The organism is Streptomyces sp. NBC_01012, assembly GCF_045162755.1.
In the GTDB taxonomy this organism is placed as follows: Bacteria; Actinomycetota; Actinomycetes; order Streptomycetales; family Streptomycetaceae; genus Streptomyces.
Window position 1 is genome coordinate 7,368,841 of record NZ_CP108688.1, and the last position, 230,686, is coordinate 7,599,526.

Here is a 230,686-nt window from a genome sequence, read left to right on the forward strand (position 1 = left end):
TCTCGGCCGACGGCAAGCGCCTCGCGCTCGACGACGCCAAGGCGCTGCGGGTCCTGGAGTACCTGGCCCGGCTGATCGAGGACGGGCTGATGGTGCGCCGCGTCGACTACGCGGGATCCATCGGCGTCTTCAACGGAGGCAAGACCGCCTTCCACCTCAACGGCGAATGGGAGATCTCCACCTTCAGGGCCACCGGGCTCCCGTTCTCCATGGCCCGCATACCCGCGCTCTTCGGGACCGCGGCCACCCAGGCCGACTGCCACGCCTTCGTCCTGCCGCACCGCAGCGACCGCGGGGGCGCCCCGAACGAGGCGGCCCACACCCTCGTCGCCTGGATGCTCAAACACTCGGTGGCCTGGGCCGAGGGCGGCCATGTGCCCGCCTATCTGCCGGTGCTCGACGACCCGGCCTACCTCGCCCTGAAACCGCAGTCCGAATACCGCACCGTGATCGACGACGTGGCGCTCGACGAGCCCGCGTGGTTCGCGGGCTCCGCCTCCCGGCTGTGGATCGAGCTCGGCGCCGTGTTCTCCGGGGTCCTCACCGGCTCCCGGAGCCCGCGCAACGCCGTGACCGAGGCCAGGGCCCGGCTGCGGGAACTCCTCGACACCCGCAACCCCCTCCCGGGAGCCGCGACATGACCTCCACCACCGCGGCGCCGCCGCCCTCCGTGGCGAAGCCCGACCGGGGTGCGGCCGGGCGTCCCTCCCGGACCGTGCGCAGGAAGTGGACCGAACACGGCCTGGTGTTCATCGCCCCCTTCCTCCTCGTGTACGCGGGATTCCTGGTCTGGCCGCTGATATCCGGCCTTGGCACGAGCCTCACCAGCGAGAACATCACCGGCACCGGAGGCGAGTTCACCGGCCTCGACAACTACGCCGAGGCGGTACGCGACCCCGCCGTCTGGTCCTCGCTGTGGAACACCGTCTGGTTCACGGTCCTGTCCACCGTCCCGCTCGTCGTGGTCGGCCTCGTACTGGCGCTGCTCGCCCACCAGCTGCGGGTGGTGCAGTGGCTGTGGCGGCTCAGCTGGTTCGCGCCCTTCCTGCTGCCGTCCGGGGTCGTCTGCCTGCTGTTCATGAACATGATCCTGCCGTCCGGCTTCGGCCTCGCCGATCAGCTGCTCGCCACCGTCGGGCTGACGCCGGAGATCGGCTGGCTGACCGACGAGCGGTACGCCATGCTCAGCATCGTGGCGACCACCGTCTGGTGGACGGTCGGCTTCAACTTCCTGCTCTACCTCGCGGCTCTCCAGGCCATCCCCGCGCATCTGTACGAGGCCGCCGAACTCGACGGCGCCGGCGCGGGCAAGCGGCTCCTGCACATCACCCTGCCGATGCTCCGCCGCACCACAGGACTGGTCGTGGTCCTCCAGGTGCTGGCCTCGCTGAAGATCTTCGACCAGGTGTACATCATGACCGGCGGCGGCCCCGACGACTCCACCCGGCCGATTCTCCAGTACGTCTACCAGCAGGGCTTCACGGGCTACCGCATCGGCTACGCCTCGGCCGTCTCGTACATCTTCTTCGCCCTGATCCTGACCGTCTCCCTGGTGCAGCCGCTGCTGTCCCGGCGCCGAGCTGAGGAGGCCGCGAAGTGAGCGGTTCCGCCACCGTCACCACCAGCCCCGCCGCACCGCCCGAGCGGGCCGCGGACACCGGGGGCCGTCGGCCGCGCTGGACGCGCGGCAGGATCGTCCTGCTCGTCGTCGCCCTGCTCCTCACCGCGGCCTGGCTCCTGCCGCTCGCCTGGGCGGTCGCCACCTCCCTGAAGCCGGAGGGCGACACCACGAGGACACCGCTCTCCTGGATCGGCTCACGCGTCACCTTCGAGGCGTACAGCAAGGTCTGGGAGTCGGGCGACCTGATGGTCTGGCTCATGAACTCGGCGTACATCTCCGTGATGACCACCCTGCTGACCGTCGTGACGTGCGCGATGGCCGCGTACGGATTCACCCGCACCGACTTCCGTGGCCGGCGGCTGCTCTACGGTCTGGTGCTCGCCGGGATCATGGTGCCCCCGCAGGTGCTCATCGCGCCCCTGTTCCGCGAGATGGTCCAGCTCGGCCTGGTCGACACCTACTGGGGCGTGATCCTGCCCCAGGTCGCCGTGCCCGCCATGGTGTTCATCCTGGTGAAGTTCTTCGAAGGCGTACCACGGGAACTGGAGGAGGCGGCCTTCGTCGACGGCGCCGGCCGCTGGAGGGTGTTCTGGACGATCGTCATACCGCTGTCCAGGCCCGTGCTGGCGGCCGTGGCGATCTTCACCTTCATCTCGACGTGGAACAACTTCCTGTGGCCGTTCCTCGTGACCACCGACCCGGGCGGTATGACCCTGCCCGTCGGCCTCGTCAGCGTCCAGTCGACCTTCGGGGTGCGGTACGCCCAGATCATGGCCTCGCTCGTGATCGCCGGCACACCGCTCCTGATCGTCTTCGCGTTCTTCCAGCGACAGATCGTGCGCGGCATCGCGCACACCGGTCTCGCCGGCCAGTAGCGGCCACGGCACACCTGACGGCCCGTACGGACGGCGCGACCGCCCGTACGGGCCGTCAGGCGATCTCCGCGCCCCGCGCGAGCAGCAGCGCCACATCCGCCGCCGCCACCGCGACCGTCCCCGCGAGCGCCGCCTTGCGCCAGGTCCTGAGCCGCCGTGGACCGGCGCAGGCCGTGGCGGCTGCCACGGCGCAGAGAGCGACCCCGGAGAGGACCGCGACTCCCCGTCCACCCGGGGACCCCGTGGGCCCCAGCACCAGCACCGCGGTGGCCGCCACCAACGGGAAGGGCAGCAGCAGCCTGGTGCGGGCGGGCCCCAGCCGCTGGGGCAGCCCGCGCACCCCCGCCCGCAGATCCTCCTCGATGTCCGCCACCACGTCGCCCAGATGGGCGGCGACGCCCAGCAGCGCACCCGCGGCCACCGCCCACCACGCGGGCCAGGGACCACCCGGCAGGCTCAGGGCGACCAGGCAGGGGAGGCACCCGAAGCCGATCACGTACGGCAGCCAGGACACCACGGTCTCCTTCAGCCTCAGGTTGTACGCCCACGCCGCCGCGACCCCCGTCAGATGCGCCGCACCCGCGGCGGCACCGCACGCGAGCGACAGCACCGCGCACAGGGCGAGCGCGGTGAACGCCGCGCCCCACACCGTGCGCAGGCCCACCGCCCCCCGGGTCAGGGGCTTTCCCCTACGCCCGGCCCTGGTGTCACGGCGGGCGTCGAAGGCGTCGTTGCACCAGCCGACGGAGAGCTGACCGGTGAACACGGCCGCGCCGATCAGCGCCCAACGGCCGGCCCCCGTACCCGAGCTGACAGCCAGTGAGGTCACGAGCACGGTCACCGCCACGACCGGACCCGGATGGCAGGACAGCGCGAGCCCCGCCGCCGCGCGGCACTGTCGCGCGGTGGGGGCGTACGCCGGCCGGTCCGTGGTGTCCACGAGGTGATCGTAGGGACATCCGGGGTGCGGGAACACAGAAGCCGCGTGTCGTATCTGCGGTGATTCACCACGCTCTGTGGGCAGGATGGGGAGCATGACCTTTCCGAAGCGGTGGCCAGGGTGACCCGGATCGCGGCCGTACACGGAGTCCTGCCACCCCACCGTCACACCCAGGGCGACGTCACCGACATGGTGGCGCGCACCTGCCTGCCGGCCGGGGCCGACCGTCGTGTGCTGGACCGGATCCACGCGAACGCGGGCGTGCGCACCCGGAACACGGTGCTGCCCCTGGAGCGCTACGGCGAACTGGACGGCTTCGGCGCGGCGAACGACGTGTTCATCGACTCGGCCGTCGGCCTCGGCGCCGAAGCCGTCCGCGGCGCCCTGCGCAAGGCCGGGCTGCGCCCCGAGGACGTGGACCTGCTGATGTTCACCTCGGTCACCGGCATCGCCGCCCCCTCCGTCGACGCGCGGCTGGTCGGGCGTCTCGGCCTGCGCCCCGACGTGAAACGGCTCCCGGTCTTCGGGCTCGGCTGCGTCGCCGGAGCCGCCGGGCTGGCGCGGCTCCACGACTACCTGCTCGGCAGGCCGGGACAGGTGGCCGTGCTGCTCTCCGTGGAGCTCTGCTCCCTGACCTTCCAGCGCGACGACGACAGCGCCGCCAACCTGGTCGCCACCGCCCTGTTCGGCGACGGCGCGGCGGCCGCCGTACTCGTCGGCGGCGACCACCCCGCACCGCCGGACGGGCCCGAGGTGGTGGACACCCGCAGCCGGCTCTACCCGGACACCGGACATGTCATGGGCTGGGACATCGGAAGCTCCGGCTTCGCCGTGGTCCTCGACCCGGCCGTCCCCGACGTCGTACGCCGGTACCTCGCCGAGGACGTCGCAGGCTTCCTGGCAGAACACGGGCTGAAACCCAAGGACATCGCCCGCTGGGTGAGCCACCCCGGAGGCCCCAAGGTCCTGGAAGCCGTCAGCGATGTCCTGTCCCTGCCCGAAGGAGCCCTGGACGTCACCTGGCGCTCGCTCGCCGAGGTCGGCAACCTGTCCTCGTCCTCGGTCCTGCACGTCCTGCGGGACACGCTGGAGCAGCCGAAGCCCGAGCCGGGAACCCCCGGTCTGCTGCTGGCCATGGGACCGGGCTTCTGCTGCGAACTCGTGCTGCTGCGCTGGTAGTCCGGAGGAACACATGATCTGGTACACGGCCCTCGTGCTCGCCGTCGCCGCCGAGCGACTGGCCGAACTCGTCCTGGCGCTGCGCAACGCCCGCTGGAGCCTCGCCCGGGGCGGCACCGAGGCCGGCCGCGGGCACTACCCGGTGATGGTGGCCCTGCACACCGGGCTGCTCGTCGCGTGTCTCGCCGAGGTGTGGCTGGCCGGCCGCCCCTTCGTGCCACGGTCCGGCTGGGCCATGGTGGCGGTGGTGGCCGCCGCACAAGGACTGCGCTGGTGGTGCGTCCACACCCTGGGGCACCGCTGGAACACCCGGGTCATCATCGTACCCGGACTGCCCCCGGTGACCGGCGGGCCCTACCGCTGGCTGCGCCACCCGAACTACGTCGCGGTCGCCGCCGAAGGCGCCGCCCTGCCGCTGGTCCACGGCGCCTGGGTGACCGCCGTGCTGTTCACCGTGTTCAACGCGGCGCTCATGACCGTACGCATCCCGTGCGAGGACAGCGCCCTGGCCCGCATCGCGGGAGCGGACGCACGCACGTGATCGACATCCTGGTGGCGGGCGGCGGACCGGCCGGCCTGGCGGCGGCGATCCGGGCCGCCTCGGCCGGCCTGGAGGCCGTCGTGGTCGAGCCACGCCCCACACCCGTGGACAAGGCCTGCGGCGAGGGCATCATGCCCAGCGGAGTGGCCGCCCTGCGCGCCCTGGGCGTCACCCCCGCGGGCCGCGAGCTCCGGGGGATCCGGTACATCGAAGGCTCCCGGCACGCGGAGGCCGCCTTCCGGGGCGCCCCCGGGCTCGGCGTACGGCGCACCGAACTGCACACCGCCCTGCACCGGCGTGCCCAGGAGCTCGGGGTGCGCGTCGTGACGGGCCGGGTCACACAGGTGCGCCAGGGGCCGGACAGCGTCACGGCGGCGGGTCTCACGGCGCGCTGGCTGATCGCGGCCGACGGCCTGCACTCACCGCTGCGCCGCGCGCTCGGCCTGGAGCACCCCGGCTCGGCACCCCGCAGATACGGGCTGCGCCGGCACTACGCCACCGCCCCCTGGACGGACCTGGTGGAGGTCCACTGGTCGCGCCACGGCGAGGCGTACGTGACCCCGGTGGGGGAGTGCCTGGTGGGTGTCGCCGTGCTCAGCCGCCACCGTCGCCCCCACGAGCGGCACCTCGCCGCGTTCCCCGAGCTGGCCGACAGGCTCACCGGCCAGGAGGCCGGTCCCGTACGCGGTGCGGGCCCGCTGCGCCGGCGCGCGAGCGCACCGAGGACCGGCCGGGTCCTGCTGGCCGGTGACGCGGCGGGTTACGTCGACGCGCTCACCGGCGAGGGCATCGCCCTGGCGGCGGCGACCGCTTCGGCGGCGGTCGACTGCCTCGCCGCGGGACGGCCCGAGGCCTACCCCGCGCAGTGGGCCCGGCTGACACGACGCCACCGGCTGCTCACCGCAGCCCTGCTCGGTGCCGCCGGCCGCCCCTGGTCCGCCGGGCTGATCGTGCCCGCGGCGCAGCGGCTGCCCGCACTGTTCGGCGCCGCGGTGCACGCCCTCCAGTAGCGGCCTGACGCGACCGGCTTGCCCTCTGCCATCCTGTCCGGATGCCGCCCTCACCGCCTGCGCCGCAGCCCGTCACCCCGGACCCGCCGCACCCGGGGATGAAACCGCTGATGACACAGTCCTGGCTCGACCTGGCGTTCCTGCACTGGGCGGCCGACCCCGGGGACGTGGCACCGCTGCTGCCCGCCGGGACCGAGCCGGACACCCTGGACGGGGTCACCTACGTCGGGCTCGTCGCCTTCCGGATGCACCGTGTCGGATGGCTCCGCCTCCCCGGCATCCCGTACCTGGGCACCTTCCCCGAGACCAATGTCCGGCTGTACTCACGGGACGCGCACGGCAGACGCGGGGTGGTCTTCCGCTCCCTCGACGCCTCCAGGCTGATCCCCGTGGCCGTCGCCCGGGCCGCCTTCCAGCTGCCGTACACGTGGTCCCGCATGGAGATCCGGCATGAGGCGGACACCGTCACCTACACCAGCAGACGGCGCGTCCCCGGCCCCCGCGGCGCCCACAGCCGGATCGTGCTCCGCCCCGGCGCGCGGATCGGGGCGCCCAGCGAGCTCGAACACTTCCTGACCGCGCGGTGGGGCCTGCACAGCACCTTGCACGGCCGCCCGATGTTCCTGCCGAACGCCCACCCCCGCTGGCCCCTGCACCGCGCGGAGCTCGTCGAGTGGGAGGAGAGCCTGGTGACGGCTGCGGGGCTGCCGGCCCCTGTCGGGGAGCCGCTGAGCGTGCTGTACTCACCGGGCGTCCCCGTGCGCTTCGGCCGCCCCGCCCGCGCGGCGGGGGAGCGGGAATCCGTGTAGAAAGGGGGACATGGCCGGACGCTACGGCCGCCCGCGTGCGTTTCTCCGCATGAGAACCCTCGCTGGTCAGGTCTTTCTCCTGCAAGTGGCGATCGTGGTGTTGCTCGTCGCTGCTGCGGTGGCCGCGCTCGTGCTCCAGTCCCGTGCCGACAGCGAACGCGAAGCCCGCAACCGCTCGGTCGCCGTGGCCGAGGCCTTCGCGAACGCCCCCGGCACGGAAGCCGCGCTGCAGAGCCCCGACCCCACCGCCCTGCTCCAGCCCAGGGCCGAGGCGGCGCGCAAGCGCTCCGGGGTCGACTTCATCGTCGTCATGAACCTGAAGGCCATCCGCTACACCCACCCGCTGCCCGACAGGATCGGCAAGAAGTTCGTCGGGACCGTGGGCCCTGCCCTGGCCGGCGGTACCGTCACCGAGAAGATCGAGGGCACCATCGGCCCGCTCGTCCAGGCGGTGGTGCCCGTCAAGGCCGCGAACGGCCAGGTCGTGGGCCTGGTGTCGGCAGGCATCACCATCAAGAACGTCAGCGGGGTCACCGAGGGCCAGTTCCCGCTGCTGTTCGGCTCGGCCGCCGGCATCCTGCTGCTCACCATGGGAGGCACCGCCCTCGTCACCCGGCGTCTGAAACGCCAGACCCACGGTCTCGGCCCGACCGAGATGACCCGGATGTACGAACACCACGACGCGGTGCTGCACGCCGTCCGGGAGGGCGTGGTCATCGTCGGCGGCGACGGACGGCTGCTGCTGGCCAACGACGAGGCACGACGGCTCCTGGGCCTTCCCCAGGACATCGAGGGCAGACCGGTCGACGAGCTCGGGCTCGACACCGACACCACCGGGCTGCTGGCCTCGGGGCGCAGCGCGACCGACGAGGTGCACTCCGTGGGCGACCGCCTGCTGGCCGTCAGCCAGCGCGCCACGGACCGGCACGGCGGACCGCCCGGCAGCGTGACGACCCTGCGGGACACCACGGAGCTGCAGACGCTCATGGGCAGGGCCGCCATCGCGCGCGGCAGGCTGAAGCTCCTCTACGACGCGGGCACCGAGATCGGCACCGCCCTGGACGTCGTACGCACGTGCGAGGAACTGTCCGCATTCGCCACGGCGCGGTTCGCCGACTACGCCACGGTGGACCTGGTCGAGGCCGTGCTCCGCGGTGAGGAGCCGACGGCCGTCCGCGCCACCACCGACGGCCTGCGCCGCTCGGCCTTCAGCGGTCCCCACGACGACACGGGCCTCTACCCGCTGGGCTCGGTGATCCGCTTCCTGCCGAACACCGACATCGGTGCGGGCCTGCTCAGGGGGGAGTCCGTCCTCGACAGCGACCTGGCCAGGCGCGGCGGATGGCTGCAGCAGAACCCGGAACGCGCCGAACGCATCGTGGAGAGCGGATTCCACTCGCTGATGGCCGTCCCGCTGCGGGCCAGGGGCGTGATTCTCGGCGCTGCCCTGTTCTGGCGAGCAGGGACCCCCGAGCCATTCGAGGACGAGGACCTCTCCGTCGCGGAGGAACTCGTCGCCCGGGCCGCGGTGAGCATCGACAACGCGCGCCGGTACTCCCGCGAGCACAACGTGGCCGTCACCCTGCAACGCAGCCTGCTGCCGCAGGGGCTCCCCGAGCAGAGCGCCATGGAGGCCGCCTACCGCTACCTCCCCGCACAGGCGGGGTTCGGCGGGCTCGGCGGTGTCGGCGGCGACTGGTTCGACATCATCCCGCTGCCCGGCGCCCGGGTCGCCCTCGTGGTCGGTGACGTGGTCGGGCACGGGCTCCACGCCGCCGCCACCATGGGCCGGCTCCGCACGGCCGTCCACAACTTCTCCACCCTGGACCTGCCCCCCGACGAGCTGCTGTGGCACCTGGACGAGCTCGTCGCCCGCATCGACCAGGACGAGTCCGCCGAGTCCGCCGAGGGCTCGGAGGGCTCGGAGGGCGGCGGTGTCACCGGCGCCACCTGCCTCTACGCGATCTACGACCCGGCGTCCGGGCGCTGCACCATGGCGCGGGCCGGCCACCTCCAGCCGGTGATCGTCAGCCCCGACGGCGACGCCGTGTTCGCGGACGTGCCGGGCGGCCCGCCCCTGGGACTCGGCGGCATGCCCTTCGAGACGCTCGTCGTGGAGCTCGAGCAGGAGAGCAGGCTGGTGCTCTACACGGACGGGCTCGTCGAGGACCGGCACCGCGACATCGACGTAGGACTCGAACTGCTGCGCGAAACCCTGACCGGCCACCCCGACCGGACACCGGAGGAGACCTGCGAGGCCGTCCTGCACCGTATGGTGCCCGCCAGGGCCAGGGACGACATCGCGCTGCTCATCGGGCGCACCCGGCGTCTCGCCCCCGAGAACGTCGCCGAATGGGATGTGCCGTCCGACCCCTCGGCGGTCGCCCGGGTCCGCTCCGAGGTGTCCCGCAAGCTCAACGAGTGGACCCTGATCGAGGAGGCGTTCACGACCGAGCTGATCCTCAGCGAACTGGTCACCAATTCCATCCGCTACGCCAGCGGCCCCATCCGCGTACGGCTGATCCGTGACAGGACGCTGATCTGCGAGGTGTCCGACCGCAGCAGCACCTCACCCCATCTGCGCCAGGCGGCCAGCATGGACGAGGGAGGCAGAGGACTGTTCCTCGTCGCCCAGATGGCCGAACGCTGGGGCACCCGCTACACCGACGACGGCGGCAAGGTCATCTGGACGGAACAACCGCTGCCCGGCCATGACCTCGTCTGAGCGCCCCGTCCGCCCCGTGACGGGCGGGCACCGGACATGAGCTCCGAACCCACGCCGCTGCTCGTCCTCGACCTGACCGGGACGTTCGCCTTCGGGCTGAACGGCGCCCTGACCGCGGTACGCGCCGCGCGGCTGGACGTGGTCGGCGTCGTCGTGCTCGGCATGACCACCGCGCTGGGCGGCGGTTTCATCCGCGACATCCTCATCGACTCGCTCCCTCCCGCGACCCTGCGCGACTGGCGCTACTACACGCTGGCCGCCGCCGGCGGGCTGATCGCCTTCGCTCTCAGCCGGCACCTGCGCCGGATCGGGACGGCGATCGTCGTACTCGACGCGGTCGGGCTGAGTACCTTCGCCGTGACCGGTGCGAGCAAGGCACTGGACTCCGGTCTCGGCGTCGCCCCCTCGGTCCTGCTGGGGGTGGTCACCGCGGTGGGAGGCGGCACGATCCGCGACGTACTCGTCGGCCGGATCCCCTCGGTGCTCCGCAGCGGCCTGTACGCCATTCCCGCCCTCGTGGCTGCCGCGATGACCGTGGCGGCGGTCGAGTGGGGCTTCTACGGTCTGCCCGCGGCGCTGGGAGCGGCGACGGCCTGTTTCCTGATCCGCGTGTTCGGCCTGCGGTACGACCTCAACGCACCGGAACCACCTGAAACCCGAGGTGGGAGCGGGGAGCCGCACCCACGCAAGGAGCCATCATGACCGAACCCGCCCGGACCGTCCTGGCCGGCCTTACCGACGTACGCCCCGATCTGGAGGAGTTCTACAAGGACCTCCACCGAAACCCCGAACTCGGCCTGCGGGAGCACCGCACCGCGAAGAAGGCCGCGGACGCCCTGCGCGCCTGCGGCTACGACGTCACCGAAGGCATCGGCGGCACCGGCGTGATCGGCGTCCTGACGAACGGCGACGGTCCGGTCGTCATGGCCCGGGCCGACATGGACGCCCTCCCCGTGAAGGAGGACACCGGCCTCCCGTACGCCTCCGGCGCGACGGCGACCGACGGGAACGGCAGCGAACAGCCGGTCATGCACGCCTGCGGCCACGATGTGCACGTGACCTGTCTGATCGGCTGTGCACAGCTGATGGCACAGAAACGCGATGTCTGGCGGGGCACCTTCGTCGCGCTCCTCCAACCGTCGGAGGAGAACGGCGACGGCGCCAGGGCCATGATCGACGACGGCCTCACCGGGAAGGCGCCGCGGCCCGACGTGGTGCTCGCCCAGCATGTCCTGCCCTACCCGGCCGGATACGTCGGCACCCGCCCCGGGGCGTTCCTGTCGGCCGCGGACAGCCTTCGTGTCACCGTCCACGGACGAGGGGCGCACGGCTCCATGCCCCAGGCCGCGATCGATCCCGTGGTGATGTCCGCCATGATCGTCGTACGGCTGCAGGGCATCGTCGCCCGGGAACTGGCCGCCACCACCCCCGCCGTGGTGACGGTGGGCAGCATCCACGCGGGCAGCGGCCCCAACGTCATCCCCGACCGTGCCGTCATCGAGCTCAACGTCCGCACCTACGACGACGTCACCCGCGGACAGGTCCTGGCGGCGATCGAGCGGATCGTCAGAGCCGAGTGCGAGGCGTCCGGTGCGCCCCGTGAGCCCGAATTCGAGCGGACGACCTCCTTCCCGCCGACCGTCAACGACGAGGAGCCGACCCGGCGCGTGGCGGACGCCTTCAACGCCTACTTCGGCGACGACGCCCACACCGTCGAACTGCAGACCGCCAGTGAGGACCTGAGCGAGATCCCCCAGGCGTTCGGGGTGCCGTTCACGTACTGGGCGATCGGCGGGATCGACCCCGAGCGCTACGCCGAAGCCGCCAGGAAGGGGACCGTCGCCCAGGACATCCCCGTCAACCACAGCGCTTCCTTCGCTCCTGTCGTCCAGCCGACGCTGGACACCGGGGTCAGCGCAGTGACGGTGGCCGCACTCGCCTGGCTCGGCAGCTGAGCCGCCGACGCGTGTGCGAAGGCCGGGCGGTTCCGGCCAGGCCCGCGGGGCCGTCCTACGGGACGCGGGCCACCGCGACGTACATCCCGCTCGGTTCCTGCTCGGGGGCGGCCGAGCCGCGGAACCACCGTGGTGCCGTCACGACACCCGGATCCACGAGTTCGAGGCCGTCGAAGAAGCGGCCGAACTCGTCACGGGTGCGCAGCGCCAGCCGGATGCCGCCCTTCCCGTACTCCTCGGTCCCCTGCTCGCCCCGCTCCGGATTCACGTCCGACGCGCCCTGGGACAGTGCCACGAAGCTGCCGGGCGCCAGTGTGCCGGCCAGGGCGCGCACGATGGCGTCCGGGTCCTCTTCGTCGGGCAGGAAGTGCAGCAGCCCCAACAGCGACAGGGCGACGGGCCGGTCGAAGTCCAGGACCCGGCGTGCGGCATCGACGATCGTGCCCGGCTCGCGCACATCGGCGTGGACGTAGTCGGTGACCCCCTCCGGGCTGCTGACCAGCAGGGCCTCGGCGTGCCGCAGGACGATCGGATCGTTGTCGCAGTAGACGATGCGCGACGCCGGGCGTATCTCCTGCGCGATCTGGTGGAGGTTCGGAGCCGTCGGGATGCCCGTACCGATGTCCAGGAACTGCTCCACGCCCTCGCCCGCCAGCCACGCCGTCGCCCGGTGCATGAACGCGCGCTGCTGCAACGCCCCGGTCCGCGCCTCGGCCGGCAGGTGCTCGGCCACCGCCTGGTCCACCGGGTAGTTGTCCTTGCCGCCCAGGAGCGCGTCGTAGACCCGGGCCGGGTGGGGCCTGCTGGTGTCGATCGGCGGCTGGGGTATCCCGGTACTCATCCCGAACTCCGTTGCAGATGGGGCGAACTGAAGCGTTCCCGCCGGCGCAGTCTGCCACAGCCCTTCCGCCGTGCCGGGCGGACACCGGCGCCTCGTCGCGCCCGCACCGGGCGGTGCCTTGACCGCGATACGGTCGTGAAACGGGCGATGAGGTGTCCATAACGGACCGTGCCTTCCGTGTTACGACAGCCGAAAGGCGCTCCGACCAGTGCGGGAAGCCCCGGTGAAACGGGCATGAACGGGCACAGGCAGTGGCGCGAAGAAGCTGGCCGAACACCCGCCACTGCTTGTACAACCTATGCCAGGGCCCGAACGGACACCGGGCCTGACGCATTCGCACCTAGCGCAGGGATGGGATCGTGGGCACCGAGGAACGCCGACGAGGAATTCTCGAGACGGCCCGACGGGATGGCTCGGTCGACGTGAACCGGCTGGCCGAACAGTTCGAGGTGGCCAAGGAGACCATCCGGCGCGATCTGCACACCCTGGAGGAACACGGACTCGTACGGCGCACGCACGGTGGTGCGTACCCGGTCGAGAGCGCGGGGTTCGAGACCACCCTCGCGATGCGCACCACGCACCACGTACCGCAGAAGTCACGGATCGCGGCGGCTGCCGCCGATCTGCTCGGCGACGCCGAGACGGTGTTCGTCGACGAGGGTTTCACTCCCCAGCTCATCGCCGAAGCCCTGCCCCGTGACCGGCCGTTGACGGTGGTCACCGCGTCCCTGGCGGTGGCCACGGTCCTCGCGGACGCGGAGAAGGTCGCCGTGCTCCTGCTCGGCGGACGTCTGCGCGGCAGCACGATGGCGACCGTCGACCACTGGGCCACCCGGATGCTCGCCGACTTCGTCATCGATCTGGCGTACATCGGTGCGAACGGCATCTCCCGCCAGTACGGGCTGACCACCCCGGACCCGGCGGTCGGCGAGGTCAAGGCGCAGGCCATGCGCAGCTCCCGCCGCCGCGTCTTCGCCGGTGTCCACTCGAAGTTCGGAGCGGTGAGTTTCTGCCGCTTCGCCGGCGTCGGCGACTTCGAAGCCGTCGTCACCGACACCGGGCTGCCCTCCGCGGAAGCCCAGCGTTACTCCCTGCTCGGCCCGAACGTCATCCGCGTCTGACACGACGGCGAACCGCCCCCGCCGCCCCCGCACCCCCCTTACCCCACCCCTTCGTCCCCCGTCCCCCGTCCCCGATTTCTCCCCCGTCCCGTCACCCGCCGCCTTCGACGAGGAGGCCCGGCGGGCCGCCCCGCCATGCCCGGAACCGTCAGGAGAGGCCGGGGGAGCGCGGGCACCCGATATCCACGAGCCGCTACGACCGATCAGGAGAATTTATGCCCCACCAGCAACGACGCCGTGGGATCCGCGTGCGTGCGGTCGCGGGCACGGCAGTGATGACCTTCCTCGCCGCCGGATGCGCCGGAGCTGGCGGCACCGCGTTCGGAGGGGGTGACGCACTGAACGTACTCATGGTGAACAACCCGCAGATGCTGGAGCTGCAGAAGCTCACCGCCGAGCACTTCACCAAGGAGACGGGCATCAAGGTCCGCTTCACCGTGCTCCCCGAGAACGATGTCCGCGACAAGATCAGCCAGGACTTCTCCAACCAGGCAGGGCAGTACGACGTCGGCACCATCAGCAACTTCGAGGTGCCCTTCTTCGCGAAGAACGACTGGCTGCACGCGCTGGACTCCTACGCCGCCGAGGACACCGACTTCGACCAGGACGACATCCTCGAACCCCTGACGGAGTCGCTCACCGCCGACGGCAAGCTCTACGCCGAACCCTTCTACGGCGAGTCGTCCTTCCTCATGTACCGCAAGGACGTCTTCGAGGCCAAGGGCCTGACGATGCCCGAGCACCCCACCTGGCAGCAGGTGGCAGGACTCGCGGCGAAGGCGGACGGAGCCGAGTCCGGGATGAAGGGCATCTGCCTGCGCGGTCTGCCCGGCTGGGGCGAACTCGTCGCGCCGCTCACCACCGTCGTCAACACCATGGGCGGCACCTGGTTCACCGAGGACTGGAAACCCCAGCTCACCTCGCCCGAGTTCAAGAAGGCGACCCGCTTCTACGTCGACCTCGTGCGCAAGCACGGCGAGCGCGGCGCCTCCCAGTCCGGGTACGCCGAGTGCCTCAACAACATGACGCAGGGCAAGACGGCCATGTGGTACGACGCCACCGCGGGCGCCGGCTCGCTGGAGGCGGCCGGCTCCCCGGTGAAGGGGAAGATCGGCTACGTTCCCGCGCCGGTGGAGAAGACCAAGAGCTCGGGCTGGCTCTACACCTGGGCCTGGGGCATCCAGAAGGCCTCCAAGAAGTCCGACGACGCGTGGAAGTTCGTCTCCTGGGCCTCCAGCAAGGAGTACGAGTCACTCGTCGGCGAGACCAGCAGCTGGTCCGACGCGCCCGCCGGCAAGCGGGCCTCCACCTACGAGAACCCCGAATACCGCAAGGCGGCAGGCGCCTTCGCCGACGTCACCGAACAGGCCATCTCCGGGGCCGACCCGAAGAACCCGGGCACCCAGGCACGCCCCGTGCCGGGCATCCAGTTCGTCGGTATCCCCGAGTTCACCGATCTCGGCACCAGGGTCGCGCAGGAGATCAGCGCGGCCATCGCCGGCCGCCAGTCCGTCGACAAGGCACTGGCCACCTCCCAGAAGCTGGCTGAACAGGTCGCCAAGGAGTACCGATGACCACCACACTCGGCACCACACCCCAGTCACCACCGCGGCCGACCGCCCCCGACCGCGACAGCAAGAGCCGCCGGCGGGCCTGGGCGACCAGAGCGCCGCTCCTGCCCGCCCTGATCTTCCTGGTCGTCGTCACCCAGCTGCCGTTCGTGGCGACCCTGGTGATCTCCCTCTTCGACTGGAACTCCCTCAGCCCGGACAAACGCGCCTTCAACGGCCTCGGCAACTACGCGTCCGTCTTCACCGACGCAGGGCTCCGCGACTCGGTCATCACCACGATCCTGTTGACCGTGGGTGTCGTGCTGGCCACCGTCGTCATCGGACTGGCACTCGCGCTGCTCCTGGACCGTACGTTCTTCGGCCGGGGCGTGGTCCGTACGCTGCTCATCACGCCGTTCCTGATCGTGCCGGTCTCCGCGGCCCTTCTGTGGAAGCACGCGCTCTACAACCCGGAGTACGGGCTCTTCAACGGCGCGCTCAGCTGGATAGGCGACCTCTTCGGCGATACGAACCCCAGCCAGCCGGACTGGATCGCGGACATGCCACTGCTCGCCGTCATCGCCGCACTGGTCTGGCAGTGGACCCCGTTCATGATGCTCATCCTGCTCGCCGGGCTCCAGAGCAGGCCGGCGGAGATCATCGAGGCGGCGCGCCTGGACGGTGCGAGCGCCTGGCAGACCTTCCGCTTCCTGACCCTGCCGCATCTGCGCAGGTACCTCGAACTCGGCATCCTGCTCGGCGCCGTCTACATCGTGCAGAACTTCGACGCGGTGTTCACGATCACCGCCGGCGGCCTCGACACCGCCAACCTCCCGTACACGATCTACCAGACCTTCTACCAGGCCCACGAATACGGACTGGCGTCCGCCGCGGGAGTCGTGGTGGTGATCGGCACGATCATCATCGCCACCTTCGCGCTGCGGACCGTCTCGTCCCTCTTCAGTGAGGAGGCGAACCGCGCATGACCACCACCACCGCACCCGCCCCGTCCGCGCGACGCCTCCTGCGACGGGCCCGACGCCGCTCCACCGCACTGGGCCTGCTGGCCTGGGCGGCGGGACTCGCGTTCTGCCTGCCCGCGCTGTGGATGCTGCTGACCTCGCTGCACGCGGAGTCCGACGCCGCGACCAACCCGCCCTCCCTCTTCGCGCCGCTCACCCTCGACGGCTACCGCGCCTTCTTCGGCGCCGACACCGGCGTCACCCCGTGGCCGCCCCTGCTCAACTCGCTGGGCGCGTCCTTCTTCTCCACGGTCCTGGTGCTCCTGCTGGCGCTCCCGGCGGCCTACGCCCTCTCCATCAGGCGCGTGCGCAAGTGGACGGACGTGATGTTCTTCTTCCTGTCCACGAAGATGCTGCCCGTCGTCGCCGGGCTCCTCCCGGTCTACCTGTTCGCCAAGAACGCCGGGATGCTCGACAACATCTGGCTCCTGGTCATCCTCTACACCTCGATGAACCTGCCGATCGCGGTCTGGATGATGCAGTCCTTCCTCGCGGACGTGCCGGTCTCGGTCATCGAGGCCGCCCAGGTCGACGGCGCGCGACTGCCGACCGTCCTGTCCAGGGTGGTCGCCCCGATGGCCGCGCCCGGCATCGCGGCCACCGCGCTGATCTGCTTCATCTTCAGCTGGAACGAACTGCTCTTCGCACGGGTGCTCACCGGCGTCGTCGCCCAGACCGCACCCGTCTTCCTCACCGGATTCGTCACCAGCCAGGGCCTCTTCCTGGCCCAGCTGTGTGCCGCGTCCGTCGTCGTGTCCCTGCCGGTGCTCGCCGCCGGCTACGCCGCCCAGGACAAACTCGTCCAGGGCCTGTCTCTCGGAGCAGTGAAATAATGCGGGCAGCGATCGTCGAAGCACCCGGGAAGATCTCCGTCACCACCGTCCCGGACCCCACGCCCGGACCCCGCGAGGTCGTCGTCTCCGTCGCCTCGTGCGGACTGTGCGGCACCGATCTGCACATCCTCCAGGGCGAGTTCGCGCCCTCCCTGCCGCTCGTACCCGGGCATGAGTTCGCCGGTGAGATCGTGGGCATCGGGCGCGACGTCACGGAGCTGGCCGTCGGCGACCGCGTCGCCGTCGACCCCTCCCTGCACTGCCACGAGTGCCGCTACTGCCGCATCGGACGCGGCAACCTCTGCGAACGCTGGGCCGCCATCGGCGTCACCGTCTCCGGCGGGGCCGCCGAGTACGCCGTGGCCCCCGTCGCCAACTGTGTCCGGCTGCCCGAGCACATCGACGTGAAGGACGCGGCCCTGATCGAGCCGCTGTCCTGCGCGGTCCGTGGATACGACGTGATGAGCAGCACCCTCGGCGCCGAGGTGCTGATCTACGGCTCGGGGACCATGGGCCTGATGATGCTGGAGCTCGCCAAGCGCACCGGGGCGGCGTCCGTGGACGTCCTGGACATCAACCCCGACCGCCTCGCCACCGCGAGCCTTCTCGGCTGCTCCCGGTCGGCGGCCGGCGCCGAGGAGCTGGAGCGTCCGGCGGGCTGGGACATCGTCATCGACGCCACCGGCAACGCGGGCGCCATCCAGGACGGCCTGGGACGCGTCGCGAAGGGCGGGACCTTCCTCCAGTTCGGGGTGGCCGACTACGCGACGACGGCGGTCATCGAGCCGTACCGCATCTACAACCAGGAGATCACCATCACCGGTTCGATGGCGGTCCTGCACAGCTACGAGCGCGCGGCGGCCCTCTTCGCCGCCGGGGTGCTCGACCCGGCGGTCTTCATCAGCGACCGGCTGCCGCTCGACCAGTACTCCCAGGCCATCGACCGCTTCAAGGCGGGCATCGGCCGCAAGATCGTGGTCGAACCGTGACGGGCGGGCCGGGCGCCGTCCTCGTGCTCGGTGAGGCCCTCGTCGACCTCGTGCCGGTGGCCGGGGACGGCGGCGTACGGGCCGCCCAGTTCGGCGGGGCCCCGGCCAACGTCGCCGTGGGCCTCGCCACGCTCGGCACCCCGGTGTCCTTCGCCGGCGGGCTCGGCGGCGACGGCTTCGCCCGCACCATCGAGGAGCGGCTGCGGGCCGCCGGGGTCACCACCACGCTGTGCGCGCGCTCCGGCCTGCCCACCGCGCTGGCGGTCGCCGAGCCGGGGGAGGGAGGCACGGACTACCACTTCCACCTCCAGGACACCGCGACGTTCGAGCTGCCCGACCTGTCCGCGCGGGCCGGCGCATTCGGCGCGGTGTACGTGGGCGGGCTCGCGGCCGTCGTGGAGCCCGCGGCATCCGCGGTGCGGGCGACCGCCGCCGCGGCGGCCGAGCACTCCCTCCTCTTCGTCGACCCCAACGTCCGCCGGGACCGCACCCTGGGCGCGGACGACGGCGCGGCGGCGCTGCGCGAGCTGTGCCGGCTCGCGCAGGTCGTGAAGGCCAGCGACGAGGACCTGGAGCGCCTGTGGCCGGGAGCGGGCCCGGAGGAGACCTGCCGGAGCCTGGCGGCCGGAGGACGGCTGGTGATCCTCACCCGGGGCGCCAGGGGCAGCACGGCGTACACCGCCACCGCGCCGCCCGTGTCCGTCGCCGCCACACCCGTCGATGTCGTCAACACGATCGGCGCGGGCGACGCGTTCGCGGCCGGCCTGCTGAGCCGGATGGGCGCGCACGGCGCCTTCACGGCCGAGCCGGAGCCCGCCGAGGTGCGGGACATGCTGGCCTACGCCGCGGAGACAGCGGCTTCGGTGTGCGCGAAGGCGGGCACGGAGCCCTCGGCCCCGGCCGGTGTCCGAGAAGGGCGGCGAGCGCCGGCACTCTGAATCCCGCCGGTCACAGCCAGCCGAGATGTCCGTCATACGGAACGCGCCCCGTGCCGAATGCGCCCGGGGCGCGCCCGTGAGGCATCCTCTGCTGGTCGGGCAGAACGGGCCCGTGGCGGTGAGTGGCCTTTCCGCCGCGGTCTGTGACGGAGAAGGATTCGGAACCAGATGGCAGACAACTCGGACCTCCTGGCCTTCGTGCGGGCACGCCTCGCCGAGGAGGAGAGCACCGCGAGGGAAGCGGGCGGCGACGGCTGGCGGACGCCTGCCGAGGCGCCCGGCGAGGTGCACGACCGCACGAGCGGGATCGCGTTCGTCGTGCGCTCGCGCGGCTACGACCGCCACATCGCCTTCCAGGACCCGGCGCGCACCCTGCGCCGCATCGAGACCACCAGGGTCCTGCTGGACGAGTACGAGGAGATCTCGGTCCTGGACAGCGACCGCCCGGCTCAGGACTTCACCTCGGGCCGGGCCGTCGGCCTGGGATTCGTCGTCCGGCAGATGGCCGCCGAACACGCCGGGCACCCCGACTACCGGGTGAAGTGGCTGCCCAGGTTCTCCCACTGGGGCCCGCCCGAGCCCCCGGAGTGAGTACCCGGATCGCCGGCGTCTGAGTACGCGGACCGATCCCGGCCCGTCGCGCCGCTGGTCGAATGGGGACCATGGTCACCGAAGCGCCGACGCGCCCCCGCATCCAGAACCTCACCAGCGCCGGCGCGGCGCTGGCCGTGACCCTGCTCCCACTGGCCGCGGGCGTCCTGCTGGCCAGGACGATGGCGCTGGATCCCATGGCGCCGGTGAGCGCGCTGGTCACCGGCGGAGGTCAGCGCGTCCGGATCGCGCCCTCGCGCTGGATCCTGAAGGCTCGAACGCGCGAGCTTCTTTCCCGTCGGTAGGAGAACCCCTGTCCGGGTAAGCGCTGTCGCCGCTGTTACACGGGTCCGGGGCGCCCACGGCAGGCGCGGCAAGGGGATCGGGGCCCGCCGGGCGCTGTCCCGTGTGACAGAGATGTCCGTGTTTCGTCACGTGGACCAGGGCGCCTTCCGGCCGACCCGGAAGCCGGACAAAGTGTGCGTTCCCGGCATGACGCCGGGATCGGAAAGACGCCCGGCTCCCTTCCGGGCCCGCATGATGAGGGGTTTCCATGTCCCGTTCCGCACGACGGATCACCGCCACCGTTCTCGCCTCGGGTGCCCTGCTCGCCGCAGCAGCCCTGCCGGCCACGGCCGATGGCCGGGACCACGGTCACAACCGGCCGGCGCCGCGCCCGGCGGTCGTCCTGGGCAAGATCCAGCACGCGAGCCCCGGCCGTGCCAACGGCTCCAACCGGAGCCTGAACGCCGAGTGGGTCACCGTCACCAACACCGGCCGCCACGCCGTCAACCTCCGGGGCTGGACGCTCACCGACGAGAGCCGCCGCTCGTACACCTTCGACCTGCGGCTGGCCGGCCGCTCCTCCGTCCGTGTCCACACCGGCTCCGGCCGTGACACCCGGCACGACGTCTACCAGAACCGTCGCGCCCACGTGTGGGACAGCAGGGACACCGCCACCCTCCGCGACAACCGCGGACGCAAGGTCGACTCCGAGTCCTGGGGCCGGCACCGCGCCGGCGGTCACCGCGGCAACCGCTGAGGACACCGGCAGGGGGAAGCGGCGTTCTCCCTGACCGGAACGGCGTACCACGGCTCACGCCGTGGTACGCCGTACGCGTGCGACGCGCGGCCCGTGCGGGGCGGGGGCCGTGCATCGGGAGGTGCCGGTTGATGTCAGGATGGACTCATGACCATCAAGGCGTTTTTCGACATCACCATCGACGACAAGCCCGCTGGGCGGATTGTGTTCAACCTCTTCGACGACGTGACCCCCAAGACCGCGGAGAACTTCCGCGCGCTCGCCACCGGCGAGAAGGGCTTCGGCTACGCGGGCTCGCCGTTCCACCGCGTCATCCCGGAATTCATGCTCCAGGGCGGTGACTTCACCCGGGGCAACGGCACCGGCGGCAAGAGCATCTACGGCGAGAAGTTCGCGGACGAGAACTTCACGCTGAAGCACGACAAGCCGGGTCTGCTCTCGATGGCCAACGCGGGCCCGAACACCAACGGTTCGCAGTTCTTCATCACGACCGTCGTCACCCCGTGGCTGGACGGCAAGCACGTCGTCTTCGGTGAGGTCGCCGACGAGCCGAGCATGGAGCTCGTCCGCAAGATCGAGTCGCTCGGTTCCTCGACCGGCACGACCAAGGCGAAGATCGCCGTCTCCGAGTCCGGCGTTCTCTGAGCCGTGCGACGGGGCTCCCGGCCGGTTCGTCCTGGCCGGGGGCCCCGCGCCGCATCGGCCCCGTTCCGGGGGCGGACCCGGCGGCGGACAGCCGGAAGGCGTCCCGGGCGGGGGAGTGCGAGGGTGAAGGCCCCGCAGCGTGCGGGACACGGACGGAAGGACCGCAGGGTGCGCATCGATCTCGCCGGCAGGACGGCTGTCGTGACCGGCTCCTCGCAGGGCATCGGGCTCGCCATCGCCACCGGACTGGCCGGCGCCGGAGCGCGTGTCGTGCTGACCGGACGAGGCCGGGCCCGGCTCGACGACGCGGCGGACGTACTGCGCCGCACCGAGCCGGACGCCGACGTCCTCACGGTCACCTGTGACCTCGCCACGGAGCAGGGGGCAGCGGAGCTCGGCGCCGCGGTGCCCGACGCGGACATCCTCGTCAACAACCTCGGCATCTTCGGCTCCAGGCCGCCGCTGGAGATCACCGACGAGGAGTGGCGCACCTACTTCGACACCAACGTCCTCAGTGCGGCGCGCCTGATCCGCCGCTATCTGCCCGGCATGACCGAGCGGGGGTGGGGGCGCGTACAGAACATCGCGAGCGACTCCGCGATCGTCATCCCCGCCGAGATGATCCACTACGGCATGTCGAAGACCGCCCTGCTCGCCGTCTCCCGCGGCTTCGCCAAGGAGGCCGCCGGTACCGGGGTGACCGTGAACTCGGTGATCGCCGGGCCCACACACACCGGCGGGGTCGAGGACTTCGTACGCGAGCTCGTGGGTGATCTTCCGTGGGACGAGGCCCAGCGCGAGTTCATGCGCCTGCACCGTCCGCAGTCCCTGATCCAGCGGCTGATCGAGCCCGAGGAGATCGCGAACCTCGTCGTCTACCTCAGCTCGCCGCAGGCGTCGGCCACCACGGGTGCGGCCATGCGGGTGGACGGCGGGTACGTCGACTCGATCGTGCCCTGAGCGCCGGGGCTGGCATGATCAGGGGCATGAACGAGCGCATCATCGCCGCGTGTGACGGGGCATCGAAGGGAAATCCGGGACCTGCGGCCTGGGCATGGGTCGTGGCCGACGACCAGGGGAACCCCCTGCGCTGGGAAGCGGGCCCGCTGGGCACCGCCACCAACAACGTCGCCGAGCTCACCGCCCTGCTGGAGCTGCTGAGGTCGACCGATCCGGGCGTGCCCGTCGAGGTGCGCATGGACTCGCAGTACGCGATGAACGCGGTGACCAAGTGGCTGCCGGGGTGGAAGCGCAACGGCTGGAAGACATCGGCGGGCAAGCCGGTCGCCAACCGGGAGCTGGTGGTCGGCATCGACGAGCTGCTGAGCAGCCGCGCTGTGACGTTCCGCTATGTGCCCGCCCACCAGGTGGACGGAGATCCGCTCAACGCGCTGGCCGACCAGGCCGCGAGTGAGGTGGCCGTCTCGCAGCAGGCCGCCGGGACGGCGTACGGCGCGACCGGCCTGCCCGTCCCCGCTCCCGCCCGCTCGACGAAGGGCCGGACGGCAGGCGCCGTGAAGAGTGGGGCCGCGGGAGGCTCCGCCGGCAAGGCGCGTTCCGGTGGCACGATCCGGGCGAAGTTCGCGGGCCGGTGCCACTGCGGGAAGCCGTACGCGGCCAAGGACATGATCGCCAAGAATCCCAACGGCTGGGGACACCCGGAGTGCCGGACGGCGCTCGTCTGAGTCACCGCCGCTCGCGGTCCCGTCCCGGGGTCGTCAGATATCGGCCCAGACGAGCCGGCCGGACACGCTGGTGCGCGTACCCCAGCGGGTCGCGAGCGTGTCCACCAGCATCAGACCCCGTCCGTCCTCGGCCACCGACGCCAGGCTGAAGCCGTCGTCCATGCCGTCCGGTCCGTCGAGGGTCACAGGTCCGGGGCCCTCCGTGCCGTGCAGTTCCTCGGGCGGGGCGTCGGACGGCTGCTCGGCCCGTGGGCCGGGCAGCTCGGGTATGTGCCGCCGGCCGCGGTTCCAGACGCAGATCCGGATCCTTCCGGGCGTGCGCAGCAGACGGCACCGGATGCGCCGGCCCGCGGTGTGCTCCACCGCGTTCGTGACCAGCTCGGTCATGACCAGAGCCGCCGCCTCGACGCGCTCGTCCGGTTCTCCCCAGCCCCGCATGGCTTGCTGTACACGGTGCCTGGCCACGGGCACGCCCCGGGGGAGACGGGGGATCCACCAGCTCTGTGCGCTCCGCCCGCCCGATGCCTCCAGGGTCGGACGCGCGCACGTGACTATTTCCGACATGTACGTACTCTCCGTGCAAAGTGCATACTTTGCAAGAGGCAGAATGTCAGGATGGTTCCGAATCGGCGTCGATACCGCTCAGAACCACCACGGTTTCGGGCCCGAAAGAGAGGCAAATCGATGAGGCCCCGGTCCGGCCCCACCGTCGAGCACCGTGTGCTCGCGGCACGCCTGCGGAAGCTGCGGCAGCACGCGGGCGTCAGCCTCCAGGCGGCAGCCGTGGCGCTGGGTGCGCATCCGGCCACGGTCCGGCGCATCGAGCGCGCCGAGACCGGACTCGACGCCCATCAGGTCCGCGTCCTCCTGGAGTGCTACGCGGTGTCCGAAGCGGAGGCCGAGCCGATCATGGCGGGCATCGCCGCCGCGAACCTGCCGGGCTGGTGGCACGCCTGGCGGGATGTGCTGGAGCCCTGGCAGCAGGAGGTCATCGGCATCGAGTCCTCCGCCGCACTCGTCCGCACCTGGCACCCCGCTCTGGTCCCCGAGCTGCTGCGCACCCCGGCGTACGAGGCGGCCCTGCGCCGGAGCCTCGACCCCGATCCGCCGTCGCCGGGCGCCAGGCACCTGGAACTGCTGGCGGAGCGGCAGCGCCGCATCGAGGCCCGTGGAGCCGCCCTCTGGGCCCTGATGCCGGCCGCCGCGCTCCACACCACCGTCGGCGGCCCGGCCGTGATGGCGGAGCAGCGGGCGGCGCTCGACGAGGCCGCTCAGCGCCGGCACCTCACGGTGCAGGTGATGCCCCTCGACTACCCGCCGCATCCCATGACCGGGGTCCCGGCGCTGCATCTGCTGCGCGTACCCGCCCCGGAGATCGGCGACCGCGCGGTGCTGGAGAACGCGGGGGCCCGGGTGGACATCATCGACGACCCCGCCGCGGTGATGGACTACCGCATCCGGCTGGACAGCGCGTGCGCGGCGGCGCCGCACCCGGGGGCGTCGCTGCCGGGATCACCCCTGCCGGGGGCCGGCCGGCCCGCCGGAAACCCCTGAAGGCCGGCCCGCGTGGTTTCGAACGCCGGATGACGGTCACGCGCACAGTGCGCGACCCGGAACCATGAAGAGGAGTGAGAGACGTGGACGACTGGCGTACGCACGCGGCATGCCGCGAGGAGGACCCCGACCTGTTCTTCCCCATCGGCAGCGGCGGCCCCGCGCTTCTACAGACACAGGAGGCCAAGGCCGTCTGTGGGGCCTGCCCCGTACAGGAGCGGTGCCTGGCATGGGCGCTGGAGAAGGGCCAGGTCGCGGGCGTCTGGGGAGGAACGGACGAGGACGAACGCCGTGCGCTGAGGCGCCGTCGCGCCCGGCAGCACGCCAGGAGCCACGGGTGAGGCCTCCGCACTCCCGACGCCCCGCCAGGAGACGATGAGCCATGGACATCTCGGTCTGGCTCCTCATCGGCGTGTGCGCGCTCCTGCTCATGGCGGGTGCGGCGGCCGTCCTGCTGGTGCGCGTGATCCGGGCCAGGAGGCTCCTGGTCGACGCGGGCATCCCCCTGCACAACAAGGCGCTCGTATGGGCCTCGGTGATCTACACCGTGTCGCCCGTCGACCTCCTGCCCGACCCGGTCTACCTCGACGACATCGGCTTCCTGCTGATCGCCCTGCGCTCGCTGCACTCCGCGGCGCACGCGGTGGGCGCGGGCCGCGGCAAGCACGCCGTGACACAGGCGGAACCAGGCGGCAACCTTTCGGCGTCCGGGAGCAACTGAGGGGGCGTAAGCCGTCCCCTGCCGAAGGTGCCTCTCGTGGAGCCTCTGCTTCCCCACTCCGATTCCCGCCCCCGCCGCAGACGTCGTATCACCCGAACCCGGGCGCTGACCGGCGCTCTCCTGGCCGGGCTGCTCGCCGCCGGCGGGCTCGTCGCACTCGGCCCCTCCTCGCAGGCCGCCACCGCCCGGCAGGCCGAGGCGCTGGACCGCGGCGTCGTGAGCGTGCACACCGACGGCGGGAACTTCGTCAGCTGGCGCTGGCTGGGCACCGACCCCGACGACGTGTCGTTCAACGTCTACCGGGCGGGCACCAAGGTCAACGACGCGCCGGTCACGGACTCGACGAACTACTTCCACCCCGACGCGCCCGACTCCGCCGACTACACGGTCCGCGCGGTCGTCGACGGCGTGGAGCAGAGCGACTCCGTGCACGCGATCCAGTTCCGCGGCGGATACAAGGACGTGCCCATCAGCCCGCCCGCGGGTGGGACGACGCCCGACGGGGTCGCCTACACCTACGAGGCCAACGACGCGTCCGTCGGCGACCTGGACGGCGACGGCGCCCTCGACTTCGTACTGAAGTGGCAGCCCACCAACGCCAAGGACAACTCCCAGTCCGGCTACACCGGCAACACGATCATCGACGGGATCCGTCTCGACGGCACCCGGCTCTGGCGGATCGACCTCGGGCGCAACATCCGCTCCGGCGCGCACTACACCCAGTTCCAGGTGTACGACTACGACGGTGACGGCCGGGCCGAGGTGGCGATGAAGACCGCCGACGGCAGCGTCGACGGCGCGGGACAGGTGATCGGCAGCTCGTCCGCCGACTACCGCAACTCCTCCGGATACGTCCTGTCGGGCCCGGAGTTCCTGACCATGTTCAACGGGAACACCGGCGCGGCGATGGGCACCGTCGACTACGTCCCGGCACGCGGCACGGTCTCCTCATGGGGCGACTCCTACGGCAACCGTGTCGACCGCTTCCTCGCCGGCACGGCCTATCTGGACGGCAGCAGGCCGTCCCTGATCATGGCGCGCGGCTACTACACGCGCAGTGTCATCGCGGCCTGGGACTGGCGGGACGGAGCCTTCACCAGGCGCTGGACCTTCGACACCGACAGCTCGACCAACTCCGGCAAGGGATACGACGGTCAGGGCAACCACCAGCTGTCCGTCGCCGACGCGGACGGTGACGGCAAGGACGAGATCATCTACGGCGCGATGGCCGTGGACGACGACGGCCGTGGACTGTGGACGACGAAGAACGGCCACGGCGACGCCATGCACGTGGGGGACCTCGATCCGTCGAGGCCAGGACTTGAGGAGTTCAAGGTCGACGAGGACAGCTCGAAGCCGTCCTCCTGGATGGCGGACGCCGCCACCGGCCAGATCCTCTGGTCCACGTCGGCCAACGGCGACAACGGACGCGGTGTGTCCGGTGACATCTGGTCGGGAAGCCCGGGCGCCGAGTCCTGGTCGTCCGCCGTCTCCGGTCTGCGGGGCCCGAACGGCGACACCGTCAGCAGCCACAAGCCGTCCAGCACCAACTTCCTCGCGTGGTGGGACGGCGACACGACCCGGGAGCTGCTCGACGACACCCATATCGACAAGTACGGCCCATCGTCCGACACCCGTCTGCTGACCGGATCATCCGTCCACTCCAACAACGGCACCAAGGCCACGCCCGCGCTCTCCGGCGACCTCTTCGGCGACTGGCGCGAGGAAGTCGTCTGGCCGACCACGAACAACACGGCGCTGCGGATCTACTCCACGCCGTACGAGACGGACACCAGGATCACCACACTGCTCCACGACACCATGTACCGGACAGCGCTGGCCTGGCAGAACACCGCCTACAACCAGCCGCCGCATCCCAGTTTCGCCATCGGCGACGGGATGGCGACCGCGCCCCGGCCCAGCATCACGACGCCGTAGCGCGCACACGCCGAAGGGCTGCCGCACCCCCGGGGGCGCGGCAGCCCCGGCCGCCTACTCGCCCGTCCCGGGATCACGCCCGGTGAGGCAGTAGACCCCGCCCGCCGGGTCCCGCATCACGGTCCAGCCGTCGCCGTCGCGCACGAACCGCGCACCGTACCGCTCGTGTCGTGCCCGGCCGGCCGCCAGATCCGAGCAGGCCAGATCCAGATGGCCCGAGGCGGCGCGGGGCTCCGTCAGCCGCTGGAGGAGCAGATGGACGGGCGCATCGACAGCCGATTCCGGGGGCGGGCGGAGCGTACGGAATTCGGGGTGCACGCCGGGGCGGGAGTCCCAGCCCGTCAACGCCGTCCAGAAGGCGACCTCGGCCTCGAACGCGGCCGGTGACACATCGAGGCAGAGCTGGTCGAGACGGCTCCGGGTCCCGTCGGCGTCGACGAGGACGGGCGGCCGCCTCCGGCTGCCGCGCCAGGGCACCACACAGAAGGGCTGGCCGCCGGGGGAGCGCAGGACGGCCAGTCCGGGGCGTCCGGCCTCCTCATCGGCTCCCAGCAGACGGGCCCGTGCGGTGAAGGCGCCGATGTCCTCGACGGCGAGATCGGGATGGGCTCCGCCCGCTCCGCCCACCGCCTGGACCACCAGGCAGGCATCGGCCTCCTCCGGGACCAGGGTGGTGAATTCGCCCCGCTCGCCCCACGGGGCGGAGGCGTGGGTTCCGGTGACCGCACTCCAGAAGGCGGCGGCGCGGCCGGCGGCCGGCGCGGGGCGGTCGACGAAGGCGTGGGTCCAGCGGATCATTTCGCTCCTCTGCTGCCGGCCGGTCCCGTCGGCAGGCGGTCACCATCATCCCAGCGACTCGGTTCCCGAACCGCGTTCACCGGTAGTTCACCGGTCGGATCGGTCCGCGGCATTCCCAGGCACGCCGTGGGGATCTACGCTCGGGCCGAATCGATCAACGATGCGGCGTCGCACTCCGAACGGCGTTGACAACGTTGTCCAACTCTGTCGGAGGTTTCCGAGAACATGCCCTCCAGACTGTCCCCGGCCCGGCGCCTCGCCGCACGGGCCGCCGCGATCGTCATCACCGGCGCGCTCGCCGGCGCCGTCATGCCGCCGGCCGCCCAGGCCGAGGCGCTCGTCACCCGGCCCACCGCCTATGTGGACCCGATGATCGGCACGTCGAACGGCGGCAACACCTACCCCGGCGCGGTCCGTCCGTACGGGATGATGGCCTGGTCGCCGACCAGCACCAAGGGCGACCAGACGAGCACCGGGGCTGCCAACGGTTACGAGCACGGGGTGACCCGGATGCGCGGCCTGAGCCTCACCCATGTCAACGGAGCCGGGTGCGACCCCGGCGCCGCCGGTGATGTCCCGATCATGCCGATCGTCGGCGACATCACCTCGTCGCCGTCCGCCGACACGAAGGACGCCGTCTACGCGTCCGACTTCTCGCACGACGACGAGCGCGCCGTGGCCGGCCGTTACACCGTCGGCCTCGAGTCCGGCGCCACCGCGGACCTGGCCGTGAGCGAGCGCGCGGGCGTCGCGGACTTCAGCTTCCCGGCGGACAAGCCCGCCAATCTGCTCTTCCGGGTGTCCAACTCCCTGAACGGCAGCGAGGACGCCGAGATCAACATCGACACCGCGCACCGCAAGGTGACCGGGTCGGTGCTCACCGGCGCCTTCTGCGGTCGCCGCGCCAACGGCGGCACCAACAACCGCAAGAGCTACTACCGGCTCTACTTCACCGCCTCCTTCGACCGCGCCTTCTCCTCCACCGGCACCTGGCGGGACGACACCCTCGCGCCGGGCGCGACCACCGGAAGCGGCGGCGAGGGGTACGCCACGGGGGACGACCGCGCGGGCCGGGGTTCCGGCGGCTGGGTCGGCTTCGACACCTCGGCCGACGACGACGTCCGTATGCGGATCGGGATCTCCTACGTCAGCCAGGAGGGCGCCGAGGCCAATCTCCGCGAGGAGATCTCCCCGAGGGACAGCGTCGACGACATCGCACGGGCCGGATCCGCGGCCTGGGACCGCGAGCTGTCCTCCGCGCGCGTCGGCGGCGGCAGCGAGGCGCAGCGCACCTCGTTCTACACCGCGCTGTACCACTCGCTGATGCAGCCGAACCTGATCAGCGACACCGACGGCCGCTACCCCGGCATGGACGGGAAGCCGCACCGCGTGACGCGCGGTCAGAAGGCGCAGTACAGCAACTTCTCCGGCTGGGACCAGTACCGCGCCCAGATCCAGCTGCTCGCTCTCCTCAAACCGAAGATCGCGGGCGACTTCGCCCAGTCGCTCTACAACTTCTCCGAGCAGAACGACGGCGTCTGGGACCGCTGGGTGCACGTCAACGGCGCCACTCATGTGATGACGGGCGACCCGACGGCCGCCACCCTCGCCACGTTCTACGCGATGGGCGTACGCAACTTCGACTACGAGGGCGCCTTCGAGTCCCTGGCCCGCCAGGCCACGGTGCCCCACGAGGACGGTCTCTCCGACGCCGGATGCCCCGGCCAGTGCACCGGCCAGCGGCCCAACCTGGCCCAGTACCTGGACTCCCACTACGCCGCCCAGGACGTCTGCCACTGCTGGGGCGGTGCCGCCGAGACCCTGGAGGACGCGGTCGCCGACGCCGCTCTCGGCCGATGGGCCCGGCTGCTCGGACGTGACGAGGAGGCCAAGTCCTTCGAGGAGCGCGGCCTGTGGTGGCGCAACGTCTACAATCCCGAGGCCACGGACGGCGCCGGCACCACCGGCTACATCCAGGCCCGCAACCTCGACGGTTCCTGGGTGACCCCCTTCAGCCCGGGCAGCGACACGGGCTTCGCGCAGGGGACCAGCGCCACGTACACCTGGATGGTCCCGCAGGACGTGCAGGGCCTGGCCGAGGCCATGGGCGGCAGGGACGTGGCGGCGGAGCGGCTGGACGGCTTCTTCCACAAGGAGGACGGCTCATGGTCGGTCAAGGGCGGCGACTCGCTGCGCTACGACCCGACCAACGAGCCAGGCATCCACGCCCCGTGGCTCTACAACGCCCTGGGGCAGCCGTGGAAGACGCAGGAGACCGTGCGTGAGATCGTGAACACGGTCTACGGGACCGGTCCCGCCGGTCTGCCCGGCAACGACGACCTGGGCACGATGTCGGCCTGGTACGTCTTCTCGGCGCTCGGCCTCTATCCGCAGACGCCGGGCAGCGCCACCATGCTGCTCGGGGCGCCGCTGTTCCCGGCCGCGGTGCTCGACCGGCCGCAGGGCGGGGACATCCGGATCAGCGCCCCGCAGGCGGACGCGACACATCCGTACATCGACGGCGTCAAGGTCGACGGGCGCACGAGTGACAGGTCGTGGACCGATGCCCGACTGGTCACCCGCGGAGGGTCGTTGACCTACCGGCTCGCCGACGAGCCGAACACCTCCTGGGCCACGGGGCCTGCGGGTCTTCCGCAGTAGTACACCGACAGGCCCTGTTCCGGAGCCCGGTGGGCGGCGCGACGCCGCTCGCCGGGCTCCGTGCGTCCGGCGAACGCCGTCGGGAGGGGTCTCGTTTTTCTATCGTTGAAAATTCTGTGTGCACGACCGTTGTCAGGTGTTTGAGGCTGTGGCTCAATGTTCGACTATGTGCAGTGCTTCGCGGTCCGGAGCACTTCGGCTTCTTCGACGAGGACGACGCCTTGATACGACAACTTGCCCGCCCCCGCACCCTCTTGAGAACGCTCGCCTGTACGGCGGCGCTGCTGCTGCCCGTCGGGGCCACCATGGTCCCGGCCGCCGCCTCCGCTCCCGCCGAAGGAGCCGCCTCCGCTTCGGCGTCCGTGAAGGAGGACCCGTCCACCGAGGTGCACGGCCTCAAGGGCGAGTACTTCGCCATGTCCGAGCCCGGCGCCCGTGACTTCGCCGAGCTCGGTGCGACCGCCCTCGACCCGGACATCAACTTCCCCAACCTGACCGGTGCGTTCGAGTCGGCCACCGGCCACGCCGAGAACGCCACCGCCCGCTGGACGGGACAGATCGAGGCCCCGGCGGACGGCGACTACACCTTCGCCGCCATCGGGGACAACGGCTTCCGGCTCTTCATCGACGACAAGGCGGTCATCGACCACTGGGAGCCGGACTGGGACAACGAGCAGACCAGCGCTCCGGTCGCCCTGAAGGCCGGTGAACAGCACACGTTCCGGCTGGAGATGTTCCAGGACGAGGGCGGGGCGAACATGTTCCTGCGCTGGTCGTCCGCGGAGCTCGACCGGCAGCTCGTGCCCGAGTCCGCCTTCACCCCGCCCGCCGACTTCGAGATCTACCCGGTCGGACTGGCCGTCGCCGATGACGGCCTGAAGCTGCGTGCGGCCTTCGACAACGAGGTCAGCGGCATCGAGGGCATCAAGGACCACCTCGCCATCGAGGCGGACACCACTCCGATGCCCGTGAAGGCGGCGGCCGTGGTGCCCGGTGACCCCAAGGCGCTGGACATCACCCTGGACGCGCCCGTCCAGAAGGACCAGCAGGTCAAGTTCGTGTACGACGGTGAGGGCGGCCTGCGGGCCGGCGAGGAGGCCGTCCCCGAGATCAGCCGCAGGGCGCAGAACCTCTCCACGCACCGGCTGACCACCCCCTGGGGCGACAAGGTCGACTCCAGGAACCCGCTGCCCGAGTACCCCCGCCCGCAGCAGGTGCGCGACGACTGGAAGAACCTCAACGGCCAGTGGGAGTTCGCGGGAGCGGCCGCCGGTGAGAAGCCGGTCTTCGGCAAGAAGCTCGACGAGCACATCACCGTGCCGTACCCCGTCGAGTCGCAGCTGTCCGGGCTCGAGCGCCACGAAGACCACATGTTCTACCGCAAGCTCGTCACCGTGCCCAAGAGCTGGTCGGTCGGCAAGCGGAGCCACGACGACCGTCTGAAGCTCAACTTCGGCGCCGTCGACTACCAGGCGCGGGTCTGGGTCAACGGCAAGCAGGTCGCCGAGCACACCGGCGGCTACACCGCCTTCAGCGCCGACATCACGGACGCGGTCAAGGGCAGCGGCCCCCAGGAGATCGTGGTCGCGGTCACCGACACCACGGGAGCCGACCAGCCCACCGGCAAGCAGTCCGCCAACCCGAGCGGCATCTTCTACACCGCGTCCTCCGGCATCTGGCAGACCGTCTGGATGGAGCCCGTCGCTCCGGCCGCCGTCGACTCCCTGACGACCACGCCGGACATCGACAAGGGCCGGCTGGCCCTGACGGTCAACTCCGAGGACGCCTCGAAGTCCGCCCGTGTCACCGCGGTCGCCCGTGACAAGAAGGGCAAGGTCGTCGGCCGGGTCACCGGCGCCGCCAACCGCGAGCTGAGTGTCCCGGTCTCCAAGCAGCACCTGTGGACCCCGGACGACCCCTACCTGTACGACCTGGAGGTCACCCTCAAGGACGGCCGCTCCAAGGACAGCGTGGACAGCTACTTCGGTATGCGTTCCCTGGAGGTCGCCGAGGTCGGCGGCTACCAGAAGCTGGTGCTCAACGGAAAGCCGTTCTTCTCCCTCGCCCAGCTCGACCAGGGCTTCTACCCCGACGGCCTGAACACGGCGCCCAGCGACGACGCCCTGGTCTTCGACCTGAAGGCGCAGAAGGACCTGGGCTTCAACTCGGTCCGCAAGCACATCAAGGTCGAGCCCGCGCGCTGGTACTACCACGCCGACCAGCTGGGTCTGCTGGTGTGGCAGGACTTCGTCTCCGGCAACCTCACCGGCGAGAAGGGCCACAAGGCCTTCCTCGATCAGGGGGCCGAGATGATGGAGCAGCTGCACAACTACCCGTCGATCGGCGCCTGGATCGTCTTCAACGAGGGCTGGGGCGAGTGGGACCGTACCGAGACCGGGAAGATCGCGGAGCAGGTCAAGGCCGCGGACCCCTCCCGGGTCGTCAACGCCCACAGCGGTGTCAACTGCTGCGACTCCAAGGGTGACTCGGGCAAGGGCGAGATCATCGACCACCATGACTACAACAACACCGACCCGGCATCCCCGGACGAGACCCGGGCCGCGATGGACGGTGAGCACGGCGGCTTCACCCTGCGGATGCCCGGGAACATGTGGCCCGGTGCGCCGGCCGCGATCTACAGCGGTGTCGCCGACAAGGACGCCCTGACCGCCAAGTACGTCGAGAACACCCGGACGTACTACCTGGACGCGGCCCGCGAGGAGCTCTCCGGCTCCATCTACACCCAGGTGACCGACCTGGAGAACGAGCTCAACGGTCTCTGGACGTACGACCGCCGGGAGATCAAGGTCGATCCCGCCAAGGTGCGGGCGATCAACGAGGAGGTCATCGCCGCCGGCGCGTCCGCGGGCCGGTAGGAGGCAGAACCCCGCAGACCGCTCCCGGCAGTGCGCGCACGCGCCGCACTGCCGGGAGCACCGGCGTCATGGGCCACGGCGACAGGCGGCCGTACGGCAGAACCGGAGCATGTCACCTCGGGGGGAGCGCCGCCCCGGTGCTCTCACGGGCCATCAGGCGGTGCGGGACCACGATCCGTCGGGCAGGCAGTGTGTCGAGACGGCCGAGGACGCGCTCGGTCAGGCACTGCACCGCGCGTTCGGCGATCTGCTCACGGTCCGGGGCGATCGTGCTGAGCGACGGGGTGGCGAACCGGCCGTCCTCGATGTCGTCGAACCCGATCACGGCCACGTCCTCCGGTACCCGGACACCCTGTTCGGCAGCCACGCGCAGGGCGCCGAGGGCCAGTTCGTCGCTGAAGCAGAAGACCGCGTCGACGAAGCCGGGCACCCTCAGCAGTTCACGCATGGCGCGTGCTCCCTCGGTCCGGTGCAGATCGGCCACCTCGACCTCGGCCGCCGGATCAAGGTCCGCTTCACGCAGCGCCTGCCGGAAGCCCTCGGTGCGCAGCTCCGCCGTACCGTGCCCGAGGCCCGGCTGGAGGCCGACAGCGGCGACGCGCCGACGGCCCCGCGAGACCAGATGGCGCGTGGCGTCGCGCGCCGCTCCCACATTGTCCAGGGCCACATGGTCGATGGCCCCGTCCGGCTCCAGCTCACCCAGGACGACGAGCGGCAGACCGCCCGCGAGCGTCGCCAGCTCGGACGGAGGCGTCGACCACGGACTGACGATCATCCCGTCGACCTGGTGCCCCTCCGAGCCGTCCAGCAGACGCCGCTCCAGGTCCGTGCGCCCACCGGTCCGCTCCAGGAGGACCGTCCACCCGCGTTCCTGCGCCGCGTCGATGAGCAGACCCGTCAGCGCACCGAAGTAGGGGGAGTGGATCTCGGGCACGACCACCCCGATGAGGCCGGTGCGGCCCTGCCGGAGGTTACGGGCGGCGAGGTTGGGGCGGTAGCCCAGCTCCTCGACGGCCGCCATGACCCGGGCACGCGTCGCCGGGGCGACGGCCGCGGTGTTGCTCACGACATTGGAGACGGTCCGGACGGAGACGCCGGCGAGCAGGGCGACGTCCTTGAGTCTCGCTGCCACGGTCGGTGAGCTCCTGTCCCTCGGTTCGCACGGGGCGGGCCGGCGTGCCGTGCCCTTGCGCTGTGCACCGTAACAGCCCCGTCGAAGCAGGGTGCGCACTCACTCTTGCCACGATGATTGCAACGTTGCAACATGAAGGCGCCGACGGCATGTCCCGTCGTACCCCGCCGCATTGCGCCGATGAAGGGACCATCGCCATGCCCCGAGCCACCACCCCCGCCGCGGACTTCGACGCGGCCGTCCAGGACCTGTACACCGCCGGAATCACGGCCCACCGGGGCGCGTTCACCCCGCGGTGGGCCGACGTGATGCGCGAGGACATCGACGAGGCCTTCGCCGAGGCGCGCGCCAGGGAGGGCGGAGCGGTCGGCCGGGGGCCGCACCGCTACTACGTCGAGATACATCCCGAGCAGCTCAGGGGATTCGTGGACCTGGTCGACCACCCCTGGGTGCGTGGGGTGTCCGAGGCGGTCCTCGGGCCCGACTACCGGATCGTCGAGCTGGGCTTCGACGTCCCGCTGGCCGGAGCGGTGAACCAGCCCTGGCACCGGGACTTCCCCATGCCGGACACCACCCGGCACCGGCGCAGGCTGACGTCGCTCGCCTTCAACCTCACCGCGGTCGACACCCGTGACGACATGGGCCCCTTCGAGATCGCGCCGGGCACCCAGTGGGACGACGACCCCGGCTTCGGCCACGGGATGTTCCCGCCCCGCGACACCTATCCGCGGTACGCCGCACTCGCCGAACGCAAGTACCCGAGGCGCGGGGACATCTCGGCCAGGTCCGCCCTGACGATCCACCGGGGGACGGCCAACCACTCGCAGGACGCGCGACCGGTCCTGGTCCTGGGCGTCGACGCTCCCGGCGCCGGCAACGACGCGCAGCACGACATGGCGGTGACCCGGGGGTACTGGGCCTCACTGCCCGGACGGGTGCGGGCGCACATGCAGTGCCCCGTGGTGGAGGAGCTGACCCCCATCGTCCAGAAGCACACCATCGAGGGCCTGGTCATGGGAGACGCCTGAGCCACCGATGGGTCCGGTGCGGGCCCCGACGGGACCGGCACCGGACCCACCGGCTCACCTCAGGGCGCCCAGGGTGCCTCCACCGCCCAGGTGGTGTCCTCGGTGAAGGTCGCCGCGTCGTCCCAGGCGTGGCCACCGCCGGGGGTGGCAAGCCACACCTCGGAATCGATGTGGCGCAGATAGCTGCCCGGCAGATTCGCGCTGGAGAGCCTCACCCCGTCCGTGCCCGCCACCGCGCAGAACGTGGCATCGGCGTCGAACAGGTCCGAGCCGTCGTCCGCGTCACGGCGGACCCGGAAGGCCTGGTGACGCAGGTACTCACCGGGATAGTTGCGGGACTCGAACGAATAGCAGTTGTCGTTCGCCAGGCCGGTGACGACCTTCCAGGTGGCGTCGCTCTTGAGCACATCGGCACTGCCCTCGTCCACCACCTCGGTGAACGCCAGCTGGTCGTAGTGGCGCAGGTACTTGTCGGTGTACCCCGGTGTGGTGACCCGGAGCGACGCGTACTCGCCGGTGGGCAGCGTGACGGGCGGCGCCGGGTTCTTCGACGCCTCGATGAGGGCCTGGTTGGCGGCCTTCACCCGGGCGGTGTCCACCTTGACCACCTGGCGGTCGTAGGTGAGCAGCCCGTTCGCCTCGTTCTCGACGTCGGTGATCTCCGTGTAGACCGAGGCCGAGAGCCCGGCGGGCAGCTGGCCTACGCGGATGCTGTCGATGAGCCCGACGAAGCGGTCGTTGAGCGCTTCGGTGCTCGGCTGGTCCTCGTAGCTGAAGCCGCCGCCCGGGTACCACTCGTGGTCCGGCACCTTGTAGCCGAGACCGCCGAACTCGCCGAGGACCGCGGCACGGGTCGCGGTGGGCGCGGTGTTGCCCGGCCCGACGTAGACATGGTTGTCGACCACGTCGCCGTTGCCGCCGTCCACGGAACCGCAGCAGTTGACCCCGCTCATGTTGTCGACCAGCCGGGACGGGTCGTAGGCCTTCACCTCGTCGGCGATCCTGGCCTGGTCGTACTGGCCCCAGCCCTCGTTCTGGTCGACCCACATGACCAGGGACGGTGAGCTGCGGTGCTGGTCGATGACCGCGTGGTACTCGTCCTCCCACTGGGTCCGTGCCGCCGCGTCGGGGGACTTGTCCGTGTCCATCGCGGGCATGTCCTGCCAGACGAGCAGGCCCAGCTTGTCCGCCCAGTAGAACCAGCGCTGCGGCTCGACCTTGATGTGCTTGCGGACCATGTTGAACCCGAGGTCCTTGTGCGCCTGGAGATCGGACCTGAGGGCGTCGTCGGTGGGCGCCGTGTAGATGCCGTCGGGCCAGTACCCCTGGTCGAGCGTGCCGGTCTGGAAGACGAACTTCCCGTTGAGCACCGGGCGCAGGACCCCGTCGGTCTTCTCGACGGCGATGGACCGCATGCCCGCGTAACTGCCCACCGTGTCCACCACGGACGTCCCGTCGAGCAGTTCGGCGCGTACGTCGTACAGGAACGGGTCGTCCGGGTCCCACAGATGGGGATCCGGCACGGGTACGGAGATCTCCGTACCGGGCGCACCGGTCGCCGTGCCCACCACGGTGTCCCCGCTGGAGACGGTGACCCGGGCGCTGCGGCCGTCGGCGGCAGCCGCCCGCACCGTCACCCGCAGGGTGCTGTCGTCGAGGTCCGGTGTCATGTCCAGGCGCGTGACGTGCGACTCGGCGACCGGCTCCAGCCAGACCGTCTGCCAGATCCCCGAGGCCGCGGTGTAGAAGATCCCGCCGCCGTCGTGCGGGTCCACCTCGTTGATCCGCTGCTTGCCGACGGCCTGGCCACCGGTCTGCGTCGGGTCGTACACGGAGACCACGACGGTGTTCGTACCGTCGACGAGCTGGGGTGTGATGTCGTACGAGAACGCGTCGAAGCCACCCTTGTGCGCGCCGACCTCGGTGCCGTTGACCCAGACGGTGCTCTGCCAGTCGGACGCGCCGAAGTTCAGCACGACCCGTCGGCCGCTCCAGTCGGCCGGCACGGTGAAGGTGCGCTTGTACCAGAGCTTGTCGTTCTCGGTGATCCTGCGCTTGACGCCGGAAAGCGAGGACTCGGCGACGAACGGAACCCTGATCTGCTCGGAGAACGCCTCGGGCTCGGGGTCGTCGCGGCCGGTCACCGCGAAGTCCCAGATGCCGTTGAGGTTCGCCCAGTCGGGGCGGGTGAGCTGGGGGCGTGGGTACTCGGGGAGCGGGTCGTCGACGGGGACCTCGTCCGTCCAGGGCGTCGTCATCGGCGCGGGCTTCGGGGCCCACTCCGTGGGGGCGGCCGTCGCCGGGACCGTCGCCGCCGTGACCAGCGCGGTGGCGAGGAGGGCCAGCAGGCCGGCGCCGGCCGTCAACCGTCTCCACCAGGTGCGGGCCCGTGGTGCGGGTGCGGATGTCATGAGCGGGAACTCCTTCCGGGGAACCCCTCGGCGCCGAGCGGCGCGGGGGTGGCGTGAGCGGAGTGGTGGACCGTCCCTCAGAGCAGCTGCCAGAGGTGGTCCGCGGTGCCGTCGTCGGCGTACTGCACGATGTGGGCGCTGTCGGCGGTGGACATGCCGTCCACGGCCAGCACCTTGTCCGAGTTGCGGTTGCGGATGCGGTACCAGCCCTCGCCGTCCGGCACGAGCTGCCACAGGTGGTCCGCGGTGTCGTTGTCGTCGAACTGGACGACGTGCGCGCTGTCCTCGGTGGACATCAGGTCCACGCCGAGCACCTTGCCCGAGTGCTGGTTGCGGATGCGGTACCAGCCGTCGCCGTTGGCGACGAGCCGCCACAGGTGGTCGGCGGTGCCGGTGTCGGCGAACTGCACCACATGGGCGCTGTTCTCGCCCGACATGCCGTCCACGCCCAGCACCTTGCCGGAGTTGCGGTTGCCGATCCGGTACCAGCGGTCCGCGAGCCAGGGCGCCGCGTCAGGGCTCGCCGTCGGGAAGGACGTGATGCGCAGCCGCGCCGCGCCCATCGGGACGAGCGTGACCTCCTCGACCGGCTCGGTGCTGCGCGCGGGGCTCGGTCCCAGGGGCGCCACCACGTGCTCGTCGTCGGCGCTCCACTCGGGGATGCGGCGGGCGCGGGCGGTCATGACCAGCGGGGTGCCGTCCAGGGTGAAGGGGTTGTCGTCGGCGGCACGGCGGCGCCGGGAGACGGCCGGCCGCTCGCCGTCCAGGACGAGGCCGTAGTTCCACGGGGAGGTGGCGTGGACCGCGTACTGCGGGAACTGCTCGGTGCCGCCGATGCGTTCGTACGACTCGTCGATGCGCAGGGAGTAGGTGAGCGGCCCGTGGTCGACGCTGACCGAGTCGTGGTTGTCCGCCCAGGTGCGCACGGTGGTGCGCTGGGGGAGGCGCAGGGTGACCCGGTCGCCGTCGGACCAGGTGCGCTCGATCCGGGTGAAGGCGGGTCCCGCGGGGGCTTCCACCCGCTCGCCGTTGACCTCGACCTCCGGCTCGGCGCACCAGGCGGGCACCCGCAGGACCAGCGGGAAGCTCAGCGCCTTCGGGGACGCGAGGGAGAGGGTGACCGTGTCCGTGAACGGATAGCCGGTCTCCTCGGTGAAGGTGACCTCCGTGCCGTCCGCGACCTTCGCGGTGACCTCGCAGGCGGCGTACATCGACGCGGCGAGCCCGCCGTCCGGGGTGGCGAGCCAGAGCTCCCCGACGAAGTAGGGCCAGCCCATGCCGTAGTTGTGCGGGCAGCAGCGGTACTGGTCGACGCCCGGCAGATACGCCTGCATGGCGAAGCCGTTCTGGAACTGCCGGTCCTGCTTGGGTACGTCGTCGAGGTCGACGCTGTTGGCGCTGGTGATGTAGTGGATGGCCCTGCCCGACGGGTCGAGCGACGCGGGCAGCGAGTTGAAGGCCAGCTCCTCGCAGCGGTCGGCCCAGAGCGGGTCGCCCGTGATCCGGGTGAGCAGCTGGTGGCTCGCCATGAACTCGACGATCCCGCAGGTCTCGAAGCCCTGCCGGGGGTCCCCGTGGCCCTCCCGGACGTTCTCGTCACCGGCGAAGCCGCCGCCGGGGAACTGCCCATACGCGTCCATGGCCTTGGCGTACGTCCCGTACGTGTTCCGGGTGTCCTGCTCATCGCCGCTGCGCAGGGCGTACTGGGCGGGCTCGCGGAAGCCCTGGGCGATGTTGACGTTGTGCGGGTCGACCAGGTTGTCGCCCCAGTCCGCGCCGTAGCGGTGGATCTTGTCGGCGAGATCCAGCAGGAAGGTGTCGCCCGTGCGGTTGAACAGCCAGTACACGCTGTCCAGGCCGTCGCCCCAGCGCAGGGCGATCCAGCTGGTGTCGAACGCGCCGGGGCCCTGCTCGTTCATGAAGCGGAAGAACCTGCTGAGGAACGGAATGATCCGGTTGTCGTCGCTGTACTCCTGCCAGGAGCGCAGCGCCTGCATCAGGGGGAGGTACGGCCAGAAGTCGGGGCCGTCGTTGAGCGCGGTGCGCAGGGCCTTCGGGCCGAAGAAGCCGTCGGACTGCTGGGTCGTGAGGATCGCGTCGATCCACCGGCGCGTGGTGGCCAGCGCCGTCGCGTCACCGGTGACGATCGCCAGCTCCGTGTATCCGCGCAGCCAGTAGGGGACTTCCTCCCAGCCGTCCAGGGCGGGGCGTACCCAGCCGGAGGCCTCGAAGTCGAGGAAGTGCGAGACCTCCTCGTAGCGGCCGCAGAGGCCGTCCAGCTGGAGCCGCAACTGGCCGGCGAGCCAGCCCTTGGGGGTGATTCGCCCGGGCGGCAGCCTCAGGAACGCCGTCGGGTGCAGCGGATCGGCGTTCGGGGAGTAGTGGCCGCCGTGGGCGGCCGCCATCACGCCTCCGGCGGCGGTCGCGGTGGTGGCCCAGCGGCCGGCCGAGGTGACCGCCGCGGCGGTGACCAGGGCACTCGTCATGAGTTGTCTGCGGTTCAGTGGCATCGTGTGGGGTCTCCGCTTCTGCTCTGCCGGACACGGGCGGGGCGACGGTCGGCACCGGCGCATGGCGAGACGGCTGCCGGGCCCCGGTCCTGCGGACACGACAACTCTTGTGCAACGTTGGAAAATTGATGTCGGCGGTATGACAGCACGCGCTCATGCCGGTGTCCAGAGGGTGTGCGGCACCTGGTGCGCCGCCACCCCGCGGGCGTCGCACGGTGAACCGCGCCTCGGGGCGACACATTTTGGAAACGCATCGACAACTCCCTTGCCGCCTGCGCCACCCCGCCTATATAACGTTGTAAACCGAGCCGCCGAGAGGCCGTACAAGCCCTCACGACCGCAGTTTCCGCAGCTCGCAGCGGGGGCCGTGAGGGATGAAGCATCAGTGCCGTTGACCGGCTGATGCACTGTCCCGCCATGCCCGACCGCACGCCGAACGGTGTGCCGTCACCCCGCCAAGGAGCGTCCCGCGCATGATGATCCAGCGTCGATCCCGTACCCTCGCCGCGGCCTGCCTGCTGGCCGCCACCGCCACGCTGGCCGCTTCCGGCTGCTCCAAGTCGGAGAGCTCGGACAGCGCGAGCGGTGACAGCAGCCAGGGGGCGCAGGAGGCCAAGTCCCCCGAGGCCGCCTCGGGCCCCGGCTGTTCCCTGCAGAGCTACGGCGCGCCCAAGCTCGACCTCAAGGACGCCGTGGTCGGCTTCTCCCAGTCGGAGAAGGAGGCCAACCCGTTCCGTATCGCCGAGACCCAGTCGATCAAGGACGAGGCCAAGAAGGTCGGCGTCAAGAAGCTGCTCACCACCAACGCGCAGTCGCAGCTGTCCAAGCAGATCAGCGACATCCAGGACATGCTGTCGCAGGGCGCCCAGTTCCTCATCGTCGCCCCGCTGAACTCCGACGGCCTGGAGCCGGCGCTCAAGGCCGCTGCGGCGAAGAAGGTGCCCGTCCTCACCATCGACCGTGAGCTCAACTCCACGGCCTGCAAGGACTATGTCTCCTTCCTCGGCTCCGACTTCGTCGAGCAGGGCAAGCGGGCGGCGGACGCGATGATCAAGGCGACCGACGGCAAGGGCAAGGTGGCGATCCTCCTCGGCACGTCGGGCAACAACACGACCACCGACCGCACCAAGGGCTTCGTCGACCAGATCAAGGCCGAGGCGCCCGGTATCGAGATCGTCGCCCAGCAGACCGGTGACTTCGCCCGTGACAAGGGCCAGCAGGTCATGGAGCAGCTCATCCAGTCCAAGCCCGGCATCACCGCCGTCTACGCGGAGAACGACGAGATGGGACTCGGCGCCCTCACCGCGCTGAAGGCGAACGGCAAGAAGCCCGGGAAGGACGTCAAGATCGTCTCGGTCGACGGCACCCGTAGCGCCGTCCAGGCCGTGGTGAACGGCGAGTACAACGCCGTCATCGAGTCCAACCCCCGCTTCGGCCCCCTGGCCTTCGCGACCGCCCAGAAGTTCTACGACGGCGAGGAGATCCCGGAGAACATCATCATCTCCGACCGCGCCTACGACGAGACCAACGCCAAGGAATCGCTCGGCGGGGCGTTCTGATCCGCTCCTGAACACAACGGCCCCCGCCGCCGTGGCTCCCGCACCGGGCCACGGCGGCTCCGGGCCCTCACCCCCCGGACAGCGGAAGGCAAGATCCATGGCACCACCCGAAGCAGTACCTCAGGCACCGGAGGCTGCCGGACAGACGGCGTCGACGGTGCTCGAAGCCCGTTCGGTGAGCAAGCGGTTCCCCGGTGTCGTCGCGCTCGACGACGTCTCCTTCTCGCTGCGCGCGGGGGAGACCCACGCACTGGTCGGTGAGAACGGCGCGGGGAAGTCCACCCTCATCAAGGTACTGACCGGTGTGTACCGGCCGGACGGGGGCGAACTCCGGATGACGGGCGAGACCGTCAGGTTCGCCCGGCCGTTCGAGGCCCAGCAGGCCGGCATCTCCACGATCTACCAGGAGGTCAACCTCGTCCCGCTGATGAGCGTGGCGCGGAACATCTTCCTGGGCCGGGAACCGAGGAACCGCTTCGGGCTCATCGACTTCGCCCGTATGCACCGCGAGACGAGCGAACTGCTCGACAGATTCGGCGTACGCGTCGACCCCCGGCGCCCCCTGCACACCCTGGGCATCGGCACCCAGCAGATGGTCGCCCTCGCCCGTGCGGTGTCCGTCAACGCCCAGGTCGTCATCATGGACGAGCCCACCTCATCGCTCGAACCACGCGAGGTGGAGACCCTCTTCGGCGTCATCGAACGCCTACGCGGCCAGGGCATCGCCGTCCTCTACGTCAGCCACCGCATGGACGAGCTCTACCGGATCTGCGACCGGGTCACCGTCCTGCGCGACGGACGCCACATCCACACCGGTGACCTCGCCGACCTCGACCGGATGCAGCTCGTGTCGATGATGCTCGGCCGCGACCTCTCCGAGGTACGCCGCTCCGGCGTCACCAGCTTCACCGCCGACGGCCACGAGGCCGCCCGTACCCCCGTACTCACCGCGACCGGCCTCACCAGCCGCCTCCAGCTCCACGACATATCCATGTCGCTGTACGCCGGCGAAGTGCTCGGCCTCGGCGGGCTCCTCGGCTCCGGCCGCAGCGAGACCGCCAAGGCCCTGTCCGGCGCACTGTCCCTGGACTCGGGCGAACTCTCCGTCGACGGCACCACGCTGAAGCGCCTCACCCCGGCCGCCGCCATCCGTGCCGGCATCAGCCTGCTCCCCGAGGACCGCAAGGCCGAGGGCATCGTGCCCGGTCTCTCGGTGCGCGAGAACATCGTGCTCGCGGCCATGCCCCGCCTCTCCCGGGCCGGTGTCGTCTCACGCGCCAAGCAGGACCGGATCGTCGACATCTTCATGGAGCGCCTGCGCATCAAGGCGTCGAGCCCCGAGCAGAAGGTCGGCGAACTCTCCGGCGGCAACCAGCAGAAGGTCCTGCTGGCCCGCTGGCTCTGCCTCGAACCCAAGGTCCTGCTGCTCGACGAACCCACCCGGGGCATCGACGTCGGAGCCAAGGCCGAGGTCCAGAGCCTCATCGACGACCTCGCAGGCGAAGGCCTCGCCGTCCTGCTCATCTCCTCCGACATCGAGGAGCTCATCGAAGGCGCCGACCGGATCGTCGTCCTGCGCGGCGGAGCGGTCGCCGGTGAACTGACGGGCGACGACGTGGCCGAGGACCGGCTGCTCGAAACCCTCGCCGACCACGCACCGGACCCGGCGGACAGGGCGCAGGCCGCCCAGGAGGACCCCCGATGACCCAGACCGCCGTCGCCCCGCCCACGAGGAGCGACAAGCCCCACAAGTCCGAGAGCCCGCTGGCACGGCTGCGTGACCCCTCCTGGTACCAGCGCTACGGCGTGTACGTCGCCGTCGCGGTGGTGCTGCTCTTCAACGCGCTGTTCACCGACCACTTCATGACCGCGGACAACTTCCGCACCCAGCTCATCCAGGTCGCCCCCATCGTCATCGTCGCCCTGGGCATGGCCCTGGTCATCGGCACCGAGGGCGTCGACCTGTCCGTCGGCTCGACCATGGCGCTCGCCGCCGCCTTCCTCCCGCTCTACCTCGGATACGGGCTCGTCCCCGCGCTCGTCGTCTCCCTCCTGGCCGGCGCCGTCGTGGGAGCCGTCAACGGCGCTCTCGTCTCCCTCGTCGGGCTGCAGCCCATCGTGGCCACACTCGCCCTGTTCGTCGGAGGCAGAGGACTCGCCCTCGTCGTGGCCGACGGCCAGCTCAAGCAGATCGTCAACCCCGACCTGCTGTCGCTGGGCACCGGCTCGTTCCTCGGGATCCCGCTGGTCGTCCTGATCGCCGGAATCCTCGCCGTGGCCGTCGCCTTCCTGGTGCAGCGCACCACCTTCGGCCGCCAGATCGTCGCCATCGGCGGCAACCGCTCCGCCGCCGCGCTCGCCGGACTCCCCGTCAAGAGGGTCCTCATCGGCGTGTACGTGCTCTGCGGAGTACTCGCGGCCCTCGCCGGGATCCTCGCCACCGCCAGGCTCACCGCGAGCGACCCCTCCTCGCTCGGCTCCCTCATGGAACTCTCCGCCATCACGGCGGTCGTGGTCGGCGGCACCCCGCTCAACGGGGGCTCCGTCCGGGTGCTCGGCACCGTGGCGGGCGCCCTGCTCATGCAGCTCCTGCGCGCCACGCTCGTCAAGCACGACCTGCCCGACTCCACCGCACAGATCGCCCAGGCGGCCATCATCATCGCCGCCGTCTACGTCGCCCGGGAGCGTCGGTCCCGATGAACGAAACCAAGCCCGTCACCGCGGCCCCCGCCGCACCGCACACCCCGCCGGCGCGCCCCGCGGCCGGCCCCGAGCGGACCGGCAGGCAGCGCGCCGCCGAACTCCTGCAACGCCAGGGCGTACTCGCGGTCCTGCTGATCGTCGTGATCGCCGCCTCGTTCATCTACCCGACGTTCGCCTCCCTGGACAACGCCCGCGGGGTGACCACCCAGGCCTCGTTCCTCGCCGTGGTCGCACTCGGCATGACGATGGTCATCATCACCGGCGGCATCGACCTCTCCGTCGGCTCGGTCTTCGCACTCGGAGGAGTACTCGCCGCCTGGGGCTCGCAGTACGGAATCCTCGTCGCGCTGCTGCTGCCCCTCGTGGTGTGCGGCGGGATCGGCCTGCTCAACGGGCTGCTGATCGCCCGCGGCAACATGGCGCCCTTCATCATCACCCTCGCCACCCTGCTGGGCGCCCGCGGCCTGCTGCTCGCCCTCACCGACGAGGGCTCCACCACCTATCTGGTGGCCAAGGACTCCGCCTTCGGCGAACTCGGCCAGGGCAGCGTCTGGGGCTTCGGCTACCCGCTCGTCATCGCCCTGGTGCTCTTCGGGGCCGGTGGACTCGTCCTGCAGCGCACCTCCTTCGGGCAGACCCTGTTCGCCGTGGGCGGCAGCAGCGACGCGGCCACCCTCATGGGCCTCCCCGTCGCCCGTACGAAGATCCTCGTCTACACGCTCAGCGGGCTGCTCGCCGGACTCGCCGGCGCACTCAACGCCGCCCGGCTGTCCTCCGGCGTCACCATCGTCGGCGTGGGCATGGAGCTCGACGCGATCTCCGCCGTCGTCATCGGCGGCACCCTGCTCATCGGCGGCGCGGGCTCCATCAGCGGAACCCTCTGGGGCGTCCTGCTGCTGGCCGTCATCCAGAACCTGATCAACCAGATCGGCTCGCTCAACTCCTCCTACCAGTCGGTGGTCAGCGGCGGCTTCCTTATCGTTGTGGTGGTGGCCCAGCGCTATCTCGCGCGCAGTCGCAGAAGCACCTGACGACGAGCCGGCCGCCCAGGGCCGGCACACAGAGCCAAGCCGAGCCGAGCCGAACCAAGGAGTGCCGTGGGCGTCAGCCTCAAGGACGTTGCACAACGGGCGGGCGTGTCCATCAAGACCGTGTCGAACGTGGTGAACAACTATCAGCACGTCACACCGGCCATGCGTGCCAAGGTGCAACAGGCGATCGACGAGCTCGGCTACCGGCCGAACCTCACCGCCCGTCATCTGCGCAAAGGACGCACCGGCATCATCGCCCTCGCCGTCCCCGAATTCGGCAACCCGTACTTCGCGGAACTCGCCGGAGCGGTCATCGACGCGGCCGCCCGGCACGACTACACCGTCCTGGTCGACCACACCGCCGGCCTCAGGGAGAAGGAGCTCCTGGTCAGCCAGGGATTCAGGTCCCATGTGATCGACGGCCTCATCCTCAGCCCCATCCACCTGGAGACCGAGGACCTGATGGCGCGCACCGAGACGGCGCCGCTGGTCCTGCTGGGGGAGCGGGAGTACCAGGCGCCGTACGACCACATCGCCATCGACAACGTGGCGGCGGCCCGAGCCGCCGTGCGCCACCTCATCGGCCAGGGCAACCGGCGGATCGCCTTCCTCGGCTCCCGCACCGGCCAGGAGCGCCAGCCCGCGCATCTGCGACTGCGCGGCTGGCGCGAGGAACTCGAAGCCGCCGGCATCACACCGGACGAGTCCCTCGTCGTCGTCACCGACGGATACGGCCGTGAGGACGGCGCCGCCGGCATGGCACTCCTCCTCGACCAGGGGCCCCCGCCCGACGCCGTGTTCGCGTACAACGACCTCATCGCCATCGGCGCCATGCGGACCATCACCGAACGCGGCCTGCGGATCCCCGAGGACATCGCCGTCGTCGGCTTCGACGACATCGAGGAGAGCCGCTACACCACCACCACGCTCACCACCGTCGCACCAGACAAGGAAGCCATCGCCCGCCTGGCCGTCGACAGCCTCGTCGAGCAGCTCACGGGCGCACCGGTCGCCGAACCGCGCAGGCCACGCCCCGGCTATCGCCTCGTCGTCCGCGAATCCACCAAGGCCGGGCCCGACTCACGCAACACCGAGGACCACTGATGCCGCGCCCCACCGTGCACCGCACCCCCTTCGGCTCCGCCCAGGGGACCCCGACCGACCTGTGGACCCTCGACAGCGGCACGGGAGTCAGAGCGGAGGTCCTGACCTACGGCGCGTCCCTGCACAGCCTCACCGTGCCGGACACCACCGGTGCCACCCGCTCCGTCGTCCGCTCGCTCGCGGCCGTCGACGACTACACGGCCGAACACCCCTACTTCGGGGCCGTCGTCGGCCGCTACGCCAACCGCATCGCCCACGGACGCTTCGTCCTGGACGGGACCGAGCACCACGTTCCGGCCAACGACCGTGGCCACGCCCTGCACGGAGGGCCGGAGGGCTTCCACACCAAGGTGTGGGAGGCGTCCGATGCCCGGACCGACGACACCGTGTCCGTACGGCTCACCCTGCACAGCCCCGACGGCGACATGGGCTTCCCCGGGGCGCTGGACAGCACGGTGACGTACACCCTGGACACGGCGGGCACCCTCGCCGTCGACTACGTCTGCGTCACCGACCGCCCCACGGTCGTCAACCTCACCAACCACGCCTACTTCGACCTGGCCGGGCATGACGACGTACTCGGCCACCAGCTGGAGGTCGACGCCGACACGTATCTGCCGGTGGACGACGACGGAATCCCCCTGGGACCACCGGCCGATGTCCGCGGAACCCCGTTCGACCTCACCGAGCCGCGTCTGCTGGCGGAGCGCCTCGGCGCCGATGACGCACAACTGCGCGCGGCGGGCGGCTACGACCACTGCTGGGTGCTGCGGGAGGCCGGCGGCGGACTGCGCCGAGCCGCCCGGTTCACCGCCCCCGACGCGGTCCGGATCCTCGAGGTGTGGACGACGGAGCCGGGCATCCAGGTCTACACCGCCAACCAGCTCGACGGCTCCTTCACCGACGGCACCGGCCGCCGCCACGAACGCCACGGCGCCGTCTGCCTGGAGACGCAGCACCTGCCCGACTCACCCAACAGGCCCGACCTGCCCAGCACCGTGCTGCGCCCGGGCGACACCGCGCGCAGCCGTACCGAACTGCGCTTCCCGCACCTGCGCACGGCGGACGGCGGGCGGTGAGAGCGTCACCGGAAGTTACCTGGACATGACAGGTTCGTAAAGGGAGTGCGCACACCGTCGCGGAGAGGAATGGGGGAGGGGAGCTACGCGTTCCGTAGGGCATGACCTTCTTCGTCGACGTCACGGTGCGCGGCTACGAGCTCGACACCCAGGGCCACCTCAACCAGGCGGTCTACCTCCAGTACGCCGAACACGCCAGGTGGGAGCTGCTGCGGGAGGCCGGAGTGGCGCAGGAGAAGCTGCTCGCCCATGGAGTCGGGCCGGTGCAGCTGGAAGTGACGGTGAAGTACCTGCGGGAACTGCGCGGCGGGGACAGGGTGCGCGTCAGCTGCGAGCTGTTCTACGGCACGGGCAAGACCTTCGAGCTCCGGCAGCAGATCGTCAAGGAGGACGGCACGGTGGCCGCGGAGATCACCGGGGTGGGCGGCATCCTCGACCTCGACGCCCGCCGGCTGGTCCCGGATCCGGCCGGGCGGTTCGCCTCGCTGGCCACGAAACCGGAGCTTCTCGGGATCGGCGCGGGCTGAAGGCGGCGGGCGGCGTGTCAGGGGGGCGGCGCCGTGCTGGCCCTGACCACCAGCCGGGTCGGGACCAGGGTGGTGCCGCGCTCGGTCGTCTCGCTGCGGATCTGGCGCAGGACCCCGTCCACGCACAGCCGGCCGATCTCGCCGAAGTCCTGGTGGACCGTGGTCAGCGGGGGGAGGAAGGAGGCGGAGTCGGCTATGTCGTCGAACCCCACGACGCTGACGTCGTCGGGCACCCGTCTGCCCCGCTCGTGCAGTGCGCGCAAAACACCCAGCGCCATCTGGTCGTTGGCCGCGAAGACCGCGGTGCAGGAGGGGTCGGCCGCCAGGGCGAGCCCCGCTTCGTACCCCGAGGCCGCCGACCAGTCGCCGCTCACCGGCGGCAGGACCGGGCGCCCCGCGTCCTCGAGGGTCCGCCGCCACGCATGGGCGCGGCGCTGCGCGGCGAAGGACTCGGGGGGACCGGCCACATGAACCACGGTGCGGTGTCCGAGGTCGAGCAGATGCTGCACGGCCGCCCTGGCCCCGCCGGACTGGTCGGTGTCCACGACGCTGTAACGGTCGCCCGCGTCGGAGTCCGCCACCACCACATGGGTGTGCGGCGGCAGCGAGATGGCGGCGTCCAGGAGACGGACCTCCATGATCACGATGATGCCGTCCACGACCTGCTCGCCGAGCACGGTGACGGCCCCCGCGACGCCCGTGCTGGTGGGCGTCGCGACGGGCAGCAGGGTGATGGCGTAGCCCTCGTCCGCCGCGGAGGCGGAAATGGCCTCGAGCGTGCGGACGTTGCCGGTCGTGGCCAGGGTGAACAGGATGACGCCCAGGGTGCGGAACTTCCCGCTCTTGAGGGCGCGGGCGGCGCTGTTCGGCCGGTAGTTCAGCTCCTTCATCGCGGAGAGTACCCGCTCGCGGGTCTCCTCGGACACCGAGGGATGCCCGTTGGACACCCGGGAGACCGTCTGCGAGGAGACCCCGGCCAGGCGCGCGACATCGGCCATGGACGCTTCCTTGTGGGCCGGCCGGTCCATGGCCTGTTCCTGTCCCTGCACTTCGTCTGCCTCCGTCGTGACTCCGCGAGTCCTCCGCCACCTCGCACCCGGCGCGTCCCGCGTGCGGACCCGGAGCCCCGGTTCAACGGTGTTTCTACCACTTTCGGACGCCTGGCACCGACGTGAACGCCCGGGTGTACGGGCGCTGTCCGGACCGGCCGGCGGGGTGGTGGAGCCTCCTCCGGAACCCCGGCCTTGACCGTGGGGAAGAGGGCGTGTAGACATCATCTCACCGAAAAATGTTTACGTAAACATCGGTTCTCAAGCACAGCGCCTCCATGATGTCCGGTGTCCCCATCCGGCCGGGGCCATGCTCGACACCGGAACAACAGGAGCACCCATGACGGCCGTTACGCCGATCACGACCGGACGCCGCCCACCAGCCAGGAAGACCCGCAGTCGGCACGGACGGGTGGGGTGGCTCTTCGTGGGGCCCTTCATGGCCGTGTTCGCCCTGGTGTTCCTCGCGCCGATCATCTACTCGCTCTATCTGAGCTTCTTCCGCGACCAGTTGGTGGGCGGAACGTCGTTCGTCGGCCTGGACAACTTCGAACAGGCCTTCAAGGACGATCAGTTCTGGTCGGCGGTGGGCCGGGTGGCCCTGTTCCTCGTGGTGCAGGTGCCCATCATGCTCGGCCTCGCGCTGCTCGTGGCGCTGGCCCTCGACAGCGGCAGGATCTACGGGAAGAGCTTCTTCCGGATCGCCGTCTTCCTGCCGTACGCGGTGCCCGCCGTCGTCGCCACACTGATGTGGGGCTTCATCTACGGCACCCGCTTCGGACTGGTCGGGAACATCAACGACGCCCTCGGCGTGTCGCTGCCCGACCCGCTCTCGCCCTCCCTGGTGCTGACGAGCATCGGCAACATCGTCACCTGGGAGTTCATCGGCTACAACATGCTGATCTTCTACTCGGCGCTGCGCGTCGTCCCCAAGTCCCTCTACGAGGCCGCGGAGATCGACGGAGCCGGGCAGTGGCGGATCATCGCCGCGGTGAAGATCCCGGCGATACGTGGCGCATTGGTGATCGCTACCATATTCTCGGTGATCGGCAGTTTCCAGCTGTTCAACGAGCCAAGTATCCTCCAGGACTTGGCACCCAACGCGATCACCACCTACTTCACACCCAACTTCTACACCTACACACTGTCCTTCTCGGGACGGCAGCAGAACTACGCGGCCACGGTCTCCCTCATCATGGGAGTCGTTACGATGATCATCGCCTACGCGGTCCAGCTGCGCGGCATGCGAAAGGAGGCGTGAACCATGAGTGCCCCTCCCTTCACCGCCGAGCAGGCGCCCCGGCGCACCACTCATCGCGCCCAGGCGCCGCGCCGCGCCACGCACCGACGCCGCTCCATCGACCGGCCGCGCCGCAGTGTGCTGCTCACGGTGCTCATGGGCCTGACCGCGCTCTACGCGCTCATGCCGCTGGCCTGGCTCGTCATCAACGCCACCAAGACGCAGAAGGGCCTCTTCGGCTCCTTCGGCCTCTGGTTCAGCGGTGACTTCGCCCTCTGGGACAACATCTCGCAGACGCTGACCTACGACGACGGCATCTTCGTCCGCTGGCTGCTCAACACCGTGCTGTACGTGGTCCTGGGCGCCGGCGGAGCGACCTTCCTCGCGGTCCTCGGCGGCTACGGCCTGGCGAAGTTCGACTTCGCCGGCAAGCGCGCCGTGTTCGCCACCGTCATCGGCGCGGTGGCCGTGCCCGCGACCGCGCTGGCGGTGCCCACCTTCCTGATGTTCAGCAAGATGGGCCTCACCAACACGCCGTGGTCCATCATCATCCCGTCCCTGATCTCGCCGTTCGGGCTCTACCTCATGTGGGTGTTCGCCGCCGAGGCCGTGCCCACCGAGCTCCTGGAAGCGGCCAGGATGGACGGTTCGGGCGAGCTGCGGACGTTCTTCCGTGTCGCGCTCCCGCTGCTGGCCCCGGGCATCGTGACGGTCCTGCTCTTCACCATGGTGCAGACCTGGAACAACTACTTCCTGCCGCTGATCATGATCAAGGACCCGGACTGGTATCCGCTGACCCTGGGTCTGAACGCCTGGAACGCGCAGGCGTCCACCGCGGGAGGCCAGCCGGTCTTCAACCTGGTCATCACGGGCTCGCTGCTCACCATCGTGCCGCTCGTCATCGCCTTCCTGCTGCTCCAGCGGTACTGGCAGTCCGGCCTGGCAGCAGGCAGCGTCAAGGAGTGACCCGCCATCCGGCCGCATCGGCCACCGAATCTCCGCGCTCCGGGACCGGTTCGTGCCGGCCCGCGACCGGCGCGGTGTTCCACCCCTTTCCAGCCCCGCACCCCCGTGCGGACGCTCGACGGCTCATGCACCACCCTCACCACAACGGAGTGAACCAATTATGAGAACCATGACCAGACGCGCGATGCGTGGCGTCGGCCTGCTGTGCGCGGCCGCGCTGAGTCTCACCGCGTGCGGGTCCTCCGACGACGACACCGCGTCGGACAAGTCCGTATCGGGAGGTGACCTCCGGTCGGCCCTCAAGGAGGGCGGTTCCATCACGGTGTGGGCATGGGAGCCGACACTCAAGACCGTGGTCAAGGACTTCGAGAAGAAGTACCCCAAGGTCAAGGTGAAGCTGGTCAACGCCGGCACCAACAACGACCAGTACACCGCTCTGCAGAACGCCCTCCAGGCCGGATCCGGGGTCCCGGACGTCGCGCAGATCGAGTACTACGCCGTCGGCCAGTTCGCGCTCGGCAAGTCCCTGGAGGACCTCAGCAACTACGGCGCCGGGGAGTACAAGGACGACTACTCGCCGGGCCCGTGGAACGCGGTCACCGAGGAGGACGCCGTCTACGCGCTTCCCATGGACTCCGGCCCGATGGCGCTCTTCTACAACAAGAAGGTGCTGGACAAGCACCAGATCGCCATCCCGACGACCTGGGACGAGTACCTGGAGGCCGCCCGCGCGCTGCACACGGCGGACCCGAAGGCCTACATAGCCAACGACACGGGTGACCCCGGGTTCATGACCAGCCTGATCTGGCAGGCCGGCGGGACCCCGTTCAAGAACCGCGACACCGAGGTGACGGTCGACCTCACCGCCGACAAGGGCGTCGCCACCTTCACGAAGGTCTGGCAGAAGCTCCTCGACGAGAAGCTCCTGGCGCCCATCGAGAACTGGAGCGACGAGTGGTACAAGGGGCTGGCCGACGGCACCATCGCCACCCTCGCCACCGGCGCCTGGATGCCCGCCAACTTCGAATCGGGCGCGGAGTCGGCGTCGGGTGACTGGCGCGCGGCCGCGCTCCCGCAGTGGAAGAAGGGCCAGCAGGTCAGCTCCGAGAACGGCGGCAGCTCCCTGGCCGTGATGAAGGACAGCAAGAGCAAGGAGCTCGCGTACGCGTTCAACGAGTACGCCAACCACTCCGACGGCGTCCAGGCCCGCCTCAAGGAAGGCGCCTTCCCCGCCACCACGGCCGACCTGTCCTCCCCGTCGTTCCTCGACACCACCTTCCCGTACTTCGGCGGCCAGAAGGCGAACGAGATCTTCGCCCGGTCGGCCAGCCAGGTGCCCGAGGACTGGTCGTACCTGCCCTTCCAGGTGTACGCCAACTCCATCTTCAAGGACTCCGTCGGCAAGGCATACGTCTCCGACACCACGCTGGCCGACGGGCTGAAGGCGTGGCAGGAGAAGTCCGTCAAGTACGGCAACGATCAGGGCTTCACCGTCAACAAGTGACCTCAAGCCGCTGAACCGGCACGGGGCGGCCGCCCGCCGACGGGTGGCCGCCCTTTGCTGTACCCGCATCTCGTATCCGAAAGGATTCATCATGACCCCCACCTCCGAGCGCCACTGGCTGCGCCCGACCTGCGACGACCGCCCCGCGCGCTTCGCCTACGGGGCCGACTACAACCCGGAGCAGTGGCCACGCGAGGTGTGGAAGGAAGACGTCCGGCTGATGCGGGAGGCCGGGGTCACCGTCGTCTCCGTCGCCATCTTCTCCTGGGCCCGTCTGCAACCGGCCGAGGACCGGTGGGACTTCGACTGGCTGGACGAGGTCCTCGACCTGCTCCACAGCGGCGGCATCTCGGTGGACCTCGCCACCGCCACCGCGTCGCCGCCCCCCTGGCTCACCACCCTGCACCCGGAGATCCTGCCGGTCACCCACACCGGTGAGACCCTCTCCCAGGGCGCCCGACAGCACTGGCGGCCCACCTCGCCCGTCTTCCGCAGATACGCCCTGCGACTGGTGGAGGCCATGGCCACCCGCTACGCGGACCACCCCGCCGTGGTCGCCTGGCACATCTCCAACGAGCTCGGCTGTCACAACATCTACGACTACTCCGACGACGCCGCCCGGGCCTTCCGCGACTGGCTGCGCACGCGCTACGGCACGCTCGATGAGCTCAACCGTGCCTGGGCCACCTCCTTCTGGTCGCAGTACTACGGCGACTGGGACCAGATCCAGCCGCCACGACTGGCCGCGAGCCACGCCAACCCGACCCAGCAGCTCGACTTCAAGCGCTTCTCGTCCGACGCGCTCAGGGACTACCTCAGGGCCGAGCGCGACGTCCTGCGCCGGATCACCCCCGACATCCCCGCCACCACCAACTTCATGGTGATGAGCGGGACGAAGGGCATGAACTACCCGGACTGGGCCGCGGAGATCGACTTCGTCTCCAACGACCACTACACCCACCCCGGGCCGCAGCGCCTGGACGAGCTCTCCTTCTCCGCCGCGCTCACCCACTCCATCGCACAGGGCCGGCCCTGGTTCCTGATGGAACACTCCACGAGTGCGGTCAACTGGCAGCCCGTCAACGTCGCCAAGCGTCCGGGCGAACTCGCCCGCGACTCCCTGCTCCATGTCGCCCACGGGGCGGACGCGGTCTGCTTCTTCCAGTGGCGCCAGTCGGCGGCGGGCGCCGAGAAGCACCACTCCGCGATGGTGCCGCACGCCGGCCCCGACAGCGAGGTGTTCCGCTCGGTGGCCGAACTCGGCCGCACACTGGAGACGCTCACCCCGGTCACCGGCTCGGTGCGTGAACCCGCCCGCGCGGCCCTGGTGTACGACTGGGACTCCTGGTGGGCCGTCGAACGCGACTCCCAGCCGTCCTCCCTGGTCGACTACCGGCAGGAGGTGCTCGACTGGTACTCCGCCTTCCTGTCCCTGGGCGTCAGGGCCGACGTCGTCACGACCTCGGCCGACCTCAGCGGCTACGACTTCGTCGCGGCCCCCCTCCTGCACGTCGTACCGACGGCACTGGCCGGCCGTCTGGAGGCCTATGTGCACGGCGGCGGGCACCTCGCCACCACCTACTACGCGGGTGTCGTCGACGAGAACGACCACGTCCACCTCGGCGGCTACCCGGGAGCGCTGCGCGATCTGCTGGGCATCCGCATCGAGGAGTTCGGCCCCCTGCGCGACGGCGAGGACGTACAGCTCGACGACGGCGCGGTCGGCACCGTGTGGACCGACCGGATCGATCTGACCGACCCCGAGGTCACGGTGCTGGCGCGCTACAGGACCGGGGACCAGGCCGGGCGCCCCGCCATCACCCGGCGCGTGCCCCAGGACGGCGGTTCCGCCGCGTACGTCTCCACCCGGCTGGGCAGCCAGGGCCTGCCCGACGTGCTGGGGCGCCTGCTCTCCGGTGCCGGTGTGCGGAGCGAGCTTCCCGCCCACGCCCGGGGACGGGTGGAGCTGACCGTACGGACCGACGGCTCCCACGCGTACTGGTTCCTCGTCAACCGTACGGACGAGCCGGTCGCGTTCGACACGGTGGACGGCGAGATCCTCACCGGCCCCACGCCGGTGGCCGGGGGCGGCCTGACGCTTCCCCCGCGGGCGGTCGCGGTGCTCCGGGTGGCGTCCGGCACCGACCCCTTCGCCCAGGCCGGGTAGTGGACGGCCGGGCGTGCCCCGTGGGACGCCGTCCCACGGGGCACGCGGCGGTACCCGCCGGCGCGGCGGCCCGTCAGCCGGAGGCCGTGAACCGGTGGGTGCCCGAGCCCGCCGTGAAGACCGCGCACCCGTCGTCCAGCCGTACGAAGGCCGCGGGCCCCCGGCCGGCGCTCCGTCGGTCGCCGCCCGGCACCCACACCTCGGCGCTGGTGTTCGGCGGCACCCCGACATCGAGGGTGAAGCCGTCCGCGTCCTTCCGCCAGCGCGTGGTCACCGGCCCGTACCGCGAGTGGAACCGGCCCCCGGCCCGCGTCACCCCACCGCCGGGCCGCGGCCGTACGAGGATCTCGCGGAAGCCGGGTGCGCCGGGGGCGATGCCCGCGATGTTCGCGTACATCCACTCACCGACCGAGCCGTAGGCGTAGTGGTTGAAGGAGTTCATCCCGGCGTCCTGGAAGCTGCCGTCCGGGCGGATCGAGTCCCAGCGCTCCCACATCGTGGTGGCGCCCCGGTCGATCTGGTAACCCCAGCTCGGGAAGGTCCGCTGAAGCAGCAGCCGGTAGGCGACATCCGTGTGACCCGTGTCCGTGAGCACGGGCAGCAGCCGCGGGGTACCCAGGAAGCCCGTCGACAGGTGCCAGTCCTTCGCCTCGATGAGGGCGACCAGCCGGTCCGCCGCAGGTCCTCGGTCCGCCTCGGCCAGCAGATCCATGGAGAGCGCGAGGACGTAGGCCGTCTGCGTGTCGCCCTCGACCCGCCCGCCGGCGGAGACGTACGCCGCGCGGAACGCGTCGCGCACCCGGCCGAAGAGCGTCCGGTGGGGCGCGGGGTCCTTGCCGAGCACCTCGGCCGTCCGTGCCACGAGATCGGCGCTGTGGGCGAAGTAGGCCGTGGCGATGACGTCCTTGGGCGTCTCGTCCTCGATGTTGAGCCAGTCGCCGAAGCCGTCGGCCGGCCGCAGCAGCCCCGTGCTGTGCTCCTCCAGATACACCAGCCAGTCCGTCATCGACGCCCAGGACTGCTCCAGCACCCGTACGTCGCCGTAGGCCTGGTACAGCGCCCATGGCACGGTCACCCCTGCGTCACCCCAGCCCGCCGCGCCGTTGCCGATGTCCGGGAGGTCCGGGGCCACATGGGTGAAGGCGCCCTCGGACGTCTGGGCGTCGCGCAGGTCCTGGAGCCACTTGGTGAGGAAGCGCGCGGACTCCATCGTGTACGCCGCGGTGGGCGCGAACACGTTGATGTCACCGGTCCAGCCCAGCCGTTCGTCGCGCGCCGGGGTATCCGTCGGAATGGACAGGAAGTTGCCGCGCTGTCCCCAGGTGATGTTGCTGTGGAGCTGGTCGAGCATGGGCACATCGGTGCTGAAGTCCATGGTGAACGGCGCCGAGGTGTGGATGACACGGCCCACGACCGCGTCGCGTGGCGGAGTGCCGGGATAGCCCGTCACCTCGACGTAGCGGAACCCGTGGAAGGTGAACCGGGGCTCGTAGGTCTCCTGGCCGCCTCCCTTGAGCGTGTACGTGTCGGTGGCGCGTGCGGTACGCAGATTGGTGGTGTAGAGCGTGCCGTCCGGGTTCAGCACCTCGGCGTGCCGCAGCCGCACCGTCGTACCGGCCGGCCCCGACACGCTGAGGCGCGCGGTGCCCACCATGTTCTGGCCGAGGTCGAACACGAAGACCCCCGGCTCCGGTTCGGTCACCTCACGCGCCGTCAGCTCCTGCTCCACGCGGCAGGCGCCGTCCACTTCGGCGACGAGCGCGGCCGTGACCCCCTCGACAGGGGCGGCCCCGAGCCAGCCGTCCGCGTCGAAACCGGGGCGCGTCCAGCCGTCGGTCTCCAGCCGGGCGTCGTAGTCCTCGCCCGCCATCAGGTCCGCCCCGGTGACGGGTCCCGTCGAGGCGAGCCAGTCGGTGCCCGAGACCACGCGCTCGGTCGAGCCGTCGGTGTAGGTGACCTCCAACTGGGCGAGGGCCGCGGGCTGTTCGCCGTACTGGTGCGGCCCGAACCAGCCGATGTTGCCCGCGTACCACCCGTTCGCCAGCGTGATGCCGAGCGCGTTGGCGCCCTTGGTCAGCAGGGCGGTCACATCGTGCGTCCGGTACTGCACCCGCTGGTTGTAGTCCGTCCAGCCCGGGGCCAGCCGGTCCTCACCGACGCGCTCGCCGTTGAGGAACACCTCGTACAGGCCGAGCGCCGTCGAGTAGAGCCTGGCGCGCGCCACGCGCCTGCCGCTCAGCCGGAACTCCCGGCGCAGCTGTACGGCGGGGGAGTGGGCCACCTCCACCTCACCCCAGGGGCCGGAGCCCCAGCGGGCGAGGACCGCGGCGGCCGGCCAGGCGCTGTCGTCGTAGTCGACGGAGTCCCAGCCCTCCGACGGCTCCGTGTCGGTGGCCCGCCACTCGGCGTCGGTCACGGCCGTGGTGGTGCCGTCCGCGGTCGTCAGTTCCAGCACCCCGAGCAGCCCGGCGGGTCCGGTGACCGCGTTGGTCGCCGATACGGCGATCACCTGGGCGCCGGGGGAGAGAGGGCCGGTCACCTCCACCAAAACAGGGCGCTTCCAGTTCTCGGCCGGTCCGTCGGCCTCCGCGTGAGCCACCCGCACGCCGTTCACCCGGGCGGTGAACCCGTCGTCGGCGGTCATGACCAGACGGGCGCGGGTGACGTCCTCCGGAATCTCCACCCGGCCGCGGAACCACCGGGTGGCGGCGGGCGCCTCGACGCCTGGGTCCCCCTCGGGGAACCAGATCCACGAGGCGTCGTCCAGCGCGGGGGTGGCGGTCAGCGCGGCGGGCGCGGCGATCCACCCGGCCGACCAGTCCGCGGCCTCCAGCAGCCCGGTCTCCCACCAGGACGGCTCGCTCCAGGCGGAGGCCCGGCCGTCCGCGTCCCAGATCCGCACGGACCAGAAGTAGCGCGTACGGGAGGCCGCTTCAGGGCCCGCGTACGGGACGAGTACGGACTGCGCCGACTCCACCCTGCCGCTGTCCCAGACATCGGGTTTCCCGAGGAGCTCGGGGGTGGTGGCCACGCGCACCTGGTAGGCGGCCTGGACCAGACCCGGGCTCTCGGACGCGACGGGCCAGCTCAGTCGTGGGCGTGGGGTGTCCAGGCCCAGCGGATGGCGCACGTACTCGACGGTCGGCCCGGTGACGCGCGCCCGGCGGGCGGCCGTCCGCGCGGGCTCGGCCGCGGCGGCGACAGGGGCGGACACCGCGGCGAGCGCGGCGGTGGCGGCTGTGGTGCTGAGCAGTCGTCTTCTGCTGATCACAACGCGGCTCCGTAACGAGGCGGACGTGAATCGTTTCAGTTCCGCGAAGTTAGAGTTGTGACCGGTCCCTGTCAAGGGTTCTTGCGTGATCGACCCCCTTCCTTGGCGGCAGTTGCGGAGCTGCTGTGCGCGGCATTGACGCCCCTGCGGTGCCGGTCTATCTTCGCTCGCAAGGAGGAGTTGAAACCTTTCATATGACCTTCCATGCGATCGGCCGAACGGGTCCGCCCGGCGCCGATCGTTGCGCTGTCCGGCTGACGCGGCTCAGGCTCGCCGCGGATGTGGACGAAGGGTCAGGTGTTCGCACGTTCGCGGACCCGACCGGTCCGCGATCCGCTCCTCCATCCCAAGGGAGAACGCATGCGCCTGCGCGCCCGCTGGGCACCAGCCGCTCTACTGCTGATCGCCCCCCTGATCGGCACCACCACGGCCACCGCAGACACCGGCGAGGCCCTTGTGCCGGTGCAGAAGTCGACACGGGCCGTGCCCGGCCAGTACATCGTCACCCTCTCGCCCGAGCAGAAGCCGGCCGCCGTGGCCGAACAGCTCGGGGTCAGCACCCTCTTCACGTACAGCAAGGTGCTGCACGGATTCGCGGCCTCGCTGACGCCCGCGCAGCTCCAGGAGGTGCGCGGCGCGGCGGGCGTCCAGACGGTCGAGGAGAACAGCGAGGCCTCCGTCTCGCCTCCCGCCGCCGAGGCCGCGGGAGGGCGTGCCGTCGCCGGGAGCTGGGGGCTGGACCGCATCGACCAGCGGAAGCTGCCGCTGGACGGCACGTACGACGTGGACGGCACGGGCAAGGGCGTGACCGCGTACATCCTCGACACCGGCATCGAGTCCGCCCACAGCGAGTTCGGCGGCCGGGTGGGCGCCGGCTACGACGCGATCGGTGACGGGCGCGACGGCGAGGACTGCAACGGCCACGGCACGCATGTGGCCGGCACCGTCGCCGGCGCGACGTACGGAGTCGCCTCGGGCGCCTCCCTCGTGCCGGTACGGGTGCTCAACTGCGAAGGCTCCGGCACCTGGGCCGGGATCATCGCAGGCCTCGACTGGATCGCCCACAACGCCGAGCAGCCGGCCGTCGTCAACGCCTCGCTCGGCGGACCCGCGTCGTCCGCCGTCGACGACGCCTTCGACGCGGTGGCCGCTGACGGCACCCTGCCCGTGGTCGCCGCGGGCAACGAGAACCAGGACGCCTGCGACGTCTCCCCGGCGCGCGCCGAGGACGCGCTCGCCGTCGGGGCGACCGACGACCAGGACCGGCAGGCGACGTTCAGCAACTGGGGCACCTGTGTGTCGCTGTACGCCCCGGGGGTGGACATCGTGTCCGCGAAGCTCGGCGGCGGCTCGACGAAGCTGAGCGGCACGTCCATGGCCGCCCCGCATGTCGCCGGTGCGGCGGCCCTCTACAAGGAACAGCACCCCGACGCGTCGCCGCAGGAGGTCGCCGACGGGCTCGCCGACGAGGCGACCACCGGTGTGCTGACGGGTCTCGGCGCGGGCTCGCCCGACCGGCTTCTCCACACCGGAGGTCTCTGACCCCCGGCCGGTTCCACGGGAGCGGGGTCCGCATGCCGCGGGCCCCGCTCCTCGCTGTGCGTAACCTCTTGCGGTCAGAAGTCTGTCTCTTGCGGACATCATCCCGGGTGGTGAGGGGCCGATGTTCGCGGGTGGCGCGGCCGTTCGGGGCCACTCGCTGCTGTCCGGCGTCGCACCGCATACGGAATGCTGTCAAACATTTACGAAAACTGCGCGAGATATTGCGCTGGGTTGTTGGCGGTGGTTGAGTGTGCCGCGCCCCGGCAGACAGTCGGCCGAGGCCTTCCGTGCTCATGCCCGAAGGGGACCACCGATGAGAAGTGCTGGGTTCCGCCGCACCCGCCGTGCCTCCGCGGCCGCAGTCGTCACCGCACTCGCCCTGACCGCCCTCGCCTCCTGCGGCACGAGCAGCAGCAGCGGCGGCGGGAACGACGACTCCGGCAGCGGTTCGTCCGATCCGTCCGCGCCGCTCGATCCGAAGGCCGAGGTGACGCTGACGATCGACTGTATGCCGCCGGCCGCGAAGGCCGCGGAGCTGCGCGAGTGGAAGGAGGACGTCAAGACGTTCAACAAGACCTACCCGAACGTCAGGATCAACGGGAAGTCCACGCCCGGCCAGTGCCTGGAGCCGCCGCGCTTCACCGCCATGCTCAAGGGCAAGTCTCAGCCGGACGTGTTCTACGCGTACTTCACCGACCTCCAGCAGGTGTTGGACAACGACGGCGCCGAGGACATATCCGCGTACGTCACCGACACGTCCGTGCCGGCGCTGAAGGAGATCCAGCCCCAGGTGCTCGACGTCGCCCGTAAGGACGGCAAGCTCTACGCGCTGCCGACCAGCAACTACACCATGGGCCTCATGATCAACCGGAAGCTGTTCACCCAGGCCGGTCTCGACCCCGACTCCCCGCCGAAGACCTGGCAGGAGGTCCGTACCGCGAGCGCGAAGATCGCGGGACTGGGCAAGGGGATCTCCGGCTTCGGCGAGTACAGCGCCGGCAACAACGGTGGCTGGCACTTCACCGCCGCGCAGTACTCCCTGGGCGGGGACGTCGTGGACGCGAGCGGCAAGAAGGCCGCCTTCAACGACGACAAGGGCAAGCAGGTCCTCCAGCAGCTGCACGACATGCGCTGGGAGGACGACAGCATGGGGCAGACCCAGCTGCTGAAGTGGGGCGACCTGCAGAAGCAGATCGCCACCGACAAGCTCGGCATGTTCCTGGCCGCGCCCGACGACATCACGTACATGGTGCAGCAGCTCGGCGCGGAGTACGAGAACTTCGGCATGGGCCCGATCCCCGGGGGCGAGGGCACGCTCTTCGGCGGGAACAACTACATGATCAAGAAGGGCAGTTCGCCCGACAAGATCAAGGCCGCCGTCGCCTGGCTGAACTTCAAGAACCTCAGCCCCGGCAAGGGGCAGTTCCAGTGGTCCCGCACCAAGGCGGACAAGCTCCCTGTCGGGCTACCGCAGCCCAACTTCTTCCTCGGCGAGAGCAAGACGAAGGACGACGCGGAGCGGGTCGCCAACGCCACCATGCCCGTCGCGAACTTCAAGGCCTTCATGGACAACCCCGTCCAGGGCAAGCCCGAGCCGCCGAAGGCCCAGGAGGTCTACAAGATCCTCGACAACGCGATGTCCGCGGTCCTGACCAACAAGGACGCCGACGTCGACAAGCTGCTCGACACCGCCGAGCAACAGGTCAATCAGGTCCTGGCGAACCAGTGACGGACGTGCGGAGGCCGGGCCTGCCGGGCCCGGCCCCGCATCAGGACCACCCGTCGACGAGCGACCGGAACCGGCACCGAGGAGAGACCATGTCGGCCCCCACCCTGGCCACCGGAAGGGCGAGCACACCGCCACCCGGGCAGCAACGACCCCGCACCGGGCGGTTCTCCGGCCGCGAGGACTTCGCGCGCGCCGTGCGCCGCAACATCTCGGCGCACGGCTTCCTGATCGGAGCCGTCCTCTGCTTCTCCTTCTTCTCCTGGTATCCGATGGTCAGGGAATTCCTCCTGGCCTTCCAGAAGACCGAGAACGGCACGACGACGTGGGCCGGCTGGTCCAATCTGTCCTACGTCCTCAACGACCCCGCGTTCTGGCAGGCCTGGCGCAACACCCTGCTCTTCACGGTCCTCGCGCTCCTGCTGGGGTTCGCGGTCCCGTTCGTCGTCGCCGTCGTGCTCAACGAGTTCCGGCACGCCCAGGGGTATCTGCGCCTGCTGGTCTATCTGCCCGTCATGCTGCCGCCGGTCGCCTCGGTCCTGCTCTTCAAGTACTTCTACGACCCCGGCTACGGACTCTTCAACCGCATCCTGGAGTTCTTCCATCTGCCCGCCCAGCAATGGCTCCAGGACACCAGCACATCCATGCTCTCCGTCGTCATCGCGTCCACCTGGATGAGCATGGGCGGCGCCACCCTGATCTATCTCGCAGCCCTCCAGGGCATCCCCGGCGAGCTCTACGAGGCGGCCGAGCTGGACGGCGCCGGGCTGTTCCGCAAGATCTGGCACGTCACCATCCCGCAGACGCGCCTCATCCTGTCGCTGCTGCTGCTCATGCAGATCATCGCGACGATGCAGGTCTTCACCGAACCGTTCCTGCTCACCAACGGCGCGGGCCCCGAGGGCTCCACCACGACGGTCGTCTACCTCATCTACCAGTACGCCTTCAACTTCAACAACTACGGCGCGGCGGCGGCACTCGGCCTCCTCCTGCTGGTGGTCCTCGCGGGCTTCTCCGCGGTGTACGTACGCCTCAGCCGCGGCAGCGAAGACTAGGACGGGAGCACGACGATGGCATCGAACACGCTTGTCTCCCGGCGCGGCCCCGGCAAGGGCAGGGCCCGCCGCCGGGACGCGGACCAGGCCCGCCAGCGGACCCTGATCTCACCGGCCCAGCTCGGCCGGCCCCGGGGGAGGGCCGCCTACTGGGTCGTCTTCGCCCTGGTGGCGGTGGTCTTCACCCTCGCCTTCCTCGGCCCGCTCTACTGGATGGTCACCGGCGGCCTGAAGACCACCCAGGAAGTCGTGCAGAGCCCGCCCACCGCCTTCCCCTCCTCGATCCACCCGGAGAACTACTCCCAGGCGTGGAACGTGATGGACCTGGCCAGGCTGCTCTTCAACACCCTCTACTACGCCTTCGGGGCGCTCGTCTTCCAGCTCGTCCTCGACGTGGCCGCCGCCTACTCGCTGTCCAAGCTGCGACCGGTCTTCGGCAAGGTCATCCTCGGCATGATGCTCGCCACCCTGATGATCCCGGCGACCGTCCTGGTCGTACCGCAGTACCTCACGGTCCTCGACGTGCCGATCTTCCAGCGCAACCTGCTCAACTCGCCCTGGGCGATCTGGCTGCCCTCGGTCACCAACGCCTTCAACATCTTCCTGCTGAAGCGGTTCTTCGACTCCATCCCGGGTGAACTCCTCGACGCGGCGGCCATCGACGGCGCCTCGCCCCTGCGCACCCTGCGCTCCATCATCCTGCCGATCTCCCGGCCGATCCTCGGCGTCGTCTCCATCTTCGCGATCGTCGGAGTCTGGAAGGACTTCCTCTGGCCCATGCTCACCCTGCCCGACCCGGGCAAGCAGACCCTCAACGTCGGCATCTACTCGCTGTCCAACGGGGTCCCGGAGAACGTCCTCATCGCCGCGCTCACCATCGCGTCCATCCCGACGCTGCTGATCTTCCTGATCTTCCAGCGCAACATCATGAGCGGTCTCACCGCGGGCGGTCTGAAGGGCTGACACCCGGGCCACCACCCTGCCCCACCCCACCGTCTTCACCAGCACTCCGCCGCAGCGGCCCTCCGTTTGCACACCCCGCGCCCGGGCCGGGGCGGAGTACCTCCTGCCCGAAAGGAACGCCACGTGGCAGCCAACCGTCCGACCGACGCCACCACACCGTGGTGGCGCGACGCCGCCATCTACCAGATCTACGTACGCAGCTTCGCCGACGGCGACGGAGACGGCACCGGCGATCTCGCAGGGGTACGGGCCAGGCTGCCCTACCTGGTCGAACTGGGCGTGGACGCCCTGTGGTTCACCCCCTGGTACCTCTCCCCGCTGGCCGACGGCGGCTACGACGTGGCCGACTACCGGGCCATCGATCCGGCCTTCGGGCATCTCGCCGAAGCGGAGAAGCTCATCGCCGAGGCCCGAGCGCTGGGCATCCGTACCATCATCGACATCGTCCCCAACCATGTCTCCGACCGGCACAGCTGGTTCGAGGCGGCACTGGCGGCCGCCCCGGGCAGCCCGGAGCGCGAGCTGTTCCACTTCCGGGACGGGCGCGGGGCCCACGGGGAGATCCCGCCCAACGACTGGGTCTCCGAATTCGGCGGCACCCCGTGGACCAGGCTCGCCGACGGACAGTGGTACCTGCACCTGTTCGCCCCGGGACAGCCCGACCTCAACTGGGCACACCCCGCCGTCCGCCAGGAGCACGAGGACGTCCTGCGCTTCTGGTTCGAACGGGGCGTCGCCGGCGTACGGATCGACTCGGCGGCCCTGCTCGCCAAGGACCCCGCCCTGCCCGACTTCACCGCGGGCAGCGATCCCCACCCGTACATCGACCGCGACGAACTCCACGACATCTACCGCTCCTGGCGTGCCATCGCCGACACGTACGACGGCATCTTCGTCGGCGAGGTCTGGCTCCCCGACTCCGAGCGCTTCGCCCGCTATCTGCGCCCCGACGAACTGCACACCGCGTTCAACTTCAACTTCCTGGCCTGCCCCTGGGACGCCCGGCTGCTGCGCTCCACCATCGACGACACGCTCGCCGAGCACGCCCCGGTGGGCGCCCCCGCCACCTGGGTGCTCTGCAACCACGACGTGACCCGCACGGTCACCCGCTACGGGCGTGAGGAGACCGGCTTCGACTTCGCGGCCAAGGTCTTCGGCACACCCACCGACCTGGAACTCGGCACCCGAAGGGCACGGGCCGCCGCCCTGCTCTCCCTGGCGCTGCCGGGCGCCGTCTACCTCTACCAGGGCGAGGAGCTCGGGCTGCCGGAGGCCGACATCCCCCGCGACCGGATCCAGGACCCCATGCATCTGCGCTCCGGCGGCGTCGACCCGGGGCGTGACGGGTGCCGGGTGCCCCTGCCCTGGTCCGCGGACCAGCCGCACGCGGGCTTCGGATCCACCGTCGAACCCTGGCTTCCGCAGCCGGCGGCCTGGCCCTCGTACGCCGCCGACGGGCAGAGCGCGGATCCAGGATCCATGCTCACCCTCTACCGCGAGGGGCTGAGGCTGCGCCGCGAGGAACCCGGCTTCGCCGCATCGCCCGAGGAGACGGCCGGCGGCCGGCTCGACTGGCTGCCTTCGGCGCCCGGCGTGCTCGCGTTCGAGCGGACCCATGGCCTGATCTGTGTCGTCAACCTTTCCGGGAGCCCCGTCCCGCTCCCCGAAAGCCCTCACGAGATCCTGCTGACCAGCGGGCCGCTGGACCCCTCGGGCCTGCTGCCGGACGACACGGCCGCCTGGCTGCGCGGGAAGCGATAGCGGGGGAGCGGGGGCTGCGGCACAGTGGTCGTATGGATGATCTCAACGCTCTCGCCGACGAGCACCTGGCCGCGGCCCGCGCCAACGCCCACGGGCGCAGCGCACATCTGCTGCTGCGCCAGGAACCACTGCGGCAGACGGTGATCGCGCTCACCGCGGGGTCCGCCCTCGACGAGCACAACGCGCCGCCCGCCGCCTCGCTCCAGGTGCTGCGCGGCGCGGTCCGGCTCACCGCCGGATCCGGGGACGTGGACCTCGTGGCGGGCGGACTGCACCCCATTCCGCAGGAGCGGCACGGGCTGCTGGCCCTGGAGGACGCGGTCGTGCTGCTCACCGCGGTCAACGACTGAGCCGACCTGGAGTAGGACTGCGGAATCGAGGCATGAGAGAAAGGGAGCAGCCGGGCCGTCATGGGACGTCCCCGGCGTCCGTCCTTTCTCTCGACCCCGGAGTACGCACGTGCCCAGCAGGACCGATGACACCGTCGCGGATCGAACCGCGCCCTCGGCAGAGCCCGGCGTGCCCGGACGCTGGGGCACCGCGCTGCGCCGGACCCCCGTGTCCCTGTGGAACGACGACGTCTCCGACTGGGCGGCGGCCCTCACCTACTACGCCATCCTGGCGCTGCTCCCGGCGCTCCTGGTCACCGTGTCCGTCATCGGTCTGGCCAACCCCGGCGCCACGAACGCCCTGATCGCCGACATCACGGCCTTCGCGCCGGCCGAGTCGGGGGCGGCGCTGCGCCGGCCCCTGGAGGCGGCCACCCACCAGCGCACCGCGGTCTGGCTGCTCGTCGCCACCGGCAGCGTGAGCGCCATCTGGTCGGCCTCCAGCTATCTGGCGGTCTTCCGCAGGGCGATGCACGCCATGTACCGGATGAAGGACACGAGGCCACCCCTGCGCCAGGCCCATGTCATCGTGGTCTCCGCCGTCGGGCTGCTGGTGCTGCTGATGGCCAGCGCCTGCGCGCTCGTGCTCACCGGACCCCTGGCGCGCTGGCTCGGACGCAGGGTGGGCCTTCCGCAGGCGGGCGAGACGCTCTGGGAGGGCCTCAAGTGGCCCGTGCTGCTCTGCCTGGTCGCCTGCCTGATCCTGGTCCTCTTCAGCACAGGCCCGCGCTCCGCACGCCATGTCCGCCGCGCTCTGCCGGGCGGTGTGCTCGCGGCGTTCCTGTGGCTGGTCGCATCGGCGGGCTTCGCGCTGTACGCGACCCGGGTCGGCAGCTACAGCCGGCTGTACGGCTCGCTGGCGGGCCTGGTGGTCTTCCTGATCTGGATCTGGTTCACCAACCTGGCGCTCCTCACCGGCGTCCAGTTCAACGTCGAACTCGCCCGCGCGGACGACGAGAAGCGCGAGGCGCCCTGAGCCGCCCCGGGCCTTGTGGGAGCGCTCCCAGAAGGGAAGGATGAGGCGATGACCAGGACCGCGTACGTACGCCCCTACCGACGCACCGACCGGGAGGCCCTCGCGGACATCTGCGTCCGCACGGCCGACAACGGCGGTGACAGCACAGGTCTTCATCCCGATCCGGGGCTGATGCCCGCTCTGTTCGCCGAGCCCTACGCCCACCTGGAACCTGACCTGGTCTTCGTCCTGGACGACGGTGCGGGGCACGCGGTCGGCTACGTCCTGGGCACCGCGGACACCCGGCGGTTCGTGGAGGCCTTCCGCGAGGTCTGGCTCCCCCTGGTGACGGACCGCTTCCCCGAGCCGCAGGGCGAACCCGCCACGCTCACCGAGGCGATGACGGCGCTCCTGTACACCCCCGAGCGCATGCTCCTCCCGGAGCTGGACGCACACCCCGCGCACCTGCACATCGACCTGCTGCCGCCGTGGCAGCGCAAGGGCCACGGCAGGGAGTTGATGGGCGCTTTCCTGGGCGCGCTGCACCAGAAGGGGGCCGAGGCCGTCCATCTGGCCATGCTGACGGCGAACACCCCGGCCAGGGCCTTCTACGACCGGCTCGGCTTCCGGGCGATCGACGTACCCGATCCTGGGCCACTGACATATTTGGGGCGCTCCACGGCGGGTGTGGAGCCGATGGGCTGGGCAGGTAGTGGGTGGCGAGCCCGGGAGAGGGCCCAGGCCGCCGGCTCGGAAGGGTGAGTGGCATGACTGAGCAGAGCGCGTGGAGTTTCGCGGACGACCGGGGCCAGCTGGCGGTGGTGGACCACCGGCCGTCCCGGGTGCTCGCGTACGTCCAGGCGGGAGCGACACTGTGGGACTACGGGATACGCCCGGAGGGAATCTTCGGCTCCGGGCACGACGGGGCCGAGCCCGACCTGGCGAAGACCGGCACCCTCCCGCTGGACACCGTGGACTACCGCGGCGCGGGTGACGCCCTGGACGTCGAGACGCTGTTACGCGGCAGGCCCGACCTGGTCGTCGCCGTCAGCTACGGCCACGGCCAGTTCTACGGCCTTGACCCGGACACCGCCAAGCACCTGGAGGAGCGCGTCCCGGTCGTCGTGATCGACGTGGGCCAGGCGCGCACCCTCGACCGGGTCGCCGACCGGTTCGCGGACCTCGCCCGCTCGCTCGGCGGCGAGCCGGTCCCGGCCGCCGCCGGCGAGCTGCACGCCGCCCGCGAGCGGCTCCGCGCGGCCACGAGCACCCCCGGCGGCCCCAGGGTGCTGGCCCTCTCGCCCGCCGGCCCGGAACAGGCGTACGTCGCCCGGCCCCAGATGTGGCCCGAGCTGCGCGTGCTGGCCGAGCTCGGGGTCGGCCTCGTCGCCCCGCCCGACGGCGCCGGGGTCAACTGGGCGACCCTCGACTGGGCGGACGCCGCGGCCCTGGAGCCCGACATCGTCCTGGCGGACGTCAGGTCCAACGCGGTCCCGCTCGACGGGATCGCCGCCTGGGAAGCCGCAGGAGCAGGCGCCCGGATCGCGCCGTGGAACCCGGAACCGCTGTGCAGCCCCCAGGCCCAGGCGCGGTTCCTCTCGCTGGTGGCGGACGCGGTGGCGGGAGATTGAAGAGGATGCCTCGGCCGGAGCCGCCCCTCGATGACGGCACCGGCTGATATCTCTGCTCCGTACGGACGTCCCGGATCGCGCGGGGGTGTGCACCTGGTGAGGCTGGCGGGAGCCGGGACGTGAGATCCCCGTACCTCCAGGAGCAGAGATGCAGCAGGACAAGCACCCGTCGTACCGTCCCGTGGTCTTCCGTGACCGTTCCGCCGGGTACGCCTTTCTGACCCGGTCCACCGCGTCGAGCGAGCAGACGATCGACTGGGACGACGGCAACAGCTACCCGGTCATCGATGTGGAGATCTCCGCCGAGAGCCACCCGTTCTTCACGGGCAGGGCCAGGGTGGTCGACACCGAGGGACAGGTCGCCAAATTCGAACGGCGCTACGGCGACGAGGGCAAGGGTGACGCCGGTTGAGCCGGGGGCCGTTCAGGGCGGTGTGCCGCGCCGGGTCCCGGCATATGTCGCCCTGACCGGCCGGCGTGCCCAGCGGTGTCCTCGCCCCCCTCACGGTCGTTGATTTCTTCATGACCGTGACCCTGACCGACACCGTCCCACCGTCCACCACCGAACTGCTGACCGGCGTCCTCCTCGGTCCGGAATTCCGCCGCGAGCACGGATTCTGGCAGCGGCTGATCAGCACAGAACCGTTCCGCCGCCCCGCCGGCGGAACACCCGAGGAGCGGCTGGAACTCGCCTACGACCGGTTGCGGGTCCTCAACCTCTCCCTGGACAGCGGAGCGCGTCTGGCCGCCGATCCGCGCGCGCTGGCCGCCCTGCACGCCTGGCTCGGTCCGGTGGACCCCGCGCTGACCACCGTGGCGGGCATCCACTACAACCTCTTCCTCGGCAGTCTCCTGGACCACGACCGCACCGGCCGCCGTGATCTGTCGGACTATCTGACGATGCGGCGCATCGGCACCTTCCTCTGTACGGAGGTGGCGCACGGCAACAACGCGGCCGCGATGGAGACCACCGCGACGTACGACCGTGAGCGGGACGGCTTCGTCCTCAACACCCCGAACCCGGGCGCGCAGAAGTTCATGCCCAACACGAGCCCGGCGGGCGGGGCGAAGTCCGGCCTGGTCGCCGCCCGCCTGGTGGCCGACGGATCCGACCACGGGGTGCGCCTCTTCCTGGTGCACCTCACCGACGACGTACGGGCGCTGCCCGGGGTCCGGGTGCGGCGGCTGCCCGCCCGGATGGGCAGCCCCGTCGACCACTGCCTGACCTCGTTCGACCGGCTCTTCGTGGCGCGGGACGCCCTGCTGGGAGACGGCGACGAGGGCGAAACCCCGGGCGGCTTCAGAACCGGTCCCGGGGACAGACGACGGCGCTTCCTCGCCTCGATCGGGCGGGTGACCCCCGGCCGCATCTCGATGAGCGCCTGCGCGGCGGGCTCGGCCAGGGCGACCCTGGCGGTCGCCGTGCGCTACGGCGGGCACCGGATGATCTCCGGGACCCGTGGCGCACCGCCGGTGCCGGTCAGCGCCCACCGGACCCACCACGGACCGCTCGCCTCCGCCATGGCCACGGTCTTCGCCATGAGCCTGCTCCACCGGCGGGCCCAGGAGCGGTGGGAGGCCCGCACGGACGAGGACGGGCGGGCAGAGGCGGGCATTCTCGTCGATGTCGCCAAGGCGTGGATCACCTGGCGGGCCCGTGACGTCATCGTCGAGAGCCGTGAACGCTGCGGCGCGCAGGCGCTGCTGGAGAACAACGGTATGACCGAACTCGTCACAGGCGTGGAGGGGGCCATCACCGCGGAGGGCGACAACATCGCGCTGTACGCCAAGGCGGCGGCCGACATGCTCTTCGCCGCCGAGCCGGGCCGCGACGACGTCCAGGACCCCGCCCCGGAGCCGGGTGAGCTGAGCGACCCGCGCTTCCTGGGCCGGCTCATGGCGGCCGTCCAGGACATCTGGTTCGCCCGGGCCAGGGCCCGCGCGACGCGCGCGCCCGACGCGGACACACTCGGACGCTGGAACGCGGCCTCGGGCCCGGCCCTGCGCGGGGTCGAGGCCCATGCGTACCGGCAGGCCGCCGAGGCCTACGCCGAGGCGCGCGCGGCGCTGCCCGCGGGGGAGGCCAGGGACCGCGTCGGGGAGCTGGAGCGGCTGTTCGCCGTCGAGTGGGTGTCCCGCAACAGCGGCGATCTGCTGTCCGCCGGTCTCCTGAGCCGCGCTCAGGTGGACGCACTCCCGGAGGCCGCCGAGGAACTCCTCGCGGCGGTCGCCGCGCACGCCCCCGAGCTGGCCGACGCCTTCGCCCTGCCCGAGAAGCTGCTCGCGGACTGGCCGATCGCGGGACCGGGCTACGCGGACGCGTACGACGACCCCCGGGGCCCCTGGCACACCGGCCGGGCGAACACCCGATGAGCGCCCCACGCAGGGTGCGGCCGGTGTGCGGCCGCCTGGGCGAGCGGCTGGAGACCCTGGGCCTGCGCGCCGTCCTGCTGGCCTACTGGGGTACGGCGTCCGTGCTCTCGCGCCGGTGCGGGAAGCCGCACAGGGACGGAGGCGAATCGGTTCACCCCAAGCGCTGAACCGCCCGACGGGCGCCCGGCCCGGAGCCGGCGGCGCCCGTCGGCCGTACCGCCGAGGGCCCGGGGCCGTCGGCGCGCCACGTGATAGCTTGCGGATGCCAGTCACACTCCACGTGGAGTCAGGGAATCCGGTGCGAATCCGGAGCTGACGCGCAGCGGTGAGGGGAACGGGCGGGGCCACGGCCACTGGGGCACCTCAGGGTGCACCGGGAAGGCGCTCCGCCCGGACGAACCCGAGTCCGAAGACCTGCTGGCACCCGCTTCCGCACCGGGAAGCGGCCCTTGTAACGGGCTTCGCGCATGAGCCCAGAGAACGCCGAGGATTCCGTGCTCCCCATAGTCAGCGCCGTACGCCGCACAGCCCTGCTCACCGCCGCGCTCGCCCTCCTGGCAGCCTGTGGCCCGGGCGGCGGCTCATCCGACGGGGCCGCGGGTGCCGCCGCCGGCTTCCCCGTGACGCTGAAGAACTGCGGCCGTACGGTCACCGTCGACGCCGCACCCCGTCGCGCCGTCTCCCTGAACCAGGGATCGACGGAGATCCTGCTCTCCCTCGGCCTCGCCGACCGGCTCGCCGGAACCGCGACCTGGACGGACCCGGTGATGAAGGGGCTGGAGAAGGACGAAGCCACCGTGCCCCGCCTCGCCGAGAACCAGCCCTCCTCCGAGAGAGTCCTCGCCGAGGAACCCGACTTCGTCAGCGCCTCGTTCGAATCCATCCTCGGCAAGGGCGGCGTCGCGACACGCGATCAGTTCGATGATCTCGGCGTACCGAGCTACCTCTCACCCGCCGACTGCGCGGGCAAGGACAACAGCGGCGGCGGCGACGGTTCCCGCTCCGAGCCCCTGGCCATGGACCGCGTCTACGACGAAGTGCGCGATCTGGCCAAGGTGTTCGGCGTCCCGGAGCGCGGTGAGAAGCTGGTGGCCGGCCTCCAGGACCGGGTCGACGAGGCGACCGCGGACATCGACGCGTCCGGCACCACCCTGCTCTACTGGTTCGCCAACGCCGAAGCCCCCTACCTCGCGGGCTGTTGCGGCGCACCCGGCATCATCACGCGGGAGCTCGGCGCGAAGAACGTCTTCGACGACTCGCACGAGGAATGGCCCCAGATCAACTGGGAGACGGTCGCCGACCGTGACCCCGACGTGCTGGTCATCGGCGACCTGACCCGCGAGTCGGAGACGGCCGAGAGCGCCCGGAAGAAGATCGAGTTCCTGGAGTCCAACCCCGCCACGAAGAACATGACCGCCGTCCGGCACAAGCGCTACGTCCTGCTCAGCGGCCAGGCCATGAACCCGACCATCAGGACCGTGGAGGGCGTGGAGCGCGTCGCGGCCGGACTGCGTTCCTTCGGACTCGCGGGGTGACGAAGACCGAACAGGTCCCCGGCGCACGCGAGGAGCGGCCGTCGGCGACACCGCCCGCGGGAAGGGCCCGGATCCTGGGCGAGGGGCTGCTGTGGACCGCGGGGACCGTCCTGCTGCTCCTGTCCGTCGCGGTCGCCGTCACGATCGGACCCGCCCGCATCTCCGTCCCTGACGTCTGGTCGGCGGTGGCCTCGCACCTCGGCATCGGCGAGGGGCGGCTCACCCCGATCCGGGACGGCATCATCTGGAACCTGCGCATGCCCCGCACCCTGCTCGCCGCCGTGTGCGGGGCCGGGCTCGCGGTGTGCGGCACCGTGATGCAGTCGCTGCTGCGCAACCCGCTCGCCGACCCGTTCGTCCTCGGCGTCTCCTCCGGGGCGTCCACCGGCGCGGTCGTGGTGGTCGTCCTGGGCGTGGGCGGAGGAGCGGTGTCGGTCCCGGGCGGTGCCTTCGTCGGCGCCCTGTGCTCGTTCGCCCTGGTCCTGATCCTCAGCCACACGCTCGGCGGATCCACCGACCGGGTCGTCCTCTCCGGGGTCGCGGCCATGCAGCTCTTCTCCGCGATCACCTCCTTCGTCGTGATGACCGCGGCCGACGCGGAGCAGACCAGAGGGGTGCTCTTCTGGCTGCTCGGCTCACTGAGCGGGGTCGGCTGGACCGATGTGTGGATGTGCTCCGCCGTGCTGGCGGTGACCCTGCTGATCTGCCTCGGGCACGCCCGCACACTCGACGCCTTCGCCTTCGGCCAGGACGCCGCGGCCGCCCTCGGGGTACATGTCGCTCGCACCCGGATCGTGCTGCTGTGCACCACCGCTCTGCTGGCCGCGGCCCTCGTCAGCTCCGCGGGCGCCATCGGGTTCGTCGGCCTCGTCCTGCCGCACGCCGCCAGGGCACTGGCCGGGTCGGGGCACCGGAGGCTGCTGCCGGTGACCGCGCTCGCCGGAGCTGTCTTCCTGGTCTGGGTCGACACGCTGGCCAGGACCGTACTCGACCCCCAGGAGGTCCCGGTCGGTGTGGTCACCTCTCTCATCGGGGTGCCCGTCTTCGTCCTGGTCCTCCACCGCACACGGAGGAGCGCGTGAACCGGACCGTCACCCCCGGCGACGGCCTGCGCGCCGCGCGGGTCACCAGGCAGGCCGGCGGAAGGATCGTCCTCGACGGGGTGAGCATCGCCCCGCCACCCGGCGCGACCGTCGGGCTCCTGGGGCCGAACGGCTCCGGCAAGACGACGCTGCTACGGGTGATGGCCGGCGTGCTCGCCCCCGGTGCGGGCGTCGTCACGCTCGACGGCCGTACGCTCGCCGAAACAGGCCGCAGAGGTGTGGCCCGCCGCGTGGCCGTCGTCGACCAGCACGCGGTCACACAGGTCGACCTGAACGTGCTGGACGTCGTACGCCTCGGCCGCATCCCGCACCGGCGTGCCTGGTCGTCGCCGGGGCCGGAGGACGAGGAGGCGGTGCGCGAGGCCCTTGCGCGCACCGGACTCGCCGACCGGGCCGCCCAGTCCTGGCACACCCTGTCCGGCGGGGAGCGCCAGCGTGTGCAGATCGCCCGTGCCCTGGCCCAGCAGCCACGCGAACTCCTGCTGGACGAACCCACCAACCACCTGGACATCCAGCACCAGTTGGAGCTGCTCTCCCTGGTCACCACGCTGCCCCTCACCGCGGTGATCGCGCTGCACGACCTCAATCTGGCGGCGATGTTCTGCGACCGGGTCACCGTCATGAAGGACGGCCGGGTGGTCGCGGGCGGGACGCCGTCGGAGGTGATCACCGAGGAACTGATCGCCGATGTCTACCGGGTGCGCGCCGTGGTGACGCCGGAAGGCCCCGACGGGCGCCCCTCGGTGCGGTTCCTGCCGGGGTGAGCGAAGACGGGGCGGACGTACGGCGAAAAGGCGGACGTACGAATAAAGAGCGGACCTACGGCGAAAGAGCGGACCTACGACGGAAGGGCGGGCCCGTGAACCACCCGGGTCCGCCCCTCGCTACTGTCGCGCGGCCTTTCGCCGCTGGGTGAGGGGGTCAGCGACGACGTCCCTGGCCGAACTCGCCGCCCATGTCCTTGTCGCTGCCCATGTCGTCCTTGCCGTCCGCGTAGTCGATCTTCTCCTTGCGGAGCTCGGCGGAGACTTCCTTCTGCTCGGTGACCTTGCTGGTTTCGAGGCGGACCCGTTCCACCGGGACCGACTCCTTGCGGACGGTGGCTCGTTCGGCGTGCAGGGTGACCTCGACGTCCTGTTCGCCGAGATCGTTCGTCCCCTTCACACCCGTGGCCTTCTCGCCCGGCTGCAGAGGCTCGCGTACGACGCGCACCTCGTCGTGGGACACCGGCACCGTCCGCGTGACGTTTTCGGTCACGACGTACTTGTGCAGGCGTGCCGTTCCGCTCTCGTACTCCTCCGTACCGACCTGGAGCTGCTCCTCGGACCGGAGCATCTCCTCGCCGCCGGCACCGGCGGCGGACCGCTCGGCTCCGGCTCCGGCGAGCGGGCGGGACGTCGTGGAGGCCGTGTCGCGGTGCTTGCCCGTGCCGGCACCCGTGGTGCCCGCGCCGGCGGTGGTGCCGGTGGCCTTCGCCTGGCCGCCGGAGGTCGTACGGGCGGTGCCGGCTGCTCCGGCCGCACCCGCCGCACCCGCGGCGCCCGCGGCACCCATGGCTCCCGTTCCGGTCCCGGACGTCGTGCGCGCGTCGCCGCCCGCACCGCCGGTGGCCTTCCTGGTCATCCCGTAGTGCCGGTAGAGCTCCTCCTCCTCCGATACGGACAGATGCGCGTCGGCGTCCACCCGGGGGGCGTCCTTGACGCGGTCCTTCGGATGCGAGACGTGCAGGTCGGAGCCCACCCGGCGGGCTCCGGCCAGCGGTACGAAGCTCTCCTTCATCCCGAACATGCCGGTCTTGACCGTGATCCAGTCGGGCTTGCCGGTGTCGTCGTCGACGTACACCCGCCCCACTGTGCCGACTTTCTCCCCGTCACTGTCGTAGACGGTCAGACCGTCGAGTTCTCCGGAATCCGTGAAACCGTCAGCGGCTCCCATGGCCGATTCCTCCTCGCCCGGGCGCGTCCTGTGGGTGGGTCCAGCAGGGGAGGCGCGTCCGGATTCCATCGCGCCTCACCCGGATGGACGGTGCAACTTCCCGGCTCGACCGGCGAGCGGCCCAGGACATCGGAGAGGGGCGGTGGCCCCGTTCCACGCGGGTATCCGCCCCGCGAGCCCATTACGCCATTCGAGTGAGCCGGGGTCCGGACGGGGCGGCCGGGGCGCACCGGCCCGCCCGTATGATCGACGCGCTGCCGCCGACCGTCGGCAGGCCTGTCACGGGGGGTGCGCCATCGGATCCGTAAGCACGCGTCTGCCCCGGCAGCGCGGCGAGCTGCTGGCCCGCCAGGAGGACGGCATCGGGCTGCACCACCTGGTGTGGCGGCTCGGACCCGGCTGGCGGGTGTGCAGCAGCGCCGTGCTCGGCGGCGGGCTCGGCCCGCGCGCCTGGATCCTGAACGCCCAGGTGCCCGGTGGCTACCCCCGCGTCGACCCCGCCGGGCACCTCTCGGAGATCGCGGCGGCCGAGGCGCTGTCCGGCCCCGGGGCGGGACTGATGACCGCGGCCGATGTCACCGCGCACACCGTCGCCGACGACGGCGGCGCGACCGCCACGGTCACCAGCGGTCTCGGCGTACGGGGGTGGGCGGCCGTCCCGGCCGAAGGCACCGAGGGGCCACCTCTCCCGGGGACGGTCAACATCGTCGTCACCCTCCCCGTGGCACTCTCCGACGCCGCCCTGGTCAACGCCGTGGCCACCGCGACCGAGGCGAAGGTCCAGGGCCTGCTGGAGGCCGGACTCGACTGCTCGGGGACACCGACGGACGCGGTCTGCGTCGCCGCGCCCGACCCGGGGGAGCGGCCCGGCGAACCGTTCGCAGGACCGCGTTCGCTCTGGGGCGCACGACTCGCCAGAGCCGTGCACAGCGCCGTTCTGGAAGGCGCCCTGCGGCAGTCTTGAGCCCTCCGGTCGAGGAACCGGTCCGCACCGACGAAGGGAACCCACCCATGACCACCGCATCCCCCGCCGACGCCGCATCCGGTACGCCGACCGTCGCGGTCCTGGGCACCGGGATCATGGGATCCGGGATGGCCCGCAGCCTGCTCAGGGACCGGCTCCCGGTCCGCGTCTGGAACCGCACACGCTCGCGCGCCGAACCCCTGGCCGCCCACGGCGCCGTCGTGACGGACACACCGGAGGAAGCGGTACGGGGAGCCGATGTCGTCCTCACCACCCTGAACGACGGCCGGTCCGTCGCGGAGACCCTCACCGCCGCGGCCCCCGGCCTGCGCCCGGGACAGGTCTGGCTGCAGAGCGCCACCGTCGGGCTCGACGCCACGACCGACCTCGCCCACCGGGCCGCCGGACTGGGGCTCGTCTACCTCGACACCCCCGTCTCCGGCACCAAGCAGCCCGCGGAGCAGGGCACACTCACCGTGTTCGTCTCCGGCCCGTCCGACGCCCGGGCGACCGCGCAGCCCGTCCTGGAGGCGATCGGACAGCGCACCGTGTGGGTCGGGGAGGAGCCGGGGGCGGCCACCCGGCTCAAGCTCGTCGCCAACACCTGGGTGATCAACATGGTCAACGGCGTCGCGGAATGTCTGAATCTCGCCGAGGGCCTCGGGCTCGACCCGCAGCTCTTCCTGGACGCGATGAGGGGCGGCCCGCTGGACACCCCGTATCTCCAGGCCAAGTCCGCCGCGGTGCTCTCCGGGGACCTCAGCCCGAGCTTCGCGCTCTCCACCGCGCTCAAGGACTCCCGGCTGATCCTGGAGGCGGCCGAGGCGTCCGGGGTCACCCTCGACCTGGTCGCCGCATCCGCCGAGCGGTTCACCCGGGCGGAGGCCGCCGGACACGGCGACCAGGACATGATCGCCACCTACTACGCGGGCCGGCCCGCCGAGTAGGCCGGACCACCGTCACCGGGTGTCTCACCACGTCCCGGACACGGTTCGGCGGCCGGCGGCAGCAACTCCCGTACGAGAGCGCCCACCTGATCGGTCTCGATGAGGAAGCCGTCGTGCCCGTACGGGGATTCGACGATCCGGAGGCGGTCCGCGCCCGGCAGCAACGACGCCTGCTCCGCCTGCTGCGCCGGTGGGTAGAGCCGGTCCGAATCGATGCCGACGACCAGGGCGGGCATCTCCGCCCCGCGCAGCGCACGCGCGACGCCTCCGCGGCCCCGGCCCACGTCGTGTCCGTTCATCGCCTCGGTGAGCACCACATAGCTGCCCGCGTCGAAGCGGTGCACCAGCTTGGCCGCGTGATGGTCGAGATACGACTCCACCTGGTAGCGACCGCCCCGCGCGGGCAGTTCACCGGGCTGCGCCCGTCGGCCGAACCGCGCCCCCAGCTCCGCCTCGCTGCGATACGTGACATGGGCGATCCGCCGGGCCAGCCCGAGGCCCTGGTGCGGGCCCGAGCCGGGCGGTGCGTCGTGGTAGGCGCCGCCCTGCCAGCCCGGATCGTTGCGGATCGCGGCGATCTGCGTGCTGCCCCACGCGATCTGTTCGGCCGAGGACGCGGCCGGAGCCGCCAGGACCAGCAGCGATCCCGTACGGTCCGGGCGGCTCACCGCCCATTCGAGCGCCCGCATGCCGCCCATCGAACCGCCGATCACCGCCGCCCACCGGCCGATCCCCAGGGCATCCGCCAGCCACACCTCCGCCGTCACCTGGTCACGAATCGTCAGACGGGGGAAGTCCCCGCCCCAGCGGGAACCGTCGGACCGCAGGGAGGCGGGCCCTGTGCTGCCCTGGCACCCGCCCAGGACGTTCGGCGCGACGACGAACCAGCGGTCGGTGTCCAGGGCGCGGCCGGGGCCGATCAGCGCGTCCCACCAGCCGGCCGACGGGTGGCCCGGCCCGGCGGGACCCGCCGCGTGGCTGTCACCGGTCAGCGCGTGCAGGAGGAGCACCGCGTTGGCCCCGTCCGGCGCGAGCCGCCCCCAGGTCTCGTACGCCAGTCGTACGTCAGGCAGCGTGGCACCGGACTCGAGACCGAGCGGCCCGTCGAGCGCCACCCATGAGCGCCCGCCGGGCGGATCCCCCTCCCGCCGGCCTCCGGAAGCCGGCGGAAGGGGAAGCGCCGGGGGCTCGAAGACGCGGTTCAGGACGCGGCCTTCGCGGCGCGGAACCCTGCCTCCAGATCCGCCTTGAGGTCGTCCACGTTCTCCAGACCCACCGAGAGCCGCACCAGGCCCGCGGTCGCTCCGGTGGCGGCGAGCTGCTCCTCGGTCAGCTGGCTGTGCGTCGTGGACGCCGGGTGGATGATCAGGCTCCGTACATCGCCGATGTTGGCGAGATGGCTGAACAGCTCGACCGCGTCCACGAACCGCTTTCCCGCCTCCACCCCGTCCCGCAGCTCGAAGGCGAGCACCGCGCCGGCGCCGCGCGGCAGATAGCGCTGTCCGGCCTCGTACCAGGGGCTCGACCCGAGTCCCGCGTAGTGCACCGCCGACACCTCGTCCCGGGCCTCCAGCCAGCGGGCCAGCGCCAGAGCGTTGGACGTGTGCCGCTCCAGACGCAGGCTGAGCGTCTCCACCCCCTGGAGGAGCAGGAAGGCCGAGTGCGGCGACAGCGCCGGCCCGAGGTCACGCAGCAGCTGGACCCGCAGCTTCACGGCGAACGCACCGTGTCCGAGGTCCGGCCAGTAGCGCAGCCCGTGGTAGCTGGGGTCGGGGGCGTGGAAGTCCGCGAACCGCTCGGCGTGCGCGCCGAAGTCGAAGGTGCCGCCGTCCACGACGACACCGCCGATCGTGGTGCCGTGGCCCCCGAGGAACTTCGTCGCGGAGTGCACCACGATGTCCGCGCCGTGCTCCAGCGGCCGCAGCAGATAGGGCGTGGGCACCGTGTTGTCGACGATCAGCGGGACGCCCGCCTCGTGCGCGACATCCGCCACGCTCCGGATGTCGAGGACGTCGCCGCGCGGATTGCCGAGCGTCTCCGCGAACACGGCCTTGGTACCGGGCCGGACGGCGGCCCGCCAGGCCTCGATGTCGTCGGGGTCCTCGACGAACGACACCTCGATCCCGAACCGGGGGAGCGTGTGCCGGAACAGGTTGTACGTACCGCCGTAGAGGGAGGCGGAGGAGACGACATGGTCCCCGGCGCCCGCCAGCGTCAGGAGCGCCAGCGTCTCGGCGGCCTGGCCCGAGGCCAGCGCGACCGCGGCGACCCCGCCCTCCAGCGCGGCGATCCGCTGCTCCAGGACGTCCTGGGTGGGGTTGTGGATCCTGGTGTAGATGTTGCCGGGCTCGGCCAGTGAGAACAGGTCGGCCGCGTGCGCGGTGTCCTTGAACACGAAGGAGGTCGACTGGTAGATCGGCACCGCCCTGGCCCCGGTCGTCGGATCGGGGACCGCGCCGGAGTGGATCTGCTTCGTCTCGAAGGACCACGCGGCCCCGGCGTCCTGCCGGTCCTGGTCCTCAGGGGTGTGTCCTGCGGTGACGGAGTCGACGGGCTGGCTCATGTCATACCTCGCACGGTCGTTCGGAGGATGTCCGCGGAGCATCGTGGCGGCGCGGTGCGTACTGATTACGGACCGTAGGGCCCGTCCGCGCCGGGACGGAAGCAGTTCGCGCACGTGGCCACGAAGCTGACATGCGGCCGCAACAGACACACCGGGCCGGCCCCTCGTCCCTGGGGGCCGGCCCGGCGTCGGGTGTGCGTCAGTCCTGGGTGAACATGCCGCTGCGCAGCTTGCGGAGCAGGCGGCTGAGCAGCCGGGAGACATGCATCTGCGAGATGCCGAGCTCCTCGCCGATCTGAGCCTGTGTCATCTCCTGGCCGAAACGCATGTCGATGATGCGGCGCTCGCGTGCGTCGAGATCCTCCAGCAGCGGGGCGAGCGCGTGGAGGTTCTCCACCGTCTCCATAGCGGGGTCGGGTTCGCCCAGGACATCGGCCATGGTGCGCCCGCCCGAGGCGTGACCCGTCGGCTCCGCAGCGTCGGCCGGCAGGTCGATCGATCCCGCCGTGTAGCCGTTGGCCGCGACGATGCCCTCGGTGATCTCCTTCTCGTCGAGGCCGAGGTGTTCGGCGAGCTCCCGCACCGAGGGGTCCCGGTCCAGGTCGGCGGCCAGAGCCTCCTTCGCCTTCGCGAGATCCACCCGCAACTCCTGAAGCCGCCTCGGTACATGTACGGACCAGGTGGTGTCCCGGAAGAAGCGCTTGATCTCACCGACGATGTAGGGCACGGCGAACGAGGTGAACTCCACCTCGCGGGTGAGGTCGAAACGGTCGATGGCCTTGATCAGACCGATGGTGCCGACCTGGACGATGTCCTCCATGTCGCCGCTGCCGCGGTTGCGGAAGCGTCCGGCGGCGAACCGCACGAGCGACAGGTTCATCTCGATCAGGGTGTTCCGGGCGTACTGGTACTCGGGGGTGCCCTCCTCGATCACCCGCAGGCGGTCGAAGAAGAGCTTCGACAGCTTCCGCGCGTCCTGGGGTGCGACCTGCCCGGCGTCCTCGATCCGTGGAAGCCGGGCCGGAGCACCTGCTCGTCCCGCGTCGGCGGTTTGTGCAGTGTGCGCGGTCATCCCGTCACGCTCCTCGAATGGTGTGCCGTGAGGTGTAATCGCCTGCCCGCCTCTCGGCAACTCATGCCGGAGGGGGACGATTTGAGCCGGATTCATGCCGAAGACGGCGGGAGGGGCAACGGCCGCCCTCCGGGCCGCGACGGCGGAGCCCGGCCTGTGGGAGCACACAGAACCGCCCCACCGGTACGGGGGAGCCCGGTGGGGCGGTCATCTCCAGAGTGCCACAGCCCGACGCCGGTTGGGGGCGTAACCCACGTAGTGATGCACGATTCGCAGGACCGGCCGCCGGGTGGTGCACGCCGGAGCACTTCGATTGCGGGTGTGTGAACGGACCGGCGGCCCGGGAATACGCACGCGCGGATCAGCCTTCCCTCTCTGTCGCCGCCCGCACATCGACCGGAGTGAGAGAGTCCATGCCCGAGGCCACACCCCTGTCCGCCGATCCGCCCCACCCGCTGGACAACCCCGCCCGTGCCTCCCTGACCGGTCCGCACGCCCACTTCGCCGAGCGGCGCGGCCGCATCCTGCGCTACCGCCCCGACGTCACCCCCTGGCTCGCTCTGCCCGAGGCGCCCGACGCCCAGGACTGGGCCGATGTCGCCGCGCTCGCGGGCCCCGGCGCGTCCGTCACGCTCACCGCCTTCCGCGAGCCCCCGCCGTCCGACTGGGAGATCGTCTTCCAGGCCGAGGGCGTCCAGCTGGTGGACGAGTCCGTGGAAGCCGCCCCCGACCCGGAGACCGTGCTCCTCGGCCCGGCCGACGTGCCGGAGATGCTGGACCTGGTCGAGCGCACCCGCCCCGGCCCGTTCCTGCCGCGCACCGTCGAGCTCGGCACCTATCTCGGTGTCCGCCGCGACGGGGTCCTGGTCGCGATGGCGGGGGAGCGGCTGCACCCGCCCGGCTGGACCGAGATCAGCGGTGTGTGCACCGACAGCTCGGTGCGGGGCCAGGGGCTCGCGACCCGTCTCATCAGGGCGGTCGCCCACGGCATCAGGGAGCGGGGCGAGACGCCCTTCCTGCACGCCGCCGCGTCGAACACCTCCGCCATCCGGCTCTACGAGTCCCTCGGCTTCGCCCTGCGCCGCAGGACCGCGTTCCTCTCCGCCCTGGTGCCGGCGGAGGTGGAGCCGCATGCCGACGCCAGGCCCCGGGGCCGGGGTACGGGTAGCTTGGAACACGTGGGGCACTAGGGACGAACAAGCGGGAGGCGTGCCGTGGTCATGGGACTCGGGCGCCCGTCAGCGGCGCACAGAGCGCCGCTGCCCGGCACATACCAGGAGGAGGCCGATGCGGGCGCCCCCCGCATCGGGAACTGGGCGCTCGCGCTGTGGCTCCTGGTCCTGACCGCCGTGGTCGTCGTCCTCGACGCACTCACCCACAGCGAGCTTCCGCTCGTCCCCCTCATGGTCGTACTGCCCGCGCTGGCCTCCGTCTTCTGTACGGTCCGCCAGACCACCGTGGTGGCGGTATGGGTCATGCTGGTGGTCATCGGCTCCCGGTTCATCTGGTCGGGGGCATTCTGGGGCGTGGTCTTCCTCATCGGCTTCTCCGCCCTCGCCTGCGGACTGGGCGTCGTCGCCTGTGTCGCGCGGATCCGGCACGCCAACGAGGTGGCGAGACTGCGCACGGCAGCCGTCGCGCTCCAGCGCCAGATCCTGCGCCCGCTCCCCGTCACCACACGGCAGGTCTGCGCCCACGGCCTCTACGAGCCGATCGAGGAGGACCGCTTCGTCGGCGGTGACATCTACGAGGTCGTGCAGTCGCCCCACGGGACGCGCGTGATCATCGGCGATGTGCAGGGCAAGGGGCTGCAGGCCATCGGTGCCGGTTTCGCGGCGCTCGGCGCGTTCAGGGAGGCGGCCGTGAGGGAGCCCGAGCTCACCGCCGTGGCCGAGGCCGTCGAGGACGCGGTCGTCCGGCACAACGAATTCTCCGCGGAGTCCGGCGAGACCGAGCGCTTCGTGACCGCCCTGCTGCTGGGTTTCGACGGCGGCGACCGGGTGCGGGTCGTCAACTGCGGTCATCTGCCGCCACGGCTGCTGCACGACGGGAAGGCGTCGAAGGTCATCCTGCGCCGGACGTCCGTGCCGCTGGGCATGGAGGATCTCGGCGGCGAGGCCCGCGCCGCCGAGTGGATCGACTTTCCCCCGGGCGCCGCGCTGCTGGTCTTCACCGACGGGGTGACCGAGGCGCGCGACGCGGAAGGCGCCTTCTACCCCCTCGACGAACGGCTCGGCCGATGGGTGGGGCGCGAGCCCGACGCGGTTCTGGACGCCCTCCAGGCCGACCTGGCGACCTTCTCCGGGGGCGTACGCCGTGACGACGTGGCCGTGCTGGTCCTGAGCAGACCGACGCACGGCGGGAGCACGGAGGAGTACCTCGGGGAGTCCCCGGTGAACGGCGGCACGAAGTAACACCCGCACCACTCTTGACGCATACATGCCCCTCGGGAACCCTCATGGGAGCGCTCCCGCATCGTCTGATGGGAGCGCTCCCGCACGTTCGCCGCGACAGAGGGACGGACACCCATGCGCACCGGAACCACCCTGCTGAAAGCCCTGCCTCTCGCCTGTACGGCAGCCCTTCTGCTGACCGTGCAGACGGCCGCCGCCGGCCCCGTGGACGATGCGCGGACCACCGCCGCGACCCGCACCGGCAGCGGCGGTGACCGGCTGTACGCCCCCGAGGCCAACCCCGGCGCGTACACCCAGGCCCTGGACCTCGTACGCCATGGCAAGGTGCGCGACGCCGCCGGAGTCGTGGCCATGGCTCGTACGCCGCACGCCGTCTGGTTCGGCGACCAGAGCCCCGCCGAAGTCGAGAAGGAGGCGGGACGGGTCGTGCGTGAGGCCGGCAGACAGCACTCCGTCCCGGCCTTCGCCCTCTACAACGTCCCGGGCCGGGACTGCGCCAACTACTCCGGCGGCGGCGCCTCCACGACCGAGGAGTACCGCGACTGGATCGACGCCGTCGCCCGGGGCATCGGGGACGGAGAGGCGCTGGTCGTCCTGGAGCCGGACTCCCTCGCCCTGCTCCCCGCCGACTGCGGGCAGGACGACGCGGAGGGCACGAAGACCGCGGCCCGCTACACCGAGGTGAACTACGCGGTCGACACACTGGAGCCACTCGCAGGCACCAAGGTCTACCTCGACACCGGGCACCCGGGCTGGCACTCGGTCACCAGCATCGTGCCGCGTCTCGTGGAAGGTGGTGTGGAGCGGGCCACCGGCTTCTACACCAACGCCTCCAACTACTTCACCGAGGAGGACAGCGCCTGGTACGGCACGCTCATCTCCTCCTGCCTCGCCTACGTGGACAAGGGCGGCGACGCCGCCGACTGCCCCGACCAGAATTGGCCGCGCGCCGACGCCCAGGCCTGGCTCGACGCCCATGACGACACCGACCCCGCCCGGATGAAGCACTTCATCACCGACTCCAGCCGCAACGGCCAGGGCACCTGGACCCCGCCCGCAGACACGTACACCGACCCGCAGGAATGGTGCAACCCGCCGGACCGCGGCCTGGGCGCCCGTCCCACCACCCGCACCGGCGACCCGCTCCACGACGCACGTCTGTGGATCAAGATCCCGGGTGAGTCCGACGGTCTCTGCCTGCGCGGGACGGAGGGGCCCGAGGACCCGGAGCGCGGGACGCTCGACCCGGCCGCGGGTGACTGGTTCCCCGAACAGGCCCTGGAGCTCGTCAGGTTCGCCGAGCCCCCGCTGTTCTGACATCCGCTCCCATGATCCAGGCCGTCCGACGGCACAGCCGTGCCGTCGGACGGCCTGGATCATGAACCCGGGCGGCCGTACGCTCGTCCCATCCTGGCCCCCACACACAGGAGTTACCCATGGGACAGCACTCCGTCGTGATCGACCCCGCAGGCCGCGACATCCACGGGGAAGCGGACGCCCTGCGCGCCCAGGGCTCCGTCGCGCGGGTCGAACTGCCCGGCGGAATCACGGCCTGGGCGCCGACCGGGCACCAGGTGCTCAAGCAGCTGCTCGCCGACGACCGGGTGTCCAAGGACCCCGACCGGCACTGGCCCGCCTGGATCGAGGGGAAGTTCCGGGAGACCTGGGTCAACACCTGGGTGGGCGTGACCAACATGTTCACCGCCTACGGCGCCGACCACCGGCGGCTGCGCAAACTCATCTCCCCGGCCTTCACCAAGCGCCGCACCGATGCGCTGGCCCCCCGTATCGAGGAGATCGGCGCCCGCCTCCTCGACGCGATGGCGGAGCGGGCCGCCGAAGGTCCCGTGGACCTCAGGGCGGCCTACGCGCACCCCCTGCCCATGGAGGTCATCTGCGAGCTCTTCGGGGTTCCGGCCGGGAGCAGGGCGGACACGGCGAGGCTCGTCGGTGAGGTCATGGACACCACCGTCACACCCGAACAGGCCCTCGCCACCTGGCAGGAGGTCCACGCCCTGCTGGCCGGGCTCGTCGCGGCCAAGCGACGGAAGCCCGGGGAGGATCTGACCAGTGCGCTGATCGCCGCACGGGACGAGGAGGGCTCGGGCCTCACCGAGGACGAACTCTTCGACACCCTCCTCCTCGTCATCGGCGCGGGCCACGAGACCACGGTCAACCTCATCGGCAACGCCGTGCACGCCCTCCTCACCCACCCGGACCACCTCGCCCGGGTGCTCGCCGGCGACATCGCCTGGAGCGAGGTCGTCGAGGAGACGCTGCGCTGGGCGCCGTCGATCGCCAACCTCCCCCTGCGGTACGCCGTCGACGACATCGAGCTGCACGACGGGATCACCATCGCCCGGGGTGACGCGATCCTCGCGACGTACGCCTCCGCGGGCCGCGACCCCGGACGCCACGGCGGGGACGCGCACCACTTCGACCCCACCCGGATCGACAAGGACCATCTCGCCTTCGGCCACGGAGTGCACTACTGCGTCGGCGCCCCGCTGGCCCGCCTGGAGGCGTCGATCGCCCTGCCCGCGCTCTTCGCCCGCTTCCCGGCCCTGAGGCTCGCCGATCCGGACGTCCCCGCCGCCCAGGTGGAGTCGTTCATCGCCTACGGATTCGGCACACTGCCCGTGCGGGTGGGCTGAGTTCCACGACACCCCGTGTTCACCATAGGGACTCATGGGATCTTGTACGTGTAGCGTTCATCTATCCGATGGGCTGCGGTCAGGAATCCCATGGATGTTTTCGGCCATGGACATCCCCCGTTTCGGAATCCCCGAGAAGCTCGCCGGCCGCATGAGCATGGCCGAGCAGCACGAGTACCTGCGCGGCCGGCTCACCCGGCGCGGTGTGCTCCGCACGAGCGTGGCCACCGCGGCCGTCGCGGGCACCGGTCTGGCCTCGGGCATCGCCTCCCAGCCGGCGTATGCCGCCACGCACGACGCGGTCACCTCGCGCCCGAGCTCGACACGGGTGGACGGTTCGCTGGTCGCCCCCTTCGGCCGGCACCTCGCGTACGGGGCCGACACGAAGAGCCAGATGACGGTCTCCTGGCAGGTCCCCTTCGCGGTGAAGCGGCCCTACATCCGGATCGGGCTCAAGCCGTGGACACTCAGCCGCAGGATCGACGCCGAGATGCGTAACCTGACGACGCCTCTGCTCAACGACGGCAAGATCGCGGCCGCCGAACAGTTCTACGTACACGCGGCCCTGGAGCGCCTCAAGCCCGGCACGACCTACTACTACGGCGTCGGCCACGACGGCTTCGACCCGGCCGACACCCGCAACCTGGGCACGCTCGGCACCTTCACCACCGCGCCCGCGCGCGCCGAGGCCTTCACCTTCACGGCCTTCGGCGACCAGGGCGTCAGCTACGAAGCGCTCGGCAACGACCAGCTCATCCTCGGTCAGCACCCCGCCTTCCACCTGCACGCGGGCGACATCTGCTACGCCGACCCGTCGGGTTCGGGACAGGAGGACGACGTCTACGACGCCCGCACCTGGGACCAGTTCCTCGCGCAGACGGAGACCGTTGCCAAGACCGTGCCCTGGATGGTGACGACCGGCAACCACGACATGGAGGCCTGGTACTCACCGGACGGTTACGGCGGCCAGAACGCCCGCTGGACCCTGCCGGACAACGGCCCCGACCCGGTCGGTCTGCCCGGCGTCTACTCCTTCACGCACGGGAACGTCGGTGTGATCGCACTCGACGCCAACGACGTCTCGTACGAGATCCCGGCCAACTTCGGTATCAGCGACGGCAAGCAGACGCGCTGGCTGGACCGGCGGCTCGGCGAGCTGCGGGCCCGGCACGACATCGACTTCCTCGTGGTGTTCTTCCACCACTGCGCGTTCTCCACGACCAACGCGCACGCCTCCGACGGCGGAGTGCGTGACGCCTGGGTGCCGCTCTTCGAGAAGCACCAGGTCGACCTGGTCATCAACGGCCACAACCACGTCTACGAGCGCACCGACGCGATCCTGAAGAACACGGTGCGGCGCGCGGTCCCGATCGGCGAGCGCACCGACCCGACCCGGGACGGCATCGTGTACGTCACGGCCGGCGGCGCGGGCAAGGCGCTGTACGACTTCCCGGCGCCCGACAGCTACGAGGGCCACCTCTCGGACACGGAGAGCGTGGACACCTACCACGTGGTCAAGGGTGGCGGAAAGGCGACCGAGACCGTCGAGTGGTCCCGGGTGCGCTACACCGGCTTCTCGTTCCTCGCGGTGGAGGTGGAGACCGGCCGGAACGCCCGTATGAAGGTCACGGCGCTCGCCGAGTCCGGAGAGCGCGTCGACCACTTCGAGATCAGCCGGGGCTGAGCACCCCGACGCGCCGGTGCGGGTGCGGGCGTACACCGTCCGGGCCCGCCCGCACCGGGCGGGGTGGCCCGCCGCCGGAAAATCACCGGTGCGGGCGCCCGGGCATGGTTACACTGGCCGCATGGGTTCGTACTACTTCTTTCTCTGATACACGGCAAGGACGCCGCCACGCGACGCCGAGCGTCGCCGTGTGACCCTCCGGGTCACACCGTGGGCCGCAGTCCTCCCCGCTGTCCGACACCACGCTCACGCGGTGCGCTCCCTCCGTCCCCGACGTCGGGACGCGCCCCGCCGAGGGCCTGTCACTTCAGGGAAAGCACCCATGTCTCTTCAGCACCCCCGCGCCCAGCTGGCCATGAACGACGTCTCCAAGGCGTACGGCGACCGGTCCGTACTCGACCAGGTGTCCCTCACCGTCCGCCCCGGCGAGAAGGCCGGTGTCATCGGCGAGAACGGGTCGGGGAAGTCCACCCTGCTCCGGCTGATGGCCGGCGCCGAGACCCCGGACAGCGGTGACATCACCGTCAGCTTCCCGGGCGGCACCGGTCACCTCGCGCAGACCCTCACCCTCGACCCCGGCGGCACGGTCCAGGACGCCGTCGACGCCGCCCTCGCCGAACTCCGCGCCCTGGAACGGGCGATCCGCGAGGCGGAGAGCGCGCTGTCCGACGGGGACCCCACCGACGCGCGGCTCGCCGCGTACGGGGACCTGCTGACGGCGTACGAGGAGCGCGGCGGATACCAGGCGGACGCCAGGACCGATGCCGCGCTCCACGGCCTCGGGCTCGGCCGGCTCAGCCGCGACCGCGTGCTCGGGACGCTGTCGGGCGGTGAGCAGTCCCGGCTGGCCCTGGCCTGTGTGCTGGCCGCCGCACCGGAACTCCTGCTCCTCGACGAGCCGACCAACCATCTCGACGCCACCGCGGTCAGCTGGCTTGAGGAGCACCTGCGCGCGCACCGGGGCACCCTGGTCGCCGTCACCCACGACCGGGCGTTCCTGGAGCGGATCACCACCGTGATCCTGGAGGTCGACCGTGATCTGCGGAGCGTCTCCCGGTACGGCGACGGCTGGGACGGCTACCGCACGGCGAAGGCCGCCGCCCGCCGCCGATGGGCCCAGGAGCACCAGGAGTGGCTGGCCGAGCTGGCCGGCGCCGAGGAGCTGGTGGGCTCCGCCGGACGCCGCCTCGCGGGAACGGGCAAGGACCCCGGGCAGGGCTTCGGCAAGCACCGCAGGTCGCACGAGGCCAAGCTGTCCGGCCAGGTCAGGACCGCCAGGACCCGGCTGGAGACGCTGCGCGGCTCACCCGTTCCCGCACCCCCAAGGCCGCTGCGCTTCACCGCCGACCTGGCCCTCGCCTCCGCGCACGACGGGCCGGCGGCCGGGGACAGCACATCCGCCCCGCTCGCCGAGCTGGACTCCGTCCGCGTCGGCGAACGTCTCGACCTGCCCTCGCTGCGCGTCGAGCCCGGCTGCCGGCTTCTGGTCACCGGGCCCAACGGCGCGGGCAAGACCACCCTCCTGCGCGTCCTGGCCGGAGACCTCGTGCCGGACGCCGGCACGGTCAGGCGGCGCGGCGCGATCGGCTACCTCCCGCAGGAGCTCCCCGTCAGGCCCACCCGCCGCACCCTGCTCGCCACCTTCGCCGCGGGCCGGCCGGGATTCCCGGACGAGTACGTGGAGGAACTGCTGGCCCTCGGACTGTTCCGCCCCGATGACCTGCACGTGCCCGTGGCGTCCCTGTCCATCGGGCAGCAGCGCAGGCTCGCCCTGGCACGGCTGGTGACCCGTCCGGCGGATCTCCTGATCCTGGACGAGCCGACCAACCACATCGCGCTCGGTCTGGTCGAGGAGCTGGAGGCGGCGCTCGACGGGTACGCGGGAGGCGTCGTGGTCGTCTCGCACGACCGCAGCTTCCGGAGCCGCTTCACCGGCGAACGCCTCGAACTGCGGGCAGGGCGCGCGATGACGGCCACGGCCCACGCCCCCGGGGGACGCGCGATGACGGCCACGGTCTACGCCTCCGAAGGCGCGCGCCCCTCGCGTACGTAGGCGCGCAGCCGCTCGACGAAGACCCGCTGGCCGGCGACCAGCCGTTCGACGGCCTCGTCCGGTGTGCACCAGGCGAACCGGTCCATCTCCGGGAACTCCCGCAGCACACCGGACCCCCTCGGCCACTCCATGGTGAACGTGCCGGGGACCGCCAGGCCGGGGTCGAGGTCCGCCTCCACCGCCCATACGGTCACGGTCTTGCCGCCGGACTGACGGGTCTCGCCCAGCGGCACCCAGGCCCCGTCGGGGAGGGGGAGTCCGAGCTCCTCCTCGAACTCCCGGCGCGCGGCGGCGGCAGGCTCCTCGGGCGGCTCGTACTCGCCCTTGGGGGCGGACCAGGCGGCCGTCTCGCGGCGGGCCCAGAACGGTCCGCCCATATGGCCGATCAGCACCTCGGCGTCCGGCCGGCCGTCCGCGCAGGTCACGGTCCGGAAGAGGAGAAGCCCCGCGCTGCGCCTGACTGCCGACATGCCGTCAAGTGTGCGGCCCCGGCGCGCCCGGGGCCACCGGACCGAGGTGCGGCGATGCGAGCGGGCGCGCCGGGGCCGCCGGGGTCACCCGTTCGCCGCGCGTTGTTCCTCCTGATGTCCCTGTTGCCCTCTGGTGCCTCCCATCCGGCCCGGTCATGCTGTCCGCCGACAGCGCAGTTCCGGTGAGCAACCCGCTCCGCACCAGGAGGACTTGTGGGCCCTGGCATCTCACGCGGCACCCTTCGGCCACTCGTGCTGCTGGCGACGGTGGCGGCGACGGCGCTCGGCGCCGTCGCGCCCGCGGCAGCCGACCCGACCCCGGACCCCCGCCCGCACACCACCGCCGAGATCCTCAGACCCGTCGCCCCGCCGGCCGCGAGCGGCCCCTCCGGCGGCGCGAGATCCGTCGTGGACGGCGACGGCATCGAGACGGCCCGCGCCTCCCGCCCCGTCGCTCCCGGCGTACGTCTGAGCTCCTACGACCGCCTCGAATCCGACAAGTGGCTGCGGGTCGACACCCTCTCCGTCGACCTCGACGGCAGCGGCGTACGCGCCGACTACCTCTCCTCGGGCAAGGTCGCGGACCGGCACACGGTCTCCGAGCTCGCGGCCGCGCACGACCCGGGGCGCGGCCGGCGTACCGTCGCCGCGATCAACGGGGACTTCTTCGACATCGACGGGACCGGAGCACCCGAGGGCCCCGGGATCAAGGACGGCCGGCCGGTCCACTCCCCGGCCCCCGGCGCCGGCCACGCGGTGGGCATCGGGCCGCGGAACGCGGGCCGGGTCCTGGAGCTGTACTTCGACGGCACACTGACCCTCCCCTCGGGCACGCACCCGCTCGCCGCGTACAACGCGGCGAACGTGCCCGCCGACGGCGTCGGCGCCTACACCTCTGCCTGGGGTACCGCCGACCGCGCGCTGACCGTCGACGATGCCCGGCCCGTCGCCGAAGTCGCCGTGCGTGACGGCAAGGTGGTCTCGGTGTCGGACACCCCCGGCTCAGGCCCCGTGCCCGAGGACACCGTGGTCCTCGTCGGCCGTGAGGTAGGCGCCGCCCCGCTGGCCGCCCTGCGGCCAGGAGACCCGGTCGCCGTCGCCTACCGGGCACGCACCGACGGCGGAGCGGTGCCGCGCACCGCAGTGGGCGGCCGGGAGCTGCTCGTCGTCGACGGGGCGGCGCAGGACCACGAGGGCGAGGGCAACGACACCGCCGCGCCCCGCACCGCCGTCGGGTTCTCCAAGGACGGCAGGACCATGCAGGTCATCACCGTCGACGGCCGCCAGAGCGACAGCGGCGGCGTCACCCTCACCGAGCTGGGCGAGATGATGCGCGAGGCGGGCTCGTACAGCGCCCTGAACCTCGACGGCGGCGGCTCGTCGACGCTCGTCGCCCGCGAGCCCGGCAGCGACGCGCTCCAGGTCGAGAACAGCCCCTCCGACGGCAGCGAGCGCACCGTCCCCAACGGCCTCGCCCTGACCGCCCCGGACGGGAGCGGGCGGCTCGAAGGATTCTGGGTCGAGACCCGTACGCCCGCCGCTGCCGCCCCCGGCGACGACCCGGTCGCCGGCGGTCACCCCGAGCGGGTGTTCCCCGGACTGACCCGCCGCCTCACCGCGGCCGGATACGACGAGACGTACGGCCCCGCGGCGGGCAACCCGCGCTGGCGTACCGACGACGCCACGGTCGGCAGCGTCGACGCCCGGGGAACGTTCACCGCCCGCGGCGGCGGCACGACCGACGTCCGGGCGGAACGGGCCGGAGCCCACGGCGCGACCACACTCACCGTCCTCGACCGGCTGGACCGGATCCGGCCCACCACCACGCGCGTCGGCCTGGCGGACAAGGAGGCCGTCGGCGGCTTCGGCATCGTCGGACTCGACGCCCACGGCGCGAGCGCCCCCGTCGAGCCCGCCGACCTCACCCTGGACTACGACCACACATTGTTCGCCGTCGACGACGACGGCCAGGGGTCCTTCACCGTCAGGTCCCTCACCGGGTCCGGAGCGGGGCAGATCAAGGCGACCGTCGCGGGCGTGGCCACGACGCTCGCGGTGACTGTCGGCCTCTCGGAGCAGACCGTGTCGGACTTCGACGACGCCGGATCCTGGACGTTCAGCCAGGCCCGCGCGGCCGGATCGCTCGCCGCGACCCCGGACGGGCACACCGGCACCGGCCTGCGCCTCACCTACGACTTCACCCGGTCGACCGCGACGCGCGCCGCCTACGCGGCCCCGCCCGAGCCCGTCGATGTGCCGGGCCGGCCACAGGCGTTCACACTCTGGATCAACGGCGACGGCAACGGCGCCTGGCCGACGCTGCACCTCAAGGACGCGGCCGGCTCCGACCAGCTGCTGCGGGGGCCCTACATCACCTGGACCGGCTGGCGGCAGGTCACCTTCACCGTGCCGCCCGGTGCGGCGACGCCGCTGTCGGTGTCCCGCTTCTACCTCGCCGAGACGGCCGCGGCCCAGCAGTACACCGGTGAGATCGTCATCGACGGCCTGACCGCCCAAGTGCCGCCCACCGTCGAGCTGCCCGAACAGGAGCGGCCCGCCGACCCGTTGATCGGATCCGCCGCCGAGGTGGAGGGCCGTGACTGGCAGTTCGCGGTGATGTCGGACGCCCAGTTCGTCGCACGCGAACCGGACAGCGCCCTCGTCCGACAGGCCCGCCGCACCCTGCGCGAGATCAAGGCGGCGCACCCCGACTTCCTCGTCGTCAACGGCGACCTCGTCGACGAGGGATCCCCCGCCGATCTCGCCTTCGCCCGCCAGGTCCTGGAAGAGGAACTCGGGGACTCGCTGCCCTGGTACTACGTGCCCGGCAACCACGAGGTGATGGGCGGCACGATCGACGACTTCACCTCGGAGTTCGGCCCCGCACAGCGGACGTTCGACCACAAGGGCACCCGCGTCGTCACGCTCGACACGTCGAGCCTCGGTCTGCGCGGCGGCGGCTTCGCCCAGATCGAGCAGCTGCGTGCCCAGCTGGACGCGGCGGCCGATGACCGGTCCGTCCGGTCCGTGATGCTGATCGAGCACGTGCCGCCGCGCGATCCGACCGTGCAGAAGGGGAGCCGGCTGAGCGACCGCAAGGAGGCCGCCCTCGTCGAGCGGTGGCTCGCCGACTTCCGCCGTACGACGGGCAAGGGCGCGGCCTTCATCGGCAGCCACGTCGGTGTCTTCGACGCCTCGCACGTGGACGGGGTCCCGTACCTGGTCAACGGGAACTCGGGCAAGGCGCCGGCAGCCCCCGCGGACGAGGGCGGGTTCACCGGCTGGTCGCTGATCGGCGCCGACCGGGTCTCCGCCGGCGAACAGACGGCGGCGCGCCGCAAGCCGTGGAAGGGCGGACCCGACTGGGTCTCCGCGCAGACCCGCGCGCATGTCGACGCCCTGGCCCTGGACGCCCCCGCCACGCTCGGAGCGGGGGAGAGCGCGAAGGTGAGCGCACAGGTCACCCAGGGTGCCCTGACCGTCCCGGTGGCCTTCCCGCTCAGCGCGGACTGGACCGCGTCCCCGAACGTCCACATCGGGGACGCGGACGGCGTACGAGGGCGCCACATCGCGACCCTCGACCCCGCCACGGGCACGCTCACCGCGCTCAGGCCGGGCGCGGTGACGCTCGCGGTGAGCGTCAACGGCGTCACCCGGCAGGCACGGATCCGGATCGCGGCCGGGGCGGTGGCGCCGGCCGCCTGACACCCCGTCGTCCATGGGTGACGGCGCGGGAAATCGGTGACGGCGCGGGCCTTGCGCGCCGTCACACCGGCCCCATAGGTTCCACGCTGGAATGGAGTGGGAGCGCTCCCAGTTCTGGCCCTGCCGGGTCCCTGCCCGGCGTCTCGGCTCTACCGAAGGGACACCATGAAGAGCCCCATCCGCTTTTTCCGGTCCATACGCACCAGGGCTGCCGCGCTCGGTGTGGCCCTGGTCTCGTGTGCGGCCCTCGCCACCGCTGCCGCGCCCGCGCACGCCGACACCGAGGTCTGCCAGGCATACGGTTCGGCGGTCATCCAGGACCAGTACGTGGTGCAGAACAACCGCTGGGGCATCGCCGAGGAGCAGTGCGTCGGTGTGACGGCGAACGGCTTCGAGGTGACCCGGGCCGAGGGCTCGGTCCCGACGACGGGCGCGCCCAAGTCGTACCCGTCCGTCTTCAACGGCTGCCACTACACGAACTGCTCGCCTGGCACCGGGCTTCCGGCCCAGATCGGCTCGATCAGCGGCGCACCGACCAGCATCACCTACGAGTACGTCGACGACGCGGTCTACGACGCGGCCTACGACATCTGGCTCGACCCCACGCCCCGCACGGACGGCGTGAACAGCACCGAGATCATGATCTGGTTCAACCGGGTGGGCCCCATCCAGCCGGTGGGATCGCAGACCGGGTCCGCCACGGTCGCCGGACGTGACTGGGAGGTGTGGACGGGCAACAACGGAGGCAACGACGTGATCTCGTTCGTGGCCCCGTCCGCGATCGACAGCTGGAGCTTCGACGTCAAGGACTTCGTCGACGAGACCGTCACCAGGGGCCTGGCTCAGGACTCCTGGTATCTCACCAGCGTCCAGGCCGGGTTCGAGCCGTGGGAGGGCGGAGCGGGACTCGCCGTCAGCTCCTTCTCATCGGCCGTCGAGACCGCCTGACCCCGCCCCCCTGGACACCTGCGACACCCTGCGCCGGCCGCCCCTCCCTACGGGGGCGCCGGCGCAGTTCCTCATGCCTTCCGGTATCCGTAGGCGTCCGTGGCCGCGGCTTCCACCGTGTCCAGGTCGCCCCCCGCCGACGCCGTCACCAGGGCGGCGACCGCGCCCTCCACGAAGGGGGCGTCCACCAGCCGGGCGCCGTCGGGCAGTTCGTCACCCTCCGCCAGCATGGCCTTCACGGTGAGCACCGCGCTGCCGAGGTCCACGAGCAGAGCGACCCCCGCACCCCGGTCGACGCTCCGCGCGGCCTCGGCGATCAGCTCCGCACTCGTCCCCAGGCCACCGGCCGATGTGCCCCCCGCCGCCGCGACCGGTGCCGTCGCGCCGCCGGCAGCCAGCCCCCTGGCCAGCTCCACGGCGGCCTCGGCCAGCGGTGCGCTGTGCGAGACCAGCACGATCCCGACCTGCCTCCCGTCGCTCACGCGGTGCCTCCGTCGCCCGGTCCCGCGGCATCCACGAGCGCACCGACCAGCAGCGCCGACGACGCGGCCCCGGGGTCCTGATGGCCGATGCTGCGCTCACCCAGATAGCTGGCCCTGCCCTTGCGCGCCCGCAGCGGCACGGTCGCCAGAGCACCGGCCAGCGCCGCGTCACGGGCCTGCTCGAAGGAGGAACCCAGCACTTCGGCGGCCGGAAGCAGCGCGTCGAGCATCGTCTTGTCGCCCGCCTGCGCACCGCCCAGCTGCGCCACCGCGGCCACGCCCGCCCCGAAGGCCTCCGCCAGCTGACCCGGAGTCACCTCCGTGGCGTCGCCCAGCGTCTTGCCGGTGCGGCGCAGCAGCGTCCCGTACAGCGGCCCGGAGGCCCCGCCGACCGTCGAGATCAGCTGCCGGCCGGCCAGTGTCAGCACCGCCCCCGGAGTCCCGGGGCTCTCCTTGTCGAGTACGCCGCTCACCGCTTCGAAGCCGCGCCGCATGTTGTTCCCGTGATCGGCGTCCCCGATCGCGGAGTCCAGCTCGGTCAGCCGGTCCGACTCACGGTCGACGGCGGCAGCCGCGGCGGCCATCCAGCGAAGGAAGAAATCGGTGTCGAGCACAGGGTCTCCTTTTCCTCACACACGGCGGAACACACGGCGGAAAATCCGTTCATCGGCCCCAGCGCAGCGCGGGTGTCTGCACCGGCGCGTCCCAGAGCCGCACCATCTCCTCGTCCACCTGGCAGAGCGTCACCGAGCAGCCCGCCATGTCGAGCGACGTCACGTAGTTCCCCACCAGCGTACGAGCGACCGCCACCCCGCGTTCCGACAGCACCCGCTGCACCTCGGCGTTGAATCCGTACAGCTCCAGCAGCGGCGTCGCGCCCATGCCGTTGACCAGCGCCAGTACCGGGCCGCTGGGCCGCAGATCCTCCAGCACCGCGTGGACCGCGACGTCGGCGATCTCTCCCGACGTCATCATCGGGCGTCGCTCACGGCCGGGCTCGCCATGGATGCCGATGCCCAACTCCAGTTCGCCGGCGGGCAGATCGAACGTCGGCGTGCCCTTCGCCGGGGTGGTGACCGAGCTGAGCGCCACGCCGAAGCTCCGCGAGGACTCGTTCACCCGCCGGGCCAGGGACTCCACCCGCTCCAGCGGTGCGCCCTCGTCGGCGAGCGCACCGGCGAGCTTCTCGACGAACAGCGTCGCCCCGGTGCCACGCCGGCCGGCGGTGAAGGTGCTGTCGGCCACCGCCACGTCGTCGTCGACCAGGACCCGGGCCACCTGGATGCCCTCGTCCTCGGCGAGCTCGGCGGCCATGTCGAAGTTCAGCACGTCCCCCGTGTAGTTCTTGACGACGAACAGCACGCCCGCGCCGCTGTCGACCGCGGCGGCGGCCCGCACCATCTGATCGGGCACCGGGGAGGTGAAGACCTCGCCGGGACACGCGGCGGACAGCATCCCGGGTCCGACGAAGCCGGCGTGCAGCGGCTCGTGCCCCGACCCGCCGCCCGACACGAGCCCCACCTTCCCGGCCACCGGGGCGTCACGCCGGACGACCACACGGTTCTCGGCGTCCACGACGAGCTCGGGGTGGGCGGCGGCCATTCCGCGGAGTCCGTCCGCGACGACGGTCTCCGGCACGTTGATGAGCATGCGCAACGGTTCCTCCTGGGCAGAGCCACGGCGGGCCGATGATTCCGGCCGTCCGTCGGCGTGAATGGCGGTTCTCGGTCTCAGCTGCGTACGCCACCCAGTATCGAAGACACCCCGGTGATCGGGAAGCGACGCGTCGGAGCGACCTGCCCGGAGCCGCCGGATGCCGTCCGCACGGCGTCTTACGGTCCTGTGACGTGGGCGTGCCGGACCGCGCCTCACGCCCCCGGGCGGCCTAGCGTGGCGGCCATGCGCGTACTGGTCACCGGCGGAGCCGGGTTCATCGGGTCATACATCGTCCGCACGCTCCTCTCCGGCGGGCACGAGCCGGTGGTGCTCGACGCTCTGCTGCCGTCCGCACACGGACCCGCCGCGTCCGGCGCCCCGCAGGCCGGTGCGCCGGAGCCGGGTGTCCGGACGATCGTGGCGGACGTACGGGACGGGGAAGCGGTGGCCGGCGCGCTGGCCGGGGTCGACGCCGTGTGCCACCAGGCGGCGATGGTCGGTCTCGGCAAGGACTTCGCGGACGCGCCGGAGTACGTCGGGTGCAACGACCTCGGCACCGCGGTCCTGCTCGCCCGGATGGCCGAGGCCGGGGTCCGTGACCTGGTGCTCGCCGGCTCCATGGTGGTCTACGGCGAGGGGCGTTACGACTGCCCCCGGCACGGCGGTGTGAAGCCAGGACCCCGGGCCGTGGCCGACCTCGACGCGGGACGGTTCGAGCCGCGCTGCCCCGTCTGCGGCGCCGAGCTGGTGCCCGGCCTGGTCACCGAGGAGGCGGCAGGCGACCCGCGCAACGTCTACGCGGCGACGAAGCTCGCCCAGGAACACCTCGCCGCGGCCTGGGCACGCGCGACGGGCGGCCGGGCCTTCGCCCTGCGCTACCACAACGTGTACGGCCCGGGAATGCCGAGGGACACCCCGTACGCCGGTGTCGCGTCCTTCTTCCGTTCGGCCCTGGCCAGGGGCGAGGCCCCCCAGGTGTTCGAGGACGGCTGCCAGCGGCGCGACTTCGTGCACGTACGGGACGTGGCGGCGGCCAACGCGGTGGCGCTCGGCGCGCTGGGGGAGCGGGAACCGGGCACCTTCGACGCCTACAACACGGGCAGCGGCACACCGCACACCATCGGCGAGATGGCCCGGGCCCTGTCCGCGGCCCACGGCGGTCCGGCACCCGTGGTCACCGGTGAGTACCGGCTCGGGGACGTCCGCCATGTGACCGCCGACTCGCGGCGCCTGCGGGAGGAGCTCGGCTGGAAGCCGGAGACGGAGTTCGCCGCGGGGATGCGGGAGTTCGCCACGGCGCCGCTGCGGGGCGCCGTGGAACAACCGGGCGCGACCGGCCTCAGCCGGGTGCCTGGGGAAGGGTGACCTCGAAGCAGCAGCCACCCGCCACATTGCGTACGTCCGCCCGGCCGGAGTGCGCCTCGACGATCCCGCGGACGATCGCGAGCCCGAGGCCGGCCCCCGCCGGCGGCGTACGGGCCGGGCTGCCCCGCCAGCCCGTGTCGAACACCCGCGCGAGATCCTCCTCGGGGATCCCGCCGCATCCGTCGGTCACCGAAAGCACAAGACCGTCGGGTGAGCGCTGCGCCGCCACCGCGACCGTTCCGTCGGCCGGCGTGCGCCGGATCGCGTTGATCAGGAGGTTGCCCATGACCCGGCCCATCTCCTTGCTGTCGACCTCCACGGGCACCGCGTCGACCCGGTCGCCGACGAGGCGGACCCCGTGCTCACGGGCCAGCGGATCGGCCCCGGCGAGCGCGTCGCCGACCAGGTCGTGGGCGGACACCCGGGTGGGCGTCAGTGTGAGCGACCCGGCGTGGATCCGGGAGAGTTCGAAGAGGTCGCCGACCATGTCGTTCATGCGCTCCACCTCCCTGCGTATCTGCCGCAGATAGCGGCCCGAGTCCGCCGCCATGCCGTCCTCCAGCGCCTCGGACATGGCGCGCAGCCCCGTCAGCGGGGTCCGCAGATCGTGCGAGATCCAGGCGACGAGCTCCCGGCGCGACCGCTCCAGAGCACGCTCCCGCTCCCGGGAGCCTTCCAGCTTCGCGCTGGTGGCCGCCAGCTCACGGGTGAGCGCGGCGAGTTCCGCGGTGGTGGCCTGGCCTTCAGGAGCGGCGAACGTGCCCCCCTCGCCGAAGGAACGGGCCGCCAGCGTCAGCTCCCGGCTCCTGGCGGCCACCCAGCGGCCCAGCAGCATCGCGGTCGCCAGGGACACCGCGGCGGCCATGGCGACGACGGTCGTCACCACCGTCAGATCGTGCGGGGAGAGGAACATCGCCCAGGCCACGGTCAGGGTCCCGGCCAGCATCGCCGCCACCGCGACCGAGGCGACGACGGTCAGGGAGACCACCAGGGGGCGGTGCCGCAGCAGCCGCAGGGCAAGCGCCCCCAGCAGCCCGGCCGCCGCGGCGCCGAGAAAGGCGAGGAGAGCGATGAGCAGGATGTCGGTCATGTGCTCAGCACCCCGGGATGTCGTCGCCCGGCAGGTCCATGCGGTACCCCACACCCCACACCGTGCGGATCAGACCGGGGCGGGCGGGGTCGGTCTCGACCTTGCCGCGCAGCCGCCGCACATGGACCGTCACCGTCGACAGATCGCCGAAGTCCCACCCCCAGACCTCCCGCATCAGCTCCTCACGGGTGAACGCCTGTCCCGGGTGGCTCAGGAAGAATGCCAGCAGGTCGAACTCGCGGAGGGTGAGAGCGAGGTCCCTGCCGTCGCGGGTGGCACGGCGGCCGAGCGGCTCCAGGCTGATCCCCGCCCCGTCGAGCGTGGCGGGGGACCCCGGCCCCGTACGCCGGTCCCTGCGCAGGACCGCGTCCACCCGCAGCACCAGTTCGCGCGGGCTGAACGGCTTGGTCACATAGTCGTCCGCGCCGGTCTCCAGCCCGAGGATCCGGTCGTCCTCGTCCCCTCGCGCGGTGAGCATGATGACGGGCACGGGTCCCCGCGCACGCATCCTGCGGCACACCTCGAAGCCGTCCATGCCGGGCAGCATCAGGTCGAGCACCACCAGGTCGGGCCGCAGCGCCGCGAAGCTCTCCAGCGCCATGGGCCCGTCACCCGCGAGTCCGACGTCGTAGCCCGCGCGCTCCAGGTATCCGCCGGCGACCTCCGCGACGGTCGGATCGTCGTCGACGACCAGGACACGGCCGTGCGACACGCCGTCGGCGTGTCCGTTCGGTGACGCGGCGCGACCGTCCGGAGGGGAGGAGATGTTCTGCATCCCGCCACTGTGGCATCACCGGCCCTCCGGACGGAGGGTCCCCGACCGCCACACGGTCGACGTCCACGTTTCGTAAGAACCCGAAGCCCGGAATGCCGCTTTTCGCTCCGTAGGGTGATCGCTGTGACCGACTCCTCACCGGCTGATCTCGCCGGCTCTCCCCGCGCCGACATCGTTCTGCCCTGCCTCGACGAGGCCGAGGCCCTGCCCCATGTGCTGGCCCGTGTCCCCGAAGGATGGCGCGCCGTCGTCGTCGACAACGGCTCCACCGACGGGTCGGCGGACATCGCCCGCTCGCTCGGCGCCACCGTCGTCCACGAACCGCGCCGCGGCTTCGGCTCCGCCTGCCACGCGGGGCTGCTCGCGGCCGAGGCGGAGTACGTCTGCTTCTGCGACTGCGACGGCTCGCTCGATCCGGCACTGCTCCCCGGCTTCGTACGGCGGATCGCCGAGGGGGAGACCGATCTGCTCCTCGGCCGGCGCCGTCCCACCACCAGCGGGGCGTGGCCCCTGCACGCCAGGCTGGGCAACACCGCCCTGTCCGGGATGCTCCGGCGCCGCACCGGCCTCCGGCTGCACGACCTGGGGCCGATGCGGGCCGTACACAGGGAGGCGCTGCTGGCGCTCGGCCTGACGGACCGTCGCAGCGGCTACCCGCTGCAGATGGTGGTGCGCGCGTCGGACGCCGGACTGCGCGTCACCGAGACGGACGTGCCGTATCTGCCGAGAACCGGCAAGTCCAAGGTCACGGGCACCTGGAGAGGGACCTGGAACGCCGTGCGGGACATGCGTGCGGTGCTGCGGCAGCCTCCGCAGCGGCAGGCCGGTACGTGCGTCACGCCGGAGGTGTCCCGATGAGCGCACCGACGCGACCCGACGGATCCACGACCCTGCTGGTCATCGCCAAGGAGCCGGTTCCCGGCCGGGTCAAGACCCGGCTCACGCCGCCGTTCAGCCCCGAGGAGGCGGCCGCGCTCGCCGAAGCCGCGCTCGAGGACACCCTGCGGACCGTGCTCACCCTGCCGGCCCTGCGCCGGGTCCTGGTGCTCGAAGGGTGTCCGGGCCCCTGGACGCCTCAGGGCTTCGACGTACTGCCGCAGATCCCCGGCACCCTCGACGAACGGATCGCCGCGGCGTTCGGCAGCTGTACGGGGCCGGCCCTCCTCATCGGGATGGACACCCCCCAGATCACCCCGGACCTGCTGGCTCCCGCGCTCTCCCCGGGCGCCTGGGACGACTGCGACGCCTGGTTCGGACCGGCCGAGGACGGCGGCTTCTGGGCCCTGGGCCTGGCAGCCCCCGATCCCCGCCTCGTGCGAGGCGTCCCGATGTCCCTCCCCGGCACGGGCGGACTCCAGCGCGCCCGCCTGACCGACCACGGCCTCACCGTCCGGGACCTGCCGCCGCTGCGCGACGTGGACACGGCAGGTGACGCCGCGTACGTCGCGGCCGCCGCACCGCACGGACGGTTCGCCCGTACGTTCACCCGACTGAGCCGGGCGGAGGTCCGATGAGCACGGTGCTGCCACCGGCCGGCCCCGGCACCGCCCCCTGGGCGACGGCCGACCCCTACGCGCGAGCGCTGGACCAGGGCCGCGGCCCGCTCTTCCTGCGCCGGAAGGACGGCTGGCTGCTGCCCCTCGACGTCGAACGCTGGTGCGCGGACGCCGACGCCGCCGACCTGTCGGCGCTGCGCCGCAGCGAGGGTACGGTCATCGACATCGGCTGCGGGCCCGGACGCCTCGTCGCCGCACTGGCCGCGCGCGGCCACCGGGCCCTGGGCATCGACGTGAGCGAGGCCGCCATCGGACGCACCCAGCGGATCGGCGGATCGGCGCTCCGCCGCAGCGTGTTCGAGCCGCTGCCCGGCGAAGGCCGCTGGGGGACCGCCCTGCTCATCGACGGCAACATCGGCATCGGCGGTGACCCCGGCGCCCTGCTCCGCCGGGTCGCCGCGGTGCTGGCACCGGGCGGGCTGCTGATCACGGAGGCCGCGCCCCATGACGTGGACGAGCAGGTCCAGGTACGCCTCGACGACGGCCGGGAACAGGGCAGCTCCGCCCCGCACTTCCCCTGGGCCCGCGTCGGCCCGTCCGCCCTGCTCGGCTACGCGCGCTCGGGCGACTGGAAACCCGTCGATCAGTGGGAGGCCGACGGCCGCCCGTTCCTCGCCCTGCGCCGCTCCAGGCGGGTGCGTACGACCAGCCGGAGCGCCGACACGGCGAACAGTACGGCCGTGATCAGCAGCCAGTTCCCCAGGAACCTGTCGGGGGACATCCCGCTCGCCGGCTCGTAGCGCTCCGAGTGACGCGTGATCAGGGGAAACCACATCAACAGGAGGAGCCCGGACAGGAGCAGCGGCACACGTACGTGGTTCACCAGCCGGGGGCGCCGCGCGAAGGGCACCCGCAGTGCCCGGTCGGCCGCCGAGTACAGCGGCACCAGCAGCAGGTCGTGCACCAGTGCGGCGCCCACGAACCACACGAGGATCATGAGGGTGTCCCCGTCGAGCAGCCGCACCCCCGCGTATCCCGCGAGGGCGAACGAGGACACCATCAGCAGCAGATGCAGCGGGCCCTCCCCGTACCAGCGGCGCAGAACCCGCAGACGGCGCGGAATGCTCATCACAGCTCCCCGAAGGTCAGGCGGCTCACCCATTTGGTGTTCATCACGCCGGGGGCGGCCGGCACGATGACGCGCGCGGGATAGCCGTGATCCGGCGACAGCGCCTCACCGTTGACGCCGAGCGCCAGCAGCGAGAGCGGGTCGCGCACTTGGTTGTCCCTGAGCGCGACGGACCGGAAGGGCCCGCTGCGCTGGAGTGACTCCACCAGCACCCCCGGCGGCCCGTCCGGGAAGCCGGCCAGCGCGGCGAGGTCACGCAGACGGACCCCGCGCCACCACTGGTCGGACGTCGACCAGCCCTCCACGCAGGCGATCGGCAGCGCCGCGCTGTGCTGCGTCATGGCCAGCAGCTCCGCCCGCGACAGCCGTACCTCCCCGGCAGGTCCGACCAGGGTGAGCCGCCAGGATTCCCCCGTCTCGGCCAGGGGGATCCCCGCCTTCGCCGCGGTCTTGTTGATCTGGAAGCCGTTGGGACCCTGCCCCGGTTCGGCGCCGCCGCGCGGAGTCAGCAGAGCGGTCCTGCGCAGGGCACCGTCGAAGCTCCGGCCGACCGAGGTGACGAGCAGGAGCAGTGACCCCGCTCCCACGACGGCCAGCGCGCCGCGCCGGGAGACGGTCGGCGCGGCGGGGCGCGGCGAGGCCAGTTCGTCGGACTCCGCCGTGGGCAGTCCCCGGCGCAGGACCCGGAGCGCCTGGGGGAGTTTCAGGCAGGTGTGCGCGAGGAACGCGGCGAAGAAGACCCACGCACCGTAGAAGTGCAGCGGGTAGAAGGACCCGGGGAACAGATACTCCAACTGGATGTTGAGCAGGCCCGTGACGAACTCGAACAGCGCCCCGCCCACGAGGAGCAGCAGCGACAGACGCTCGAGGGCGTGTCCGGCCGACCGCGCCGGCGGCAGCGCGAAGAGCTTCGGCACCACCGACCACAGCTTGGCCAGCAGGACCGGCACGAGGACGATGCCGAGCGTGACATGGACCCCCTGGGTCAGCCGGTACAGCCAGTGCGGACCCGTGGGCCAGTCGAACAGGTAGAAGCCGAGCAGGCCCCTGCCCGGCGTCTTGTCATTCACCGTGGCGAGGTCCGGGTTGTAGGCCGCGTACGACAACAGACCGGTCACGAACAGCACGGTGGTGCCGGCGAGGAGCACCAGACCCAGAACGGCCGTGAACCGGACCCCGCGCACCGGACTGCGCCAGAAGCCGGGCTCGGTGGGAAGAGGAAGGCCGGGAGAGCGGAGGCGTGCACCGGCCTCCTGAAGTCTGTCGCGCATGTGCCGACGTTATGCCGGGGACACCGCTCCCAGAGGTGTACGACTCCTGACGAAAGTCTGACGCCGCCGCCTGCCCCGTCAGGTGACGGGACGGCAGTTCTGACGGTTCCGTGACGCGGCGGCGTCGTACCGCCCATGGAGCCCCGCCGGTGCGTAGCGTGCCTGCGTGACGACCGAGGAACGCAGCGACCCGACCCGTACCGCCGAGCCCGCCGCCCCGGCCAGGCCCGCCCCGACCGAGCCCGCCGGCCGGCGCCGGGATCGCGCGACAGCGGTCGCGGGGGCGCTGCTGGTGGCCGTGGCCATAGCGGTCGGATGGGTGATCCAGGAGGGCGACGGCAGCCTGCAGGTCCACTGGCCGCCTCTCCTGGCCTCCTGGGACCCGCACGTCGGCCCCGGCACTCCGGCCGCCGCCGCGGTGGGCGTGGCGGTCGTCGCGTACGGTCCACGGCTCGCCGCCCTGCTGCCCTGGCGGCGCCTGCTGCTCACCTGCTGGGCGGGCTCGGTGGCCTGGATCGTCTCGCTCGCCCTCATCGAGGGCTGGTACCGGGGGATCGAGCGCCGGCTGACCACCAAGCACGAGTACCTGCGCGTGATCGACCGCTTCGACGACGTCGGCGCCGCCCTGCGCGGATTCACCGACCACATCGTGATCGGCCCGCCGGGCAACTGGCCCGCCCATGTCGCCGGACACCCGCCGGGTGCCACGCTCACCTTCGTGGGCCTGGACCGCGTCGGGCTCGGGGGCGGCGGCTGGGCGGGCATGTGGTGCATCGTGATCGGCGGCTCGGCCGCCGTGGCCGTGCTGGTCGCGGTGCGCGCGCTGGCCGGTGAACATCTCGCCCGGCGCGCGGCTCCGTTCCTCGTCCTCGCCCCCTTCGCCGTCTGGACGGGCACATCGGCGGACGGCTACTTCGCCGGAGTCGCCGCATGGTCGGTGGCGCTGCTGGCCCTGGCCGCGACCCGTGCGGCCCGGTACCCGGCAGCCGCCGCACTGGGGTCCGGACTGCTGTTCGGGCTGACCTGCTACCTCAGTTACGGTCTGACGCTCATCGCGGCCCTGCTGGCAGCCGTCCTCCTGCTGGCCCGTACGACGCGCCCGCTCGTCCCCCTGGCACTCGGCGCACTGGTCGTGCCCGCGGCCTTCACCCTGGCGGGCTTCAACTGGTGGGAGGGCTACCACCTGCTGGTCGAGCGCTACTACCAGGGCGCGGGCGGTACCCGTCCCTACTCCTACTGGGTCTGGGGGAACCTCGCCTGCGCCACGCTGGCCGTGGGCCTCGCCACCGTCGCAGGTCTGCGCCGTACGGCGGTGTCCGCACCCGCCGCCCTGCGCGGACTGCGTTCAGGCACCGCGACGGACGCCCAGCGGCTGGCCGTGCTCACCCTGGCCGCACTCCTGGTCGTCGTCGCCGCCGACCTCTCGGGGATGAGCAAGGCGGAGACGGAACGCATCTGGCAGCCCTTCGTCGTCTGGCTGATGCCCGCCGCCGCACTGCTCCCCGACCTGGGCCGGCGTCGCTGGCTGGCCGCCCAGGCACTCGTCGCCCTGCTGGTCAACCATCTGTTGTGGACCGGGTGGTGAGCGGCGTTCAGCGGCGTACGCAGAGTTCGCGGTCGCCGAGCCACTGGCCGAACCACTGGCTCAGCGGGACGGTGAAGCACCATCCCGACTCGTTCGGGTCCCGTGCGGGCTCCGGTGGCGTGGGCTTGTCGGGTTTCGGCGCCGTGGGTGTCGCGCTGGGCTCGGGGGCGGGCGCCGACGGCTCGGCCGCGTCCGGCAGCCCGCTCAGCTTCTCGCGGAACACCCGGGAGGACTCAGGGTTGTCGGTGCACTGCCACACCCCGTGCGGACAGTAGTCGGTGATCGTCTGGTACACCGGCTTCCGCTTCTCGATCCACTCCAGCATGCGGCGCATGTACTCGGGGTTGTCGCCGTTGCGGAACAGCCCCCACTCCGGGAACGAGATCGGCTTGCCGTGCTCGGCCGCGAAGTCGGCCTGCTTCTGCAGACCGTACGGTTCGCTCACCTGCTCGTCGAAGGACCGCGCGGGGGGCTGGTCGTAGGAGTCCATGCCGATGATGTCCACGACGTCGTCGCCCGGATAGCACTCCGTCCAGGGCACGGCGTCCCGCCCCCTGCTGGGTGCGAAGTCGAAACGGAACTTCTGGCCGGACACGGAGCGCATCGTGGTGACGACACGCTTCCAGTACGCCTTCCACGCGTCGGGATCGGGACCGCACCGGTGCGTGTACGTCGTCCCGTTCATCTCCCAGCCGAGGACGATCACCGTGTCCGGGACCCCCAGCCGCACCAGGCGCTCGGCCAGCCGGCGGAAGTGCTCGTCGAACTGCCCCTCGGCGCCCTGCCGCAGTAGGCCGCGCACCTCGTCGTCGGAGACATGCTCCTCGTTGCGCTCCAGCATCGGCGTGTTGAGCACGAACATCCGGTCGGCGGAAGCCTTCCGCCAGGCCGCCCACGAGGCGAGGAAGCCGGGGCTGCCCTCGATGTTCTCCCAGAGGTCACCCGGCAGATAGCTGTGCCCGACACGCAGCTCCGTGCCGCCGAGCCAGCGCGACAGCTCCCCCATGCGCTGTACGCCCTTCGGCCCGTAGTCCAGATAGGCGCCGATGGCCGTGGTCGTGTCCGGCCGCGAGGCCTGCCGAGCCGTGTCCTTGCCGGACTGGGTGTCCGACGGGTCGCGGTCGGCGACGAGCGCACCGCCGACGAGGAGGCAGAGCGCGGTCGCCCCGACGCCGAAATTGGTGAGACGGCGCTGTACGGGCACGGCTCCTCCTTGGATTGCGGCCTGTCTCGGACCCTGTCGACCCTAAAGAGAAACATTCAACAATGGGCTGTGAGGCCGCCCGTGATAGTCCATTCGCGATTTCGCCGGGCTCACAGCAGACCATTCGGGTGACTTCGGTGACCCGCCCCGAAGGTGAAAGGAAGCGACCCGACACGGTTGTCGAAATTCGAATCGACCAGACCTGGTTCACCCGACACACGGAGGATTTCAGGACGGCTGAGCATTTCGCGGAGGAGCGCCTTCATCTCCAGCTTCGCCAGATGCGCCCCCAGGCAGTGGTGAGGACCTCCACCGCCGTATCCGAGGTGCGGATTGGGCGACCGGGTGATGTCGAAGGCATCAGGGTCGTCGAAGACGGACGCGTCACGGTTCGCGGACGCGTAGAGGAGTACGACCTTCTCCCCGGGCAGAAAGGTGTGGCCGCCGAGGGAACATTCGGCCGCCACCGTCCGGCGGAACTGGATGATCGGGGTCGAGTGGCGGACGATCTCCTCGACCGCGCCGTCCGCGTAGCGGTCGAAGTCGGACTCCAGCAGGGCCCGCTGCTCCGGGTACGCGGTCAGCAGGATCAGCCCGTGCGCGATCGCGTTCCTGGTGGTCTCCACACCGGCCACCAGCAGCAGCGAGAAGAACGCGCCGAGCTGACGTGAGGACAGGGCCTGCCCGTCGACGTCCGCACGGACGAGCGCCGAGATCATGTCCTCCGCAGGGACCCGGCGCCGCTCACGGGCGATGCCCGCCATCTCCAGCTGCATCCGGGCCAGCGAGCGCAGGCCGCGACCGGGGATCCGGAGCCGGGCGCGGCCACGCCTCTGCACCCCGACGTACCGCGAGGCGTGGTCGATGCGCGCGGCGATACGGGCGCGATGGCGCCCGGGAATGCCCATCAGGTCGCAGATGACCTCGAACGGCATGCGCGAGGGCGCCGAGCGCATGAAGTCCCCCGGTCCATCGGCGAGCGCCTCGGCCACGAGCCGTCGGGCGACGGCGCCGATGTTCTCCTCGGCGGCGGCGAGCAGCCTCGGCGTGAAGGCCCGGGAAATGGTCCTGCGCAGCCCGGCGTGCTCGGCGCCGTCCATGTTCACCATGGAATTGCCGAACAGCGCCTTCGCCCAGGGCGCCGGCTCAGGAGTGGTGACCCCGGGGGAGCTCGCGAACATCCGCGGCTGCCTGCTGGCCGCCCGTACGTCTGCGTGCTTCACCAACGCGTGGAACGGCGTACGGGTGCCGGTCCGCGGGGTGAAGCGCACCGGCGCGTCCAGCTCCCGCAGCCGGGCGAACGCGGCCAGCCGCTCCGGCCTTGGGAGCCGCCAGAAGGCGGGATCGGCCAGATCGGTACCGGCTGTTCCTCGCACTACGGGCGCGGGCACCCGCGTCGGTGCGTTCATGAGCGACCTCCGGGAGTTCGGACCGCCATGCTGACCCGCCGGGTGGCGCCACCTCGGCCGACACGACCGGACAGAGCCGCCGAATTCCCGCTCCCGCGTGATGTCCTGCGGAGGAGAGAGAGGTACAGACACCATGAATCCGACCGACGCCACACGCGGGGAGCCGGCCGGCACCGCGCGGCCGGCCCGCCGCGCGGTGCTGCGCACCGCCTTCACAGCGACCGTGATCGCCGGCACCGGCGGCGCGCTCGCCCCGGTCCTGATGAGAACCCCGGAGCCCGGAAGCGCGGCCCCTGAGCACGACGCCCCCGGGCCCGAGCGCTTCTCCGAGCAGTACAAGGGCCGCGAGATCAAGGGCACGGCCACGGCGATGGTGCCGGCCGGCGCACAGTCCTACGCGGGCCACGCCGGAGCCGCCGCCGCGGAGCACGGCACCGACGTCACCATCGACGGGAGGACGCTGCACGTGATGAGGCGCGCCGACGGGAGCTACCTCAGCACCGTCAACCACTACGAGTCGTTCCCCACCCTCCGTGAGACGGCCCGCGCCGCGGTCGACGAACTCGGCACCAGCCAGCTGTCGGCCGTCTCCCCGCACACCATCTGAGCCCTTAAGGACGAGCACGCGTGTACAGCCGCAAAAACCAGCGCGACCTCACGCGCACCGAGAAGAAACGCCTGGTCGACGCGATCCTGGAGGTCAAACGATCGGGCCGCTACGACGAGTTCGTCGACCTGCACCGGCGCTACTACGTCACGGACGCCGAGACCGGGCCGCGGCCCGCCCATATGACCCCGTCCTTCTTCCCCTGGCACCGCAGATACCTCCTGGAGTTCGAGCAGGCCCTGCGAGCGGTCGACTCCCGCGTGTCGATCCCCTACTGGGACTGGACACGGGACAACACGACGGGTGCGTCCCTGTGGGCGGAGGACTTCCTGGGCGGCACCGGAAGGCCGGGCGACCGCCAGGTCATGACCGGGCCGTTCGCCTACCGTCAGGGGAACTGGCGGCTGCGTGCGGGAGTCACCGACGACCCCTTCCTGCGGCGCAACCTCGGCAGGCCGTCCGCACCGCTCGAACTGCCCTCGGCGGCGGACGTGGAGCGCGCGCTGAAGGACCCCGTGTACGACACCGCGCCCTGGAACAGCACCAGCGCCACCGGGTTCAGGAACAGGGTCGAGGGCTGGGCCCTGCGCAACCGCGCCACCGCCAACCACAACACGGTGCACAACTGGATCGGCGGGTCGATGGCGGGCGCGGCCTCGCCGGACGACCCGGCCTTCTGGCTGCACCACGCCTTCATCGACCTGCTGTGGGACCGCTGGCAGAAGGCGCATCCGCGCTCCCGCTACCTGCCGGCCCGCGCCCTGCCCGCCGACGACCCGCAGCGGGGCCGTGTCTATCCGCTCGACCAGCCGATGCCGCCCTGGGACGTGGCGCCCTCACAGCTCATGGAGCACAGCGGGATCTACCGCTACGTCTGAGCCGCGCGGGCTCCGCCGTCGACGGGCCGTGCCCCGCCGGGAACGGGCCGGGCCTCCCCTCTCCGCTCCACACGCGGCAAGGGGAGGCCCGGACGGCGCCTCGGGGGAGGTCAGTTGCCGTAGCTGCCGTAGTCACCCTCGTCGTCGTGGCTGTCCGACGTGTTCGCGCAGGTGTTGCCGAACGCGGGGTTCAGCAGGGCGATCACGTTGACCGTGTTGCCGCACACGTTGACCGGGATGTGGACGGGCACCTGGAGGGCGTTGCCCGAAAGGACACCGGGCGACTGGGCCGCGACGGCCTCCGCACCGGAGTCGGCGGCAGCCATGCCGGCGCCGCCGGCGATCAGGGCACCGGTACCTGCCATGACGGCGGCCACCTTCGAGATACGCGACATCAGTTCTCCTTGAGAGGGTCGAATCCGGCCACCGAACGTGCGGCCGGTACGCCCTGACAACGCGAAAGTCGACAGACGGTAACGGATCAGATCAAAACTCATCATCACGGCTCAACTCCGGCCGATGAGTGCGGCCCCGGCCGCCGGAAGCTCGCCGAGCCGCCCCCGCCAGTCGCGCGCGGCGGGGAAGCGGGACTTCACCGTCCGCGCGGCCCGGTCCCGGGCGGTCAGCTGTGTCTCGCGCATCCGCAGCAGCGGCTCCAGCGCCGAACGGGCCAGCAGCAGACGACGGTTGACGACCGGCACCGGGCCCCAGTGGTTCTTGTACGATTCCGAACCGCGCAGCAGACTCAGCACCCCGAGGCCCAGCCCCTCGGCCTCCCGGGTCATCTCGCGCAGCAGCATCGTCGAGACATCCGCCTTCGTCTCCCTGAGCAGGGGAGCGGCCCCGTAGAGATAACCCCCCGACAACCGTGCCGACCGGTACGACAGATCGACGGCCACCACCTCACCGTCGAGCAGGAACTGCCGGACGGAGGCCTCGCCGTCGCGCACCATCCGGCGGGTGGAGCGCACCAGATGCGCACAGAACCGGGGCCGCAGGTGCTCCGGGTTGATCCCCCTGCCGAGCCACTGGAGCTCGTGCAGCCGCAACAGGGTGCCGATCGCGCTCGCCACCCCGTGCACGGGCGCGGTGCGGCACTCGATGCCCAGCGCGTCGATCCTGCGCAGCTTGGCCCGGGCCCGCTGCCCGCGCGAGCTGCTCATCCGCCCGATGAGGGCGTCGATCGGCTCGGCGGGCAGCTCCATGCAGGTCGAGTCCGTACGACTGCTCCGGGCGCCCGACCACGCGTCGAAGAGCAGGTGCGCCGACGCGTCCGGCCTGACCTCCCGCAGGTCCACCACCGTGTGGGTGGCCGCCCGGTGCAGCCCGCGCTCAAGTGCCATGACCGCGGCCGGGGTGTCCTCGCCGTCCACCAGGATGTCGAAGAAGTCGGAGATCGCGCCGCCCATCGGCACCAGCAGGGGCATCGGGCGGTGCACCAGCATGAGCGGCGCCGCGCCGATCAGCCGTCCGCCCCGGCGCGCCAGCAGGACCCGGAGCCGGCCGGGGACCCCGTAGGAGAGCCACCAGGAGTGGAGCCAGGCGTGGCTCTGGAACGGTGTGGCGGTGGGGCACCTGCGGTGCAGCGCGTCCCACTCCCCGGCGAGGTCCGTGAAGTCCGGCAGATCCCGGCAGAGGGTCACGGTGAGCGGCTCATGACGGTGGTGGTTCATCGGACGAGCTCCCGTTCGCCGGTGGTGCCGCCTTGGGCGGGGCCCGGCACCTGGGCCGTGACGTCCCGGCGTCCCGGGCGCGGGCGGACCAGCAGGACCAGTCCGCCGGCCAGCCCGCCGGCACAGGCGCCGACGGCCGTGCCGAGCGGTGCCGAGGGGGACACCGGATCGGAGGGCGGCACGGCGTGCGAGAACTTGATCAGCGTCACGCCGGTGTCCTTCGCCACGTGCCCGCTGCTGACGACCACCGCCTCGGTCACCGCGTTGGCGATGTCTGCGGCGCGGCCCCGGTCGGCCGACGTACCGGTGACCGCGATCATGGGCGAGTCGGGGGAGGTCTCGGACCTCACATGCGTGCGCAGTTCGCCCACCGGCTCCCCGGCGGCGCCCTTGGCGTACGTGAGCGTGGCGTCGCTGGTGACGAGACGTCCGTACGACTGCGCGTAGCCCACGGCCGCGGCCGGGTCGATGCCCTTGGCCGCGGTGACCATGGCGTAGCTGGTGGCCGTGTACTCGGGGGTGGCGAGCATGCCGTAGGAGAATCCGCAGGCGGCTCCGAGCAGGACGCCGGCGGGCAGCGGCCACCAACGAGGCGGTACGAACGCGGGGCGGAGCCTGCGCGGCCGTCCGGGGGCGGCCGGCTGCTGCTCGGGCGACTCGGTCATAGGGGTGCTCTCTCGGTCGAGGGGACGGTGGCGGAGGCGGTGTCGATGGTCTGTGCGTAGACATCCATGAGGCGACGGCTGCTGGACCTGATGTCGTAGTGGTCCACGGCGCGGGGCGGCGGCAGTCTGCGGGCACCGCACTCCATGCGGTGCCGCAGCGCGGCCGTCAGCTCCGCCGTGGGATCACCCCCGTCGGATCCGATCCGGGTGGTGCCCGGCACCCGGCCCTGCGGGAGATCGTCGATGGCGGGACAGGCCGCGTGCACCACGGGCAGCCCCGCGGCCAGGGCCTCGACGACGGCCAGGCCGAAGGACTCCTCGCGGGACGCCGAGACGAAGGTGTCGACCGCACCGAGCACCGCGGGGACGCCGGGAGGGGCGTCCGCGTCGCCCGCGTCGCCCGATGCGCCGCACTCGCCGAGGAACCTGACCCGGCCGGTCACACCGAGCCGCGCCGCGAGCGCGCGCAGCGCCACGGCTTCAGGGCCGTCCCCGGCCAGGACGAGCCAGGCGCCGGGGAGATCGGCGACCGCGCGGATCAGCAGGTCGAAGCGTTTCCCGGGCACCAGCCTGCCCACACCCCCCACCACGAAGGCCGTCCGGGGGATGCCGAGCCGGGCTCGGGTGGCGTGCCGCCGGGCGCTGTCGAAGCGGAAGGCCGCCACATCGATCCCGTTGGGCACGGTGTGGATCCGGGCGGCCGGCACCCCCCAGTCGCGCAGCCTGCCCGCGACGGTGTCGGAGACCGCGACCGTCGCCGCGCCGAGCCGCTCCGTGCGCAGATACAGCTCCCGGGTGCCGCGGGTCAGGGGCCGGCCCTCGATCTCCGCGCGCCCCAGCGAGTGCTCCGTCGACAGCACGGTGGTCCCGGCCAGCCGCGCCGCGATCCTTCCGTACACACACGCCCGGTAGAGATGGGTGTGCACCAGGTCGTACGAACCGCGCCGGATGATGCGGGCCAGCCGGGGCAGGGCACCGAGGTCGCGATTGCTCGTCATCCCCAGGTTCCTGACCCGGACACCGTCCGCGCGGAGCGCGTCCGCGACGGCTCCCGGGTTGGTGAGCGTCACGACGTCGCAGCGCACCGGCAGATGGCGCAGCAGCAGCCGCAGCTGCTGCTCGGCCCCGCCGACGCCGAGGCCCGTGATGACATGCAGCGCCTTCACCCGGCATCACCCGGCCACGCCGCGCCGGCCCTTCGGTACCGCAGTCGGTGGCGCACCTGTTTGGCCCGCAGACGGGCACCACGGTCGGCATGGCTGACATGCGTGCGGGCCAGGGCGAGCGGCCCCGACAGCGCACCGGGAGCCAGCGCGCACGCGTAGGCGTATCCCGCCTGCCGTACGGACTCCAGCACCCGCCGGTCCACCGTGCCGTACGGATAGCAGAAGCCGGCTGGAAGCTGTCGGACGATGCGGTGCAGGGCCTCCCGGCTGCCGTGCGTCTCCCGGAGCAGTTCGTCGTCACCGAGCTCCGTCAGATCGCGGTGGAACATCCCGTGCGAGCCGACCTCCATGCCCGCGGCGGCCACGGTACGGATGCCCTCATCGGTGAGCAGTGGTCTTCGCGGACCGAGCGGATCCCAGTCGTTGGAGCCGCCGGGCAGGCCGGGCAGGACGAACACCGTCGCGGTGGCGCCGTGGGCGAGCAGCACGGGGAGCGCCTCGTCCACGAAGTCGGCGTACCCGTCGTCGAAGGTGAGCCCGACCAGCCCCCGCTTCCCGGCGGCCCGCGCCCGCAGCAGCGCCGCGATGCCCACGCCGGACAGCCCCCGCCGGCGCAGCCAGGTCAGCTGCTCGTCCAGACGGTCGGCGGAGACGGTGATGCCGTACGGATCCTGGGTGGGATCGTTCACCGAGTGATAGGTCAGAATCCACGCCTGGGACCGGATGGGGAGTGTCCGGACCTGGAGCGGAGAGGTGTCAGCGGCCATCGGGGAACCTCTGTCGGATGAGTGCCAGCAGATGGACTGCTTCGGGGGCCCGGAGCACGAGCCCGGTGAGCAGGAACGCCGTGGGTACGAGAAGACAGCCGGCCGCGAGCCCCGGCACAGGGCCCGGCACCAGACCGATGACCAGCCGGCCGGCGGTGGCCGCGACCGCGGCCGCGGCCACCGGCCGGGCGAGCGAGAGGGCGACCGCCCCGGTCCGTACGGCGACCGCCCGCGAGCCGAGCCCCAGGAGCATCAGCAGCGCGGCCGTGCTGATGCCGACGGCATTGGCCGCGGCGATGCCGTCGACGCCGAAGGGGCCGGTCAGGAGCGCCCCGGCGGCGGTGGTGACCAGGAGCCCGGCGCCCATCGCCCCCAGCGGGTACCAGGTGGGCCTGCCGGCCGAGAAGAACGGCCGGCACAGGGCGCCGACCAGGGTGTGGCCGAGCAGACCGAGCGCGTAGACCCGCATGGCACCGGCCGTGGCGGCGGTGTCCGCCGCGTCGAAGGCGCCGCGCTGGAAGAGCACTTCGACGATCCGGGGCGCACAGCCCATCACCACGGCCGCGCCCAGCAGCACCACGGTGCCGGCCAGGGCGAGATCACGTTCGACCCGCTTCCTGGCACCCTCCCGGTCCCCGGCCGCCATGGCCCGCGCGACGACGGGGAACGTCACCGTGCAGATCATCATGGACAGCACCATCGGCAACTGCGCGACCTTCTGCGCGTAGTTGAGATGGGAGATGGCCCCGGCCGGCAGGGACGAGGCGAGGAACCGCTCGACGAAGACCTGCGACTGACGGCTGACCACGAACAGGACGACCGGCGCCAGGACCATCGCACCCAGCGGCGCGGAACGCGAGGCCCGCGCCCGTACCGCCGCCGCCTTCCCGCGCCTGACGGGCACCAGCCGCAGATACGTGGGCAGCAGGGTGAGGATCATCAGCAGGCTGCCGACAGCGACCCCGGCGGCGGCCGCGCGCACCCCCCAGAAGGAGTGCAGCGCCAGCGTCATCGCGATGATGCCGACGTTGTACGCGATGTAGACCCCGGCCGGTGCCAGGAATCTGCCGTGCGCCCGCAACGCCGCGCTGAAGTAGCCCGTGACACCGAAGGTGAGCACCGTGACGGCCGTCAGCCGTGTGCAGTCCACCGCGAGCCCGGGGTCGTCGAGCCCGGGAGCCAGGACGCCGACGACCCAGGGCGCTCCCCAGATCAGCAGGCCCCCCGCGCAGGCCAGCGCGGCGAACAGCCGGGGCAGGGTGTCGGCCACCAGGACACGCACCGGGTCCTGCGCATGCCCACCGGCCGCCCGCCGGGTCAGCGCCAGACTGAACGCCGGCACGAGCAGCAGCGCCATGCCGTCCTCGATCAGCAGCGTGGACGCCATCTCCGGCACCGTCCAGGCGATCAGGAAGGCGTCGCTGGCATGGCTGGCGCCGAAGAGCCGGGCGACGGCCTGGTCCCGGACGAGCCCCAACAGGGCAGCGACCACGGTGAGTCCGGCTGCGCCGCCCGCCGCCCTGGCCAGGAAGCGTCCCGACCCGGTCCTGGCATCATGCGCGGACGTTCCGGCGACCGGCGCCTCCGGGCCGCTGTCCGTGACGATCCCACTCACGCGTCGGCCGTCCTCTCCGGCCCGGCCAGCGCCCACCATGCCGCGAGCCCGAGCACGATCCCGGTCAGGACGGTGGAGGGGCCGCCGATGTCCGCGTACAGGAAGTCGACGGTCTGCCAGGTCATCAGCCCGACGGCGGCGAGACCGCAGTCGACGGCCGCCGCACCGCGGGCCCGTGCGCGCACCAGCCTGCGCACCCCGCCGACCAGCAGCGCCGCCCAGGAACCCACCAGGGCGGTGAGGCCGACGAGCCCCTGCTCGGCGAGTACCAGCAGATACATGTTGTGGGGGGAGAGCAGCGGCTGCTTACGGAACTCCTGGCCGGCCCCCGCCGTGTCGCTGCCCGCCGAGAGCCCGATCGAGGCGTGCCCGTCCCGGTGCGCGGGAAAGCCCTTGAGACCGACACCCGTCGCCGGCCGCTCGCGCCACATCCCCGCCGCCGCGGCCCACATGGTGTAGCGGTCGTTGACCGACCGGTCGGGCGCACTGGTCACCTCCGTGATGCTGGTGAGCCGTTGCGAGATCATCTCGGACCCGACGCCGAAGCCGCCCACCAGGACGACCCCGACCGTGCCCAGCACCGCCAGGACGCGCACGGCCTGACGGAGCCCGGTCAGGCAGATCACGGCGAGTGCCCCGGCCGCCGTCGCGATCCACGCTCCCCGGCTGAAGGACAGCGCGAGCGGGACGACCAGCAGTACGGCGGTCACCGGAGCCCACGGCACCGCCCGACGCGGTGCGCCCGCGGGGGTGCGCAGCGCGTACGCGAGTGCCACCACCAGGCCGTAGGCGACGACCGTGGCCATCCCCATCACATCGCCGGGGCCGAAGGTGCCGACGGCGCGGATGTCCTCGCCCATGTAGGAGGCGCCGGTGCCGGTGACGTACTGGTGGACCCCCGTCACGCCCTGGACGACCGCCAGCAGGACGAGCGCCCCCGCGACGACACGGAACCCGGTGGCGTCCTCGACCAGGAGCAGGACGGCGGCCGGTACGAGGACGAAGATCTGCAGGTACCGCACGAACCCCGGCAGGGCCGCCATCGGATCCGCGGCGGTGACCGTGGCCAGGGCGATGCCCACGGCCGGCAGGCCCAGCACCAGGGCGGCGGCCGGTGTGAGGGGACGCCGCCGCCGGTACAGCAGGAGGCCCCCGCAGACGAGTACGGCGGCACCCGACAGGAGATCGGCGGCCGGCACACCGGCCACGGTCCCGGCCGATGTGCCGTCGGCCGGGACGGCCGGCAGCAGGACCGTCGCGATCAGGGGCAGCAACGGCCAGCGGTCGCGCCACCCGCGAGGGGCGGCCTTCTCCCGGGCGTCCGGCACGACGGGTGCCACGGTCACGGTGAGTGTCACGGTTCAGCTGCCTCCGAGCCGGAACACCGAGCCGGCCGTGCGCGCCAGCACGCACAGGTCCTGCCACAGCGACCAGGTCTCGATGTAACGGTTGTCGAAACGGGCCCGGTCCTCGATCGATGTGTCGCCGCGCAGCCCGTGCACCTGGGCAAGTCCCGTGATCCCGACGGGCATCCGGTGCCGGGACCGGTAACCGGGGTATGTGCGGCTGAACTGCTGGACGAAGTAGGGGCGTTCGGGGCGCGGCCCGACCAGGCTCATGTCGCCGCGCACCACGTTCCACAGCTGCGGCAGCTCGTCGAGCGACGTCCTGCGCAGCATCCTGCCGACGCGGCTCATGCGCCGGTCCGCCGACACGTTCCACCGGGTGGCCGACTCGTGCGCGTCCGCCGGGCGCAGGGTACGGAACTTCAGCAGGACGAACGGACGTCCGTAACCCCCGATCCGCTCCTGGCGGAAGATGACCCCCGGTCCGTCGCAGACCCGCACCGCGAGCGCGCAGGCCGCCATCACCGGGGACGCCACGACCAGGGCGACCGAGGCCAGGACCGCGTCCATGGCCCGCTTCACCCGGTGCGCCACCGGGCGGTGCGGTCCCGCGTACAGCGAGTGGGCGGCGAAACCCCACACATGGTCGGGCCTGGCCATGGCCGGGTAGCCCGCCGCCCGCTGGTCGGTGATCAGCCACACCCGGCAGCCGTGCCGCGCGAACAGTGCGAAGAGGTCCGCCCCGTCGGACGTGGCCCCGGGCGGGACGGTGAAGACGGCGTGCCGCACGGAGTTCTGCACGACGGCCCGCCCGGCGTCCTGTACCGACGTCAGGACGGGCAGCGGTGCCTCGCCCGCCGGCGCGTCCGCGGCCTCGTCGGCATCGGGGCCGGAGCGCCCCACCCGGCCCACCGGCCGCATCCCGTACCGCTTGTGCTCCTGCAGTACGGCGACGACCCGGTCGGCGAGAGGCCCTTCACCGACCACCAGGGTGGACTGCGGATCACGCGCGGCCGACCACCGCAAGGACCGGTGGACGACGGCACGGCCCCCGCAGCTCAGCAGGATCTGGAGACCGGCCGCGCAGCCGAGCGCCACCCACCCGGCCGCACGGCGCGGGTCGTACGCGGACACCGCCTCGGCGAAGACGCACCACTGCAGCACCGCAGGGCCGGCCAGTGAGGGAAGCTCCGCCAGGGCGGACGGGGAGAGCCCGGTCCGGTGGAGACCCCGGTAGGAGTTCAGGAGCAGCTGGACGGCCACCTGCATGAGCGCGACGACCGGCGGCCACGGCCCGGGGGCGACCAGAGCCACGGCAAGGCCGAGCGCGAGCGCGTCGGAGACCATGAGAGCCACCGGGCCCCGGCGGCGCCCGAGGCCTCCGACGGCCCGTGGGGCCGGGGCGTTCCGGCTGCCGCCGCGCGGCGGGCGGACCGTGGGAGCCGCATGCCGTACGGCTGTTGCCTGGGCGGCTCGGGGAACAGGTGCACTCTCCGTCGTCATCGCTCGGTGCGCTTCCTCGTCGTGGGGCGGGACTGGCCGACAAGTTCCTCGTAGAGGCGCAGGACCGCTCCGGCGGTCCTCGTCACGTCGAAGACCGACCGGGTGCGGTGCTGCGCCGTGCGGCCCAGCTCCGCCCGCAGTGCCGGATCGCCCAGCAGGGTGGTGAGCGCCGCGGCGAGGGCCGCGGGATCCTCGGGCGGCACGAGGCAGTGGGACAGATGTCCTGGCGGCAGGCTCTCCCTCGCACCGTCGACGTCGGTCAGCAGGACGGGTGTGCCGCAGGCCATCGCCTCGAGGGGGGCCAGCGCCATCCCCTCCCAGCGCGACGGCAGGACCACCAGGTCGGCCGCGTGGATCCAGGGCCGTACATCCGCGCTGGCCCCCGTGAACAGCACGCCCTCGGGCGCGGTGCGGCGCAGCTCGTCCCCGTACGGCCCCTCGCCGACCAGGACGAGGCGGGCACCGGGCGGTGCCGCGGTGTGCCAGGCCCGCAGCAGCACGTCCTGGCCCTTCTGCCGGCTCAGCCGGCCGACGCACACGACGAGCGGCGCGTCGGCCGGGACCCCGTCGAGCAGCGGGAGCGAGGCACGGGCCGACGCCGCCGTGTCCTCGCGGGCGGGCAGGAACTTGCCGAGGTCGACGCCGTTGTGGATGACCGACCAGCGTGCCGTGATGCCCGCGCGCTGCCCCGCCAGACGCTCGGACTCGCTGACGCAGAGGATGCGGTCGCTCCACCGTGCCGCGAACCGCTCCCAAGCCGTGGCCAGTCCGGCGGCCCGGCCCTCCAGGGCGTCGAACGACCAGGCGTGCGGCTGGAACACCGTCGGCACCCGGCCGCGCACGGCCAGCCGCCCCGCGAGCCCCGCCTTGGCGCTGTGGGCATGGACCAGGTCGGGAGCGCACGCACGGATCAGCCGGCCCGCCGTGAGGATCTCCCGCCCCAGCCGGGGACCCGGAGCGCGCTCCGCCTGCCAGGCATGGACGCGCGCCCCGGCGGTGGACGCCCCGGCCGCCAGCGGCCCGTCCGGCGGGCAGGCCACGACCGGTCGCAGCCCTGCCCGTACCTGCGCCGCGACGAGGTCCGTCACGACCCGTGCGACCCCGCCCTCCACCGGCTGGACGAGATGAAGGACGGTCAGTCGGCTTTCGTCGGTGCAACTCTTCTGCAGCACACACGGCTCTCTTTCACATGCCCCCCGAAGAGCCGGCTGGTGTGAACACCGGCGGAAAGGAATATGGCGGCGGAGATCAAGTGGGTAAAACCGAACTGCACTGTGGCAGAACCTGCGTGGGAAAACACGTATGACTCGCGCTCGTGTCCGGATGAATTACCAGCGGCCATGCCGCCGACCACCGGTTCTTCGAATTCTGCGGCGTGTCAGGCGACTATGACTGTCCTGGTACGCCGCCGTGCCCCATGATGGCCGTGCCGCGGCGCTAATGTGCCGAAATTATCGTCGAGTTGAGCGCGCCAATTCCCGGTGCCGGACGTGGCATTCTCCGGACCCGCCGTCTCCCGCCGCCCTTTCCGTGTGCACCGGCCGGCCATGACGGAACGGCCACGTGCCGTGCGTGCTCCGCGCCCCGCGGGCAGGGCCGTATACCCGGATTGCGGCCGACGCGGCAGTATCGGGTACAACTCGTGATGATCGTCCGCCCGGTGGCGGTCCACGAGAGAGGCGCTAGGAGAAGCGATGGTTCACGAACGGGCCGGTCAGCCGGCGCAGTCCGGCGACCTGGTGGACGTGGCACGGCTGGTGACGGCCTACTACACCGTCCACCCGGACCCGGCCGAGCCCGGCCAGCGGGTGGCCTTCGGCACGTCGGGGCACCGCGGATCGGCGCTCGCCGCGGCGTTCAACGAGGACCACATCGCCGCCACCACCCAGGCCATCTGCGACTACCGGGACCGGCAGGGCACCGACGGACCGGTCTTCCTCGGGGCCGACACGCACGCGCTGTCCGAACCCGCCCGGATCACGGCCGTGGAGGTACTCGCCGCCAACGGCGCCACCGTCCTCATCGACAGCGACGACGGCTACACCCCCACCCCGGCCGTCTCGCACGCCATCCTGACGTACAACCGGGACCGCAGGACCGGTCTCGCGGACGGCATCGTCGTCACGCCCTCGCACAACCCGCCCGCCGACGGCGGGTTCAAGTACAACCCGCCGCACGGCGGCCCGGCCGGCTCGGACGCCACCTCCTGGATCCAGGACCGGGCCAACGCCCTGATCGAGGGTGGGCTGGGGGAGGTCCGGCGGATCCCGTACGCCCGGGCGCTCGCCGCCGACACCACCGGACGGCACGACTTCCTGACCGGCTACGTCGACGACCTCCCGGCCGTCCTCGACCTGGACGCCGTGCGTGAAGCGGGGATCCGGATCGGTGCCGACCCGCTCGGCGGTGCCTCGGTCGCCTACTGGGGGCGGATCGCCGAGCGCCACCGGCTCGATCTCACGGTGGTCAATCCGCTCGCCGATCCCACCTGGCGCTTCATGACGCTCGACTGGGACGGGAAGATCCGGATGGACTGCTCGTCGCCGCACGCCATGGCCTCGCTGATCGAGCAGCGCGACGCGTACACCATCGCCACCGGCAACGACGCGGACGCCGACCGGCACGGCATCGTCACGCCGGACGGCGGGCTGATGAACCCGAACCACTATCTGGCCGTGGCCATCCGCTATCTCTTCACCCACCGCGAGAACTGGCCGGCCGGCACCGGCGTCGGCAAGACCCTCGTCTCCTCCTCCATGATCGACCGGGTCGCGGCCGACCTGGGACGGCAGTTGGTGGAGGTACCCGTGGGCTTCAAGTGGTTCGTCGACGGGCTGTTCGGCGGCACCCTGGGATTCGGCGGCGAGGAGTCCGCCGGCGCGTCCTTCCTGCGCCGCGACGGGCGCGTGTGGACCACCGACAAGGACGGCATCCTGCTCGCCCTGCTCGCCTCGGAGATCACCGCCGTCACCGGCTCGACCCCGTCCCAGCACTACGGCGAACTCACCGCACGCTTCGGCGATCCGGCCTACGCCCGCATCGACGCCCCCGCGACCCGCGAGCAGAAGGCGGTGCTGGCGAGGCTCTCCCCGGACCAGGTCACCGCGGACACGCTGGCCGGTGAGCCGATCACCGCGGTGCTCACCGAGGCGCCCGGCAACGGCGCGGCCCTCGGAGGGCTCAAGGTCTGCACCGACAGCGCCTGGTTCGCGGCACGCCCGTCCGGCACCGAGGACGTCTACAAGGTGTACGCGGAGAGTTTCCAGGGGGCCGAACACCTGGCCAGGGTCCAGGACGAGGCCCGCACCCTGGTGTCCGGCGCACTGGGCGCCACGGACTGAGCGGAGCTCACGCGGTCGGCTGCGCGTCGGGGACGGTGTGCTGGACCTGGCGGAGGAAGGCGGCGTTGTCGGGCGTCCTGCGGATCTTGTCCAGCAGCGCTTCGAGCGTCGCCTGGGTGTCCCTGGAGCGCAGGGCGCGCCTCAGCCCCCGTACGGCCGCCAGTTCCCCGGCGGGCAGCAGGAGTTCCTCGCGGCGGGTGCCGGAGCCTGTGATGTCGACCGCGGGGAAGATCCGCCGGTCGGCCGATGTCCGGTCGAGGCGCAGCTCCATGTTGCCGGTGCTCTTGAGCTCCTCGAAGAAGTAGTCGTCGGCGCGTGAGCCGGTGTCCACCAGCACGGTCGCCAGGATGGTGAGCGAACCGCCCTCCTCGGCGAGCCGGGCCGCGCCGAAGAGCTTCTTGGGGCCGATGAGCGCCGCGGCGTCCACGCCACCGCTCAGGGTGCGGCCGCCGGCCCCGGCGCCGTTGTTGTGCGCGCGGCACAGCCGGGTGAGGGAGTCGAGGAGGATCACCACGTCCTGGCCCTGTTCGACCAGCCGCTTGGCACGTTCCACGACGAGATCGGCGAGCGCGACATGCTCCTTGGCGGGCCGGTCGAAGGTGGAGGCATAGACCTCGCCGCGCACGGACCGGCGCATGTCCGTGACTTCTTCGGGGCGTTCGTCCAGGAGGACCACCATCAGTTGGCACTCCGGGTGGTTGACGGCGACCGACGCGGCGATCTGCTGAAGCAGCACGGTCTTGCCGGTCTTCGGCGGTGCGACGATCAGACCGCGCTGGCCCTTGCCGACGGGCGAGACGAGATCGATGATCCGCGGGGCCGGGCCCCCGTCCTGCCTCTCCAGGCGCAGACGCTCCCGAGGGTGGAGCGGGGTGAGGTCACGGAAGTGGGGACGACCGCGGAGCTCGTGCACCGCACGGCCGTTGACGGCGTCGACGCCGGACAGCGCGCGAGGACGCTCGCAGGTCCCTTCGACGACATCGCCCTTGCGCAGGGCGTACCGCCGGATGAGCGCGGGCGACACCTGGACGTCGCGGGGGGAGGGATGGCCACCGTCGGTGCGCAGTACGCCATGTCCGTTGTGCGTGGTGTCGAGGACACCGGCGGTGCGGACGGGCTGGTTCTGCGGGACTGCGGGGCGTTCGAGTGTGCTGGTCATGACTGGTCCTTTCGCGGACATGGCGAATGAGAGGTCCGGCGAAGGCAAGGCGGCTCACATCACGCCTCGTACGACGGGCAGGAAAGCCCGGACCGGACACGGGAAGGGGTGCGAAAAGCTGGATCGCCGGTCGTTTGACGACGGGCGCAACAGCGGGAGAAAAGCACCGGCGCCCTGATCGGGCGTTCACGAGTGCTGCGTGCAACCTACCACGTGAGCCCGGGAGAGGGAAGACCCCCTCCCGGGTCTCTCAGACGTCCCCGCGGAATGCCCGCAGGATCCGCTCGGCGGCCAGCGTGGCGGTCAGCTCACCACCGCGGACGCTCCGTTCGAGCTCCGGTGCGAGCGTGCGCACCGCGGGGTGGCCGCGCAGACTGTCGAGCAGCTCGTCGCGGACCATCGCCCAGGTCCAGTCCACCTGCTGGTCACGGCGCTTGGCCGAGAGCCGCCCGGTGGACTCCAGGAGCGAACGGTGCTGTTCCAGCCGCTCCCACAGGGTGTCGAGACCGGTCGACTCCCTGGCGCTGCAGGTCAGCACCGGGGGAGTCCAGGCCGCGTCCACGGGGTGCATCAGGCGCAGCGCGCCCGCCAGTTCACGCGCGGCCGAGCGGGCGTCCCGCTCGTGCGGGCCGTCCGCCTTGTTGACCGCGATGGCGTCGGCCAGCTCCAGGACACCCTTCTTGATGCCCTGCAACTGGTCGCCGGTCCGGGCCAGGGTGAGCAGCAGGAAGGTGTCGACCATGTTGGCGACCGCGGTCTCCGACTGCCCGACGCCGACGGTCTCCACCAGCACCACGTCGTAGCCGGCGGCCTCCATCACCACGATCGACTCGCGGGTCGCCTTGGCCACCCCGCCGAGTGTCCCCGCGGTGGGGGAGGGGCGTACGAACGCCCGCGCGTCCACCGCCAGGCGCTCCATCCGGGTCTTGTCACCCAGGATGGAGCCGCCCGTACGGCTGGACGAGGGGTCGACGGCCAGCACGGCGACCCGGTGGCCGAGCCCTGTCAGCAGGGTGCCGAGCGCGTCGATGAACGTGGACTTCCCCACGCCGGGAACCCCGCTGATCCCGATGCGCCTGGCCTGCCCCGAACGGGGCAGCAGCTCACTCAGCAACCGCTGGGCCAGCACCCGGTGGTCGGGACGGGTCGACTCGACGAGAGTGATCGCGCGTGCCACGAACGCGCGCTTCCCGTCGAGCACTCCCTTGACGTACGCGTCGATGTCGATGTTTCCCGCCATGTGTCACCGGCTCACAGCTCGTGGCCGAGCGCGGCACCGAGCCGCACGACCAGGTCGTGGGCGGCGTCGGGGATCACGGTGCCGGGCGGGAACACCGCGGCGGCACCCGCCTCGTGCAGGGCCTCGATGTCCTGCGGCGGGATCACCCCACCCACGACGATCATGATGTCCTCGCGGCCCTCGGCCGCCAGTTCCTGGCGCAGGGCGGGTACGAGGGTGAGGTGGCCGGCGGCGAGTGAGGAGACGCCGACGATGTGTACGTCGGCTTCGACGGCCTGGCGTGCGACTTCCGCGGGGGTCTGGAAGAGGGGGCCGACGTCGACGTCGAAGCCGAGGTCGGCGAAGGCGGTGGCGATGACTTTCTGGCCGCGGTCGTGGCCGTCCTGGCCCATCTTGGCGACGAGGATGCGCGGGCGGCGTCCTTCGGCTTCCTCGAAGGCGTCGACGAGGGTGCGGGTGCGGTCCACGGACGGGGACTCTCCTGCCTCTTTGCGGTAGACGCCGGAGATCGTACGGATCTGGCCCGCGTGCCTGCCGTACACCTTCTCCAGCGCGTCGGAGATCTCACCGACGGTCGCCATCGCCCGGGCCGCGTCCACGGCCAGCGCCAGCAGATTGCCCTCGAGACCCGGACCGGGCTCCCGCTCCGCCGACGTCGCCAGGGCGCGCAGGGCATCCTGACAGGCCGTCTCGTCGCGCTCCTCGCGCAGGCGGCGGAGCTTCTCGATCTGCTGGGTGCGGACGGAGGTGTTGTCGACCTTGAGTACGTCGATCTTCTCGTCGGTCTCGACGCGGTATTTGTTGACGCCGATGACGGGCTGGCGTCCGGCGTCGATGCGGGCCTGGGTGCGGGCCGCGGCTTCCTCGATGCGGAGCTTGGGGATGCCCGCGTCGATGGCCTTGGCCATGCCGCCGGCTGCCTCGACCTCCTCGATGTGCTGCCAGGCCCGCTCCGCCAGATCGTGTGTCAGTTTCTCCACGTACGCGCTGCCGCCCCACGGGTCGATGACCCGGGTCGTGCCCGACTCCTGCTGCAACAGCAACTGCGTGTTACGGGCAATACGCGCGGAGAAGTCGGTGGGCAGTGCGAGTGCTTCGTCGAGGGCGTTGGTGTGCAGCGACTGGGTGTGCCCCTGCGTCGCAGCCATCGCCTCCACACACGTACGCGTCACGTTGTTGAACACGTCCTGTGCGGTCAACGACCACCCCGAGGTCTGCGAATGCGTACGCAGCGACAGCGACTTCGGGTTCTTCGGGCCGAACTCCTTGACCAGGCGCGCCCACAGCAGCCGTGCCGCCCGCAGCTTCGCGATCTCCATGAAGAAGTTCATGCCGATCGCCCAGAAGAAGGAGAGGCGAGGGGCGAACGCGTCGACGTCCAGGCCGGCCGCCTGCCCGGCCCGTAGGTACTCCACCCCGTCGGCCAGGGTGTAGGCGAGCTCCAGGTCGGCCGTGGCCCCGGCTTCCTGGATGTGGTAGCCGGAGATCGAGATGGAGTTGTAGCGGGGCATCTTCTGCGAGGTGAACGCGAAGATGTCCGAGATGATCCGCATCGACGGTCCCGGCGGGTAGATGTAGGTGTTGCGGACCATGAACTCCTTGAGGATGTCGTTCTGGATGGTCCCGGCCAGCTTCTCGGCCGGCACACCCTGCTCCTCGGCGGCCACGATGTACAGGGCCAGGACCGGCAGCACCGCACCGTTCATCGTCATCGACACCGACATCCGGTCCAGCGGAATCCCGTCGAACAACTGGCGCATGTCGTAGATCGAGTCGATCGCCACGCCCGCCATCCCGACATCGCCGGTCACCCGGGGGTGGTCGCTGTCGTAGCCGCGGTGGGTGGGCAGGTCGAACGCGATGGACAGGCCCTTCTGGCCCGCCGCGAGGTTACGCCGGTAGAAGGCGTTGGACTCCTCCGCCGTGGAGAAACCGGCGTACTGACGGATCGTCCAGGGCTGATTGACATACATCGTCGGATACGGGCCACGCACATACGGAGCGATCCCTGGATACGTCCCCAGGAAGTCCAGGCCCTCCAGGTCCCGCCCGGTGTACAGCGGCTTGACCTCGATGCCCTCCGGAGTCTCCCAGAGCAGCTCGTCCTCGGACCGGCCCGCCGACTCCTTCACCGCGGCGTGCCACTGGTCATCGGAGGCCTCGGCGGGGGCCCCGCCGGTCAGCGCGATGTCGGAGAAGTCCGGAACGGGGTTCCCGGAGGGGACCGTTGTCTCGGGGGTCTGCATCACGCCACTCCCATGCGGTCGAGTTCGGAGGAGAGGACGGCGACCACGTCGCAGCCGGCGAACACATGGACGTCGGCCCCGGCGTACTCGCCAGGACGGCCTGCGAGGAAGATCTGTTCGGCGCCGGCGGACCTGAGGGCCGAGACGACGTCGTCCGCCTGCTCGGCGTAGAGGGCGCCCGTGGAGCACAGACAGGCGGCTGTCGCACCACTGGCGGCGAAGGCCGCCGCGGCGGTCGACGCGTCGACCGAGGCCGGCTTCTGGACGGGCTCGATGCCGCCCGACAGGAAGAGATTCGCCGCGAAGGAAGCCCGTGCGGTGTGCACCGAGGCGGGCCCGAGGGCCGCGACGAAGACCTTCGGCCGGCTGCCCGTGGCCGCGAGATGCGCGTCCGACCTGGCGCGCAGTGTCTCGAACGCCTCGTCGCGCCTGACCTTGGGCAGTCCGCCTCCCGACGGCGTGGCGGGCACGGGCTCGCGCTCCACCTGACGCTCGTCGATGGCCGGGAATTCACTGACCCCGGTCACCGGCTCCTTGCGCCGCGCCAGATCCCTGCTCCTGGCCGCCCAGGTGGCCGCGAGCCGCTCCTCGACCATGCCGGAGCCGAGTGCGGCCGCCTGGCCGCCCGCGCGCTCGATCTCCTGGAAGAACGCCCAGGAGGCAGCGGCGAGTTCATCTGTGAGCCGCTCCACGTACCAGGAACCGCCCGCCGGGTCCGTCACCCTGGCCAGATGCGACTCCTCCATCAGGATCGTCGAGGTGTTGCGGGCGATCCGCCGGGCGAACGCGTCCGGCAGGCCCAGTGCGTGATCGAACGGCAGCACGGTGACGGACTCGGCGCCGCCGACCCCGGCACCCAGACAGGCCAGCGTCGTCCGCAGCATGTTCACCCACGGATCACGGCGCGTCATCATCACCGGCGAGGTCACGGCGTGCTGCCGCTGCGCCCCGTCGGCCGGGGCGCCGCAGACTTCGGCGATACGCGCCCACAGCCGCCGGGCGGCGCGCAGCTTCGCGATCGTCAGGAACTGGTCGGCCGTCGCGGCGTACCGGAACTCCAACTGCGCGCAGGCCTCCTGGACGGAGAGCCCCGACGCCGTCAGCGCGCGGAGACAGGCCACACCGGTGGCCAGCGAGAGCCCGAGCTCCTCCGCGGCGGAGCCACCCGCCTCGTGGTACGGCAGTGCGTCCACGGCCAGGGAGCGCAGCCCCGGATACTCGCGGGAACACAGCCCTGCCCACCGGACGGCGGTGTCGAGCTCCGGCTCCGCGCCCGTACGCGCCGACCGCCCGAACGGATCAAGCCCGAGGCTGCCGCGTACGGCCCCCTTGGCGATGCCCCGGGCCTCGTGGAGCCCGAGCAGCTCACGGATCGCGGGCTCGGGATCGTCGCCCGCGTCCAGCACGACGGGCGCCAGATCGAGATAGACACCGTCGAGGGCGCGGGCGAGGCCGGACACCGGAACCCCGCCGGGGCCGCCGACGGTGAGCCAGAGCGACGTGACGCCGTTCTCCAGGTCGCCGAGCAGGGCCTCGTTGAGGCGTACGGGATCGGTGAGTTCGTGGCGCTGGCGCACATCCCAGCCGTCCGTGGTGTTCCCCGTCGCCCTGCTGCCCCGGGTGAAGGGTGCGAAGCCGGGCAGACCGGGGTCCGCCGATGCGTCCGTCGAGGTGTACAGAGGGCGGACTGTGAGCCCGTCCCCGAGCGCGGTGGACAGTGCTTCCTCGGCGGCCGAGCCCGTGACTTCCTTGCCCGACTTGCGCAGTACACCTTCGACAAGGGTCTGCCACTGGTCGTGGGAAGGGTCGGGAAACTCGGCGGCCCGGGAAAGCCCGTCAGCAGGCAGGACCGTCATGCTCAGATGCTAGGTCAGCGCTCTGACGAGCAGCAGGGCCACCGGCTGTGACCTTGCACTCTCCGAAATGTGCTGGATTCTCTGGGTAGAGCGCTCTTGTGGCGGCCTTGTCCGCGGAGACACCGTCAGGCGCCCACGTAGGCGGCGAGGTGCTCTCCGGTGAGGGTGGAGCGGTCGGCGACGAGATCGGCCGGTGTGCCCTCGAAGACGATCCGGCCCCCGTCGTGTCCCGCGCCCGGCCCGAGGTCGATGATCCAGTCCGCGTGCGCCATGACCGCCTGATGGTGCTCGACGACGATGACCGACTTCCCGGAGTCGACGAGCCGGTCGAGCAGCCCGAGCAGCTGCTGGACATCGGCCGGATGCAGACCCGCGGTCGGCTCGTCGAGTACGTAGATGCCGCCCTTCTCGGCCATGTGGGTGGCGAGCTTGAGCCGCTGGCGCTCGCCGCCGGACAGCGTGGTGAGCGGCTGGCCGAGGCGGAGGTAGCCGAGCCCCACATCGGCCAGCCGGCCGAGGACACGGTGTGCGGCCGGTGTGCGCGCGTCGCCGGTGCCGAAGAACTCCTCGGCCTCGGCCACCGACATCGCGAGCACCTCGCTGATGTCACGGTCACCGAGGTGGTAGTCGAGTACCGACGCGTCGAACCGCTTCCCCTCGCAGTCCTCGCAGGTCGTCGCGGTGGTGGCCATCACCCCCAGGTCGGTGTAGATGACGCCGGCGCCGTTGCACGTGGGGCAGGCACCCTCGGAGTTCGCGCTGAACAGCGCCGGCTTCACCCCGTTGGCCTTGGCGAACGCCTTGCGGACCGGGTCGAGGAGACCGGTGTACGTGGCCGGGTTGCTGCGCCTGGAGCCCTTGATGGGGCTCTGGTCGACCGACACCACGTCCTCGCCGGCCGGGACCGACCCGTGCACCAGCGAGCTCTTGCCCGAACCGGCGACGCCGGTGACGACGGTCAGCACCCCGAGGGGGATGTCGACGTCGACGTTCTGGAGGTTGTGCGCCGACGCCCCGCGGATCTCCAGCGCACCGGTGGGCCTGCGCACCGACTCCTTGACGGCGGCCCGGTCGTCGAAGTGGCGCCCGGTGACGGTGCCGCCGGCCCGCAGCCCCTCGACGGTTCCCTCGAAGCAGACGGTGCCGCCCTCGCTACCCGCCCCGGGGCCGAGGTCGACGATGTGGTCGGCGATGGCGATGGTCTCCGGCTTGTGCTCCACCACGAGGACCGTGTTGCCCTTGTCCCGCAGCCTCAGCAGCAGGTCGTTCATCCGCTGGATGTCGTGCGGGTGCAGACCGATGGTGGGCTCGTCGAAGACATAGGTGACGTCGGTGAGCGAGGAACCCAGATGACGGACCATCTTGACGCGCTGCGCCTCGCCGCCCGACAGCGTGCCGGCCGGCCGGTCCAGCGAGAGATAGCCGAGGCCGATCTCCGCGAACGAGTCGAGGGTCTGCTGCAACGCGACGAGCAGCGGCTTCACCGACGGCTCGTCCAGGTCGCGCACCCATTCGGCCAGGTGACGGATCTCCATCGCACAGGCGTCGGCGATGCTGATCCGCCGGATCTTCGACGACCTGGCGCCCTCGCTGAGGCGGGTGCCGTCGCACTCGGGGCAGGTGGTGAAGGTGACCGCGCGCTCCACGAACGCCCGGATGTGCGGCTGCATCGCCTCCTTGTCCTTGGACAGGAACGACTTCTGGATCTTGGGGATCAGCCCCTCGTAGGTGAGGTTGACGCCGTTGACCTTGACCTTGACCGGCTCACCGTGGAGGAAGGCCTGGAGTTCCTTCTTCGTGTACTCACGGATCGGCTTGTCCGGGTCGACGAAACCCGACTGGGCGTAGACCTGCACGGTCCACTGGCTGTCCGACTTCCAGCCGGGAATGGTGAACGCGCCATCGGCCAGCGACTTGGTGTCGTCGTAGAGCTGGCTGAGGTCGATGTCGGAGACCGAGCCCCGGCCCTCGCAGCGCGTGCACATCCCGCCGGTGCGCTTGAAGGTCGCCTTCACGGTCCTGGTCCTGGCACTACCGCGGTCGACGGTGATCCCGCCGCTCGCGCTCACCGACGCGGTGTTGAAGGAGAACGCGCCGGGCGGGCCGATGTGCGGCTTGCCCAGTCGGCTGAAGAGGATGCGCAGCATCGCGTTGGCGTCGGTGGCGGTGCCGACCGTGGAGCGGGGGTCGGACCCCATTCGCTGCTGGTCGACGGTGATCGCGGTCGTCAGCCCGTCGAGTACGTCGACCTCGGGCCGTGCCAGCGTCGGCATGAAACCCTGCACGAAGGAGCTGTACGTCTCGTTGATCATCCGCTGGGACTCCGCGGCGATCGTGCTGAACACCAGCGAGCTCTTGCCCGATCCCGATACGCCGGTGAACACCGTCAGCCGGCGCTTGGGTATCTCGACGCTGACGTCTCTGAGATTGTTCACGCGCGCGCCGTGCACGCGGATCAGGTCGTGGCTGTCGGCAGCGTGCGGCGCGGGCGACCGCCGGTCCGTCCTCGTGGCCATGCTGGTCATGTCTCCATCTGCTGAGCGGTCCGCCCGCGCGGCCCGTCGCCGGCCGTCCGTCGGAGCGTGTCGGTTCGGTCAGGGGCGGATCAGCTACGGGACTGGTTGAAGCGCAGCATGTTGCCCGAGGGGTCGCGGAAGGCGCAGTCGCGGACGCCGTACGGCTGGTCGACGGGCTCCTGTAGCACCTCGCCGCCCGCCGCGCGGATGTGCTCGAAGGTGGCGTCGCAGTCGTCGGTCCTGAAGATGACACCGCGCAGCAGGCCCTTCGCCAGCAGTTCCGCCATGGTCGCCTTGTCGGCGGGGGAGGCGTTGGGGTCCGCGAGCGGGGGTTCGAGGACGATCTCCACGTCCGGCTGCGACGGCGATCCGACGGTCACCCAGCGCATCCCCTCGAATCCGACGTCGTTGCGCACCTCGAAGCCCAGGATGTCCCGGTAGAAGGCCAGCGCCTTGTCGTGGTCGTCGACGGCGATGAAACAGGTCGAAAGATTGATTTCCATAGGGATGACGCTACGGGCGGCGGGAAGCTTTTGCTTCTCCATTCCTGACCGGTCGTGTATGGATCTTGGCGACGCAGGCAGGGATGGCGGCGCCCGCGTCATGAGGGCGCGCCCGGTACGCGTTCGGGCTCTCGCCGACCAGCTCCGTGAACCGCGAGCTGAAGGAGCCCAGCGAGGTACAGCCGACCGCGAAGCAGACCTCCGTCACGCTGAGGTCGCCCCGTCGCAGCAACGCCTTCGCCCGCTCGATCCTGCGCGTCATCAGATAGCTGTACGGCGTCTCCCCGTACGCGGCGCGGAAGCTGCGGGAGAAATGGCCCGCCGACATGAGGGCTTCGCGAGCGAGCGCGGCGACATCGAGCGGCTCCGCGTAGTCGCGGTCCATCCGGTCACGGGCCCGGCGCAGCCGGACGAGGTCTTCCAGCGTCACACCACCAGCATCCCACGGCGGGGAGTCCCGACGGCCCCGACGGCGGCCCGCGGTCGGGATGTGCCCCTTCTGTCATTCATTTTCACAGTGCGTCACGGATTGCCCGAAGTTAAGCTGCTGTCGACCCAGAACCGCAGGGGAAGGACGCACCGTGGCCGTGGGACCCGTGGAGTACCTCGTCGTCACCTTTCCCGGCGGACGTTTCGCCGACGCGATCGCGCCCGTACTGGCCGACGCCGTCGGGTCCGAGGCGGTACGCATCCTCGATCTGGCCTTCGCCCGAAGAGCCGCCGACGGCTCCCTCACACACGTCGAGCTGCGGGAGATGGATCCCCAGGGCCTGGTGGCGTTCGAGCCACCGGACGAACTGCCTGCCGGCCTGCCGCCGGTCACGGGGCTCGATGTGCTCGAACGGCTGCCCGAGGAGAGCTCTGCCGCGCTGATCGTGTGGGAGGACCTGTGGTCGGTCCCGCTCACCCGGACGGTCCAGCAGGCCGGGGGCCTGCTCCTGTCGCACGAGCGCGTCCCCGCGGACGGTGGGGACGACGTCATCACGCTGCTCGAAAGGCTCGCCGACCTGAAGCAGCGAGGCGTGCTCACCGACGCGGAATTCGCGGCGCAGAAGACAAGGATCCTCGCCGACTGAGTCCTTGACCGGCCGGTTTCCCGGTACCTCACGTTCCCTTTGTCGATATTCGCACGCCGTGCGACGTTGATTCCGACCTGCAGTCTGTCGGGAAAGAGGCAGTTCATCGTGCAGACCGCCCGGGCCGTCCCCGCAGCCACCGTTGTCAATCTCCGTGATCTCGGCGGTATCGCCCTGGGGCGCCACCGTCGCCTGCGGCAGGGAATCCTCCTGCGCTCGGGGCAGCTGAGCGCCCTCGACGCGGAGCACGACATGGCGGTGGCCGCGCTCGGCATCCGTACCGTCGTCGACCTGCGCACCGCCGACGAGCGCCGCTGGGAGCCCGACCGGCTGCCGGCGGGCGCGAGGCTCTTCGTCGCCGACGTACTCGGTGACAACCCGGGCGTGGCGCCCGCGCGGCTCAAGGCGCTGCTCGGTGACCCGGACGGAGCAGCCCGGCTGCTCGGCTGCGGGAAGGCGGAGGAACTGTTCGCGCAGACCTACCGCAAGATGGTGCTCTCCCCGGGGGCGGCGGCCGCCTACCGCGCCTTCCTCGACACCGTCGCGGATCCGCGTGCGAGACCGCTGCTCTTCCACTGCGCGACCGGGAAGGACCGGACGGGCTGGGCCACCGCGCTGCTGCTGATGATGGCGGGTGCGTCGCGTGACGTCGTACGGGCGGAGTTCCTCGCGGTGAACCGCGCGGTGCGTGCCGCCTTCGGGCCCGCGGTGCGGCGCTTTCTCGAAGAGGGCGGCGACCCGGAGATCGCCTCCGCGGTCATCGAGGCACGCCCCCGGTATCTGGAGGCGGCCCTGGACGCGATGGACGAGCGCTGGGGCGGACTCGACGGCTACCTCAGCAAGGCGCTGCGTCTTGCTCCGGCCGTGGCCGAGCGGCTGCGCGCGGATCTGGCCGTCCCCGCATGAGCCGTCCCCGTCCGACAGGCCGCACCCCTCGGTAGGCTGGGATACGCAGGTCCGGGCGTCTCCGGCCGAACACGGCGCCGTCCGGTACGGATGGGGAGAAGGGGCACCGGTGACCGAGCGCAAACCCGCAGGGGTCAGCTTCGAGACGTGGGTGGACCGGCAGATCAGGGAGGCCGAGGAGCGAGGCGCCTTCGCCGACCTGCCGGGTGCGGGCAAACCGATTCCCGGTCTCGAAGGGCCCTACGACGCGATGTGGTGGGTCAAGGCGAAGATGGAGCGCGAGGGACTGTCCGCGCTCCCGCCCTCGCTGACACTGCGGAAGGCGGCCGAGGACGCCCTGCACGAGGCGTCCCAGGCCCGGTCGGAGGCCGAGGCCAGGCGCATTCTGACGGAGATGAACCAGCTGATCCGCGAGGCGCTGGCCAGGCCGCCGGAGGGCCCGCCGCTGAATCTGAGGCCGTTCGACATCGAGGCGGTCGTCGCGCGGTGGCACGAGGAGCGGGGCGGGCGCTGATCGCCGTGCGCGGAGGCGTCCACATCAGACGGGCCCTGCCGGGGGACGCCAGGCGGCTCACCCGCCTGGTCACCAGGTCACGCGCCTACGAGGGGCACTACGCGCCCATGGTGGCGGGGTACAGGATCGGCCCGGACTACATCGAGGCCCACGCCGTGCACGTGGCGGTGAACGACGAGGGCCGTGTGCTCGGCTTCTACGCGTTGATCCTGTCCCCGCCCGAACTCGACCTGATGTTCGTCGCCGACGACGCCCAGGGGCAGGGCATCGGACGGCTCCTGATCGGCCACCTGCGCGGTGAGGCCCGTCGTGCGGGCCTCACCGCCGTGCGGGTGGTCGCGCATCCGCCCGCCGAGGGCTTCTACCGCGGCGTCGGCGCCGAGCGCACGGGTACGGTCCTGGCCCGTCCTCCCGCGGTGATGTGGGACCGGCCCGAGCTGACGCTGCCGGTCGACGAAAGCCCCTGAACCGCCGGTGCGGGACCGGCTAGGACCAGCCGCCGTACGGGCGGGTGATGAGTTCCATCCCGTGACCGCTCGGATCGGGGAAGTACACCCCGCGTCCGCCGTCGTTGTGGTTGATCTCGCCGGGGTGCTTCCGGTGGGGATCGGCGTAGTAGTCGATCCCCAGCGCCTCGATGTGGCCGAAGGCCGTGTCGAACTCCGCCTCCGAGATGAGGAACGCGTAGTGCTGCACGGTGATCGATTCCGCGGGAACGGTCGCGAAGTCCAGCGTGACGCCGTTCGCGAGAACGACGGGGATGAAGGGTCCCCATTCCGTTCCTACGGTGAGACCCAGGATGTGCGCAAGGAACTCGGCGGACTCGCGGTTGTCCTTGCTGTGAACGATGGTGTGATTCAACTCGACCGACACTGTGGAATGCCTCCAACGGGCATCTCACGGGCTACCTCCACGCCTCACCCGGCCGGTGACCGACGCGCGATGCCGTACAACGATCGTAGGCCACCACGGCGTACGTCACCATGGGGATTCAGGACGGCTCAGCCGTCGTCGGCGCCCGCCGGGCTGCGTACGTCCGTCACGGTGAAGAGCCCGCCGTCCGGGTCCCGCAGCGTCGCCTCGTTGCCGTGGCGCACATCGCGCCGCTCCACGAGGGCGCCCCCGTTCCGCTCGGCGGCGAGGACCGTGGCGCCCACGTCGTCGACCGGGAACTGCACCTGCCAGTGCGGGCGCACCTGCGGGTCGGGGGCGGCCTCCACGGCGCCGGAGCTGATCCGGGCCAGCGGGCGCCCGTTGCAGCGTACGAGCACCTCTTCCTTGACGTACGCCACCTCGCAGCCACCGGGCTCCCCGCGCTCCCAGCCGAGTACCTCGCCGTAGAAGATCGCCGCGTCGAAGGCGTCCCTGGTGCGCAGCCTGAGCCAGGCGTGGGCCCGGTTGCCGGACGGTGCGAGGGTGGCCGCGCGCCCTGTCCACTCCCAGACGCCGAAGGAGGCGCCGTCCCGGTCGGCGGCCAGGACCGCGCGGCCCGTGCCGACCGTCAGCGGGCCCACGGCCACGGTGCCGCTGCGCTCACGGATGCGGTCGGAGACGACATCGGCGTCCAGGACGGAGAAGTAGGGCATCCAGGCCACGGCCACCTGGTAGGCGGACGCGACCCCGCCGATACCCGCCACCGGCACCCCGTCGGAGCGCGCCATCAGGTAGTCCCTGCCCAGCGGCCCCCGCCGGAACGTCCAGCCGAGCACCGCGCCGTAGAAACGTCGCGCGTCCTCCAGGTCGCGGGTCACCAGATGGACCCAGCACGGGGCGCTGGCACCGCTGAGCACCGCAGGTTCCGCAGCGGTCCGCTGATCGCCAGGAGTCATGGTCCCTTGCCCTATCGGTTCTGCGGCATGACTTCTTCGGTGCCGCGCGGCCAGGACCAGCCTCATGTGCCTCGGTGACTCCCGCAACACGCGGCGCCCGCGGTCAGTCGCGCGGGCGCTCGGGGTCGGGAGCCGGGGTGCTGCCGGTACCGGTGGCGGGGCCCGTGCCGGGCTCCGTGCCGGGCTCCGTGCCGGGTTCGGGCGGGATCACCTCGTTGCCGTGATCGCTGAGCTCGTACGGTGTCATGGCCCGGCCGTCCTCGGGAAAGCGGTCCGAGCCGTGCTTGTCGCTGTCCCGGATCTCCGTGCGGTGATCGGGGCGGGGCGGCTGCTCCTCGGGGCGTGGGGGCGGCGATTCCCTGTCCCGGCGCCGCATGCCCCACCAGAAGCCGCCGATCAGCAGAACCACCACGGCGAGCCCGATGATGCCGACGATCACACCCACGGCGCCCCGGCCGTCGGCGAGGGTGGCCGCGAGCGAGTCCCTTGCTCCGTTCGTTACGTCCATGCATGGCGCATACCCGGGAGGGCTGCTCGCAGACAGCCATGGACAGCAATTCATGTTTTATGACGATGTCACGGTAAATGCGTTTCGTACGGTGCGAATCGGCTACACCATGAGGGCCGAGCAAGCGGGCTCGCAAGCCGTCGTGAAGGACGTGGTGCGCGCGCGGTGGCCGGCCGCGTATCGGCCGGGACCACCAGCGGCCCTCGATCGACCGGGCCGAAGCACGCTCCCGCCGGCGCTGCGCCAACCGCAGGAAGTCCCGCGGCGGAGCCGACCGCTCGTGTCGCCGACACGGAGCCTTGGGGTGAGTCTGGAGTCAGTGCCCGGACCGCTGGAGGAATCACGATGGGATCAGGCAACCCGCTCGGCCGCTGGCCCGTGTACCGGCAGCTGACCGGTCGTGATCCTCTGGGCAGAGGACAGGCGGTGGTGTCGAGGGAGACGGAGCAGACCCGCCCCCGCACCGCCACCGCGGACCGCGTCGTCAAGTCCGTCTGCCCGTACTGCGCGGTGGGCTGCGGCCAGCAGGTGTACGTCAAGGACGAGCGGGTCGTCCAGATCGAGGGAGACCCGGACTCACCGATCAGCCGCGGCAGACTCTGCCCCAAGGGTTCCGCGACGCTCCAGCTCACCACCGGTCCGTCCCGCCGCCACCAGGTGCTGTACAGGAGCCCGTACGGCTCCGACTGGGAGCCGCTCGACCTGGAGACCGCGATGGACATGGTCGCGGACCGTGTCATCGAGACCCGGCGCAGGACCTGGCAGTGGGAGCACGAAGGGCTCCGCACCGCCCGCACCCTGGGCATCGCCAGTCTCGGGGGCGCCACCCTCGACAACGAGGAGAACTACCTCATCAAGAAGCTCTTCACCGGCCTCGGAGTGGTGCAGGTGGAGAACCAGGCGCGGGTCTGCCACAGCTCCACCGTGGCGGGCCTCGGCACGTCCTTCGGCCGAGGCGGGGCGACCACCTTCATGCAGGACCTCCAGCACTCGGACTGCATCGTCATCCAGGGGTCGAACTTCGCCGAGGCCCATCCGGTCGGCTTCCAGTGGGTGATGGAGGCCAAGGCGCGCGGGGCCCGGATCATCCATGTGGACCCGCGCTTCACCCGCACGAGCGCACTGGCCGACCTTTTCGTGCCCATCCGGGCCGGCAGCGACATCGCGTTCCTCGGCGGCATCATCAACCACGTGCTCAGCGAGGAGAAGGACTTCCGGGAGTACGTCCTCAACTACACCAACGCCGCCACCCTGGTCGGGGACGACTTCCGGGACACCGAGGATCTCGACGGTGTCTTCTCCGGTCTGGACGAGGAACGGGCCCACTACGACCCCCGCAGTTGGCAGTACCGGGACTCACAGGTCCAGGCGCCCTCCGGGGACGTGGACGAGCAGTACGCGGAGCGCGCCCGGAACGACGACGCGCACGCACGGGTCCACTCCGCCGCCGAGTCCGAGGCCCATGGGTCGGGAGGCGCGCAGGCCGGCGCACGGCCGCCGCGGGACGAGACGCTTCAGGACCCCCGGTGCGTCTACCAGGTCCTCAAGCGTCACTACGCGCGCTACACCCCCGAGATGGTCGAGGAGATCTGCGGGGTGAAGCGGGAGGTCTTCCTGGAGGTCTGCGACGCGCTGACCTCCAACTCCGGACGGGAACGGACCTCTTCCTTCGCGTACGCCGTCGGCTGGACCCAGCACACCACGGGCGCGCAGTGCATCCGTGCGGCGAGCGTGCTCCAGCTCCTGCTGGGCAACATCGGCCGGCCCGGCGGCGGCATCCAGGCGCTGCGCGGACACGCCTCGATCCAGGGTTCCAGCGACATCCCGACCCTCTTCAACCTGCTGCCGGGCTATCTCCCGATGCCGCACGCCCACGCCCATGAGGACCTCGACGCCTTCGTCCGGGCCAGCCGCACCGACAAGGGCTTCTGGGGCGACATGCGGGCCTACTTCGTGAGTCTGCTCAAGGCCTACTACGGCGACGCGGCGACGGCCGCGAACGACTTCTGCTTCGACCACCTGCCCCGCCTCACCGGCTCCCACGGCACCTACGAGACGGTGACGGCGCAGCTGGCGGGTGAGTGCAAGGGCTACTTCCTCATGGGCGAGAACCCGGCCGTGGGCTCGGCCAACACACGGCTGCAGCGGCTCGGTATGGCCCAGCTCGAATGGCTGGTCGTCCGCGACTTCTCGCTCATCGAGTCCGCGACCTGGTGGCAGGACGGCCCGGAGACCGAGACGGGGGAGATGACCCCCGAGGAGATCGGCACCGAGGTCTTCTTCTTCCCGGCGGCGGCGCACACGGAGAAGTCGGGCTCCTTCACCAACACCAACCGGTGGCTCCAGTGGCACCACAGCGCTGTCGAACCCGAGGGAGACGCACGCAGCGACCTCTGGTTCATGTACCACCTGGGCCGGCGCATCAAGGAGCGCCTCGCGGGCTCCACCGATCCGATGGACCGTGCCATCCAGGACCTGACCTGGGACTACCCCGTCGAAGGGCCGCTCGCCGAACCTGTCTCGGCCGCGGTCCTGTCCGAGATCAACGGCCACGGCCCGGACGGCGCGCCGCTCTCCGCCTACACCGAGCTGAGGGACGACGGCTCAACCAGGTGCGGCTGCTGGATCTACTGCGGGGTGTACGCGGACGGCGTCAACCAGGCCGCCCGCCGCAAGCCCCACACCGAGCAGGACTGGGTGGCGGCCGAATGGGCCTGGGCCTGGCCGGCCAACCGCCGCATCCTCTACAACCGGGCCTCGGCCGCCCCCGACGGCAGCCCGTGGAGCGACCGCAAGGCCTATGTCTGGTGGGACGAGGCTGAAGGCCGGTGGACCGGTCACGACGTCCCGGACTTCGTGCCGGACCGCGCCCCCGGCCACGTACCCGGGCCCGGCGCCAAGGGGCCCGACGCCCTTCGCGGGGACGACCCGTTCATCATGCAGGCCGACGGCAAGGGCTGGCTCTACGCCCCCGCCGGCCTCGAGGACGGCCCGCTTCCCACGCACTACGAACCGCAGGACTCGCCCTTCACCAACGCCCTGCACCCTTCGCACTCCCGCTCTCCGGTCAGGCAGCTCCACCCGCGCGAGGGCAACCGCTACCACCCGAGCGGCGACGAGCCGGGCGCGGACGTCTATCCCTACGTCGTCACCACCCACCGCCTCACCGAACACTTCACGGCAGGCGGAATGAGCCGTTGGTCCCCCTATCTGTCAGAGCTCCAGCCCGAGTTCTTCTGCGAGGTGTCACCGATGCTCGCCGCGGAGCGAGGGCTGGAGCACGGCGGCTGGGCCACGATCGTCACCGCGCGCAACGCCGTCGAGGCCCGCGTCATGGTGACCCGACGGATCACGCCGCTGACCGTCCGGGGCCGGACCGTGCACCAGATCGGTCTGCCCTTCCACTGGGGCCCCAACGGGATCGCCACCGGTGACGCGGCCAACGAACTGGTGGCCATCGCGCTCGACCCCAACGCCCTGATCCAGGAGGACAAGGCGCTCACCGCCGACATCAGGCCAGGACGCAGACCCAGGGGGCCGGCACTGCCCGAACTCGTCGCGGACTACCGCCGCCGGGCCGGGATCACGGAGACGACCGGAACGCAGGAGACGTCGTGAGGAACAGCCTCTTCAGCGGGCCCGAGCCCGACCCGGCAGGCGACGCCGGACACGAGAACGCCCCACCGCGCGTCGGGTTCTTCACCGACACGTCCGTCTGCATCGGCTGCAAGGCGTGCGAGGTCGCCTGCAAGGAGTGGAACGCCCTCCCCGAGGACGGGCTGTCACTGACCGGCATGTCGTACGACAACACCGGAGGCCTGGGCGCCTCGACCTGGCGGCACGTCGCCTTCATCGAACAGCCGGTGCCTGCCGGCCGTACCGAGCTGCCGCTGGTCGGACCCGACCCGGCGCGGCCCGCCGGGCAGGACGACGAAGGCGCCGGAGTGCGGTGGCTGATGTCATCGGACGTCTGCAAGCACTGCACTCACGCCGCGTGCCTGGACGTCTGCCCGACCGGATCGCTCTTCCGCACGGAGTTCGGCACCGTCGTCGTCCAGGAGGACATCTGCAACGGCTGCGGCTACTGCGTGCCCGCCTGCCCGTACGGAGTGATCGAACAGCGCCCCACCGACGGCCGGGCCTTCAAGTGCACCATGTGCTACGACCGCCTCGGCGCCGGGCAGGAACCCGCCTGCGCCAAGGCCTGTCCGACCGAGTCCATCCAGTTCGGCCCGCTCGACGAACTGCGGGAGCGCGCCGCGCTGCGGGTGGATCAGCTGCACGAGGCCGGAGTCACCGAGGCACGGCTGTACGGCCACGAGCCGGACAACGGGGTCGGAGGGGACGGCGCGTTCTTCCTGCTCATGGACGAGCCCGAGGTCTACGGCCTGCCCCCGGACCCCGTGGTCACCACCCGGGACCTGCCGGCCATGTGGCGTCACGCGGGGATCGCCGCGCTGTCGCTGGCCACGGGCGCCGCCCTGTCCTTCGCCCTGCCCGCACTCACCCGAAGGAGCGGCCGGACATGACCAGCAGCACCACCAGGAGGGAGGGCCGTCGTGAGGAGCCTGTCTCCTACTACGGCCGGCCCGTCATCAAGGCACCGTCGTGGTCCGCCCAGGACATCGCCGGGTACTTCTTCCTCGGCGGACTGGCGGGCGCAGGTTCCGTCGTCGCCGCCGGAGCGCACCTGACCGGCCGCGACACCACGGCCAAGGCGCTGAAGGTGTCCTCCCTCGCAGCCGTCAGCCTCTCCGCCGCCGCGCTCGTCCACGACCTCGGCCGCCCCTCGCGGTTCACCAACATGCTGCGCGTCTTCAAGCCGACCTCCCCGATGAGCATGGGCTCCTGGCTGCTCTCCGCCTACGGGCCGGCCGCCGGCGCCGCCGCCTTCACCGCCGTCACCGGCCGGCTGCCCAGGACCGGTGCGACGGCCACCGCGGCCGCCTCGGTGCTCGGCCCCGCGCTGGCGACGTACACCGCGGTCCTGGCCGCCGACACCGCCGTACCCGCCTGGCACGGCGCCCACCGTGAGCTCCCCTACCTCTTCGCGGCGTCGGCCACCGCGGCGGCCGCCGGAATGGCACTGGTCGCCGGGCCCGTCCACGAGAACGGCCCGGCGAGGTACGCCTCCGTACTCGCGGCCGTCGCCGACGGCACCGCGATCCACGCCATGGAGCGGCGCCTCGGCACGGTCGCGGTGACTTGCCGTGAGGGCCGTGCAGGGACGCTGCTGCGCGCGGCACGCGGCCTCACCGCGGCCGGAGGGGTGGCGGCTCTCCTCCTCGGGCACCGCAGCCGCCCCGTCGCCGCGGGCGCGGGCCTCGCGCTGCTGGCGGGATCGGTCTGCACACGCTTCGGGATCTTCGCGGCGGGGATCGCGTCCGCGGAGGACCCCGCCCACACGGTCGCTCCGCAGCGTGAGGCCGCCGAGCGGCGCGCACAGTGCTCCCAGTGAAAGGAATCCAGGGTGAACAACACGCCGGAACAGACGCAGCAACAGACGCAGCAACAGACGCAGGAACACCAGGAGAGCGGCGATGTCGTGGTGGCCGTGACCGGCTGTCCCAAGGAGGACGCGCGCACCGTGTTCGACGTGCTGCGCCTCTCGTTCGTCTCCGACCGTCCGGCGGGCGACGCACCCGAGGACGAGTCGAACACACGCCCCACCGTGTGGACGGCGACCGTCGATGTCTCCGCGATGAAGGCGGGCCCAGGACCGGCCCGGCTCTCCGTGCCGGTGATGGTCGAGGCGCAGGGCGGCTACTGGGCGGTCGACCGCCTCCGCAAGCACCTCGCGGACGCCTTCGCCGTCCGGCTCGTCGGTACGGCGGCGGGCGACCAGGAGCAGGAGATCCGGCTGCGCCTGGAGAGCCACCGGCCCGCGTGACGAGCACCCCCGAACCCGGAAGGTAACGCGTGCATGAACGCCACCCCAGGCACCGTCGACGCGGAAGCGGCCCAGGTGCCGACCCCCGAGGACTGTTCCACCTTCACGCTGTACGTCAACGGCACGGAGCGGACCCTGACGCTCGATCACCGCACCACCGTGCTGGACGCCCTGAGAGAGCATCTCGGGCTCACCGGCGCCAAGAAGGGCTGCGATCACGGCCAGTGCGGAGCCTGCACCGTGCTCGTGGACGGCCGACGCGCCAACAGCTGTCTTCTGCTTGCCGTCGCCCAGGAGGACGCGCACATCACCACGGTCGAAGGGCTGGCCGACGGCGAGCGGCTGCATCCGTTGCAGGAGGCTTTCGTCGAGCGGGACGCGCTCCAGTGCGGCTACTGCACCCCGGGGCAGATCTGCTCGGCGGCCGGGATGCTCGGTGAGGCCGATGACGGCTTCCCCTCCCACGTCACCCCTCCTGCGGCGCTCGCTGCCGGAGGGCCGGTCACCCTCGACGCGGACGAGATCCGCGAGCGGATGAGCGGCAACCTCTGCCGGTGCGGCGCCTACCCGCACATCGTCGACGCGATCAAGGACGTGGCCCCGTGAAACCCTTCGCCTATCGGCGTCCCGCCTCGGTGGCCGAGGCCGTCCGTGTCGGCGCCGCCCATCCAGGCGCGCGCTTCCTCGGCGGCGGCACCAACCTCGTGGACCTGATGAAGCTCGGCGTGGAGTCGCCCGGTCTGCTCGTCGACGTCAGCCGGCTGCCCCTGAGCCGGGTGTCCCGGACCGACGACGGCGGTCTCCGGATCGGCGCGACCGTGCGCAACAGCGACCTCGCCGCGCACCCCGACGTACGGAGCGACTACCCCGCCCTGTCGCAGGCGCTGCTGTCCGGTGCGTCCGGGCAGCTCCGCAACACCGCCACCACCGGCGGGAATCTGCTCCAGCGCACCCGCTGCCCGTACTTCCAGGATGTCTCCAAGCCGTGCAACAAACGCACGCCAGGATCGGGCTGCCCGGCCAGGGAGGGGACGCACCGCGACCTCGCGGTGCTGGGGCACTCGCAGGACTGCGTCGCCACCAACCCCTCCGACATGGCGGTCGCCCTCGCCGCCCTCGACGCCGCCGTCCTGCTGCGCGGGCCCGAGGGGGAGCGGACCGTGCCCGTCACCGACTTCCACCGGCTGCCCGGTGACAACCCGGACCAGGACACGGTGATCCGGCCCGGCGAGCTGATCACCGAAGTGGTGCTGCCGCCGCCCGTCGACGGCGCCTTCTCCCTGTACCGCAAGGCACGCGACCGTGCCTCGTACGCCTTCGCCCTGGTGTCCGTCGCCGCCGTGCTGAGCGTGCGTGACGGCCGTGTCGAGCGTGTCGCGCTCGCCTTCGGGGGGCTCGCGCACCGGCCGTGGCGTGCCCGGGTGGCCGAGGACGTGCTGCGCGGTGCCCCGGCGAACGAGGACACCTTCGAGCGAGGGGTGGGCGCCGAACTCGAAGCGGCCAGGCCCCTGCGTGACAACGCCTTCAAGGTGGACCTGGCCCGCCGGCTGGCCGTCGGAGCTCTGACCGAGCTCACCGGCCGGGCCGCACCTGCCTGAGCCGGACGCCGCCTGGCACTCCGAGAGCGCCCACCCGAAGCGCCCGCCACCGAACCCCCGATGAACGAGGTCTCCCTGTCATGAGCGACTCCCCCCGGGCGCTGGGCGCGCCCGTAGCCCGCCGTGAGGGCCGTGACAAGGTCACCGGCACCGCCCGATACGCCGCCGAGCACACCGCGCCCGATCTGCTGTACGGCTGGCCCGTCCCCGCCACCGTCGCGAGCGGGCGCGTCACCGCGGTCCGTACCGCCGACGCGCTCGCGGTGCCCGGTGTCCACACCGTCCTGACCCAGGACAACGCGCCACGGCTCCAGGAGCCCGACGACCCGATCCTCGCCGTGCTCCAGGACGACCGGGTGCCGCACCGGGGCTGGCCCGTCGCCCTCGTCCTGGCGGAGAGCCTCGAATCCGCGCGGGCCGGCGCCGAGGCCGTGTTCGTCGAGTACGCCACCACCGGGCACGACGTCGTCCTCACCGCGGGCCACCCGGGCCTCTACGTCCCCGAGACGGCGAACGGCGGCTACCCGGCCCTGCGTGAACGCGGTGACGCCCTGCGCGCGTTCGAGGCAGCCCCCGTACGGATCGACGCCGCCTACACCGTGCGGGCGCTGCACAACCACCCCATGGAACCGCACGCCTCCACCGCACGGTGGGCCGAAGGCCACCTGACCGTGCACGACTCCAGCCAGGGATCGACCGCCGTGCGCGACAGCCTCGCCACGGCCCTGGGGCTCGACCCCGACCACATCACCGTCATCTCCGAACACGTCGGCGGAGGCTTCGGCTCCAAGGGCACCCCACGCCCGCAGTCCGTCCTCGCCGCGATGGCCGCACGGCACACCGGCCGGCCGGTCCAACTCGCCCTGCCCCGCCGGGCCATGGCAGCGGTCGTCGGTCACCGCGCACCCACCCTGCACCGGGTCCGGCTGGGCGCCGACCGCGAGGGCGTGCTCTCCAGCGTCTCCCACGAGATCGCCACCCACACCTCGCGGATCAAGGAGTTCGTGGAGCAGGCCGCCGTACCCGCCCGCATCATGTACGCCTCGCCCCACAGCCGTACGGAACACCGGGTGGTGGCGCTCGACGTGCCCAGCCCGTCCTGGATGCGCGCACCGGGGGAGGCCCCCGGCATGTACGCGCTCGAGTCGGCCATGGACGAACTGGCCAACGCCCTCGGGATCGACCCGGTCGAGCTGAGACTGCGCAACGAACCGCAGACCGAACCCGACAGCGGGCGGCCGTTCAGCAGCCGCAACCTCGCGGCCTGTCTGAACGAGGGCGCCCGGCGCTTCGGCTGGTACGAACGTGACCCGCGGCCCGCCGCACACGAGGAGGGGCCCTGGCTGCTCGGCACGGGGGTCGCGTCGGCGACGTACCCCGTGATCGTCTCGAAGTCGGCGGCCTCGGCCGAGGCCGCGGCTGACGGCACCTACCGCATCGGGGTCAACGCCACCGACATCGGCACCGGCGCCCGCACGGTCATGGCGCAGATCGCCGCCTCCGTGCTGGACACGCCCCAGGAGAACGTGACGGTCGACATCGGCAACAGTGATCTGCCCGCCGGGTCGGTGGCCGGCGGCTCCTCCGGCACGGCCTCCTGGGGCTCGGCCGTGCACAAGGCGGCCACCGCCCTGATGCGCCGGCTCGCCGAGCACACCGGGCCGCTCCCGCCGGAGGGCATCACCGTCACCGCCGACACCGGGGAGGAGACGGGCCAGGAATCCCCGTACGCACGGCACGCGTTCGGCGCACACTTCGCCGAGGTGGCGGTCGACTCCCTCACCGGAGAGGTACGGGTGCGCAGACTGCTCGGCGTGTTCGCCGCCGGACGCATCCTCAACTCCCGCACGGCGCGCTCCCAGTTCATCGGCGGCATGGTCATGGGCCTCGGCATGGCCCTGACCGAGAGCAGCACCATGGACCCGGACTTCGGTGACTTCACCGAGAGCGACCTGGCCTCCTACCACGTGCCGTCCTGCGCGGACGTCCCCGACATCCAGGCGCACTGGATCGACGAGGACGACCCCCACCTCAACCCCATGGGGAGCAAGGGCATCGGCGAGATCGGCATCGTCGGAACCGCGGCCGCGATCGGGAACGCCGTACGGCACGCCACCGGCGCCCGGCTGCGCGAGCTCCCCCTCACCCCCGACAAACTGCTGCCCTACCTGCCCTGATGCCCCGCGCCCGGTCCCTCGGTTGCGCAACCGGCCCCCTCGGGTCACCCTGAGGAGTGACCCAGAAGTGACAACTGCTCACGCTTCGTGTTCGGGGGTCGTTGGTTCAAACGGGTTGAAGCACGTGGGCCTCGCGGTGAGGAGCCTCGACGATGACCGTTCCACTCGACCGGCACTATCTGGTCGAACTGCAGGTGTCCGCAGAGCGCATTTCCCAGCTGCGGCGCATAGTCGCCGCACACCTTCGTCACTGGAGCCTCGATCTGCACGTCCGGCCCGTGTGCCGGGCGGCGGAGGAACTCCTGACGAACGTCCAGCGACATGTCGGCGACGACAACCACTGTGTCGTCGAGCTCCGCTGGAGCGGCCGGCACCTGACGGTGTCCGTGGCCGACAACGATTCCCGGATGCCCCGGCTGCTCGACGGCGGTGGCGGCGGCCTCAGCCGTGTCATGGCCCTGAGCGACAGCTGGGGTACCTGCCGGACCACCGACGGCAAGGTCGTGTGGTTCACGCGCTACGCGGAGGCGCCGAGCACCACGGGACTGCGGCCGCGTTCGCCGCTCCCCGGCGGGCGCACCTTCCTCAGCGGCCCGGTGCCCGAGAGCGGCCCGGTCCCCGAGAGCGGCTCGGTACCCGAACTCGTGTGACGCGCAGCCCGGTGCCGGCCCGGCCGGCGCGGACCCGCGTGCCTGGGGCACGCATGATCCGCGCCGGCCGGGTACGTGTGCGTGAGGGTCGCGTTGCGAGCCGCTGCGCGGCGCGGCACGGTCGAAGAACAACGCAAGGAGGCACTGCCATGCCCATCGCGACGGTCAATCCCGCGAACGGCGAGACGCTCAGGACATTCGACGCGCTGGACGAGCGGGAGACCGAGCGCAGGCTCGCCGCCGCACACCGCGCGTTCCGCGACTACCGCACCACGGACCTCTCCGAACGCGCCCGCCTGCTGAACCGCGCCGCCGACCTGCTCGACGATGACCAGCAGGACATCGCCCGCACCATGACCATCGAGATGGGCAAGCCCGTCAAGGCAGCCAGGGCCGAGGCGGCCAAGTGCGCCAAGGCGATGCGCTGGTACGCGGCCAACGCCGGACGGCTGCTCGCCGACGAGCACCCCGACGACACCGACGTCAAGGACTCGGGCGCCACCGCTGCCCGGGTCCACTACCGGCCGCTGGGCGTCGTGCTCGCCGTGATGCCGTGGAACTTCCCGCTCTGGCAGGTCATGCGCTTCGCCGCACCCGCCCTCATGGCGGGCAACACCGGTCTGCTCAAGCACGCGTCGAATGTGCCGCAGACCGCCCTGTACATCGAGGACCTGTTCAGCAGGGCCGGGTTCCCCGCCGGCTGCTTCCAGACACTCCTCGTCGGCTCGGGCGCCGTCGAGGCGATCCTGCGCGACCCGAGGGTCGCCGCGGCGACCCTCACCGGCAGTGAGCCGGCCGGCCGCGCGGTCGCCTCCGTCGCGGGTGACGAGATCAAGAAGACCGTGCTGGAACTCGGCGGCAGCGACCCCTTCATCGTCCTGCCCTCGGCCGACGTCGAGAAGGCCGCGGATACCGCGGTGACCGCCCGGGTCCAGAACAACGGCCAGTCCTGCATCGCCGCCAAGCGCTTCATCGTCCACGCGGACGTCCACGACGCCTTCACCGAGCGCTTCACCGCCGGGATGCGCGCCCTGACCGTCGGCGACCCGCTGGAGGAGTCCACCGACGTGGGTCCGCTCTCCAGCGAACAGGGCCGCGCCGACCTGGAGGAGCTCGTCGATGACGCCTTGGCCAAGGGCGCCACGGTGCTCTGCGGGGGAGGCAGGCCCGAGGGCCTGGACCGCGGCTGGTTCCACGAGCCCACCGTGCTCACCGGGATCACCCCGGACATGCGCATCCACCGTGAGGAGACCTTCGGACCGGTGGCGACGCTCTACCGGGCGGCGGACCTGGAGGAGGCCCTGGAGCTCGCCAACGACACCCCCTTCGGGCTGAGTTCCAACGTCTGGACGCGCGATCGGAGCGAGATGGACCGGTGCGTCCGCGACCTGGAGGCCGGCGGTGTCTTCTTCAACGGCATGACGGCCTCCCACCCCGCGCTGCCCTTCGGCGGGGTGAAGCGCTCCGGCTACGGGCGCGAGCTGGCGGGACACGGCATCCGTGAGTTCTGCAACGCCACCACCGTCTGGTACGGCCCCGGAGGCGCCTCGTGAACGACGTACGGACACCGTCACCGTCCGGGGCCGAGGCCCTGTCGGACACCGAGGCCGCCGCACTCGACGCGCACTGGCGCGCCGCCAACTACCTCGCGGTCGGCCAGATCTATCTGATGGCCAACCCCCTCCTGGAGGAGCCACTGGCCCCCGAGCACATCAAGCCGCGGCTCCTCGGCCACTGGGGCACCTCACCCGGGCTGAACCTCGTCCACACCCATCTCAACCGGGTGATCAAGGCACGCGACAAGCCCGCCCTCTGCGTCTGGGGCCCCGGCCACGGAGGCCCGGCCGTCCTCGCCAACTCCTGGCTGGAGGGCAGCTACTCCGAGACGTATCCCGACGTCAGCCGCGACCGCGCAGGAATGGGAGCCCTGTTCAAGCAGTTCTCCTTCCCCGGCGGTGTGCCCAGCCATGTCGCACCCGAGACCCCCGGCTCCATCCACGAGGGCGGCGAGCTGGGATACGCCCTCACCCACGCCTACGGCGCCGCCTTCGACCACCCGGAACTGCTGGTGGCCTGCGTCGTCGGGGACGGAGAGGCGGAGACCGGGCCACTGGCCGCGTCCTGGCACTCGAACAAGTTCCTCGACCCCGTGCACGACGGGGCCGTCCTGCCGATCCTCCACCTCAACGGATACAAGATCGCGAACCCGACGGTCCTCGCCCGGCTGCCGAAGGACGAACTCGACGCGCTGCTGCACGGTTACGGCCACGACCCCCTCCACGTCGAAGGGGACGAGCCCGCAGCCGTCCACCGTGCGCTGGCCGCCGCCATGGACCTCGCCGTGGACCGCATCGAGGAGTACCAGCGCGCCGCCCGCGCCGGGAGCACGTCCGCACGGCCCCGCTGGCCGATGATCGTGCTGCGCACCCCCAAGGGCTGGACAGGGCCGAGGGACGTGGACGGACTTCCCGTCGAGAACACCTGGCGCGCCCACCAGGTCCCGCTGCCCGAGGTCCGCGAGAACCCCGGCCATCTGCGCCAGCTCGAGGAGTGGATGCGCTCCTACCGGCCCGATGAACTCTTCGACTCCGAGGGCCGGCCCACCGCCCAGGTCCTCGACTGCGTCCCCGAGGCTCCCGCCCGGCTCGGATCGACGCCGTACGCCAACGGCGGACTGCTCCTGCGCGATCTGCCGCTGCCCCACCTGGAGGACCACGCCGTCCGGGTCGACAAGCCCGGGACGGTCCTGCACGAGCCCACCCGGATCCTGGGCGGACTGCTCGAAGACGTCATGGCGGCCACGGCCGACCGCAGGAACTTCCGCGTGGTGGGCCCCGACGAGACCGAGTCCAACCGTCTGGGCGCGCTCTACGAAGCCACCGGCAAGGCATGGCAGGCCGAGATCCTCCCCGTCGACGAGCATCTGGCCCGCGACGGCCGGGTGATGGAAGTGCTCTCCGAACACCTCTGCCAGGGCTGGCTGGAGGGATACCTCCTCACCGGGCGGCACGGCCTGTTCTCCTCGTACGAGGCCTTCGCCCATATCGTCGACTCGATGGTCAACCAGCACATCAAGTGGTTGCGCACCTCGCGCCGGCTGCACTGGCGTGCCCCCATCGCCTCCCTGAACTACCTGCTGACCTCGCACGTCTGGCGGCAGGACCACAACGGCTTCTCGCACCAGGACCCCGGCTTCGTCGACCACATCCTCAACAAGAGCCCCGAGGTCGTCCGGGTCTATCTGCCGCCGGACGCCAACACGCTGCTGTCCACCGCCGACCATGTGCTGCGCAGCCACGACTACGTCAATGTGATCGTCGCGGGCAAGCAGCCCGGCTTCGACTGGCTCACCCTCGACCAGGCCCGCGCGCACTGCGCACGCGGGGCCGGTGCCTGGGAGTGGGCCGGTACGGAGGACGGCAGCCGCGAGCCCGACGTGGTGCTGGCCTGCGCCGGCGACGTACCCACCCTGGAGACGATGGCGGCGGCCGGACTGCTGCGGCAGCACCTCCCCGAGCTGGCGGTACGCGTGGTCAACGTGGTCGACATGACCCGGCTGCTGCCGCACGAGGAGCACCCGCACGGGATGCCCGACGCGGAGTACGACTCCCTCTTCACCCGGGACAAGCCGGTGATCTTCGCCTATCACGGCTACCCCTGGCTGGTGCACCGCCTCGCGTACCGGCGTGCCGGACACGCGCATCTGCATGTCCGCGGCTACAAGGAGGAGGGGACCACCACGACGCCGTTCGACATGGTGGTCCGCAACGACCTGGACCGCTACCGGCTGGTCATGGACGTGGTCGACCGGGTGCCGGGTCTCGGGGTGCGTGCCGTCGCCGTACGGCAGGCGATGGCGGACGTACGCACCCGCCACCACGACTGGATCCGGGAACACGGAACGGATCTGCCCGAGGTGGCCGACTGGACCTGGGAGGGCTGAACTGCCGGGCGGCGTACGGAGGCCGGCCCGCGCTTTCCGCGCGGGCCGGCCTCAACAGGGGAGGGGCGCCCCGGTTCGTCGGAAGCGCTCGTCAGAAGCGCAGGACCGCCGCGAGCCGGCCGTGGTCGGCGAGGGAGTCGTCGGCGACGAAGGCCACCTCGCCGCCGTTGTCCAGAACAGTCTCGATGAGCTCGTCCACGATGTCCTCGCGGATCCCGCCGTCGCCCGGCGCGACGTCCGCCGGGTCCACGGGCTGCAGATGGTTGTCGGTGACCCTGACAGTCCGCTGGAAGTGCTCCTCGACCGCGACGAAGGCCACGCGGCCCTCCCTGGCGGCCGTCCAGACCTCGTCGAGGCCGCTCGTGAAGGACTTGGCTCCCCGGGCGGTGTCGAGCCTGTTCCGGACAGCGCTGTCTGTCTGCACGTGCCAGTCGTCCAGCGCGGCCTTCAGCTCATCGGCCAGCTCGGGCGCGGTGGTCTCCGCGGTCGTTCCCTTCGGGACCTTGCAGGCGGCGGACTTGGCGCTCTCCCCGACGTCCTCGAGCAGGGCGAGCGCCTGAGGCAGTCCGACCAGGAACAGTGGCCTGGGGTCCGCGGCCAGTACGGCGCGCAGCTTGCCGTCGACGGTGCGGAAGAAGCTGCGGGTGTCCTCGTTGGAGTAGATGCTCGGAGCGCCGCCGCTCCTGGCCTGGCGCTCCGGGTCGAAGTTCTCGTGCGGAGGGCTCAGCGGGAATCCGTGCCGTTCCTCCGCGCGCAGCACCTCGTTCGTGCCCGACCAGAGGGCCGCGTGTTCGGCGGAAACGCTGAGCACCCAGAAGAGCTGCGCTCCGGCCTTCGCCGCGACGAGGTTGCGGGTCAGGTAGCTGTCGCTCAGCACCACTCGTTCGGGTGCGGTGCGCGGCAGCTGCCAGATCTGGTACTCGTCGGCTCCGGCGAAGATGACGAGGGACTCCAGTGCGCGGCGCTGGTCCACCTCGGCCACCGCGCGGTCGAGTTGCGCCTTCACCGCGGCCCTGGCCTCGTGGGTGACCCGGGGGTCGGCGTCCAGCCGGTTGCCGGCCTCGGCCACGAGGTTGCGCAGGCGTACGGCGTCCTGGGCGTTGTCCGGCGCGCGTCGGTGGGTCGGCATCGTCAGCGACAGAGCCGGATAGGGCCTGGTCGCGCGGAGTTCCTGCAGCAGGCCGGGCGTCAGGGCGTCCGTATCCATCGTTCCCTCCCGGAGGGTTCGGGGTCCGCGGTGCTCAGGGCCGCTCCCAGGTGCGGAGCGGTCATTCAACGAGTCAATTCATACCGTTTGATTTTAGTATGGGCGAATTGTTCCTTTGTTCTTCCGGAGGTGGATGCGAGGTGAGCGCGTCCGAGGCCGTGACGGACGCGCTGCGCGAGCTCCACGGGTGCTTCGCCGGCGTACGTGAGGGGCGGCGCGCCGACTACATCCCGGAGTTGACCAGGTCCGATCCCGACGACTTCGGGCTCGCCCTGGTCAGCATGGACGGGCACTCCTACAGTGCGGGCGCGGCGGATGTCCCCTTCACGCTCCAGTCGGTGTCCAAACCCTTCGTCTACGCACTCGCGCTCGGGGCGCTGGGACTCGACGAGGTGGGCCGCTGGGTGGGTGCCGAACCGAGCGGAGAGGCGTTCAACGCCATCAGCCTGGAGCCCGGCACGGGACGGCCGGCCAACGCGATGGTCAACGCCGGCGCCATCGTCACCACCGCGCTGGTCCCCGACAGCCGTGAGAAACCCGCCTTCCATCGCATCCTGACCTGCCTGAGCCGGTTCGCCGGACGGAGGCTGGACGTCGACGAGGACGTGTACGGATCCGAGGCCTCGACCGGGGACCGCAACCGGGCCCTCGCCTATCTGATCCGCAGCACCGGCACCCTGCCCGTCGATCCGGTGGCCGCGGTCGACACCTACTTCCGGCAGTGCGCGGTGCGGGTCGACGCCACCGACCTCGCCGTGATGGCCGCGACCCTGGCGCACGGCGGGCTCAACCCGGTCACCGGGGAGCGGGTGGTCTCACCCGAGGTCGCGGCGCAGGTCCTGGCGGTCATGGCGACCTGTGGAATGTACGACGCATCGGGCGACTGGCTGCTGAGGGTCGGGCTGCCCGCCAAGAGCGGTGTGTCCGGCGGGCTGATCGCGGCCGGCCCCGCCCGCTTCGGGCTTGCCGCCTACAGCCCGCCGCTGGACGCGGCCGGCACGTCGGTACGCGGCCACGCCGCGCTCGGCGCGCTCTCGGAACGCCTCGGGCTGCACCTCATGAGGAACCCCGCGCTGCCCGGCTCCACCGTCACCCTGGTCACCACCGCCGATGTGCTGCCGTCGGCGCCGTCCGGCCCGCGTGAGCGTGCGCTGCGTGAGCGCGTGGGTGTCGTCGCGGCGCAGGGGGCGCTCGACTTCACCGCCGCCGAGCGTGTGCTGTACGCGCTGGACGAGTCGGGGCCTGGGCAGGCCGGTTCGGTGGTGCTCGATCTGCGCGAGGTGACCGGCGCCGACTCCCTCGCCCTCGAACTGCTGCACGCGGGCCTGTCCCGGCTCGCCAGGGAGGGCCGGAGCGCGGCCGTCGTCGATCCGGACGACCGGCTGGGCCCGCCGGACCTGGTCAGGGAGCGGACCGGCCAGGACCTGCCGCGCTTCGACTCCCGCGAGGAGGCGGCCGAGCACTGCGTGCGGGCCCTGGCCGGGCCGGGCTGAACCGCTACCGGCCGGTCACCGGAAGGCCGGTCACCAGATCTCGTCGACCCACTCGGGGTGGTCGATGAACGGGTTCCTGTTGTGCTGGAACTGGTCGAATATGACCTCGTTCCGGTTCTTCTCGAAGCTGTCCGGCGGGTCCTGCTGGCTCCACTCCTTCAGCACGGAGAGCCGCCCGATGTTCGGGGCCGAGCCGTTGCTCACACTGTCGTTCGGCTCCAGGTCGGCGAAGGAGTCGTCGCCCTCGTAGCGCACCGCCATGTAGAGGATCATCCGGGCGACATCGCCCTTGACCGCGTCGCGCGGCTCGAAGGAGTCGCTGTCGGTGTAGTTGCCCGGCGCCCCCGAGACCGCGCTGCCGCCGTTGTCGAAGTCCTTGTTGCCGCGGACGGAGTTGACCTGCACGTCCTCCGGGCGCAGATGGTGGATGTCGGTGCCGGGCCCGGTCGAGGTGCCGAAGTCGCCGTGGGACTTGGCCCAGACGTGCTCCCGGTTCCAGTCGCCCGTGTTGCCCCCGTTCTCGCTCTTGGCCTGGGAGCGGCCGGTGTAGAGGAGGATCACGTTCGAGGAGTTGACCGGGTCCTCGTCGGTCTCCTTGAGCGCGTCCCAGACCTGGCTGTAGGTGAGCGTGGTCTGCTCACTGATGATCGAGTGGAGCGAGCTCTTGAGTGCGGCGCCCGTCTTGCCGAGGGCGTCCTGGTAGTAGGTGTCGTCGAGTGCGACGGCCTGGGGCGACCGGTCGGCGGACGCGGACGCGGCTGCGGGTGTGGCGGCGGGCGCGGCGGCCGCGACGCCCGTAAGGACGACGATCGAGGCGGCTGTCGCGAGTAGTGGACGCGCGTAGAAACGGCGACGGCTGGACATGTGGGGTGTCCTCTCCGGGGCGGTGGAACGGCGGCGTGTCGGCCGGACGTTGACTGCTCGGTCGGGAGCCTTCCACACGCACGGTGCCCGTCGTGTGAACGTTGCGTAGTCTTCATGTGCAGGTCAAGTAACAGCTCTTCCGTGCCTGCTTCCGCGCCCGTTTCCGGGACCGTCCTGGCATCGGATGCGCCGAGGTCCCACGAGGGCGAGAATGACGGCAAGGACGAGGAGGCGGTATGAGCGAAGAGTCCGAATCCGTATCCGTATCCGTGCCGGAATCCGTGCCGGAAGTACGAGGGGTGACCCCTGACCGCCTGCTGCACACGGGAGGTGGTGATCAGCCCACCGCGGAGGACCTGGTGCTCGCCTCCGGGCGGGATCTGACCCCGGAGAGCCTGGAGTGGGCCCGGCGCAGGCTGTCCGAGGAAGGCCGCTCCGCGATGGACAAGCGGCTCCCGTAGGACCCGCGGGGCCCCCGGGGGCGGGGAGCGTGCGGAGCACTGCCCGCCCCTCGGCTAGCCTGAACGCCATATGAACCGTTTGACGACGTCACAGGGCGCATACGCTCTCGCCCGCTTTCCCGAGAACCCGCGCGATCCGTTCCGTGCGTGGGATGCCGCCGACGAGTACCTGCTGCGGCGGCTGGAGGGGTCGGAAGGGAGCGACCCCGTCCACCCGGCCGGCACCGTGGTCGTGGTGGGTGACCGCTGGGGCGCCCTGGCCACCGTGCTGGCCGCACACCGGCCCGTGCAGATCACCGATTCGTACCTCTCCCGGCGGGCCACCGAGGCGAACCTGGCGCGCAACGGCGCGGCCCCGGACGCGGTGCGTCTGCTCTCGGTGCGCGACACCCCGCCGGACCGGATCGACCTGCTCCTCGTGCGGGTCCCCAAGAGCCTCGCGCTCCTGGAGGAGCAGCTCCACAGGCTCGCCCCGGCCGTGCACGCGGGAACCGTCGTCATCGGTACGGGCATGGTGAAGGAGATCCACACCTCCACGCTCAAGCTGTTCGAGCGGATCATCGGCCCCACCCGCACGTCCCTCGCCGTGAAGAAGGCGCGGCTCATCCTCTGCACCCCGGACCCGGCCCTGCCCAGGGCCCCCAGCCCCTGGCCCCACCGCTACGAACTCCCCGACGACGTGGGCGCGGTCTCCGGCCGTACGGTCACCAATCACGCCGGGATCTTCTGCGCCGAGCGCCTGGACATCGGCACCCGCTTCTTCCTGAAGCACCTTCCGCGGCGCAGCGGGCCCGACCGCGTCGTCGACCTGGGCTGCGGAAACGGCGTTGTGGGAATGTCAGCGGCCCTCGCCAACCCCGAGGCCACGGTCACCTTCGTCGACGAGTCGTACCAGGCGGTCGCCTCCGCCGAGGCGACCTTCCGCGACAGCGCCCCGGCCGATGCCGAGGCCGACTTCGTGGTCGGCGACGGGACGGCGGACATGCCCCCGTCGAGCGTGGACCTCGTCCTGTGCAACCCGCCGTTCCACTCGCACCAGGCGGTCACCGACGCCACGGCCCGGAACATGTTCCACGGAGCGCGTTCCGCCCTGCGCCAGGGCGGGGAACTCTGGGTCGTGGGCAACCGGCATCTCGGCTACCACACCCAGCTGCGCCGGATCTTCGGCAACTGCGTCACCGTCGCCGGTGACCCGAAGTTCGTCGTCCTGCGGGCCGTCAAGCGCTGACCCGCGTCAGGAGAGGTCGTCCCGGCCGAGCCAGGACGGCACCTCCGGCACCTGCGCGTCCCAGGCGGGCGGGGGACCGGGCTTCGACCGTACCGGCTCCGGCGCTGCGGGCCCGTCCCGTACCTCCGCCTCGGCCGCTTCCTCCGCGGGCTCGGGAACAGCGCTGTCGTACAGCTGCTCGGCCACCGAGAACCTGCAGTGGAAGGGCTGCCAGACGCCTTCGACGACCAGCAGGAATCCGTCGGCCTCCCGGTACAGCTTCCGGCCCTTCGGGTTGGCGGGATGGACCGGCTCGAAACGCTCCGCGCGGATCCGGAGCGCTGCGAGCGCCTCCTCGCGCGTCCCCTCCACATGGTCCATCACGCCGATCGACCACATCCGCCTGTTCCGGCCGTAGCCGAGGTTCTGCTCCACCACCAGTCCCCACCTGGACACAGCCCCCACCCCTCCCGGATCGTGCGCGGTTGAGGTATGCAGGTAACCGCGCCGGCGGTCATCCTACGAGTCGATCTCTCCGGTCCCCGCCGGCGAAGGGAAGGCAGAGCCGATGAACGATCCGGACCCCGGGCTGTTCGGCCCCCGCTCCGTCACCTGGCAGATGCACGGGGACCCCATGATGTGGGTGGCCGGTGTACGGGCCCTCTATCTCCAGGCGCTCCACCCCCGGGCCGTGCGCGGCGTCATGCAGAACTCCGACTTCCGCAAGGACGCCTGGGGCCGTCTCATGCGCACCGCCGGCTTCGTCGGCACGCTCACCTATGGCACCACGCGGGCCGCCGAGGAGTACGGGGCGCGCGTCCGCAGGATCCACCGGCTGCTCCGGGCCACCGACCCGGAGACCGGCGAGGTCTACGGCATCGACGAACCGGCGCTGCTGCTCTGGGTGCACTGCGCCGAGGTCGACTCCTACCTCCAGGTCGAACGCCGCTCCGGCTGCCCGATCACCGATGCCCAGGCCGACCGCTACATCGACGAACAGCGGGAGGCCGCCCGCCTCGTGGGCCTCGACCCCTCGGACGTCCCCGGCACGACAGCGGCCCTCGCCGCCTACTTCGAGCAGGTCCGGCCCCTGCTCGCCGCGGGCCCCGAGGCCGCGGACGTCGACGACTTCCTGCGTGAACCGCCGGTCCCCGCCCTCCTGACCCCTGCGCGCGACCTGCTCTGGCGGCGCGTGGCCACACTCGCCTACGACTCCCTGCCGGCCTACGCCCACGAGCTGTACGGCAGAGCGGCACCGCCACCGGCAAGCGTCGACCTCCGTCTGCGCATCACGGGAACCGCCCTGCGCGCGATCCCCGCCCGCCTGCGCAGACGCCTGCCGCCCGGGCACATTGTGAAGGCGATGGCACGACTCGGGCCCGCGAGCCGACCCACCCCGTACAAACTCCGCAGACAGGCAGCCATACTGGACGGGCCTGGGAGGGCGCAGCGGTAGTGGCAGCGAAACAAACGGGGGCGACAACAGGCGATGGCGGACACCAGGCTGATCCAGAGCCGGTACCGGCTGCTCGATCTGATCGGGCGCGGCGGCATGGGCGAGGTGTGGCGTGCGCGCGACGAATCGCTGGGCCGGCAGGTCGCCGTCAAGTGCCTGAAGCCGATGGGGCCCCAGCACGACCAGGCCTTCATCCGCGTACTCCGCGAGCGCTTCCGCCGGGAGGCGCGGGTGGCCGCCGGGCTCCAGCACCGCGGGGTCACCGTCGTCCATGACTTCGGCGAGTCGGACGGCGTCCTCTACCTCGTCATGGAGCTCCTGGAGGGACGCAACCTCAGCCAGCTCCTGGAGGAGAACAAGCAGCGCCCGCTGCCCGTGGCCGATGTCGTCGACATCGCGGAGCAGGTGGCCGACGCCCTCGGCTACACCCACCGGCAGGGCATCGTGCACCGCGACCTCAAGCCGGCGAACATCATGCGGCTCGACGACGGAGCCGTGAAGATCTGTGACTTCGGCATAGCCAGGCTCGGCCGCGAGATCGGCCTCACCTCCCGGCTCACCGGTACCGGCGTGGCCATGGGCACCCCGCACTACATGTCGCCCGAGCAGATCAGCGGCGGTGAGGTCGACCACCGTAGCGACCTCTACTCCCTGGGCTGTGTGCTGTACGAAATCGCCACGGGCGTACCGCCGTTCGACATGGACGACTCCTGGGCCGTGCTCGTCGGACACCGCGACACCGCTCCCGAGCCGCCACGCAGCCACCGCGCCGAACTCCCCGGGTTCCTCGACAGGGTCGTCCTGGACCTGCTGGCCAAGACACCGGCCGAGCGGCCGGCCGACGCTCGTGACCTGCGGCAGCGCATCTCGCTCGGGCGCACGGGCGAGCAGCCGGGCACCATGGGGGTCCCGCTCGCCCCGCCCGTCCTGGTCCGGTACCCCGGTGCCCCCGCTCCCCAACTGCCCTCCTGGACGCGCGACATGACCACCGGGCACAAGGCGATCGGCACGACGCCCCCCGAGCCCTCCGCCGCCGACCACGCCGCCGCGCTGACGGGGGCCTGGACCACCGGCTCAGGACCCCTCCCCGTCGGCGCGTCGCCGTCGGGAGCCGACCGCCCCACCCCGTCACCCGAACTGCTCGCCACCCTGGCCGGCCGGCACAGCGCCGGGCTCAACCTGGGGCGCCTGGGGCACTGGGGGGAGGCGGGCGACGTCCACCGCAAGGTCGCAGCCGAACGCGAACAGGCCCTGGGGCCCGACCACCCCGACACCCTCGCCAGCAGGTACGAGATCGGCTTCACCCTCAGCCGCACCGGGCGGGCGGAGGACGCGCTGCGGGAATTCGGCCGGGTCGCCGACGGCCGCGAACGCACCCTGGGCCCCGACCACCCGGAGACCCTCGCGGCACGGCAGGAGAGCGCGTACGTACTCGGCCAGCTCGGCCGTCACTTCGAGGCCCACCAGATCTACGCCGCGGTCCTCGCCTCGCGCGAGCGCTCCATGGGGCCCGACCACCCCGACACCCTGCGCTGCCGTCACAACCTCGCCTTCAACCTCAGCAGACTGGGCCGCCTCGACGCCTCGCACCGCATGGCACGCGAGGTGGCCGACGCCCGCGGCAGGCTGCTCGGCGCCACACACCCGGACACCCTGGTCACGCTCTACGAAGTGGCGTACACGCTGGGCCGTCTCGACCGCTGGACCGAGGCACTCAAGACCTACCGCGAGGTCGCCGACGGCCGTGCCGCCACCCTCGGCGCCGACCACCCCGACACCCTGTCCGCGCGCTACGAGGTGGGCATCAGCCTCGGCAGACTCGGCCGGAGCGCCGAGGCCCTGGAGCTCTACCGCGCCCTGGTCGACGACCGCACCAGGGTCGGCGGTCCCACCGACCCCGAGACGCTGCGCGCCCGGCACGGCCTCGGCGTCAACCTGGGGCGGATGGCGCGCTGGGAGGAGGCGCTCGACGAGTCACGCGAGGTCTGCGCGATCCGGGAGCGCACCCTGGGACCCGACCACGCCGACACACTCATCAGCCGCCGCGAGGTGGCCGTCGGCCTCGGCTGGCTCGGCCGCTGGGCCGAGGCGCTCTCCGACTACCGCAGGGTCGCAGAGATCCGCGAACGGGTGCTGGGCGCCGACCACCCCGACACCCTCGCGAGCCGCAACGACGAGGCGCACTGTCTGGAGCAGCTCGGGCGCGGTCCCGAGGCCGCCGACCTCTACCGGCGGGTCGCCGACCTGCGAGGGCAGCACGGAGCGCCGCCGAACTGACCGTCAGGCCAGGCCGGCCCGCACGCGGTGGAGGTCGCGCAGCAGCGCGATCTCGGCCCCGTGGTGCAGCGGCTCCTGGCAGCTCCTGGTTGACCCACCACACGACGTCCAGGAACGGATCCTCCGGGTCGCTGCCGGGGCGCGGGACGACGCGGTGCGCGGCAGCACCTTGCCACAGCCGGCCGCCCCGGGCCGGCAGGTGCCCGCCACAGGGTCGCCGCCCTGTCCGGAGACCGTCATCCCGTGTTACGAAGGGGCATGGCCGCAGACGAGATGCCCTCACCCGGCACCCCCGCGCGCGCCGCCTACGACGCGGTGATCGTCGGCGGTGGGCACAACGGTCTGGTCGCCGCCGCCTACCTCGCCCGCGCGGGGCAGTCGGTGCTCGTCCTGGAACGCCTCGAAGGCACCGGGGGAGCCGCCGTGTCGACGCGCCCCTTCGAAGGGATCGACGCCCGGCTCTCGCGCTACTCCTACCTCGTCTCGCTCCTGCCGCGGAAGATCGTCCGCGAGCTCGGCCTCGACTTCGCCGTACGCAAGCGCACCGTGTCCTCGTACACCCCCGTGGTGCGCGGCGGCCGGCCCACCGGGCTGCTCGTCGGCGGTGACGGCACCCGGGAGTCGTTCGCCGCACTCACAGGCGACGGACGTGAGTACGAGGCCTGGCAGCGCTTCTACGGGATGACGGGCCGGGTCGCCGAGCGGGTCTTCCCGACGCTCACCGAACCCCTGCCGGCCCGTGCGGACCTGCGGGCGCGCGTGGGCGACGCCGACGCCTGGCGCATGCTGTTCGAAGAGCCCATCGGCGTCGCCGTCGAGGAGAACTTCGCGGACGACCTCGTACGCGGCATCGTCCTCACCGACGCGCTGATCGGCACCTTCGCCGACACGCACGACCCGTCACTGCTCCAGAACCGCTGCTTCCTATACCACGTGATCGGCAATTCCACGGGGGACTGGGACGTCCCGGTCGGCGGCATGGGCGCGCTCACCGACGCCCTGGCCGGGGCGGCGCGCGCGGCGGGCGCCGAGATCCGTGTACGGCATGAGGCGACCCGTATCGACACCGACGGCACCCACGCCGATGTGACTGTCCGTTCACCCGACGGGGAGCACGTCGTCGGCGCGCGCCGCGTCCTGGTCAACGCCTCGCCCCAGGCGCTCGCCATGCTCCTCGGCGATGAGCCGCCCGCACCGGCCGAGGGAGCCCAGCTGAAGGTGAACATGCTGCTCACCCGGCTGCCGAGACTGCGTGACCACGGTGTCGATCCGCGCCGCGCGTTCGCGGGCACCTTCCACATCGCCGAGGGATACGAGCAACTGGCGACCGCGCACCGCGAGGCGGCGGCCGGACGCCTGCCAGGTGCCCCGCCGTCCGAGATCTACTGCCACTCGCTGACCGACCCGTCGATCCTCGGCCCCGGGCTCCGGGCGCGTGGCTACCAGACCCTCACGCTGTTCGGCCTGCACACCCCCGCCCGGCTGTTCACGGCGGACAACGACGCGACACGTACGGCGCTGCTCGCGGCCACCCTCGCGGAGCTCGACGCCCATCTGGAGGAGCCGCTCGCCGACTGTCTGGCCGTCGACTCCGACGGCAGGCCGTGCATCGAGGCGAAGACACCCCTGGACCTGGAGCGGGACCTGAGGCTCCCGGGCGGCCACATCTTCCACCGGGACCTCGCCTTCCCGTACGCCACGCAGGACACGGGCCGTTGGGGCGTCGAGACCGCCCATGCCAACGTCCTGCTGTGCGGGGCGGGCGCGGTGCGCGGCGGAGGGGTCAGCGGGGTGCCGGGCCACAACGCGGCCATGGCGGCGCTCGGCCGCTGACCGGCGCTGACCCGGCAGCGCTCCGCCCGGTCCGGTCCGGTGCGGGGGACGCGGTGGGCGGAGCGCCTCGGGTAAGGGCGGCGAGTGCGGGCTCGTCACGCCCGTCCCGTCCGGCCGGACGGGACGGAGGTGGTTGCGGGCCACCTCGCGGCCCGTGCGGGCCGGAGGCCCTCCCGGCCGGCCGGGAGGGGGTGCGGACCGGTCAGGAGCCGGTGCAGGCGCCTACGACAGGGGCCGATGTGCTGCCGTGCGTCGCGACGGTGAAGCCGAAGGTCGTCGAGGCTCCGGCCGCAAGGGTGCCGTTCCAGGCGGGTTTGACCGTCACCACGTCGCCCGAGGTGGTGGGCGTGCCGTTCCAGACGGCGGAGACCGTCTGGGGCGCCGGCACGGTCACCGGAACCGCCCAGTCGGTGATGCCCGAGTCGCCGGCCTTGACCGTCACCTCGCCGTTGTATCCGTCGCTCCATGCCGAGGTCCGGACATACGTCGCCGTGCAGGCACCGGCGTCGCCGTCGTCCCCGCCGCCGTCCTCTCCACCGTCGTCCCCGCCACCGTCGGACCCGCCGAGTGCGGCGAGCACGGCGTCGTAGGCCGGCTTCTTGTTGTAGTCGCCGTCGAAGAGCAGCGGGGTTCCGCTGCTGCGCCACGAGTACTTGTCGGTGACACCCCAGACCGTCAGGCCCGTGCACCGCGTGACGGCCAGGCAGGCGTCCACGACCTGGGTGTAGTTCTGCGCCTGGGCGGATCCGGAGCCTTCGATGTCCAGCTCGGTGATCTGCACATCGACACCGAGATCGGCGAAGCGCTGGAGGTTGGCCTGGTAGTCCGACGGTACGGGGGAGTTGCTGTTGAAGTGCGACTGGAAGCCGACGCAGTCGATCGGGACGCCGCGCTCCTTGAAGTCCTTCACCATGTCGTAGACGGCGTCGCTCTTCGCGTTCCGACCGTCGGTGTTGTAGTCGTTGTAGCAGAGCTTGGCGTCGGCATCGACCGTACGGGCGGTGCGGAACGCCTCCTCGATGAACCCGTCCCCGAGGGTGTCCTGGAACGGCGAACTGCGCCGGGCCCCGGTGCTGCCGTCCTCGTACGCCTCGTTCACCACGTCCCAGGAGTCGATCTCGCCCTTGAAGTGGGTCATCACCTGGGTGATGTGGTTGTTCATGACGGAGCGGAGATCGTCGGCGCCCAGACCGTTCACCCAGCCGGGAAGCTGCGAGTGCCACACCAGGGTGTGGCCCCTGACCTTCATCCCCTGGCCCTGCGCGTGGCTGACGATCTGGTCGGCCGCCGAGAAGTTGAACGAGTCGCGGGAGCTCTCGACGGCGTCCCACTTCATCTCGTTCTCGGGCGTGACCGAGCCGAACTGGGCGTCCAGCGTCGACGCGTAGTCCGCCTCGCCCAGGTGGTTGGCGGCCACCGCCGTGCCGAAGTAGCGGCCGCTCGCGGCCGCGGCGTCGCCGAGCTCACCGGCGGCCTGGGCACTGCCGGCGAGCGCCACGACCCCGGCAGCGGCGAGGACGCCCGCGGTGACGAGGGAGAGCGTTCGCCTGCCGCGGGCCGGCCGATGCGGGCGGGCGGGGACGCCGCCCGGGGGAATCTGGACCATCACGTTTCCAGCCTCTTCTTCCGGTTGCCGGAGGGCCGAACTGGGCGCCCGGCATGGGGGATTCGGACCGTTCGAGGTGCGGGAACAAGGGGGAGCGAGGGAGAGTATGCGCTCCATGGGAAGTCGCGTCAACGCTGCATTTCCGAAATGTTTCCGAGCCAACGAGTACCTCCGTGGGAGGTGTTGGCCGCACGACCTGCACACATGGCGGGTGTGTGACGCTGCTTCGCAAGTGTCCCGCCTGGTCCGCGGTAATCGAGCTGGGGCATGACGAAATATATGCATGCCGTGTGTCGAAAGTTTCGACGGGTGGGTGGGGTGCCCGCTCAGCCTCGGGTGCGGGGCACCGCTCGCGCCATCCGGTCGGCGGCAGCCACCCGCGGAGCACTGCCGGAACGCCAGGTGCGCACCGGATGGACGGAGTTGCCCAGAACGATCAGGAAGGAGTCCGTCACCGGATCCAGGACCAGGCTGGTGCCGGTGAACCCCGTGTGGCCGGCCGTGCGCGGGCCGGCCATCGCGCCCATGTACCACGGCTGGCAGAGCTCGAAGCCCAGGCCGTGGGCGTTCCCGGGGAACGCGGTGTTGAAGTCCGTGAACAGCAGCTCCACGGACTCCTCGGACAGGATGCGGGACGCGCCGTAGCTTCCCCCGTTGAGCAGGGTGCGGGCCAGCACGGCCAGGTCCCAGGCGCAGGAGAAGACGCCCGCGTGGCCGGCGACCCCGCCCAGGCTGTACGCGTTCTCGTCATGGACCTCGCCCCAGACAAGACCGCGCTCCAGCCCCGACCAGGGCGGTCGGGCGTCCTCGGTGGCCGCGATCTTCGGCCTCCAGGAGGCAGGGGGGTTGTACCGGGTGCGGTGCATCCCGAGCGGGGCGGTGATCTGCTCGTGGAGCAGGGCGTCCTGGGTGCTGCCGGTGATCCTCTCCAGGATCAGCTGCAACGCGATCAGATTGAGATCGGAGTAGAGATACGCCGTACCGGGCACCGAGACCGGAACATCGTCCCGGATCATGCGTAGCTTCCCCTCGCGGGTCGGCTCCTCGTAGAGCGGGATCCAGGCCCGGAGGCCCGAGGTGTGCGTCAGCAGCTGACGGACCGTGATGTCCTGCTTGTCGGCGCCGGTGAATTCGCTCAGCCAGGACGCGACCGGCGCCTCGAGCCCCAGCGCTCCCCGCTCGATCTGCTGCACGGCGAGGACCGAGGTGAACAGCTTGGACACCGAGGCCAGGTCGAAGACCGTGTCCTCGGCCATCGCGATCTGCCGGTCCGGCGGAAACTCTACCCCGGTGCCGGTCTCCTCGTCGTACGCCGCATAGCGCACCGCCCGGCCGATCGGCCGGTGCAGGGCCACCGTGCCGCCCCGGCCCGCGAGCAGCACCGCACCCGCGTACCAGGGGTGGGCTGGGGACGGGGCGAGATACCTCTCAGCGTCGGCCACCAGCAGGCGGAGCTCGTCCGGCAGCAGCCCGGCACGCGCGGCCGAGCCGTGCGTCAGTGTCGGTCCGCCCCGCCCCGACGCCTGTCCGGTCATCAGGACCCCTTCGATGTGCGCCGTGATGAAACTTCCCGCCGGACCAGAGGCTACGACACAGACCTTCCGGACCCTTGACCCTCGGCGACCTGCCACCCAGGATCACGCCATGACAGGTGTACGCAGCAGCACAGTGGACGGCGTCCTGACGCGCAGCGCACGGCGCACCCCCGGCCGCACCGCCGTACGGTACGCCGGGCGGTCCTGGACCTACGCCGCCCTGGACGAGGCGGTCAGCACGGCGGCCGCAGTGCTGACCGGCGCGCACGGGCTGCGTCCCGGCGACCGGGTGGCGTCCTACGCCCACAACTCGGACGTGTACCTGATCGCCTATCTGGCCTGCGCCAGGGCCGGACTGGTCCATGTGCCGGTCAACCAGAATCTCACCGGCGAGGACCTGGCCTACATCCTCCGTCAGTCCGGCAGCACACTCGTCCTCACCGACCCGGGGCTCGCCCCGCGCATCCCGGCGGGTTACGACGTACGGCCGCTGCGCGACGCGCCGGACTCCCTCCTCGGCGAGCTGGACACCCCGCGCCCCTTCGCACCCGCACGCGAACCCGGCGCCGACGACCTGGTCCAGCTGCTCTACACCTCAGGCACGACCGCCCAGCCCAAGGGCGCGATGATGACGCACGGCGCGCTGGTCCACGAGTACGTCAGTGCCGTCACCGCCCTCGACCTGCGCCCCACCGACCGTCCGGTCCACTCGCTGCCCCTCTACCACTCCGCGCAGATGCATGTGTTCCTGCTGCCGTATCTCGCGGTGGGCGCCGAGAACACCATCCTCGACTCACCGGACCCCGGCCGGATCTTCGATCTGGTCGAAGCCGGGCAGGCGGACAGCATCTTCGCGCCGCCGACCGTCTGGATCGGACTCGCCAACCACCCGGAGTTCGTCACCCGTGAGCTCGGAGCGCTGCGCAAGGCCTACTACGGTGCGTCGATCATGCCCGTGCCGGTCCTGGAACGTCTGCGTGAGCGGCTGCCCGAGCTGGCGTTCTACAACTGTTTCGGCCAGAGCGAGATCGGCCCGCTGGCCGCCGTCCTCGGCCCCGACGAGCACGAAGGGCGGATGGACTCCTGCGGGCGGCCCGTGCTCTTCGTCGAGGCGAAGGTGGTCGACGAGGACGGCGAGGAGGTGTCCGACGGCACCGCGGGCGAGGTGGTCTACCGCTCACCTCAGCTGTGCCAGGGCTACTGGGACAAGCCGGAGGAGAGCGCGGAAGCCTTCCGCGACGGCTGGTTCCACTCGGGCGACCTCGCCGTACGCGACCCGGAGGGCTACTTCACGGTCGTCGACCGGGTGAAGGACGTCATCAACTCGGGAGGCGTGCTCGTCGCATCCCGGCAGGTGGAGGACGCCCTCTACACCCATCCCGCGGTGGCCGAGGCGGCCGTCGTGGGACTGCCCGACGCACGCTGGATCGAGGCGGTCACCGCGATCGTCGTGCTCCGAGGCGAGGCCTCGGAAGCCGACCTCATCGAGCACGCCCGTGAGCAGCTCGCCCACTTCAAGGCGCCGAAGAGCGTCCTGTTCGTCGAGGAACTCCCACGCAACGCCAGCGGCAAGATCCTCAAGCGGGAGCTTCGCGACCGGTTCGCCGCATCCTGAAGGGCGCCACTGCGAGCCACCGCGGTCCGCCCAGCCGGCCTCCCTCGGCCCCCAGGCCGGCCGGCCTCAGTCGGCCTCCCTCAGATCGACGATCCGCTTGATCTTGCCGACCGACCGCTCCAGGGTCTCCGGATCGACGATCTCCGCTCCGACGCTCACACCGACCTCGTCCTTCACCGCTGCCACGATGGCCAGGGCGGCCGCCTCACGCTCGGCCGTCGAGGCACCGGCCCGCGCCTCGGCCCGTACGGTCAGCGCGTCCATCCGCCCCTGCCGGGTCAGCCGCAACTGGAAGTGCGGGGCGACCCCCGGTGTCCGCAGCACGATCTCCTCGACCTGGGTGGGGAAGAGATTCACCCCGCGCAGGATCACCATGTCGTCACTGCGGCCGGTGACCTTCTCCATCCTGCGGAAGACGCGTGCCGTGCCCGGCAGCAGCCGGGTCAGATCACGGGTCCGGTAGCGGATCACCGGCATCGCCTCCTTGGTGAGCGAGGTGAGGACCAGCTCGCCCTCCTCCCCGTCGGGAAGGACATCCCCGGTGAGCGGATCGACGACCTCCGGATAGAAGTGGTCCTCCCATATGTGGAGCCCGTCCTTGGTCTCCACGCACTCCTGGGCCACCCCAGGGCCCATCACCTCCGACAGTCCGTAGATGTCGACGGCGTCGATGGCGAACCGCTCCTCGATCTCGCCGCGCATCCGCTCGGTCCAGGGCTCGGCGCCGAAGATTCCCACCTTCAGCGACGTCGACCGGGGATCGATCCCCTGACGCTCGAACTCGTCCAGCAGCGTCAGCATGTACGAGGGTGTGATCATGATGATCTCGGGCCGGAAGTCCTGGATCAGCCGCACCTGGCGCGCGGTCATGCCCCCGGACGCCGGAATGACGGTGCAGCCGAGGCGCTCCGCGCCGTAATGCGCGCCCAGGCCCCCCGTGAACAGGCCGTATCCGTAGGCCACATGGGCCTTGTGGCCCGGTCGCCCGCCCGCCGCCCTGATCGACCTGGCGACGACATCCGCCCAGGTGTCCAGGTCGCGCTCGGTGTACCCGGCCACCGTGGGCCGCCCGGTCGTGCCGCTGGAGGCGTGGAGCCGCCGCACCCGGTCCTCGGGCACGGCGAACATCCCGAACGGGTAGTTGTCGCGCAGATCGGCCTTGACGGTGAACGGAAAGCGGGAGAGATCGGCGAGCGAACGGCAGTCCTCGGGCAGCAGCCCCGCCTTGTCGAAGGCCCCGCGGTAGAAGCCGACGTTGTCATAGGCGTGCCGCAGCGTGGCCCGCAGCCGCTCCAGCTGCAGGGCTTCGAGCTCGTCGCGGCCGAGCCGCTCACCGGCGTCAAGCAGCGCGGTCATACGGATCATCTCCTCGCCGACCGGCGACCGACCATTCGTTCGCCTCCTTGGAGCAGTAATTCAGGAGGTGAGGGGTTCTGGCAAGGGGGGTGCCTGGCCTGTGGACAACTCCTGTCAGAAGCCCAGCTCCGTGAGCCCCGGGTGGTCGTCGGGCCGCCGTCCGGGCGCCCAGTGGAACCGGCGCTCCGGCTCCTCGATCGGGACGTCGTTGATCGACGCGTGACGCACCCGCATGAGTCCGGCGTTGTCGAAGTCCCAGTTCTCGTTGCCGAAGGACCGGTACCAGCGGCCGGCGTCGTCGTGCCACTCGTAGGCGAAGCGCACGGCGATCCGGCTGCCCTCGTGCGCCCACAGCTCCTTGACGAGACGGTAGTCGAGCTCACGGGCCCACTTGCGTGTCAGAAATCCGATGATCTCCTGGCGTCCCGTCACCCACTCGCTGCGATTGCGCCATCGGGAGTCCGGTGTGTAGGCGAGCGCGACCTTCTCCGGGTCCCGGGTGTTCCAGCCGTCCTCGGCGCGGCGGACCTTCGCGAGCGCGGACTCCTGGGTGAAGGGCGGCACGAGCGGTTGTGTGTTCATGTGACCTCTCCGGTGACTCCTCCGAAAGGGTGAGAACGTGCGTTCTCACCCGGTGCCGTACTGTAGGAGAACGCCCGTTCTCACGCAAGGAGACAAGGGGGAGTCCCGTTGGATCCCGAACGAGCCCGGTCCGCTGCCCGGTCCGCTGCGCTGCAAGCGGCCGAGGACCTCTTCTACGCGCGCGGCATCCAGGCCGTCGGCATGGACGAGATCCGCTCCGCGTCCGGTGTGCCGCTCAAGCGCATGTACGCGCTCTTCCCCTCCAAGTCCGCACTGGTCCGTGCCTGCCTCGAAGCCCGGGACACCCGGTGGCGCGCACAGCTCGCCGCCTACGTGGACAGCCGGCCCGGGCCGCCGCGGGAACGCGTCCTCGCGGTCTTCGACTGGCTGTACTCCTGGTTCTCCGAGCCCGGCTTCCGCGGCTGCGCCTTCACCAACAGCTTCGGCGAGATCGGAGCGACGGACTCCTCCGTCGCGGACATCGCACGCCTCCACAAGGACGCCTTCCGCGCCTACGTCACCGGCCTGGTCGTGTCGGCGGGACAGCCGGAGGACTCCGCCCCCGCCTACGTACTGCTCGCCGAAGGGGCGATCGTCACCGCCGCACTCTCCGGAACGCCGGAGCCCGCACACCAGGCCCGCCGGGCGGCCGCCCGGCTCCTGGCAGACCCCGCCGTCACCTGATTCGCTGTGGGCGTACGCGCCCGCGACGGTCCGCCGTGCCTGTTTGGATGTCTGCCATGCCGATCTTCAGTACGTACGACGGAACCGAACTCGCCTACCACCTGGTGGGCGAGGGCGAACCGCTGATCTGCCTGCCGGGCGGCCCGATGCGGGCGGCCCGCTACTTCGGTGACCTCGGCGGTCTGTCCGCACGACGGCAGCTGGTGCTGCTCGATCTACGGGGCACAGGGGACTCCGCCGTCCCGCGGGACCCGGCGACGTACCGGATGGACCGGCTCGTCGACGACGTGGAGGCGCTCAGGGCGCACCTCGGCCTGGAGCAGGCCGATGTACTGGGCCACTCCGCCTCCGGCGAACTCGCGGCGCTCTACGCGGCGAAGTACCCCCGGCGACTGCGCTCCCTCACCCTGGTCACACCCGGGACCGGCACCCTGGGCCTCCCCGCCACCGACCAGGACCGACGCGACGCCGCCGCGCTGCGCGCCCACGAGCCCTGGTACGCCGAGGCAAGGGCCGCTCTGGACGAGATCCAGGCCGGACGTGCGACCCCCGAGGCCTGGGAGGGGATCCGGCCCTTCACCTACGGGCGCTGGGACGCCGAGGCCCAGGCCCACGCCGCCCTGTCACCCACCCAGCGCAATGCCCTGGCCGGATCGCTCTACTACCCCGAGGACGGCCTCGACACGGAATCCACCGTCGCCGCACTGCGGGAGCTGCCGGTGCCCGTCCTCGTCCTCGCGGGGGAGTACGACGGAGGTCCCAGCCCCGACCGCGCCGCTGAGCTCGCCGCGCTCTTCCCCCACGCGGAGTTCGTCGTCCAGCGCGGCGCCGCCCACTTCCCGTGGATGGACGACCCCGGTGCCTTCGTCCGCACCGTCGCCGCCTTTCTCGACCCCGACGTCAGCAGCGTGCAGGCGGGCGGCATCCGGCTCGCGTACCGCACCTGGGGCGAGCCGTCGGCCCCGCCCGTCATCCTCGCCCACGGGCGGAGCGGCAGCAGCCTCGACTGGACGGAGGTGGCCGAACACCTCGCGGCCCGCCACCGGGTGTACGCACTCGATTTCCGGGGCCACGGCCTCAGCGACTGGCCCGGCCGGTACTCCTTCGAGTTCTTCCGTGACGACCTGCACGCCTTCCTGGAGGCCCGCAATCTCTCCGGTGCCACGGTGATCGGTCACTCGATGGGCGGCGCCGCGGCCCTGTTGCTCGCCGAGCGGCACCCGGCCCTGGTCGGCGCCCTGGTCATCGAGGACGCCCCCACCCTGCTCCCGCTCGACCCGCCCAGGAACCCGGCCGAACGGCCCCCGGGAGAGCTCGACTTCGACTGGCAGGTCGTGCCGTCCATCGACGCCCAGCTGAACGCCCCTGACCCGGCCGCCCGGGAGCACCTGGGGGAGATCACCGCCCCCGCACTGGTCGTCGGAGGCGCCCGCAGCCATGTCGACCAGGAGCAACTGGCCTGGATGGCGGAGCAGATACCAGGAGGGCGGTTCGTCTCCGTCGACGCCGGCCACCTCGTGCACGCCGACAACCCGCAGGCGTTCCTCGACGCCCTCAGGGCGTTCGGCGTCGGCTGACGGGGCCCGCGCCTGCCCCGCCGGCCGTACCGCCGCCGTCAGCCGCGGTGCAGCAGCGTCACCATGACCTCGTACAGCGTCGCCTCGGGGTCGGCCGCCGCGCCCTCGGAACGCCAGGCCACGAATCCGTCGGGGCGCACCAGCACGGCGCCCTCGGGGGACGTCCCGTGGGAGGCGGCCCAGTCGGCGCCGTCCACAGGCTCCAGGTCGGCGCCCGGGGCGGAGCCGATCCCGAAGGCCTCCAGCGGGACCGACAGGCGCTTCGCCACCTGCTCCGCCGCCGCACGCCAGTCCGGACGCCGGGCGTCGGAGAGCAGCACGAACGACTTCTCGTAGAGGTCGAGCGTCGACACGCGTTCGCCGTCCCGGCCGAGCCACAGGTGCGGCGCCCGGGTGCCTGGCTCACCCGTGAGGCCCATGCCGTCGGGAACCACCGGGAGGCCGGGGTCGACACCCAGGACGGCGCCCCGCACATAGCGGTAGCCGAGCGCGACCGTGAGCATGCCGCCCTTGCGGCCGCCGGTCGGGCCGGGTGAACCGGCGAAACCCGGGTGGCTGTGCTCTCCCGAACGGGCCGACGCACGCGCGCTCGTGGCCTTCGCCACCGGCAGCCGTTCCGCCTCGTACGTCCCGAGCAGGCCGGGGCCCGCCGCCTCGTCGATCACGGCGGCCAGCTTCCAGGCCAGGTTGTGCGCGTCCTGGATACCGGTGTTGGAACCGAACGCCCCGGTGGGGGACATCTCGTGCGCCGAGTCACCCGCCAGGAAGACCCGGCCGCAGCCGTACCGCTCGGCGACCCGCTCGGCCGCGTGCCACGGGGCCTTGCCCGTGATCTCCACGTCCAGGTCCGGCGCTCCGACCGCCCTGCGGATGTGATCCACGCACCGCTCGTCGGTGAAGTCCTCCAGCGTCTCGCCCCGGTCGGGCTGCCACGGCGCGTGGAACACCCACTGCTCCTCGTTGTCCACGGGCAGCAGCGCACCGTCCGCGTCCGGGGCGGTCAGATAGCAGACGATGAAGCGCCGGTCGCCCACCACGGAGGCGAGCCGCCGGGAGCGGAACGTGACGCTCACATTGTGGAAGAGGTCGCCCGGCCCCGTCTGGCCGATGCCCAGCTGCTCCCGGACCGGACTGCGGGGTCCGTCGGCCGCCACGAGATAGTCCGCGCGCACCGTGGTGTGCTCCCCGGTCTCCCGGTCCTTGACCACCGCTGTGACCCCGTCCGCGTCCTGTTCGAAGGTCAGGAGCTCGGTGGAGAACCGCAGTTCACCGCCCTGTGCCCGGGCATGGGACACGAGCACGGGTTCCAGGTCGTTCTGGCTGCACAGGCACCAGCCGCTCGGGCTGAACCTGGCGATCCCGCCGCCCGGGTCGATCTCCTTGAACAGCCACTCCTGGTCGTCGCCGGTGAGCGACCCGGCCTGGAGGATTCCATGATTGTCCGCCAGCACGGACGCGGCGTCCCGGATCAGCTGCTCGGCCCCCGCGGTCCTGAACAACTCCATGGTGCGGACGTTGTTCCCGCGTCCACGTGGGTGGGTCGAGGTGCCGGCGTGCTTCTCCACCAGCAGGTGGCGGACGCCGAGCCGGCTCAGGAAGAGGGAGGTGGACAGGCCCACCAGGGAGCCGCCCACGATGAGGACCGGTACGCGGAGGTCGACGTTCTCGTTCATCAGTTGCTCCAGCTCGGACGCGGACGGATGCAGTGTCCATGCCCTCGCGGGAGGCCTTCGGCCGGGCTTCGGGCGGCGCCTCACCTGAACGGTTCATAAATCTCGCGCCGTCGCCACCCGCGTTCCACGATCAGTCGCGGGAGTGATGCCCGCGACGCGGGGGTGGACTTCACACGCCGGCGGTCAGGGACCTGCGCCGCTTCCACCGAAACCGACGGATGACGAGAGGCCACGGGACGTGGCCGCCGCACCGTCTCGAAGGAGAGCGAAAGATGACAACCCTCTCGGAACGGATATCTCAGTCCGCCTTCGACGGTTCGAGGCTCCGGGTCATACTGCTGCTGGACCTGCACGACGGCGCCCAGAACCAGTTCCTCGAGGCGTACGAGCACATGCGCAACCAGGTCGCGTCGACCCCCGGACACATCAGCGACCAGCTCTGCCAGTCCATCGAGAACCCCTCGCAGTGGCTCATCACCAGCGAGTGGGAGAGTGCACCGCCCTTCCTCGCCTGGGTGAACAGCGAGGAGCACGTGGCGATGGTGCAGCCGCTGCACAGCTGTGTACGCGACACGCGCTCCCTGCGCTTCAGCGTGCTGAGGGAGACCGGGACCGGGTTCGAGAGCACCACCCCCGAGGCCGCCAGGGGCAGCCTCCAGGCAGCCCCCCGGCTCGGTGACGGCATCGTGCGTCACGCCCTCACCTTCACGGTGAAGCCCGGCACGGAGGAGATGGTCGCGAAGCTCCTCGCCGACTACGACTCCCCGCAGTCCCGCGTCGACGAGAACACCCGGCTGCGCCGCACCTCGCTCTTCATGCACGGAAACCGTGTCGTGCGCGCCGTCGAGATCGAGGGCGACCTCATGGCGGCTCTGCGCCATGTCTCCCGCCAGCCCGAGGTCAGGGCCGTCGAGGAGGCCATCAACCCGTATCTGGAGCAGGACCGCGACCTCAGCGACCCGGACTCCGCCCGGATGTTCTTCACCAGGGCCGCGCTCCCGACCGTCCACCATGTGACGGCCGGCCGGCACGCCGCCGGTGACGTCCAGCGGCACTCGCTGCTCTACCAGGCCAAGGAAGGCTGCGGCATGGCGCTGGCCCGGCTGCTGGCCGGTGAGGACGAGGAAGCGGCGAACGACACGTCGAGCCCGATCGAGAGCAGCACGATCTTCCAGCGTGACGACATCGTGGTGAGGCTCCTCGAGGTGAGCGGTCCGCTCGGCGCACAGCCCGAGCAGGCACTCGGCATCGGAGGCCACCGCAAGGCGGCCATGCTCGGCCGACTGCTCGACGGCGGTGCGAACGGCATCCCGACGAACGACCAGGAGGCCGCGCGGTTCCTCGCGCAGGCCGAGATGAACCTGATCACCGACCGTCGGGCCGCCGAGTCCTGATGCGTCTCCGGCAGCGGGGCCTCTCCGTGCTGCCGTCCCACCGCACAACGTGCCTGGAGGAGAACAGCCATGACCACCCACCGGCCTCGCATCGTGGACCTCAGCGAGACTCAGCCCAACCGCAGGCGCGGAGGTGACCTGCGCGCCATGCTCACCCCCACGGCGGTGGGCGCCACCAGCGGCTTCATGGGGCTGGCCATCGTCGCCCCCGGCGACCGCATCGGCGAGCACTACCACCCGTACTCCGAGGAGTTCGTGTACGTCGTGGAAGGGCTCCTCGAAGTGGACCTGGACGGCGAGTCGCACCCGATGCGGCCCGACCAGGGCCTGCTGATCCCGCCCCACGTCCGGCACCGCTTCCGCAACGTGGGCGACGGCGAAGCACGCATGGTCTTCCACCTCGGCCCGCTCGCCCCCCGGCCCGAACTCGGACACGTGGACACCGAGGTCACCGAAACCGCGGACCCCAGTGACGGCTACGCCCCGCCGGAACGAACGGGGGCCGCCTCATGACCCGGAGGGTGGCCGTCACCGGGGTCGGCGTCGTCGCCCCCGGTGGCATCGGGGCCCCGGCGTTCTGGGACCTGCTCGCCAACGGCCGTACCGCGACCCGTGGCATCACCCTGTTCGACCCGGCGGAGTTCCGCTCACGCATCGCGGCCGAGTGCGACTTCGACCCCGTCGCCCACGGCCTGGACGCGGACCTGATCGCCCGCTCGGACCGGTACGTCCAGTTCGCGCTGGTGGCGGCCAGGGAGGCGCTCGGAGACGCCGGACTCGATCTCGAACGGGAGGACCCCTGGCGCGTCGGGGTCTCCCTCGGAACCGCGGTCGGTGGCACCACACGCCTGGAGCACGACTACGTCGCCGTCAGCGGCAGCGGTGCGCGCTGGGACGTCGACCACCGGCCGGCGGGCGCCCACCTCGAACGGGCATTCGCGCCCAGCACCCTCGCCTCCGCGGTCGCCGAGGAGGTCGGCGCGCACGGTCCCGTGCAGACGGTCTCGACGGGCTGCACCTCGGGCCTCGACGCGATCGGGTACGCCTTCCACTCCGTCGAGGAGGGCCGCGTCGACATCTGCGTGGCCGGCGCGTCCGACACGCCGATCACCCCCATCACGGTGGCCTGCTTCGACGCGATCAAGGCGACATCGGCGAACAACGACGACCCGGAGCACGCCTCCAGGCCGTTCGACGCCCGCCGCGACGGATTCGTCATGGGCGAGGGCGGCGCCGTCCTCGTCCTCGAGGAGCTGGAGCACGCCCGCGCCCGAGGCGCGACCGTCTACTGCGAGATATCCGGCTACGCCACGTTCGGCAACGCCTACCACATGACCGGGCTGACCACCGAGGGCCTGGAGATGGCCGAGGCCATCAACACCGCCCTCGCCCACGCCCGGCTCGACGGATCGCAGGTCGACTACGTCAACGCGCACGGCTCGGGCACCAAGCAGAACGACCGGCACGAGACGGCAGCGGTGAAGAAGGCCCTCGGCGCGCACGCGTACAAGGTGCCGATGAGCTCGATCAAGTCGATGGTCGGGCACTCGCTCGGCGCCATCGGAGCGATCGAGATCGCCGCGTGCGTCCTCGCACTCCAGCACCAGACGGTGCCGCCGACGGCCAACTACGAGACCGCGGACCCCGAGTGCGATCTCGACTACGTACCCCGCACCGCACGGCCACTCAAGCTGCGCAGCGTGCTCTCGGTCGGCAGCGGCTTCGGCGGATTCCAGTCCGCCGTCGCCCTGACCAGATCAGGCGGGAGGACCCCATGAACGCCCCGGCAACCCCGGCACACCGCAGGACCGTCATCACGGGGATCGGTGTCGTCGCCCCCAACGGGACCGGCGCCGGTGCCTTCTGGAAGCAGACCCAGGAAGGGGTCAGCGTCCTCGACGAGGTGACCCGCGAGGGCTGCGAGAACCTCCCGCTCCGCGTCGCGGGCGAGGTCAGGGACTTCGACCCGGTCGCGTTCATCGAGGAACGCTTCCTCGTCCAGACCGACCGGTTCACGCACTACGCCATGGCCGCCGCCGACCTCGCCCTCGACGACGCACGGCTCGGCCGCGCGGACTACGAGGGCACGCCGTTCAAGGTGGGCGTCGTCACCGCCGCCGGATCCGGCGGCGGTGAGTTCGGCCAGCGTGAACTCCAGCGGCTCTGGGGCGAGGGCTCCCGCTTCGTCGGTCCGTACCAGTCCATCGCCTGGTTCTACGCGGCCAGCACGGGCCAGATCTCGATCCGCGGCGGCTTCAAGGGGCCGTGCGCCGTCGTCGCCAGCGACGAGGCCGGCGGTCTGGACGCGCTCATGCACGCCGCACGCTCCATCCGGCGCGGCACGGACGCCGTCGTGGTCGGCGCCGCCGAGGCACCGCTCGCGCCGTACTCCGTGGTCTGCCAGCTGGGCTACGAGGACCTCAGCCTCTGCGAGGAACCCACCCGCGCCTACCGGCCGTTCACCTCGGACGCATGTGGTTTCGTGCCCGCCGAGGGCGGCGCGATGCTGGTGGTCGAGGAGGAGACGGCGGCCCGCGACCGCGGTGCGAAGGTACGCGCCGAACTCGCCGGCCACGCGGCCACCTTCACCGGTGCGGCCCGCTGGGAAGAGTCCCGCGCCGGCCTGGCACGGGCGATCGAAGGGGCGCTGCGCGAAGCCGAATGCGCGCCCGAGGACATCGACGTCGTGTTCGCCGACGCACTGGGCGTGCCGTCGGCCGACCGGGCCGAGGCCCTGGCCATCGCCGACGCCCTCGGTGCGCACGGACGCCGGGTCCCGGTGACCGCGCCCAAGACCGGGACCGGCCGCGCGTACTGCGGCGCGCCCGTGCTCGACACCTCCGCTGCGGTGCTCGCCATGGAGCACGGCCTCGTGCCGCCGACGCCCAACGTCTTCGAGGTGTGCCACGACCTGGACGTGGTCACCGGGCGTGCGCGCCCCGCGGAACTGCGTACGGCGCTCGTGCTGAGCCGAGGACTCATGGGTTCGAACGCGGCCCTGGTGCTGCGGCGCCCCACCGACACCCCCGTGTGAGAAGGAGCAGTCCCTCATGACCGATCGACTGACGTACGAAGAGCTGGCCGTGCTCATGAAGAACGGCGCCGGCCTCACGGTCGACCCGTCGGAGATGGCCGGCCGACCCGGCTCGGCCTTCGACGAGTACGGCCTGGACTCGCTCGGGCTGCTCGGCATCGTGGCCGCGCTCGAGAACCGGTACGGCCGCCCGCTGCCGGCCGACGCCGACCGGTGCAGAACGCCCGGCGAGTTCCTCGACCTCGTGAACAACACCCCAGTGACAGGAGTCTGACGTGTCAGGACACACCGAGAACGACATCACCATCGCCGCCCCTCTGGACCTCGTCTGGGACATGACGAACGATCTGGAGAACTGGCCGCAGCTGTTCAGCGAGTACGCGGCCGTCGAGGTGATCGAGCGGGAGGGCCAGAAGACGACCTTCCGCCTCACGATGAAGCCCGACGACAACGGCAAGGTCTGGAGCTGGGTCTCCGAGCGCACCACGGACCGCCAGGGACGCAACGTACGCGCCCGGCGTGTCGAGCCCGGCCCGTTCCAGCACATGGACATCCAATGGGAGTACTCGGAGGTCCCGGGCGGCACACGCATGCTCTGGCGCCAGGACTTCGCGATGCGCCCCGACGCGCCGGTCGACGACGCGTGGATGACGGACAACATCAACCGCAACTCGCGCGTCCAGATGGAGCTCATCCGCGACAAGATCGAGCAGCGCGACCGGGAACGCCGCTCCGCCTCGGTCCCCGCCAACTGATGCCCCGAAAGGCAGCCGGATGCACCACGCACTGATCGTCGCCCGGATGGCCCCCGAGTCCGCGCCGGACATCGCGAAGCTGTTCGAGGCCTCCGACAACACCGACCTCCCGCACCTCGTCGGAGTCAACAGGCGCACCCTGTTCCAGTTCGGCGACGTGTATCTGCACCTGATCGAGTCCGAGCGGCCCCCGGGCCCGGAGATCGCCAAGGTGACGGAGCACCAGGAGTTCAAGGCCATCAGCGACCGGCTCACCGCCTTCGTGAGCCCGTACGACCCGCAGACCTGGCGCGGTCCGAAGGACGCGATGGCGCAGCAGTTCTACCGGTGGCAGAGCGACGGCGCCGCCTGACACACCGACGACCGCCCCGGGTCCGGCACCTGAGTGCCGGACCCGGGGCGGTCCCTGTGCGTGCGGCCGCGCCCTACGGCACGACGCACTCGAACGCGTGCAGATACGCGTTGACGGGGTGGACCTCGCCCACTCGCAGCCCCGCGTCGGACAGCCGGCCGAGCAGGCTCTCCCGGGTGTGCTTGGCACCCCCGACGTTGAGCAGGAGCAGCAGGTCCATGGCGGTGGTGAACCGCATCGACGGGGAGTCGTCCACGAGATTCTCGATGATCACCACCCGCGCGCCGGGCCGGGCCGCGGCGACCACGTTGCGCAGGGTCCTGCGGGTGCTCCCGTCGTCCCATTCGAGGATGTTCTTGATGATGTACATATCGGCCTCGACCGGGATGTCCTCACGGCAGTCACCGGGCACGATCCGTACACGCTCCGCGAGCGCGCCGCTCTCCCGCAGCCTGGGGTCCGCACGTGCCACGACACCCGGCAGGTCCAGGAGCGTGCCACGGACCGAGGGGTGCTTCTCCAGCAGACTCGCGAGCACATGCCCCTGGCCGCCGCCGATGTCGGCGACCGACGACACCCCGGTGAGATCCAGCCGGTCGGCGACATCCTGTGCGGACTGCACGCTCGATGTGGTCATCGCCCGGTTGAACACCTGGGCGGAGTCACCCGCGTCCTCGTGGAGATAGTCGAAGAAGCCCTTGCCGAAGGTCTCGGGGAAGACGCTCGCGCCGGAGCGCACCGCGTCGTCGAGCCGGGGCCAGACATCCCAGGTCCAGGGCTCGGTGCACCACAGGGAGATGTAGCGCAGACTGTTCGGGTCGTCCTCGCGCAGCAGCCGGGACATCTCGGTGTGGACGAACTCCCCGTCCGCCGTCTCCTCGAAGATCCCGTAGCAGCACAGCGCGCGCAGCAGACGCCGCAGAGGTACCTCCTCGGCGTCCACGACCCGGGCGAGTTCGGCGGCCGATGCCGGCGTCTCGCCCAGCGCGTCGGGCACCCGCAGCCGCGCCGCCGCGCGCACGGCCGCCGCGCAGGCGGCCCCGAACGCGAGCTCCCGCAGCCGCATGGACGGCGGCGGGGTACGGGTGACGGAAACCTTCGCCGCTGTGGCAGCGGCCGCGACAGGGGTGGTCTCGGGGGTGGGACTCACGGTGGTCATACCGTCTCGTTTCTCCTTGTACGGGGGTGAGCCGTCGTACGGGTGCGAGCCGTCATCCGGCGCACATGCCGGCCGGGACGGACGTCCCGCACGTGTTGCTGACGAAGGTGTTGCCGGTGCCCGAGGCGTCGCCGTCGGCAAGGTCGGCCGGCTTGTTGCCCTGCACGAGGTTGTGGCTGATGGTGTTGTCGGTGTTCAGCGCGCCCACGAAGCTCTTGAACAGCAGGACGCCGCCCGAGAGCGGGGTCGAGCCGACGTTGTCCCGGATGACGTTGGACCGTACGACGGTGGCCTCGCTGCCGGTGAGGACGATTCCGGATCCCTGGAGCGCGGGCAGGCGCGGGGTCGCCGCACAGAACTTGTTGTTCCCGGTGATGCGGTTGCCGCTGATCGTCATCGCGCCTGCGGCGGGCTTGGACTCGTCACCCACGACGAAGACCCCGCTGCAGTTGCCGGTCAGCGTGTTGCCGTCGATACGCAGGTTGCGCACCCGGCGGGCCGTGACGCCGATGCGGTTCCCGCTCACCGAGTTGTCCAGTACGGCCGTCCCTCCGGTGTCGGTGGCCCCGCCCTCCTCGGTGACGGAGTTGGCGACGAAGATCCCCGCGTCGCCGTTTCCGGTGGCGCTGTTCTGCCGGAAGTCACCACGGGTCGACCGCTCCTGCGCGATGCCCCAGGTGCCGTTGGACCGTGCGTCCACCTTCCGGACACTGAGCCCGTCCGTCCACGACGCCCAGATGCCGCTCTCGTCGAAGCCGGAGACGGTCAGCGAGCGGATGCTGACATCGTCGACGGTGTGGCCCTTGGTCCCGATGACGCAGATCCCGTTCCCGCCGGTGGCACAGGCGTTGGCGGCCTTGGTACCGTCCGCGGCCGCGGGGGTGATGACCGTACGCTCGCCGGTGCCGAGCAGGGTCAGTCCCGGCTTGGTGACCAGGACGCTCTCGCGGTACGTACCGGGCAGGATGACGACGGTGTCGCCGGGCTGTGCGGCGTCCACCGCGCTCTGGATGGAATCACCCGGGCGCACCACATGATCACCGGGACCCGCAGCGGCGGTGGGAACGGCCGCGAGACCCAGTGCCGAGGCTGTGGCGACGGTGATACCCGCCAGGCATTTCATGTGTCTTTTCCTCATGAGCCGAAGCTATGGGCGATCCACCGCGGGTGCCACGCAAGGTGAGCGTATGGACACATGGCGTGCCTGAATGGCTTACCGCGCCCGCACCACGCCATCCGCGGCCGTAGCGTGTCCCCATGACGGGCGAGCGCGATCTACGCACACTGCTGCACAGCATGCGACCGGAGCTGAGGCCCGGCCGCTACGTCTACGCGACGCTGCCCGGCGGTGAGGTGCCCACCGGGGTCACGCCCGTGGTCACCGTCCGCGAGCGGGAAGGACTCACGCTCGTCGTCCCCGAGGAGCAGGCCGTGGAGGAAGGACTCGCCCACGACTTCGTCGCCGGCTGGATCACACTCCGGGTGCATTCGGCGCTGGACGCCGTCGGACTGACCGCCGCGGTCTCCCTGGCCCTCACGGACGCGGGGATCAGCTGCAACGTGGTCGCCGGATACCACCACGATCATCTCTTCGTGCCGTACACCCGTGCGGACGAGGCGATCCGGGCGCTCGAAGCACTGGCCGCCGAGTCCGGATAGGAGTGCCCGGCTCCATCACGTGAGCCGGGACACGTACCATGGCGCCCATGTCCTTCCTCCGCCGCCGTAGCGCCGCCACACCCGCGGGCCCGGACTTCGACGTCCTGGCCATGGACCCGGGGGACTGGCCCGGCAACCTCGGCGCCGGTCTGCTGCCCGCGCCCGACGGGAGCTGTCAAGGCGTGTTCCTGCGCTACGACCTGTTCGGCGGACGCGGACCCGCGATGATCATCGGTAATCTGCCGGAGGGCTCACCGGCGCGCGAGACCGAGGAGGGCCAGGTCCCCTTCGAGGTGGCCCAGCTCCTCCTCGCCCTCGAGAACGACGAGCCGGTCGAGGTGACCGGCACCGAGGACATGCCCGTCATGCAGGGTGACAGCCTGCTGGTCGTGCGCCGGATCAAGCTCTCCGAGAGCCGGATCTCCTGCGTCCAGTTCGACCGGAGCGACGGCGTGCTCGTCACCATCGCCAGCTGGGACCGGCCGATCACCGACGATCTGTACGCCCTGCTGAAGCCACTTCCGGCAGAACTGTTCCAACAGGGCTGAAACGTCCCTGCGACACCGGACGCGGCACCCGGGCCGCCGACGTCCCGATCCCCGTGGGCCCACTGATGTACCACGGGGTTCCGGTGCCCCGGCGCAGATCCTCCTCGCGGTAGCGCCGGCAGTCCCGGTGCCAGATCAGGATCCCCGCCATCCAGTGCTGGAGTTCCAGCACATAGCCGGCCAGTGTCTCCCTCGCCTCGGTGTCCAGGTCGAAGTCGTCGTAGAGAACAGGCAGTTCCCGCTCCGCGACATGCTGGAACTGGCGCATCCGGGAATTCATCAGGTCGTCCACGATCGCCACCCCCGTCGGATAGTCGACCCCGAAGAAGTTCTGGACGACCAGGACCCCGTTGTGCACCTCACCCTCGTACTCGATCTCCTTCTGGTACGAGAACACGTCGTTCAGCAGGCACGCGTAGTCCGCCGCAGCGTTCTCCAGGGAGCGCAGCGGACCACTGCGGTACACGGCGTCCGGAACCTTCCTGCCGTGACCCAGCCGGCACAGACTCATCGTGAGATCCGAGCCGAACGTCGCCCTGCGCATCTCCATGTAGTCCACCGGATCGGGAATCCGGTTCTGCGCCTGGTTCGCCAGCTCCCAGAGCCAGCTCGCCGTCATCGACTCCACCGACTCGCGGAAGCTGCGGCGCGCGTCGTCCCCCATCGGCCCCGCCGTCCGCCGCCACAGGTCGCCGAGCCCGCGCTCCAGCGCGTTGACCGGCTCGGGCGTGGACGATCCGTCCAGCGGCATGAACAGGGACAGCCGCTCGTTGGCCAGCCGGGCCCCCGCCAGATCCCGCGTCCGGCCGTGCACCACGGGGAACCAGTCATCGCCGTACGTCCCCCAGGTCAGCCACCCCGAGGACAGATCGAGCTCGTCCGGGGTCGCGTCCGGGTGCAGCCCCGCGGCGCAGAGCGGCAGATCGGTCGCGATGAGCCGCTCCTCGTCCCAGATGTGCGAACCCGGCACGCCCGGCTGAGCCTCCAGCAGCCCCATCCGGCGCGACCAGTCCACGATCCGCACGCGTGCCCCGTCCAGATGCGGGCTCAGCGTCGTGCTGAACGGCATGTCGAAGTCCGGCAGCAGCGACGGGCCGACGTGCTGATACGGAACATGCGTATGGCTGCGCAGCCGGAACGACTCCGAGCGGGGGGTCAGCCGCAACGAGGCCGCGGCCATCCCGAAACCGGGAACGCTCTCGTCCGCGCCGCCGTCGTTCATGTAGCGGCTGGAGCGCATGTGCCACTCGTGGCCGCCGGACTGCCAGTCCTGAAGCCCCTTGACGTACGCCAGAACGGCGGCCGTCCCGTCGGGGGTGAGACCTTTCTCCGCGCAGAGCGGACCCAGCTCGGTGAGGGCGGTGTTCTCGAACTGCTGAAGGCGCGAGGTGAGCAGATCGTTGACCGCCTCGGCCGCCTCCTGGGTCGAGCAGCCCAGGAACCTCTCCAGGACCAGTACGCCGTTGCTGTTCTCGCCCTCCTCCTCGACCTCGCGCTGGTAGGAGAACAGGTCGTTGCGCAGATGCACACCGTCGGAGAAGGCGTCCCGCAGCACCCGCAGCGGCCGCGAGGCGACCACCGCGTCAGGGACCTCCGCGTTCGCCGCGTACTCCACGAGCCCCGCCGACCAGGGTGCGCCGCCCACCTTGCGGCGCATCTCGATGTACTCGACGGGGTTGGCGATACGCCCCTCGTCGATGTTCGAGAGCTCCCACAAGGACTCGTTGAGAAGATTCTCCGTCGACTCGGCGAACCGGGCCCGCCAGGCATCGGACATGGCCGGCACGGTCCTGGCCCAGAGATCGGCCAGTCCCGCCTCCACCGGATTGGTCGGCTCCGGTGTCGCCGCACCCCGCTCCATCGGCATGAAGGCCGGCAGACGGTCCAGATACCGCTTCCCGCCCTCACGGTCCGGTGTGCGTTTGAACAGCTCCAGGAAATGGTCGTCGAAGAAGAAGACCCACACATACCAGTCGGTGACCAGGGACAAGGCCTCGGCCGAGCAGTCCGGGTGCGTGTAGGAGCAGAGCAGCGCGTAGTCGTGGGATTCGAGATCCCTCTCCTCCCAGATACCGGAACCCTCCAGCATCCCCATTCCGCGCGCCCACTCCCGGGTGTGGCTCCGGGCCGCCTCCAGATGAGGGTTGAGACGCGCCGGGTACGGCACGTAGAAGTCCGGCAGTGAGAAGGGCTGTGCCATGTGCGTCCGGCCTTTCCGAGAACTCCGCGCGCTCCACGCGGACCGGTCCTGTCGGCGCCAGCACTACCCCTCGGCCATACGGGGCACGCACAGCGCGAAATAGTCACACAAGCTCATCTACAGCGGCACACTGCACTCTTGACTCGCCAACACCTCGCGCCACAGAGTGTGCGCCGACCGGTGAACGCGGGGAGCGCCCCCGCAACCGCTCTGCCCACCGGCCCAAGAAGGGTTGTCATGACGTCGCAGCAGAGGATCAGACTCGCGCTCGCGCTGACCACGGCAGGAGCGCTGAGCATGGCGCTCCTGACCCCCGGCGCGGCAGGCGCGGACGCCGTACGACCGGAATGCCCGCGCGGACTGGAGTGCGACTGGGTCCCCGCGGCCTACCAGCAGACCGGTGACCCCGCGGACAAGGACACCTACGGAAACTACGACACGGCGAACCGGCCCGACACCAACGCCATCAAGTTCATCGTCCTGCACGACACCGAGGAAGACTTCGACAGCACCCTGAAGATCTTCCAGGACCCCACCAACCAGACGTCCGCCCACTACGTGGTGCGCTCGGCCGACGGCCATGTCACACAGATGGTGAAGAACAAGGACGTCGCCTGGCAGGCGGGCAACTGGTACGTCAACTCCCACTCCATCGGCATCGAGCAGGAGGGCGTCGCGACCGAGGGCGCCACCTGGTACACCCCCGAGATGTACCGCTCGACCGCTCGACTGGTGCGCCACCTCGCGGCGAAGTACGACATTCCGCTCGACCGGCAGCACATCCTCGGCCACGACGGGGTGCCGCCCACCAGCGCCGAGGGGACCCAGAACATGCACTGGGACCCGGGACCCTACTGGGACTGGAACCACTTCATGGCGCTGCTCGGCAAGCCCACCGAGCCGAGCGCGCCCACCGGCAGTGAACTGGTCACCGTCAGCCCGGACTTCACGGAAAATCAGCAGGACTTCCGCGACTGCGAGAAGGACGTCGACCTGCCCCGGCAGGCCAGCAGCGCGGTGCCGCTGCACACCGGACCCTCCTCGGACTCGCCGCTCTTCTCCGACCCGGGACTGCACCCGGACGGCTCGCCCGGGACGAACTGCGTCGCGGACTGGGGCAGCAAGATCAGCGCCACCCAGCAGGCCGTCGTCGCCGACCGGGCACCCGGCTGGACCGCGATCTGGTGGTACGGCGACAAGGCGTGGTTCCGCAACCCCGCGGGAACCCGGGTCGTCACCCCCACGGCCGGCCTTGTCGTGCGGCCCAAGGCCGGCAAGGAGGAAGTCCCGGTGTACGGCGTCGCCTACCCGGAGAAGTCGGAGTACCCCACGGACTTCGACCGGCCGACCGTGGGCAGCCCGCTCGTCTACACGCTCAAGGCCGGGCAGGCCTTCCCCGGCGGCGGCGAGGCACCCAACGGCTACTACTACGCACCGACGATCGACTCCTCGAAGCCGTACGACCACACGTACTTCCGAGGGGACCAGACGTATGTGACGGTCCAGATCGGCCATCGGATCGGCTTCGTGAAGACGTCCGACGTCGATGTGGTGCGAGCCGGATCATGAGCAGCTGCTGAGATCCGCGGCGTGAGCGCTGCGGGTGCGAGAGGCGGCTGTGCACGTCACAGACGCGCGCTGCGGGACCCATGTGTCGGCACCGGTCCCGCAGCGCGCTTCCCCCGTCGTCAGGCCGGTCGGACCGGCGTGGTCATTGTGGGTCAGCGTGTGCCCACCGCCGCGCGCACGGCCCGCCTGGCCATCGCGCAGTCGTCGTGCAGCCTGCGCAGCAGCAGCCGCTGCTCCTCGCCGGAGGAGAGCGCGCCCTGCCGCGGCTGGCCGCCACCGGCCGGTGCGCCTTCGCGCATGGCCCGCTGGACGGCGGTCTCGTACGTACGGATCTCCCGGGTCAGCACGATCATGAGGTTGACCAGGAAGGCGTCACGGGCAGCGGCGCCGGCCGACTGTGCCAGCTGGCTGATCTGACGCCGGGACGCGGGTGCGTCACCGAGGACCGCCCAGAGCGTCGCGAGGTCGTACCCCGGCAGATACCAGCCGGCGTGCTCCCAGTCGACCAGTACGGGGCCGGTGGGCGGCAGCAGGATGTTCGACAGGAGGGCATCACCATGGCAGAACTGGCCCATGCCCTGTCGGCCGCCCGCGTGTGCCAGGCCGTGCAACAGCTTCTGCAGATCCCCCAGATCGCGATCGGTGAAGAGACCGAGCTCGTGATAGCGGGCGATGCGCGAGGCGTAGTCCAGGGGCGCGTCGAACAGGCCGGCCGGTGGCCTCCAGGCATTGATCCGGCTGACCGCGCCGAGCACCGCGCGCAGATCCGCACGGGGCGGTGCCTCCGCGGGATGCCTCGTCAGCGCCGCGACCCTGCCGGGCATCCGCTCGATCACCAGGGTGCAGTTCTCCGGGTCGGCGGCGATGAGCCGCGGGGCCCGGACCGGTGGGCGGTGCCTGACGAAGGCGCGGTATGCCGCTATTTCGTGCCGGAACCGCTCCGTCCAGGCGGGGGAGTGATCGAGTAAACACTTGGCCACCGCGGTCGTGCGTCCTGTCGTGCCCACGATGAGCACGGAACGTCCGCTGCGGCGCAGCACCTGCACGGGGCTGAACTCCGGACAGATGCGGTGCACGGACGCGATGGCCATCCGCAGCTGTGCGCCCTGAGGACCCGACAGGTCCAGTCGGCCGCTGAGCGGTTGGGAGCCCGGCCCCGTCGCCCGCCGGGCCCGGACCGCACCGGGTGCCGGTGCGGCGGCGCGGGGGGCGAGATACGGCCCGCCGCCCGCCCCCGTCGGACGAAGCGGCCGGGGAGGGGCGGACACGGAGGACGATGCTGTGTACATGGGCGAGACAGATCCCTTCGTGCGCCGACAAGTTGCGTGCGCCGCCCCGGCCGGCGGCCGTTCGGCACCCTGGGGAGTACCTAGGGCTGCCGGGCGGGGTGGCGCATTCCTACCTGACACCGGCCCGCGGGTGGCACAACATCTAGCGACCCCTGGCGAACCCTGGCGAATATTCGCCCGGCATCAACTGGGGGGCTAGGGTCAAGTCAGCCGAGAACCTGGGGGCTTGACGTGACCGGAGAACCCAACACCCGTCTGTCCGACCTGTTCGGCCTGGCCGGCTGGTCCAAGGGCGAGCTCGCGAGAATGGTGAACAGGCAGGCGGCGGCCATGGGCCACCTCCAGCTCGCCACCGACACCTCGCGGGTGCGGCGCTGGATCGACATGGGGGAGTCCCCCCGCGATCCCGTGCCCGAGGTGCTGGCAGCTCTGTTCACCGAGCGGCTCGGCCGTGTCGTGACCATCGAGGACCTCGGGTTCGGCCGACGCGGGCGTGTGGGGAAGCGGCGAAAAGCCGGGACGGAAGACAATCCCGACGGTTTGCCGTGGGCGCCCGAACGGACGGCAGCGGTCCTCACCGAATTCACGGGAATGGACCTCATGCTCAACCGACGCGGCTTGGTGGGCGCGGGCGCAGCGCTCGCCGCGGGCTCAGCACTCACCGGCGCCATGTACGACTGGCTGCATTCCGAGCCCGCTCCGGCGGCCCGGGCCTCCCGGCTCAACGACCCTCTGTACGCCGACAACGCCGGCTTCGACCTCTACGAGGCCGCTCCCGTCGGATCCGACGAGATCGAGGCACTCGAACGCTCGGTCGAGGTGTTCCGGGCCTGGGACGCCTCCAGAGGCGGAGGCCTCCAGCGCAAGGCCGTCGTGGGCCAGCTCAACGAGGTGGGCGGCATGCTCGCCTACCGCCACCCCGAGCATCTGCAGCGCCGTCTCTGGGGCGTCGCCGCCAACCTCGCGGTCCTCGCCGGCTGGATGTCACACGACGTCGGCCTGGAACCCACCGCCCAGAAGTACTTCGTGATCGCCGCTCACGCGGCGCGCGAGGGAGGCGACCGTCCCCGAGCGGGAGAGGCGCTGTCCCGTGCCGCCCGTCAGATGGTCCACCTGGGCCGGCCGGACGACGCCCTGGACCTGATGAAGCTCGCCAAGTCGGGTTCGGGGGAGGAGACCCTGCCGCGTACCCGGGCCATGCTGCACACCATCGAGGCCTGGGCGCAGGCGTCGATGGGGCACGGGCAGGCCATGCGCCGCACACTCGGAGAGGCCGAGGAGCTCTTCGTCTCGGACAAGGGCGATGTCCCGTCGCCGAGTTGGATGCAGATGTTCGACGAGGCGGACATGCACGGGATGCAGGCCCTGGCCTTCCGTACGCTCGCAGAGCACGACCCGGGTGCGGCCTCCACAGCCCAGCGTCACGCCAAGCAGGCGCTGGATCTCCGGGTGCACGGCCGCCAGCGCTCCAAGATCTTCGACTACATCTCGCTCGCCTCGGCGTGCTTCATCGCCGACGACCCCGAGCAGGCCGATCGCTACGCACGGCTCGCCCTGGTCTCGATGGGGGAGACGTCCTCGCAGCGGACCTGGGACCGGTTGCGCGAGATGTACCGGCTCACCGGCCAGTTCGCGGGATACGCCAAGATCGAGGATCTGCGCGCGGAGATCGCACGCGCCCTGCCCTCGGGCGCGTCCAAGAAGGCGAAGGGCACCCAGATCTGACCTGGCCGACCGTCGGCGCACAGCACAGGACCCATCGCAAGCCCGTAAGGGGGGACCCGGTCACGCCTCGACGCGGGCCACCAGCACGCAGGCGTCATCGAGCCGTTCGCCGGTTCCGAGTTCCTCGACCACGGTCCGTACACAGTCCTGTGCCGTGCGGGCCCGTGCGAACGCGGGCGCCAGTCCCAGAAGCATGTCCTGGCCGGTGTTCCGGTCGCTCGGGTCCCTCAGCCCACCTGTGTACAGCACGAGTACATCGCCCGGCAGCAGATCCACCCGGTCCTGCTCGTAGGTGACCCCGGACGTCGCCCCGAGCAGCACTCCGTCCGGCGCGGGCAGAGGCCGCCCCACTCCGTCGCGGAACAGCAGCGGCGCGGGGTGCCCTGCCTGTGCCCAGACGAGTGTCCCGGTCGCCGGATCGAAGCGGCAGCACACGGCGCTGCCCAGGGCCGGCTGGGCCGAGCATTCGATCAGCTGGTTCAGATGTCCCATGACCGGCCCCGGCTCCACACCTGCCACGGCCATGCCGCGCAGCGCGCCCAGCAGCGTCGCCATGGCCGATGTGGCCGGGATCCCGTGGCCTGTGAGGTCCCCGACGGTGAGCAGGGTCCTGCCGTCAGGGAGTGCGAGCGTGTCGTACCAGTCACCGCCTATGAGGTCGCTCGACCCCGACGGAAGGTAGTGCGTGGCGATGTCCAGGCGGCCCGCGCTCGGACCGGATGCCGGCAGCGAGCCGCTCCACGGCGGAAGGACGGCCTCCTGGAATTCGACCGCCATCCGGTGCTCCACCCGGGCGGTGTGTTCCTGGCGCCGCGCGGTGTCCCAGGTCCTGGCCACGACATGCTGACTGCGCCGCAGCCTGCTGACATCGCGCAGGACCGCCCACATGGAAGCGGTGCAGCCGTCCGCGTCGAGGACGGGCTCGCACATCATGTGCACGGTGCGCGTGGTGCCGTCCGGCAGCAGAATCCGGAATTCGCCGTCTATCGGCCGGCCGTCCACCAGGCAGTCGGTCACCATCGACGTCAGGAGGGGCTGGTCCTCCGGGAGCAGTACCGAGGGCAGCTCGTCCAGGGGCAGTGCTCCTGCCCCCGGGTCCCTGCCGAAGATCTGGTGGAGCTCGTCTGACCAGCTGACCTCGTCGGTGAGCAGATTCCATTCGGCGCTGCCCACCCGGCTGAGGAGCGAGCCCGTCGCCCGGCCGTGCGTCGACGGCTCCTCCGGCGCCGTGGAGAGTTCCGGTGCGGTGGAGTGCTCAGGCGCCGGCTCGGTGGACGCGGGGTGGGAGAAGCCGTCCCTCAGCTGTCCCAGATGTTCGCCGAGGTCGTCGAGCTGATGTACGGCGAGTTCACAGAGCGCCCGCTGCCAGCGCAGCTGAGGATCGTCGTCGTCGATCACGGAGGTGTCGCGCCGCACGGCGTCCACGTCGCCGCGCAGCAGCCGGGTCCGGTCGATCAGGGCATCGACGGCCTCGCGCTCGGGCGGCTCCGGGGCGGGGCGGTCCGCAAACAGATGGGACGGCATCTGGGTACTCCGATACAGGCGGTACAACCGGTTCGTGGGGTGGACCGAACACGACTGTCGCACAGGGGGCGGGGCGTCGTAAGGGGTTTGGCAACACTCGATACGTTCTTGCATCCGGCATATGCCGTCGGCTGGCTGGGGTGCAGGTCCGCCGAACACCCTTGTCCGTGGCGGGGAGTTGACGCAAGTCGCCGGGCGTGTGCCGCTGGGTGCGCGCCCGCGTGCGCGACCTCGCACGGCTCGCGCGGGCCACGATCAGGGCATATGCGGAGTCGCGCGGACGCGTCGATCAGTGACCGGCGTCGAGGGGGGCGTGACCGGTCGACCGAACGTTCGGCTCATCGGTCACCCGCACGTCGGCCATGCGTGCGAAACGGCGTGGGAATGGTGGAGCGGTCGTGCGTGTTCTGTGAATCGGAATCGAAAACGACACCCGTTCCCACCCTGGGGACGAGGTCGGATCGCCTGTCTGGAGGCCCCATGGCACGCAGCGAGACCAGGCCCGTCGTCCTGCTCAGGTCCACGGCCGGAACCGGCCACACCTATGTGACGCGGAAGAACCGGCGCAACGATCCCGATCGTCTGGAACTGCGGAAGTTCGACCCGGCCGCGGGGCGGCATGTCGTCTTCCGTGAGACCCGCTGACGCTCTTCGCCGGTATCCGCCGCCGTCGGCGCCGGCGCCCCTACCTGCGCAGCCGTGGCGCGGATCACAGGAAGGGGGCCGGATTCACAGGAACGGCGGATGGTGGTTTATCGTTCATATATACGTCGGGGTAAAGGACCGAAGACCGCCGCACAGCGGTCGGCCTTCACCTCTGCACACAAGCCGCCCCGGCTGGATTCCCCCGATCCGGCCGGGGCTTCCCCTTGCCGCCGTTCCCGTACGGCCCCCGCCGACATGGTCCGCGCTCACATGGTCCGCGTGAGATCCGCGGCGTAGTGCTCGATGGCGGGCCGGTACCGCCGAACCCGTGTGCTGTCGCTCGTCGTCGCCACCAGGCGCAGCAGGAGCTGCATGGCCTCGTGATGTTCACCGGTGTTGAACAGGGCCATGGACAGGAAGGTCCTCAGCGCCCCGTCGTCCGGGTACTCCGACACGCCGCCCCGCAGCGTCTCGACGGCCTGCCCGAACCTGCCCAGAACGCGATAGGTGCTGCCGAGCCCCAGCAGCGCACCCCGGCGGTCCTCATCGTTGAGGCCCTCGCCCTGCAGGCTCCGCTCGTAGTACGGCACGGCCTCCGCCTCCAGGCCGAGCACATCATGGACCCACGCGGTCTGATAAGCGACGTCCGCCGCGTCGGGGAACGAGGCGGTGAGGGAGAGGAGGCGTTCCCTGGCCTGTTCGGGATGGCCCTGTTCCCGCAGCCGCACCGCTTCCGCCAGCAGTTCGTCCTTCTTCTGTTCGCTCATGCGCACATGGTCGCACCCGGGCCCGGGTGTGGCCGCGAAGGTTGGGGGCATCCGTTCCGCCATGACAGCAGAGGCGGACAGTGGTGTACGACGCAGGGCCCTGGGGCGGTTACTGCTGCGTGTGGCGGCGTTGATCGCGGCGTTCGTGGCGCTGGTCGCGTTCTCCGTGGTCCTGGCGAAGGTGACGCTCACACCGTCCCCCGCGTCGGAGGACCTCGTGGCGTCCAACCTGCGGCCGGGACGGTCCCTGCGGCAGTACGCGCAGGACTACACCTTCCTCGCCGCGTGCAAACAGGCGGGCGGGAATCTTCTGTTGGGCGCCCCGTTCGGCGTGCTGCTGCCGATTCTGGTGCCGCGCCGGCTCCGGATGCTCCGGATGACGCTGCTCACCGTGCTGGTCATGGCGCTCGTCGAGCTCACGCAGGGCGCGCTCGTGGTGGGACGGGCCTTCGACGTCGATGACGTCATCCTCAACACCGCGGGCGCACTGCTGGGTTACGCGTTCGTCGGGCGGCGGGTCAGCCATCGCTACCACACTCTCGCGGCCGAGAAGCCCCCGAAGGGGCGGGCCCCGGCCACGAAGCCCCGGCCTCGGCGGACGAAACCGCTCGGCAAGGGCGCGGCCGGCTCCGCCGCACGCCGGAGCGCGTCCGCGCCGATGGCTCGCGGACGCGCTCTGCGTGACAGGTGGCGCAGTCGTCGGGAGGGCCCGGGCGGGGAAGCACCCGGAGCCCGCCGACGTGGAGCCTAGAGCGCCGGGTAGGCGTTCTTCAGGAGCTCCTGGAACTGGGCCGAGAACCACTTTCCGGAGACCGGGGCGTCGCCCAGGGCCCCGGACGGGTTGTTGCCGTTGCGCTCGTTACCCTCGTAGGTCGGGTCGCACATCCGGTCGAAGCCCTTCCCCTCGTCGTTCGGGATCTCCTCGCTGGAGCCGTCCGACTCCCCCGGGGGCTTCATCCAGACGTACGCGTCGATGCCGGACGCGGGCGCTGCCGTGGGCCGTTCGCCGAGACCGGCTCCGGCCTGGTTGCACCAGTTGCCGAGGTGGATGCGCCGGTCGTAACGCCCACCGTCCACATAGCTGTCGACGCTGCTCTGGTCGCCGGGACCGGTCGGCCGGTCGGCGCCGCCCCAGCCGTTGCGGGAGGTGTCGATCAGCATGCCGATGTCGGAGTTGAATCCGACCGAGACCAGTTCCTGGCGGAAGGCCTGGGCGAAGGACTGCTCGTCCGTGTACTGGTTCCAGTCGACCCACTTCGACTCACGGACCGACTGGCCGTTGACGGTGTCGCCGATGGAGAAGTTGTCCTCCGTCGTCGCACCGTAGTTGGCCGTGTTGACGATGAAGCCGTGGACGTCGTCGACCGTCGCGCCCTCGGTGGTCGCCGCCTCCTGGAAGAGGTTGGCGGACGCGCCGAAGTTGTCGTCCCAGCCGATCCAGCCGTGGTGTCCGGCGTCGATGTAGTTGTAGACGTTGGGCGCGTCGCCGAGCTTGTCGAGCGCGTAGCCCACGCCCTTCTGGTAGTTGCCGTTGGCCTTCATCTCGTCACAGGCCGGGGTGGCCGTGGGACGGTCGCCGGTGTTGGTGACCAGGTTCGGCAGGGAGTCGATCTCGACCGTGGTGACGATGCGCAGATCCGCGTACTTCTCGTCCGCGAAGATGGCCGCGATCGGATCGATGTACTCGCTCTTGTAGCGGTCGATCTCGTCGGGACCGAGCTCGCCGTTGGAGGCGAGCGCCGCGCAGTCACGCCCGGGCAGGTCGTAGATGACGGCCTGGAAGACGAGCTCGCCCGAGCCCTTCTGGGCCAGGGCCTCGTCCAGGTGGTCACGCAGGCTCATTCCGCCGTCGACGCCCTCGATGGCGGCGATGCGGTCGAGCCATACAGCTGTCGGCTGGTCGGCGACCTTGTCGCCACCCGGCTCGGCGGCGGCATTGGCCGACCACTCCGGGTTCACGTAGACGCTCGCGCCGGCGTAGGGGTTGTCGACCAGGGCGGCTGCGGCTGACGCGTGCGCCACCGTCGCGCCGGAGGCACCGAAGGGGGCCGCCGCTGTGGCGGTTCCCGCGGCTGCGGCGACGAGTACGCCCGCCGCTATGAGCGCCATTCTGGATCGGCGCATGGTGGTGCGGCTCGTGCGGCTCATACGAATTCCGTTTCCTCAGCTGTAGAGGGCGCGCAGGTGATCACGCAGCCCGATTCCGTACGGGGTGGGGATACCGTCGTAGTCGCTGATCAAGGACGGGCCGTGATGCGGTTCAGGGTGTGCTCGCCCATCTCGCCTGTGGCGAAGGGGAGTTCGGCCCGACCGGTGCGAGCGGGGGTTCGACCGTCCTCGTCGCACAGTTGGTGGAGCTGTGGGTGTGTCGTGTACCGCGGATGTGTGGGGGGTCAGGTCAAACCGGTACTCCTCTTTCGGGGACACGTGGAGGGGTTCGGGCGTCTTCGACGACGCCCGCCCGCACAGGTGCGCGCCCATGGCTCCGGACGCCCGCGGGCGTTCCGGTGGTGGGGAAGGAGAGATCCGCCGGACCGGTGGAGCCGGTCGGATCCATGGTGCAAGGCGCGCTGTCGAGCCTGCAGAAGCCGGCGCGGGGACCGGTTCCGCTCCGTGCGCGGTGCTGTTCTCCACCGTGCGTACGAGGGCGGATCCGGAAGCCGTGACCGTGGCCGCGAGAGCGCCGCGGCCACACCGGCACTGCTCCGGGGAGCAGCCTGAACAGGTGCGAGATGTGCGGGGGGTGACACATGAGCGACTCCTGACAGATCGGGCGCGCCCCCTACGGCACGTCGACTGGTGGAACCGCTCCCACTGGTGTGGCTTGACGTTAGAGCGTCAAGTGGTGTCGGTCAACATGCCAGTTCAGATCTCTTGGTCTCGAAACAATTCGACTCTTCAAGTCTCTTGACTCTCTTTTTCCCCGTCCCCATGCTGGGAGCGCTCCCACTGCTTCAAGGCTTGTGCTCAGCCCTGCACACCCCCCATATCGCCGAGCCGCGAGGAGGTACTGCGCATGCCATCGGGACGCGTACGGAGACCTTGGTTACCCGGAAGAACGGGCAGAACCGGAGCCCGGAACCAACGCTTGTGGACAGCGTGCGCCGCGGCACTCGCCCTCCCCATGGGCATGACCGCCGCCGCAGGAACACCGGCCCAGGCCGCCGCTGTCGAATGCAGCCTCGACTACAGGGCCGATGACTGGGGTTCGGGCTTCAGCACCGAACTCACCGTCACCAACAGGAGCTCCACCGCCATCGACGGCTGGAGCCTGACCTACGACTACGACGGCAGCCAGAAACTCACCGAAGGCTGGAACGGGACCTGGTCCCAGTCGGGTGACACGGTGACCGTCGAGAACGCGGGCTGGAACAGATCCATCCCGGCCGGAGGCGCGGCCACGACGGGCGCGAGTTTCACCTACACCGGCACCAACTCCGCCCCGACCGCCTTCGCCGTCAACGGCACGGCCTGCGCGAGTGCCCATCAGCCGCCGCTCACGGTCCTCACGGACACGGCGGCCGGCTCCGTCTTCTCCGCCGGAGACGCTGTTCCCCTGGCCGCCACCGCCGTGGCCGCCGACGGTGCGGACATCAGCAAGGTCGAGTTCTACGACGACACCACGCTCCTCGGCACGGACACCACGTCCCCCTACACGTTCGATGCCGAAAAACTGTCCGCGGGCGGCCACTCCCTGTACGCCAGGGCCTATGACAGTCTCGGCGCTTCGGCCGAGTCGGCGCCGGCGGGCATCACCGTCGTCGACGGCCCTGCCGTCGTCGCCACACCCGCCCAACTGGGCGTCCAGCAGGGCGATTCGGCGACCCTCGATGTCTCGCTGTCCACCGCCCCCGACTCGCCCGTCACCGCAACCGTGACGCGGGGGAGCGGGAACTCCGGGCTGAGCGTCAGCGAGGGCACCAGGCTCACCTTCACCCCGTCGAACTGGTCCACCCCTCAGAAGGTGGCCGTCGCGGCCGACGGATCCGGCACGGGTGCGGCGACCTTCACCGTCAAGGCCCCCGGCCACGACAAGGCCGAGGCCACCGTCACCCAGCTCGCGGAGGCGAAGGAGTACGACGCCCGCTTCCTCGATCTGTACGGGAAGATCACCGACCCGGCGAACGGCTACTTCTCCTCGGAGGGAATCCCCTACCACTCCGTCGAGACACTGATCGTGGAGGCTCCCGACCACGGACACGAGACGACATCGGAGGCGTACAGCTATCTGATCTGGCTCCAGGCGATGTACGGGAAGGTCACCGGGGACTGGGAGAAGTTCAACGGCGCATGGGAAACCATGGAGACCTACATGATCCCCACCCACGCCGACCAGCCCACGAACTCCTTCTACGACGCGTCGAAGCCGGCCACCTACGCCCCGGAGCACGACACCCCGAACGAGTATCCGGCCGTACTCGACGGATCGGTGACCTCCGGACAGGACCCGATCGCCTCCGAGCTGAAGAGCGCCTACGGCACCGACGACATCTACGGGATGCACTGGATCCAGGACGTCGACAACGTCTACGGATACGGCAACGCGCCCGGAAAGTGCGCGGCAGGCCCCGACGAGAGCGGGCCGTCCTACATCAACACCTTCCAGCGCGGGCCGCAGGAGTCGGTCTGGGAGACCGTCACCCACCCCACCTGCGACAACTTCACCTACGGCGGGGACAACGGCTACCTGGACCTGTTCACCGGGGACGCCTCCTACGCCCAGCAGTGGAAGTTCACCAACGCTCCGGACGCGGACGCCCGTGCCGTACAGGCGGCCTACTGGGCCGATGCCTGGGCGAAGGAGCAGGGCAAGTGGGACGAGGTCTCGGACACCGTGGGCAAGGCCGCGAAGATGGGCGACTATCTCCGCTACTCCATGTTCGACAAGTACTTCAAGAAGGTCGGCGACTGCGTCGGCCCCACCACCTGCCCCGCAGGCAACGGCAAGGACAGCGCGCACTACCTGATGTCCTGGTACTACGCCTGGGGTGGCGCCACCGACACCTCGGCCGGCTGGTCCTGGCGCATCGGGTCCAGCCACGCCCACGGCGGCTACCAGAACCCGATGGCGGCCTACGCCCTCAGCTCCGTCGCCGACCTCAAGCCCGAGTCGGCCACCGGACAGGACGACTGGGCCAAGAGCCTGGACCGCCAGATGGAGTTCTACCAGTGGCTCCAGTCCGACGAGGGAGCCATAGCGGGTGGCGCGACCAACAGCTGGCAGGGCCGTTACGCCCAGCCTCCGGCCGGCACGCCGGCCTTCTACGGCATGTACTACGACGAGAAGCCCGTCTACCACGACCCGCCGTCCAACCAGTGGTTCGGCTTCCAGGCGTGGTCCATGGAGCGTGTGGCGGAGTACTACCACGAGTCGGGTGACGCCCAGGCCAAGGCCGTGCTCGACAAGTGGGTCGACTGGGCCCTGTCGGAGACGACGATCAACCCGGACGGCACCTACCTCATGCCCTCCACCCTCGAATGGTCGGGCGCGCCCGACACCTGGAACGCGTCGAGCCCCGGGGCGAACTCCGGGCTCCATGTCACGGTCGCCGACTACACCAACGACGTCGGGGTGGCCGGCGCCTACGCGAGGACGCTGACCTACTACGCCGCCGAGTCCGGTGACGCCGAGGCGAAGGCCACGGCCGAAGGCCTGCTCGACGGAATGTGGAGCAACTACCAGGACGACGCGGGGGTCGCGGTTCCCGAGACCCGTGCCGACTACAACCGGTTCGACGACCCGGTGTACGTCCCGAACGGCTGGACGGGGGCGATGCCCAACGGCGACACCGTGGACAACGACTCGACGTTCCTCTCCATCCGTTCGTTCTACGAGGACGACCCGAACTGGTCCAAGGTGCAGGCCTATCTGGACGGCGGGACCGCCCCGGTCTTCACCTACCACCGGTTCTGGGCACAGACCGATGTCGCACTGGCCCTGGGGGCGTACGCGGATCTTCTGGAGTGAGTGACCCCTGGTCCCCCAGGGGCATCGGCCGCCGGTCACGAGCCGGCGGCCGGTGCCCCGCAGGGCCTCGCGCGAGCGGCCGGGGCGGGGCATGATCATGCGATGACATGGACAGCTCCCGAAGCCACCCGCACCGAAGGACCGCTGACCGGCGGTGAGCGCGAGACACTGACCGCCTTCCTGGCGTTCTACCGCAGCACACTGCTGCAGAAGTGCGCCGGCCTGACCGGCAGCCGGCTCGCCGAGCAGACCGTCGAGCCGTCCAGCCTCACCCTGCTCGGTCTGATCCGGCACATGGCCAAGGTGGAGCGCACCTGGTTCCGTGAAGGGCTCGCAGGCCTCTCGTACCCCTCCATGTACGACGCGGAGAAGGGAAAGGACGCGGACTTCGACGACCTCTCGCCGGACCGCGCGGCCGATGACTACGCCCGTCTCGTCGAGGAGATCCGCCTCGCCGACGAGGCGGCGGCAGGCGTGCCGCTCGACACCACCTTCACCCGGCGCGGCACCGTCTACTCGCTGCGCACGGTGTACGTCCACATGATCGCCGAATACGCCCGCCACATCGGCCACGCCGATCTGCTGAGGGAGCGGCTGGACGGTGCCACCGGTGCCTGAGAGCGCCCAACAGGGCGCGCATGTACGGGATATGGCGTAGTTCCCGTCACCCTGGCGGACTGAAATCCCGGGACCCGGTCACACGGAAGACATGACGTCCACCGGCGTAACGACAGACAGCACCGAAGAACCCGGCCACAGCGGCACACAGCCCCGCCGCGCCCGCGCCCGCGGATGCCTGCCGTTCGCGGGCGTGTGCGCCGCGGCGCTGGTCCTGCTGTTCCTGGGCTCCCGGCTCAGCCTGCTGCCGGGGCTGGGCGGACTCTTCGGTGAGGAGACCACCGACCGCTCCGGCCCCGCCGTGCTCAAGTCCGTCCAGGACATGAGCGCGTACGAGGCGGCCTCCGGCAACTTCCAGGTCGTCGTCGACCTGGAGAAGGACACCAAGTTCCTGCCCGACGCCGTCCGGGGGACCCGGACGCTGTACGTCGGCGCGGGCACCGTCAGGGCCTCCGTCGACCTCGGAAAGGTCGGGGCCGAAGGGGTGAAGGTCAACGAGGACCGTACGGAGGCCGAACTCGTCCTGCCGCACGCCGTGCTGGGCAAGCCCGCCCTTGACCCGGACCGCTCCTACGCCGTGTCCAAGCAGCGTGGCCTCCTCGACCGGCTCGGCGACTTCTTCTCCGACAACCCCGGCAGTGAACAGGCGGTCAACAAGCTGGCGGTGCAGAACATCGGCAAGGCCGCCGAGGAGAGCGGTCTGACGAAGCGCGCGGAGAAGAACACCACATCCATGCTCCGAGGTCTGCTCGGGTCGCTCGGCTTCGAGAAGGTCACCGTCCGCTACGCCGATCCGGCCGGCTGACCCGACGGCCCGCCGCCCCGCCCGCAGGGGACCGGCGGGTCTGCGCCACACTCGCCTCAGTGAACGGTCGCCCCATCGACCGTCAGGATCCGGAGAGTGATGACGATGACCGCCGAGACCACGCAACGCTTCAGGGCCGCCGTCGAGAAGAGCGACCGGGCGGCGCTGGAGGAGCTGTTCACCGAGGACGTACGCCTCTACAGCCCCGTGAAGTTCACACCGTTCGAGGGCAGGCCGATGGTGCTCGGTCTCTTCGGCGTACTCCTGCGCACCTTCGAGGACTTCCGCTACGTCGGGCAGTTCGAGGGCGAGGCCGCCACCAGCGCGCAGGGCGTCCAGGAGCCCTCGGAGATCCTGCTGTTCAGGGCGAAGGTGGACGGCAAGGAGATCCATGGGATCGATCTGCTGCAGTTCGGCGAGGACGGGCGGATCAACGAGTTCACCGTGATGGTCCGCCCGATGTCCGCGGTCCAGGCACTGGGCGAGGCCGTCCTGCGAGGGCTCGCCGAAGACGGTCTCGTGCCGGACGGAACAGCCCACTGACCGGACGCCGCCCGGCCGGTCCGTTCCGGCCGGGCGGCGAACGGCATGGCGCAACCGCGCTACGGAGCCGGTCGGTTACCTTACGTGAGATCGCCGAGCACTTACCGGTATCCGAGGGGACCTCCGAATGAACCGTATCCGCACCGCACTTGCCGCGATGGGCATCGCGGCCGGCCTGGTGACCGCGCCCACCGCGAGCGCCGCACCCCAGGAGGACAGCCGCACGACGGCGGCCGTCCGCCACGATCCCTGCACGGGTGAATACCTCGGGGACGCGCGGCTCGGCCCCCAGTGGCTGCCCTCCACGAAGCAGGCACCCGTCGGCCCGCTGCTCAAGGGGTACCGGCGCACGGGCAGCCTGTCTCCCTCCGCCTTCCTGCACAAGTACTGGGAGGGGCCGGCCGGCACGGGCAGCTGGAAGTACCCGCCCAACGACGGCTTCGCCGAGGTCAACGGTGAGATCGACAAGGAGCCGGCGAAGCTGCGCACCGGCCAGCGCCTGGACCGCTTCGGATCGGAGTACGGCGGCTACCTCGCGCCGGCCGGCGACGCCTACAAGGAGCGGGCCCTGCCGCCGCAGAACCTCAACACCCGTGAGACCGACGTGCCTTGTGATTACCACGTCTACAAGGTCACCAAGCCGTTCTGGGTCTGGCAGGGCGGCATCGCACCCTGGTTCGAGCAGCCCGGCGGAGGCCGGCAGATCAAGCTCGACGCGGTCTTCCTCGACCCGGGTGCGGGCCAGCGGCTCAATGTGAAGTGGCTGCTGGACCACGCCTATCTCACCGCCGTGGGCGCGTAGCACCGCCATGGACCGCCGGGAACTGCGCGCCGCGCTGCACGCGGCCGGCGTGGCCGACGGCTACTACCGCATCGAGGGCGTCCATGAACCGGTCCCCACACCACCCGACTTCCTGTTCCTGAGGGAAGCGCCCGACGGGGTGTGGGAGACCGGAGCCTTTGAGCGCGGTACGTACGAGGTGATCGCCCGGCACCCGGACGAGTCGGCGGCCTGCGCACATCTCCTGCGCCTGCTCGGCTGAGAGGCAAGGCGGGTCTCAGGGCGCAGCGGGTTTGCCGTAACGGCAAGTTCGCTTGGCCGGTGGTGGTGGGGCGCCGAATGATGGACAGGTGCCGACAGGCCGAGAGAGACCGAGGAGAGCCATGCGACAGCCCACCCCCGAACCCTCCACCACCGTCCCCGGGGCGGTCCACCGGCTCGTGGACGTCCCCGGCGGCCGGATCCACCTGCTGGAACAGGGCACGGGCCCGCTCGTCCTCATGGTCCACGGCTTCCCCGAGACCTCGTACTCCTGGCGCCACCAGCTCTCCGCCGTCGCCGCGGCGGGCTTCCGCGCGGTCGCCGTCGACGTACGCGGCTACGGGCGCTCCTCGGCCCCCGCCGCCGTGGACGCCTACCGGATGACGGCCCATGTGGCCGACAACGTCGGTGTCGTGCACGCCCTGGGGGAGGAGACGGCTACGGTCATCGGCCACGACTGGGGCTCACCCATCGCGGCGAACAGCGCCCTGCTGCGGCCCGACATGTTCACGGCCGTGGCCATGCTCAGCGTCCCCTACGCCCCCTGGAACGCGGTCCGGCCGACCGACGGCTTCGCCCGTATCGGCGGGAGCGAGGAGTTCTACGTCAGCTACTTCCAACAGCCGGGCCGCGCCGAGGCGGAGATCGAACCCGATGTACGCGGGTGGCTGGCAGGGCTCTACACCTCGCTCTCCGGCGACACCATGCCGCCGCCGGGCGCGGACAGTCCCTTCTTCGTGCCCGAGGGGGCGGCCATGCGCGACCGCTTCACCGGCGGTGCCCTGCCGTCCTGGCTCACCGCGCGGGAGCTGGACGTCTACAGCACCGAGTTCGAGAGGACCGGCCTGACCGGCGCGCTCAACCGCTACCGGAACGTCGACCGTGACTGGGAGGACCTGGCCGTCTGGGACGGAGCCCGTCTCGCCTGCCCCGCGCTCTTCATCGGAGGCGCCCTCGACTCCTCCACCACCTGGATGGCGGACGCCATCGCCGACTACCCGACGACGCTTCCCGGCCTGGTCTCCTCGCACATCCTGGAAGGCTGCGGACACTGGATCCAGCAGGAACGCGCCGATGAGGTCAACGCCCTGCTGACGACGTGGCTGCGCACCGTGCACCCGTGACAGCCGCGTGTCGAAGTCGGGGCCCCGTCCGCGGACCGGCCATGGTGGGCGTATGAACAGTGCAGGCATTCTCGCCGATGCGTTCGAACGCATCCATGAAGCGGTGCACGCCGCGGTCGAGGGTCTTCCGCCCGAGGACCTCAACGCCAGGATCGACGACGACGCGAATTCCATCGCCTGGCTCGTGTGGCACCTCGCGCGCGTCCAGGACGATCATGTCGCCGACGCGGCGGGCATCGAACAGGTCTGGTTCGCGAAGGGCTGGGCGTCCCGCTTCGAGCTGCCCCTGGAGGAGGGCTCGACCGGTTACGGCCACAGCAGTGCGCAGGTGGGTTCCGTGACGGTGGGGTCGGGCGACCTCCTCCTCGGCTACCTGGACGCCGTGAACGAGCAGACCCTCGGCTTCGTCCGGGGCCTCGACGGCCGGTCCCTGGACCGTGTCGTGGACGACGCCTGGTCGCCGCCGGTGACGCTCGGTGTGCGGCTGATCAGCGTCATCGCCGACGACCTGCAGCACGCAGGTCAGGCGGCGTTCGTCCGCGGGGCTCTCGAGCGTCGTCGGTGATCCGCGGATCCGGTGCGCGCGTAGCGCCCCGGACTCGTACCGACCACACGCTTGAAGTGCCGGGAGAAGTGTGACTGGTCGTAGAACCCGACCGAGGCCGCGACCTCCGGCGCGCGCATCCCGCCGAGCAGCAGCCGACGGGCGAGATCCACGCGGCGCCCTGTCAGGTACTGGTGGGGGGCCAGGCCGAACTCCCGGCTGAACGCCCGTACCAGGTGGGCGTGATGGCTGTGCAGACGGTCCGCCGCCTCGCGCAGCGTCAGCCCTTCCACGACGTGTTCGTCCAGCAGATCCCTCAGCGCGTACGCGACCCGGCGGTCGGGCACCTGGGGGGCGGGGGCCACCTCGTCGCGCAGGTGCCCGGCGAGGCGTTCGGAGACGAGCGCGAGGCGGCTCTGCGCCTCCAGCTCGTCATCGGGGCGTTCGAGCGTCCGGTGGAGCTGGTCGACACGCAGCCGCAGCCGAGGATCCCGCAGCACCGGCCGGTCGACCGCACGCCCGACGAGATCCGCGTCGATCTGCCCGGTGTTCAGATAGAGGACGCGCTTGCGGAACCCTCCGGGGGTCGCGGCGTCGCCGTTGTGCGGGACGTGCGGCGGCAGCAGCGTCACCACCGAGCTGGGCGCCCCGTGCTCATGGCGGTCCAGGTCGTAGCGGACCATTCCCTCGTCCACCAGGAGCAGCGTCCACGCGTCGTGCGTGTGCATGGGATACACGTGGTCGGGGAAGTGTGCGTGGAAGACCTCGTCGATCCCTTCGACCCGCGGACGCCACGCGGTGATTTCCGGACATGCACCCATGGGCGAAGCGTACAAGAGCGCACGGGGCCGAAACGGCGTGCAAACTTCGTACAAGACGGCAGCGCACCGTGCTCGGCAGACTCCTGTCATGACCGACGACAACAACGCACCCGTACGCTTCGACACCAAGATCGCTGTGCTGCTCCGCGACGACCTCGAGACCTGGCAGCGCCTCAACGTCACCGCCTTCCTGGTCAGCGGCCTCGGCACACAGGTGCCCGAGGTGATCGGCGAACCGTACGCCGATGCCGACGACACCCCGTACCTGCCCATGTTCCGGCAGCCCGTTCTCGTGTTCGAAGGGTCGAAGGAGCTGCTGACGACCGCGCACACCAAGGCGGTCAACAGGGGAGCGACACTGGCCGTGTTCACCTCGGACCTCTTCGCGACCGGTCATGACAAGGCCAACAGGGCAGCTGTCCGAGCGGTGCGCAGGGACGGGATGGACCTGGTCGGTCTGGCCGTGTTCGGGCCACGCAACGCGGTCGACAAGATCCTCAAGGGCGCGTCCATGCACCCCTGAGCCTCGCCCCGGTGTCATGGTGCGGATACCCGCGGACACACCCGTGCGTGTGACGGTTCGCGGTGCCATACTCGATAACAAGTCCGCTTGACCGGCTTGTCATTGTCCGAAAGGCGACGCGTCATGAACTGGGCATCGTGGACCACCCTCGGTGTCTTCGCGGGAACCGGCGGAGTGCGCACCGAAGAGGTAGGTGTCGTGAGCGGTGATCTCACCGTGCACACGACTTGGACCGAGAAGCAGGCCGAGGTGGCCGTTCAGTACAGCGGTGCCTCGGACTGGTTCACACTGGCCGGCAGTCCGGTGCCGTGCCCGTCGGAGGAAGAGAGCAGAGCCCTTCATCAGAGCGTCGTCGAGGCGGTACGCGCCGGCGGTGGAGCCACGGTTCCGGCTCCGTACTCCGTGGCGTGACCGAAGGGGCGGCGCCGCCGCCCTTCAGCCTGCCGCGAAGCGCACCACATACCGGCGCTGCCACGGCGTCTCGACGGCCTTGGGGTGATAGTTCCGACGGACGTGGGCGACAGCTTGCTCCGCCGGGACGCCGTCCAGCACGGCCAGGCACGCAAGGGCGGTGCCGGTCCGCCCCCGGCCGCCCCCGCACGCGACCTCGGCGCGTTCGTACGGAGCTCGGTCCCACACCCGCTCCAGCATGGAGCGCGCCGCGTCCTTGTCGGAGGGCAGACGGAAGTCGGGCCAGCGCAGCCACCACGACTCCCAGGCCACCTGGGGCGGCGGGCCGCCCAGCAGATGGACGGTGAGGGTCGGCTCCGGGCCCGCCGGGAGCGGACGCCGCAGCCCCCGGCCACGGACCAGTCGCCCCGACGGCAGCCGTAGCACGCCCTCGCCCGCAGGATCCCAGGTCTCCGTCATGCACGGCTCCTTCCGTCTCAGCCCTTCGGGGCCCAGCCTCCCGGCCTCAGCTCTTCCGGGCTCGGGCCCAGCTTTCCGGCCTCAGTCCTTCCGGTCGAGGTCCTGCGACAGGAGTGCTGCCAGCTCCTCGACCGCGTCCGGCGCGTCGTCCCCCACGGCTGACAGCACCAGCGAATCACCGTGCTGAGCCGCCAGGGCGAGCACCGAGAGCATGCTACGGGCGTCGACCGGGTCGCCGCCCTCGCGCGCGACGGTGACCTTGACCGGCTGGCGGGCTGCCGCCTGGACGAAGAGTGAGGCGGGGCGGGCGTGCAGGCCGCTACGGGAGCCGACGGAGACGGTGCGCTGGTACACGGGTTCACTCCTGGTGCAGAGAAAATGCGGTTCGGTGGGGGAGGGGATCAGGCGGCCACGGCGACATCGGACCCGTCGCCGGCCGGGGCCACTGCGTCCGGCTTCCGGCGCAGTCCCTTGAGGGTGACGACCAGAGCGGTGGAGACCGCGGTGCCGACGGCGATCGCCAGCAGGTAGAGGAACGGCTCGCCGATGAGCGGGACGACGAACACGCCTCCGTGCGGGGCGCGCAGGGTACAGCCGAACGCCATGGACAGCGCGCCCGTCACCGCTCCGCCGGCCATCACGGACGGGATCACTCGCAGGGGATCCGCCGCGGCGAACGGGATGGCGCCCTCGGTGATGAACGAGGCGCCCAGCACCCAGGCCGCCCTGCCGTTCTCCCGCTCGGTCCCGGTGAACAGCCCCCGGCGCACGGTCGTGGCCAGGGCCATCGCCAGCGGAGGCACCATGCCGGCCGCCATCACCGCGGCCATGACCTTGAGGCTGCCGGGCGTCGGGTCGGCGAGGCCACCGACCGCGAAGGCGTACGCCACCTTGTTCAGCGGGCCACCCATGTCGAAGCACATCATCAGACCGAGGACGACACCGAGGATGACCGCGTTGGAGCCCGAGAGCCCGTTCAGCCAGTCGGTGAGGGCGTTCTGGAGGGAGGCGATCGGCTTGCCGACCACGATGAACATCAGGAAACCGACGACGATCGACGCGAGCAGAGGGATCACCAGCACCGGCATGATGCCGCGCAGCGTGGGATGCACCTTCACGCGCTGGATCGCCATCACCGTCGCACCGGCCAGCAGACCGGCGACCAGGCCGCCGAGGAAGCCCGCGTCGATGGTGAGGGCGATGGCGCCGCCGACGAACCCGGGGACGAGCGCCGGACGGTCCGCCATCCCGTAGGCGATGTACCCCGCCAGCACCGGGACGAGGAAGCCGAAGGCGGCGCTGCCGATCTGGTTGAGCAGAGCGGCCCAGCTGTCGGCCTCGCCCCAGACGAAGTGGTCGGCCACCGACTTCGCGCTCGCGATCTCGTAGCCGCCGATGGCGAACGAGAGGGCGATGAGCAGTCCTCCGGCCGCGACGAACGGCACCATGTAACTGACGCCGGACATCAGATAGGTGCGCAGCCGGACACCGAAGTGCCCCGACGTCCCCGAACCTCCCGCGCCGGGTTCCTCGCGGTTCTCGTGGATCGCGCTGATCTCTCCCCGCTCGGCCTTCCTCCGGGCCTCGGCGATGAGCTCGGCCGGCCGGTTGATCCCGGCCTTCACCCCGGTGTCGACCACCGGCTTGCCGCCGAACCGCGCCTTCTCCCGTACGTCGACGTCGTGCGCCCAGATGACGGCGTCCGCTGCGGCGATCACGGCCGGGTCCAGCCGCTCGAAGCCCGCGGATCCCTGGGTCTCGACATGCAGTTCGACACCCTGGGCGCGCGCGGCGGCCTCCAGCGACTCCGCGGCCATGTAGGTGTGCGCGATTCCCGTGGGACAGGACGTCACGGCGACGATACGGAACGGCTCGGCCGCCTGCGTCTCCTCCGTCTCCTCCTCCGCTTCTTCCGCCTCCTCCGCTTCCGGAGCCGCCGCGGGAGTTTCCTCGCCGCGGATCAGGGCCGCCGCGGCGGCGGGATCGCCCTCCGCGCGCAGCGAGCCGGTGAAGGCGGGGTCCATGAGCCGGCGCGCCAGGCCCGACAGGATGGTGAGGTGATCGTCGTCGGCGCCCGCCGGCGCGGCTATCAGGAAGACCAGATCCGCGGGTCCGTCCGCGGCACCGAAGTCGATGCCGCTCGCGCTGCGTCCGAAAGCCAGCGTGGGTTCGGTGACATGTTCGCTCCGGCAGTGCGGAATGCCGATGCCTCCGTCGAGCCCGGTCGGCATCTGTGCCTCACGGGCCGCCACATCGGCGAGGAATGCGTCGAGGTCGGTGACACGGCCGGCCGCGACCATCCGTTCGGCCAGCGACCGGGCGGCGGCGTTCTTCGTCTCGGCGGACAGATCGAGATCGACCAGGTCCGCGGTGATCAGCTCACTCATCGCGGGGCTCCTTGCTCGGGGACCGCCCGGAGGACGGCGGGGGACGGGGGAGTCGTACGGCTGGACAACAGAGGGACGGCGGTCATGGGGCCGGCTCCGTGAGAACCAGGTCCAGGGGGATGTCGGCGGTGGCCGTCACCGCGGAGGGATCGAGATCGGCCGGGGTCGGCATGACGCTTCCGGGCAGCTGCACCGCGGCGGCGCCGTGCGCCACCGCGGCCGACAGCGCGGCCCGGCCCGTTCCGCCCGCGGACAGGAACCCCGCGAGTGAGGCGTCGCCCGCGCCCACATCGCTGCGGACGGCCTCCACCCGTGCCACGGCGAAGTGCGCGCCCGACGGCTCCACCAGCAGCTGTCCGACGGCACCCAGGCTGGCGAGCACCGACCTGGCGCCGAGCCCGCACAGCTCCTGCGCCGCCTTCAGCGCGTCACCGACCGTGGCGAGCGGACGGCCCACGGCTTCGGCGAGCTCCTGGACGTTCGGCTTGATCACGTCCGGTCGCTCACCCAGCGCGGCGAGCAGCGCCGCCCCGGAGGTGTCCAGCGCGATCCGGACGCCGGCCCGGTGGCTGCGGGCCACCAGCTCGGCGTACCACCGCGGCGGTAGCCCGCGCGGGAGACTTCCACAGCAGGCGATCCAGTCCGCACCGGCCGACCTGTCCCGGACGGTGTCCAGCAGGCGCTCGGCCTCGACGGGGGCGATCTCGGGGCCCGCCGCGTTGACCTTGGTGAGTGTCCCGTCGGGCTCGACGAGGGTGACGTTGATACGGGTGCTGCCGGCGATCGGGACCCCGGCGGCCTCGATGCCGTGCCCCTCGAGCAGCCGCGCCAGCAGCGCGCCCTCGGGGCCGCCCAGCGGCGCGACGGCCACCGTGCGGTGCCCGGCGGCGGCGACCGCCCGGGATACGTTGACGCCCTTGCCGCCGGGATCGACCCGGTCAGCGGTGGCCCGCAGAACGGCGCCACGGGTGAGCCCGGGAAGTTCGTACGTGCGGTCCAGGCTCGGATTGGGAGTGACGGTGAGGATCATGCGCGTACCACTTCCGTGCCCAGGCTCTCGATGGCCCGGGCGTCCTCGGGGCTCAGCCCCGTATCGGTGATCAGCAGGTCGACGTGGGAGAGATCCCCGAAGCGTGCGAAGTGCTCCTGGCCCGACTTCCCCGAGTCGGCCAGGAGCACGACCCTGCGGGCCGCCTCGATCACGGCACGCTTCACGGCGGCCTCGGCCAGGTCAGGGGTGGTCAGGCCGCCATCGGGCGAGAAGCCGTTCGTGGCCAGGAAGACGACGTCCGCGTTGATCTCGGCGTACGCGCTCAGCGCCCAGGCGTCGACGGCCGCCCGGGTGCGGTGGCGGACCCTGCCGCCCACCAGATGCAGTGCGATCTCCGGGTGATCGGACAGCCGGGCGGCCACCGGCAGGGCGTGGGTGACCACGGTGAGGCGCGAGTCGATGGGGACGGCTGCCGCCAGCCTGACGGTCGTCGTCCCGGCGTCGATGATGATGTTGCCCTCGGCGGGGAGCTCGCCCAGAGCGGCTGCGGCGATCCGCTCCTTCTCGTCGGCCGCCACGGTGTCGCGCTCGGCGAGATCGGGCTCGAATCCGAGCCGGCCGGCCGGGATCGCGCCACCGTGCACCCGGCGGAGGAGTCCCGCCCGGTCAAGGGCCTTGAGGTCCCGCCGAACCGTTTCGGCCGTCACTTGGAACAGCTCGGCCAGGGACAGCACGTCGACGCGCCCGCTCTCGCGGGCGATGCGGAGGATCTCTTGCTGCCGCTCCGGTGCGTACATGTGGTTACGTTTCCGTTTCATGCCCGAGTCTGTGGGTTCACCGGCAGACTACGGACACGCTTGGGGAAAGTAAACACATTCGGACGAAGAGTGGGCGTGAACAGACTTCAGTAAGGGCAAGTACGACGGAATCGGAGCCGCTCAGCCGGCTCCGCGCGTGCCCCGCGAGCTCAGCGGCCGTGCCAGCAGGGGCACCCCCAGATCCTGATGGCCGCCGCTCGCCTGCATACGCACCTCGCCGCGTGGACCGATCTCGGCACGCACGATTCCCGTCTCGTCCGCGTAGACCGGATAACCGCCCGCACCGGAACGGGCCGTGAGGTGGACGACGACCGCGTCGTCCTCGGCGCCGCCCGCCTGAAAGATGAGTTCGTAACTCTCCGGGTAATCCATGACGACCTCCCGACCGGGCCTCGGCAGCAGCCGATCGGCCCCTCACCTCCATTGTTTCTCACCGCGGCGCAGGACGCTCCGGGAGCACGGCACGGTGACCATCGGTGACTGCGGATGCGGAAAGGGTGAGGCCGGGTGACCATCATCTGCAAGGGACCGGACGCGTGCTGTCAGCTTCGCACGGCCGCCCGTGACGCCAGGCGGCATCGCCGGCGCGACCGGACTTCGTCGGCGCGGGGCCCACGGGCTCCCGGCCGCCCTGTGGAGAGGAACTGCCGTGCTGATGGCCAATCCCGCGACGCTGCGGAATCTCGTCAAGCGCTACGAGACACTGCGGAGCGCCCATGCATGGCTGGGCACTTCCGAGAGCCGCCGTCAACTCGACGACGTCTCCTACACGCTCTGCGTCACCACGGGGACCAGGACCGTGCCCGACGCACTCGCCGCGGCGGCGGCCCAGTTGCGGGCCGTCCCGGCGGGACAGCCCGCCCCGGTGCAGCCCGCGGTGCAGTTGACCGCCTGACACCGCACAGCCCCCCGGGGAACGGCGCCGGTCCGATCGGACCGGCGCCGTTCCCGTGTCCGGACACCATCGCGCGGCATACCGCCCGCCCACCGTGCCGAATGGGCGGACGGCACCGTCGATCGGGTGACACCCGACGGTCGGACAACATGACTGTTCGCGCGGGCGGCTAGGCATGTGAGCATGAGATTCGAGCCCCGCCGAAACAAGACCGTTTCCCCGCGTACCCGCCGGCTCCGCGTCGCCGGCGGCGCCCTGTGCGCCGCTGCTCTTGCCGCCACCCTCGTGACCGGCTGCGGGCAGGACAGCGGTGACCAGACCTCCGCGTCGACCTCCGAGGCTGCGAAGGTCCTGCCGAACCAGACGACCAGCCCCTCCGGGAGCGTTTCGGGCAGTCCCTCCGAGACAGCGCAGCTGACCGAGGACCAGGCCAAGCGCAAGGAGCTGCTGTCGACCGCCAAGATCACCTTCGACACGGCGGCCACGACGGCCGTCGGTGAGGTGTCGGGCGGCAAGCTGGCCGACCTGGACCTCGCAGGCCTCGACGGCGATGACGCGAGCGGCAGCCCGAGCCCCACCGGCAGCCCCAGCCCCACGGGCAGCCCGACCGAAGGCACGAGCCCGAGCCCCGAGGGCAGCGCGAGTCCGGGTGGTACCGGCAGCCCCAGCCCGAGTGGCAGCGCCGGCGCCCCGAAGTGGGTGGCGAAGGTCGTCGAGGAGGACGGCACCGCCCACGACGTGACCATCGACGCCGTGTCCGGAGAGGTCATCGACTCCTCGCCGGACGCCGACCAGAGCGACGCCGACAAGAAGAAGCTGGCGGACCAGATCTCCAAGGCGACGCAGACGCCCGCCCAGGCGGCCAAGGTCGCCACGGACAAGAAGCAGGGCAAGGTCACCTCGATCGCCCTCGACGAGAACGACAGCGATGTCCTCGTCTGGCAGGTCGACGTGGTCTCCAAGGACTGGAAGAAGACCACCTTCGACGTGGACGCCGCCAAGGGCACCATCACGGACGAGCAGGCCGACGACGACTGATCACAGCACCGACGGACTCACCGGTGGCGGACCGCGACGCGGTCCGCCACCGATGTGCTTTCCCGGTGCGCGCGGGTGTGCCTTCCCGGTGCACCCGGGCCGACGGGACGCCCCGGTTCACCCCGCCGTGTGCACCGTGTCCGCGAGAGCCAGGGTGAACCGCAGCGCGGGCCTGTCCATCAGCGTGATCCCGCCGGCCTCCACGAATCCCGTGCGGGCCAGTACGGCCATCGAACCCGCGTTGTCCGGCGTCGTCCTGGCCCGGAGGGTGGTCAGGCCGTACTCCGTGAAGGCCCGCGCACACACCGCGCGCACCCCTGACGTGGCCAGCCCACGTCCCGCGGCCCGCTCCGCGATCCGATAACCGAGCTCCGCCCAACCGTCCGCGACGTCGACGAGGTTGATCCTGCCCAGCACGGCCCCGTCGTCGTCCGCCAGGATGTGGAAGTGGCACAGCCCCGCCCCCTGTTCCGCCAGTAACTCGGCGTGCCGTGCGTCGAACCCCGCGAAGAAGTCGTCCCCACGGTCCGGGACCGAAGCGGCGAAGTAGGCGCGGTTCTCCTTCTCGAAGGCGAGCAGAGCGGGAGCGTGGTCGGGACGCAGACGTTCGAGGGATGCCATCCGGGGACGGTACTCAGCCGCGGCGCTCGACGCGAGACACTTTTGCCGGAGGGGCCGCCCACGCGGTTCAGGGCGCGATGCCCACGTCCCCGAGACGGCTCCACCTCTTCTCCTGAGCCCTCGTCATCGCGGGCCAGTGCGTCGCACCCGCCCGGGGGTTCACCCGTGAGGCATAGGGGGCGGGGTGGTAGTCAGGACGGAAGAAGCACCCGGTCGCGTACTCGGCGTCGTAGGCGGGGCAGGACGAGGCGACCGAGGCCGCCGTCGGCTTTCGCCCCGTCCGCACCCAGTCGGACAAGGCCGAGACCGCACTGGCGTACTCGGCCTTGCTGAGGCCGCTGTGCTCGCCCTCCTGGGTGAAGGTCTGCACGAGACGACGGTCGCGGTCGGCCCCCTTCAGGCTGTCGCGGTAGGCCGCTTCGTGCTCGACGAAGGCGGTGGGGTCGTCGATGGCGTGCATGGTCAGCACCGGGACCGACACGGCCCCGGTCACATCGCTGTCGTAGGACAGGTCACGACGCGCGGAGGGGTCCGCGGAGAACCGCTCGACCCCTGCGTTCAGCGCGGCGTCGTCGTGCGATCCGCTGTAACGCACATGCTCGTTGCTGAAGGGGCTGCGCATGCCGAGCCGTCCCACGATGTCGCGGAAGGTGAAGGTCGCGAAGGAGAGATGTGATTCGAGGGTCCGCTCGGGAATCCTCGTGACCGCGAGGATGTCGTCCAGGTTCCGCTGCTGCAGGGACGTACGGTCCGCCGGCTCCGAGGCGTAACCCGTGCATTCCTGAAGCCTGGCGCGCAGGCCCGCTCCGGTCATGGTCGAACCCTGGCGCAGTCCCATCCACAACGGGTACGACGGCTCCGACGGACGCGGGTGGTTGTGGCAGTAGTACTGATAGACGACGCGGAGGTCCACACGGTAGTCGTAACCACGCGAACCGCCGGCGAGGACACCGTTCGTGAGGAGGGCGCCGTCGTAGGGCGCGCCGGCCCCGGACCCGTACATCTCGATGGTCTTCGCGGCCACGTTCCCGCCCCAGGACTGCCCGTGGATCAGCGTGGTGCTCGGGCGCCCGAACCTCTCCGTGAACAGCCGGCGCAGGTTCTCCGTGTCCGCGGCGGCCATCCTCGTCCCGTACCCGCCGCGGCGGTACGCCGATCCCGCCCAGGCGTAGCCCTCGTCGACCATGACCGACCAGCGCTCCAGGTCCTCGGCGCTGCGCTGCGGGTCCGACTCCTCGCCCAGGTCGGGTCCGCCGTGGGCGTGCATCACCAGCGTCCCGTTCCAGGTGTGGGGGATCGCGACGGTGTAGTGGGCGCCGTGGGAATCCTGGCCGGAGTAGCACGTCGCCTTCGCCGCCAGATCCCCGGGACAGGGGATCGCGTCCGGCGCTCCGGCAGCCGCCGACGACTGCGCGGGGCCGATGAGACCGGCTGCGAGGATCCCCGCGACACAGCTCGCGGTCACCGCCGCCATCCTTCCGCGTGAACGCCGCCGTCCGGGAAAAGCGATCACGGTGTTGCTCCCTGGCTTCTTGCTCCGATTCATGCGGGCCGATGCTAGCCACGCCCAGGACATGCACCAGAGTGCGCGTCATTGCGTTCATATCGTTTACCGACGACCACCGATCACGCACCTGTACGAGCGGTGACCTCCGCCGCGTTCGCGCGTTGTGCAGGGCATGCCCTCCGCCTCGTCCAGCACGATCCCCGCCACGGCCGCGCCGGTGGTGAAGCCGAAGCCCTTCCTGCTGACGCCCCGCCAGGGTGAGGCCGCCCGCGCGCTCATGGCGTACGTGGCCTCGCTGCCGCTGGAGGGGGCCGATGCGCGGCTCCTCGCGGTCGTCGTCACCATCCGGGCGGCCCGGAGCGGCGTCGGCAACCTCACCGGCCAGGACCTCCGTTCCCTGCGTCTGGCCGACCCGGAGGGCGCGGTCGGTGCCCTCGCCGCTCTGGGCTGGCGGCGTCAGGAGGCCTTGCTCGGCGAGGACCTCGTCACCCCGGTGGGGATCCTGGTGCCTGACCTCTCCGGCAGGCCGGACCCGCCACTGCCCTTCGGCAAGGTCATGCGGTCCAGGGTGTCCGGCTGGACGATGCGGACGATGTCGGCCAAGCCGGTCAGGAAGGCCTCGACCGCCGCGCGGCTGGCCGCGCTCTTCCTGGCCGCCCACGGCCCGGCCGACGGGTACGGCACGCTGCCCGCCGACCTCCCCGACGAGTGCCGGGCCGTTCTGCCCGAACTTCTCGACAAGGGCTTCCTTGCGGAGTCGGACGGTGACCGGTATCTGCTGTCCGAAGCCGTCCGCCATCTGTCGGGCGCACGCCCCCCGTCCGACACCCCGTCCTTGGTGCGCGACGATCCCGAGGCCGGACGGCTGAGCTGGGACGCGTGGAAGGACGGGGCGAGCGTGGCCCTGCGGCGGCATGTCGAGGCGGTCGAACGCTGCCCCGATTGCGCCCTGTCCACGGCCCTGGTCTCGGAGGCCTTCATGCGCAAGGCGGTGCCCGCCCAGTTCGACGAGAAGGTACGCGCGGCCCACGACACCTGGGAGGCCAAGTTTCCCCACCAGGGTCCCGCCGCCGCCGAGTTCGCCGCGGCCTTCCGTGCCTCGCACGGTCACGGACCCTCCGTCAAACAGCTCTGCAAGGGGATGGGCTGGGGGAAGATGTCACGCGAGCTGCGGATCCATGTCATCCGCGGGCTGATCGCCGAGGGGTGGCTGACGAACACCGACCCGGTGCCGTGGACCCTGCGCCCGGGCAGGGCCGCCGCCCGGAAGGGCGTGCCGGGGACATCCGGTGCGACGGCCGCGGTCGTGCGTCCACGCTGAGTACCCTCCGCCCGGGCCGAGTCACGTCCGGCGCCGCCCAACTCGTCGCGTTCGCAGGGTTCAAGGAGCTTGTGCTGGGCATGCCAGGCGTAGCGCGCGTGCCCCCCACAGACACGCGCCGACCTGGAGGACGTAGTGAAGAGCAAGGCACCGCTCCGCAAAGCCGCTGTCGTCATGGCCAGTGCCATCGCACTGGTCATCACCTCGGCAAGCAGCGCGCTCGCCGCCCCACCGGCCGCACTGCCCGCCAACGCGGACGCGATCGAGCAGACGTTCCAACCGGCGTACGACTACGACACGGACGGCTGCTACCAGACGCCCGCGATCGGCCCCGACGGCACGATCGCCGAAGGCCTCAACACCACGGGCGCGATCAACGGCAATTGCCGTGACCAGGAGGACCTCGACAACACCAACGGCTATGCCCGCTCCCTGTGCAACAACGGGTGGTGCGCGGTCATCTACGGGTCCTACTTCGAGAAGGACCAGGCGGTGGCCGGCAGCGGGCTCGGCGGGCACCGGCACGACTGGGAGCACGTCGTGGTGTGGATCCAGGACAACGAGGCCCGCTATGTGGCCACTTCCGCCCACGGGAACTTCGACGTCTATCCCAGTGACCAGATCAGGTGGGACGGGACCCATCCGAAGGTCGTCTATCACAAGGACGGTGCGAGTACCCACTGCTTCCGCCCCGCCAACTCCAACGACGAGCCGCCGGAGAACCACTACCACGACTGGCGGTTCCCGGCGCTCGTCGGCTGGGAGGGCTACCCGGACGGCCTGCGGGACAAGCTGGTCGACGCGGACTTCGGGAGTGCGGTCTTCGGCCTCAAGGACGGCAACTTCGCCGCCCACCTGGAGAAGGCACTGCCGCCGGACATCCCCTTCGACCCGAACGGATGAGCCGGACGAATGACCCCGCGGGTCAATACACCTAGGTCGCCGCCTGGGAGCTGTCCCGGAAGCCACCCCATCCGTGCCAGCGGTCGATCTCGATCCAGGCGTTGACCCGAGCGCGCTCGCGGTCCGCGTACGGCTGGCCCAGGTACTGCTGGGACAGCCGGTCGATGCCGGCCAGACCCTCGTCGTCACTCATCTCGACGACGCGTCCGATCAGGGTCACATGGGTGTACCAGTCGGAGTCGTCGAGCACCGTCAGGGTGACACGGGGGTCGCGGCGCACATGGTCGAGCCGCTTGCGACCCCCGTCCATGTTGACCAGCACCCGGCCGTCGTCCCAGAGGTACCAGGTGGCCGTGGACACCGGCTGCCCGTCCGACCTGAGGGTGGCGATCACGGCCGGGTTGGGTTTGCGCAGCATGGCGACCGCGGCGTCGGGAAGGGGCGGCTTCGACATGTTCTCTCCTCTGTCTCGTGCTGCGCCCCTTCTGTGGCGGTGAACCACCTGACGGATGCGAGGGCGCGTGTCCACGCTGCCACACGAGCGGTGCGGCGGCCGGGACCGCCCCCACGCTGCGCGTCCGACTGTCGGTGGTGGCTGTGATGCTGGAGGCATGGACGAACTGATGAGAAGGCGCGTCTACGGCACCGACCACGACGACCCCGATCCGGGACCACGCCCCGGGCACGTCTACGTGGAACTGGTGGGCGGCCCGCTGGACGGGCTGCTCCTGGACGTGACCGGCTGGCCCGAGGACCGCCTCGCCGTGGGCGCGGCACTCGGCACGGAGCTGGGGAAGTTCGGCGCGGGAGGACGCGCCGTGTACGCGCCTGTGGCCGCCGCCCCAGGGCGCTGGGCCTGGGAGGCGGACAGCCCGTGAGCCGCCCGCCGGCGCCGGGGCGGTCAGGGGCGTGGCCCCGCGGCCCGGGTGCCGGACACGTCCTGACGGCGGGCGTGGTGGAGCCCGGCCGTCCGGGTGGCTTCAGCAGGCCGGTGCGTCCTGCAGCTGCTCGCGGTAGGTCCGGGCCGTCAGGATGAGCGCGTCGAGTGCGTCCCGGGTGGCCGCGAGGTCGGTGATGTGCCGGCTGAGCCGGTCGCGCTCCTGTGTCATCCGCTCGACAGCCGCGTCGGAGTTGTCCTGGCTCGGCGAATCGACGCAGGGGAGCAGTTCGGTGATCGTGCGGCTGGAGAGGCCCGCCGCGTACATCCGCTGGATGAAGCGGACCCGCTCGGGCTGGTCGTCCGTGTAATGCCGCTGCCCGCTGCTGCTGCGGTTGCTGGCGAGCAGCCCTTGCTCCTCGTAGTAGCGCAGGGACCTGACGCTGACCCCTGTCCGTGCTGCGAGCTCCCCGATGCGCATGAACCCTCCCTGTCCCCCGCGACCTGTGGCGTGCGTCACGGCTCTTGCCTCTGACATTGATGTGAGGTTTTAGCGTAATCGATGTGCCCGGCAAGCGGGCACGAAGCCGACACCAGGGGAGTTCTCGACATGACGGACCTGTTCCACAGCTATCAGCTCGGCGACCTGAGGCTGCCCAACCGGACGGTGATGGCCCCGATGACGCGCGTCCGAGCTGCGGCGGGCGGCCTCGCCACCCCGTCGATGGCGTCGTACTACGCCCAGCGGGCCACGGCCGGACTGATCGTGAGTGAAGGGGTTCAGCCGAGCCTGATCGGGCAGTCCAATCCCGGCACGCCGGGGCTGCACACCGACGAGCAGGTGGCCGCATGGCGTCCCGTGACCTCCGCGGTCCATGCGAACGGCGGACGGATCTTCGCGCAGATCATGCACGGCGGCCGGGTGTCGCACCCGGACACCACCGGCACGCAGCCGGTCGGGCCCTCCGCGGTCGCGGCCGTGGGCGATGTGTTCACCCCCACGGGGCCCCAGCCCGCTCCGCTCCCACGTGCCCTGGAAACCGCGGAGGTGGGGGAGCACGCCCTGGCGTACGCGAGCGCGGCCCGCCGTGCCGTTGACGCGGGCTTCGACGGAGTGGAACTGCACGGCGCCAACGGCTACCTGATCTCACAGTTCCTCTCGTCGAACGCCAACCTGCGCACGGACTCCTACGGGGGTTCGGTGGCCAACCGCATCCGGTTCGCGGTGGAGGCCGTCTCCGCGACCGTGCAGGAGGTCGGAGCGGCGAGGACCGGCATACGTCTGTCCCCCGGCGGTGGCTTCTGGGGCGTCGAGGAGACCGATGCCCCCGAGCTCAATGCCGCGCTGCTGGCCGAGCTGGCACGGCTGGAGGTGGCTTACGTACACCTTGAGGCCACGGCCGGCGAAGAGGTGCTGCTGGGCCTGCGGCGAGCCTGGCCCGGGACCTTGATCATGAATCCGGTGTTCCCCATGGGGCCCAAGCAGACCGGCCGGGAGGAAGCGGACCACTGGCTCTCGCTCGGGGCGGACCTGATCGGCTTCGGACGTGCGTTCATCGCCAACCCCGACCTCGTGGAGCGACTGCGGTCCCGGCTGCCGATCGCCCCCGTCGACGAGGCCACGTACTACCAGGGAGGCGACGCCGGCTATCTCACCTACCCCGCGTACCAGCACACGGCTTGAGCCGGCGACGGTCCGTCCGCGCCCGGGTGCGGCGGCAAGCGGGTACGGCGGACAACGGTGCCGCCCGGCACGATCTCAGCGGATGGCGAGGGCCAGGCTGACCACATAGCGCTCCTCGACGATTCCCTGCGGGAAGACCTCGGTCAGCAGGGCACGTTCCTCGGCGATGAAGGCCTCGGTGGCGCTCTCGCCGAGGACGAGGAAGTCGGAGTAGGTGGCGAGGTTCGCGAGATGCGTTTCGAGCGGGACACTCCTCGACCACGCGATCTGCCTGCGGGCGAAGCTGAGCTCGGACGGCAGGCCGCGGAACCTGGCCATGCGGTCGGGTTCGTCCTCGTCGGCGCCGAAGAGGCGGCGCAGTCGGGCGTACTGGTCGGCCGCCCAGCCGTCCGTACTGTCCGAGTCGTTCCACCAGAGGGCGAGTGCTCCGCCTCGGCGGAGCACTCGCAGCGCCTCCGGCACGGACTTGCGCCGGTCGGTCCAGTGCCAGCTCTGGGCATAGGTGAGGACGTCGACGGACCCGGAGGCGAGCGGCAGTTGGTCGCCGTCGCCACGGACGACCGGGACGTCGGGCAGGCCGAGGCGGAACCGGGACGCCATGGCCGGGCCGGGCTCCACCGCGACGACGCGAGCACCACGGGCATGAAGAAGCGCCGTCGCGAGCCCGGTGCCCGCACCGATGTCGGCGACATCGGCGCCTCGCAACGGGCGGCCGGCGAGATCCTCGACCGCGTCGAACAGCGCGGGCGGATACGAAGGGCGGTGCCTGGCGTAGGCGGAGGCGGCCCGGTCGAAGGAGCGGGCCTGCGGAGTGGTCGTCATACGGCGATTCTGTCGAACCCCGCGGCGGTACGTGCGACGGTCGGCCAAATGTCCGGGCGGGCCTGATCCACGCGTGCCGGGGCACACGTGTTCCAACGACAGAAGGAGCTACGTCATGCTGGGTATAGCCGCAGCGGTGCTGTTCTTCATCGCCTTTCTGATCAATGCCGCCGACATCGTGACGAACGACGTCTTCACCTCGACGAACGTCATGCTCCTGGGCCTGGTCGTGCTGGCCCTCCATGTCGCCGGCATCGGCAACGGGCGGCGCGTCGGCCGGCGGTGACCTCCGACCGGGCGTGCGGATACCCCAATGGACAATGTGCCCATGAGTATCCGACCGGTGGACATCGACGAACTGCCGCTGCTCCAGGACATCGAGCGAGCCGCAGGGCAGTGCTTCCGCGACATCGGAATGCCCGAGATCGCCGAGGACGAGCCACTCCCGACCGGTGAACTGGCGCGTTACCGGAGGAACGGGCTGGCCTGGGTGGCCGTCGACGCGGCAGACACTCCGGTGGCCTACCTCATCGCGGAACGAGTGGACGGGAACCTCCACGTGGAACAGGTGTCGGTCCACCCCGACCAGGCACGTCGCGCGGTCGGACGTGCCCTGCTCGACCACCTCGCGCACCACGCCGCGGCCGCCGGCGTGCCCGCGCTCACTCTCACCACGTTCGCCGACGTCCCGTGGAACGCGCCCTACTACGCGCGCCTCGGATTCCGCCCGCTGGACGACGGTGAGCTCGGTCCCGGCCTGCGGGAGATCCGCCGGTCGGAAGCGGCTCACGGTCTGGACCGGTGGCCGAGGGTCCCCATGCGCAGAGATCTGCGGCAGGGGTAGTGCGCCCGGACGCGCCGCTCTAGAGCCCGTCCCCGAACGCCCCCGCCAGCTCACGCCACTCCGCGAGCGGCAGGCCCCCGCCACCCTCGTCGGCGGTGAGGATCTGGAGAGCCACGTGGTCCGCGCCGGCGTCGAGGTACTCCTGGGTCCTGGCCTTCACACGCTCGGCGTCACCCAGGGCGAAGAGCGCGTCGAGGAGACGGGCGCTGCCACCGCCGTCGAAGTCGCTCTCCTCGAACCCCAGACGCAGGAGGTTGGCGGTGTAGTTGGGCAGCTGGAGGTACATCGTCAGCATGTTCCGCGCGGTGGCGCGGGCCCGGTCGGCGTCGGTGTCGAGAACCACCGACAGCTCCGGAGCGAGCAGGGCGTCGGGCCCCAGCGCCGTACGCGCCTCCGCGGTGTGCTCCGCCGTGACGAGATAGGGGTGCGCCCCCAGTGCCCGGTCGGTGGCGAGTTTCAGCATCTTCGGGCCGAGTGCGGCGAGGACCCTGCTTCCCGGGCCCACCGGCGGGGTGGCGGCATCGAGCGCGTCGAGATAGGCGACCATCGCGCTGTACGGCTTCGCGTACTGCGGCACCATAGGGCCGTGGCTGACGCCCAGGCCGAGCACGAACCGCCCGCGCGCGCTCGCGTCGATCCCGGCGATGCCCGCCGCCACCTCATCGGCGGGATGGTCCCAGATGCTCAGGATGCCGGTGGCCACGGTGATCCTGCGGGTGGCCGCCACGACGGCCGCGGCGTCCCCGACCGAGGGGCTGCCGCCGATCCAGAGCGTGCCGTACCCCAGCTCGTCGAGCTCGGCGACCGCTTCCCCGATCGCCTGCTTGCCCGCGTCGTCCGTACGCGACCCGTGCAGGGCGCCGCTCCAGATGCCGACCCGTCCGAATGCCTCGCGTGTCCCGGAGGTCCTTGTCTCAGAAGTCATAGTGAGATCAACAGCGCACCGTACCTGCTATTCCCAGCAGGGCGGAGTTCACCCGAACGGGGTCATGTGCGTCGGTGACGCCCGGGCGGAAGGCGACCGGCGCTTCCCCCGGAGTTGCCGTTCCGCGTACGTTCACGGTGTCCTTGCTGTGGGGCCCCGTGCGGGCCGAACCCTCAGGGTGAGCTTCACGGTGTCCAGCTTGCCGCAACAGACGAGGCACACACATGTCCCTGAGGCACACAGTCGCCGGCCTGGGGATGACCACGGAGGAGTCACTCGAAGGCTTCGCCAAGGCGATACGCCTGGGTGTCAGCACCCTGGAGCTGGATACCCAGATCACCAAGGACCGCAAAGTGGTCGTGACGCATGACCGGCAGGTCAGCGCCGAGAAGTGTGCGGACACCGGCCCGCTGACGCCGGGCGACCCGGTGTATCCGTACGTCGGCAAGTACATCAAGGACCTGACACTCGCGCAGATCAAGAGCATGGACTGCGGCTACCAGCGGTTGCCCGGCTTCCCCGAGCAGGAGCAGATCAAGGGCATGCGTATGGCCGAACTCAAGGATGTCCTCAACGTGGTGAAGAGGTACGACGCCAAGCGGATCAAGCTGAACATCGAGGTGAAGGTGGAGGCCGGAGCACCCGAGCAGACCGCCCCGCGCAAGCTGTTCGTACGTCGGGTCCAGGAGGAGATCCGCCGCTCCGGCATCGAGAAGCAGGTGACCGTGCAGTCCTTCGACTGGGGCGCACTGAAGGAGATGCACAGGATCGCGCCCACCTACCCTCTGGTGGCGCTGACCAACCACGACTTCCTGGAGGTGGGGAAGCCGGGAGCCTCACCCTGGCTAGGAGGCATCGACGCCGATGACTTCGACGGAGACTTCGTGCGTGCTGCCGCGTCCATCACGGGTGTGACCGCACTGTCCCCGAACTACGGGTTCCCGCAGGACGGCACGATCGCGGATCCGGACTTCCGGTTCTACCCCGACAAGAAGATGGTGCGCGACGCGCACCGGCGCGGACTGAAGGTCATCCCCTGGACCTGCGACGACCCGGCCACGGTCGAGGCGCTCATGGACCTGGGCATCGACGGAATCATCACCGACCACCCCGACCGCGTACGGGACATCATGGCTGCGCGTGGGATGTCTCTGCCCGTCCCGTACCCGGCGCCCCGCCACTGATCGACGGAGAAGCACCTTCATCGCCCCTGAGCCGCGGCGCTCGCGGGCCGGCCGAGGCAGCCGCGAGGCGGAGTGTGACACGCCTCCCGGCCGCCGCCGGCACCACCACAGATGTGTGTGCCGGGCTCCGGTCCGCGCCGGACGGGTTCATGGCCATGGAGCCGCGGTTACTTGGCTTCGGCGCTGACCTTCGCGGCCTTCGCGGCCGGGGCGGGGCTGTAGTAGACGGAGCGTCCCTGCTTGGAGCGCTCCAGCAGCCCGTGCGCCACGCCCTGCTCCAGGGTGTTACGCACCACGGTGACCTGGGTCGCCCGCTGGGGGTTGGCCTCGGACAGCGCGGTGGCGACCTCGGCCGCGGACTTCGGTTCCCGCTGGTCCGCGAGATACGCGGTGATCAGCTCACGCCACGTCGGCTCACCGGTCTTCCTGGGCGCCGGGGTCTTGCCGTTCTTCGGCTTCACGGTCCCACCGGCGGAAGTCTGCGGCTCAGCCTTAGCTTGAGACTTCGGCGCGCTGCCCTTCTTCGCGGCGTTGCCGCCCTTGGCACGGCGCGCCGCAGGAACGGACGCCGCCGCCTTGCCGGCCTTGCCCTTGCGCACAGCCGGCTTTCCGGCGCCGCCCAGCACCTCTTGCATCTTGACCAGGACCTGCTCGCCCTCCTCCAACTGGATGAGCTCGTCCTGCAGTCGGGTCAGCTCGGCGCGCGCACGGTCCTGCTCGCCCCGGTTGGCCGCGAGATCATCCGTGATCCGCTGGGCGTAATCCGCGCTGATGCCGGATGTAGGAGTGTTTTCGGACATGCAGTCCTCGTCTTTCGCTGGGTGTTTCACACGTCTATGACGGCTGATGCTACCGACACCGACGTCACCAATACCCCAGTGCCTGCCGAATCACCATGGATCAAGGGCTCCTGGACACACCCGGACACGCGGATCCGGAGCGCGCGGCGTCGGTGTCCGCGTATCACGCGCCGGGTGACTCCGTGGTTCTGGCCCGAAGTTGTCCGTGCGGCGGATGGCACGGGAACCGGCGTTCTTCCACGAACCGTCATGGCCCGGCGCAAAGCATCCGTTGACACACATCCGAAGTTCGCTCCCACATCACGCCGTAGGGGTGAGTCGATTCCCTCGGACGCACATATCGCGCCGTTGCTCTCTGGTGGGGGCCGGTTTCGCCATGTAGCGTCACTCTCAGATGTCGTGGTTCGCCGTACCTGCCCGCGCTTCGGTGCGGGCGTTTTGCTGTGTCGGTGCGGAACCACGGCGCCTCCGGGACCGCGAGGTGCGGATCCGGATATCAAACGGAAGGCACGAGCATGGCCAGCGGAACCGTCAAGTGGTTCAACGCCGAAAAGGGTTTCGGCTTCATCCAGCAGGACGGCGGCGGTCCGGACGTCTTCGCCCACTACTCCGCCATCAACGCCACTGGTTTCCGCGAGCTGCAGGAAGGCCAGGCCGTCACCTTCGACGTCACCCAGGGCCAGAAGGGCCCGCAGGCGGAGAACATCACGACCGCCTGAGAGCGCGGTTCGAGATTGCCCAGGCCCCCGGGGGAGCAGAATCCGAGGGCCTGGGCGCCCCCGCACATCGAGGAGTCAGCACGTGGAGACGGACGACGGTGTGGGCAGCGCGGATCATCACGCGCAGGTGATCGTGGTGGGTGCGGGACCCGCGGGTTCCGCGGCGGCGCTCCATCTGGCGCGGGCCGGGGTGGACGTCGTACTGCTGGAGAAGGGCACCTTCCCCCGGGACAAGGTCTGCGGTGACGGCCTCACCCCGCGAGGTGTGCAGCAGCTGGTGCGCATGGGCATCGACATCGACGGCCCGGGCTGGACCCGGACCAAGGGCATGCGATGGGTCTGCGGAGGGCGTCAGGTACACATCGACTGGCCCCGCTCGGGCAGCCATCCGGACTTCGGTCTCACCCGCTCCCGGCACGACTTCGACGACATCCTGGTCCGGCAGGCCGTGGCCGCCGGGGCGCGGTTGTGCCTGGAGACGAAGGCGACGGGCCCTCTGACCGACCGCGCCGGACGCATCATCGGCGTGAGCACGGTCGCCGGAGCGGACAAGGAGCCGAAGAACTACCACGCCCCCGTGGTGATCGCCGCCGACGGAGCCTCGGCCCGTACCGCCCTCGCCATGGGGCTGGAACGCGACCCGAGCCGACCGATGGCCACCGCCGCGCGCCGCTACTACCGCAGCGAGGCCCGCACGCATGACCCCTATCTGGAGCTCTGGGCGGACCTGCTCTGTTCCCGCACCGGCCGTGACCTGCCGGGATACGGATGGATCTTCCCCCTCGGTGACGGCCGTGTGAATGTCGGCCTGGGCGCCCTGCCGCACCGAGGTCACGGACCCGTGGACCTGCGGGCCACCATGGACCTGTGGCTGACCAGGCTGCCGGCCCACTGGGACCTGCGCGAGGAGAACGCCGATTCGCCGATGCGCAGTGCCGCACTGCCCATGGGCTTCAACCGCAGGCCTCAGTACCGGCGCGGTCTGCTCCTGGTCGGCGACAGCGGCGGCATGGTCAGCCCGTGGAGCGGCGAAGGCATCGTCCAGGCGATGGAGGCGGGCGAGGTCGCGGCCGAGACGGTCGCTCTCGCCCTGCACCGCCCGGAAGGGCCAGGCCGTGAGCAGGCTCTCCATCAGTACGCGAGCGAGGTGAACCGCCGGTGGGGCCGCTACTACCGGCTCGGCAACACCGTCGCCGACCTGGTGCTCGCCCGCTACGGCTACCGGCCGCTCCTCAGTCCCCGTGTCATGGCCTCGCCCGCCCTGGTGCGTACACTCGCCCGCCTGCTGACGCACGGAAGTGACGCACCCTCCGACGACCTGATCGACTCCGTCGTGCGCGGCATCGTACGGATGGTTCCCGCGCCCCGTCGGGAGACGCGGGGCCTGGGCGCACGCCGCCGGTGACCGCACGCGCCACACCGGCTCCCTCGTAGGCGCCGGCATACCGCCGCCTACGAGGCCGGGGACGGGGACCCGGTCAGGCCTGCCCGGTGTCGAAGTGGCTGATCCTGTCGCCGGTCAGGGTGAACCGCCAGGCGGTTCGCATGGTCCCCCAGGTGTCATTGGTGAAGTCGGCCACCAGCGAGCGCCCGTGGTCCTTGACCGACTGGATCTTCATCCGGCCGTTGCTGCTGAACATCTCCTTGTCGGTCCACTCGGCGATGTCGCGCTCGCTGCCGTCGTCGCTCATCGTCGCGTCGCCGGTGAGCGCGGCCCGGAAGGCCTCACGGTCACCGGCGTTCACCGCGTCGACGAACTTCGCTACCGCGGGATCCAGCTCATTGCTCATAACGTCTCCGTCGCTGTACAGCGTTGTCTCATGGGTTCGATGGCTCCCAGGAGAGGTCAACGAGGCTGCCCGCGCGGAGTTTCGAGGCCGACGGTATCGGTCAGTGCGGTTTCTGCTCGGTGGCACCGCCCCGCCGGTGCACATCCATCAGCAGCGTGCTGGGCCGCACGGTCGCCTGGGCCACCGGACGGACGCTCTGATCCGGCGGGACCTCGAACCGTACGCGCCTGACGATCGTCGCGATGGCGGTGACCAGCTCGGTCAGGGCGAACCGGTCTCCGATGCACTTGTGCTTGCCCGCACCGAACGGGAGGAACGCTCCAGGGGTGAACGCCTTGGCCTGGCTCTCATCCAGCCAGCGGTCCGGATCGAACACGAGGGGGTCCGGGAAGAACGCGGGATCGCGGTGCAGGGCGTGCTGGCAGTAGGCGAGTTCTGTGCCCGGGGGTATCGACCAGGGCCCCAGACGTGTGCGGGTGATGGTGCGGCGGGTCACGAGCCAGCCGGTGTGGTGCAGCCGCAGCGTTTCCCGGATGACGCGGTCGAGGTAGGGCAGATGCGGAAGGTCCGCGAAGGTGATGGGCCGGCCTTCGAGAACCCTGTCGAGCTCGTCCAGGACCTGCCGTTCGACATCGGCGTTACGCGCGATCTCGTAGAGCGCCCAGGACAGCACCGATGCGGTGGTCTCGGTGCCGGCCACAGCCAGCGTGAGGATCTCCGAGCTGATCTGGTGCCCGGTCAGCGGCTGGCCGGTCTCCTCGTCCGTGGTGCGCAGCAGCAGGGACAGCATGTCCCCGTTGTCCTGCTCGGAGTCCTGGAGATCGGTCACGGCCCGGTCGATGGTGGCACGGACCGCGTCCCTGGCGGCCGTGAACCGCCGGTTGAAGGGCAGAGGAAGCCGCTCCACCCAGTCGGGCAGCATGACGCGGGCGCCGACCCCGTTCATGACCACCGACAGGTCCTTGCGTAGCCGGAGGAACGTCGCTTCGTCCAGGCTGCCGGCGAAGACCGTCTGGGCGAGCATGTCGAGGGAGAGGCCGACCATGGCCTCACGGACGTCGAGCCGTCGGCCGGGGTTCCAGGTGTCGAGGGCCGCGGTTGTCGCACCGCGCATGGTGTCGACGTAGCCGGCGATCTCGGGGCGGCCGAAGGCGGGTTGCAACTGACGTCGTTTTCGGACGTGTTCCTGGCCCGCGGCGGTGACGACCGAGTCGCCCAGCAGCTGGCCCATCTTCTCGAAGAAGCGTCCCTTGTCCAGACTGGGACCGAGGTCGGTCAGCATCGTGCGGATGAGATCGGGGTCCTGGACGATCAGGGTGCGGGTTCCGGGCTGCAGAGTGATCTCGACCAGCGGGCCGTAGTTGGTGCGGAGCGAGGCGATGAAGCCGAGGTTGTCGCGTATGAGCTGTATCGCGTGACCCAGGAGCGGGACCGAGCCCGCTGCCCTGGGGATGGGGGGAGGCGCTACGAGCGTCACGAGGATATGCCGCCTTTCGGACAGATCTTGGCGTCCTATGGCTTCCCTTGTCGTTCCCGGCAGCAATCCGTCCGGGGGAGTGGTCTATGCCACTCGGAAGGGCGTTTGGCGCGGGCCACGGGGGGAACGACGCACGGCGGCCGCGCGGGTGATGCGGTGATGCGGTGAGGCGGTGTTGCGGGTGATGGTGATGCCGGTCGGTGGTGGGGGGCATCGGGTGGAGCGGTTGAACCGCACCTACGACTCCACCCCACGGCTCCACCCATGAGTCCACCCACCATTCCACCCGTGATTCCACCCGTGGGTCCAGGCGCTGAGAGCCCCGGCGCGGGAGGCTTCGTGGCATGACAACAACCGAGTGGATCACCGACATCGCCCTCATCCTCGTCGTCTTCCGGCAGCTGCGGGAAGGCCGCCTCGACCTCAAGTCCTTCCTGATCCCGCTCGGGATCGTGACCTTCGTGGCCTACTCGTACCTGGACACCATTCCCACCGCGGGCAACGACCTGGTGCTGATAGGGGTCCTCATGGGCATCGGTGCCGCACTCGGCGCCGCCGGTGGCATCTGCACCCGCATCCGCACCGTCGGGGAGCACGTCCTGATCAAGGCCGGGGCGGTGTCCGCGATCCTGTGGGTGGCGGGCATGGGGGCACGGATGGGCTTCCAGCTGTGGGTGCAGCACGGCGGCGGGGCCGACGACGTCGCCCGGTTCAGCATCGCTCATCACATCACCGGTGACCAGGCATGGGTGGCGGCGTTCGTACTGATGGCACTCACCGAAGTGGTCGTGCGGCTGGCCACGATCTTCATACGCAGCCGGACCGTGACCCACCCGGCACCCGTCTTCGAACGCACGGCGTGACCATGCGATATCTTCGGCCGGTGTCCGTAACCGAGAGCGTCCCGCGCCCTGGGGAAGGCGCGGCCCCGGGAGCGGGCCCGCTCCGTGTTCCCGGACGGGACCCGCGTGTGCAGTGGTTCTGGACCGTGGCGGTCATCGTGATCGGAATCCTGACGATCCGGCCGCTCGCATTCAGCGGTTCGGGCCTGGCCGTTGCCGTTCTGCTCGTGGTCAACTCCGCGATTCTGCTGGATCGGCGTCTGCCCGGGAACAGGAACAAGGCCGCCGGGCGCCTTCCCCTGGTCTGGCCGGCGCTGAGCATCCTGGCGGCGGCCGGCCTGATCGGGGTCAGTCGCAGCGGGACGACGTACCTCTTCGCCTTCTTCCTCGTCGGACACCTCGGGCACCGGTTCGACACCAGGCCGGCCCTCGCTCTCGCGGGTCTCAGCAGTCTGCTCTGCGGCGGCGTCCTGTTCTTCCGTCTCGGGCCCGGGTACCACGACTTGCCCTGGGCCCTCGGTCTCGCCACGGGCCTCCCGGTCCTGCTCGGCATCGTCAACCGCAGTCGGCACCGGGCCGTGGAGGCGGCGATCGAGGCCGCCGAATCGGCCGAGCGCGCCGCCCGGGCCGAGGCGCGGACCGCCGTGCTGACCGAGCGCAGCCGGATCGCGCGTGATGTGCACGATGTCCTGGCGCACTCGCTGGCCGGGATCAACATGCAGTTGGAGCTGGCCGACGCGTTGCTCGACACGGGGGACCTGGAGAAGGTCAGGGAGGCCAACGGCAAGGCCCACGGTCTGGTCAAGGAGAGCCTGAAACAGGCGCAGTGGACCGTGCACGCGTTGCGCGAGGACGCCCTGCCGCTGCTGGAGACCCTGACGGCGATGCTCGAGTCGTCGGGTCACCGTGAGGTCCTCACCGTCACCGGGATCGTTCGTGAGGTGCCCGCCGGAGTGACCCAGAATCTGCTGCGGATCGCCCAGGAGGCGTTGACCAACGCCGCTCGGCACGCGCCCGGGGGAGAAGTCCGGGTGGAGCTGAGGTTCGCGTCCGCATCGACCACACTGAGGATCCGTAACGGCGCCGCAACCCGTGCGGTGAACGCGGGCGTCGGCAGCGGGATGGGGCTGATCGGAATGCGTGAACGTGTCGCCCTGCTGGGCGGAAGCGTCAGCGCGCGCCCCCTCACCGAGGGACCGGACGAGGGCGGCTGGCAGGTGGAGGCAGTGATACCGGGATGAGTGAACCGACCCAGAGTGCCCAGCGGTTGAGGGTGGTCGTCGCCGACGATCAGGCCGCCGTCCGGGAGCCGCTCGCCGCGGTCCTCGGACTGTCCGAGGGCATCGATGTCGTCGCGACCGCGGCCGATGGCGGCGAGGTGCTGACGGCTGCTGCCGCCGGGCCGGTGGACGTGGTGCTGATGGACCTGAGGATGCCCGTGATGGACGGGATCGAAGCGACCCGCCGGCTGAGCGAGGAGTATCCGGAGGTGGCGGTGGTCGTGTTGACCACCTTCGCCGACGACGACTCGATCCTGGGTGCCCTGGGCGCGGGGGCTCGTGGTTATCTGACGAAGAACGCGGGACGCCAGGACATCACCCGGGCGATCCGGGCCGCAGGTGCGGGGCAGTCCGTGCTCGACCGCGAGGTCCAGGACCGGTTGCTCGCCACCGTCAGGACCAAGGCGCCCGTCGGGGGACGGGCTCTGCCGGGCAACCTCACACCCCGCGAACGTGAGGTGCTCGCGCTGATCGGCCAGGGCATGCCCAACCGGGGGATCGCCGAGAAGCTCTTCATCAGTGAGGCCACGGTCAAGACCCACATCAACAACCTGTTCGCCAAGGCGGGGATCCGGGACCGGGCCGACGCCGTCCGCCGCGCCATCGAAGCAGGACTGGCCTGACGGCGCGGCCGACGCCGCAGGGCCGTGCGGGCCCGGCGACGGGCGGTGCCCGTCCTCACTCGTCGAGGGCCAGCGTCATGCGGTCGAGGTCAGCGAGGAGCTCGGCCAGACGCCCGGCGGGGACGGCGCGGATCATGCGGGCCTCGACGGCGTAGACCGCCGACTGTGCCGCCTTCAGCCGGAGCCTGCCCTCATCGGTGAGATGCGTGGGGCGGGCGCGGCCGGTGGCCACGGTGTCGGGGCGGGCGACCAGGCCGTCGTCCTGCAGACCGCGCAGGACGGTGTTGGCCGACTGCCGGGTGACGAAGGTGGCCCGGGCCAGCTCGGCGTTGGACAGGCCCGGGCGGGCCGCGAGGACCTCCAGACAGGAGTACTGCGGAACGGTCAGGTCGTGACCGCGCAGCACCAGGTCCATAGCGCCTCGCAGAGCGGCATGCGCGCGCTTGAGCCGGTAGCCCACGTGATCGGTCACGTCCTCGGCGGGGTGCGGCGGTTCGATCGGCGGCGTGTCATCCATGTCAGTATTTTGACATAGGCCGGAGCGCCTTCTACGCTCTGTTATGTCAAAGCCCTGACATCGAAGTCCTGGCGTCAGGTCTTCGCGTCAATTCGAGGAGGAACCATGTCCGCCGCCATCGACGGTCCCGACTTCATCGCTCTGCAGGTCCGTGACCTGGAGGCTGCCGCCATGTTCTGCGAGAAGAACCTCGGCCTGCGCCGTGCCGCCGTCTCGCCCCCCGGTGCGGTCGTCTTCGACACCAAGCCCGTGGCGCTGGCCGTGCGTGACCCGCTTCCCGGCACCGACCTGGATGCAGGCCGCCCCGGCCTCGGTGTCGCTCTCTGGTTCCCCACCCCTGACACCCAGGCTCTGCACGACCAGCTCATCGCCAACGACGTCGAGATCCTCACGCCTGTCACCGACAGCCCCTTCGGCCCGATGTTCTCCTTCACCGGTCCCGAGGGCTATGTCCTGACCGTCCACCAGGGCGGCTGACGTGGCCGCGGTCTCCTTCGCCCCGGCCGGTCCGTTCTCCCTCGCCGCCTCCATCCGGTTCCTGGAGGGCTTCACCCCCGCCTCCTACGAGCACACGGCCGAGGCGGTTCTCCGGCTGGCCTTCGTCTCCGACGACGGACGCACCGTGGTCGGAGCCGCGGTCCGGCAGGAGGAGACCACGGACGGCGCCCCCGGCACCCCCGGCCTCGTCCACGCGGAGTGCACCGTCCGTGCCGACGGCCGGACCACCCGGCCCACCGCGGGCTCCGTGGCAGGCCGGGCCGCCGGCGCCCAGATCGCCCGCATCCTCTCCCTCGACGTCGATGCCACCGACTTCCCCGCCCTCGCCGACAAGGACGAGGTCGTCGCCGGTCTCCAGGCCGAGTTCCCGGGACTGCGGCCCGTCCTGTTCCACTCGCCCTACGAGGCCGCCGCCTGGACGATCATCGGCAACCGCATCCGAGAGACCCAGGCCGCAGCCATCAAGGCCCGTCTCGCGCACGAGCACGGCCGGCCCGTCGACGTGGCGGGCCGACGGCTGCACGCCTTTCCCGCCCCCGCCGTGCTGCGCACCCTCGACCACGTCCCCGGTCTCACCGGCCTCAAGATCGGGCGCCTGCACGCACTGGCCGAAGCCACCCTGGACGGGCGCCTCGACGCCGCGGTCCTGCGCGCACAGCCCGCCGAGTCCGCCCTCAGCGACCTGAGACAGCTGCCCGGCATCGGACCGTTCTCCGCCGAGCTCATCCTCATCCGTGGCGCGGGACACCCCGATGTCTTCCCCACCGTGGAGCCCCGCCTCCACCGGGCCATGGCAGCCGCGTACGGCCTCGACGCCTCCACCGCGGACAGCAGCCCCCGACGGCTCGCGGCGCTGGCCGAAGCCTGGCGCCCCTACCGCAGTTGGGTCGCCCTCCTCATGCGTGCCCACGCCGGGAACCGGCCGTGAGAGATCGGTGGCGCCGGAATCCCAGCTGATGCGCTGCGGCCTCCACGGTCTGCGCCAGCAGGACGGCGATCGTCATCGGCCCGACGCCACCAGGAACCGGAGTGATCAACCGGGCACGGGTGCGGGCCGTGTCGAAGTCCACGTCGCCCACATTGCCCGCGTTGTATCCGGCGTCGACCACCACCGCGCCCGGCTTGATGTCCTCGCCCCGGATCAGCCGAGGACGCCCCACGGCGGCGACCACGACGTCCGCCTCCCGGACGGCCTCCGACAGGTCGGCCGTGCGGGAGTGGCAGTACGTCACCGTCGCGTCCTCGGCGAGCAGGAGCATCCCGGCCGGCTTGCCGAGAATCGCGCTACGGCCCACCACGACGGCGTGCTTGCCCGACAGTTCGACGTCGTAGGCCTTCAGCAGCCGCATGATTCCGCCCGGGGTGCACGACACGAAGCCGGGCAGCGCGAAGCTCATCGCGGCGAACGAGCGCATCGTGACGCCGTCGACGTCCTTCTCCGGGGCGATGGCCTCGAACGCCGCTCGCTCGTCGATGTGCGGACCGCAGGGATGCTGGAGCAGGATGCCGTGCACATCCGGATCACCGGACAGATCCGAGAGCGTGTCGACGAGCTCGGCGGTCGTGGTGGCGGCGGGCAGAGCGATGTGCCGTGACCGGATG

General features: G+C 71.1%; 206 protein-coding genes, 4 pseudogenes and 1 riboswitch (2 of these 211 running past the window's edge). Of the genes and pseudogenes, 135 read left to right on the forward strand and 75 right to left on the reverse strand.

The genetic code is table 11. The annotated features are described in order from the left end of the window. The 3 genes in view from OG623_RS32865 to OG623_RS32875 are tightly spaced (each overlapping or abutting the next) and all read left to right on the forward strand, a layout consistent with a single transcriptional unit that may run on beyond the window. Window positions 1-641, forward strand: partial view of an extracellular solute-binding protein gene (locus tag OG623_RS32865; RefSeq protein WP_406151244.1) — the 3' end only. It extends 700 nt beyond the left edge of the window; 641 of the gene's 1,341 nt are visible here — the last part of the coding sequence; its start codon lies off the left edge, out of view; its stop codon occupies window positions 639-641. Further along, window positions 638-1,600, forward strand: coding sequence for a carbohydrate ABC transporter permease (locus tag OG623_RS32870; RefSeq protein WP_406151245.1), 963 nt, complete (start codon window positions 638-640; stop codon window positions 1,598-1,600). The genes OG623_RS32865 and OG623_RS32870 overlap by 4 nt, the downstream gene beginning before the upstream one ends. Next, on the forward strand, window positions 1,597-2,496 hold the full coding sequence (locus OG623_RS32875) for a carbohydrate ABC transporter permease (protein ID WP_406151246.1): 900 nt from the start codon (window positions 1,597-1,599) through the stop codon (window positions 2,494-2,496). The genes OG623_RS32870 and OG623_RS32875 overlap by 4 nt, the downstream gene beginning before the upstream one ends. A 55-nt stretch (window positions 2,497-2,551) precedes the next feature. Here OG623_RS32875 and OG623_RS32880 read toward each other — a convergent pair whose 3' ends face one another. Next, window positions 2,552-3,436 carry a UbiA family prenyltransferase gene (locus OG623_RS32880; protein ID WP_406151247.1) on the reverse strand — a complete coding sequence of 295 codons (885 nt, stop codon included), beginning with the start codon at window positions 3,434-3,436 and terminating at the stop codon, window positions 2,552-2,554. A 120-nt stretch (window positions 3,437-3,556) separates the two neighbouring features. Between OG623_RS32880 and OG623_RS32885 the strand changes: the two genes are divergently transcribed. The 7 genes from OG623_RS32885 to OG623_RS32915 are packed head-to-tail and all read left to right on the forward strand — an operon-like array spanning window position 3,557 to window position 11,655. Next, entirely contained in the window at window positions 3,557-4,615 is a 1,059-nt protein-coding gene (locus tag OG623_RS32885; protein ID WP_406151248.1) for a type III polyketide synthase, read from the forward strand. A 13-nt stretch (window positions 4,616-4,628) separates the two neighbouring features. Beyond that, window positions 4,629-5,156: an isoprenylcysteine carboxyl methyltransferase family protein gene (locus OG623_RS32890; RefSeq protein ID WP_406151249.1), complete on the forward strand. Its 528-nt coding sequence runs from the start codon at window positions 4,629-4,631 to the stop codon at window positions 5,154-5,156. Further along, window positions 5,153-6,166, forward strand: a complete 1,014-nt coding sequence (locus OG623_RS32895; protein ID WP_406151250.1) for an NAD(P)/FAD-dependent oxidoreductase — start codon at window positions 5,153-5,155, stop codon at window positions 6,164-6,166. The genes OG623_RS32890 and OG623_RS32895 overlap by 4 nt, the downstream gene beginning before the upstream one ends. 41 nt (window positions 6,167-6,207) lie before the next feature. Further along, a complete protein-coding gene (locus tag OG623_RS32900) occupies window positions 6,208-6,975 on the forward strand; it encodes a YqjF family protein (protein ID WP_406151251.1) in 768 nt (255 codons plus the stop codon). A gap of 10 nt (window positions 6,976-6,985) precedes the next feature. After that, window positions 6,986-9,700 (forward strand): SpoIIE family protein phosphatase, encoded by a 2,715-nt coding sequence (locus OG623_RS32905; protein WP_406151252.1) that lies wholly within the window; start codon window positions 6,986-6,988, stop codon window positions 9,698-9,700. Between the two features lie 36 nt (window positions 9,701-9,736). Continuing rightward, window positions 9,737-10,402, forward strand: a complete 666-nt coding sequence (locus tag OG623_RS32910; RefSeq protein ID WP_406151253.1) for a trimeric intracellular cation channel family protein — start codon at window positions 9,737-9,739, stop codon at window positions 10,400-10,402. Next, entirely contained in the window at window positions 10,399-11,655 is a 1,257-nt protein-coding gene (locus OG623_RS32915) for a M20 family metallopeptidase (RefSeq protein WP_406151254.1), read from the forward strand. The genes OG623_RS32910 and OG623_RS32915 overlap by 4 nt, the downstream gene beginning before the upstream one ends. 55 nt (window positions 11,656-11,710) lie before the next feature. On the opposite strand, the gene OG623_RS32920 is transcribed toward OG623_RS32915, so the two are convergent. Beyond that, window positions 11,711-12,496, reverse strand: coding sequence for an SAM-dependent methyltransferase (locus OG623_RS32920; protein WP_406151255.1), 786 nt, complete (start codon window positions 12,494-12,496; stop codon window positions 11,711-11,713). 359 nt (window positions 12,497-12,855) lie between these two features. On the opposite strand from OG623_RS32920, the gene OG623_RS32925 reads away from it, so the two are divergent. The 12 genes from OG623_RS32925 to OG623_RS32980 all read left to right on the forward strand — a co-directional run bounded on the left by OG623_RS32925 (window position 12,856) and on the right by OG623_RS32980 (window position 22,912). Beyond that, the gene (locus OG623_RS32925; protein ID WP_362893257.1) at window positions 12,856-13,617 is read left to right on the forward strand and encodes a DeoR/GlpR family DNA-binding transcription regulator; all 762 of its coding nucleotides are present in this window, start codon (window positions 12,856-12,858) and stop codon (window positions 13,615-13,617) included. 215 nt (window positions 13,618-13,832) lie between these two features. Continuing rightward, window positions 13,833-15,191 (forward strand): ABC transporter substrate-binding protein, encoded by a 1,359-nt coding sequence (locus tag OG623_RS32930; RefSeq protein WP_406151256.1) that lies wholly within the window; start codon window positions 13,833-13,835, stop codon window positions 15,189-15,191. After that, the gene (locus OG623_RS32935) at window positions 15,188-16,153 is read left to right on the forward strand and encodes a carbohydrate ABC transporter permease (RefSeq protein WP_406151257.1); all 966 of its coding nucleotides are present in this window, start codon (window positions 15,188-15,190) and stop codon (window positions 16,151-16,153) included. The genes OG623_RS32930 and OG623_RS32935 overlap by 4 nt, the downstream gene beginning before the upstream one ends. After that, window positions 16,150-17,022, forward strand: a complete 873-nt coding sequence (locus OG623_RS32940; protein WP_362893261.1) for a carbohydrate ABC transporter permease — start codon at window positions 16,150-16,152, stop codon at window positions 17,020-17,022. Before OG623_RS32935 ends, OG623_RS32940 begins: the two co-directional genes overlap by 4 nt. Beyond that, on the forward strand, window positions 17,022-18,011 hold the full coding sequence (locus OG623_RS32945; RefSeq protein WP_406151258.1) for a zinc-dependent alcohol dehydrogenase family protein: 990 nt from the start codon (window positions 17,022-17,024) through the stop codon (window positions 18,009-18,011). The genes OG623_RS32940 and OG623_RS32945 overlap by 1 nt, the downstream gene beginning before the upstream one ends. Next, on the forward strand, window positions 18,008-18,949 hold the full coding sequence (locus tag OG623_RS32950) for a PfkB family carbohydrate kinase (RefSeq protein ID WP_406151259.1): 942 nt from the start codon (window positions 18,008-18,010) through the stop codon (window positions 18,947-18,949). Before OG623_RS32945 ends, OG623_RS32950 begins: the two co-directional genes overlap by 4 nt. A gap of 168 nt (window positions 18,950-19,117) precedes the next feature. Beyond that, window positions 19,118-19,540, forward strand: a complete 423-nt coding sequence (locus tag OG623_RS32955) for a DUF6221 family protein (RefSeq protein WP_406151260.1) — start codon at window positions 19,118-19,120, stop codon at window positions 19,538-19,540. A gap of 71 nt (window positions 19,541-19,611) precedes the next feature. Further along, window positions 19,612-19,845 carry a hypothetical protein gene (locus tag OG623_RS32960; protein ID WP_406151261.1) on the forward strand — a complete coding sequence of 78 codons (234 nt, stop codon included), beginning with the start codon at window positions 19,612-19,614 and terminating at the stop codon, window positions 19,843-19,845. Window positions 19,846-20,093: 248 nt separating this feature from the next. Continuing rightward, window positions 20,094-20,582, forward strand: coding sequence for a lamin tail domain-containing protein (locus OG623_RS32965; protein WP_406151262.1), 489 nt, complete (start codon window positions 20,094-20,096; stop codon window positions 20,580-20,582). A gap of 147 nt (window positions 20,583-20,729) precedes the next feature. Next, window positions 20,730-21,227 carry a peptidylprolyl isomerase gene (locus OG623_RS32970; RefSeq protein WP_406151263.1) on the forward strand — a complete coding sequence of 166 codons (498 nt, stop codon included), beginning with the start codon at window positions 20,730-20,732 and terminating at the stop codon, window positions 21,225-21,227. A 168-nt stretch (window positions 21,228-21,395) separates the two neighbouring features. Continuing rightward, window positions 21,396-22,187 carry an SDR family NAD(P)-dependent oxidoreductase gene (locus tag OG623_RS32975; RefSeq protein WP_406151264.1) on the forward strand — a complete coding sequence of 264 codons (792 nt, stop codon included), beginning with the start codon at window positions 21,396-21,398 and terminating at the stop codon, window positions 22,185-22,187. A 26-nt stretch (window positions 22,188-22,213) separates the two neighbouring features. Next, on the forward strand, window positions 22,214-22,912 hold the full coding sequence (locus OG623_RS32980; RefSeq protein WP_406151265.1) for a ribonuclease H: 699 nt from the start codon (window positions 22,214-22,216) through the stop codon (window positions 22,910-22,912). Window positions 22,913-22,945: 33 nt separating this feature from the next. On the opposite strand, the gene OG623_RS32985 is transcribed toward OG623_RS32980, so the two are convergent. Next, a complete protein-coding gene (locus tag OG623_RS32985) occupies window positions 22,946-23,350 on the reverse strand; it encodes an ATP-binding protein (RefSeq protein ID WP_406152113.1) in 405 nt (134 codons plus the stop codon). A 246-nt stretch (window positions 23,351-23,596) separates the two neighbouring features. On the opposite strand from OG623_RS32985, the gene OG623_RS32990 reads away from it, so the two are divergent. From OG623_RS32990 to OG623_RS33005, 4 genes are all read left to right on the forward strand, one after another. Then, complete coding sequence (locus tag OG623_RS32990) at window positions 23,597-24,466, forward strand: helix-turn-helix domain-containing protein (protein WP_406151266.1); 870 nt, start codon at window positions 23,597-23,599, stop codon at window positions 24,464-24,466. Window positions 24,467-24,549: 83 nt separating this feature from the next. Further along, window positions 24,550-24,807: a WhiB family transcriptional regulator gene (locus tag OG623_RS32995; protein WP_406151267.1), complete on the forward strand. Its 258-nt coding sequence runs from the start codon at window positions 24,550-24,552 to the stop codon at window positions 24,805-24,807. 41 nt (window positions 24,808-24,848) lie between these two features. Then, window positions 24,849-25,187 (forward strand): YkvA family protein, encoded by a 339-nt coding sequence (locus OG623_RS33000; protein WP_406151268.1) that lies wholly within the window; start codon window positions 24,849-24,851, stop codon window positions 25,185-25,187. Window positions 25,188-25,223: 36 nt separating this feature from the next. Then, window positions 25,224-27,125, forward strand: coding sequence for a rhamnogalacturonan lyase (locus tag OG623_RS33005; protein ID WP_406151269.1), 1,902 nt, complete (start codon window positions 25,224-25,226; stop codon window positions 27,123-27,125). A gap of 54 nt (window positions 27,126-27,179) precedes the next feature. On the opposite strand, the gene OG623_RS33010 is transcribed toward OG623_RS33005, so the two are convergent. Continuing rightward, entirely contained in the window at window positions 27,180-27,923 is a 744-nt protein-coding gene (locus tag OG623_RS33010; protein WP_406151270.1) for a VOC family protein, read from the reverse strand. 225 nt (window positions 27,924-28,148) lie between these two features. Here OG623_RS33010 and OG623_RS33015 point away from each other — a divergent pair, with 225 nt between their 5' ends. Both OG623_RS33015 and OG623_RS33020 read left to right on the forward strand, forming a co-directional pair. Beyond that, a complete protein-coding gene (locus OG623_RS33015; RefSeq protein WP_406151271.1) occupies window positions 28,149-30,584 on the forward strand; it encodes a GH92 family glycosyl hydrolase in 2,436 nt (811 codons plus the stop codon). A gap of 173 nt (window positions 30,585-30,757) precedes the next feature. Then, window positions 30,758-33,454, forward strand: a pseudogene (locus OG623_RS33020) (PA14 domain-containing protein); the annotation flags it as partial. 118 nt (window positions 33,455-33,572) lie between these two features. Here OG623_RS33020 and OG623_RS33025 read toward each other — a convergent pair. After that, on the reverse strand, window positions 33,573-34,592 hold the full coding sequence (locus tag OG623_RS33025) for a LacI family DNA-binding transcriptional regulator (protein WP_406151272.1): 1,020 nt from the start codon (window positions 34,590-34,592) through the stop codon (window positions 33,573-33,575). A gap of 197 nt (window positions 34,593-34,789) precedes the next feature. Between OG623_RS33025 and OG623_RS33030 the strand changes: the two genes are divergently transcribed. Further along, window positions 34,790-35,620: a phytanoyl-CoA dioxygenase family protein gene (locus tag OG623_RS33030; RefSeq protein WP_406151273.1), complete on the forward strand. Its 831-nt coding sequence runs from the start codon at window positions 34,790-34,792 to the stop codon at window positions 35,618-35,620. Window positions 35,621-35,679: 59 nt separating this feature from the next. On the opposite strand, the gene OG623_RS33035 is transcribed toward OG623_RS33030, so the two are convergent. Next, window positions 35,680-38,031, reverse strand: a complete 2,352-nt coding sequence (locus tag OG623_RS33035; protein ID WP_406151274.1) for an AbfB domain-containing protein — start codon at window positions 38,029-38,031, stop codon at window positions 35,680-35,682. Window positions 38,032-38,108: 77 nt separating this feature from the next. Further along, the gene (locus tag OG623_RS33040; protein WP_406151275.1) at window positions 38,109-40,541 is read right to left on the reverse strand and encodes an RICIN domain-containing protein; all 2,433 of its coding nucleotides are present in this window, start codon (window positions 40,539-40,541) and stop codon (window positions 38,109-38,111) included. Window positions 40,542-41,014: 473 nt separating this feature from the next. Between OG623_RS33040 and OG623_RS33045 the strand changes: the two genes are divergently transcribed. From OG623_RS33045 to OG623_RS33075, 7 genes are all read left to right on the forward strand, one after another. Continuing rightward, window positions 41,015-42,100: an ABC transporter substrate-binding protein gene (locus tag OG623_RS33045; protein WP_406151276.1), complete on the forward strand. Its 1,086-nt coding sequence runs from the start codon at window positions 41,015-41,017 to the stop codon at window positions 42,098-42,100. Window positions 42,101-42,197: 97 nt separating this feature from the next. Next, window positions 42,198-43,805 carry a sugar ABC transporter ATP-binding protein gene (locus OG623_RS33050; protein WP_406151277.1) on the forward strand — a complete coding sequence of 536 codons (1,608 nt, stop codon included), beginning with the start codon at window positions 42,198-42,200 and terminating at the stop codon, window positions 43,803-43,805. Further along, window positions 43,802-44,800 carry an ABC transporter permease gene (locus tag OG623_RS33055; protein WP_406151278.1) on the forward strand — a complete coding sequence of 333 codons (999 nt, stop codon included), beginning with the start codon at window positions 43,802-43,804 and terminating at the stop codon, window positions 44,798-44,800. Before OG623_RS33050 ends, OG623_RS33055 begins: the two co-directional genes overlap by 4 nt. Beyond that, window positions 44,797-45,834 carry an ABC transporter permease gene (locus tag OG623_RS33060; protein WP_406151279.1) on the forward strand — a complete coding sequence of 346 codons (1,038 nt, stop codon included), beginning with the start codon at window positions 44,797-44,799 and terminating at the stop codon, window positions 45,832-45,834. Before OG623_RS33055 ends, OG623_RS33060 begins: the two co-directional genes overlap by 4 nt. 66 nt (window positions 45,835-45,900) lie before the next feature. Further along, window positions 45,901-46,938, forward strand: coding sequence for a LacI family DNA-binding transcriptional regulator (locus tag OG623_RS33065; protein ID WP_406151280.1), 1,038 nt, complete (start codon window positions 45,901-45,903; stop codon window positions 46,936-46,938). Then, the gene (locus OG623_RS33070; protein ID WP_406151281.1) at window positions 46,938-48,017 is read left to right on the forward strand and encodes an aldose epimerase family protein; all 1,080 of its coding nucleotides are present in this window, start codon (window positions 46,938-46,940) and stop codon (window positions 48,015-48,017) included. Before OG623_RS33065 ends, OG623_RS33070 begins: the two co-directional genes overlap by 1 nt. A gap of 101 nt (window positions 48,018-48,118) precedes the next feature. Beyond that, window positions 48,119-48,544: an acyl-CoA thioesterase gene (locus OG623_RS33075; protein ID WP_406151282.1), complete on the forward strand. Its 426-nt coding sequence runs from the start codon at window positions 48,119-48,121 to the stop codon at window positions 48,542-48,544. Window positions 48,545-48,561: 17 nt separating this feature from the next. Here the strand turns inward: OG623_RS33075 and OG623_RS33080 are convergent, their stop codons facing one another. After that, window positions 48,562-49,542, reverse strand: coding sequence for a LacI family DNA-binding transcriptional regulator (locus tag OG623_RS33080; protein ID WP_406151283.1), 981 nt, complete (start codon window positions 49,540-49,542; stop codon window positions 48,562-48,564). A gap of 391 nt (window positions 49,543-49,933) precedes the next feature. On the opposite strand from OG623_RS33080, the gene OG623_RS33085 reads away from it, so the two are divergent. The 4 genes from OG623_RS33085 to OG623_RS33100 all read left to right on the forward strand — a co-directional run bounded on the left by OG623_RS33085 (window position 49,934) and on the right by OG623_RS33100 (window position 55,470). After that, window positions 49,934-50,854, forward strand: coding sequence for a carbohydrate ABC transporter permease (locus OG623_RS33085; RefSeq protein WP_406151284.1), 921 nt, complete (start codon window positions 49,934-49,936; stop codon window positions 50,852-50,854). A gap of 3 nt (window positions 50,855-50,857) precedes the next feature. Beyond that, window positions 50,858-51,799, forward strand: coding sequence for a carbohydrate ABC transporter permease (locus OG623_RS33090; protein ID WP_406151285.1), 942 nt, complete (start codon window positions 50,858-50,860; stop codon window positions 51,797-51,799). 160 nt (window positions 51,800-51,959) lie between these two features. Then, window positions 51,960-53,303, forward strand: a complete 1,344-nt coding sequence (locus OG623_RS33095; protein ID WP_406151286.1) for an ABC transporter substrate-binding protein — start codon at window positions 51,960-51,962, stop codon at window positions 53,301-53,303. Between the two features lie 91 nt (window positions 53,304-53,394). Further along, window positions 53,395-55,470: a beta-galactosidase gene (locus tag OG623_RS33100; protein ID WP_406151287.1), complete on the forward strand. Its 2,076-nt coding sequence runs from the start codon at window positions 53,395-53,397 to the stop codon at window positions 55,468-55,470. A gap of 73 nt (window positions 55,471-55,543) precedes the next feature. On the opposite strand, the gene OG623_RS33105 is transcribed toward OG623_RS33100, so the two are convergent. After that, window positions 55,544-58,741 (reverse strand): alpha-L-rhamnosidase, encoded by a 3,198-nt coding sequence (locus OG623_RS33105; protein ID WP_406151288.1) that lies wholly within the window; start codon window positions 58,739-58,741, stop codon window positions 55,544-55,546. 360 nt (window positions 58,742-59,101) lie between these two features. Between OG623_RS33105 and OG623_RS33110 the strand changes: the two genes are divergently transcribed. From OG623_RS33110 to OG623_RS33180, 15 genes are all read left to right on the forward strand, one after another. Then, a complete protein-coding gene (locus OG623_RS33110) occupies window positions 59,102-60,283 on the forward strand; it encodes a S8 family serine peptidase (RefSeq protein WP_406151289.1) in 1,182 nt (393 codons plus the stop codon). Between the two features lie 313 nt (window positions 60,284-60,596). Then, on the forward strand, window positions 60,597-62,012 hold the full coding sequence (locus OG623_RS33115; protein ID WP_406151290.1) for an extracellular solute-binding protein: 1,416 nt from the start codon (window positions 60,597-60,599) through the stop codon (window positions 62,010-62,012). A gap of 89 nt (window positions 62,013-62,101) precedes the next feature. Next, window positions 62,102-63,064: a carbohydrate ABC transporter permease gene (locus OG623_RS33120; RefSeq protein ID WP_406151291.1), complete on the forward strand. Its 963-nt coding sequence runs from the start codon at window positions 62,102-62,104 to the stop codon at window positions 63,062-63,064. Between the two features lie 15 nt (window positions 63,065-63,079). Next, complete coding sequence (locus OG623_RS33125) at window positions 63,080-64,027, forward strand: carbohydrate ABC transporter permease (protein ID WP_406151292.1); 948 nt, start codon at window positions 63,080-63,082, stop codon at window positions 64,025-64,027. Between the two features lie 123 nt (window positions 64,028-64,150). After that, window positions 64,151-65,788, forward strand: coding sequence for a glycoside hydrolase family 13 protein (locus tag OG623_RS33130; RefSeq protein WP_406151293.1), 1,638 nt, complete (start codon window positions 64,151-64,153; stop codon window positions 65,786-65,788). Window positions 65,789-65,820: 32 nt separating this feature from the next. Next, the gene (locus tag OG623_RS33135; protein WP_406151294.1) at window positions 65,821-66,138 is read left to right on the forward strand and encodes a cupin; all 318 of its coding nucleotides are present in this window, start codon (window positions 65,821-65,823) and stop codon (window positions 66,136-66,138) included. A 109-nt stretch (window positions 66,139-66,247) separates the two neighbouring features. Next, on the forward strand, window positions 66,248-67,153 hold the full coding sequence (locus tag OG623_RS33140) for a YihY/virulence factor BrkB family protein (protein WP_406151295.1): 906 nt from the start codon (window positions 66,248-66,250) through the stop codon (window positions 67,151-67,153). Between the two features lie 48 nt (window positions 67,154-67,201). Further along, complete coding sequence (locus OG623_RS33145) at window positions 67,202-67,894, forward strand: GNAT family N-acetyltransferase (protein ID WP_406151296.1); 693 nt, start codon at window positions 67,202-67,204, stop codon at window positions 67,892-67,894. 5 nt (window positions 67,895-67,899) lie between these two features. Further along, a complete protein-coding gene (locus OG623_RS33150) occupies window positions 67,900-68,763 on the forward strand; it encodes an ABC transporter substrate-binding protein (RefSeq protein ID WP_406151297.1) in 864 nt (287 codons plus the stop codon). Window positions 68,764-68,911: 148 nt separating this feature from the next. Continuing rightward, complete coding sequence (locus OG623_RS33155) at window positions 68,912-69,175, forward strand: type B 50S ribosomal protein L31 (protein ID WP_406151298.1); 264 nt, start codon at window positions 68,912-68,914, stop codon at window positions 69,173-69,175. Window positions 69,176-69,285: 110 nt separating this feature from the next. Next, entirely contained in the window at window positions 69,286-71,136 is a 1,851-nt protein-coding gene (locus OG623_RS33160) for an acyl-CoA dehydrogenase (RefSeq protein WP_406151299.1), read from the forward strand. Further along, entirely contained in the window at window positions 71,133-71,303 is a 171-nt protein-coding gene (locus OG623_RS33165) for a hypothetical protein (protein ID WP_406151300.1), read from the forward strand. The genes OG623_RS33160 and OG623_RS33165 overlap by 4 nt, the downstream gene beginning before the upstream one ends. An 82-nt stretch (window positions 71,304-71,385) precedes the next feature. Next, window positions 71,386-71,573, forward strand: a riboswitch (cobalamin riboswitch). Between the two features lie 30 nt (window positions 71,574-71,603). Then, entirely contained in the window at window positions 71,604-72,671 is a 1,068-nt protein-coding gene (locus OG623_RS33170) for an ABC transporter substrate-binding protein (RefSeq protein WP_406151301.1), read from the forward strand. Further along, window positions 72,668-73,753 carry a FecCD family ABC transporter permease gene (locus OG623_RS33175; RefSeq protein ID WP_406151302.1) on the forward strand — a complete coding sequence of 362 codons (1,086 nt, stop codon included), beginning with the start codon at window positions 72,668-72,670 and terminating at the stop codon, window positions 73,751-73,753. Before OG623_RS33170 ends, OG623_RS33175 begins: the two co-directional genes overlap by 4 nt. Beyond that, entirely contained in the window at window positions 73,750-74,538 is a 789-nt protein-coding gene (locus OG623_RS33180; protein WP_406151303.1) for an ABC transporter ATP-binding protein, read from the forward strand. The genes OG623_RS33175 and OG623_RS33180 overlap by 4 nt, the downstream gene beginning before the upstream one ends. Before the next feature lie 157 nt (window positions 74,539-74,695). Here OG623_RS33180 and OG623_RS33185 read toward each other — a convergent pair whose 3' ends face one another. Continuing rightward, window positions 74,696-75,709, reverse strand: a complete 1,014-nt coding sequence (locus tag OG623_RS33185; RefSeq protein WP_406151304.1) for a PRC and DUF2382 domain-containing protein — start codon at window positions 75,707-75,709, stop codon at window positions 74,696-74,698. 361 nt (window positions 75,710-76,070) lie between these two features. On the opposite strand from OG623_RS33185, the gene OG623_RS33190 reads away from it, so the two are divergent. Beyond that, the gene (locus OG623_RS33190; RefSeq protein WP_406152114.1) at window positions 76,071-76,673 is read left to right on the forward strand and encodes an adenosylcobinamide amidohydrolase; all 603 of its coding nucleotides are present in this window, start codon (window positions 76,071-76,073) and stop codon (window positions 76,671-76,673) included. 47 nt (window positions 76,674-76,720) lie between these two features. Next, on the forward strand, window positions 76,721-77,620 hold the full coding sequence (locus OG623_RS33195; RefSeq protein ID WP_406151305.1) for an NAD(P)-dependent oxidoreductase: 900 nt from the start codon (window positions 76,721-76,723) through the stop codon (window positions 77,618-77,620). Here the strand turns inward: OG623_RS33195 and OG623_RS33200 are convergent. The 3 genes from OG623_RS33200 to OG623_RS33210 form a co-directional block, all read right to left on the reverse strand. Further along, window positions 77,596-78,825 carry a homoserine O-acetyltransferase gene (locus tag OG623_RS33200; RefSeq protein ID WP_406152116.1) on the reverse strand — a complete coding sequence of 410 codons (1,230 nt, stop codon included), beginning with the start codon at window positions 78,823-78,825 and terminating at the stop codon, window positions 77,596-77,598. The genes OG623_RS33195 and OG623_RS33200 overlap by 25 nt on opposite strands. Continuing rightward, window positions 78,822-80,183: a bifunctional o-acetylhomoserine/o-acetylserine sulfhydrylase gene (locus OG623_RS33205; RefSeq protein WP_406151306.1), complete on the reverse strand. Its 1,362-nt coding sequence runs from the start codon at window positions 80,181-80,183 to the stop codon at window positions 78,822-78,824. Before OG623_RS33205 ends, OG623_RS33200 begins: the two co-directional genes overlap by 4 nt. 199 nt (window positions 80,184-80,382) lie before the next feature. After that, window positions 80,383-81,255, reverse strand: coding sequence for a SigB/SigF/SigG family RNA polymerase sigma factor (locus tag OG623_RS33210; RefSeq protein ID WP_406151307.1), 873 nt, complete (start codon window positions 81,253-81,255; stop codon window positions 80,383-80,385). A 413-nt stretch (window positions 81,256-81,668) separates the two neighbouring features. Between OG623_RS33210 and OG623_RS33215 the strand changes: the two genes are divergently transcribed. The 6 genes from OG623_RS33215 (at window position 81,669) to abc-f (ending at window position 90,060) form a co-directional block, all read left to right on the forward strand. Continuing rightward, window positions 81,669-82,445, forward strand: a complete 777-nt coding sequence (locus OG623_RS33215) for a GNAT family N-acetyltransferase (protein ID WP_406151308.1) — start codon at window positions 81,669-81,671, stop codon at window positions 82,443-82,445. A 24-nt stretch (window positions 82,446-82,469) separates the two neighbouring features. After that, entirely contained in the window at window positions 82,470-83,669 is a 1,200-nt protein-coding gene (locus OG623_RS33220; protein WP_406151309.1) for a PP2C family protein-serine/threonine phosphatase, read from the forward strand. Window positions 83,670-83,783: 114 nt separating this feature from the next. Beyond that, window positions 83,784-84,986, forward strand: coding sequence for a glycoside hydrolase family 6 protein (locus OG623_RS33225; protein ID WP_406151310.1), 1,203 nt, complete (start codon window positions 83,784-83,786; stop codon window positions 84,984-84,986). 119 nt (window positions 84,987-85,105) lie between these two features. Next, window positions 85,106-86,323 carry a cytochrome P450 gene (locus tag OG623_RS33230; protein WP_406151311.1) on the forward strand — a complete coding sequence of 406 codons (1,218 nt, stop codon included), beginning with the start codon at window positions 85,106-85,108 and terminating at the stop codon, window positions 86,321-86,323. 106 nt (window positions 86,324-86,429) lie between these two features. Beyond that, entirely contained in the window at window positions 86,430-88,007 is a 1,578-nt protein-coding gene (locus tag OG623_RS33235) for a purple acid phosphatase family protein (RefSeq protein ID WP_406151312.1), read from the forward strand. A gap of 322 nt (window positions 88,008-88,329) precedes the next feature. Then, entirely contained in the window at window positions 88,330-90,060 is a 1,731-nt protein-coding gene (abc-f, locus tag OG623_RS33240; RefSeq protein WP_406151313.1) for a ribosomal protection-like ABC-F family protein, read from the forward strand. Here abc-f and OG623_RS33245 read toward each other — a convergent pair. Continuing rightward, complete coding sequence (locus OG623_RS33245) at window positions 90,024-90,530, reverse strand: NUDIX domain-containing protein (RefSeq protein WP_406151314.1); 507 nt, start codon at window positions 90,528-90,530, stop codon at window positions 90,024-90,026. The genes abc-f and OG623_RS33245 overlap by 37 nt on opposite strands. 213 nt (window positions 90,531-90,743) lie before the next feature. Here OG623_RS33245 and OG623_RS33250 point away from each other — a divergent pair, with 213 nt between their 5' ends. After that, on the forward strand, window positions 90,744-94,235 hold the full coding sequence (locus tag OG623_RS33250) for a phosphodiester glycosidase family protein (protein WP_406151315.1): 3,492 nt from the start codon (window positions 90,744-90,746) through the stop codon (window positions 94,233-94,235). A gap of 165 nt (window positions 94,236-94,400) precedes the next feature. Next, window positions 94,401-95,177: pseudogene (locus OG623_RS33255) on the forward strand (GH12 family glycosyl hydrolase domain-containing protein); the annotation flags it as partial. A gap of 77 nt (window positions 95,178-95,254) precedes the next feature. Here the strand turns inward: OG623_RS33255 and OG623_RS33260 are convergent. Genes OG623_RS33260 through dhaK form a run of 3 tightly spaced genes read right to left on the reverse strand, consistent with a single transcriptional unit; the run spans window position 95,255 to window position 97,321 of the window. After that, window positions 95,255-95,665 (reverse strand): PTS-dependent dihydroxyacetone kinase phosphotransferase subunit DhaM, encoded by a 411-nt coding sequence (locus tag OG623_RS33260; RefSeq protein WP_406151316.1) that lies wholly within the window; start codon window positions 95,663-95,665, stop codon window positions 95,255-95,257. Continuing rightward, a complete protein-coding gene (gene dhaL / locus OG623_RS33265; RefSeq protein WP_406151317.1) occupies window positions 95,662-96,279 on the reverse strand; it encodes a dihydroxyacetone kinase subunit DhaL in 618 nt (205 codons plus the stop codon). The genes OG623_RS33260 and dhaL overlap by 4 nt, the downstream gene beginning before the upstream one ends. Window positions 96,280-96,328: 49 nt before the next feature. Beyond that, window positions 96,329-97,321 carry a dihydroxyacetone kinase subunit DhaK gene (gene dhaK / locus OG623_RS33270; protein ID WP_406151318.1) on the reverse strand — a complete coding sequence of 331 codons (993 nt, stop codon included), beginning with the start codon at window positions 97,319-97,321 and terminating at the stop codon, window positions 96,329-96,331. A 243-nt stretch (window positions 97,322-97,564) separates the two neighbouring features. On the opposite strand from dhaK, the gene OG623_RS33275 reads away from it, so the two are divergent. Beyond that, the gene (locus OG623_RS33275; protein ID WP_406151319.1) at window positions 97,565-98,686 is read left to right on the forward strand and encodes an NAD-dependent epimerase/dehydratase family protein; all 1,122 of its coding nucleotides are present in this window, start codon (window positions 97,565-97,567) and stop codon (window positions 98,684-98,686) included. Here OG623_RS33275 and OG623_RS33280 read toward each other — a convergent pair. Beyond that, on the reverse strand, window positions 98,661-99,776 hold the full coding sequence (locus OG623_RS33280; protein ID WP_406151320.1) for a sensor histidine kinase: 1,116 nt from the start codon (window positions 99,774-99,776) through the stop codon (window positions 98,661-98,663). The two genes, OG623_RS33275 and OG623_RS33280, sit on opposite strands and share 26 nt — an antisense overlap. Before the next feature lie 4 nt (window positions 99,777-99,780). Then, entirely contained in the window at window positions 99,781-100,551 is a 771-nt protein-coding gene (locus OG623_RS33285; RefSeq protein ID WP_406151321.1) for a response regulator, read from the reverse strand. A gap of 123 nt (window positions 100,552-100,674) precedes the next feature. On the opposite strand from OG623_RS33285, the gene OG623_RS33290 reads away from it, so the two are divergent. Genes OG623_RS33290 through OG623_RS33300 form a run of 3 tightly spaced genes read left to right on the forward strand, consistent with a single transcriptional unit; the run spans window position 100,675 to window position 102,847 of the window. Beyond that, complete coding sequence (locus OG623_RS33290; protein WP_406151322.1) at window positions 100,675-101,409, forward strand: glycosyltransferase family 2 protein; 735 nt, start codon at window positions 100,675-100,677, stop codon at window positions 101,407-101,409. Further along, window positions 101,406-102,065, forward strand: coding sequence for a DUF2064 domain-containing protein (locus OG623_RS33295; protein ID WP_406151323.1), 660 nt, complete (start codon window positions 101,406-101,408; stop codon window positions 102,063-102,065). Before OG623_RS33290 ends, OG623_RS33295 begins: the two co-directional genes overlap by 4 nt. Beyond that, complete coding sequence (locus OG623_RS33300) at window positions 102,062-102,847, forward strand: class I SAM-dependent methyltransferase (protein ID WP_406151324.1); 786 nt, start codon at window positions 102,062-102,064, stop codon at window positions 102,845-102,847. Before OG623_RS33295 ends, OG623_RS33300 begins: the two co-directional genes overlap by 4 nt. A 328-nt stretch (window positions 102,848-103,175) precedes the next feature. On the opposite strand, the gene OG623_RS33305 is transcribed toward OG623_RS33300, so the two are convergent. Then, window positions 103,176-104,447: a molybdopterin-dependent oxidoreductase gene (locus OG623_RS33305; RefSeq protein WP_406151325.1), complete on the reverse strand. Its 1,272-nt coding sequence runs from the start codon at window positions 104,445-104,447 to the stop codon at window positions 103,176-103,178. 166 nt (window positions 104,448-104,613) lie between these two features. Here OG623_RS33305 and OG623_RS33310 point away from each other — a divergent pair, with 166 nt between their 5' ends. After that, the gene (locus OG623_RS33310; RefSeq protein ID WP_406151326.1) at window positions 104,614-106,032 is read left to right on the forward strand and encodes a hypothetical protein; all 1,419 of its coding nucleotides are present in this window, start codon (window positions 104,614-104,616) and stop codon (window positions 106,030-106,032) included. A gap of 7 nt (window positions 106,033-106,039) precedes the next feature. Here OG623_RS33310 and OG623_RS33315 read toward each other — a convergent pair whose 3' ends face one another. Together OG623_RS33315 and OG623_RS33320 are read right to left on the reverse strand one after the other, a co-directional pair. Further along, window positions 106,040-107,236: a glycosyl hydrolase gene (locus OG623_RS33315; protein WP_406151327.1), complete on the reverse strand. Its 1,197-nt coding sequence runs from the start codon at window positions 107,234-107,236 to the stop codon at window positions 106,040-106,042. A 110-nt stretch (window positions 107,237-107,346) separates the two neighbouring features. Further along, a complete protein-coding gene (locus OG623_RS33320) occupies window positions 107,347-108,645 on the reverse strand; it encodes a cytochrome P450 (protein WP_406151328.1) in 1,299 nt (432 codons plus the stop codon). 133 nt (window positions 108,646-108,778) lie between these two features. On the opposite strand from OG623_RS33320, the gene OG623_RS33325 reads away from it, so the two are divergent. Then, entirely contained in the window at window positions 108,779-109,252 is a 474-nt protein-coding gene (locus tag OG623_RS33325) for a tyrosinase family oxidase copper chaperone (protein ID WP_406151329.1), read from the forward strand. Between the two features lie 20 nt (window positions 109,253-109,272). Further along, window positions 109,273-110,130 (forward strand): tyrosinase family protein, encoded by an 858-nt coding sequence (locus OG623_RS33330; RefSeq protein WP_406151330.1) that lies wholly within the window; start codon window positions 109,273-109,275, stop codon window positions 110,128-110,130. 110 nt (window positions 110,131-110,240) lie between these two features. Here the strand turns inward: OG623_RS33330 and OG623_RS33335 are convergent, their stop codons facing one another. From OG623_RS33335 to OG623_RS33375, 9 genes are all read right to left on the reverse strand, one after another. Next, window positions 110,241-110,525, reverse strand: a complete 285-nt coding sequence (locus tag OG623_RS33335; protein WP_406151331.1) for a chaplin — start codon at window positions 110,523-110,525, stop codon at window positions 110,241-110,243. Between the two features lie 111 nt (window positions 110,526-110,636). Further along, complete coding sequence (locus tag OG623_RS33340) at window positions 110,637-111,803, reverse strand: GNAT family N-acetyltransferase (RefSeq protein ID WP_406151332.1); 1,167 nt, start codon at window positions 111,801-111,803, stop codon at window positions 110,637-110,639. Further along, window positions 111,800-112,468 (reverse strand): YveK family protein, encoded by a 669-nt coding sequence (locus tag OG623_RS33345; protein WP_406151333.1) that lies wholly within the window; start codon window positions 112,466-112,468, stop codon window positions 111,800-111,802. The genes OG623_RS33340 and OG623_RS33345 overlap by 4 nt, the downstream gene beginning before the upstream one ends. Then, a complete protein-coding gene (locus OG623_RS33350) occupies window positions 112,465-113,634 on the reverse strand; it encodes a glycosyltransferase (protein ID WP_406151334.1) in 1,170 nt (389 codons plus the stop codon). The genes OG623_RS33345 and OG623_RS33350 overlap by 4 nt, the downstream gene beginning before the upstream one ends. Then, on the reverse strand, window positions 113,631-114,401 hold the full coding sequence (locus OG623_RS33355; protein WP_406151335.1) for a polysaccharide deacetylase family protein: 771 nt from the start codon (window positions 114,399-114,401) through the stop codon (window positions 113,631-113,633). Before OG623_RS33355 ends, OG623_RS33350 begins: the two co-directional genes overlap by 4 nt. Further along, window positions 114,391-116,016 (reverse strand): lipid II flippase MurJ, encoded by a 1,626-nt coding sequence (locus tag OG623_RS33360; protein WP_406151336.1) that lies wholly within the window; start codon window positions 116,014-116,016, stop codon window positions 114,391-114,393. Before OG623_RS33360 ends, OG623_RS33355 begins: the two co-directional genes overlap by 11 nt. Further along, window positions 116,013-117,374: an O-antigen ligase family protein gene (locus tag OG623_RS33365; RefSeq protein WP_406151337.1), complete on the reverse strand. Its 1,362-nt coding sequence runs from the start codon at window positions 117,372-117,374 to the stop codon at window positions 116,013-116,015. The genes OG623_RS33360 and OG623_RS33365 overlap by 4 nt, the downstream gene beginning before the upstream one ends. A gap of 3 nt (window positions 117,375-117,377) precedes the next feature. Continuing rightward, window positions 117,378-118,865, reverse strand: a complete 1,488-nt coding sequence (locus tag OG623_RS33370; RefSeq protein ID WP_406151338.1) for a sugar transferase — start codon at window positions 118,863-118,865, stop codon at window positions 117,378-117,380. Further along, window positions 118,862-120,037, reverse strand: a complete 1,176-nt coding sequence (locus OG623_RS33375) for a glycosyltransferase family 4 protein (protein ID WP_406151339.1) — start codon at window positions 120,035-120,037, stop codon at window positions 118,862-118,864. The genes OG623_RS33370 and OG623_RS33375 overlap by 4 nt, the downstream gene beginning before the upstream one ends. A gap of 522 nt (window positions 120,038-120,559) precedes the next feature. Here OG623_RS33375 and pgm point away from each other — a divergent pair. Continuing rightward, window positions 120,560-122,206: a phosphoglucomutase (alpha-D-glucose-1,6-bisphosphate-dependent) gene (pgm, locus tag OG623_RS33380; protein WP_406151340.1), complete on the forward strand. Its 1,647-nt coding sequence runs from the start codon at window positions 120,560-120,562 to the stop codon at window positions 122,204-122,206. A gap of 7 nt (window positions 122,207-122,213) precedes the next feature. Here the strand turns inward: pgm and rho are convergent, their stop codons facing one another. From rho to OG623_RS33415, 7 genes are all read right to left on the reverse strand, one after another. Beyond that, the gene (rho, locus tag OG623_RS33385; protein WP_406151341.1) at window positions 122,214-123,365 is read right to left on the reverse strand and encodes a transcription termination factor Rho; all 1,152 of its coding nucleotides are present in this window, start codon (window positions 123,363-123,365) and stop codon (window positions 122,214-122,216) included. Window positions 123,366-123,615: 250 nt separating this feature from the next. After that, window positions 123,616-124,605 (reverse strand): methylmalonyl Co-A mutase-associated GTPase MeaB, encoded by a 990-nt coding sequence (gene meaB / locus OG623_RS33390; RefSeq protein ID WP_406151342.1) that lies wholly within the window; start codon window positions 124,603-124,605, stop codon window positions 123,616-123,618. A gap of 11 nt (window positions 124,606-124,616) precedes the next feature. Continuing rightward, window positions 124,617-126,851 (reverse strand): methylmalonyl-CoA mutase, encoded by a 2,235-nt coding sequence (scpA, locus tag OG623_RS33395; RefSeq protein WP_406151343.1) that lies wholly within the window; start codon window positions 126,849-126,851, stop codon window positions 124,617-124,619. Next, window positions 126,851-128,707: a methylmalonyl-CoA mutase family protein gene (locus OG623_RS33400; protein WP_406151344.1), complete on the reverse strand. Its 1,857-nt coding sequence runs from the start codon at window positions 128,705-128,707 to the stop codon at window positions 126,851-126,853. The genes scpA and OG623_RS33400 overlap by 1 nt, the downstream gene beginning before the upstream one ends. Before the next feature lie 125 nt (window positions 128,708-128,832). Next, window positions 128,833-131,223 carry an ATP-binding cassette domain-containing protein gene (locus OG623_RS33405; protein ID WP_406151345.1) on the reverse strand — a complete coding sequence of 797 codons (2,391 nt, stop codon included), beginning with the start codon at window positions 131,221-131,223 and terminating at the stop codon, window positions 128,833-128,835. Between the two features lie 89 nt (window positions 131,224-131,312). Further along, the gene (locus OG623_RS33410; RefSeq protein ID WP_406151346.1) at window positions 131,313-131,726 is read right to left on the reverse strand and encodes a VOC family protein; all 414 of its coding nucleotides are present in this window, start codon (window positions 131,724-131,726) and stop codon (window positions 131,313-131,315) included. Window positions 131,727-131,736: 10 nt separating this feature from the next. After that, window positions 131,737-132,156, reverse strand: coding sequence for a helix-turn-helix transcriptional regulator (locus OG623_RS33415; protein ID WP_406151347.1), 420 nt, complete (start codon window positions 132,154-132,156; stop codon window positions 131,737-131,739). A gap of 151 nt (window positions 132,157-132,307) precedes the next feature. Here OG623_RS33415 and OG623_RS33420 point away from each other — a divergent pair, with 151 nt between their 5' ends. The 4 genes from OG623_RS33420 to OG623_RS33435 all read left to right on the forward strand — a co-directional run bounded on the left by OG623_RS33420 (window position 132,308) and on the right by OG623_RS33435 (window position 134,689). Next, window positions 132,308-132,802 carry a DUF6325 family protein gene (locus OG623_RS33420; RefSeq protein ID WP_406151348.1) on the forward strand — a complete coding sequence of 165 codons (495 nt, stop codon included), beginning with the start codon at window positions 132,308-132,310 and terminating at the stop codon, window positions 132,800-132,802. 108 nt (window positions 132,803-132,910) lie between these two features. Next, window positions 132,911-133,708 (forward strand): tyrosine-protein phosphatase, encoded by a 798-nt coding sequence (locus tag OG623_RS33425; protein WP_406151349.1) that lies wholly within the window; start codon window positions 132,911-132,913, stop codon window positions 133,706-133,708. A 109-nt stretch (window positions 133,709-133,817) separates the two neighbouring features. Further along, complete coding sequence (locus OG623_RS33430; RefSeq protein WP_406151350.1) at window positions 133,818-134,222, forward strand: DUF1992 domain-containing protein; 405 nt, start codon at window positions 133,818-133,820, stop codon at window positions 134,220-134,222. After that, window positions 134,195-134,689, forward strand: a complete 495-nt coding sequence (locus OG623_RS33435; protein WP_406151351.1) for a GNAT family N-acetyltransferase — start codon at window positions 134,195-134,197, stop codon at window positions 134,687-134,689. Before OG623_RS33430 ends, OG623_RS33435 begins: the two co-directional genes overlap by 28 nt. 19 nt (window positions 134,690-134,708) lie before the next feature. On the opposite strand, the gene OG623_RS33440 is transcribed toward OG623_RS33435, so the two are convergent. The 3 genes and pseudogenes from OG623_RS33440 to OG623_RS33450 all read right to left on the reverse strand — a co-directional run. Further along, window positions 134,709-135,095, reverse strand: coding sequence for a VOC family protein (locus OG623_RS33440; RefSeq protein ID WP_406151352.1), 387 nt, complete (start codon window positions 135,093-135,095; stop codon window positions 134,709-134,711). Between the two features lie 128 nt (window positions 135,096-135,223). After that, window positions 135,224-136,051, reverse strand: coding sequence for a VOC family protein (locus OG623_RS33445; protein WP_406151353.1), 828 nt, complete (start codon window positions 136,049-136,051; stop codon window positions 135,224-135,226). A gap of 181 nt (window positions 136,052-136,232) precedes the next feature. Next, window positions 136,233-136,559 (reverse strand): annotated as a pseudogene (locus tag OG623_RS33450) (DUF6479 family protein); the annotation flags it as partial. A 345-nt stretch (window positions 136,560-136,904) separates the two neighbouring features. On the opposite strand from OG623_RS33450, the gene fdh reads away from it, so the two are divergent. The 10 genes from fdh (at window position 136,905) to OG623_RS33500 (ending at window position 150,817) form a co-directional block, all read left to right on the forward strand. Then, on the forward strand, window positions 136,905-140,177 hold the full coding sequence (gene fdh / locus OG623_RS33455) for a formate dehydrogenase (protein ID WP_406151354.1): 3,273 nt from the start codon (window positions 136,905-136,907) through the stop codon (window positions 140,175-140,177). Then, window positions 140,174-141,088, forward strand: a complete 915-nt coding sequence (locus OG623_RS33460) for a 4Fe-4S dicluster domain-containing protein (protein ID WP_406151355.1) — start codon at window positions 140,174-140,176, stop codon at window positions 141,086-141,088. The genes fdh and OG623_RS33460 overlap by 4 nt, the downstream gene beginning before the upstream one ends. Continuing rightward, entirely contained in the window at window positions 141,085-142,017 is a 933-nt protein-coding gene (gene nrfD, locus OG623_RS33465; RefSeq protein WP_406151356.1) for an NrfD/PsrC family molybdoenzyme membrane anchor subunit, read from the forward strand. The genes OG623_RS33460 and nrfD overlap by 4 nt, the downstream gene beginning before the upstream one ends. Window positions 142,018-142,029: 12 nt before the next feature. Next, window positions 142,030-142,449: a hypothetical protein gene (locus OG623_RS33470; RefSeq protein WP_406151357.1), complete on the forward strand. Its 420-nt coding sequence runs from the start codon at window positions 142,030-142,032 to the stop codon at window positions 142,447-142,449. 33 nt (window positions 142,450-142,482) lie between these two features. Then, the gene (locus OG623_RS33475; RefSeq protein WP_406151358.1) at window positions 142,483-143,055 is read left to right on the forward strand and encodes a 2Fe-2S iron-sulfur cluster-binding protein; all 573 of its coding nucleotides are present in this window, start codon (window positions 142,483-142,485) and stop codon (window positions 143,053-143,055) included. Then, window positions 143,052-144,047 (forward strand): FAD binding domain-containing protein, encoded by a 996-nt coding sequence (locus OG623_RS33480; protein ID WP_406151359.1) that lies wholly within the window; start codon window positions 143,052-143,054, stop codon window positions 144,045-144,047. Before OG623_RS33475 ends, OG623_RS33480 begins: the two co-directional genes overlap by 4 nt. Window positions 144,048-144,127: 80 nt before the next feature. Continuing rightward, on the forward strand, window positions 144,128-146,224 hold the full coding sequence (locus OG623_RS33485; RefSeq protein ID WP_406151360.1) for a xanthine dehydrogenase family protein molybdopterin-binding subunit: 2,097 nt from the start codon (window positions 144,128-144,130) through the stop codon (window positions 146,222-146,224). A 152-nt stretch (window positions 146,225-146,376) separates the two neighbouring features. Further along, window positions 146,377-146,874 carry an ATP-binding protein gene (locus tag OG623_RS33490; protein WP_406151361.1) on the forward strand — a complete coding sequence of 166 codons (498 nt, stop codon included), beginning with the start codon at window positions 146,377-146,379 and terminating at the stop codon, window positions 146,872-146,874. Between the two features lie 149 nt (window positions 146,875-147,023). Next, window positions 147,024-148,427 (forward strand): NADP-dependent succinic semialdehyde dehydrogenase, encoded by a 1,404-nt coding sequence (locus OG623_RS33495; RefSeq protein WP_406151362.1) that lies wholly within the window; start codon window positions 147,024-147,026, stop codon window positions 148,425-148,427. Next, complete coding sequence (locus tag OG623_RS33500) at window positions 148,424-150,817, forward strand: phosphoketolase (RefSeq protein ID WP_406151363.1); 2,394 nt, start codon at window positions 148,424-148,426, stop codon at window positions 150,815-150,817. The genes OG623_RS33495 and OG623_RS33500 overlap by 4 nt, the downstream gene beginning before the upstream one ends. Before the next feature lie 91 nt (window positions 150,818-150,908). On the opposite strand, the gene OG623_RS33505 is transcribed toward OG623_RS33500, so the two are convergent. Beyond that, the gene (locus tag OG623_RS33505; protein ID WP_406151364.1) at window positions 150,909-152,024 is read right to left on the reverse strand and encodes a chemotaxis protein; all 1,116 of its coding nucleotides are present in this window, start codon (window positions 152,022-152,024) and stop codon (window positions 150,909-150,911) included. A 140-nt stretch (window positions 152,025-152,164) separates the two neighbouring features. Between OG623_RS33505 and glsA the strand changes: the two genes are divergently transcribed. Beyond that, window positions 152,165-153,517: a glutaminase A gene (glsA, locus tag OG623_RS33510; protein ID WP_406151365.1), complete on the forward strand. Its 1,353-nt coding sequence runs from the start codon at window positions 152,165-152,167 to the stop codon at window positions 153,515-153,517. A 30-nt stretch (window positions 153,518-153,547) separates the two neighbouring features. On the opposite strand, the gene OG623_RS33515 is transcribed toward glsA, so the two are convergent. Continuing rightward, complete coding sequence (locus tag OG623_RS33515) at window positions 153,548-154,381, reverse strand: endonuclease I family protein (RefSeq protein WP_406151366.1); 834 nt, start codon at window positions 154,379-154,381, stop codon at window positions 153,548-153,550. Window positions 154,382-154,617: 236 nt separating this feature from the next. On the opposite strand from OG623_RS33515, the gene OG623_RS33520 reads away from it, so the two are divergent. After that, on the forward strand, window positions 154,618-154,842 hold the full coding sequence (locus OG623_RS33520) for a hypothetical protein (protein WP_406151367.1): 225 nt from the start codon (window positions 154,618-154,620) through the stop codon (window positions 154,840-154,842). A gap of 70 nt (window positions 154,843-154,912) precedes the next feature. Next, entirely contained in the window at window positions 154,913-156,070 is a 1,158-nt protein-coding gene (locus tag OG623_RS33525; RefSeq protein ID WP_406151368.1) for a methyltransferase, read from the forward strand. Between the two features lie 6 nt (window positions 156,071-156,076). Here OG623_RS33525 and OG623_RS33530 read toward each other — a convergent pair whose 3' ends face one another. Continuing rightward, on the reverse strand, window positions 156,077-156,505 hold the full coding sequence (locus OG623_RS33530) for a hypothetical protein (protein ID WP_406151369.1): 429 nt from the start codon (window positions 156,503-156,505) through the stop codon (window positions 156,077-156,079). A 112-nt stretch (window positions 156,506-156,617) separates the two neighbouring features. Between OG623_RS33530 and OG623_RS33535 the strand changes: the two genes are divergently transcribed. Both OG623_RS33535 and OG623_RS33540 read left to right on the forward strand, forming a co-directional pair. Then, window positions 156,618-157,505 carry an oxygenase MpaB family protein gene (locus tag OG623_RS33535; protein ID WP_406151370.1) on the forward strand — a complete coding sequence of 296 codons (888 nt, stop codon included), beginning with the start codon at window positions 156,618-156,620 and terminating at the stop codon, window positions 157,503-157,505. Window positions 157,506-157,538: 33 nt separating this feature from the next. Then, window positions 157,539-159,782: a tetratricopeptide repeat protein gene (locus OG623_RS33540; RefSeq protein ID WP_406151371.1), complete on the forward strand. Its 2,244-nt coding sequence runs from the start codon at window positions 157,539-157,541 to the stop codon at window positions 159,780-159,782. 3 nt (window positions 159,783-159,785) lie between these two features. On the opposite strand, the gene OG623_RS33545 is transcribed toward OG623_RS33540, so the two are convergent. Next, window positions 159,786-160,022: a hypothetical protein gene (locus OG623_RS33545; RefSeq protein WP_406151372.1), complete on the reverse strand. Its 237-nt coding sequence runs from the start codon at window positions 160,020-160,022 to the stop codon at window positions 159,786-159,788. 18 nt (window positions 160,023-160,040) lie between these two features. Between OG623_RS33545 and OG623_RS33550 the strand changes: the two genes are divergently transcribed. Then, window positions 160,041-161,615 carry a phytoene desaturase family protein gene (locus tag OG623_RS33550; protein ID WP_406151373.1) on the forward strand — a complete coding sequence of 525 codons (1,575 nt, stop codon included), beginning with the start codon at window positions 160,041-160,043 and terminating at the stop codon, window positions 161,613-161,615. A 202-nt stretch (window positions 161,616-161,817) separates the two neighbouring features. On the opposite strand, the gene OG623_RS33555 is transcribed toward OG623_RS33550, so the two are convergent. Both OG623_RS33555 and OG623_RS33560 read right to left on the reverse strand, forming a co-directional pair. Continuing rightward, complete coding sequence (locus OG623_RS33555; protein ID WP_406151374.1) at window positions 161,818-163,221, reverse strand: endo-1,4-beta-xylanase; 1,404 nt, start codon at window positions 163,219-163,221, stop codon at window positions 161,818-161,820. A gap of 341 nt (window positions 163,222-163,562) precedes the next feature. Beyond that, window positions 163,563-164,756 (reverse strand): annotated as a pseudogene (locus tag OG623_RS33560) (serine hydrolase domain-containing protein); the annotation flags it as partial. A 109-nt stretch (window positions 164,757-164,865) separates the two neighbouring features. Here OG623_RS33560 and OG623_RS33565 point away from each other — a divergent pair. Then, complete coding sequence (locus OG623_RS33565) at window positions 164,866-166,371, forward strand: acyl-CoA synthetase (protein ID WP_406151375.1); 1,506 nt, start codon at window positions 164,866-164,868, stop codon at window positions 166,369-166,371. Window positions 166,372-166,437: 66 nt separating this feature from the next. Here the strand turns inward: OG623_RS33565 and paaK are convergent, their stop codons facing one another. Then, window positions 166,438-167,727 carry a phenylacetate--CoA ligase PaaK gene (paaK, locus tag OG623_RS33570; RefSeq protein WP_406151376.1) on the reverse strand — a complete coding sequence of 430 codons (1,290 nt, stop codon included), beginning with the start codon at window positions 167,725-167,727 and terminating at the stop codon, window positions 166,438-166,440. Between the two features lie 114 nt (window positions 167,728-167,841). Continuing rightward, window positions 167,842-168,309 (reverse strand): DUF1348 family protein, encoded by a 468-nt coding sequence (locus tag OG623_RS33575; RefSeq protein WP_406151377.1) that lies wholly within the window; start codon window positions 168,307-168,309, stop codon window positions 167,842-167,844. 108 nt (window positions 168,310-168,417) lie between these two features. Here OG623_RS33575 and OG623_RS33580 point away from each other — a divergent pair, with 108 nt between their 5' ends. Then, complete coding sequence (locus OG623_RS33580; RefSeq protein WP_406151378.1) at window positions 168,418-168,993, forward strand: TetR/AcrR family transcriptional regulator; 576 nt, start codon at window positions 168,418-168,420, stop codon at window positions 168,991-168,993. A 56-nt stretch (window positions 168,994-169,049) separates the two neighbouring features. Next, window positions 169,050-170,570, forward strand: a complete 1,521-nt coding sequence (locus tag OG623_RS33585) for an alpha/beta fold hydrolase (protein WP_406151379.1) — start codon at window positions 169,050-169,052, stop codon at window positions 170,568-170,570. 38 nt (window positions 170,571-170,608) lie between these two features. On the opposite strand, the gene OG623_RS33590 is transcribed toward OG623_RS33585, so the two are convergent. Beyond that, window positions 170,609-172,243: an FAD-dependent oxidoreductase gene (locus OG623_RS33590; protein ID WP_406151380.1), complete on the reverse strand. Its 1,635-nt coding sequence runs from the start codon at window positions 172,241-172,243 to the stop codon at window positions 170,609-170,611. A 272-nt stretch (window positions 172,244-172,515) separates the two neighbouring features. On the opposite strand from OG623_RS33590, the gene OG623_RS33595 reads away from it, so the two are divergent. From OG623_RS33595 to OG623_RS33625, 7 genes are all read left to right on the forward strand, one after another. Beyond that, window positions 172,516-173,637, forward strand: coding sequence for a SchA/CurD-like domain-containing protein (locus tag OG623_RS33595; protein WP_406151381.1), 1,122 nt, complete (start codon window positions 172,516-172,518; stop codon window positions 173,635-173,637). 69 nt (window positions 173,638-173,706) lie between these two features. Then, the gene (locus tag OG623_RS33600) at window positions 173,707-174,150 is read left to right on the forward strand and encodes a cupin domain-containing protein (RefSeq protein WP_406151382.1); all 444 of its coding nucleotides are present in this window, start codon (window positions 173,707-173,709) and stop codon (window positions 174,148-174,150) included. Then, complete coding sequence (locus tag OG623_RS33605; protein ID WP_406151383.1) at window positions 174,147-175,415, forward strand: beta-ketoacyl-[acyl-carrier-protein] synthase family protein; 1,269 nt, start codon at window positions 174,147-174,149, stop codon at window positions 175,413-175,415. The genes OG623_RS33600 and OG623_RS33605 overlap by 4 nt, the downstream gene beginning before the upstream one ends. Continuing rightward, the gene (locus tag OG623_RS33610) at window positions 175,412-176,671 is read left to right on the forward strand and encodes a ketosynthase chain-length factor (protein ID WP_406151384.1); all 1,260 of its coding nucleotides are present in this window, start codon (window positions 175,412-175,414) and stop codon (window positions 176,669-176,671) included. The genes OG623_RS33605 and OG623_RS33610 overlap by 4 nt, the downstream gene beginning before the upstream one ends. 16 nt (window positions 176,672-176,687) lie before the next feature. Continuing rightward, window positions 176,688-176,945, forward strand: coding sequence for an acyl carrier protein (locus tag OG623_RS33615; protein WP_406151385.1), 258 nt, complete (start codon window positions 176,688-176,690; stop codon window positions 176,943-176,945). Between the two features lies 1 nt (window position 176,946). Beyond that, window positions 176,947-177,426: an SRPBCC family protein gene (locus tag OG623_RS33620; RefSeq protein ID WP_406151386.1), complete on the forward strand. Its 480-nt coding sequence runs from the start codon at window positions 176,947-176,949 to the stop codon at window positions 177,424-177,426. Window positions 177,427-177,445: 19 nt separating this feature from the next. Beyond that, a complete protein-coding gene (locus OG623_RS33625; protein ID WP_406151387.1) occupies window positions 177,446-177,778 on the forward strand; it encodes a TcmI family type II polyketide cyclase in 333 nt (110 codons plus the stop codon). 73 nt (window positions 177,779-177,851) lie between these two features. Here the strand turns inward: OG623_RS33625 and OG623_RS33630 are convergent, their stop codons facing one another. Together OG623_RS33630 and OG623_RS33635 are read right to left on the reverse strand one after the other, a co-directional pair. Continuing rightward, window positions 177,852-178,937, reverse strand: a complete 1,086-nt coding sequence (locus OG623_RS33630; RefSeq protein WP_406151388.1) for a methyltransferase — start codon at window positions 178,935-178,937, stop codon at window positions 177,852-177,854. Window positions 178,938-178,989: 52 nt separating this feature from the next. Next, a complete protein-coding gene (locus OG623_RS33635) occupies window positions 178,990-180,060 on the reverse strand; it encodes a nitrous oxide reductase family maturation protein NosD (RefSeq protein WP_406151389.1) in 1,071 nt (356 codons plus the stop codon). Window positions 180,061-180,194: 134 nt separating this feature from the next. On the opposite strand from OG623_RS33635, the gene OG623_RS33640 reads away from it, so the two are divergent. Together OG623_RS33640 and OG623_RS33645 are read left to right on the forward strand one after the other, a co-directional pair. Further along, window positions 180,195-180,596, forward strand: coding sequence for an ACT domain-containing protein (locus OG623_RS33640; protein ID WP_406151390.1), 402 nt, complete (start codon window positions 180,195-180,197; stop codon window positions 180,594-180,596). Between the two features lie 47 nt (window positions 180,597-180,643). Next, a complete protein-coding gene (locus tag OG623_RS33645) occupies window positions 180,644-181,144 on the forward strand; it encodes a hypothetical protein (RefSeq protein ID WP_362893470.1) in 501 nt (166 codons plus the stop codon). Here the strand turns inward: OG623_RS33645 and OG623_RS33650 are convergent. Next, the gene (locus tag OG623_RS33650; protein WP_406151391.1) at window positions 181,083-183,344 is read right to left on the reverse strand and encodes a germacradienol/geosmin synthase; all 2,262 of its coding nucleotides are present in this window, start codon (window positions 183,342-183,344) and stop codon (window positions 181,083-181,085) included. The genes OG623_RS33645 and OG623_RS33650 overlap by 62 nt on opposite strands. Before the next feature lie 237 nt (window positions 183,345-183,581). On the opposite strand from OG623_RS33650, the gene OG623_RS33655 reads away from it, so the two are divergent. Next, complete coding sequence (locus tag OG623_RS33655) at window positions 183,582-184,913, forward strand: N-acetylmuramoyl-L-alanine amidase (protein WP_406151392.1); 1,332 nt, start codon at window positions 183,582-183,584, stop codon at window positions 184,911-184,913. A 152-nt stretch (window positions 184,914-185,065) separates the two neighbouring features. Here the strand turns inward: OG623_RS33655 and OG623_RS33660 are convergent, their stop codons facing one another. Then, the gene (locus tag OG623_RS33660) at window positions 185,066-186,202 is read right to left on the reverse strand and encodes an aminoglycoside phosphotransferase family protein (RefSeq protein ID WP_406151393.1); all 1,137 of its coding nucleotides are present in this window, start codon (window positions 186,200-186,202) and stop codon (window positions 185,066-185,068) included. Window positions 186,203-186,433: 231 nt separating this feature from the next. On the opposite strand from OG623_RS33660, the gene OG623_RS33665 reads away from it, so the two are divergent. Next, window positions 186,434-187,927, forward strand: a complete 1,494-nt coding sequence (locus OG623_RS33665; protein WP_406151394.1) for a hypothetical protein — start codon at window positions 186,434-186,436, stop codon at window positions 187,925-187,927. Between the two features lie 60 nt (window positions 187,928-187,987). Here OG623_RS33665 and OG623_RS33670 read toward each other — a convergent pair whose 3' ends face one another. Continuing rightward, entirely contained in the window at window positions 187,988-189,451 is a 1,464-nt protein-coding gene (locus tag OG623_RS33670) for a PP2C family protein-serine/threonine phosphatase (RefSeq protein WP_406151395.1), read from the reverse strand. Window positions 189,452-189,931: 480 nt separating this feature from the next. Between OG623_RS33670 and rpmG the strand changes: the two genes are divergently transcribed. Continuing rightward, entirely contained in the window at window positions 189,932-190,096 is a 165-nt protein-coding gene (gene rpmG, locus OG623_RS33675; RefSeq protein ID WP_406151396.1) for a 50S ribosomal protein L33, read from the forward strand. A gap of 266 nt (window positions 190,097-190,362) precedes the next feature. Here the strand turns inward: rpmG and OG623_RS33680 are convergent, their stop codons facing one another. Beyond that, complete coding sequence (locus tag OG623_RS33680; protein WP_406151397.1) at window positions 190,363-190,863, reverse strand: tetratricopeptide repeat protein; 501 nt, start codon at window positions 190,861-190,863, stop codon at window positions 190,363-190,365. Window positions 190,864-190,924: 61 nt separating this feature from the next. Here OG623_RS33680 and OG623_RS33685 point away from each other — a divergent pair, with 61 nt between their 5' ends. Beyond that, window positions 190,925-191,614 carry a VanZ family protein gene (locus OG623_RS33685; protein WP_406151398.1) on the forward strand — a complete coding sequence of 230 codons (690 nt, stop codon included), beginning with the start codon at window positions 190,925-190,927 and terminating at the stop codon, window positions 191,612-191,614. Here the strand turns inward: OG623_RS33685 and OG623_RS33690 are convergent. Then, the gene (locus OG623_RS33690; protein ID WP_406151399.1) at window positions 191,611-193,011 is read right to left on the reverse strand and encodes a glycoside hydrolase family 6 protein; all 1,401 of its coding nucleotides are present in this window, start codon (window positions 193,009-193,011) and stop codon (window positions 191,611-191,613) included. The two genes, OG623_RS33685 and OG623_RS33690, sit on opposite strands and share 4 nt — an antisense overlap. Before the next feature lie 868 nt (window positions 193,012-193,879). On the opposite strand from OG623_RS33690, the gene OG623_RS33695 reads away from it, so the two are divergent. From OG623_RS33695 to OG623_RS33730, 8 genes are all read left to right on the forward strand, one after another. Then, entirely contained in the window at window positions 193,880-196,831 is a 2,952-nt protein-coding gene (locus OG623_RS33695) for a glycoside hydrolase family 48 protein (protein WP_406151400.1), read from the forward strand. Window positions 196,832-196,933: 102 nt separating this feature from the next. Beyond that, on the forward strand, window positions 196,934-197,449 hold the full coding sequence (locus OG623_RS33700) for a DinB family protein (protein WP_406151401.1): 516 nt from the start codon (window positions 196,934-196,936) through the stop codon (window positions 197,447-197,449). Window positions 197,450-197,540: 91 nt separating this feature from the next. Further along, entirely contained in the window at window positions 197,541-198,254 is a 714-nt protein-coding gene (locus OG623_RS33705; protein WP_406151402.1) for a DUF4230 domain-containing protein, read from the forward strand. A 105-nt stretch (window positions 198,255-198,359) separates the two neighbouring features. After that, window positions 198,360-198,797, forward strand: coding sequence for a nuclear transport factor 2 family protein (locus OG623_RS33710; protein WP_406151403.1), 438 nt, complete (start codon window positions 198,360-198,362; stop codon window positions 198,795-198,797). Window positions 198,798-198,924: 127 nt separating this feature from the next. Beyond that, window positions 198,925-199,599, forward strand: a complete 675-nt coding sequence (locus OG623_RS33715; protein ID WP_406151404.1) for a TNT domain-containing protein — start codon at window positions 198,925-198,927, stop codon at window positions 199,597-199,599. A 7-nt stretch (window positions 199,600-199,606) separates the two neighbouring features. Then, on the forward strand, window positions 199,607-199,840 hold the full coding sequence (locus OG623_RS33720; RefSeq protein WP_406151405.1) for a hypothetical protein: 234 nt from the start codon (window positions 199,607-199,609) through the stop codon (window positions 199,838-199,840). Window positions 199,841-199,961: 121 nt separating this feature from the next. Then, on the forward strand, window positions 199,962-200,963 hold the full coding sequence (locus tag OG623_RS33725) for an alpha/beta fold hydrolase (RefSeq protein ID WP_406151406.1): 1,002 nt from the start codon (window positions 199,962-199,964) through the stop codon (window positions 200,961-200,963). Between the two features lie 52 nt (window positions 200,964-201,015). Continuing rightward, window positions 201,016-201,528 carry a DUF664 domain-containing protein gene (locus tag OG623_RS33730; protein WP_406151407.1) on the forward strand — a complete coding sequence of 171 codons (513 nt, stop codon included), beginning with the start codon at window positions 201,016-201,018 and terminating at the stop codon, window positions 201,526-201,528. Here the strand turns inward: OG623_RS33730 and OG623_RS33735 are convergent. Continuing rightward, window positions 201,486-202,328 carry an AraC family transcriptional regulator gene (locus tag OG623_RS33735; RefSeq protein WP_406151408.1) on the reverse strand — a complete coding sequence of 281 codons (843 nt, stop codon included), beginning with the start codon at window positions 202,326-202,328 and terminating at the stop codon, window positions 201,486-201,488. The two genes, OG623_RS33730 and OG623_RS33735, sit on opposite strands and share 43 nt — an antisense overlap. 88 nt (window positions 202,329-202,416) lie before the next feature. Between OG623_RS33735 and OG623_RS33740 the strand changes: the two genes are divergently transcribed. Beyond that, a complete protein-coding gene (locus OG623_RS33740) occupies window positions 202,417-202,851 on the forward strand; it encodes a DUF2000 family protein (RefSeq protein ID WP_406151409.1) in 435 nt (144 codons plus the stop codon). A gap of 123 nt (window positions 202,852-202,974) precedes the next feature. Continuing rightward, window positions 202,975-203,262: a hypothetical protein gene (locus OG623_RS33745; RefSeq protein ID WP_406151410.1), complete on the forward strand. Its 288-nt coding sequence runs from the start codon at window positions 202,975-202,977 to the stop codon at window positions 203,260-203,262. Window positions 203,263-203,286: 24 nt separating this feature from the next. Here the strand turns inward: OG623_RS33745 and OG623_RS33750 are convergent, their stop codons facing one another. The 6 genes from OG623_RS33750 to OG623_RS33775 form a co-directional block, all read right to left on the reverse strand. After that, complete coding sequence (locus tag OG623_RS33750; protein ID WP_406151411.1) at window positions 203,287-203,721, reverse strand: protein-tyrosine phosphatase family protein; 435 nt, start codon at window positions 203,719-203,721, stop codon at window positions 203,287-203,289. 81 nt (window positions 203,722-203,802) lie between these two features. Continuing rightward, window positions 203,803-204,075 carry an HPr family phosphocarrier protein gene (locus OG623_RS33755; protein WP_406151412.1) on the reverse strand — a complete coding sequence of 91 codons (273 nt, stop codon included), beginning with the start codon at window positions 204,073-204,075 and terminating at the stop codon, window positions 203,803-203,805. 47 nt (window positions 204,076-204,122) lie between these two features. Beyond that, window positions 204,123-206,108 (reverse strand): fructose-specific PTS transporter subunit EIIC, encoded by a 1,986-nt coding sequence (locus tag OG623_RS33760; RefSeq protein WP_406151413.1) that lies wholly within the window; start codon window positions 206,106-206,108, stop codon window positions 204,123-204,125. An 82-nt stretch (window positions 206,109-206,190) separates the two neighbouring features. Next, entirely contained in the window at window positions 206,191-207,138 is a 948-nt protein-coding gene (pfkB, locus tag OG623_RS33765) for a 1-phosphofructokinase (RefSeq protein WP_406151414.1), read from the reverse strand. Beyond that, window positions 207,135-207,896 carry a DeoR/GlpR family DNA-binding transcription regulator gene (locus OG623_RS33770; protein ID WP_406152117.1) on the reverse strand — a complete coding sequence of 254 codons (762 nt, stop codon included), beginning with the start codon at window positions 207,894-207,896 and terminating at the stop codon, window positions 207,135-207,137. The genes pfkB and OG623_RS33770 overlap by 4 nt, the downstream gene beginning before the upstream one ends. Window positions 207,897-208,037: 141 nt before the next feature. Further along, complete coding sequence (locus OG623_RS33775; protein ID WP_406151415.1) at window positions 208,038-208,289, reverse strand: DUF6296 family protein; 252 nt, start codon at window positions 208,287-208,289, stop codon at window positions 208,038-208,040. A 277-nt stretch (window positions 208,290-208,566) separates the two neighbouring features. On the opposite strand from OG623_RS33775, the gene OG623_RS33780 reads away from it, so the two are divergent. Together OG623_RS33780 and OG623_RS33785 are read left to right on the forward strand one after the other, a co-directional pair. After that, window positions 208,567-208,812 (forward strand): DUF5133 domain-containing protein, encoded by a 246-nt coding sequence (locus tag OG623_RS33780; RefSeq protein ID WP_406151416.1) that lies wholly within the window; start codon window positions 208,567-208,569, stop codon window positions 208,810-208,812. 183 nt (window positions 208,813-208,995) lie between these two features. Then, window positions 208,996-209,850: a PepSY domain-containing protein gene (locus OG623_RS33785; RefSeq protein WP_406151417.1), complete on the forward strand. Its 855-nt coding sequence runs from the start codon at window positions 208,996-208,998 to the stop codon at window positions 209,848-209,850. 117 nt (window positions 209,851-209,967) lie between these two features. Here OG623_RS33785 and OG623_RS33790 read toward each other — a convergent pair whose 3' ends face one another. Continuing rightward, window positions 209,968-210,471 (reverse strand): GNAT family N-acetyltransferase, encoded by a 504-nt coding sequence (locus tag OG623_RS33790; RefSeq protein ID WP_406151418.1) that lies wholly within the window; start codon window positions 210,469-210,471, stop codon window positions 209,968-209,970. Between the two features lie 67 nt (window positions 210,472-210,538). After that, window positions 210,539-211,945, reverse strand: a complete 1,407-nt coding sequence (locus OG623_RS33795) for a hypothetical protein (RefSeq protein ID WP_406152118.1) — start codon at window positions 211,943-211,945, stop codon at window positions 210,539-210,541. A gap of 196 nt (window positions 211,946-212,141) precedes the next feature. On the opposite strand from OG623_RS33795, the gene OG623_RS33800 reads away from it, so the two are divergent. Further along, window positions 212,142-213,299, forward strand: a complete 1,158-nt coding sequence (locus tag OG623_RS33800; protein ID WP_406151419.1) for a hypothetical protein — start codon at window positions 212,142-212,144, stop codon at window positions 213,297-213,299. Between the two features lie 135 nt (window positions 213,300-213,434). Beyond that, the gene (locus OG623_RS33805) at window positions 213,435-214,202 is read left to right on the forward strand and encodes an NPP1 family protein (protein ID WP_406151420.1); all 768 of its coding nucleotides are present in this window, start codon (window positions 213,435-213,437) and stop codon (window positions 214,200-214,202) included. 31 nt (window positions 214,203-214,233) lie between these two features. Here OG623_RS33805 and OG623_RS33810 read toward each other — a convergent pair whose 3' ends face one another. Next, window positions 214,234-214,656: a PPOX class F420-dependent oxidoreductase gene (locus OG623_RS33810; RefSeq protein ID WP_406151421.1), complete on the reverse strand. Its 423-nt coding sequence runs from the start codon at window positions 214,654-214,656 to the stop codon at window positions 214,234-214,236. Between the two features lie 157 nt (window positions 214,657-214,813). On the opposite strand from OG623_RS33810, the gene OG623_RS33815 reads away from it, so the two are divergent. After that, window positions 214,814-215,080 (forward strand): hypothetical protein, encoded by a 267-nt coding sequence (locus tag OG623_RS33815; protein WP_406151422.1) that lies wholly within the window; start codon window positions 214,814-214,816, stop codon window positions 215,078-215,080. Between the two features lie 102 nt (window positions 215,081-215,182). Here the strand turns inward: OG623_RS33815 and OG623_RS33820 are convergent, their stop codons facing one another. Further along, window positions 215,183-215,560 (reverse strand): MerR family transcriptional regulator, encoded by a 378-nt coding sequence (locus tag OG623_RS33820; protein ID WP_406151423.1) that lies wholly within the window; start codon window positions 215,558-215,560, stop codon window positions 215,183-215,185. Window positions 215,561-215,689: 129 nt separating this feature from the next. On the opposite strand from OG623_RS33820, the gene OG623_RS33825 reads away from it, so the two are divergent. Continuing rightward, a complete protein-coding gene (locus OG623_RS33825; RefSeq protein WP_406151424.1) occupies window positions 215,690-216,763 on the forward strand; it encodes an alkene reductase in 1,074 nt (357 codons plus the stop codon). A gap of 75 nt (window positions 216,764-216,838) precedes the next feature. Here OG623_RS33825 and OG623_RS33830 read toward each other — a convergent pair whose 3' ends face one another. After that, window positions 216,839-217,585, reverse strand: coding sequence for a class I SAM-dependent methyltransferase (locus OG623_RS33830; protein ID WP_406151425.1), 747 nt, complete (start codon window positions 217,583-217,585; stop codon window positions 216,839-216,841). Between the two features lie 115 nt (window positions 217,586-217,700). On the opposite strand from OG623_RS33830, the gene OG623_RS33835 reads away from it, so the two are divergent. Both OG623_RS33835 and OG623_RS33840 read left to right on the forward strand, forming a co-directional pair. Beyond that, window positions 217,701-217,871, forward strand: a complete 171-nt coding sequence (locus OG623_RS33835; RefSeq protein ID WP_362893506.1) for a hypothetical protein — start codon at window positions 217,701-217,703, stop codon at window positions 217,869-217,871. 42 nt (window positions 217,872-217,913) lie between these two features. Then, window positions 217,914-218,429 (forward strand): GNAT family N-acetyltransferase, encoded by a 516-nt coding sequence (locus OG623_RS33840; protein ID WP_406151426.1) that lies wholly within the window; start codon window positions 217,914-217,916, stop codon window positions 218,427-218,429. 19 nt (window positions 218,430-218,448) lie between these two features. Here OG623_RS33840 and OG623_RS33845 read toward each other — a convergent pair whose 3' ends face one another. Further along, a complete protein-coding gene (locus OG623_RS33845; protein WP_406151427.1) occupies window positions 218,449-219,354 on the reverse strand; it encodes an LLM class F420-dependent oxidoreductase in 906 nt (301 codons plus the stop codon). Window positions 219,355-219,578: 224 nt separating this feature from the next. Here OG623_RS33845 and OG623_RS33850 point away from each other — a divergent pair, with 224 nt between their 5' ends. Beyond that, complete coding sequence (locus tag OG623_RS33850) at window positions 219,579-220,538, forward strand: glycerophosphodiester phosphodiesterase family protein (protein ID WP_406151428.1); 960 nt, start codon at window positions 219,579-219,581, stop codon at window positions 220,536-220,538. Between the two features lie 167 nt (window positions 220,539-220,705). Here OG623_RS33850 and OG623_RS33855 read toward each other — a convergent pair whose 3' ends face one another. Continuing rightward, a complete protein-coding gene (locus tag OG623_RS33855) occupies window positions 220,706-221,338 on the reverse strand; it encodes a hypothetical protein (RefSeq protein ID WP_406151429.1) in 633 nt (210 codons plus the stop codon). Between the two features lie 515 nt (window positions 221,339-221,853). On the opposite strand from OG623_RS33855, the gene OG623_RS33860 reads away from it, so the two are divergent. Next, window positions 221,854-222,057 (forward strand): cold-shock protein, encoded by a 204-nt coding sequence (locus OG623_RS33860; RefSeq protein ID WP_014158060.1) that lies wholly within the window; start codon window positions 221,854-221,856, stop codon window positions 222,055-222,057. Between the two features lie 82 nt (window positions 222,058-222,139). Beyond that, complete coding sequence (locus tag OG623_RS33865) at window positions 222,140-223,462, forward strand: geranylgeranyl reductase family protein (protein WP_406151430.1); 1,323 nt, start codon at window positions 222,140-222,142, stop codon at window positions 223,460-223,462. A gap of 73 nt (window positions 223,463-223,535) precedes the next feature. Here OG623_RS33865 and OG623_RS33870 read toward each other — a convergent pair whose 3' ends face one another. Beyond that, complete coding sequence (locus OG623_RS33870; RefSeq protein WP_406151431.1) at window positions 223,536-223,847, reverse strand: nuclear transport factor 2 family protein; 312 nt, start codon at window positions 223,845-223,847, stop codon at window positions 223,536-223,538. A 100-nt stretch (window positions 223,848-223,947) separates the two neighbouring features. After that, on the reverse strand, window positions 223,948-225,324 hold the full coding sequence (locus OG623_RS33875) for a cytochrome P450 (RefSeq protein WP_406151432.1): 1,377 nt from the start codon (window positions 225,322-225,324) through the stop codon (window positions 223,948-223,950). A 344-nt stretch (window positions 225,325-225,668) separates the two neighbouring features. On the opposite strand from OG623_RS33875, the gene OG623_RS33880 reads away from it, so the two are divergent. From OG623_RS33880 to OG623_RS33890, 3 genes are read left to right on the forward strand one after another with little or no spacing between them, the layout of a single operon-like run. Continuing rightward, on the forward strand, window positions 225,669-226,187 hold the full coding sequence (locus tag OG623_RS33880) for a hypothetical protein (RefSeq protein ID WP_406151433.1): 519 nt from the start codon (window positions 225,669-225,671) through the stop codon (window positions 226,185-226,187). 2 nt (window positions 226,188-226,189) lie between these two features. Next, a complete protein-coding gene (locus tag OG623_RS33885; protein WP_406151434.1) occupies window positions 226,190-227,407 on the forward strand; it encodes a sensor histidine kinase in 1,218 nt (405 codons plus the stop codon). Next, window positions 227,404-228,069 (forward strand): response regulator, encoded by a 666-nt coding sequence (locus OG623_RS33890; RefSeq protein ID WP_406151435.1) that lies wholly within the window; start codon window positions 227,404-227,406, stop codon window positions 228,067-228,069. The genes OG623_RS33885 and OG623_RS33890 overlap by 4 nt, the downstream gene beginning before the upstream one ends. Window positions 228,070-228,124: 55 nt before the next feature. Here OG623_RS33890 and OG623_RS33895 read toward each other — a convergent pair whose 3' ends face one another. Further along, window positions 228,125-228,586, reverse strand: a complete 462-nt coding sequence (locus tag OG623_RS33895) for a MarR family winged helix-turn-helix transcriptional regulator (protein ID WP_406151436.1) — start codon at window positions 228,584-228,586, stop codon at window positions 228,125-228,127. 105 nt (window positions 228,587-228,691) lie between these two features. Here OG623_RS33895 and OG623_RS33900 point away from each other — a divergent pair, with 105 nt between their 5' ends. Continuing rightward, entirely contained in the window at window positions 228,692-229,063 is a 372-nt protein-coding gene (locus tag OG623_RS33900; protein ID WP_406151437.1) for a VOC family protein, read from the forward strand. A 1-nt stretch (window position 229,064) separates the two neighbouring features. Beyond that, a complete protein-coding gene (locus OG623_RS33905) occupies window positions 229,065-230,012 on the forward strand; it encodes a DNA-3-methyladenine glycosylase family protein (protein ID WP_406151438.1) in 948 nt (315 codons plus the stop codon). On the opposite strand, the gene OG623_RS33910 is transcribed toward OG623_RS33905, so the two are convergent. After that, window positions 229,981-230,686 carry the 3' portion of a bifunctional 5,10-methylenetetrahydrofolate dehydrogenase/5,10-methenyltetrahydrofolate cyclohydrolase gene (locus tag OG623_RS33910; protein WP_406151439.1) on the reverse strand. It continues 197 nt past the right edge of the window, so the window shows 706 of its 903 coding nt (coding positions 198-903); the start codon falls outside the window, past its right edge — the gene reads right to left on this strand; it ends in the stop codon at window positions 229,981-229,983. The two genes, OG623_RS33905 and OG623_RS33910, sit on opposite strands and share 32 nt — an antisense overlap.

Coding starts and splice junctions, on each gene's coding strand:
- OG623_RS32870 (WP_406151245.1), top strand. CDS start 638: ATGACCTCCACCACCGCGGCGCCGCCGCCCTCCGTGGCGAAGCCCGAC.
- OG623_RS32890 (WP_406151249.1), top strand. CDS start 4,629: ATGATCTGGTACACGGCCCTCGTGCTCGCCGTCGCCGCCGAGCGACTG.
- OG623_RS32900 (WP_406151251.1), top strand. CDS start 6,208: ATGCCGCCCTCACCGCCTGCGCCGCAGCCCGTCACCCCGGACCCGCCG.
- OG623_RS32905 (WP_406151252.1), top strand. CDS start 6,986: ATGGCCGGACGCTACGGCCGCCCGCGTGCGTTTCTCCGCATGAGAACC.
- OG623_RS32910 (WP_406151253.1), top strand. CDS start 9,737: ATGAGCTCCGAACCCACGCCGCTGCTCGTCCTCGACCTGACCGGGACG.
- OG623_RS32915 (WP_406151254.1), top strand. CDS start 10,399: ATGACCGAACCCGCCCGGACCGTCCTGGCCGGCCTTACCGACGTACGC.
- OG623_RS32920 (WP_406151255.1), bottom strand. CDS start 12,496: ATGAGTACCGGGATACCCCAGCCGCCGATCGACACCAGCAGGCCCCAC.
- OG623_RS32930 (WP_406151256.1), top strand. CDS start 13,833: ATGCCCCACCAGCAACGACGCCGTGGGATCCGCGTGCGTGCGGTCGCG.
- OG623_RS32935 (WP_406151257.1), top strand. CDS start 15,188: ATGACCACCACACTCGGCACCACACCCCAGTCACCACCGCGGCCGACC.
- OG623_RS32940 (WP_362893261.1), top strand. CDS start 16,150: ATGACCACCACCACCGCACCCGCCCCGTCCGCGCGACGCCTCCTGCGA.
- OG623_RS32945 (WP_406151258.1), top strand. CDS start 17,022: ATGCGGGCAGCGATCGTCGAAGCACCCGGGAAGATCTCCGTCACCACC.
- OG623_RS32955 (WP_406151260.1), top strand. CDS start 19,118: ATGGCAGACAACTCGGACCTCCTGGCCTTCGTGCGGGCACGCCTCGCC.
- OG623_RS32960 (WP_406151261.1), top strand. CDS start 19,612: ATGGTCACCGAAGCGCCGACGCGCCCCCGCATCCAGAACCTCACCAGC.
- OG623_RS32965 (WP_406151262.1), top strand. CDS start 20,094: ATGTCCCGTTCCGCACGACGGATCACCGCCACCGTTCTCGCCTCGGGT.
- OG623_RS32970 (WP_406151263.1), top strand. CDS start 20,730: ATGACCATCAAGGCGTTTTTCGACATCACCATCGACGACAAGCCCGCT.
- OG623_RS32980 (WP_406151265.1), top strand. CDS start 22,214: ATGAACGAGCGCATCATCGCCGCGTGTGACGGGGCATCGAAGGGAAAT.
- OG623_RS32985 (WP_406152113.1), bottom strand. CDS start 23,350: ATGCGGGGCTGGGGAGAACCGGACGAGCGCGTCGAGGCGGCGGCTCTG.
- OG623_RS32990 (WP_406151266.1), top strand. CDS start 23,597: ATGAGGCCCCGGTCCGGCCCCACCGTCGAGCACCGTGTGCTCGCGGCA.
- OG623_RS33000 (WP_406151268.1), top strand. CDS start 24,849: ATGGACATCTCGGTCTGGCTCCTCATCGGCGTGTGCGCGCTCCTGCTC.
- OG623_RS33010 (WP_406151270.1), bottom strand. CDS start 27,923: ATGATCCGCTGGACCCACGCCTTCGTCGACCGCCCCGCGCCGGCCGCC.
- OG623_RS33015 (WP_406151271.1), top strand. CDS start 28,149: ATGCCCTCCAGACTGTCCCCGGCCCGGCGCCTCGCCGCACGGGCCGCC.
- OG623_RS33030 (WP_406151273.1), top strand. CDS start 34,790: ATGCCCCGAGCCACCACCCCCGCCGCGGACTTCGACGCGGCCGTCCAG.
- OG623_RS33035 (WP_406151274.1), bottom strand. CDS start 38,031: ATGACATCCGCACCCGCACCACGGGCCCGCACCTGGTGGAGACGGTTG.
- OG623_RS33040 (WP_406151275.1), bottom strand. CDS start 40,541: ATGCCACTGAACCGCAGACAACTCATGACGAGTGCCCTGGTCACCGCC.
- OG623_RS33045 (WP_406151276.1), top strand. CDS start 41,015: ATGATGATCCAGCGTCGATCCCGTACCCTCGCCGCGGCCTGCCTGCTG.
- OG623_RS33050 (WP_406151277.1), top strand. CDS start 42,198: ATGGCACCACCCGAAGCAGTACCTCAGGCACCGGAGGCTGCCGGACAG.
- OG623_RS33055 (WP_406151278.1), top strand. CDS start 43,802: ATGACCCAGACCGCCGTCGCCCCGCCCACGAGGAGCGACAAGCCCCAC.
- OG623_RS33060 (WP_406151279.1), top strand. CDS start 44,797: ATGAACGAAACCAAGCCCGTCACCGCGGCCCCCGCCGCACCGCACACC.
- OG623_RS33070 (WP_406151281.1), top strand. CDS start 46,938: ATGCCGCGCCCCACCGTGCACCGCACCCCCTTCGGCTCCGCCCAGGGG.
- OG623_RS33075 (WP_406151282.1), top strand. CDS start 48,119: ATGACCTTCTTCGTCGACGTCACGGTGCGCGGCTACGAGCTCGACACC.
- OG623_RS33080 (WP_406151283.1), bottom strand. CDS start 49,542: ATGGCCGATGTCGCGCGCCTGGCCGGGGTCTCCTCGCAGACGGTCTCC.
- OG623_RS33085 (WP_406151284.1), top strand. CDS start 49,934: ATGACGGCCGTTACGCCGATCACGACCGGACGCCGCCCACCAGCCAGG.
- OG623_RS33090 (WP_406151285.1), top strand. CDS start 50,858: ATGAGTGCCCCTCCCTTCACCGCCGAGCAGGCGCCCCGGCGCACCACT.
- OG623_RS33095 (WP_406151286.1), top strand. CDS start 51,960: ATGAGAACCATGACCAGACGCGCGATGCGTGGCGTCGGCCTGCTGTGC.
- OG623_RS33100 (WP_406151287.1), top strand. CDS start 53,395: ATGACCCCCACCTCCGAGCGCCACTGGCTGCGCCCGACCTGCGACGAC.
- OG623_RS33110 (WP_406151289.1), top strand. CDS start 59,102: ATGCGCCTGCGCGCCCGCTGGGCACCAGCCGCTCTACTGCTGATCGCC.
- OG623_RS33115 (WP_406151290.1), top strand. CDS start 60,597: ATGAGAAGTGCTGGGTTCCGCCGCACCCGCCGTGCCTCCGCGGCCGCA.
- OG623_RS33120 (WP_406151291.1), top strand. CDS start 62,102: ATGTCGGCCCCCACCCTGGCCACCGGAAGGGCGAGCACACCGCCACCC.
- OG623_RS33125 (WP_406151292.1), top strand. CDS start 63,080: ATGGCATCGAACACGCTTGTCTCCCGGCGCGGCCCCGGCAAGGGCAGG.
- OG623_RS33135 (WP_406151294.1), top strand. CDS start 65,821: ATGGATGATCTCAACGCTCTCGCCGACGAGCACCTGGCCGCGGCCCGC.
- OG623_RS33145 (WP_406151296.1), top strand. CDS start 67,202: ATGACCAGGACCGCGTACGTACGCCCCTACCGACGCACCGACCGGGAG.
- OG623_RS33150 (WP_406151297.1), top strand. CDS start 67,900: ATGACTGAGCAGAGCGCGTGGAGTTTCGCGGACGACCGGGGCCAGCTG.
- OG623_RS33155 (WP_406151298.1), top strand. CDS start 68,912: ATGCAGCAGGACAAGCACCCGTCGTACCGTCCCGTGGTCTTCCGTGAC.
- OG623_RS33160 (WP_406151299.1), top strand. CDS start 69,286: ATGACCGTGACCCTGACCGACACCGTCCCACCGTCCACCACCGAACTG.
- OG623_RS33165 (WP_406151300.1), top strand. CDS start 71,133: ATGAGCGCCCCACGCAGGGTGCGGCCGGTGTGCGGCCGCCTGGGCGAG.
- OG623_RS33170 (WP_406151301.1), top strand. CDS start 71,604: ATGAGCCCAGAGAACGCCGAGGATTCCGTGCTCCCCATAGTCAGCGCC.
- OG623_RS33185 (WP_406151304.1), bottom strand. CDS start 75,709: ATGGGAGCCGCTGACGGTTTCACGGATTCCGGAGAACTCGACGGTCTG.
- OG623_RS33195 (WP_406151305.1), top strand. CDS start 76,721: ATGACCACCGCATCCCCCGCCGACGCCGCATCCGGTACGCCGACCGTC.
- OG623_RS33205 (WP_406151306.1), bottom strand. CDS start 80,183: ATGAGCCAGCCCGTCGACTCCGTCACCGCAGGACACACCCCTGAGGAC.
- OG623_RS33210 (WP_406151307.1), bottom strand. CDS start 81,255: ATGACCGCGCACACTGCACAAACCGCCGACGCGGGACGAGCAGGTGCT.
- OG623_RS33215 (WP_406151308.1), top strand. CDS start 81,669: ATGCCCGAGGCCACACCCCTGTCCGCCGATCCGCCCCACCCGCTGGAC.
- OG623_RS33225 (WP_406151310.1), top strand. CDS start 83,784: ATGCGCACCGGAACCACCCTGCTGAAAGCCCTGCCTCTCGCCTGTACG.
- OG623_RS33230 (WP_406151311.1), top strand. CDS start 85,106: ATGGGACAGCACTCCGTCGTGATCGACCCCGCAGGCCGCGACATCCAC.
- OG623_RS33235 (WP_406151312.1), top strand. CDS start 86,430: ATGGACATCCCCCGTTTCGGAATCCCCGAGAAGCTCGCCGGCCGCATG.
- abc-f (WP_406151313.1), top strand. CDS start 88,330: ATGTCTCTTCAGCACCCCCGCGCCCAGCTGGCCATGAACGACGTCTCC.
- OG623_RS33245 (WP_406151314.1), bottom strand. CDS start 90,530: ATGTCGGCAGTCAGGCGCAGCGCGGGGCTTCTCCTCTTCCGGACCGTG.
- OG623_RS33275 (WP_406151319.1), top strand. CDS start 97,565: ATGCGCGTACTGGTCACCGGCGGAGCCGGGTTCATCGGGTCATACATC.
- OG623_RS33280 (WP_406151320.1), bottom strand. CDS start 99,776: ATGACCGACATCCTGCTCATCGCTCTCCTCGCCTTTCTCGGCGCCGCG.
- OG623_RS33285 (WP_406151321.1), bottom strand. CDS start 100,551: ATGCAGAACATCTCCTCCCCTCCGGACGGTCGCGCCGCGTCACCGAAC.
- OG623_RS33295 (WP_406151323.1), top strand. CDS start 101,406: ATGAGCGCACCGACGCGACCCGACGGATCCACGACCCTGCTGGTCATC.
- OG623_RS33300 (WP_406151324.1), top strand. CDS start 102,062: ATGAGCACGGTGCTGCCACCGGCCGGCCCCGGCACCGCCCCCTGGGCG.
- OG623_RS33305 (WP_406151325.1), bottom strand. CDS start 104,447: ATGCGCGACAGACTTCAGGAGGCCGGTGCACGCCTCCGCTCTCCCGGC.
- OG623_RS33320 (WP_406151328.1), bottom strand. CDS start 108,645: ATGAACGCACCGACGCGGGTGCCCGCGCCCGTAGTGCGAGGAACAGCC.
- OG623_RS33325 (WP_406151329.1), top strand. CDS start 108,779: ATGAATCCGACCGACGCCACACGCGGGGAGCCGGCCGGCACCGCGCGG.
- OG623_RS33335 (WP_406151331.1), bottom strand. CDS start 110,525: ATGTCGCGTATCTCGAAGGTGGCCGCCGTCATGGCAGGTACCGGTGCC.
- OG623_RS33340 (WP_406151332.1), bottom strand. CDS start 111,803: ATGAACCACCACCGTCATGAGCCGCTCACCGTGACCCTCTGCCGGGAT.
- OG623_RS33345 (WP_406151333.1), bottom strand. CDS start 112,468: ATGACCGAGTCGCCCGAGCAGCAGCCGGCCGCCCCCGGACGGCCGCGC.
- OG623_RS33355 (WP_406151335.1), bottom strand. CDS start 114,401: ATGGCCGCTGACACCTCTCCGCTCCAGGTCCGGACACTCCCCATCCGG.
- OG623_RS33370 (WP_406151338.1), bottom strand. CDS start 118,865: ATGACGACGGAGAGTGCACCTGTTCCCCGAGCCGCCCAGGCAACAGCC.
- pgm (WP_406151340.1), top strand. CDS start 120,560: ATGGTTCACGAACGGGCCGGTCAGCCGGCGCAGTCCGGCGACCTGGTG.
- rho (WP_406151341.1), bottom strand. CDS start 123,365: ATGACCAGCACACTCGAACGCCCCGCAGTCCCGCAGAACCAGCCCGTC.
- meaB (WP_406151342.1), bottom strand. CDS start 124,605: ATGGCGGGAAACATCGACATCGACGCGTACGTCAAGGGAGTGCTCGAC.
- scpA (WP_406151343.1), bottom strand. CDS start 126,851: ATGCAGACCCCCGAGACAACGGTCCCCTCCGGGAACCCCGTTCCGGAC.
- OG623_RS33400 (WP_406151344.1), bottom strand. CDS start 128,707: ATGACGGTCCTGCCTGCTGACGGGCTTTCCCGGGCCGCCGAGTTTCCC.
- OG623_RS33405 (WP_406151345.1), bottom strand. CDS start 131,223: ATGGCCACGAGGACGGACCGGCGGTCGCCCGCGCCGCACGCTGCCGAC.
- OG623_RS33410 (WP_406151346.1), bottom strand. CDS start 131,726: ATGGAAATCAATCTTTCGACCTGTTTCATCGCCGTCGACGACCACGAC.
- OG623_RS33445 (WP_406151353.1), bottom strand. CDS start 136,051: ATGACTCCTGGCGATCAGCGGACCGCTGCGGAACCTGCGGTGCTCAGC.
- fdh (WP_406151354.1), top strand. CDS start 136,905: ATGGGATCAGGCAACCCGCTCGGCCGCTGGCCCGTGTACCGGCAGCTG.
- nrfD (WP_406151356.1), top strand. CDS start 141,085: ATGACCAGCAGCACCACCAGGAGGGAGGGCCGTCGTGAGGAGCCTGTC.
- OG623_RS33475 (WP_406151358.1), top strand. CDS start 142,483: ATGAACGCCACCCCAGGCACCGTCGACGCGGAAGCGGCCCAGGTGCCG.
- OG623_RS33485 (WP_406151360.1), top strand. CDS start 144,128: ATGAGCGACTCCCCCCGGGCGCTGGGCGCGCCCGTAGCCCGCCGTGAG.
- OG623_RS33490 (WP_406151361.1), top strand. CDS start 146,377: ATGACCGTTCCACTCGACCGGCACTATCTGGTCGAACTGCAGGTGTCC.
- OG623_RS33495 (WP_406151362.1), top strand. CDS start 147,024: ATGCCCATCGCGACGGTCAATCCCGCGAACGGCGAGACGCTCAGGACA.
- OG623_RS33505 (WP_406151364.1), bottom strand. CDS start 152,024: ATGGATACGGACGCCCTGACGCCCGGCCTGCTGCAGGAACTCCGCGCG.
- OG623_RS33515 (WP_406151366.1), bottom strand. CDS start 154,381: ATGTCCAGCCGTCGCCGTTTCTACGCGCGTCCACTACTCGCGACAGCC.
- OG623_RS33520 (WP_406151367.1), top strand. CDS start 154,618: ATGAGCGAAGAGTCCGAATCCGTATCCGTATCCGTGCCGGAATCCGTG.
- OG623_RS33525 (WP_406151368.1), top strand. CDS start 154,913: ATGAACCGTTTGACGACGTCACAGGGCGCATACGCTCTCGCCCGCTTT.
- OG623_RS33535 (WP_406151370.1), top strand. CDS start 156,618: ATGAACGATCCGGACCCCGGGCTGTTCGGCCCCCGCTCCGTCACCTGG.
- OG623_RS33540 (WP_406151371.1), top strand. CDS start 157,539: ATGGCGGACACCAGGCTGATCCAGAGCCGGTACCGGCTGCTCGATCTG.
- OG623_RS33545 (WP_406151372.1), bottom strand. CDS start 160,022: ATGACGGTCTCCGGACAGGGCGGCGACCCTGTGGCGGGCACCTGCCGG.
- OG623_RS33550 (WP_406151373.1), top strand. CDS start 160,041: ATGGCCGCAGACGAGATGCCCTCACCCGGCACCCCCGCGCGCGCCGCC.
- OG623_RS33555 (WP_406151374.1), bottom strand. CDS start 163,221: ATGGTCCAGATTCCCCCGGGCGGCGTCCCCGCCCGCCCGCATCGGCCG.
- OG623_RS33565 (WP_406151375.1), top strand. CDS start 164,866: ATGACAGGTGTACGCAGCAGCACAGTGGACGGCGTCCTGACGCGCAGC.
- paaK (WP_406151376.1), bottom strand. CDS start 167,727: ATGACCGCGCTGCTTGACGCCGGTGAGCGGCTCGGCCGCGACGAGCTC.
- OG623_RS33575 (WP_406151377.1), bottom strand. CDS start 168,309: ATGAACACACAACCGCTCGTGCCGCCCTTCACCCAGGAGTCCGCGCTC.
- OG623_RS33585 (WP_406151379.1), top strand. CDS start 169,050: ATGCCGATCTTCAGTACGTACGACGGAACCGAACTCGCCTACCACCTG.
- OG623_RS33590 (WP_406151380.1), bottom strand. CDS start 172,243: ATGAACGAGAACGTCGACCTCCGCGTACCGGTCCTCATCGTGGGCGGC.
- OG623_RS33595 (WP_406151381.1), top strand. CDS start 172,516: ATGACAACCCTCTCGGAACGGATATCTCAGTCCGCCTTCGACGGTTCG.
- OG623_RS33600 (WP_406151382.1), top strand. CDS start 173,707: ATGACCACCCACCGGCCTCGCATCGTGGACCTCAGCGAGACTCAGCCC.
- OG623_RS33605 (WP_406151383.1), top strand. CDS start 174,147: ATGACCCGGAGGGTGGCCGTCACCGGGGTCGGCGTCGTCGCCCCCGGT.
- OG623_RS33610 (WP_406151384.1), top strand. CDS start 175,412: ATGAACGCCCCGGCAACCCCGGCACACCGCAGGACCGTCATCACGGGG.
- OG623_RS33615 (WP_406151385.1), top strand. CDS start 176,688: ATGACCGATCGACTGACGTACGAAGAGCTGGCCGTGCTCATGAAGAAC.
- OG623_RS33625 (WP_406151387.1), top strand. CDS start 177,446: ATGCACCACGCACTGATCGTCGCCCGGATGGCCCCCGAGTCCGCGCCG.
- OG623_RS33630 (WP_406151388.1), bottom strand. CDS start 178,937: ATGACCACCGTGAGTCCCACCCCCGAGACCACCCCTGTCGCGGCCGCT.
- OG623_RS33635 (WP_406151389.1), bottom strand. CDS start 180,060: ATGAAATGCCTGGCGGGTATCACCGTCGCCACAGCCTCGGCACTGGGT.
- OG623_RS33640 (WP_406151390.1), top strand. CDS start 180,195: ATGACGGGCGAGCGCGATCTACGCACACTGCTGCACAGCATGCGACCG.
- OG623_RS33645 (WP_362893470.1), top strand. CDS start 180,644: ATGTCCTTCCTCCGCCGCCGTAGCGCCGCCACACCCGCGGGCCCGGAC.
- OG623_RS33650 (WP_406151391.1), bottom strand. CDS start 183,344: ATGGCACAGCCCTTCTCACTGCCGGACTTCTACGTGCCGTACCCGGCG.
- OG623_RS33655 (WP_406151392.1), top strand. CDS start 183,582: ATGACGTCGCAGCAGAGGATCAGACTCGCGCTCGCGCTGACCACGGCA.
- OG623_RS33660 (WP_406151393.1), bottom strand. CDS start 186,202: ATGTACACAGCATCGTCCTCCGTGTCCGCCCCTCCCCGGCCGCTTCGT.
- OG623_RS33670 (WP_406151395.1), bottom strand. CDS start 189,451: ATGCCGTCCCATCTGTTTGCGGACCGCCCCGCCCCGGAGCCGCCCGAG.
- rpmG (WP_406151396.1), top strand. CDS start 189,932: ATGGCACGCAGCGAGACCAGGCCCGTCGTCCTGCTCAGGTCCACGGCC.
- OG623_RS33680 (WP_406151397.1), bottom strand. CDS start 190,863: ATGAGCGAACAGAAGAAGGACGAACTGCTGGCGGAAGCGGTGCGGCTG.
- OG623_RS33685 (WP_406151398.1), top strand. CDS start 190,925: ATGACAGCAGAGGCGGACAGTGGTGTACGACGCAGGGCCCTGGGGCGG.
- OG623_RS33690 (WP_406151399.1), bottom strand. CDS start 193,011: ATGAGCCGCACGAGCCGCACCACCATGCGCCGATCCAGAATGGCGCTC.
- OG623_RS33695 (WP_406151400.1), top strand. CDS start 193,880: ATGCCATCGGGACGCGTACGGAGACCTTGGTTACCCGGAAGAACGGGC.
- OG623_RS33700 (WP_406151401.1), top strand. CDS start 196,934: ATGACATGGACAGCTCCCGAAGCCACCCGCACCGAAGGACCGCTGACC.
- OG623_RS33705 (WP_406151402.1), top strand. CDS start 197,541: ATGACGTCCACCGGCGTAACGACAGACAGCACCGAAGAACCCGGCCAC.
- OG623_RS33710 (WP_406151403.1), top strand. CDS start 198,360: ATGACCGCCGAGACCACGCAACGCTTCAGGGCCGCCGTCGAGAAGAGC.
- OG623_RS33715 (WP_406151404.1), top strand. CDS start 198,925: ATGAACCGTATCCGCACCGCACTTGCCGCGATGGGCATCGCGGCCGGC.
- OG623_RS33720 (WP_406151405.1), top strand. CDS start 199,607: ATGGACCGCCGGGAACTGCGCGCCGCGCTGCACGCGGCCGGCGTGGCC.
- OG623_RS33725 (WP_406151406.1), top strand. CDS start 199,962: ATGCGACAGCCCACCCCCGAACCCTCCACCACCGTCCCCGGGGCGGTC.
- OG623_RS33730 (WP_406151407.1), top strand. CDS start 201,016: ATGAACAGTGCAGGCATTCTCGCCGATGCGTTCGAACGCATCCATGAA.
- OG623_RS33735 (WP_406151408.1), bottom strand. CDS start 202,328: ATGGGTGCATGTCCGGAAATCACCGCGTGGCGTCCGCGGGTCGAAGGG.
- OG623_RS33740 (WP_406151409.1), top strand. CDS start 202,417: ATGACCGACGACAACAACGCACCCGTACGCTTCGACACCAAGATCGCT.
- OG623_RS33745 (WP_406151410.1), top strand. CDS start 202,975: ATGAACTGGGCATCGTGGACCACCCTCGGTGTCTTCGCGGGAACCGGC.
- OG623_RS33750 (WP_406151411.1), bottom strand. CDS start 203,721: ATGACGGAGACCTGGGATCCTGCGGGCGAGGGCGTGCTACGGCTGCCG.
- OG623_RS33760 (WP_406151413.1), bottom strand. CDS start 206,108: ATGAGTGAGCTGATCACCGCGGACCTGGTCGATCTCGATCTGTCCGCC.
- pfkB (WP_406151414.1), bottom strand. CDS start 207,138: ATGATCCTCACCGTCACTCCCAATCCGAGCCTGGACCGCACGTACGAA.
- OG623_RS33770 (WP_406152117.1), bottom strand. CDS start 207,896: ATGTACGCACCGGAGCGGCAGCAAGAGATCCTCCGCATCGCCCGCGAG.
- OG623_RS33775 (WP_406151415.1), bottom strand. CDS start 208,289: ATGGATTACCCGGAGAGTTACGAACTCATCTTTCAGGCGGGCGGCGCC.
- OG623_RS33785 (WP_406151417.1), top strand. CDS start 208,996: ATGAGATTCGAGCCCCGCCGAAACAAGACCGTTTCCCCGCGTACCCGC.
- OG623_RS33790 (WP_406151418.1), bottom strand. CDS start 210,471: ATGGCATCCCTCGAACGTCTGCGTCCCGACCACGCTCCCGCTCTGCTC.
- OG623_RS33795 (WP_406152118.1), bottom strand. CDS start 211,945: ATGGCGGCGGTGACCGCGAGCTGTGTCGCGGGGATCCTCGCAGCCGGT.
- OG623_RS33810 (WP_406151421.1), bottom strand. CDS start 214,656: ATGTCGAAGCCGCCCCTTCCCGACGCCGCGGTCGCCATGCTGCGCAAA.
- OG623_RS33815 (WP_406151422.1), top strand. CDS start 214,814: ATGGACGAACTGATGAGAAGGCGCGTCTACGGCACCGACCACGACGAC.
- OG623_RS33820 (WP_406151423.1), bottom strand. CDS start 215,560: ATGCGCATCGGGGAGCTCGCAGCACGGACAGGGGTCAGCGTCAGGTCC.
- OG623_RS33825 (WP_406151424.1), top strand. CDS start 215,690: ATGACGGACCTGTTCCACAGCTATCAGCTCGGCGACCTGAGGCTGCCC.
- OG623_RS33830 (WP_406151425.1), bottom strand. CDS start 217,585: ATGACGACCACTCCGCAGGCCCGCTCCTTCGACCGGGCCGCCTCCGCC.
- OG623_RS33835 (WP_362893506.1), top strand. CDS start 217,701: ATGCTGGGTATAGCCGCAGCGGTGCTGTTCTTCATCGCCTTTCTGATC.
- OG623_RS33840 (WP_406151426.1), top strand. CDS start 217,914: ATGAGTATCCGACCGGTGGACATCGACGAACTGCCGCTGCTCCAGGAC.
- OG623_RS33845 (WP_406151427.1), bottom strand. CDS start 219,354: ATGACTTCTGAGACAAGGACCTCCGGGACACGCGAGGCATTCGGACGG.
- OG623_RS33850 (WP_406151428.1), top strand. CDS start 219,579: ATGTCCCTGAGGCACACAGTCGCCGGCCTGGGGATGACCACGGAGGAG.
- OG623_RS33855 (WP_406151429.1), bottom strand. CDS start 221,338: ATGTCCGAAAACACTCCTACATCCGGCATCAGCGCGGATTACGCCCAG.
- OG623_RS33860 (WP_014158060.1), top strand. CDS start 221,854: ATGGCCAGCGGAACCGTCAAGTGGTTCAACGCCGAAAAGGGTTTCGGC.
- OG623_RS33870 (WP_406151431.1), bottom strand. CDS start 223,847: ATGAGCAATGAGCTGGATCCCGCGGTAGCGAAGTTCGTCGACGCGGTG.
- OG623_RS33880 (WP_406151433.1), top strand. CDS start 225,669: ATGACAACAACCGAGTGGATCACCGACATCGCCCTCATCCTCGTCGTC.
- OG623_RS33885 (WP_406151434.1), top strand. CDS start 226,190: ATGCGATATCTTCGGCCGGTGTCCGTAACCGAGAGCGTCCCGCGCCCT.
- OG623_RS33890 (WP_406151435.1), top strand. CDS start 227,404: ATGAGTGAACCGACCCAGAGTGCCCAGCGGTTGAGGGTGGTCGTCGCC.
- OG623_RS33895 (WP_406151436.1), bottom strand. CDS start 228,586: ATGGATGACACGCCGCCGATCGAACCGCCGCACCCCGCCGAGGACGTG.
- OG623_RS33900 (WP_406151437.1), top strand. CDS start 228,692: ATGTCCGCCGCCATCGACGGTCCCGACTTCATCGCTCTGCAGGTCCGT.